Raw genomic sequence first — 230,686 nt, 5'->3', positions numbered from 1 at the left:
GCAGGCCATCACCGGCTCCATCAGCTTGCCATCAAAGCTGACAGGGCGCTCCTTGAGGGTCCCCGTCATGGTCGGGATGGAGGGGCCATAGATGTCCGCATCCAGCAGGGCGACCCGCGCCCCCTCTTTTTGCAGCGCCAGCGCCAGGTTGACCGCGGTAGTGGACTTGCCCACCCCTCCCTTGCCGGAGGCAACCACCAGGATATTGCGGATCCCCTGCACCGCCGCCAGTTGCTGCGCGCGGGGCATGCTGGCCACGTCTATCTCCCCCGTCCAGTCGATGCGGGTCGCACCGGTTGAGCTGCGCAGCCGGGCATCGAACTCCTCTTTGATCTGTTCAAACAGGGACTGGCCGGCAAAGGGCAGCACCAGCGTGATGGCCAGGGTCTGTTCGTGCCGCTCGACGGAACGCACAAAACCGGCCGCGACCAGATCCTTGCCCCATCCTGCCGGCTTAAATTCGGCCAGGATCTGTTTTACTGAATCAATCACCATTAACTCCCCATTATGTTGTCGTTATGCTGAGGTGAACGGTTACCGCACATAAATCAGTGGCTTGCCGACGTCATCGTGATGCCGCCAGTCAGGGCACCGGGGGCCACAACCCTAGGCAGGCCGCCCCCAATTCGGGTAACATGCACGGCACTGTATCATCCCAACAGGCACATAAAGAACGTATTATGGCAACTGATCCTCGTAGAATGCTGGTAACCTGCGCCCTCCCCTATGCCAACGGCTCCATCCATCTCGGCCACATGCTGGAACACATCCAGGCCGATATCTGGGTTCGTTATCAGCGAATGCGTGGCCATCAGGTGCATTTCGTCTGTGCCGACGATGCCCACGGTACGCCCATCATGCTCAAGGCTCAGCAGATGGGGATCTCGCCGGAAGAGATGATTGCCGCCGTCTCCCAGGAGCACCAGGGGGATTTTGCCGGTTTCAACATCAGCTTCGACAACTACCACTCCACCCACAGTGACGAGAACCGCGAGCTGGCGGGCGTGATCTATGGCCGCCTCAAAGAGTCAGGCAAAATCAAGATCCGCACTATCTCCCAACTGTTCGATCCGGAAAAATCCATGTTCCTGCCGGATCGCTTCGTCAAGGGCACCTGCCCCAAGTGCAAGTCCCCCGATCAGTACGGTGACAACTGCGACGCTTGCGGCGCCACCTACAGCCCGACCGAGCTGATTGATCCGAAATCCGCCGTCTCCGGTGCGACCCCGGTGATGAAGGACTCCGAGCACTACTTCTTCGACCTGCCCCAGTTCGAAGCCTGGCTCGCCGACTGGGTACGCGGCTCCGGCGCCATCCAGGAAGAGATGGCCAACAAGATGCAAGAGTGGTTCGAAAGCGGCCTGCAGCAGTGGGACATCACCCGTGACGCCCCCTACTTCGGCTTCGAAATTCCCGGTGCCCCCGGCAAGTACTTCTATGTCTGGCTGGACGCCCCCATCGGCTACATGGCGTCGTTCAAGAACCTGTGCAACAAGCGCGGCGACATCGACTTCGACAGCTACTGGAAAGCGGACTCCGACGCCGAGCTCTATCACTTCATCGGCAAGGACATCGCCTACTTCCACTGCCTGTTCTGGCCGGCCATGCTGGAAGGCGCGAACTTCCGCAAGCCGACCAAGGTCAATGTTCACGGCTATGTGACCGTCAACGGCGCCAAGATGTCCAAGTCCAAGGGCACCTTCATCAAGGCGTCCACCTATCTCAAGCACCTGGATCCGGAGTGCCTGCGTTACTACTACGCCGCCAAGCTCAACAGCCGCATCGACGATCTGGACTTGAACCTCGAAGACTTCGTCTCCCGCGTCAACGCCGACGTGGTCAACAAGCTGGTCAACCTGGCCTCTCGCAACGCCGGCTTTATCGCCAAGCGTTTTGACGGCAAGCTGGCCGCCACCTGCGCCGAGCCCGCACTCTACGCCGAGTTTGCCAACGCCAGCGCCAGCATCGCCGAAGCCTATGAAGCGCGCGAATTCAGCCGCGCCATCCGCGAGATCATGGCCCTGGCCGACAAGGCCAACCGCTATGTGGACGACAAGGCTCCCTGGGTCATCGCCAAGCAGGAAGGGGCGGATGCCGAGCTGCAAGCCGTCTGCTCCGTCGGCATCAACCTGTTCCGCGTGCTGATGGCCTACTTGAAGCCCGTCATGCCGCAACTGGCCGAGCGCGCCGAAGCCTTCCTTGGCGAAACCCTGACCTGGGATGGCATCGCCGCCCCTCTGGTCGACCACGGCGTCGCCCCCTTCAAGGCACTCTTCTCCCGCATCGAGTCCGCCAAGGTGGATGCCATGGTGGAAGCGTCCAAGGAAGATCTCGCCAAGGAGCAGAGCAAGAAGCCGGCAGGCCCCCTGGTGGACGATCCCATCAGCGAGACCATCACCTACGACGACTTTGCCAAGATTGACCTGCGGGTGGCGCTGATCAAGAAAGCCGAAGCGGTGCCGGAAGCCGAGAAGCTGCTGAAGTTGCAGCTGGATATCGGCGGCGAAACCCGTCAGGTCTTTGCCGGTATCAAGTCCGCCTACAACCCGGAAGATCTGGAAGGCAAGCTGACCGTGATGGTGGCCAACCTGGCCCCGCGCAAGATGCGCTTTGGCATGTCCGAAGGCATGGTGCTGGCGGCAGGTCCGGGCGGCGAGGATCTCTGGATCCTCGAGCCCCAGGAAGGTGCTCAGCCGGGCATGCGCGTGAAGTAATACGCCCCTTCCCGGACAGTCCCAATGAAAAGAGAGGCCAATGGCCTCTCTTTTTTTATCTTGTGGGGTGCTTACTGCCCGCTCTGCAGCAATGCCATGCGAAGGCCGACCAGCTCCGCCTGATGGCAATCCAGTTGCAGTAGTTGGCAGCGGATCTCTGTTTTCAGGGCTCGCCGTTGCTGGCCCCGCCCCGTTTCGCCCCCAAGGCGTCTGAGCCATTGGCGCCTGTCCTGCAATTGCCCAAGCCGCTCCTGCCAGCTCACCAGCATGGACAACCAGGCCGGATCCCCTCCCCCCTGTGCCGTCAGCAGCTCCATCCCGTAGCGCGCCTGTTTCAGCACCAGACGCAGCCGGTGCCAGCACCGAAGTTTCGCCCTGATGCCCACAGGAAGGGAGGTGGTCTTAGCCAGTGCATCCGACAGTGACAGCGCCAGATGCAGCTGAAACAGCGGCAAGAGATCGACACCGACGGGTACCTCTTCCAGTCGGGCCAGCCAACGGGCCAGCGGGCCGGTCAACAGGGGGACCCGTGGCAAGCGGTTCTGCCGAAGCGAGCCACCATGATGCTGCGCATAGACCTGGGCATCGCGCAGGGCGGAGAGCGTGCCGACGGCACGGGTCAATTGCCGCTCCAGCTCGGGCTCATGAATGAGGGGTCGCCACAGGGCGAGCAGCGCCAGCAGGCGGCGGGCCGCTATCCGGTAGGCATGCACCTCTTCCATCCCCTTGTGCTCGCGCAGTGCCAGGGTCGCCCCCCGATATTGCCCAACGAGCCGGTTGGCCTGCGCAATCCCGCTCTCCCCCATGAACCCTCCCGGCTAGTTGGTATGAAAACCGGTTCCGGTGGGTGGCAACGCCTGGGTGCACTCCATTCGGGTGACGGTGGCGGTTCGGGGCCCGTGCTCAAGCCAGCCCAGCATCATCTGTACCTTCTGTTCGGGACCGGCAATCAGGATCTCCACCGAGCCATCTTCCAGGTTGTAGGCATGCCCCCGCAGCCCCAGTTGCAGCGCCCGCTCCCGGGTGAAGTAGCGAAACCCCACCCCCTGAACCTGACCCCACACCCGCACGACAAACGATTGCTCTCCCATTTATCACACCTTTCCCTTAAGTAATTTTTCCCCGGGGCGATAATGAGCGCGACACTCTCTTCCCCTTGCAGGACGCAATACCATTATGAAAGAAGTAAAGTTTCGGTGGGTTGACCGTTATCTCATTCACCTCACGATCAGCGAGAAATTTCTCATCACCTTCTGGTGCCCCCTGGTGTTCATCGCCTTCCTCACCTGGTATCTGCTGGCCGACGGCCATGATCAGGCGATGCAGCTCAGAGTGGATCAGCTAAAAGGGCGGGTCGAGACCACGGCCCAGCTGGTGAGCCAGCAGCCGACCCTTACCCTGCCCGCGGATCTCGTACTCACGCCTGGCGCCGCCACCGGCCTTAGCCAGCAGGGGGACATCTATCGCTATGGCGCCAGCGCAGGACAGGCGGGCGTCGTCTCCGGCACCCTGGATACGAGTCACTACGCCCTCTGGGATGGTCAGGGCACCACGCTCACCATCATCGCGGTGCTGGCCGCCCTGCTGGCCCTCATCACCCACTATCTGATGACCTTCGTCTCGGGGGCGCTCTACTCCACCAACAAGGCATTGCAGACGGTGGCGAACGGCGATCTCACCTTCCGGCTCAATTTCTTCCCGGTGCGCGACGAGTTCTCCATTCTGGCGGGCAGCATCGACACCTTCACCGACCGCCAGCACAAGATAGTGCAACTGGTGGAAGAGTCCGCCGATGCCCTTACCCTGGCCGCAGACGAATTTCGCGAGCATGCCAGCGACGGCGAGCAGCTTGCCCGCGCCCAACGCCAGCACATGGACTCCCTGGCCGCCGCCATGGAGCAGATGTCCGCCGCCATCCGGGAAGTGGCCCGCAACGCCAACGACACCCTGCTGCAAACCCGCCAGTCCAGCGACGAGGCGACTCACGGGGCACAGCGGGTGGCACGCACCATCACCGCCATCCGCACCCTGGCGGACGAGATTGGCAATGCCTCGGGCGCGGTCGAGCGGCTGACTCACAACGCCAATCGCATCAACGAAGTGGTCAACGTCATCAACGCCATCTCCCAGCAAACCAACCTGCTGGCCCTCAACGCTGCCATCGAGGCCGCCCGGGCTGGTGAACAGGGACGCGGCTTTGCGGTGGTGGCCGACGAGGTGCGCACCCTCGCCAGCCGCACCCAGCAGGCCACGGTGGAAATCCAGCAGATGATCGAGGAGCTCCAGGCCGGGACCGGGGCGTTAAACGACATCATGGAAAAGACTGTAGGGCGCGCCGCCGACAGCCAGCAGCTCATCACCGAGGTGGGCATGGACATCGAGCGGCTCAGCAACCACAGCGATGCGGTGCTGGAGATGAGCACCCAGATCGCCACCTCCAGCGAAGAGCAGAGTTCGGTGGCCGAGGAGATCACCCGCAACCTCGACAAGGTGCGCCACGAGGCGAGCCGGGTGGAGGAGTCCGCCAGCGCGGCGGTCGCCGGCACCACCGGCCTCAAGGGAACCGCCAATGAACTCGGTCAGGCGCTCACCGGCCTGCGGATCTGACCCCCTCCCTCCAGCAGGCCATCGTCCAGATGGCCTGCCGCGTCTGGGCCAGGCGCTTGGGACGCGCTAAACAGCCCGTCCGACCCTGACCGCGTGTGGATGCACGGATCCCGGTAGACGCGGCTTGCGTGCCTACCCTCACAGCCCCTACTATATGCCCCCTTCTTTTCTACCATCGGCAACTACCCATGAGCGCTTCCATCTATCTCGTCAAAGGCCGCGAAAAATCCCTGCTGCGTCGCCACCCCTGGATCTTCTCCAAGGGCATTGAGCGGGTGCAGGGCAACCCCGTTGACGGCGATACCGTCGAGATCTTCACCCATGACGGCAAATGGCTCGCCCGTGGCGCCTGGTCCGGCAGCTCCCAGATCCGTGCCCGGGTCTGGACCTTCGACAAGGATGAGAGCGTCGATCTCGACTTCTTCATCCGTCGCCTCAAATACGCGCAGGAGTCCCGTGACGGGCTCATCAAGCGTCAGGGCCTCACCGGCTATCGCCTCTGCGCCGCCGAATCCGACGGTCTGCCGGGCCTGACCATCGACCGCTACGCCGACTTCCTGGTGTGCCAGATCCTCTCCGCCGGTGCCGAGTTCCAGCGTGAGCTGATCACGCAAGCACTGAGAACCCTCTACCCCGAGTGCAGCATCTATGAGCGCTCCGACGTGGCCGTGCGCAAGAAGGAAGGGCTGAAGGAGCGCACCGGCGTCATCCATGGCGAGACCCCGACCGACCCCGTGGTCATCGAGGAGAATGGCGGCGTCAAGATCCTGGTAGATATTCGCAACGGTCACAAGACGGGTTTCTATCTGGATCAGCGGGACAACCGCCTTGCCGCAGCGAAATACACTGAAGGCAAGCGGGTGCTCAACTGCTTCTGCTACACCGGCGGTTTCGGGGTCTATGCCCTCCAGGGCGGTGCCAAGGAGGTAGTCAACGTCGATCTCTCCCAGAATGCGCTGGACATCGCCCGCCAGAACGCCGAACTGAACGGTCTCGATACCAGCAACACCCAGTTCGTGCGTCACGACGTCTTCAAGCTCTTGCGCGAATATCGCGAGAAGGGCGAGAAGTTCGATGTCATCGTGCTGGACCCACCCAAGTTTGCCGAGAGCAAGGCCCAGCTGCTGGGCGCCTGCCGCGGCTACAAGGACATCAACATGCTGGCGTTCCAGCTGCTGGCGCCGGGTGGCGTGCTCTTGACCTACTCCTGCTCCGGCCTGATGGAGCAGAGCCTGTTCCAGAAGATAGTGGCCGATGCGGCCCTCGATGCCGGCCGTGATGCCCAGATCCTGGAGCTGCTCTCCCAGGCATCCGATCACCCCATCGGTACCGCCTATCCGGAAGGCTTCTACCTCAAGGGGCTGGTGGTGCGCGCCCGCTAAGCCGAGCAGACCAGCGCTGTCCCCCTTGTCCCCGGTTCCAAATCCGGGCCAGGACTGGGTTCTGCTAGTCATCAAAAAGCCCGCGATCGTAGCGGGCTTTTTTTATGCAGCCGCCAAAGAGATAACCTCCCCCCGACTTTGCCACCAACAGCGATTGCTGCCCCCATCTCTCCTCTTCGACTGACGACAGCCATCCTCAATTAAAGGTTGCCGCATCGTTAACCCGATTCTCATCTCTCTTTCACCCCAGGCATGGCATACACAACCCGCCAGCAGAGACATGCCCGGCATTTTTTTATGCAAAAGCATGAAATATTACGCATCAACATTCTAAAATCCTCGGGGAAATATCAGCCATAAACGCATACCCACTCATTTGAATGAATATTGCTGTTTTCCCCTGCAATGGATCACGCCATGCCCCTGTCCGCCTCGCACATTGCCTGGGGCGACAATACTCGCCCACCACAAGTCATCCCGCTCAATCACGCGCCGGCGCGCCCAGCGGGAAGTAGTGTCGAAATGGCCTCGCCTCCTCCACCACCCGCACGATGGAGGGATGATTGAGCAGACGGGCGCGATAGGCACGCAGACGGCCATAGCCAGCCGGGATCTCGTGGGCCCAGTCGGCGTAGAAGAGCGAGGGGGCGGCGGCGCAATCGGCCAGCGTGAAGTCTGCGCCGGCAATCCAGTGGCGCCCTTCCAGTCGCTGATCAAGCCAGGGGTAGATCTGATTGAGCAGCTCGCGGGCCTCCACTACGCCATAGCGGTCGCGATCAGCGGCCGGGCGCAGTGCATCCAGCACCACTTTTTGCATCGGCGTCATCACATAGTTGTCGAAGATCCGATCCAGCATATGCACCTCCAGACCCGCATCGCCAGGCGGGATCAGGCTGACGGGGCCCGGATGGTGCGCCTGCAGATGGGCGACGATGGTGCTGCTCTCGAGGATGCAGCGACCATCATCCAGCAACATCGGGAAGCGCTTGAGTGGCCAGAGGGCGGCAAGTTCGGCGCTCGCCTCCGGCTCTTCGAGATTCCGGTACTCGAACAGGGTGGTATTCTCGTAGAGAGCGATCAGCACTTTCTGGCTGTAGGACGAAAAGGGGTGGGCATAGAGTTTCATGAGGATGTTCCTGACGCTCAGAGGGATGACTTCCCTAGGCTGTGTTCTTAAAGTGATGAAGATATAATCTCACATCTTCTCAACAGCTTAAGATCCATTCCGTGTCCCGCCGTTATCAGCTGACTGATGCACAATGGGGGCTTATCGAGCCCCAGTTTCCTTCTCGAAGCCTGATCGGGCGCCCTACCCGTGAACCGCGCCAAGTGCTCGATGGCATTCTCTGGATACTCCACACCGGAGCTCCTTGGCGAGACCTTCCAGAACGTTTCGGACCATGGAATTCGGTCTACAACACCTTCCGGCGTTGGCAGGATGCAGGCCGGATTGATGCCATTCTGGAAGCGCTGCAACTCAAGCTCAATGAAGAAGGGCTCATCGATTTCGACCTGTGGTGCCTGGACGGCTCCAATGTCAGAGCATCCAAAGATGCTGCCGGTGCACGTAAAAAAACACCTCAATGAATCAAGCCCTTGGCCGTTCGCGGGGAGGTTTCGGCAGCAAAATTCACTTGGTCACGGACGGTCATGGCTTACCACTGAGCTTCTGCCTGTCACCGGGGCAATCAGCAGAAATCAGCTATGCAACAAGCGCGTTGGCCATGGCGAGGATACCAACGTCATCAGGTCGCTACCGAACACGGCCAGCGCATCTTGCCGCAGACAAGGCCTATAGCAGCAAAGCCTTTCGAGCCGAGCTACGGCGGAGAAGGATAAAAGCGGTCATTCCGCAACGCAGCGACCAGCAACGGCGCCATAAGGGGCCTCCATTGGTACTGGACAAGGTGCATTACCGCAGGCGCAATGTCGTGGAGCGGTGCTTCGGTTGGTTGAAGAAGTTTCGCCGGTTTTCAACGAGATATGAAAAGCTAGCCAAGAGTTTTGCAGCCTTTATCAAACTGGCTTTCTGCCTTCGCTACTTGCGCGAGTTATGTGTGGACAGAAAACCAGCATTTTGAGAACACAGCATAGTCTAGATCCCCTCTCTATTTTCGATGCGTCCCTATCCCATGCTGGTTTTGGGATGATAAACGCCCATTCATGACGGCAATCACACTCGTATGACTCTCTTTTAGGTAGAGTGATCCCGCCTGTGGCCGCCAAGCCGGGGCAGCCGACTCATCAGGGTTGATGAGCGGCACCACAACAAAAATCGATGTCAGGCCAAGCTGAACATCATCAAGGATCCCGTCATGAATCAATCATTGCCGCTGTTGACGCCGCTGCGGGGCATCGCTGCCCTGATGGTGGTGCTGTTCCACGCCCGCTTGCTGCTCTTTCCCCAGTGGATGGAGTCGATCGCCGGCCACACCCAACTCATCGAGAACGGCTACCTCTGGGTCGATCTCTTCTTTATTTTGAGCGGGCTGGTGCTGGCCCACGTCTACGGGGAGGCTTTCACCCGCACGCCCCGCACCATTGGTTATGGCCGCTTCCTCTGGCTGCGGCTCACCCGGGTGTATCCCCTCTACCTGGTGACCCTGCTGCTGCTGGTTGGCTGGGAGCTCTACAAGGCCCACCACGGGATTGGCTTCTACGCCGGCCCCCTGTTCAAGATGTGGGAGTGGGAGGGGATGCCTCCTTTTGGTTCCCCCTTTACCCCGGCCGAGGCGCTGCCAAGCAGCCTGTTGCTGCTGCAGGTGGTGACCGATCACGGATTGACCTGGAACTTCGCCGCCTGGTCCCTCAGCGTGGAGTGGATTAGCTATCTGCTGTTTCCGCTGCTCATTCCCCTCGCCGTCACCCGCAGCCGCTGGAGCAACCTCGCCCCCTTGCTGGCCCTGACGGTGCTGGCCTTTATCGTGCACAGTCGCGGTACCCTGGATGTCACCAGCGGAGCGCTGGCCATCGGGCGCGGGGTGAGTGAATTCGTGCTCGGCCTCTGGCTGCTGCCGAAGGTGAAGGCTGCCCGCCAGTGGCCCATGATGCAGCGGGATCTGCCGCTGCTGCTCGCCTTTTTGCTCCCCTTCGCGCTGATGCAGTTCACCATGACGCCGCAGCTGACCCTGCTGCTGATCAGCGCCTACGTGTTGCTGATCTGGATTGCCGCAGCCCAGGGTGATCGCCAGAGCCCGCTGCTGCGTCTCCTGGACAACCGCTTCACCAACTGGCTAGGGGATCTCTCCTACTCCATCTACCTGCTCCACGCCCTGGTGTTGCTCACCGGCTGCGAGCTTGTCCACTCTCTGGCGCCGGGGCTCACTGCGTGGTGGTACGCCCAGACCAACCCTTTGCTGGGGGTGTTGGCCACCTTGTTGATGCTGGCGGTACTGATCGGGCTCTCGGCGCTGAGCTACACCCTGCTGGAGCGGCCGCTGCAACGGCGCCTGCGCCGGCTAGGCAAGGCTCCCCAACCAGTGATGGAGCAAGCTGGCTAGCTTCCGTCACCACATGCTGCCCCGATGCAAGACAGGCACGCCGTCGGGGCGGCTCAAAGTGGGACTAGCCAGAGCAAGGCGAAGAGTACGGCTCTTTTTGAACCCGACAATCCCCTGCGCTTTGTGTGAATTCCAGTTCGAATCAAGAGGGCCGTCTGTGGCATAATGGCCCGTCCTGTGGTCCTCGGCGGGGCTTCGCCGGCGCATCCTTGCCCTCCTCCCGTCCTGCCAGGCAGCCTGACATCACTGTGTTCACAGGCCGCCAGGGCCACCCTATTTTTGCGCGCACATTTGACGGTGCCACAGCAGTTATTTGTACACGCAAGTCTGCCCACACAAGGGGAAAGCATGTCTTCCATTCGTCTGACCCAATACAGCCACGGCGCTGGCTGCGGTTGCAAAATCTCCCCCAAGGTGCTCGACACCATCTTGAAGAGCCAGATCCCGGGCTTTGACGACCCCACCCTGGTGGTCGGCAACAGCAGCAAAGATGACGCCGCCGTGGTCGATATCGGCAACGGCCAGGGCATCGTCTCCACCACCGACTTCTTCATGCCCATCGTCGACGATCCCTTCACCTTCGGTCGCATCGCCGCCACCAATGCCATCAGCGACATCTATGCCATGGGCGGCAAGCCCATCGTCGCCATCGCCATCCTCGGCTGGCCCATCAACACGCTGGCGCCGGAAGTGGCCCAGCAGGTGATCGACGGCGGCCGCCAGGTGTGCCACGAGGCGGGTATCTCGCTCGCCGGTGGCCACAGCATCGACGCCCCCGAGCCCATCTTCGGTCTTGCGGTGACCGGTATCGTGCCACTCGACGCCATCAAGCAGAATGACACCGCCCAGGTGGGCGACACCCTCTATCTGACCAAGCCCCTTGGCATCGGCATCCTCACCACAGCTCAGAAGAAGGGCAAGCTCAAGCCCGAGCATGAGCAACTGGCCCCGGATGCCATGTGCACCCTCAACAAGATTGGCCAGCGCTTCGCCGCCTTACCCGGCGTGCACGCCATGACCGACGTGACCGGTTTTGGACTGGCAGGCCACCTGCTGGAGATGTGCGAAGGTTCCGGCGTCAGTGCCCGTCTGGACTTCAAGGCGCTGCCGCTGCTTGACGAGGTGGATTACTACCTGAGTGAGGGCTGCGTACCGGGCGGTACCCTGCGCAACTTCGACTCCTATGGTGACAAGCTGGGCGCCATGGATGATCGCACCCGCAACATCCTGTGCGACCCGCAGACCAGCGGCGGCCTGCTGGTAGCCGTCGGTAAAGAAAGTGAAGCCGAGCTCCTTGCCATTGCCGCACAGGCAGGGCTGACCCTCTCTCCCATCGGCCAGTTGCAGGCCCGCACCGGCAACCAGTTCATCGAGGTTGTCCAATGAGTGCCCTGCCACTGGCCACGGATTACGCCCAGATCTTTTTGGATGAGGTTCCACTCATCGATCTGCGTGCCCCCGTCGAGTTCAAGGAAGGGGCCTTTCCCACCGCTGTCAGCCTGCCGCTGATGACGGACGAGGAGCGTGCCCGGGTCGGTACCTGTTACAAGCAGGAGGGACAGGCCGCAGCCATCACCCTGGGCCATCAACTGGTGGGTGGCGCGGTGCGCGCCGCGCGCATGGAAGGCTGGCTGGCCAGGTTGCGCCAGCAACCCGACGCCCTGCTCTACTGTTTTCGCGGCGGCCTGCGCTCCCAGACAGTGCAGCAGTGGCTGGCCGAGGCCGGCATCACCCGCCCCCGGGTCGCGGGCGGCTACAAGGCGCTGCGCCACTTTCTCATCGAGACCCAGGCGAAGGCCAGTGCAGAGTGCGACTGGACCGTGCTGACCGGCATGACCGGCTCCGGCAAGACCCACATGCTGGCGCACATCACCCAGGCGGTGGATCTGGAAGGGCACGCCCGTCACAGGGGGTCGTCGTTTGGCCAGCTGCCGGGTGGGCAACCCGGCAACATCGACTTCGAAAACCGGCTTGCCATCGAGCTGCTTCAGCGTCGCAACCGGGGGGAATCACAGTTTGTGCTGGAAGACGAGAGCCGTCTCATCGGTCGCTGCGCCCTGCCACTCAACCTTTATGAGGCCATGTGCCGGGCTCCTCTGGTGGTGGTGGAGGTGCCGCAGGAGGCACGGGCCGAGCAGATCCGCACCGATTACGTGCAGGATCTCTGGCTGCGCTATCTGGAGTTCCATGGGCCAGATGCAGGCTGGCCGCTGTTTGCCGGCTACCTCACCGACGCCATGGCCAGGCTCAAGCGCCGACTCGGGGACAAGGATTATCGCGAACTCGATGGGCTGTTGCAGGCCGCCCTCAGGGAACAGGCCCAGAGCGGGGACACCCGCGCCCATCTGGTCTGGATCAGGCTGCTGCTGACTCGCTACTATGACCCCATGTACCGCTATCAGCTGGACAACAAGCGCGAGCGGATCCTGTTTCGTGGTGACAAGGAGGCCTGCCTCGCCTTCTTCGCCAAACGCTCCCCCCTTCAGACCCCTCAGGAGAGTCCCACATGTTGAAGTTCGAGGTGATCCCGGTCACCCAGTTCGCCCAGAATTGTTCCCTTATCTGGTGTGACGAGACCCGCCAGGCTGCCCTCGTCGATCCCGGCGGCGAGGCGGACAAGCTGCTGGCTGCCATAGCCAAACGGGGGCTGACCCTCACCCATATCCTGCTGACCCACGGCCATCTGGATCACGTGGGCGCCGCCGCCGAGCTGCGCGAGAGAACCGGTGTCGCCATTACCGGCCCCCACAAGGAGGATGCCTTCTGGCTCGATATCCTGCCCCAGCAGAGTCAGATGTTCGGCTTCTCCCACACACCGGCCTTCACCCCCGATCACTGGCTTGCACAGGGTGACAAGGTGCAGCTGGGCCGGTGCGAGCTGGATGTCTATTTCTGCCCGGGCCACACTCCGGGCCACATCGTGCTGCTCTGCCAGGCAGAACACCTCGCATGGGTGGGGGATGTGCTCTTTGCCGGCAGCATAGGCCGCACCGATTTCCCGCGCGGGGATCACGGGACGCTGATCAAGTCGATCACCGAGACCCTGCTGCCCCTTGGCGATGAGATCGTCTTTATTCCGGGCCATGGCCCGAGCTCCACCTTTGGTCACGAACGGGCCAGCAATCCCTATCTGACACAGCCCATCTGGTAATCCCCCCGCTCCTCGCGGGCATCCCATTGCGCCTTGAGGCGCAAGATCTCCGGCATGATCTCGAGAAAACGGGAGAGCAGCCGGGGATCGAAGTGCTGGCCTGCACCATCGCGCATGGTAGCCAGCACCCGGTCCAGGGGCCAGGGCTCCTTGTAGGGACGACGCACGCTCAGGGCGTCAAAGACGTCAGCGATGGCCACTATCCGCGACGCCTCGGGGATCCCCTCACCGGTCTCGCCAGCGGGGTAGCCCGAGCCGTCCCATTTCTCGTGGTGGTGCAGGGCAATCTCCGCCGCCATGCGAAAGATGGGGGCATCGGATCGCCTCAGGATCTCGTAACCGATGCGCGGGTGACTTCGCATGATGATCCACTCCTCCTCGGTGAGGGGACCGGGCTTCTTGAGGATGTGGTCAGGGATACCAATCTTGCCCATGTCGTGCATGGGGGCTGCCAGCTCCAGCAGATCCGACTGCTCCGGGCTCCAGCCCGCCGCATCAGCCAGGGCCCGGGCGTAAGCGGCCATGCGCCAGATATGCACCCCGGTGTCGGTGTCGTTGTAGTGGCCCGCCTCGCTCAGCATGACGATGGCGGTGCGATAGCTGCACTCGAGCTGATCGAGGCGCACCAGGGAGAGATGATTGCGCACCCGGGCACGCACCGTGCTCGGACAGACCGGCTTGTAGATATAATCCACTCCGCCCGCCTCGAACCCCTGGCTCTCGCTGTCTGCGTTGTCGCTCGCGGTGATAAAGAGCACCGGGATCCCGGCGTGAGCCGGATCGGCCTTGAGCCGGCGGCACACTTCGTAACCATCCATGTCGGGCATGCGCACGTCCAGCAGGATAAGTGCCGGCTCGTGACGCCCCACGGCGGCCAACCCCTCCTCTCCCCCTTTGGCAAAGAAGAGGTTGTACTCCTCTTTGAGGATTTGCCGCAGCAACCCGAGGTTGCTCGGCTCGTCGTCGATGATCAACACGCGCGGTCGACTCATGGCGCAGGTTCCTCCCGATCCTCCAGATAATCCTCCAGCTTGCGGGTGGCGAACGGGATATCGAACAGCTCCAGGGCTGCACTTATTTCGCTCACCAGCTCGCAAGGCAAGTGACTCCTTGCCTGGCTCAGCGCCGGCTCAATCAGATCCAGATCCTCGCTCACCAGGGCCTGATGCAGGGCGTGCAGGCAGACCTCCCGCGCTTCCCCCTGGGCCAGCGGGGAACTGACCGCGCCCGGCTCGCGCCCGGCATAGGTATCGATGGAGTGTTGTGCCCGCTCCAGGGCCTCGAGGAAGGGTGCGATAAGCTGGCTGGTATCGCTCCCCTGCTCGATGGCCTCGTTCAACTCGGCACTGATACGCGCCACATCGGTGAGCGACAGGCTGCCCGCCACCCCCTTGAGCTTGTGGGTCAGGCTCGCGGCCGCATCGGTCTCGTGCTGGGCGATGTAACCCGGCAACACGGTACCGACCGTCATGTAGTCATCGCGAAAACGCCGCAGGTATTTAAGATAGACCGAGGCTTCACCCCAGTTACGCAGTCCGGTATCGATATCGATGCCGGCCACCGGCTCGTGGGGGAGTAGCTCGTCGTTCACGGTGAGCGGCAGGACAACGTCCGGCAGATAACGCAGCAAGGTCGCGATGAGCTGCTCCACATCGAGCGGCTTGGCGATGAAGTCGTTCATGCCAGAGGCCAATGCCGCCTCCCGCTGATCCTTGAATACCCCTGCGGTGAGAGCCAGCACGGGAGTCTCCTCCCGCCCCGGCAGCAGGCGCAGGCGACGGGTCGCCTCGTAGCCATCCATCACCGGCATCTGCACATCCATGAGCACCAGATCGATGCGCCGGGCCGGATCTGCCAGGCAGGCCAGGGCTCGCTCCCCGTCGATGGCGGTGATCACCTCGGCCCCCTCCCGTTGCAGCAAGCGGGTCGCCACCTCCAGGTTGATGTCGCTGTCATCCACCAGCAGTATGTGTACGCCCGGCAGGCGCAGACGGCGCTGACCACTCTCAAGGGGCTCCACATGCTCGCGCTTCTCGTGGATGAGACGCGCCACCGCATTGTAAAGACTGGAGCCGGTGACCGGTTTGTGCAGTACCAGATCCACCTGATCCGAGCCGGGGCGGTGCATCAGTTCATCCTGGGAATAGGCGGTCGCCATGATGATGATGGGTGAACGCTCCTGCTGCTCGAAGGCGCGGCGAATGGCCAGGCAGGTCTCGAGCCCGTCCATGCCCGGCATGATCCAGTCCAGCAGGATCACGTCGAAACGCTCCCCCTGGCGCAGCAGATGGTGCAGCGCCTGCTCACCGGACTCCACCACCCGCGACTGCCATCCGAGGGAACCCACCGTCATCGACAGGGCGTCGCGGGTCACCTGATTGTCGTCGGCAATGAGCAGCGAGATGTGCTGCAGGCGCTCGTTCAAGGCCTCGGGCCGCTCCACCTGCTCCAGCCGGACGCGGAACCAGAATTCGCTCCCCTTGCCAAGCTCGCTGGTGACGCCGATGTCCCCCCCCATCAGATTCACCAGGCGGCGACTGATGGTCAGACCAAGCCCGGTGCCCCCGAAGCGGCGACTGGTGGAGGAGTCTGCCTGGGAGAATGCATTGAAAATGTTGGCCTGCTGCTCGGGGGGAATGCCGATCCCGGTGTCGCGCACCCGAAACAGCAAGGTGGCCATGCCGTCTTGCTCTGATTCCAGCACAACCTTGACCTCCACCTCGCCGCGTTCGGTAAACTTGATGGCATTGCCGGTCAGGTTGAGCAGCACCTGCTCGAGGCGCAGGGCGTCCCCAATCAGATGGGAAACCGGCTCGGGGGCACTGCTCACCACCAGTTCGAGGTGCTTCTGGCCAACGCAGGTGGACATGATGGCCGCCACGTGATCGAGCACCTCTTCGAGACTGAATGGCACCCGTTCAAGTTCGAGCCGACCCGACTCAATCTTGGAGAAATCAAGGATGTCGTTGATGATCCCGAGCAGCGCCTGCCCGGCCTGGTGGATTTTGCGCACCAGGGCATGTTGACCATCGTCGAGCCCTCCCTGTTCGAGCAGGTAGGTCAGCCCCATGATGGCGTTCATGGGGGTGCGGATCTCGTGGCTCATGTTGGCGATGAAATCACCTTTGACCTGTGCCAACCTGGCCGCTTCCTGCTGGGCCAGTTGCTCCTTGTGCCTGCTGCGCACCAGTGCAGCCACACCGGCACCAAACAACAGCAGCAGCACGGCGCTGGCGGCCAAGATGATCCCCCAGATATGAGTGCGAATGGCCTGCAGCTCGCTGTGCGGCACCAGGGACGCGGCTTTCCAGATCAGCTGATCATGATTCTGTGCCGGGTACAGGGTGGTCCAGCTCCAGAGTCCGTCGGCAGACTCCATCTGGCCGTTTGATGCGTCCCAGAACGCCTGCCAGGCCTGGGGAGAAGTCTGCTTCAGAGTCAGATCCGGGCGCTCGAGCATGAAGCCCCACTCCCGGGATGGGTCCGGGCTGCGCAGCCAGTATCCGTCCTGGTTGAACAGCATAATGTGATCGGCTGCCTTGCCGCGGTTGTCGGCAAACTCCTTGAGCATACGGGCAGCCTGGACGTTGATTAGCAGCAGACCAAGATCACGTCCCCCAAGGCGCAGACGCTTGGCAATGCGGATCATGGGGTTGAAGGGGCGATCGATCACTCCGTGTTCAACGTTGAGATCGAGCGGCGAGACGTAGACCCGCTCCCAGGGCAGCGCCATGGCATCGCGAAAGTAGTAACGCTCCCCCTTGTTCTGCAACTGGTCGTCCGTCACACGCCACAGACGCTGGCCCTGGCGATCGATGCGCACCCGCTCCATGCCATCCGGGGCAAGCCAACGCACCTGGGCATAGTCGGGATTGCGGTTCAGCAGGATGGTGAACTGGACGGCCAGGGTGTCACGGTCATTGCGAGCCGCCGCTTCGAGCAGGATGGGTTCTTCCGACATGCTGCGCACATGGCGCAGCGGCACCGCCAGCTCGCCGTCAAGGCGGCCGCTGGCAAGCGCCAGGAAGGTGCTCTCATCGCTGCGAACGCGATAGAGCTCGCGCTCGATCAGTGCATTGCCCAGCAGATAGCCACCTGCCAGGACCAACAGCAGAATAGGTGAAAACAGCAGGATATATGTCCGTACGATTCCTTTCATAACGGTCAACATCGCCCCGAAAAATGGACTTGCCCGAGTACTTTTTGAACATCAGAGCACCACAACACGTGTCCTGCTGTCAATCATGCCTTCAAGTAAAGACCAATAGTGCTGTTTGAGTATTTTATTTTCCCGGAAAAAATGCTGTAAAAACAAAGAGGCCACCCGATTGGGTGGCCTCTTCACAGGAAAGTTCGTTGTCGATTAGACGCGAACGAAATCCAAGTGAACCAGCTTGTAGCGAACCGGGTGACGCTGGATAGCCTTCACGTTCACTTTGACTTCTTCACCGTTGATGACCAGGGTCAGCTCGGAGGAGTAAAACTCCGGCTTCTCTTGGGCCAGGATCAGCTTCTTGTGGTCCAGGGTAACGGACACGGCTTCTTTGCCTGCACCGTAAACGATGGCAGGAACCAGGTCAGCATGACGCAGGCGGCGGCTCGCACCTTTCCCCAGGTCAGAACGGACTTCAGCTTGGAATACGAAAGACATAGTGATTATCTCTTTTAAGATGAATGTATGGTGTTGACTGCGACCGGTCAGCACCTCGCAAAACGAGCGCGAATACTAGCACGAGCCCGGAGGGGATACAAGGAAAGAACCCGCGACACTCCTCTCTAGGCAAAAAGGCACTCCACCACGCCTCTCGCCATCCCCTAACGCCCCTGCTCCAGACGGGCAAACTGCTGCTGTCGCTGGGCCGGGCTCAGGGCATCGAATTGCGCCAGAGTCTGCGCTTTCGGGCAATAGAGGCGCTGCCCGGCCTGTACCTGGATCCCTTTGGCCATCCTGTCACGATTTTCCTGCACCAGCGCCAGCAGATAACTGTAAGTATCCGAGCCGCCGGCCTCCTTTGACTGAAGCTGGCTTGCAATGCGCCACAGTGTTTCTCCCGCCGCCACCTGATGACAAACCCGCGATGCCTCCCCTGCCGCCGTGGCGGAAAGAGTCAGGGTCGCCTGCTCAGGGGCAGAATCTGCGGTGGCCATGGGCTGTGCATCTCCCTGTCTTGCCAAGGCCTGTGTGGGGACCTGCCCCCCAAGCCGTGCGAGCAAGGGCTCCCCCAGAGGCATCCGCATCTTCCTCTCCCGGGGCAGGGAGAACTCGGCGACAAAGGCGACAGCGCCCGGGACTTCGAACGAGGGGGCCGAGGAGGCGGCTTGCTGTACTGATTGGTGGGGCGCCATGCCATAGGCCATCTCATCGATGCGCTTTAGCCTGGCCAGGTAAGCCTTGGAGAGCTGGGCCTCCCCTTCGAACAGATCGAAGGGGGGCACCAGCCGGGCAGGAAAGAGGATCTGCCAGCGGCCATTCTTCTTTCTCTGTTCAAGTGGGGGAAACTGATTGCCCCGCCAGGCCGCAAAAATGGGCGGCACGGGGCGCAGCACCGGATAGAACTCCGGGTTGAGCTGCACCCAGGTTTGTTCCGCGATGGGTTGATACCCGCTGATGTTGACCAGTGCCACCCCCAACCAGATCCCCAGCATATGACGGCCTCCCTTCCCTTTGGCGTCTCGTTGCTTTCACACTATGGCTCAGAAAACAGATAGATAGCAGCTTAGCACTGGGCAATGGCGCTCTGCACCCGTTTATCCGAGATAGGGTATGGCGTCCCCAGTTGCTGGGCGAAGAAGGAAACTCGCAGCTCCTCGATCATCCAGCGGATATTGGCCACCTCGGCCGGGATCAGCTGGGATTTGGGGATCTTGGCGAGCAGTGCCTTGTACTCCGACTCCACGCTGTGCACCTTGAGCATGTAGACCCGATCCCGGTTGGGATCGATGGCGAGCTTCTCGAGCCGCCGCTCGATGGCCCGCAGGTAGCGCAGCAAGTCAGGCAGCCGCTGCCAGCCGGTCTCGGTGACAAAGCCCTTGTGAATGAGGTTACCCAACTGCTGCTGGATGTCCGACATGGCAAAGGCGGTGTCGAGCTGCATCTTGCCCTTGAGCCGTTTCTTGATCTCATGGGAGAGGGTCAGCACGGCTTCCACCTGTTTGGCCACCTCCACCACCGCATCGTTGAGCTCGGCGCGGACATACTCCTTGAGCGCCTCGAAACCGGCCTCGTCCCAGGCCATGCCGCCGTGCTGCTCAATCAGCTTGTCGCAGCCGCAGGCGATGCAGTCGTCAATCAGCTCGGCCACCTTGCCAAACGGGTTGAAATAGAGCCCGAGCTTGGCCTTGTTGGGCAACTTCTCCTGCAGATACTTGATGGGAGATGGCACGTTGAGCAGCACCAATCGGCGCTGGCCTGCCCACATCAGCTGCTGCTGCACCACCGGACTCTCCACCAGCTGGATGGCGACCGAATCCTTCTGATCCACCAACGCCGGATAGGCTTTCACTTCGAACCCGCCGCGCTTCTGGCTGTACTCCTGGGGCAGCTCACCAAAGCTCCACAGAGTGAGGCCGGACTGCTCGATGTCATCGTCCGCCACTTGTGACAGGGTCTCCTGTACCTTGCCACGCAGGGACTCTTTCAATGCCTCCAGATCTTTGCCTTCCGCCACCTTCTTGTGCTTGTCGTCCACCACCCGGAAGGTGAGTTTCAGGTGATCGGGCACCGCAGCCCAGTCCCAGGATTCTCGGGGCACGGTCACGCCGGTCATGCGGCGCAGTTGGCGCTCCATTTCGTCCAGCAGCGGCCCCTGCTCGGGATTGAGGGTGGCAAGCAGCGCATCGGCATAGTTCGGCGCCGGCACGAAATTCTTGCGCATCGGCTTGGGCATCGACTTGATGAGGGCCACCAACAGCTCGTGACGCAGCCCCGGGATCAGCCACTCGAACCCCTTCACCTCCACCTGATTCAGGAGCGGAAGCGGAATATGCAGGGTCACACCATCTGCGGCCTCCCCCGGCTCGAACTGATAGGTCAGCTTGAGCTTGAGACGCCCCTGCTGCCAGAAGTTGGGGTAGTCGAGATCGCTGATGTGGGCCGCATCCCCCTTCATCAGCATCTCTTTCTCGAAGTTGAGCAGTTCGGGATCCCGCTTTTGCGCCTCTTTCCACCACTTGTCGAAGTGGCGAGCGGAGATCACATCCTCCGGCAAGCGGGCATCGTAGAAGCGGAACAAGTCCTCGTCATCCACCAGGATGTCGCGCCGACGGGATTTGTGCTCCAGCGCCTCCACCTCGGCCAGGAGCTTGCGGTTATCGCTGAAGAAGCGGTGACGGGTCTCGAAATCCCCCTCCACCAGGGCGCGGCGGATAAACAGCTCGCGGCACAGCGCCGGATCGATGCGGCTGAAGTTGATGATGCGCTCGTTGACCAGGGTCAGGCCATAAAGCGTCACCTTCTCCTTGGCCATCACGGCGCCATTTTTCTTCGACCAGTGGGGGTCGCTGTGGTGTAGCTTGATGAGGTGCCCCGCCAGCGGCTCCACCCACTCGGGTTCAATCTTGGCGTTGATGCGGGCATAGAGGCGCGAGGTCTCCACCAGCTCGGCGGCCATCACCCACTTGGGCGGTTTCTTGAACAGACCGGAGGCCGGGAAGAGGTGGAAGCGGCCGTTGCGGGCCCCGAGAAACTCGGGCTTTTCCAGATCCTTGTTGCCGATATGGCTCAAAAGACCGGTCAGCAGAGCGCAGTGCACCGTCTTGAAGTCTGCCGGTTCCTGGTTGGCCTTGAAGCCCAGCTCCTTGACCGTCTGACGCAGCTGGAAGTGAATGTCCTGCCACTCGCGCACCCGCAGATAGGAGAGAAACTCCTTCTGGCACATGCGGCGAAACGGGTTGCTGCCAAGGGCATCCTGCTGCTCTTTCAGATAGTTCCAGAGGTTAACAAAAGCGAGGAAGTCGGAATCCTTGTCTTCAAAACGTCTGTGCTGCTCGTCGGCGGCCTGCTTTTTCTCCATGGGCCGCTCGCGGGGATCCTGAATGCTGAGGGCGGCGGTGATCACCATCACCTCGCTCAGGCAACCGGTCTGCGCCGCACTGATCACCATCTTCGCCAGACGCGGATCAAGGGGGATACGCGAGAGCTGGCGACCGGTCTCGGTCAGCTGCAGCTTGGCTTCGCGATCGCCGGTGGCGGGCAGCTCGCGCACCGCCTCCAGCTCTTTCAAGAGGGTCAGACCGTCCTTGATATGGCGCGACTCCGGCGGCTCGACGAAGGGGAACGCCTCCATATTGCCAAGGCCGAGCGCCAGCATCTGCAGGATGACCGAGGCCAGGTTGGTGCGCAGGATCTCGGGGTCGGTAAAGGCCGGACGGCTATTGAAATCCTCCTCCGAGTAGAGGCGGATACAGATACCGTCCGCCACCCGACCGCAACGCCCTTTACGCTGGTTGGCGCTGGCCTGGGAGACCGGCTCGATGGGCAGGCGCTGCACCTTGGTGCGCCAGGAGTAGCGGCTGATGCGGGCCGTACCCGGATCGATGACGTAACGAATGCCCGGCACCGTCAGCGAGGTCTCCGCCACGTTGGTGGCCAGTACGATGCGCCGTCCGGCGTGTGGCTGGAACACCTTGTTCTGCTCGGCGTTGGAGAGGCGGGCGTAGAGCGGCAGCACCTCGGTATCGCGCAGGTTGAGCTTGCGCAGGGCATCGGCGGTATCGCGGATCTCCCGCTCGCCGTTCATGAAGATGAGGATGTCCCCGAGCCCCTCGCGGGCCAGCTCTTCCACCGCATCAAAGATCCCCTGCAGCTCGTCGCGCTCCTCCAGCCCTTCGCTCTTGTCATTGCTTTTTTTATCAACAAACAGTGGGCGGTAACGCACCTCCACCGGATAGGTGCGACCGGAGACCTCGATCACCGGCGCCTTGTTGAAATGACGAGAGAAACGCTGGGGGTCAATGGTGGCCGAGGTGATGATCACCTTGAGATCGGGGCGCTTTGGCAGCAGCTGTTTGAGATAACCCAGAATGAAGTCGATGTTGAGGCTGCGCTCGTGGGCCTCATCGATGATGATGGTGTCGTACTGGGTCAGCATCCGGTCGTTCTGGATCTCCGCCAGCAGGATACCGTCGGTCATCAGCTTGATGTGGGTCTGCTCACTCACCTGATCGGTAAAGCGCACCTTGTAACCCACGTAGTGGCCAAGTTCGGACTCCATCTCCTCGGCAATACGGGCTGCCACGGTACGGGCCGCCAGACGGCGTGGCTGTGTGTGGCCGATGAAGCCCTTGACCCCACGCCCGAGCGCCAGACAGATCTTGGGGATCTGGGTGGTTTTGCCCGAACCGGTTTCGCCGGCGATGATCACCACTTGATGCTCTTCAATGGCTTTGGCGATCTCCCCCTGCTTCTGGCTGACTGGCAGATTGTCCGGATAGGTGACCTTGGGCACGCCCGCCAGACGGGACTGGTAGCGCGCCTGTGCCACATCCAGGTCAGCGGCGATGGTCTCGAGCACGGCAGCCTGCTTGGCTTCCGGCAGCTTCTTGACCCCGTGCAGTCGACTGGAGAGACGGCGGGCGTCGAGATTCATGCAGGCGGTAAGACGGCGGCGCAGCGCCTCGATAGAGAGAGACAAGGTACGAATTCCTTAAAAGAGTGCCCATCAAGGGCCATATCGATAGCTGGGGGAGATCCTAAAGAGCGAGGCTGGGCGGTGCAAGCCTTAAAGCGCCGCGCCAGCACATCAAGCCGGAGGCGTCATGACCGTCACGGATGAAAAGAGCAGGCCGGAGCCTGCTCTTTGAAAACAACCAGACAACACCGCTCAGACTCTGGCCTGATGCACGAAACAGGTGCCAAGCTGGGCGTGGATGGCCTGCATCACATTGTGGCGGTTGATGACCCCGAGCAGGCGCCCCTCCTCCACCACAGGATAGATCTTGGGCTTTTGACCCATCATCATCTCCGCCAGATCCAGGATGCTGGTGTCGGGGCCGACTGCCAGCACCTCCTTGCGCATCACATCCCTGACCTGGGCCACCTGTTCACAGTGGTAGGCCTCTTTCAACATGACGGCGATGCAATCCTGCTCGGAGACCCAGCCAATCAGATGTCCCTGGCTGTCCACTACGGGGCCGCCCAACTGATGACTGTTGAGAAATTTTTCCACCGCCGCCTGTACCATCATCTCTGCGCTGAAGGTGATGGGCTTGGTCTGCATGTAGTCCTTTGCCTTGAGTGATTCCATGACGCTTTCCCCCAACGAGCCTCCCGAGGGGAGGCAAGAGCCGGGCACTATGTCCGGCTCACTCCAAGCATAGTCCGCATGGATCAGGAGATGGATTGCAGCAAGAGCAAGAGCTCGTTCTGGCTGTGGCAGTCGGTCTTCTTGAACACCCCTTTCAGGGTGGAGCGCACGGTTTCCACCTTGACACCGCGCAGCTCCGCAATGTCGTTGCTGCTGTAACCCTTGCTCATCAGCACCAGCAACTCCTTCTCGCCGATGGTGAGGGGATAGAGGCTGGCCAGCGCTTCGATGTCGGGGTTGAAGGCGTGCTCGGGGTCACGCAGCACCACTTCCACATAGCGTTCAAAGCGGCTGAGTCCGCTCATCAGGGTGCATTGGACCAGCAGCGGGCGCAGGTTAGGCTGACGGGGAATGGACATATAGGCGCTGGCGCCGGGCAGCAAATAGGCAAAGCCATTGAGGATCTCCTTGAGCTGGCGTTGCTGCTCCTTATTCTGCAAAGAGAAAATTCCATTGATGGCCCGCAATTCCACATTTTCATCGGCGATACGGTTGAAGGCCACATTGGAATAATGAATATGCCCCTTGTCGTCTATGATGGCGCTGGGCTTATTATGGTTTTTCACCAGTTGTTGCAACTGATAGTTCTGGGTTTCCAGGGCCAGCAAGTTCCAATAATGGTGGCTCCAGGCCGCCAGTCCGGAATAGATTTCGGAGAGCGAGGTGAGGTCGCGACTGCTGAAATCATCTTGCGCTGCACCACGGTAACTGCACAGGCTGCTCAGCCCCCTCCCTTTCACCTGGCAGACGCCGCCGGCGGCGAATTGGGCGCCGAAACTTGCCAGCAGGCCCACCGAGCTTGAAATGCTGTTGGCGCTGACGATCCCCTTGCACCCTTTATCCAGGTAGTGGTTGAACCACACATCCTGACGATGATGCTGCAGGTAAAACTGCTGCTGGGCCTCGGTCAGACCGCTGGAAAAAAGCTTTATTCCGTCGCTCTTGTCATCATCCCGCAATAAAAACAGGGATGAACTACAGGAAACGTCGGCGCGAAATTGGTCCACGACGAGCTTAATGTCAGAATCATTAATACCGCACTCGTATAACTGGCTGATATAGGGCGATATCCTTTCTTTCTCTAATGCCTTCACACCCGAACTCCTAATTCTTATTTTTATTGAAGAGGCATCTTACTCTGCAATGGGATAGTCGAAAAGTAGTCAAATGAACAAAGGGTTTATGATTTATTCATAAATAGTCATGAATATAGGCTCATGAATGAATATGGCCAAAAAGGGTAAATAGCCGCTCATGTTTTTCCTGGCGCTGGTCGCTTACCTCCCTGTTTTGCCTCTTGATGTCTCACCACCCACTCGCCATCCCGGCCCCTCTTCCCCCCAAGATCACGCTTTTCAACATTGGGGTCATCTGCATTCACACCGATTCACATGTTGCATTTTGGTGACTTTGGTGTTTCCATTTTGAGCGCAGGACGATATTGTATATACAAATCATCCCCTCAATGGAATTGAACCATGCGGATCACAAGGAGAGAAAATGGAACCTGAACACACGCTCACTGCACCGGCAGGATCAGGGGCCGGCATCAAGCTGCTGTTGGCCAGCCTGCTTGGCATCGCCATCTTTTTTGTTCCCTTCGAGCTTGGCGGGCGCAGCACCATAGTGGTGGATCACCTGGCCGGCTTTCTGATTGCCCAGCGCCCCCTTGCCCTGACCCTCATTCTCTTGCTCATCGCCTATGGCGCCATCACCCCCTTGCTGGATGGCCGCTGGCGCGCCCGTCCCATCGACAGGGTATTGAGCCTGTTCAAGCTGCTCGGGCTGGCCCTGGCCATTTTGTATGTCACAGACTGGGGCCCTGCCTGGTTGATGACCCCGGATCGCCTCCCCTTCCTGTTCGATAAACTGGCCATGTCTGTGGGTCTCATCGTGCCTATCGGCGCCATGGCCCTGACCTTCCTGCTCGGTTTCGGCCTGCTGGAATTCATCGGGGTGCTGATGCAACCCGTGATGCGCCCCCTGTGGCGCACGCCGGGTCACTCCGCCATCGATGCGGTCGCCTCTTTCGTCGGCAGCTACTCGGTGGGCCTGCTCATCACCAACCGGGTCTTCCTCGCGGGCAAGTACACGGTGCGAGAAGCCGTCATCATCGCCACCGGCTTCTCCACCGTCTCGGCCGCCTTCATGATCATCGTGGCCAAGACCCTCAACCTGATGGGACACTGGAACTTCTACTTCTGGTCCACCCTGGTGATCACTTTCGTCATCACCGCCATCCTGGCGCGTGTTCCTCCCATCAGTCGCCTGGCTCACCATGGGGAGACCGACGAGCCGCTACCGGCTGGCATGAGCCGCTGGCAGGCAGCCCTCACCTGCGGCCTGACCCAGTCCCACCAGGCCGATCCTCTGCTGCGGCAATTGAAGGACAACCTCAGGGACGGTCTTCACATGGCCGCTGCCGTGGTGCCCACCATACTGTCCGTCGGTCTGCTGGGCCTGCTGCTGGCAAAGCACACCCCCCTGTTCGATCTGCTGGGCTGGCTGCTCTGGCCACTGACCTGGCTGCTGGATCTCGGCGAGCCGCTCGCCACCGCCAAGGCCCTCTCGGCCGGTCTGGCCGAGATGTTCCTGCCCGCCATCCTGCTCAAGGATGCCGACCTGCTGGTGCGCTATGTCGCGGCCGTGGTTTCGGTCAGCTCGGTGCTCTTCTTCTCTGCCTCCATCCCCTGCATCCTGGCCACCCGGATCCCGGTGAGCGTGGGACAGCTGGTGGTGATCTGGCTGCTGCGCACCCTGCTTGGCATCCTGCTGGCCGCCTTGTGCGGCAGGCTGGCGCTGGCCCTCGGCTGGCTCGGTTGACCAGGGCTCATAAAAAAACAAAGCGCCATCAGGCGCTTTGTTTTTATCGGGATTGTCTCAGGGGGCGATGACGGCGAACCGGCCGCTGTTGAAATCATCTATCGCCTGATGGATCTCTGCCTCGCTGTTCATGACAAAGGGGCCATAACCCACGATGGGTTCATCGATGGGCTCGCCACTCAGCAGCAACAAGCTGGCCTCGCCTTCCGCCTCCAGCATGAACTCCTCACCGTTGGGATCGAGCAGCACCAGTTGTGCTTCGCCCGCGCGCTCCTGACCGTTGATCAAGAGAGAGCCCTTGAGCACCACCAAGGCGCTGTTCCATCCCGCTACCGCCGGCAGCACCACGCTGGCCCCGCCCTTGAGCCGCAGATCCCAGATGTTCATGGGCGAGAAGGTGCGGGCAGGCCCCTCTACCTCGCCTTGTTGCAACCCGGCATCGTTCCCGGCGATGATGCGCACCCGCACATCGCCCTCCTTGAGTCTCAGTTGCGGGATGCTGTCGCTGGTGATGCCCTGATAACCGGGCGTCGACATCTTGTGTTTGGCGGGCAGGTTGACCCACAGCTGCACCATGTCGAGGGTGCCACCACGACGGGTAAACCCCTGGGAGTGGAATTCGTCGTGCATGATGCCGGCGGCGGCCGTCATCCACTGCACGTCTCCCGGACCGATGATCCCCCCCTGGCCGGTCGAGTCGCGATGGGCGACCTCCCCCTCATAGACGATGGTGACCGTCTCAAAACCACGGTGCGGGTGTTCCCCCACACCCCTGGCATGATCGGCGGGCTCGAAATGTGCCGGGCCAGCCCTGTCCAGCAGCAGGAAGGGGCTCAAGGCGCGGCCATGGGTCTGATACGAGAACAGCGAGCGAACCGGGAATCCGTCGCCGACCCAGTGTTGTCGAGGGGCGCTGTAAATACCGATGACTCTTTTCATGATGCTCTCCTGGGTGATCGTCACGGGATGTGTCGTGGCTCGCATTGTGAGTCTGGAACGCTGCGTCCGGTAGACGTAAAATTTGCCATCAGCGTCCTATTTTGTGAACGATAACCCCATGCAACAGGATCTCAACGACCTCTATTTCTATGTCCAGGTGGTAGATCACGGGGGCTTTGCCCAGGCCGGCAGGGCCCTCGGCATGCCCAAGTCCAGGCTCAGCCGCCGCATCGCCATGCTGGAGGAGCGACTCGGGGTGCGTCTTATCCAGCGTTCCACCCGCAGCTTCACCGTCACCGAACTCGGGCAGGCTTATTACACTCGTTGCCGGGCCATGCTGGTGGAAGCCGATGCGGCGCAGGATCTCATCGCCGCGACCCAGAGCGAGCCTTGCGGTCTGGTGCGCATCGCCTGCCCCATCGATCTGCTGCACGCCCACGTAGGGAGGATGCTGGTCTCCTTCGCCCTGGCCCATCCCAGCGTCAAGGTGCAGCTCGTCGGGGTCAACCGGGCGGTGGATCTGGTCGCGGAGGGGTTGGACATGGCGCTCAGGGTGCGACCACTGCCCCTGGAGGACAGCGATCTCGCCATGCGGGTGCTGGGTTATGCGACCCAGTGTCTGGTGGCAAGCCCGGCCCTTGTCGCGTCACTCGGCATGCCCCGGGCCCCCGCAGATCTGCTGTCATGGCCGAGCCTCGGTCATGGCGCCAGCCTGGAAGGCCATCACTGGACCCTGCTGGGCCCCGATGGTGCCCGAGTCAAACAGCACCACAGCCCCCGCTTTGCCACCACCGACATGCAGACATTGCGTCAGGGGGCGATCGACGGGCTCGGGGTCGTGCAACTGCCCACCATGATGATGGATGAGCCCCTGGCCGATGGCCGGCTGGTGCGTTTGCTCCCCGACTGGGCACCGCGCCAGGAGGTGATCCACGCGGTCTTCCCCTCACGCCGCGGTCTGCTGCCTGCCATCCGCGCCCTCATCGATCATCTGGTCGAGGGCTTCTCCCCCCTGGGGCAGGCAAGTACGCCGCCCCCGCCATGATCTGTGCATGGCCGTTCCCGGGTGTGCCGACATGCAAAAGGCCAGAGCTTGGCTCTGGCCTTTTCATTTTCCCCTTCACAGAGGAGGGGAAACGGATACGGGCAGGATCCTCAGAAGGGCATTTTGAAGCCAGGGGGCAGTTGCATGCCGCCGGTCAGCTCGCCCATCTTGGCCTTGTTCTGCTCTTCCACGCGGCGCACGGCGTCATTGACGGCGGCGGCGACCAGATCTTCCAGCATCTCCTTGTCATCTTCCATCAGGCTGGGATCGATCTCGATGCGACGTACGCTGTGGCTGCCGGCCATGGTCACCTTGACCATGCCTGCGCCCGCCTCGCCGACCACTTCCATCTGGGCCAGCTGCTCTTGCATCTTCTGCATGCGCTCTTGCATCTGTTGGGCCTGTTTCATCAGGTTACCCATTCCACCTTTACCAAACATAGATCGTCTCTCGTCTTGAAATCCGGCATCCAGCGCCGGGCTGTGGGTTCATCTGCCCTAAGTGGGGGCAGCCAAAAGTCTTTTCAACCGGGGACAAACCCCGGCACGGTTTTTTCACCGCAATTCAGCGACTCAGTGGTTCAATGCTCTCGGGATGGAGCACGGCGCCGAAACGCTGCTGCAAGAATTGTACGTTGGGATCCGCCGCCAGATCCCGGCTCACCTGTTCACGCACCCCGAGATAGAGACGATGCTCTATCTCGAGCGGCGTCTCCCGCGCGGGATCCGAGCCCAGGGTCACATCGATGTGAACCGGGCCGCCCAGCTCGGGACCGATGAGCTCGGCCAGATCGGCGCGGGCCTTGTCGCTCACCAGATGGCGCTGCTCGGGTTTGAGCAGCAGGGAGACCCGATTGCCTTCCCGGGTCATCACCGCGTTGATGGCCAGTTGACGCAGCCGACCACCCACACCGGTGCGGGCGATGAGCTCGGCCCAGGCGTCCCCGCAATTGACCAACAAGGACGAGGGGATCAGACGGGCGACCTCCCCCTCCTCCTCGGGTTGTTCGTCGCTCTCCAGCGCATCCCAATCGATGGTCTCCATCAACGCAATGGCGGGCTGAGGCTCGCTGGCAGCCACTGGAGGCGCGGCAGGCACCATAGCGGCAACCACAGGTGCCGCCGCATCCGCGCTGCCGGCGTCAGCGCCCAGATCCCAGGGCGGCAGATCCTCCCGCGAAGGAGGTGCCATGGTGGCGGGAGCTGGCTGGGCGGAAGTCACTGCCTGCGTGGGCAACGGGGCACTGGCAAACCCCTCGTCAACCCCCTGATTCAGATACTCTTCGTAGTCACTGGCCCCCTCTTCATAGGCATCGAGAGGGGGCAGGTCGTCATACCCTGTTTGCAAGGCAGGTCCCTGCCCCGGCATCTCGGGCCGCGCCGCTGGTTGCACCTCGGCCTGGGGTGAAGTCGCGACGGCAGGCATCGCAGGGGCCGGTTTGGTCGCGGCCACCGGTTTGACGGGAGTGACCCGGGCGGGCGCGGCGTTTGTACTCTGCTCGCCACGAAGGCGGCTTCGCAGCAGATTGCGCTTGCCAAGCAGGCTCTGCATGCTGGAGGTCGAAGAGATGGTGACGTCTTCCCCTTGGACCTCCACCTGCTGCGTCTGCCCGGCGTCATCCGCCGCCAACGGCGCAGAGGCAGGCTCTGCAGGCGGACTGGCGGGCACCACGGCCTCGTAACCCATCCGTTCGGCCTCGCGCAGCAGCTCATCCTGCTCGGCAAAGAGCGGATCCAGCACTGCGCCCTCCTCCGCCTTGGGTGAGGTGGCGACGTGCTCGGCCTCAAGGACCGATGCTGGCGCGGCGGGAGCCTTTGGTGCTGCGCTGGCAGCCGGGGCCGGCTCAGCCCCCTGGGGCTTTCCCGGCAGGAGCGGCGCGCTTTCCCTCGCTGCCACCATCACGCCGGAGAGCCCTGTCATGAGAGGTTGGGCCGCCAGGTTGGCGGGATGGACCACCTCGCGCCGGGGCGAGAAGGCCAGCATCCGCAGACAGGTCATCTCCAGTGCGGTGCGCCCGTCAGGGGCCCAGGGCAGATCCTTGCGCCCCCCCAGCACGATTTGATAGCAGAGCTGTACCTCTTCCGGGCTCATGGCTCCGGCGAGCTGCAGCAAGGCATCGGCATCCGCCCCCTGCTCCTGCACGCTCGCAGGCAGCAGTTGCGCCATGGCCACCCGGTGGAGCAAGGCTTCCAGCTCGGCGTGAAGCTGATCGAAATCCGGTCCCAGGGTAGCAATCTCGGTGATCTTGGCCATGGTGGCCGGGGCATCCTGGCGCAGCACCGCCTCCAGCAACTGGTGCAGGTGGTGATGATCGAGGGTCCCCAGCATGGTGAGCACGCTCTCCAGGCGCACGCTGCCGTTGCCGTGGGCCAACACCTGATCGGTGAGGCTCAGGGCATCGCGCATGCTGCCATCGGCCGCCTTGGCCAGGGCCAGCAGGGCGCGAGGCTCGAAGGGTTGTCCCTCCTGATCCAGCACCCATTCGAGCTGCCTGGCGATCTGGGTCTGATCCAGGCTCTTGAGATGAAACTGCAGGCAGCGCGAGAGGATGGTGATGGGGAGCTTCTGCGGATCCGTGGTGGCCAGCAGGAATTTCACATAGGGGGGCGGCTCTTCCAGGGTTTTGAGCAGCGCATTGAAGCTGTGGCGCGACAGCATGTGCACTTCATCGATGAGGTACACCTTGAAACGACCACGGGCCGGACGGTACTGCACGTTGTCGAGCAGCTCTCGGGTGTCTTCCACCTTGGTGCGGGACGCCGCATCGATTTCCAGCAGATCGACGAAATTGCCCTGATCGATCTCGCGGCAGGTATCGCACACACCGCACGGATGGCTGCTGATCCCCTGCTCGCAGTTGAGGCTCTTGGCCAGAATGCGGGCGATGGTGGTCTTGCCCACCCCGCGGGTCCCGCTCAGCAGGTAGGCATGGTGAAGCCGCCCCTGATCCAGGGCATTGGTCAGGGCCGTCAGCACATGTTGCTGGCCGACCACTTGTTCAAACGTATGGGGGCGCCATTTGCGCGCCAAAACCTGATAGCTCATAGATCTCGATGCTGGGAAACGAGGCATTGAGGCTGGATGCTAACACAAATGGAGGGCTGGCTGTATGGGGGATGCGCCGCCTTGGGAGGGATCGCTTGAATTTCAAACCGGTGCCCGTTCAGGCACCGGTTTGCGGCAGAAAGCAGGGTGACGAGGCCTGCCGCGCGAAGGGGCGATTTACGCCCCCGCGAGTTCCACCAGAGAGACCACCTTGACGCCGGCGGCGGTCAGGCGGGCATCACCGCCCAGGGACGGCAGGGAGATGATGAAGGCAGCATCCGCTACCTCACCGCCGGCGCGGCGGATGAGCTTGACGGTGGCATCGACGGTGCCGCCGGTGGCCAGCAGATCGTCCACCACCAGCACCTTGTCACCGGGCACGATGGCATCGGTGTGCAGTTGCAGGGTGTCGGTGCCGTACTCCAGGGCGTAGGACTCCTCGATGACGGCGCGGGGCAGCTTGCCCGGCTTGCGCACCGGCACGAACCCCAGCCCCATGGCGTAGGCAACCGGGGCGCCGAAGATGAAGCCACGGGCCTCGGTGCCGACAATCTTGGTGATGCCTTGATCACGGTAATGATCGGCCAGCAGATCGATGGTGGCCTTGAAGGCCTCGGCATTCTCGATCAGGCTGGTGATGTCGCGAAACAGAATGCCCGGCTTCGGATAGTCGGGAATGGTCTTGATGCTCGCTTCGATAAACTTCAGGGTTTCCGGATTCATTATTTGACCGCTTATTTTTTGAGCCCTGCCATGGCGGCGCACGGGGTCTCCGCCTGGGGGCAATAAAAAGGCCCGTCACGCAAAAATGACGAGCCGACTCCATAGCATTATTGCCGCGATAGCTTAGGGATTTCACTTCTTCATTGCAACCGGCTCCAGCACCGGCAGACGCATCAACCAGGTGAGCAGGATCACCATTATGACAACCAGCAGCCACCTCACCCAGGGCAACGGCACCACCAGCAGCGATACCGAGAACGAGATCAGGATGAAGATGATGGCGCGGCGTCTGGCGTGACGGCGAATGCCGCGATACTGCTGCCAGTCGAGGATGGGGGGGCCAAACCAGGGATGCGCCAGCAACCAGCCATGAAAGCGGGGGGAGGAGCGCGCAAACAGCGCCGCCGCCAGCAACATGAAGGGGGTGGTCGGCAGCAGGGGCAGGACTATCCCGACTATCCCGGTGGCGAAGGCAAGCCAGCCCAGGGCCATCAGACACCAGCGTTTCATGGGTACTCCTCTGCATGTATCTCTGCCTTTAGCCTAACAGAGTTAGCCCGGAAGCTGACAGCCTGGCCCAGTCTGCGGCCGTCGATGGGGGCCATCGAGTGGGCAGACGGCTGACAATCCCGGCCATTGCCACTACAATCTGCGCTCTTTTTTCTCCCCTTGTCTTCGGAAGCAGCTATGCGCGTTATTTTGGCCCCCATGCAGGGGGTGCTGGATCACCTGATGCGGGAGGTCCTCACCTCCGTCAATGATTACGACCTCTGCGTCAGTGAATTCATCCGGGTGGTCGATCAACTGCTGCCCGCCAAGGTCTTCCATCGCCTCTGCCCCGAGCTGAAACAGGATGGCAAGACCCGCGCAGGGACCCCGGTACGGGTGCAACTGCTGGGACAACATCCGGAGTGGCTGGCAGAAAATGCCATCCGGGCCATCGAGCTCGGCTCTCCCGGGGTCGATCTCAACTTCGGCTGCCCTGCCCCCACGGTCAACAAGAGCAAGGGGGGCGCCGTGCTGCTCAAGGAGCCCGAGACCGTCTATCGCATCGTCAAGGCGGTGCGGGAGGCCGTGCCTGCCCACCTGCCGGTGAGCGCCAAGATCCGTCTGGGATACGATGACAAGGATCTCTATCTGGACAACGCCCAGGCCGTCTATCAGGGGGGCGCCAACGAGCTGGCGGTGCATGCCCGCACCAAGCGCGAAGGCTACAAGGCGCCGGCACACTGGGAGTACGTGGACGCCATCCGCCGCGCCCTGCCCATCCCCGTCACCGCCAACGGCGAGATCTGGAACCATGCCGATGCCCTGACCTGTGCCCGGGTGTCCGGTTGCGATGCCCTCATGGTGGGCCGGGGCGCCATCTCCCTCCCCAACCTGGCCAACGTGATGAAGACGGGGTGTGCCCACATGAGCTGGGCCGAGGTACTGCAACTGATGGTGACCTACACCGAGCAGGATCTGGCGAGCGACAAGGCCGACTACTACCCGAGTCGCATCAAGCAGTGGTTCTCCTACATAGTGCGGGAATACCCCCAGGCCGACGAGCTGTTTCGTCGCATCCGCACCATCAAGACCGCAGAGGAGATCCGCACCGCCCTCGAGCGCGAGTGCGCCTCACAGGCCTAGACTTGGCCGCCGCCCCGCGGCGCCCTATGATGAAGGCTCATTGACAGGAGGTCAGGATGCAGGGAGTGCCGGTCAACTTTACCCATCAGCACGACAGGGCCGATTTTCGCGCCCTGCCGGGGCAGCCTGCGACCGAGCTCTATCGCGCCCACATCCAGCACCACATCTTCGATCCCCATAGTCACGAGGGGTTTGGCCTCGGTGTCATCGAGTGCGGTGCCGAGCGCTTTCGCTATCGCGGCAGCCAGCTCCTGGCCGGTCCCGGCAGCCTGGTGCTGATGAACCCCGATGAGCTGCACACGGGCGAGTCAGCCTGCGAGCAAGGGTGGCGCTATCGCATGCTCTACCTGCCCGCCGATCGGCTCGAGGCCATCAGCGGCGAGCGCGACTGGTATTTCACCGATGCCGTGCGAAGCGATCCGCGCACTGCCCCCGTCCTGCAGGCGACCCTGGATGCCCTCTGGCACTGTGACAGCGAGCTCGCCGCCGACGGCCTGCTGCTAAGGGTGTGCGAGACCCTGCGCCCCCATGCCCGGGCCCTGGCTGCCCCGCGCGAAGCGACCCACCCTCTGGGCCGCGCCATCGACTATATGCAGGCCTATTTCGCCCGCCCCATGACCCTGGCCGAGCTGGCCGGCTCGGTGAACCTCAGCCCCTACCACTTCCAGCGCAGCTTCAAGGCCCGCTTTCACGTCACCCCCCAGCAGATGTTGATGGCCATCCGCCTGCAGCGCGCCAAGGGGTGGCTGGCTGCCGGCCTGCCCGCTGCCGAGGTGGCCGCCGCCTGTGGTCTGGCCGATCAGTCCCACCTCAACCGGGCCTTCCTGCGCCGCTATGGCACCACCCCGGTCCGCTACCAGAAACAGGTGCAGGCTGGCCGCTAAAGCGCAATCTGGTTCAATACGCCCCCCTTCCCCCCTGCTAGGCTGGCCTCCTTCTTCTTTACCGGATATGAAACATGTTGATCGGAGTCCTGTTTGCCCTGCTGGCCGGCCTGATGTGGGGGCTCATCTTCGTCGCCCCCCTCTTGGTGGACGGCTATCCCCCCGCCCTGCTCGCGAGCGGCCGCTACCTCGCCTTCGGCCTCATCGTACTGCCGCTCGCCTGGCAGGCACGCAAACACCTGGCGGCCCTCTCGGCCAGCGACTGGCGAGAGGCCCTCGCCCTCACTCTGGTGGGGAACCTCCTCTACTACTTCTGCCTGTCGGGGGCCATCTTGCGCATCGGCTCGCCCCTGGCGGCCATGTTTATCGGCACCCTGCCGGTGGTGACGGCCCTGGCCGCCAACCGCCTCTATGGCGCACGGGACGGTCGCCTCTCCCGCACCCGGCTCTACCCGTCCCTGGTGCTGATGGGGGCCGGCCTCTGTCTGGTCAACAGCGCCGAGCTCACCTGGCACACCGAGGCGCGCACCGAACAACTGCTTGGGCTCGCCCTGGCGGTGGGCGCCGTGCTGTGCTGGACCTGGTATCCCCTGCGCAACGCCCGCTGGCTGCGCGAGCACCCGGGCCGCAGCCCGGCCGTCTGGGCCACCGCCCAGGGGCTGGTGACCCTGCCGGTGGCGCTCATTGCCTATCTCGGCAGCCTCGGCCATCTTGCCCTGAGCGCACCGGACTTTCCCCTGCCCTTCGGGCCGACGCCCCTGCGCTTCGTGCTGCTGATGGGGGCAGTGGGGCTCCTCTGCTCCTGGCTCGGCACCCTGTGCTGGAACGAGGCGAGCCAGCGCCTGCCGACCGTGCTGGTCGGGCCGCTCATCGTGTTCGAGACTCTGGCGGGGCTCTTGTACGCCTTTATGCTGCGCGGGATCATGCCCCCCATGAGTACCCTGGTGGGTGTCGTCTGTCTGGTGGCGGGAGTGCTCTACGTCATCACCGGCAAGACGCAGCACCTGCCGGAAAAACCCGTCAAAGCACGGTTAACTTGACTCATGTCATCTTGATAAACCGCGGGTTTCCCTATACTGGCCGAGTTTTATCACTCGTTTTTGGGGGCTGCTGTGTGTGAAGTGACGCAAGCCCGGTTGGCCGAATGGCATCAGCGCCTTCTGACCGACTGGGCGCAAACAAGAGAGGAGCTGATCCGTCAGCTCAAGGCCTGTCGACAAGATGACTGGGCACAGAAGGTGGAGCGCTGCGAGCGGGATCAACTGGTTGATCTGACCAGCCGTCTCGATCTGCCCGGGGTGGAACACAGCGTGGCACGCCTCAAGCGGCTCGACGCGGCGCTCTGCCAGATGGATCTGGGGCTCTATGGCTTCTGCTCCGATTGTGAGGAGCCCCTGCTCCCTGAACAGCTGGAACAGGATCCGACCCTGCAACGCTGCCCGCGCTGCGAGGCCCGCTACCGCAAAGGATTCCACGCTCACGAACTCTGATGGGGGCACCCTTTGTGCCCGCCATTTTCCTCCTCCACCCCTTCTCGCTTCCCATCATGACCAACCCCCTGGTGCGACGATCCCGGCAACCCCTGGGGGCAGCCGCACAGGCATGAAAAAGGGGAGTCATGGACTCCCCTTCTCGTACTGCGTACTCGTCACTGGGCCAGCAGGTGGCCTACCAGCTCATGACGCCACCCTTGCAGCAGCATGGGCTTGTCCGCCCTGGCCCGCTCCTCGACACTCATGCGCCAGCTCCAGGTGAAGTACTGGTGGATGATCTTCTTGCTCGCCACCAGCTCCGGCGGAATGTTGCTGGCCTTGGCCTTCTCCTCCACCATGGCCTTGATGCGCTTGAGCTCGGCCTTGTACTGGGGGAAGTCCACCAAGCGGCGGATGGGATCGGGCCAGCTAGCAGGGTCGCTCTGCTGGGCGGCGGCGACGATGTCCAGCATCCGCTTGCCGTGGATCTTGATCTCGATGGGCGAGAGGCCCAGCTCGTTGAGATCCCGAAGGGAAGCGGGACGACGCTCCGCCACCTTGAACAGGTGCAGCTCTTTGACCACGAAGTTGAGGGCGAGATCCCGGCGTACCGCTTCCTGCTGGCGCCAGGCGGCCAGCTCGCGCAGGATGGCCAGCTCACGGCGACCCAGTTGCCAGGCGTTGACTATCTCGAGGTAGGCCTGACGGGGATCGCTGCCCTGGGTCTTGCGGGCGGAGTGGTTCTGGCACTCCTGTTCGAACCAGGGGAACTTGCCGCTCTCGCGCAGTCTGGCCATCACCTTCTCGTAGAGGGGCATAAGGTAGAAGACATCCGCCGCGGCATATTCCAGCTGACGAGGGGTAAGGGGGCGCGCCAGCCAGTCGGTACGGGCCTGATCCTTCTCAAGCTCGACCCCGAGGAATTCGTTGACCAGGGCGCCAAACCCCACCGACACGCCATGGCCCAGGAAGGCTGCCGCCAGCTGGGTATCGTGCATCTGGTTGGGCAGGTGACCCGCCTGATGCTGGATGAGCTCCAGATCCTCACCGGAGGCGTGCAGGATGGCAATCTGTCCGGCCCGACCGAGGCGCTGCCACAAACCGGAGAGATCCAGGGTCAGGGGATCGAGCAGGGCAAGCTGCTTGCCATCGTAGATCTGGAACAGACCGAGCTGGGGATAGTAGGTACGGGTGCGAACGAATTCGGTATCGATGGCCAGGGGAACGTCGGCCAGAGAAGCGAGATACTGATCCAGTTCGGCTTGCTGTGAAATGAGTTGATATTGCATCGTTGCCTGCACGTTGGTCGGATCCAGAAAGAAAAAACCGTGGATGTCCCACGGTTTTGCATAACGACAGCGCTGGACTGCAAAGCAGTGCATGCCGGTTACTGCTTGGCAATCTCCTCGTCGCGCAACACGCGGCGCAGGATCTTGCCCACGTTGGTCTTGGGAAGTTCGTCGCGAAATTCTACCAGTTTCGGCACCTTATAGGCAGTCAGATGTTTGCGGCAGTGGGCAATTATCTCCTCTTCCGCCAGCTTTGCATCTTTCTTGACCACGAAGATCTTCACCTGCTCGCCGGACACCGGGTTGGGTACGCCGACGGCGGCCACCTCCAGCACCTTGGGATGCAGGGCTACCACGTCTTCTATCTCGTTCGGGTAGACGTTGAAGCCGGAGACCAGGATCATGTCCTTCTTGCGATCGACGATCTTGAAGAAACCCTGCTCGTCGCATACCGCGATGTCGCCGGTGCAGAGCCAGCCATCCTGCATCACCTCGGCGGTCGCCTCCGGGCGCTGCCAGTAGCCGGTCATCACCTGAGGACCGCGCACCTGCATCTCGCCGGGGGCACCCCGTTCGGTGACCTGGTTCCCCTCGTCATCCACCAGACGGATCTCGGTGGAACAGACCGGCAGACCGATGGAGCCGTTGTAATCCACCAGATCATAGGGGCAGACGCTCACCAGGGGCGAGCACTCGGTCAGGCCATAGCCCTCCAGCAGCGGGGTGCCGGTCAGCCCCTTCCACTGCTCGGCCACCGCCCGTTGCACCGCCATGCCGCCACCGATGGTGAGCTTGAGCTTGGCAAAATCCATGCCCTTGAACTCGTCGTTGTTGACCAGAGCGTTGAACAGGGTATTGACCCCGGTGATGCAGGTGAAAGGATACTTCTTGATCTCTTTGACAAAACCCGGGATGTCGCGGGGGTTGCTGATGAGCAGGTTGTAGCCCCCTAGGCGCATGAACAGCAGGCAGTTCACCGTCAAGGCGAAGACGTGATAGAGCGGCAGCGCCGTGACCACAAACTCCTTGCCGCGCTCCAGCACGGGACCATAGACACCGAGGCACTGCTCGACGTTGGCGATCATGTTGCGATGAGTCAGCATGGCCCCCTTGGAGAGGCCGGTGGTCCCGCCGGTGTATTGCAGGAAGGCGATGTCCTGGTTGCTGATCTCGGGTTTGATGTACTGCAGGTAGCGCCCCTTGGCGAGGGCCTGGCGCATGGTGCTGGCATGGGGCAGGTTGTACTTGGGCACCAGCTTCTTGACATATTTGACCACGAAGTTGACCAGGGTCCCCTTGGCCAGCCCCAGGTTGTCTCCCATCCGGGTCAGGATCACATGCTTGACCGGGGTGTCATACACCACTTTTTCCAGGGTGTGGGCAAAGTTGGAGACGATGACGATGGCCTTGGCGCCGGAGTCTTTCAACTGATGCTCCAGCTCGCGCGGGGTATAGAGGGGGTTGACGTTCACCACCGTCATGCCGGCCCGCAGGATGCCGAATACCGCAATGGGGTATTGCAGCAGGTTAGGCATCATCACGGCCACCCTGTCCCCCTTGCCGAGCTTCAGCTCGTTTTGCAGGTAGGCGGCGAAGGCTCGGGACTGCTCCTCCAGCCGACGGTAGGTAATGGTCTGCCCCATGTTGACGAAGGCGGGTTGATCGGCGAACTGGTTCACCGACTCTTCAAACATCTCGACCAGAGAGCCGTATTGGTCTGGATTGATCTCGGCGGGCACCCCTTCTGGATAACGCTTCAGCCAGACTCTTTCCACGAACTTCTCCTGCATAACTCGCACCTGTGCGCTCACTGTGTTGCCTCCGTCCCTGTCACATCCATTTCAATCAGTTGTTTTAAGTTCATGCTCTAATGCCGCACATATTTACATAAGGCAACATCAATTAACAGTGAATTAACAACGGGAAATGTGAGGGAGAAAGCAAACCTGACATGATTCAAAGCCGCCGATCCTACCGGATTTGAGCGAAGTTTTCGATATAAACGGCGGTTTCTGATGAATTTTCCATATGAAAATGATGGCCTCCTGCCACTGTCACCCGTTCAATGTGGCCAAAGGCCGCCTCCCGCAACTGCCACTGTGCCAGGAGCCCGGGGAAGCCCTGCTCTCCCCGGATAAAGAGCACCGGACAGACGATGGCCCGGATCAGGGCCTGGGCCTGCCCCTCGCTCATGCGCAGGGGCGAGAGATCGCGAAGACGGGGATCACTGCGCCAATACCAGCGCCCTGTCCGCGCCTCCAGTTGTCGCTCGCAGATAAGGCGTGCCGCACTCGGGGGGATGTCCGCCACCTTGCAGCGGGCAGCCACCGCCTCCTCGAGGGTGGCAAATCCACTGGTTGCACGCTCACGGGTACGAGTGCGGTTGAGGATGGCGCGGCGCAGCTGCCCCGGCACCTCCTCGTCGGGCTGGCTCAAGGGGCCGAGCCCCTCCAGCAGAATGAGCCGCTCGATTTGCTCGGGAAAGACGCCGGCATAGGCAGAGGCAATCAGCGCCCCCAGGGAGTGACCAAGCAGGATGAAACGCTGCCAGCCCGCGGCCTGGGTGATCTGGTAGAGATCATCCAGCCAGTCCACGAAGACATAGGGAGTCGACTTGTGATCGGAGTGACCATGGCCCGGCAGATCGACGCAGACCAGATGAAACGCCCCCAGCCAGGGGGCCAGAGGCAAAAAGCTGGCACCGTTGTCGAGCCAGCCATGGAGGGCCACCAGCAGCGGTCTGCCCTCCTGACCATTGTCCAGCAGGGCGATGTGCCGCCCGTCCGCCAGGCGCAGCCTGCGCTCCTGCAATGTCGCCGTCATCCGGGCTCCTCAGCGGCGCAGGGGCCGTCTGGGCCAGAAGGGATCATAGAAAGGATCGTAAAAGTAGGGATCCATGTAGCGGATCTCCACCTCCTTCACCGGTGGCCACAGCTTGCTCCCCGTCACCTTGAGTACCGAGAAGCGATACTTGTGCTCGCCAATCTGGCTGTCCACCGGCTTGTCGAGGGTGCCGAGCACCGTCAGGCTGCGACCCTTGGCATAGAGGGTCGGGTCGACAAACCCCTGCATGATGGCGAGAAAACGACCGGGGCTCTGCTCGGTCTGCTCCGGCACCCCGTTGGACTTGAGGGGCAGATAGACCACCTCGATGACACTCTGATCCGCCTTGTTGTGGACCGCCGAGATGACACCGCTCCAGCGGGCCGGCTTGCCTTCCATCCCCTGCAGAGCGGGTTGATAGGCCACCAGCTGATCCGCAGGCTCATAGGCAAGCTCTTTGGGCACCGTGCTGCAACCGCCCAGCAGCAGCCCCACCAATCCCAGCATGATCACGGATTTTCTCATTCGTCTCTCCTTCATCGTCCGACAAAGCAGCCCGGGGCAGCTGTTGCCGCCTATTCGCGACCCGGCAGTTTCTTCCAGGTCACCTTGTCACGCAGATAGACAGGGGTGGCTTGCTCAACCGGCACCGCCTCACCCGCAAACCAGGCCTGGCGTGCCAGAGGCAGCATGTCGGCGGCCGCCGGGAAACGCACCTGGCTTGGGGTCAGCACATCTGCCAAGCCGCCCAGGGCCTCACCATAGGTTTCAAAACCGGTGCCAACGCAGCTCACCGCGCCAGTCAGCTTGTCACGGGCCTGCACCAGTGCGGCTGGCTCGCTCACCACCTCCTCGCCCACCAGCGTCATCACCCCGTCCACCAAGGCGTAGTGGCCGAAATAGACCTCGTCCATGCGCGCATCGATGGCGGCAAGCACCTGCTCGGCCCCTTCCAGCTTATGGGCCCCCTGGGCCATGGCCGCCAGGGTGGAGACACCGATCATCGGCACGCCGGCACCAAAGGCGAGCCCCTGGGCCACGCTGATCCCGATCCGTACCCCGGTGAAGGAGCCAGGCCCACGACCGAAGGCGATGGCGTCGAGCTCATCCAACGATAGACCGGCTTCATCCAACAGAGCCTGAACCATGGGCAGGATCTTGCGGGTATGGTCACGGGGCGCCTCTTCCCAGCGGGAGTAGAAGGTATCGCCCACCAAGAGGGCTGCGGAGCAGGCTTCGGTGGCGGTATCCACGGCCAGGATCTTCAACTCATCCATTCTTTTTATTCTCTTCACATCAGTCAGTTAAATCGTCAGCATGGCCAAGGCCTGCCGTCATGCATGGCCGGGTGCAATCAGCCCCGGCGCGGCGGACTCACTCCCGTGGTCCGAAAAATTCTCCCAGGGTCGCCAGCTCCCGGGTCCGTGGAATGGCAGGCAGGCTCTTGATGAAGGTGGCGCCATAGGGCTTGTTGACCACCCGGGGATCACAAATAACCAGTACGCCGTGATCACTGCGATCACGGATGAGCCGCCCCACCCCCTGCTTGAGGGCAATCACCGCCTTGGGCAACTGCAGCTCGGCAAAGGGATCTCCCCCCTTGAGCTTGCAATCCTCCACCCGCGCCTTGAGCTGGGGATCGTCCGGGCTCGCAAAGGGCAGCTTGTCGATGATAACACAGGACAATGCCGCCCCCCGCACGTCTATCCCCTCCCAGAAACTGCTGGTGGCCACCAGCACGGCCCGACCGTTCTCCACGAAGGTCTTGAGCAGCCGCTGCTTGTTGTCTTCCCCTTGCAGCAGGACGGTGCGGCCGATTTCCCGGCGCAGCACCTCGGCCACCTGGCGCATCACCTGATGGCTGGTGCAGAGGAAGAAGCACCCCCCCGGCGTCTTGTTGATGAGGGGGATCATCAGGGTCGCCAGCCGCTCCCCGCGCCCGAAGGCATTGGGCTCTGGCAAGAAACGGGGTACGCACAGGCGCGCCTGCTCGGCGTAATCGAACGGACTGTCGAGAATGAGTTCGGCGCTGCCGGCCAGCCCCATCTCGGCGACGAAGTGGGCGAAGCGATTGTCCACCGTCAAGGTGGCCGAGGTGAAGATCCAGGCCACCTCGGGGCGCTGCACCTCGGCACCGAAGCGCTCGGCGACCGACAGCGGCGTCAGATTGAGGGTAAAGTGCAGACGCGAACAGTCATACCAGTAGGAGAAACCGGTCTGGTTGACCGCCAGCACCTCCCCAAGGCGAGTACGCAGCTCGCTGATGCGCTCGAAACAATGATCCAGCTGCTCCCCTCGCCCGAGAGCCAGTTTCAGCACTTCATAACAGAGCCCGATGGCATCGTTGAGGCGGGCCAGCGCCTGGGCCCAGAGGGATTGTCTCAGCAGATCCCGGGTGTTGCCGCGCCCCCCCTCCACGCCGAAGGCAAGGCGCAGATCCTGACTGGCAATGGCGAGCCTGTCCGCCGCCTTGCCAAGCTGGGCCATGTCATGAGCCTCTGCCCGGTAGGCGAGCTGGATATCCTGCGCCAAATCCTGGATGGTGCGGCTGTCCACGGACTTGCCGAAGTAGTGGCTGGCGATCTCGGGCAGCTGGTGCGCCTCGTCGAAGACATAGACCTGCGCCTCGGGCACCAGCTCGCCAAAGCCGGTGTCTTTGACCGCCATGTCGGCGAAAAAGAGATGGTGGTTGATCACCACCACCTGGGCGTCCATGGCACGGCGCCGGGCGATGACCAGGTGACAATCATCGTAATAGGGGCAGTCGCGACCCAGGCAGTTGTCGTTGGTGCTGGTGACGTGGGCAAGGATCTCGGCGTTCTCCTGTAGCCCCGGGATATCCCCCACATCGCCGTTGTCGGTGGCAGTCGACCAGGATTTGACCTTCACGAGATCGCTCAGGATCTCGGGCTTTTGCAGATGGGATTCACTCAACAGCCGGTTCATCCGCTCGATGCAGAGGTAATTGCTGCGCCCCTTGAGCAGTGCCACCGGCGGGGTGTAGTGAAGCGCCCCCGTGATGGTGGGCAGATCCCGATAGAAGAGCTGCTCCTGCAGGTTCTTGGATCCGGTGCTGATCACCACCCGCTTGCCGGATTCCAGCGCAGGCACCAGATAGGCATAGGTTTTGCCAGTGCCCGTTCCAGCCTCCACCAGCAAGCGGCCACCTTGCTTGATGGCGCGCGACACCGCCTCGGCCATCTCCAGTTGCGGGGCACGGGCCTTGAAGCCGTCGATATGGCGGGCCAGGGGGCCGTCTGGCTTGAACAGGGTCTGGATGATGGTCAAAGGCATGTCCCGCTGCAAAAGCGGGCATTATGCCAAAAGCGCGGAAAAAGCGGGACTGATAATGCGTTCAGACGAAGAGATCAATCCGGTGGTCCGGATCCGGTTTGTGATCATCATCCTGCACCGCTGGTTGATCAGGCTTTGGCGGCTGCTCTCTCTGCTGGTGATGCTGGCCACCGCCGCCATTGTCGGTGCCTATCTTGCGCAGCTGATGTTTCTGGCTGATCTGGGTCACCTCCCGCTTGATGTCATCCGGGCTCGGTGTCGAGGGGGCGCGGGGCAGGATGGGAAATAACAGGTCCTGGCTGGGCATGATGTCGCCTCCTTTGGCATCTCATTGTCTAGTTATCGACCAGAAAACCGTTTTCTCAACTTTAATCGTCCTGATCACATTTTTCGGTTGCATTTTCTGTCAAGGCAGGTAGTTTAAATCGGGCGTCAACAACGGCATCTGATTTGTAAAGGATTGATTACATCATGAAGTTCACCACCCTGAAGACTCATCATCACCATCATCATCCCGAATAGTCTTTCAGGAGGTTGACTGCTGGAAGACACTTAACTGGTGACTTCCAAAAGGACCGCAAGATTCATGAACCCTCGGAAGCACATACTTCCGAGGGTTTTTTCGTTTTTGACTAGAAGGAAATCGAGCAATGGAAACACAACGTCTGCGCATCGCCATGCAAAAATCCGGTCGTCTGAGCCAGGATTCCCAGGCCCTCTTCAAGAGCTGCGGCCTCAAGATCAACCTGCGGGAACAGCGCCTCATCGCCCATGTCGAGAACATGCCCATCGACATTCTGCGGGTGCGTGATGACGACATCCCGGGTCTGGTGATGGAAGGGGTGGTCGATCTTGGCATCATCGGCGAGAACGTTCTCGAAGAGGTGCAGCTCATCCGCGCAGCCCAGGGGCAGCCCTTTGCGGTGAAGACCCTCAAGCAGCTCGACTTCGGCGGCTGCCGCCTCTCTCTGGCGGTGCCGGACGATGTCAACTACACAGGACCCGAGAGCCTGGCCGGCAAGCGCATCGCCACCTCCTACCCCGGTCTGCTCAAGCGCTTCTTCGACGAGAAGGGCCTGGGCTTCAAGAGCGTGATGCTGGGCGGCTCGGTGGAAGTAGCCCCCCGCGCGGGTCTGGCCGATGCCATCTGCGATCTGGTCTCCACCGGCGCAACCTTGGAAGCCAACGGCCTGAAAGAGGTCGAGGTGATCTACCGCTCCAAGGCCGTCCTGGTGCAGGCTCCCAACCCCCTGAACGATGCCAAGCAGAAACTCATCGACAAGCTGCTGCCCCGCATCCAGGGGATGCAGCAGGCGCGCGAAAGCAAATACATCATGCTGCACGCCCCCAAAGACAAGCTCGATGCCATCACCGATCTGCTGCCGGGGGCGGAGCGTCCCACCATCATGCAGCTCGCCGGTGACACCAACCAGGTGGCCCTGCACGTCGTCTCCAGCGAAACCCTGTTCTGGGAGACCATGGAACAGCTCAAGGCCCTGGGTGCCAGCTCCATCCTGGTGCTGCCCATTGAAAAGATGATGGAATAAGCCGAGAGAGATGGAATAAGGAAGACACATCATGCAGACCCTGATCTGGAAGACCCTCTCCCCCGCCCGGCAAGCCGAAGTCCTGACCCGGCCCGCCCTTAGCGACGAAGCCGACATCGGTACCGTGGTGCGAGACATCATTGCTGCGGTACGCAGCCGGGGCGATGAGGCCCTGCGCGAGCTGAGCCAGCGTTTCGAACGCGCGCCCCGCGAACAGCTTCGGGTGAGCGACGCGGAAGTGGATGCCGCCTGCGCTCGACTCGGTGATGACATCAAGGGTGCCATCGAGGCCGCCATCGCCAATATTCGTACCTTCCACGCCGCCCAGGTGCAGCCCGTCGTGCGCGTCGAGACCCAACCCGGGGTACTGTGCGAGCTGCGCACCCAACCCATCAGCCGGGTCGGCCTCTATGTCCCGGGAGGCAGCGCGCCGCTCCCCTCCACCGTGATGATGCTGGCCATTCCGGCCGCCATAGCCGGTTGTCGTGAAGTGGTGCTCTGCACCCCGTCTCCGGCGAGCGACGAGATCCTGTTTGCCGCCCGCGCCTGTGGCGTCCGTCAAGTGTTCGCCATCGGCGGTGCCCAAGCCATCGCGGCCATGGCCTATGGCACGCAGACCATCCCCAAGGTGGACAAGATCTTCGGCCCGGGCAACGCCTATGTGACCGAAGCCAAGGGCCAGGTTTCCCGTGACTGGCGGGGCGCCGCCATCGACATGCCAGCCGGCCCCTCCGAGGTGCTGGTGATCGCAGACGAGAGCGCCAACCCGGCCTTCGTGGCATCGGATCTGCTCTCCCAGGCCGAGCACGGCCCCGACAGCCAGGTGGTGCTGGTGACCACCTCCGCTTCCCTGGCCGATGCCATCGGCAGCGAGATCCAGGCGCAACTCGCCGACCTCAGCCGCCGCGACATCGCCGAGCAAGCCCTGAAGGCAAGCCTGGTGATCCTCTGCGACAACCTGGAGGAGGCCTGCGCCATCTCCAACGCCTATGCCCCCGAGCACCTGATTGTGCAGACCCGGGCACCCCGGGATCTGCTGGACAAGCTCGAGAACGCGGGCTCCATCTTCCTCGGGGCATGGACACCGGAGTCGGTCGGTGATTACGCCAGCGGCACCAACCACACCCTGCCCACCTACGGCTATGCCCGCACCTGCTCGAGCCTGGGGCTTGCTGACTATCAGCGCCGCTACACGGTACAGGAGCTCACTGCAGACGGCATTCGCGGCCTTGGCCCCATTGTCCAGCGCATCGCCCAGGCCGAGGGGCTCGATGCCCACAAGCATGCCGTCACCCTCAGGTTGAACGCCCTGGCCGCCGAGCCCCAACAAACAGCACAGCAGAAGGATTTGTCATGAGCATCGTCAATCTGGCCCGTCGCGTTGTACGGGCTCTCACTCCCTACCAGTCCGCGCGCCGCATCGGCGGCCAGGGCCACGTCTGGCTCAATGCCAACGAGGCCCCCCTGGCCTATCCCTTCACCGTCGAGGGGAGTCGCCTCAACCGCTATCCCGAGTGCCAGCCGGCCGAGGTGGTAAACGGCTATGCCGCCTACGCCGGGGTCAATCCGGATCAGGTGCTGGTAAGCCGCGGTGCCGACGAGGCCATCGAGCTCTTGATCCGCACCTTCTGCGAGGCGGGGGAAGATCAGATCCTCATCTGCCCCCCCACCTACGGCATGTACGCCATCAGCGCCGAGACCTGTGGCGTGGGGATTGTCGAGCAGCCATTGACCGCCAGCCGTCAGCCGGACTGGCCCGCCATCGCCGATCGCCTCTCTGACGTGAAGCTGGTGTTCCTCTGCTCCCCCAACAATCCCACCGGGGATCTGGTGGGCCGCAAGGGACTCGTCGCCCTGCTGGAGAAGGCCCGGGACCGCGCCATCATCGTCGTGGACGAGGCCTACATCGAGTTCTGCCCGGAGGCCTCCGTGGTGGACCTGCTCGCCCAATACCCGAACCTGGTGGTGACCCGTACCCTCTCCAAGGCCTTTGCCCTGGCGGGGATCCGCTGCGGCTTTACTTTGGGGGATCCCGAGGTGATTGCCATGCTGGCCAAGGTGATCGCGCCCTACCCCATTCCCGACCCCATCGCCCAGATTGCCGCCCAGGCGCTCTCTCCCATGGGGCTGGAACTGATGCAGGAGCGGGTGCTGGAACTCAACAAGCAAAAGGCGCTCATCAAGGCGGAGCTGCTTCGTCTGTCCTGCGTCAAGGAAGTGTTCGAGGACAAGGGCAACTTCGTGCTGGTGCGCTTCAAAGATGGCGCCGCCGTGTTCGCCGCCATGAAGGCCGCCGGCATCATCTTGCGTGATTTCTCCAGCAAGCCTGGCCTTGACAACAGCATCCGCATCACCATCGGCTATCAGGGCGAAATGGACGCCGTGCTCGCCGTGCTGCGTGACCTGCCCCCACCCTCTCTGTAAGACAAGCAAGGATGTAGCGATGAAAACCCCGTTTTTGTTTATCGACCGTGACGGCACCCTGATCGAGGAGCCGGTCACCGACAAGCAGGTGGACAGCCTTGCGAAGCTGCGCTTCGAGCCCATGGTGATACCTGTGCTGCGTGAGCTCCAGGCCGCCGGCTACGTGCTGGTGATGGTGACCAACCAGGATGGGCTCGGCACCGCCAGCCTGCCCCTTGAACACTTCCAGCCGCCCCACGACCTGATGATGCACCTCTTCGAATCCCAGGGTGTCACCTGGGAGCAAGTGCTGATCTGTCCCCACTTCCCCACCGACGGTTGCAGCTGCCGCAAGCCTCACCTTGGGCTGGTGAAGGAGTATCTCGCCTCGGGCCGCATCGACTTTGCCAACTCCTTCGTGATTGGCGACAGACAGACCGACATCCAGCTTGCCGAGAACATGGGCATCCGCGGCATACGCTACCACCCGCAAGATCACGGCTGGACTGCCATTCGTGATCAGCTGCTCTCCAAGGGGCGCGTGGCCGAGGTGGAGCGCTACACCAAGGAGACCCGCATCCAGGTGGCGGTGGATCTCGACAAGAGCGGTGGCAACCAGATCGCCACCGGCATCGGCTTCTTCGATCACATGCTGGATCAGATAGCGACCCACGCGGGCTTTCGCCTCAAGCTCAAAGTGAGCGGCGATCTGCACATCGACGATCACCACACGGTGGAAGATGTGGGATTGGCGCTGGGTCAAGCCCTGCGCCAGGCCCTTGGCAACAAGCGCGGCATCGGCCGCTTCGGCTTCGTGCTGGCGATGGACGAGGTGCAGGCGGTGATCGACGGGCGTCCCCGCCAGGAGGCTGACAACACCTCGCTGACCGAGCTGGACGTGGCCACGGCGGTGGATCTGAGCGGCCGTCCCTACTTCGTGTTCGACTGCCCGAGCGGCTTTGGTCGCGACAGCGTGGGAGAGATGGCCACCGAGATGGTGCCCCACTTCTTCCGCTCCCTCTCTGACGCCATGGCCATCACCTTGCAGATGAAGGTGGGCAGCGGCAACACCCACCATCAGGTGGAGGCGCTGTTCAAAGGCTTTGGCCGCGCTCTGCGCCAGGCCATTCGCGTGGAAGGGAGCGAGCTTCCCTCCAGCAAGGGGGTGCTGTGATGGGGAAACAGAACCTGGTCATCATCGACACCGGCTGCGCGAACCTCGCCTCGGTGCGCATGGCGTTCGAGCGCCTCGGCGTGCAGCCCAGGGTGAGCTGCAAGGCCGCCGACATCGAGCAGGCGGACAAGCTGATCCTGCCCGGCGTCGGCACCGCCATCGCCGCCATGAAGAACCTCAATGAGCGGGAACTGGTGCCCCTCATTCGCGCCGCCAAGCAGCCGTTGCTCGGTTTTTGCCTCGGCATGCAGATGCTGGCACAGGCCTCGGAAGAGAACATGAGCGCCGATGGCAGCGAAGGAGCGCTCATCGACTGCCTCGGCATCGTGCCTGGCAGGATCCGCCTGATGGAGGTGGGCAACCTGCGCCTGCCCCACATGGGCTGGAACCAGATTGAACACGACGAGACCCACCCGCTACTCAAAGGCATTCCCAGCGGCAGCTACTTCTACTTTGTCCACTCCTATGCGCTGGAGGTGACCGACGCGACCCTGGCAACCTGCGACTACGGCCTGCCCTTTACCGCCATCGTCGGGCGGGACAACTTCTTTGGCGCCCAATTCCACCCGGAGCGATCCGGACCGGCCGGTGCCCGCCTACTGCAAAACTTTCTGGAGCTATGACAGGCATGATTATTCCCGCAATCGACCTTATCAACGGTCAGGTCGTGCGCCTCTACCAGGGCGACTACGGCCAGAAAACCGCCTACAGCGACAACCCGCAGGCCCGCTTCGATGACTATGTCAGCCAGGGGGCGGCGCAGCTGCACCTGGTTGATCTGGACGGCGCCAAGGATGCCAAGGCACGCCAGTTGGCCCTCATCGCCCAGTTGCTGTCCGCCACCGAGGCACCGGTGCAGGTCGGCGGCGGCGTGCGCAGCGAACAGGACGTGGCCGACTTGCTGGCGGCCGGCGCCAGCCGGGTGGTGATCGGTTCCACCGCCGTCAAATCCCCGGATCTGGTGGCCAGCTGGATGGAGAAATATGGCCCCGAGCGCATCGTGCTGGCCCTGGATGTCAACATCGATGAACAGGGCAATCGCCACATCGCGGTGGCTGGCTGGCAGGAGAACAGCGGCATCTCCATCGAGGCGCTGATCGAGCGCTTCCTCCCCGCCGGGCTCAGACACGTGCTCTGCACCGACATCAGCCGGGACGGTACCCTGGCGGGCACCAACGTCGAACTCTACCGGGATCTCTGTGCCCGCTACCCGAGCGTCGGCTTCCAGGCCTCCGGCGGTATCGGCGGTCTGGCGGATATCGAGGCGCTCAAGGGAACCGGCGTCAAGGGGATCATCCTCGGCCGTGCCCTGCTGGAGGGCAAGTTTGACGTGGCAGAAGCCATTCGCTGCTGGGGTGACGGCCGCGCTACGTGACGCGCCCCTTTCCGGCATCAGACAGCCTGCCCATCCGGGCAGGCCTCTTTCTCCCCGATGGGGGCGAACCTTATGATTTGGCAGCAATTGGCTCTATACTCGACCTCACAGGGATAGCGTCATGGAAGACATATGTTGACACCTCACAACGCCACCATCCTGATCGTCGACGACTCACCCGAAAATCTGATGGTACTGACCGAATTGCTTTCGCCTCATTACCGCGTGCTGGCTGCGCAGAGCGGGGAAAAATGCCTGCGCATCGTCAGCGCTGATCCAAAGCCTGACCTCATCCTGCTGGATGTGATGATGCCCGGCATGGATGGTTATGAAGTGCTCAGGCAATTGCGTCAGTCCCCGATCAGCAGCCGTATTCCCGTCGTTCTGCTCACCGCCCTCGCCGACCCCCAGAGCGAGGAGTTCGGCCTCTCCCTCGGCGCCGCCGATTACATCACCAAGCCCATCAAGCCGGTGGTCGTTCAGGCCCGGGTGCGCACCCAGCTGGAGGCCAAGCAGGCCCGTGACGGTCTGCAAAACCAGAATGCGGCGCTGGAAGCCGAGGTCGCGCGGCGAATGGCGGAAAACGACCTGATCCAGCAGGTCTCCATCCGCGCCCTCGCCCATCTGGCGGAGATCCGCGACCCCGAAACCGGCAACCATATCCTGCGCACCCAGGGCTATGTGCGTCTGCTGGCGAGCGCCCTGGCTGATCACCCCCGTTTCGCCGATACCCTGACCCCGGGTTACATCGACTTACTGAGCCGCTCCGCACCGCTTCATGATATCGGCAAGGTGGGCATTCCCGACCACATCCTGCTCAAGCCGGGCAAGCTGACCCCGGAGGAGTGGCAGATCATGCGCACCCACGCCAAGCTCGGCAGCGATGCCATCGAGGAGGCCGAACAGGACATGGAGCAGCCCCTGGCCTTCCTCACCCTGGCCAAGGAGATCGCCCACTGGCACCACGAGAAGTGGGATGGCAGCGGCTACCCGGACGGCTTGCAAGGGGACGCCATCCCCCTCTCGGCTCGTCTGATGGCGCTGGCAGACGTGTTTGACGCCCTCATCTGCGCCAGGGTCTACAAGCCGGCCATGAGCTACGACGAGGCGCGCGCCCTCATCCTCTCCGGCAGCGGCCACCATTTCGATCCCGATGTCGTGACCGCCTTCGATCGCCATTTCGACGCATTCGTCACCATTGCCGAACGCTACCAGGATGGCAGCGAGGCCGTGGATGGCTGAGGCTCCCCTGACCCGGGCACATGTGCTCAACGTCGTGCTCACCTATGCCGCCGTGGCAAGCCTGTGGATCCTGCTCTCCGACAAGGCGGTGGAGTGGCTGTTCAGCACCCCTGCCCAGTTCGCCATGGCAAGCACCATCAAGGGCTGGCTCTTTATCCTCATCACGGCCCTCATGCTTTATGCCATGCTGCGTCGTCGCATTGACACCACCGGCAGCACACCTGTCTTTACGCGGCGTCAATGGATCCCCTTCCTGTTGCTCAACGGGCTCATTCTGGCCCTGACCGCCATGGCCATCGCCCGCAACATCGAACTGGCACGCAACAAGGAGGTGGCTCGTCTCGAAGCCATCGCCGATCTCAAGAGCCAGCGCGTCACCGAGTGGCTCGGTACCCACGAGGAGGATATTCACCAGCTCATAAAGGGTCTGGGCAGTACTGATTTCTATCGTCCCGGACAAGCACCATCCTCACCCGAAGCGATCACGCCACCACTGGCAAGGCTGCTCGAATTCATCTCGGTACGCGGATTTCACGGTGCGGCCGTGTTCAATCCTGCCGGACAGCCCCTGTGGCATACCCCGGGTGGCGACACCATGAATGCCACGTTGCGTGACGCCCTGCCACGGCTCGAGCAGGGCAACGTCATGCGTCTTGGTCCCTATCTCGATGATCGCGGTCACGCCAGGCTGGACTTTCTGGTCAATCTGGAGGTCGCTGCAGGACCTGCCCCCGTGCTGGTGATGCAGATAAGCGCAAATCGCTGGCTCGATCAGATCCTGGGGGCCTGGCCCGTCCCAGACAGCAGCGGAGAAGCCATTCTGTTTCGCCAGCAGGGGGATCAGGTCCACTATCTGAGTAGCCTGCGCCATCGCCCGGAACCGGCTCTCACCCTGCACTATCCCGTCACCCACCCCACCCTGCTGGCAGCCCAGTATTTGCGGCTCGCCGAACGCGGCACGCCCCAGGTACTCTATGGCCAGGATTACCGGGGTAGCGAGGTCTTCGGGGTTGTCTATCCGGTCATGAACACGGACTGGTACCTGCTGGCCAAGATCGACAAGGCGGAACTCTACCAGGCCACCTTCAAGGAGAGCGTCTGGATCGGTCTCATCGGCCTGCTGGTGCTCTTTGTCACCAACGCCGGCATCATCCTGCTGCGCCAGCACACTCGGCTGCAGATGGCCGAACAGCTCCAGTACTCCCAGTCCCAGCGGCTGGAGGCGTTGCAACTGCTCTCCGCCATCGCCGACAGCTCGGAAGACGCCATCTTCGCCAAGAACAAGGAGGGCAGATACATCCTCTTCAACCGGGCCGCCAGCCAGTTTGTCGGCAAGCCGGTTGACGAGGTGCTGGGCCAGGATGATCTGACGCTCTTCCCGCCGCAGCAGGCGCAGATGCTGATGGCATCCGGGCGCCAGGTCATAGAGCGCAACCGGGTGCAGACCGAGGAGGAGTACCTGACCCTGCCCGATGGCGAGCATGTGTTTCTCGCAACCAAGGGTCCCTTGCAAGACAGCGAGGGGCAGGTGATCGGGATCTTCGGCATCTCTCGGGACATCACGGACTTCAAACGGGCCGAGGCCGACTTGCGAGAGCGGGAGGGGCTGTTCCGTGCACTGGTGGAGCAATCCCTTGCCGGGATCTACATCATCCAGCAGGGTCGGCTCTGCTACATCAACCCCTGTTTTGCCCGACTGTTTGGCTATGACACTCCGGGGGCGCTGATCGCCGTTGGCCAGTTACACGCCCTTGCTGCTCCCAAGGACAGCACCAGGGTCGCCGAGCTGGTGCACGCGTGCGAGCAGGACGCGCGCGATATTCACACCCGCTTCAGTGCCCTGCATCAGCACGGGGAATCTCTGGAGGTCGAGCTGTACGGGCGGCGCGTCGACTACCTCGGTCAGCCCGCCATCATCGGCATTCTGCTCGATGTCACCGAACGGGAGCAGGTTGAACAGGCCCTGACCCGCCAGGCCAGCGAGCTGCGCCAGCAGAACCATGAGCTGGAGCGGTTCAACAAGGTGATGGTGGACAGGGAGCTCGCCATGCTGGCCCTCAAGCACCAGATCAACGGGCTCTCCCGTCAGCTCGGAGTGCCGCCCCCCTATCCCCAGGCCCCCATGCCACCGGAGGATCTCCCATGATGAGCTGGTCACCCCTGTGGCATGTGCGCCCCTCCACCCAGCGCTGGGGGATCTCCCTGCTGGCCGTGCTGCTGCCCGCTCTGATGTTGCAAATCCGGGTCCAGCTGCCCATCGCCTTTGGCGAGCGACCGCTGCTGGTTCTCTTCATGCTGCCCATCATCGTTTGCGCCCTGTTGGGGGGCTTGTTGCCAGGTCTGCTCTGCACCCTGATCACCGCCCTGGTCACCAGCTATTTCATGCTCCCTCCCATTTATTCACTGAGTGTCGAGGCTGGCCAGGATCTGGTGCAATGGTGCCTGCTCATCGCCAACGGACTGCTCATCAGCGTGCTCAGTGCCGCCTTTCATCGCGCCCGGGCCAGAGAGGTCCTGCGCTGGCAGGAGCTGATGAACACCCAGAACCAGTTGCAGCAGAGCGAGAACCGCTTCCAGGTCACCTTCGAACAGGCGGCGGTCGGCATCGCCCTGGTCTCCCCCGATGGACACTGGCTGCGTGTCAATCAGCGGCTGTGCCACATCCTGGGCTACCGGGCCGACGAACTCACCGGGATGACGTTCCAGCAGTTGACCCACCCGGACGATCTCTACCTCGATGAGGCCCATGTGGCCCGGGTGCTGGCGGGGACCATCCCCCACTACACCCTGGAGAAGCGCTACCTGCACAAGGGGGGCGAGATCATCTGGACCACTCTGACGGTGGCCCTGGTGCGCGACGCCGAAGGCAATCCCGACTACTTCATCTCCATCATCGAGGACAACCGGCAGAACAAGGAGACCGAGGAGGCGCTGCGCCGCAACGAAGCCATACTGCGCGAGTCCCAGCGTCTCGCCAAGATAGGAAACTGGCGCTGGCGCGTGGCCGATGACAGCCACTTCTGGTCACCGGAGATCTATCGCATCTATGGCCGGGATCCGGCCCTCCCCCCCGCCGTCTATCCCGAGGTCAGAAAATACTTCACCCAGGAGGGGTGGCACACGGTGGCCCAGGCCGTCGAGCGCTGCAGGCTGGACGGGCAGCCCTACGAGTGCGATGCCGAAGTGATCACGGAGCAGGGGGAGACCGCCTGGGTCATTGCCCGCGGGGCGGCGCTCAGGGACAGGGATGGCACCATACTCGAGCTCTACGGCACCGTGCAGGACATCACGGAGCGCAAGCTCGCGGAGCAGCGCCTGCAACACAATCAGCAGATGGCGCTCGATACCCAGCGTCGTGCTCGCCTCGCAGCCCTGAACCTGATGGACGACGCCATCAGTGCACGGGTGCGCGCCGAAACCGTCAGCAGCGCCCTGCGCGAGAGCGAACAGCGCCTGCTGATGGCCCAGGAAGGGGCCCATGTCGGCATCTGGGAATGGGACATGGTCAGCAACCGTCTCTTCTTCTCGCCGGAATGCGCCCGCCTCTATGGCCGCAGTGCCGAGGAGCTCGGCGAGCTGGCCGCCTGGCAAGCCTGCCTGCATCCGGATGACAGGCCCCGCATCGAGCAGTTGCTGGCAGAGCGGGCGGTCAGCGGCGCCCCCGTCGAGCTGGAGTTCAGGATCCTGCTGCCAGATGGCGGCATCCGCTGGCTGGTGAGCAAAGGGAGCGTCTATCGGGACGCCCAGCAGCGGCCCGTGCGCCTCCTTGGCATCCATCTGGACATCACCCAGAGCAAGCTGGCCGAGCAGCAGTTGCGCCAGTTGTCCCTGGCCCTCGAACAGAGCCCTGACGGCGTCTTCATCACCGACACCCGGGCGCGCATCGAGTACGTCAACCCCGCTTTCCTCGCCGCCAGCGGTTACCAGCAGCACGAAGTGATAGGCCGGACCCCGTCCCTGCTGCGCTCAGGCCTCACCCCGGATGCCAGCTATGTCGCCCTGTGGGATGCCATCAACCACGGCCAGCGCTGGCATGGCGAATTCATCAACCAGCGCAAGGATGGCTCCCACTACCAGGTGCTGGCCACGGTGTCGCCGATCCGCCAGGAGAGCGGCGAAATCACCCACTACGTCACGGTCCAGGCCGACATCACCGAGAAGAAGCAGCTCGGCGAGGAGCTGGACCAGTATCGCTACCACCTGGAGGAGATGGTCAACGAGCGCACCCGGCAGCTGGCCCAGGCCCACCAGCGGGCCGAAAGCGCCAACCACGCCAAGAGCGCCTTCCTTGCCAACATGAGCCACGAGATCCGCACCCCCATGAACGCCATCCTGGGGCTCACCTATCTGCTCAAGCGCGACACCCGGGATCCCACCGACCTCGAACGGCTGACCAAGATAGACACTGCCGCCCAGCACCTGCTCAGCATCCTCAACGACATCCTGGATCTCTCCAAGATCGATGCGGGCAAGATGACGCTGGATCTGACCGATTTCTCCCTCACCGCCATGCTGGACAACGTCCGCACCCTGATGAGCGACCAGGCCAGGGCCAAGGGGCTCACCATAGTGACGGACATCGGCGATACCCCCGCCTGGGTGCACGGCGACATCACCCGCCTGCGCCAGGCCCTGCTCAACTATGCGACCAACGCCATCAAGTTCACCGAGCAGGGAACCGTCACCCTGCGCGTCAGGCTGGCCCGCCCCCTCACCACCGGCTACCTGCTGCGCTTCGAGGTGGAAGACACCGGCATCGGCATCACCCCTGCGCAGCGCGAGAAGCTGTTCCAGGCGTTCGAACAGGCGGATGTCTCCACCACTCGCAGATATGGCGGCACTGGCCTTGGCCTTGCAATCACCAGCCGGATCGCCGCCCTGATGGGGGGTGAGGTCGGAGTCACCAGCGAGCCAGGCCAGGGAAGCTGCTTCTGGTTTACCGCCAGGCTGTTCAAGGCAAAGGAGGACGCCCCTTCCCGGACCCCGTCCGAGCAGGGGAACCAACAGGCCTTCAGCTTCCCTCGCCACGCCCGGATCCTGCTGGTGGAAGACAACGCCATCAACCGGGAAGTGGTGCTCGAGCTCCTGTGCCACAGCGGCCTCGTCATCGAGACGGCCGTCAACGGCCAGGAGGCCCTGACCCGCGTCAGCCAGCACCCCTTCGACCTCATCTTGATGGACATACAGATGCCGGTGATGGATGGCTACAGCGCCACTCGCGCCATCCGGGCCCTGCCCGGCATGGACAGGCTGCCCATCCTGGCGCTCACCGCCAGCGCCTTCGAGGAGGACAGAAAGGCGAGCGCATCGGCTGGCATGAACGATTTCATTGCCAAGCCCGTCACCCCCGCCAAGCTGTTTGACGCCCTGCAGCGCTGGTTGCCCCAGAGCAAGGTCCCCGAGCTTGCCCCGGACGACAGCACTCGCCATCCCGTGACAGGCCCCCTTGCCCGCCTGCAGGCACACCCGGGCCTGGATCTCGACCAGGGGCTGGCGACCCTCAACGGCAATCAGGAGAAATACCTGGCCCTGCTTCGCTACTTCATCCATGAGCATGGCCAGGACATGGCCCGGCTGCACTGCCACTTGCAGGCCGGGGAGCACAGCGATGCAACCCGCATGGCCCACAGCCTGCGCGGCGTGGCGAGCACCCTGGGGGCACATGAGCTGTCGCGCCACTGCCTCGCCCTGGAGCAGGCCATCGCGGGCGGCGACACTGAGCCCACCGGACTCATGTCATCCATCGATGAAGAGATCGCCGCCCTTTGCGCTTTGCTCGGGGACGATCTCGCCGCCCCGACCACCGATCTGGTGCCTCTGGGGGATCAGTGGCGCCAGCAACTGCTGGGCCAGATGGAAGCCCTGCTGGTGCAAAGCGACACCGCCGTGATCCCCCTCTACGAGCAGTATGCCGGTCCCCTTCGCCTCATGCTGGGGTCTCGCAGCGACACCCTGACCAGGCAACTGAAGGCGTTTGATTTTGATGCCGCCCTGCTCACCCTGCGCCAGCATATGGCAACGGACGAGACCCACCCGGACGATCGGGCTCCCCTCCCCGAGGCGCCAGTCTGCCATCCGGGGCAGGTGAAGGGCGACAAAGGGTTGAATCACTGAATAAAGTCATGCATATAGTGGGGTGCCCAGAGGCGACGAGACGGCCTGCCGGGCCTGTCGTTTCCCCCGTCAGGGGCCCCCGTTCAAGGCATGCCAACCCTGTTCCCGTCCGCCGCCCGGGCCAACGCCGGCGGCAGAACGACGTTTCTTTAACCGTGCTTTACATGGAGCAATGAGCATGTTGTCAAAGCGTATTATCCCCTGTCTCGACGTCAAAGATGGCGTGGTGGTCAAGGGCGTGCAGTTTCGCAACCACGAGGTGATGGGCGGCATTGTCGACCTCGCCCGCCGCTACGCCGCCGAGGGCGCCGATGAGCTGGTCTTCTATGACATCACCGCCTCGAGCGACGAACGGGTAGTGGACAAAAGCTGGGTAAGCCGGGTGGCGGAAGTCATCGACATCCCCTTCTGCGTCGCCGGCGGCATCAAAAGCGTGGAGGATGCCCGCCAGATCCTGGAATTCGGGGCCGACAAGGTCTCCATCAACTCCCCCGCCCTGGCCGATCCCACCCTGATCACCCGGCTCGCCGAGCGCTTCGGCGTGCAGTGCGTGGTGGTGGGTATCGACTCCTACTTCGATGCCGCCCTCGGTCAATATCAGGTCAAACAGTTTACCGGCGACGAGAGCCGCACCCGCACCACCACCTGGACCACCCTGGAGTGGGTACAGGAAGTGCAGCGCCGGGGCGCCGGGGAGATAGTGCTCAACGTGATGAACCAGGACGGCATGCGTCAGGGGTACGACCTTGAGCAGCTCAAGCTGGTGCGCGCCGTGTGCAAGGTGCCCCTCATCGCCTCCGGCGGCGCCGGGGCCATGGCGCACTTTCTCGATGCCTTTACCCTGGCTGACGTGGACGGGGCGCTGGCCGCCTCCGTGTTCCACAAGGGCCTCATTCCCATTCCCGAATTGAAACGCTGGCTGAAAAACGAAGGAGTCGCCATCCGTGAATAATCAAGCAGTAGACAATGCATTGCCGCTGGCCGAGCGCCTGGACTGGGCCAAGTGTGAGGGCATGATCCCCGCCATCGTTCAGCATTCCCTCAGCGGCGAAGTGCTGATGCAGGGCTTCATGACCCGCGAGGCGCTGGAAAAGACCCAGACCACCGGCCAGGTCACCTTCTTCAGCCGCAGCAAGCAGCGCCTGTGGACCAAGGGCGAGAGCTCGGGCCATGTGCTCAAGCTCGTCGCCATCACCACCGACTGTGATCAGGACTCCCTGCTCATTGCCGCCGACCCGGTCGGCCCCACCTGCCATCTGGGCAACCCCTCCTGCTTCGACGGCCACCCCGTGCCGCCGCTCGGCTTCCTGGCCGAGCTCGAACAGATCCTGGCATCACGCAAAGGGGCAGACCCCGCCACCAGCTACACCGCCAGCCTCTATGGCAAAGGCACCAAGCGCATCGCCCAGAAGGTGGGTGAAGAGGGGGTGGAAGTGGCCTTGGCCGCCATGGCGAAAGACAGGGAAGAGCTCATCAACGAATCCGCTGACCTGCTCTACCACCTGACCGTCTTGCTGCAAAACGAAGGCTTGGGTTTGAAGGATGTGGTGCAGCGCCTGCATGAGCGCCACACCAAGTAATTATTGAATTCTGTTCAACAAAACGGGCCCTGTGGGCCCGTTTAATTTCATGATTGCCCCCTCGCCGGGGGATGGCAGGCCCCGCGCCGCCCTCAGCCGATACGGGTCCAGAAGCTCATGTTGACCGAGTGATGGTCAAGCAGGGTCAGGTACTCCCCAGCCACGTCGTTGTGCAACCACTGCTGGCAATAGGCTTCCACCAGCGACTGACTGGGGGCCATCACCACGTCGGCATAGAGGCCGTCGGCGCCGCGCAGCAGGCAGTGCATGATGAGCCCGGATTGCTGGACAAGAAACTCGGACTCGACCCGCCGTGACAGGGCGAGCAAATCCGCCTCCGTCACCCCTTCCCTGAGCCTGAAGGTGGCAAATTCGACGCCCCCTGCCTGTTGCATGTCACCCTTGATGATCATCTCGTTTTCTCCATTGTGGATGGTCTGGAGAACCCAGCATAACGAAGGGCTACTGACAGCCTTGTGTCAGTCCTGAATGACCTTTTCGGCGCCACTGCCCCCAGGGGGGAACGCGTCCGACTGGCGCAGGGCAAGGTAATCGGCCAGGGTCGCGCCAGGGGGCGCCCCTTCTCCCGGTCGGCACGGCGCCAGGGTGTCGATGCGATCCACCCTGAAATCCCGGTAGGCCCGGCGCAGCGCACACCAGGCGCCGAGCGTCCAGCATCCGCCCCAGTAGAAGAGCCCGAGGGGAAAGAGCTGACGTTCCGTCCTGCTGGCGCTGGCATCCCGGTAGCCAATGTGCAGCCAGTGACCGGCCGTGATGGCGTCGTGCAACCTGTCCCAGCGAGCGTATGCCGGCTGCGCCGTGGAATAGTCCGGCACCCGCACCACGGGGACGCGAGGTGCCCGAGCCTCCTTGGCGGGCAGGGCCGCCTCAATCTTGGCGAGCAGGGCGCGGGCCGGATCGGCCATCCCCTTGCCCGTCAGCACCGCCACCAGGTTCACCCCGGTGATGAGGGCCTCCAGCTCGGCCGCACTCAGTTGCAACGGGGCCATTTCGAACCCCTCGCTCAGCCGATAGCCCAGCCCGGCTTCACCGTAAACCGGAATGCCCGCCAAAGAGAGATCGTCCATGTAGCGGTAGATGGTGCGCTCCGACACGCACAGGCGTGTCGCCAGCTCCTGGGCGGTCAGGGGTTGATGCGCCCGCAGCAGGTTGGTCAGTTGAAACAGTCGGTCCGATTTTCTCACAGGCATCCTCAAGCTGGCGGGACATGGCGGCCATGGTAAGCCGGGACGGGCTCGAAAGGCACGTCTTGTTGGCTGGCGACCGCTACCGGCGAGGCCCTGCTTCTTTGCATCGCGCAACACAAAACGGGCCCGCAGGCCCGTTGATGGCGCGGCGCCTTTGTCGTCACGCCAACTGCTTGCGCAACATGAATTTTTGCACCTTGCCGGTGGAGGTCTTGGGCAGGGGGGTGAAGATGATGCGCTTGGGGGCCTTGAAGTGGGCCATCTGCTCGCGGCAGAACGCGATGAGCTCGGCCTGGGTGAGCTCGCGCCCCTCCTTGAGCTTGACGAAGGCGCAGGGTACCTCCCCCCAGGTCTCGTCCGGCATGGCGATCACCGCGGCTTCTTCCACATCGGGGTGGCGATAGAGCACGTCTTCCACCTCCAGGCTGGAGATGTTCTCCCCGCCGGAGATGATGATGTCCTTGGATCTGTCCTTGATCTCCACATAGCCGTCCGGGTGCCAGACCGCGAGATCCCCGCTTCGAAACCATCCCTGTGCCATCGCCTCCTCGCTCGCCGCCGGGTTCTTGAGGTAGCCCTTCATGACGATGTTGCCCCGCAGCACTATCTCTCCCAGGGTCTTGCCATCCATGGGGACCGGCTCGCCGCTGACGGGGTTGATGACCCGCATCTCTCCTTGCAGGGGGGAGGCCACCCCCTGGCGCGCCTTGAGACGGGAGAGGGTGGTGGCATCCTGCCCCTGCCAGTGTCTTTGCGGCTCGCACACCACGCAGGGGCCATAGGTTTCGGTGAGGCCATAGACATGGGTCACGGCGATCCCCATCGCCTCCATGCCGGCGATCACGGTGGCGGGTGGCGCTGCCCCCGCCGTCATCGCCTTGACGGGGTGGTCGAGCCCCTGCTTGAGGACCGGATCGGCATTGTTGAGCATATTGAGCACGATGGGAGCGGCGCAGAAATGGCTCACCTTGTGCTCGCGCAGCGCCCCGTAGATGGCCGCCGCCTGCACGTGGCGCAGGCAGACGCTCACCCCGGCGGTGGCCGCCAGGGTCCAGGGGAAGCACCAGCCGTTGCAGTGGAACATCGGCAGGGTCCAGAGGTAGACGGGGTGCTTGGGCAGCTCCCAGGAGAGGGCATTGTTGACCGCATTGAGGTGGGCGCCGCGATGGTGATAGACCACCCCCTTGGGGTTCCCCGTGGTGCCGGAGGTGTAGTTGAGGGAAATGGCCTGCCACTCGTCCGCCGGCAGCCAGCCGGGTTCGTCCCCGTCCCCCAGGGCGATGAACCCCTCGTAGTCGAGCTCGCCGACCAGCTCCCCTTCCCGGTAGAGGGGATCGTCGATGGCGATCACCAGGGGCTGGCTGTCAATGAGAGAGAGCGCCTTTCGCACCACGGCGCCGAACTCCCGGTCCACCAGCACCACCTTGCTCCGGGCGTGCTGGAAGATGAAGGCCATGGCGTCCGCATCGAGCCGGGTGTTGATGGTGTTGAGCACGGCGCCGCTCATGGGTACCCCGAAGTGCGCCTCGAACATGGCCGGCACATTGGGGGCGACGATGGAGACGGTGTCCCCCTCGCCAATGCCGCGACGGCGCAGGGCCGAGGCGAGCTGGCGGCAACGGCGTTCGGTCTGGGCCCAGCTCTGGCGCAGGGGCCCGTGGATCAGCGCCGGATAGTCGGGATAGACCCGGGCGGCCCGCCCCAGAAAGCTCAAGGGGGTCAGCGCCTCGAAATTGGCGGGCGTCTTGCCAAGGCCGGCGTCGTACATGTTCTGCTCTGTCATCGGATCCTTCCTCACAGGGACACAAAACGGGGTGGCTCTCGCGGTTCACCACGACCGGCATTGCGCCCTGATGCGGGGCAGGATGCCGGCTGGAACCGGATGAAAGGGTATCAAGGGGGCCAGATCCCAGGTATTAGCGAAACGTCTTAGGGGCCCTCGGCCCTGCTCTCCCTGTCGCCAATCGCCGACGCTATTTTTGCGCGGTCACTTTTTGCGCAGTCAGCCCCTGTCGCGATCCCGTGGCCCTTGTCTTGAGCCTGCGGCGCAAAATGCGAAGAATGATCCCAAGCCCTCAACGGGTATGAGTACAAGGAGAAGAGTGATGAACAAATCCATGTTGGCAGGTGTCGGGATCGGTGTGGCCTCTGCGCTGGCATTGTCGGCGGTCGCCAGCGGATCCCTGTTTTCATCAGAGCCCCAGTTTGCCGAGGTGCTGGCCAGCAAGCCGGTGACCGAGACCATCAAGACGCCGCGTCAGGAGTGCCGCAACGTCACCCTGACCCACCGCAAGCCGGTGCAGGACGAACACAAGATCCTGGGTACCGTAGTTGGCGCGGCCCTGGGCGGCGTGGTCGGCCACCAGTTTGGCGGTGGCAGCGGCAAGAAGGTGGCCACCGCCGCCGGTGCCGTGGCAGGGGGTTATGCCGGGAATCAGGTGCAGGGCAACATGCAGGCGGGTGATACCTACACCACCACGGAGCAGCGCTGCAAGACGGTGCAGGAGAGCAGCACCCGCACCATCGGCTATGACGTCACCTACCGCCTCGCCGGCCAGGAAGGGGTGGTACGCATGGAGAAGCAACCCGGCCCCACCATTCCGGTCAAGGATGGCAAGCTGGTACTGAGCAACGCGCAGGGTTGATACTCCGTTAGGAGCGCCCTGCCATGAGGAAGGCCCACCATGACGGTGGGCCTTTTTCATCTTCGCAACCCAATTTGTCTGCAACAGGTCTTCCCAACAAAAGTGTTCTCAACAGAAAGGGGCCCGCAGGCCCCTTTCTTGTTGCTCAATCATCCTCAGTGGCGACCGAAGGGCCACCAGGACTTGTCGTTGTCCAGAATGTCGACCCGGGTCTGCTGCAGGGTGCCGGGCTGGCCCCCTTCCACCCGATCGAGGCTCACCCTGAACTGCTCGGTGGACTCCACGAACCAGTCATCGATGATCAGCACCTTGACCGACTTGCTGCCCCCCTCGCCCGCAGCCCAGCTCACCGACTGACCGAACCAGGGCAGGAAATCCAGCCCCCAGCGCGCCGTGACCCCGTCAAGGGCCACCCGGGCCCGGGCCGGCTTGCTTAGATCGCCGCTGCGCACCAGGGGGATCTCGGCAAACCACTGCCCCTCGTTCACCGTGATACTGGCCTGAGCCAGCGAGATGGTGGACGGCGCCAGCTTGTCCTTGATGGTCACCAGGGTCTGGTGCTGAGCCCCCAGGGTCGCGCCACTCGGGTCAAACAGCTCCAGGGTAAAGGTCTCGTCCCCCTCGTGCAGGGTGTCGCTTTTCACCGGGATGCTGATGGTCTGGGGCTCGCTCTGGCCAGCTGCCCAGTGCAGGGTACCGGTGAGGGGTGCCACGTCGCTTGCGTCCGCGCTGCCATAGACGATGCGATAACTCACGCTCGCCTCCCCGTGGCTGCCATCGCTGCGACTGACACTCAGGGACAAGGTATTCCCCTCCTCCACGTTCGCAGCGGCGCTCTCGAGGCTCAATACCCCGGCTGGCGGCAGCGGATACTGGATGGCTACCAGCACCGGATCGTGATCCGAGGCGCTGAAAGGCCCTTCGGATTTCGCCAAGTGACCGCTGTACTTGCTGCCGTACTCGAAGAAGTTGCTCTCGGCGGAGTTGATGTGCCAATCCTCGATGCCGATCACCTTGGCCGCGAGGCTCGGGTTTGCCAGGGCGTGATCCAGGTTGCCGAGCTCCCCTTCATAGCTGTAGGAGTAGGTGTCGGTGCCGTGGAAGCGGGTGTTGAGGTTGACAAGGCCATACCCCTTGCCCAGGGCGCTGCCGCTCTCCTCGAAGGGCTGACCCGCCAGAGTGGTGAAGGAGGCGCTCATGATCTGGCGCGCCTGAGCGGCCGGATCATAGTCGGTCAGTACCCGGATGGGATCCTCCATGCCATAGGCGTTCATGTCGCCGATAAGCAGCAGATCCCCGGCCAGATCCTTGAGCTGTTCCCCCAGCACCTTGGCGGCAGAGACCCGCAGCGCGTTGCAGTGGCCCTGGCCATCCAGCGGATCGGCAGTGGCGTAGTCGGGGTAATCCTCGAAGCAGGCGGAGCCCTTGGACTTGAGGTGGTTGACCACCAGGGTCAGGGGCGCATCCCCCTTGGGCGAGCTGAAACGCTGCACCAGCGACTCGCGCATCCCCTGATTGATGGTCACCGGCTTGCCGCTGGCGTCCACCGCCTCGGCCTGCTGCACCGGCAACGCGATGAGGCTGGCGGCCCCTTGCGGGCTCACGCTGGCGGGTCGGTAGATGAGACCCACCGTGATGGCGTCGGTGCCAATGGGCTTGCCATCCGGCGAGGCAATCCAGCGGTAGTGATCCGCCTCATCCGGCAGGGCCGCGTTCAAGGCCGCCACCAGGTTGGCAATGGCGGAGTTGTCGCCGTAGCCGTTGTTCTCGATCTCCATCAGCCCCACCACGTCGGCATTGAGGCGGGTGATGGCGCTGACGATCTTGGTGCGCTGCAACTCGAACTCCGCCACCGTCATGGCGCCCCGGTTGCTGCCGGTGGGGTTGGCATCGCCCCCCACCACCGTGGTGAAGAAGTTGAGCACGTTGAAGCTGGCGACCCGCAGATCCCCCGCCTCGGCGAGCTCGGGGGTTTCCACCCGATCCCAGCCACTGTGATCGATGTTGCTGGCATCAATGCGGTTGCTGGCCACCAGCCTGAACAGGTTGTAGGAGTAACCGAGCGCCCCCTCCAGCCCGTTGAGCTTGTCGCCGATGCGCAGGTAACCGTCCTCGGCGTTGAAGCCGGGGAACCAGGGCAGCACACCGTCCGGCGCCTTGGCGTCGGTCTCCACCACCAGCTGGTTCTGCTGGTTGCGAAGGGCCCAGTCGCTCGCCTCCTGGCTCATGGCGGCAAATTTCTGGGTCGACTTGATGAGCGGCGCGCCATAAGAGAGCACCAGGTTGTTGCGCTTGCCGTCGTAATCGAAGCTGAAGTTGCGGGTCACCACCAGGCTGGAACCGGGCACCAGCCGTACCTGCATCCCCTCGTGACGCTCCAGCAGCTGGCTCAGGCTCTCCCCCGCCACCGGCAGCAGATCCACTGCAGCCGGTACAGCCCCAGCGGGCCGAGTCACCACCAGATCGTCTGCGTTGATCTGGGTCTGGTTGAAATACTCCTTCACCTTGCCCGAGACGCACACCTCGGCCCCCGGCACGATGGCAGCGTTGGCCTTGGTGCTGTAGACGAAGAGGCCGTCGGAGGTGGCCGGATCCCCGTCCCCCTGCTCGTCCTGAATGAAGAAGCCCTTGTAGAGGCCGTTCACTACCTGGGTTACCACGCCGCGGGTGGCATAGGCCTGTTCCGATTCAAACTTGCCGGCCGGCACCAGCGGGCTGCTGGTACCGGGGCCCTGAATGGCGGGCACCGGCACCAGGCTCTCCACCGGGCAGACGAAGGCGGGCGGCTGGGTGCCATCGCAGGGGCCATCGCCACTGCAACCCAAGCCATTGGCGTCATCTTTCGGGGCGGCCACGTATTCCTGCGCCGGATCAAAAGGCGACGTCGCATCAGTGCGGCCCATGGTGACGGTGGCCTTGCGGCGCAGGGTCATGTCCAGGGTCGAGATGCCGCCCGACACCCAGGCCGTGCCCGGATCCACCCCCACCTGGCCGAAGCTGTCGATTATCTCGCTGCCGCGATAGAGCACCAGGGCGTCGTCACCGTTGAACACCAGGTTGCCGCTGGTGCGGTTGGCCTTGGCCAGGATCTCGCTGCTCGCGGAGGGGTTGGCCAGCACCAGGGTGGCGCCCGGGGCCAGCGTGCCTTGCAGCGCCAGGCTGTTGGTGGGTGATTCGCTGATGGGTTTGCCGTTGGCGTAGAGTGCCAACCGGTATTGGGAGAGATCGACGGGGTCCGAGCCGAGGTTGCTCAGCTCCAGCGCCTTGTTGTTGCCGGACCCTTCCAGGTATTCGGTGATAAGCAGTTGCGCCTGTGCCTGTCCAGCGAGCGCCAGCCCGACGGCCAGCGCCACCAGAGAGTGTCTTCCTGACATGGTCAGTTTCCTTTTTTATTTGCAGATCATGTTATTGGCGCCCCGCACAAGGCGGGCCGCAGCACCTTGGATGCAGCCATCAACGGGAGGCATGTCAGCCCCCGGCCGAAACTGCGCGCCCACTCTGCCCCGTCGGCGCCGGGGCTACTGCGAGCTGGCTAACAATGACAACAAAATGTTGCGCCAAGGTGACGGGCAATACCCGAATGGGCAGTGTCTGCCATCGCTGCGCAGGAAGTTGTCGCCCCCCAGCCCCTGCTGGCGGCCTCTGTCAGGGAGCGACATTGGCGCCGGGGCAGACGGGGGAGCATTACGGCAGGCCTCTGCCCGGTACCATTTCGTGAACAGCGCCACTCACAAACTCCGAATCATGGGCAAATCCATGGGTGCCATACCGGGCGCCACCCCCTTCGTGGCCCGAAAAGGCAGAAAACCGGGGGATGAGACTCTCTCCTGGTGCTCTTGTGGAACCGGTTTCAGTAATGACAGAAATAACAAGAGAGGGGATGACACAAACGTTTGTTGCTTTTGCGCTCGCGAATGGCAATAGTTCTCACTTTCTTTTTTGACCGTCTCTATTCTCGAGGTGCTACAAGATGTTTCGTCACCCCCTGGCAAAGTTGCTGCTGCTCGGCCAGCTCGTCCTGGTGAGCTGGATGGCGCAGGCCGCCCCCCCCGTTGAAGTGGAAGATGTGATGGGCCGCAAGGTCTCCCTCAGCCTTCCGGCAAGCCGCATCGTGCTCGGTTTCTATCCCGAAGATTACCTGGCAGTGGCCGGTGAAGGCGGGGCCGAACGCCTGGTGGGCATGTCCCTGGGCTGGTTCATGAAGTCCCGTCCCGCCATCTGGTCTCTCTACGTGGCCAGCCAGCCACAACTGGCCAAGGTCCCCGACCTTGGCAACGTGCAGGATCAGAGTTTCTCCATCGAGAAGACCCTGGCGGTCAAGCCCGACCTGGTGATCCTGGCGAAGTGGCAATATGAAGCCCTGGCCGCGGACCTGCCACGCCTCGAGCAGGCGGGGATCCCGGTGGTGGTCATCGACTACAACGCCCAGACCCTGGCACAGCACATGGCGAGCACCCTGCTGCTTGGCAAGCTGACCGGCCAGGAGGCCCGCGCCCGGAAGATGGCCGACGAGTACAAGGCCAAGATTGACACCATCACCTCCCGCATTGCCGCCGCGAAGCGCACGCCGCCCCGGGTCTACATCGAGCTGGGTGACAAGGGCCCGGCCGAGTACAGCTACACCTATGGCAAGGACATGTGGGGCGCTATGGCCCTGCTGGCCGGTGGCGACAACGTGGCCGCCCCCTTCGTCGATCGCTGGGGCCCCATCCACCCGGAACAACTGCTGGCGAGCAAGCCCGAGGTGATCCTGATGGCGGGCTACGAGAGCGTGAGCAGTGCCGTCGCCATGCAGGTGGGCCAGGATGTGTCGGCAGAGACCGTGCGCCAGCGTCTGCAAGGCTTTGCCGCCCGTCCGGGCTGGAGCGAGCTGCCTGCGGTGAAGCAGGGTCGCCTCTACGCGGTCTATCACGGCGCCACCCGCAGCATCATGGATGCCGCCCTCATCGAGTTCATGGCCAAGGCCCTCTATCCGGACCTCTTCCAGGATCTCGATCCCCTGGCCACCTATCAGGCGTTCTACCAGCACTACCTGCCCATCCGTCCCCAGGGCACCTTCATGCTGGGCATCAAGCAGGATGACGCAAGCTAACCCCGGCAATTCGGGTGCGGCCCACCTCGGCCATACCCTCTTCAGCAACCCTCTTGGATTGTGTGGGCGCCTCTTGCGGCGCCCGTTTCAGGATTGACATCATGAATGATTTGGCTGCCCTGCAGCAGACCCTCGCCCGGCAGCGGCAACGGGAGCGCCGTCGCTGGCACTGGCTCCTGCTGCTCACCCTGGTCCTGTGCATTACCCTGGTGCTCGACATCGCCACCGGCCCCTCCCTGCTGGCCCTGCACGACGTGATCGATGCCCTGGTTTCCCCCGCCCAGGCCGATCCCATGACCCGCACCATCGTCCACGACATGCGCCTGCCCATCGCCCTCATGGCCCTGGTGGTCGGAGCCTCCCTCGGCCTTGGCGGCGTGCAGATGCAGACCCTGCTGGACAACCCCCTCGCCAGTCCCTATACCCTCGGGCTCGCGGCGGCGGCGGGCCTGGGCGCGGCGCTGGCCCTCTACACCGGCGGCCTCGGACTTCCTCCCCTGGTGGCCATCCCGGCCGGTGCCTTCATTGTGTGCATGTTTGCCGCCTGCCTGCTGTTTGGACTGGCCATGATGCGCCATGTCAGCAGCCAGACCCTGATCCTGGCGGGCATCGCCCTGCTGTTCCTGTTCCAGTCCCTGCTCTCCCTGCTGCAGTTCCTCTCCTCCCCCGAACTCAACCAGCAGATCCTGTTCTGGCTGTTTGGCAGCCTGATGCGCACCACCTGGGACTCCCTGATCATCACCGCCGTCGTCACCCTGATCTGCACCCTGCTCATCTACCGGGATGCCTGGGCCCTCACCAGCCTGCGCCTCGGGGAAGCCCGCGCCCGCAGCCTCGGGGTCAATGTCGACAGACTGCGCATGAAAACCCTGGTGCTGGTCGCCCTGCTCACCGCTACCGCCACCAGCTTCGTCGGCGTGATCGGCTTCGTCGGCCTGGTGGCCCCCCATATCGCCCGCATGCTGGTGGGGGAAGATCAGCGCTTTTTGATCCCCCTCTCCGCCCTGTGCGGCGCCTGCATGCTCTCGGCGGCCTCGGTGCTCTCCAAGTCCATCATTCCGGGGGCCCTCTTCCCCATCGGCATCGTCACCGCGCTCATTGGCGTGCCCTTCTTCATCTGGTTGATCCTCGGCAGGGGGCGTAAACGTGCTTGAAATATCCCGACTCTCCCTCTCCCTCGGCCAGCAGACCTTGCTGCGGGATCTCAGCCTCACTCTGCATCCGGGTCAGGTCCATGTGATCATCGGCCCGAACGGGACCGGCAAGACCTCCTTGATGCGCACCCTCTTTGGTGAACTGACCCCGGACAGTGGCGACATTCGCCTCGGGGACCAGAGTGCCCGCCAGATGACGCAGGCCAGGTGGCGCCAGCAGTTTGGCTACATGCCCCAGAACATCCAGCTGGAGCTGGATCTCAGCGTCATCGAAGTAGTGGTGCTGGGGCGCCTCGACAGCCTCTCCATGCGCCTCGCAGACGAGGACATCCTGGCTGCCGGCCGCGCCCTGCAGGCGCTCGGCATCGCCCATCTGGCGGATCGCCCTCTCTACTCCCTGAGCGGCGGCCAGCGGCAGATGGTGCTCTTCGCCCAGGTGCTGCTGCGCGACCCCCGCATCATGATGCTGGACGAGCCGGTCAGCGCCCTGGACCTGCACCACCAGATGCAACTGATGGAGCACCTGTGCCAGCAGACCCGGGAGCAGCAGTGGATCACCCTGGTGGTGCTGCACGACCTCAACCTGGCCGCCCAGTTTGCCGATCAGCTGATCGTGCTGGCAGGGGGAGATCTGCAGGCCTTCGGCCCCCCCGCCCAAGTGCTCGACGCGGCCCTCATCGAGCGCCTCTACCAGGTGCCGGTGGAGATAAGCCACGATCAGCACGGCATCCCCTTCCTCAGAACCCTGCGAAAGACACCATGACACAGTGCTGCGCCACCCCGGCGACCACCGCCCCACGCGCTGGCGGGAGGCGACCATGAACGGCGCCTCCTACTGGCGGGACTGGCAGGGCATGAGCCCGGCCGCCCGCCTGCTCATCACCAACGGGCTCGCCTTCAACCTCGGCTTCTACATGATGATGCCCTTCCTCGCCCAGCACATGGGCAGCGGGCTCGGCCTGGCCGGCTGGGCCTGCGGCCTCGTCATGGGGATGCGGGTCTTCAGCCAGCAGGGGCTCTTCCTGCTGGGCGGTACCCTTGGAGATCGCATCGGCTACCATCCCGCCATCGTCTGGGGCTGCCTGGTACGATCCTTGGGCTTCGTGCTGCTGGGCTGGGCCGAGTCCCTGCCCATCCTGCTGCTGGCCGCCGCCCTCACCGGCTTTGCGGGAGCCCTGTTCACCCCCTGCGCCCAGGCCTACCTTGCCAGCGAATGCCGCAACCCGAGCCAGCGTCAGCGCGCCTTCGCCCTGCACAATCTGGCCAGCGAGGCGGGCATGCTGCTCGGCCCCCTGGTCGGCCTCACCTTGACCCAGCAGAGCTATACCCTGACGGGGATCCTGGCGGCGAGCCTCTTCGCTCTGCTCGGAGTGCTGCAATACCGGGTGCTGCCCAAACGCCCGGTGAGCAACAAGAGCCCCCGTGGCGCCATCTTGCGCCAATGGGGGGAGATAGTGCGCCAGCGCCCCTTCATGGGGTTCACCCTGCTGGCGGGCAGCTACCAGATCCTGTTCCACCAGCTCTACCTCGCCCTCCCCGCCCATATCCAGAGCCTGCCGGACGCCACCCACCTGCTCGGCGGCGTCTTCACCCTCTCGGCGGTGATCGGTGTCGTGCTCCAGCTCCCGGCCTCCCGCCTGGTGGAGCGCCGCCTGGGGGTGCCGCTCGCCATGGGACTGGGGATAGGGCTGATGGGCCTCAGCTATCTCGCCCTGCCCCTGCTGGCACCCTGGCCGACGGCAGGCGTGTTGACGCAGGTGGCCCTGCTTTCCCTGGGCTCCATCCTCTGCTTCCCGCTCTTCGCCGCCCAGCTGCCCCGCTACGCCCCCCCTGAGCAGCTCGGCAGCTACTACGGCTTCTATGCCAGCGCCGGGGGCTGCATGGCGCTCTTTGGCAACCTGCTCATCGGCTTTATGCTGGGGGATGCGGGCAGCCGCCCCGCCACCGCCATCTGGTGGCTGCTGGCCCTCGCCGGCCTGCTGGCGGGGTTTGGTCTCTATACCCAACTGCGCAAGGATGGCCAGGTGCAACCTGCGCCCCATCACTAAACAGGGCGGCCAAGGCCGCCCTGTTTCTATCCCACTCTTCCCCCACTCCCCACCTTATCCGTCTCACCCGAGACAAGGCGATATTCTTTACGTAGGGGGCGGTCTTGTCAGAAAAGTGTCTACACTGCCAACATGGTCAGCCCTCGGATGTATGGAGATGGTATTCACCTGACAGTTGCCCACAAAAGGGAGTGGTCATACGGCTTCAAACCGGATAACAAAACGGTACCCCTACCGTGTTATCCGGAGTCACCGTATGACCACCAACGAGAAAGTAGCACGTCGTAAATTCAGCTTGCTAGAGCTCGCCAAAGAGCTCAATAACGTCAGCAAAGCCTGCAAGCTCATCGGCTACAGCCGTCAGCAGTTCTACGAAATTCGCCGTAATTACCAGACCTATGGCGCCGAGGGATTGCTCGACAAATTGCCCGGCTGTAAAGGGGCTCATCCCAATCGGGTCGCTCCCGAGATTGAACAGGCCATCCTCGATTACTCCCTCACCAGACCAACTCATGGCCCGCTGCGGGTCGCGCAAGAACTGGCTCTGCAAGGCATCAATGTCAGTGCGGGCGGTGTGCGTGGCGTGTGGCAACGGCACGACTTGCTCTCCAAACACGACCGCTTGCTGCGCCTTGAGAAAACTCACCGGGAGCAGACCATTGAGCTCAATGACGAGCAGTTCGCCTGCTCGAACGCTTCAGCCCCGAGTTTCGCGAACGCCAGATTGAGGTTCACTACACCGGAGAACTGGTGGCGGTCGACACCTTCTTCGTCGGCGCGCTCAAGGGGGTTGGCAAGGTGTATCTGCAAACCGTGCTGGACTGCTATAGCCGCCACGCCTGGGGACGGCTCTACACCAGCAAGCTGCCGGTGACCTCGGTCCATGTGCTCAACGAAACGGTATTGCCGTTCTTCGAAGCCCATGAGGCGCGGGTCTATACCATCCTGTCGGACAACGGGCGCGAGTTCTGTGGGCGCCCTGACCATCATCCCTACGAGCTGTTTCTGCAACTGGAGGGAATTGAACACCGGACAACCAAGGTACGCAGGCCGCAGAGCAACGGTTTTATCGAGCGACTGCATCGCACCCTGCTGGATGAACACTTCCGTATCAAGGGGAGAACGACCTGGTATGAGTCGGTAGAGCAGATGCAGACAGACCTGGATAGCTACCTGGAGCACTACAACACCCAGCGGCCACATCAGGGCAGGATGATGGAAGGACAGACTCCCTACAGCATGTTCAAAAAGGGTCTGAAATTGATACCGAAGGAAGTGCGCACTAAAGTAGCGTAAACAAGACACCGGTTTGAGGCCGGTGTCAGGTGATAACTAGATCTGTACACTCAGGAGAATTTCAGGTTGGTAGAATTGAAGGAATAATGAAAATTATGGTGAGTTACTGAGGCCGAGTCACAATGCCCAAAAATAATTAATGACAGCATCGTCAGATGGTGCTGTACTAATATAGTATATTGAACACCAGTAAAGGGGTAATGCTATTATGTATAAGTATAAACCTTATTATAAATTCAATCCCACGATAAAGAATTTCATGGACGACCAACTGAGCCCAGAAGATGTGGTCAAAAATATTGTATTACTAGTTGAGAATCTTACTCATTACTTCTCACAAATTGGAGGCACGGTAAACATTACAAGTAATTGTGTGATCACTATAACTACACACCTTACTCAGAATGAGTGTGATGATATTGTCAAAAATCACCTTAACGACCTTAAATTATATGCAGAAAAAATGACCTAAAAACCTTATATCGTTGATTAAATTAGCCAACAGGCGTAATTAAGCATTATCGGCAAGCTCCACAACAGCAGGGTTCTCCACTGTTCTCATCCCTCTCAACCAATATATCGTCTCCAAAAGATCAGCCATAGGATAATGGCTTTCATGCGGGGATAGCTCACGTCCAAGTCAAAAATCAAAAAAATCGCTCATTTCACTATTCGGTGACAGAGTATGACATTCAACCATATATTTATATTTTTCAATATTAGATAATTTCAAAACAACTAATTCCCCCACTTGTTTTATTGCTATTGAATTCTTATCAAAGTCAGCTCCACTTGTAACTACTTTAAAATTTTCCAAATCTCCCATTATCTTATTTTTGTGTGCCGCTCTTGTCTTGTCAATATTTAGATGACGTCCCATAAATGGTTGACATAATAATTTACCGCTTTTTCCAAAAGCATCTTTAGATACAAGCCATCTTTTTATGACTTCAGTTTTAGTCACCATTGAACTGTCATCCACCGCAAATCCAACCAAGTTCACTAATATGTAATCGTCTGATATTTTACTAACAGATACAGTCGACGTTACCAACATAAGTACAGAGAAAAATGATTTACCTATCATGGCGAGGTCCATAATCTTAAGCGAGTAGAGTACAAGATTAGTACAATAATGATTTAATAAAACTCAAAGCAGCAGCTCTCTCCGCCGTTTTCATTCTTTGATCCAGATCGACCTCAATGGGCTTGCCACTCAGGAAATCGGTCCCCCTGATACCCCTAATTCCTTATCTCCCCAGATGCAGTGCCAACCAGACCGCCAGCGGGATCACCACCACAGAGAGCGCATTGCCGCCGAGCACGATGCTGGCCACCTTGTCGGGCTGGCACTGGTACTGCTCACTGAGGATGTAATTGAGCACCGCCGGGGGCAGCGCCACCGACAGCATCAGGAGTGGTATCCAGTCAGGTTCGAGGGGCAGCAGCCAGACGGCGAGCCCCAGGGAGAGGCCCCCCGCCAGCAGATAGAGCAGGTTGCATTTGAGCGCGAGCCTCAGGTGGCCCAGCTCCCCCTCCATCAGCCGGATGCCTAAGGCAAACAGCATCAGGGGCACCGCTATCTGGCCGAGCAGGGCGGCGCTGGTCACCAGGTATTCCGGCAGCGGGATATGCAGGTTGGCCACCAGCAGCCCGGCGAAGGCGGCCCAGAGCACGGGGCTTCTCAGCCAGAGCCAGCGGGAGCTGCTGGCCGAGAGGATGAACATGCCCACCGAGAAGTGGAGCAGGTTGGAGAGCACAAAGAGGATGACGATGGCGCCGAGCTGCTGCTCGCCAAAGGCGAGCACCATCAGCGGAATGCCGAGGTTGCCGGTGTTGCGAAACATGGCGGGCAGGATCAGCGCGGCTCGCTCTATCTCCTTGAGTTTGAGCAGGGATAGCAGCAAGCCGGGCAGCAGGATGACCAGGGCACCGGCCCCCACAAGGGGCAGGTGCGCCGCGAGATCCAGGGGGTATTTCACCAGGGCCGAGAAGACCAGCGCCGGGGTAAAGAGTTCGATATTGGCCCGGTTGACATAACCCAGGGCCCCGCCCGGTCGCAGCCGTCCATAGAGGGCGCCAAGGCCCACCACCGCAAACACGGGAATGACGATATTGAGCAGGGCGCTGAACATGGGTATTCCGTTTACAGTTCGCGGGCCGGGCGTCCCATCAGCACCACGGGGTCCAGCGTCACCTCCTGGCTGCCGTTGCTGACCCAGAGCTGGCCGTCGGAGATGGTGCAGGTGAGCTGCATGGTGCGCTCCACCATGGCCGCCAGGGGCAGGGTCTGGCTGTCGGAGAGTTCGATGACGCTCAGGTTGTCGTGCAGACCGAGCTTGCCCTGGTTCTGCTTCCACCAGACGCTGGTGCCACGACCGCCATAGAGGTAGAGCACCACCTGGCGAGAGCGATTGCATGCCTTCTTGAGACGGCGCTCGTCCGGCTGACCCAGCTCAATCCAGAGTTCAATCTCATCGGAATAGTTCTTGCACCAGAGCTCGGGCTCGTCGTCGGCTGAGAGCCCCTTGGTGAACTCCAGTCGCTCGGCGGCATGCCAGGCGAAGGCCGCGAGGCGGATCATCATGCGCTCGTCGGTCTCGGAGGGGTGACGGGCCAGGGTGAGGGAGAAGTCCTGATAGAGATTGCGATCCATGTCAGACAAGCTGATCTGGGCCTTGAAGATGGTTGCCTTGAGCGCCATAGAAGTCGTGAATACCTGATAAAAGAGAAGGGGGCGGACATGCCGGGCGTCAGTGTAATCAAAATGGCCGCCGTGTTCGACCGTCTTGCGCTCCCTTTACCCCATCAGGGGCGGGCAAGTGCTTCAGAAGCACAAAAAACAAATGCCAGTCGTGAGACTGGCATTTGGCGGCATGAACGAGAGTGACTCACTTCTCGGCGGACTTGACCCCGAAGGCATTGAGCAGCAGGCAGCAGGTCACTGCCACTGCCACGAACCCGCTCAGGAAGATAAAGGGCATGGCCCCATACCCCAATACAGTCCAGATGGTGTGTTCAAGCAGACTCATAGTGTGTCCTTCATCCAGTGAAATGGGTGTCCCTTTCGTGACGGGGTCGCCCCCGTTCCTGATGAGACTATTTGACCTCAACCCGCGCCTGAGTCCTATGCCACCAAAGTAATAAATGGGGCACCAGTTTGCGCCAGATCAAGGTTTTCCCCCTCCCCGCCCCGTTTTTCTTCACGCCCCCGCCCCAAACCGGAAAGGTATGCCCAACAAAAAGCGAGGCGACCTTGGGGTCGCCTCGCTCGATGTATGCCGTCGAGAGCCATCAGTAGAAGGTCTGCTGCTCCGCCGCCATCGCTTTCAGCCGCGCACAGGGGGCGAAGCGGTCGCCAAAGCGCTTCTGATGGTGCTCAAGACGCCCCACCAGATAGTCGATGCCGAGGCTGTCCATGTAGCGGAACGGACCGCCCAGGAAGGGGGGGAAGCCGATACCGAAGATGGCGCCGATGTCGCCATCCCGGGCCGAGGCCACCACGCCGCCATCCAGGGCCATGGCAGCTTCGTTGAGCATCAGCAGCACGCAGCGCTCGGCGATCTCCTGCCTGGCCAGCTTGGCCTGGGGCTTGACGCCCAGCACGTCGTAGACGCTCGCATCCACCGTCTTCTTGCCCTCCTTGCCGGTGAGCTTGTTGCGCGGAGCCGCCTTGCCATAGAGGTAGAAGCCCTTGCCGTTCTTGCGCCCCTTGCGATCGTCCTCCAGCAGCTTGTCAAAGGCCTTGGGCGCCTGGAACTGCTCGCCACCCAGCTCTTTTTCGAGGATGGGGGAGATCTTGGCCCCCACGTCGATCCCCACCTCGTCCAGCAGGGTGATGGGGCCGACCGGGAAACCGAAGTCGAGCAGAGCGCCGTCCAGTACCTCCACCGGCTCCCCTTCCAGCACCAGGCGCGCCGCCTCGTTCATGTAGGGCGCCAGGATACGGTTGACGTAGAAGCCGGCCTCGTCCTTCACCACGATGGGGGTCTTGCCCTGGGCCCGGGCGAAGGCCAGGGTGGTGGCCACCGTCTCGGCGCTGGTACCAGCGTGGGGAATGATTTCGGCCAGCGGCATCTTGTCCACCGGGCTGAAGTAGTGCAGCCCCACCACCCGCTCCGGATGCGTCGCCGCCGAGGCGATCTGGTGGATGGGCAGGGAGGAGGTGTTGGAGGCAAACACGGTGTGCTCGCCGCACTCGCGCTCCACGTCCTGCACCATCTGGTGCTTGAGGTTGATGTCCTCGAACACCGCTTCCACCACCATGTCCACCCGGTGGAAGCCGGAATAGTCCAGGGTGCCGGTGAGCAGGCTCATCTGTTTTTCCAGCTCGCTGCGCAGCAGTTGGCGACGCTTGACCTTCCTCGCGAGGAGGTCGTAGCTGTAACGCATGGCATTGCCGATGCCGGCGCTCGCCACATCCTTGATCCGCACCGGTACCCCCGCCTTGGTGGCGGTGACGAAGGCGATACCGCCCCCCATCAGGCCGCCCCCCAGCACGGCGGCATGACCCACCTTGCGCGGCTCGGCCCCCTGATAGCTCACCTCTTTCTTCATCTCCGTGGTGGCGAAGAAGAGGGAGCGCAGGGCGGCGGATTCCGGCGTCATCACCAGCTCGCCGAAGTGGCGGGCCTCGGCCTGCAGGCCGGCCTGCATCCCCTCCTCCACGCCGATGCGCACCACCTCGATGATGCGCTCCGGCGCCGGGTAGTTGCCCCGGGTCTTGGCCTTGACCCCCTTGCGGGCCTGATCGAACAGCACCTTGCGACCAAATTTGTTGGTCTCCAGCACCTTGCCCTGCAGATCCCGTTTCAGGTGGTGGCGCGGCTTGCCCTTCTTGGCAAGCTTGATGGCGGCTTCCAGCAAAATGGACGGGGGCACCATGTCATCCACCAGCCCGAGCTTCCTGGCCTGTTTGGCCCGCACCTGCTTGCCGGTCAGCATCAGATCCAGTGCCTTGGCCACCCCGATGAGGCGCGGCAGTCGCTGGGTACCGCCGGAGCCCGGCAGCAGGCCGAGCTGCACTTCCGGCAGGCCCAGCACGGTTTTACCGTGATCGGTCACCACCCGGCCATGACAGGCGAGCGCCAGCTCCAGCCCGCCGCCAAGGCAGGGGCCGTGAATGGCGGCGATCACCGGGATCCCCAGGGCTTCGATCTCGGCGAACACCTCCTGTCCGGCCCGGGACAGCGCTTCGGCATCCTGGGCGCTGGTGCAGGCCGCCAGCATGGCGATGTCGGCCCCGGCGATGAAGGAGTCCTTCTTGCCGGAGGCGATCACCAGGCCGATCAGATCCCCGTTCGCTTTCACCTCGGCCAGCACGGTGCGGATCTCGTCTGCGAAGGCGGCCTTCAGGGTGTTCATGCTCTCACCGGGCACATCCATGGTGAGGATGCCGATGCCGTCTTTGCGTATATCCAGGGAAAAAGTCTTGGCACTCATCATTCCACCTCCAGCACCATGGCCACACCCAGCCCACCCGCCGCACAGGCGGTGTTGAGCCCCAATCCCCCACCCCGACGCCGCAGCTCGTGCAGGGTCTGGGTGATCATGCGCGCCCCCGTGGCGGCAAAGGGATGGCCATAGGCCAGGGAGCCACCGAGCACGTTGAACTTCTCCATGTCCACCTCGCCGATGGCCTGATCCCGGCCCAGCTTGTCACGGGCAAATTCGGCGCTTGCAAACATCTTGAGGTTGGCGAGCGTCTGGGCGGCAAAGGCTTCGTGCATGTCGATGAGGGTCAGATCCCCAAGGGTGATGCCGGCACGGTCCAGCGCCAGCGGCGTGGCATAGGAGGGGCCCATCAGCATGTCCTGCCAGACATCGATGGCGGAAAACGCGAAGCTGCGGATGTAACCCAGCGGCTCCAGACCCAGCTCGCGGGCCCGCCCTTCACGCATCATCAGCACGGCGGCGGCGCCGTCGGTAAGCGGAGTGGCGTTGGCGGCGGTCACCGAACCGTGGGCCCGGTCAAAGACCGGTTTGAGCTTGGCGTAACTCGCCAGATCGGAGCTTTCGCGGATGTTGTTGTCCCGCTCCAGCGGCGACTTGTAGGGGGGCACGTGGGCGGTGAACACCTCGCCATTCAATTTGCCCTGCGCCCAGGCTTCGGCCGCCAGGGTGTGGGAGCGGTGGGCCAGCGCATCTTGCGCCTCGCGGCTGATCTGGTGGGTCTTGGCCATCTGCTCGGCGGTCTGCCCCATGGAGAGACCGGTGGAATACTCGGCCACGGCCGGGGGCACCGGCAGCAGGTCCTTCAAGCGCAGACGGCGCAGAATATTGAAACGCTGCTGGAGGTTGCGCGCCTTGTTGAGATCCACCAGGGCGCGGGCCAGCGACTTGCTGACCCCGATGGGCAGCACGGAAGAGGAGTCGGCACCGCCGGCGATGGCGATGTCCACCGTGCCGGCCATGATGGATTCGGTGACATTGGCCACCGCCTGGAAACTGGTGGCGCAGGCGCGCGACACGCTATAGGCATCGGTGCTGACGCTCATGCCAGTGCCAAGCACGATCTCCCGGGCGATGTTTGGCGCTTCCGGCATCTGCACCACCTGGCCGAACACCAGCTGGTCGATGAGCTTGGGGTCGAGATCGGTGCGGGCGAGCATCTCGCTCACCACCAGTTTGCCCAGATCCACCGCAGGCACGCCGTGAAAAGCGGTGGCCTGCTTGGCAAAGGGGGTGCGCAGACCCGCCACGACGGCTATCCGTTCGCCCTGGCGAGTCGTCAGTTTCAATGGCTGTTTCATCCTGGCTCCTTGGGTTAAAAAGGCAGAGGTCTGACCTCATTGCGCCACATCTTAACAATCCAATCACAACTTTCATACGGCTGATTGAAACTAAATTGTCCCCATCTTGCCACCCTCCCTCGCCCTTGTGAGCCAACTGGGGTATAAAAAGATCAACTTCCATAAAAACAACGGGTTTATCGCATGGCAGCGGCCGAGTTCAGAGCACTTGGAGACTATCTGGGCAGCCAGATCCTGGGACAGGGCCCCCTCATCGAGGGGTTGCTGATCGCCCTGTTATGTGAAGGACATGTGCTGATCGAGGGGGCCCCCGGTCTTGCCAAGACCCGGGCGGTCAAGGCGCTGGCCGGTGCCGTGGAGGGGCGCTTTGCCCGTATCCAGTTCACCCCGGATCTGCTCCCTGCCGATCTCACCGGCAGCGAGGTCTTCCATCCCCAGGATGCGAGCTTCGTGTTTCAACCAGGTCCTCTGTTCAACCATCTGGTGCTGGCGGACGAGATCAACCGGGCGCCGGCCAAGGTACAGTCCGCCCTGCTGGAGGCCATGGCCGAGCACCAGATCACCGTGGGCAAGAAGAGCTGGCGCCTGCCCTCCCTCTTCATGGTCGCCGCCACCCAAAACCCCATCGAGCAGGAAGGGACCTATCCCCTGCCGGAGGCCCAGCTCGATCGCTTCTTGCTCAAGCTGCTGGTGGATTACCCCAGCCCCGCCATGGAGCTGGCCATCCTTCAACTCAACGCCCGCGGCGACGCCCTGCCGACGCCGCCGGTCACCCTGAGCCAGTCCGACTTGCTGGAAGCCCGCACCGCAGTTCAAGGGGTACAGATGCAGGGGCGCCTCGAGCACTATATGGTGCAGCTGGTGTGCGCCACCCGCCCCGGCAGCGGCCTGTGCCCCGAGCTAGACCCCCTGGTCGCGGTGGGGGCCAGCCCCAGAGCCAGCATCGGCCTCGCAAGAGCCGCACGGGCCCGGGCCTGGCTCGCCGGGCGCGACTTCGTGCTGCCCGAAGACATCCAGCAACTGGCGCCAGCCGTGCTGCGCCACCGCCTCATCCCGAGTTATCAGGCGCTGGCGGACAACCTCGATAGCGAGGCGCTCATCACCCTGCTGCTGGATGCCATTCCATGCCCCTGAGCCGGCCCCCACAGGCAGCCCTATCGCCATGACCCCCGTCGCCGAGCCCCGGGATCACCCCGACATCACCCTCACCCTCGAGCGGCTGCTGGCGGTGCGCCTCTGGACGCGCCAGGGCGAGCGTGCCCGCATTCATCAGGCGCCCCAGGGGCGTATCGGACGCCAGCCCGGGCTCCATTTCAGGGAGCTTCGCCTCTATCAGGCCGGTGATGAGGTGCGTCACATCGACTGGCGGGTCACCGCCCGCCTCGGCCGCCCCCACACCCGCCTCTACGGGGAAGAGCAGGATCAGGCCCACTGGTTGCTGCTGGATCTCTCACCTGCCATGTACTTTGGCTCCCGCGCCCAGCTCAAGGCCCGCCTTGGCTGCGAGCTGGCCGCAGCCCTGTTCTGGCAGGGGGAGAAACAGGCCAATACCTTGATCTGCCAGGGCGCAGTCCCCCACACAGAGCACCAGCGCGGCTCTCTCATGCCTCTGCTGGAAGCGCTCTGCCGCCATTACGAGGCAGGGCTGGATCGCGCCCCCCAGCCTAGGACGCTGGCCCAGACCCTGGCACGACTCACCCTGCCCCACGGGGCCAGATTGACCCTGATAAGCCATCACCAGGCACCGGACCAGGCACTCTGCCAGCAGTTGCAACGCCTTCGCCCGCGCCACGACATCCACTACTGGCAGATCCGCGATCCCCTGGAAGCCGCCCTGCCCGAGCAGGGGCAGCTGGCAGTGCAGGCAGGCAGACACAGCGGTTGGCTCGCGGGAGAAGACCTCCGCTTTCGCGCCCGCTATCAGAGGGCGGCCGACGAACAGGCCGAGGCCTGTCGCCAGCAGTTGCTGCCCCTGGTGACGCGCCTCTATCGCCTCGACAACGGCGCCACCCTGCAACGCCAGTGGCAGGAGGGCGGATGCCGTCTGTTTTGAGGGGGGAGCAGGGCGTGCCCGCACCGGATGCATATCGCCAGCCCTCGTCCAGCGAGTCCTTGCAAGCCATCCGTGCCGAGCTGCGCGACATCCATCAAGGCCCCGCTCTCGAGCCTGCACAGGATCCTCGCCTGATGGCCCTCGGGGGGCTGCTGATCGCGGCGATCGCAGCTTGCTTGATCGCCATGACGGCCCTCACCCTGTTGCGCCAGCGCCGCTGGGCGCACCGGATAGACTGGCAGGCAGACGATCTCGTCCCCAGGCTGCAGGATGCCCTGCGAGAAGCGGCAATGGCCCGCTGGCCCGAGGCGGCCCCCCTGCAAGGGGAGGCCTGGCTCGCCTGGCTGGACAGCAAGGGGGGGAGCGATTTTTCCCGGTTTGCCGCCCAGTGGCCGCTCTGGCTCTATGGGGGCAGCGTGCCCGATGAGGCGCAGCGCAAAAGATTGCGCCTCGCCTATCTCGCCTGGGGGCGACGCTGCGTCAGCGCGCCGCGATTCCCGGCAAGCAAGCGAGGGGCCCCTTCCCCGGAGGGTACGCGATGATCCTCGCCTGGCCCTGGTTTTCCCTCGCCCTCGCCCTGCCGCTGCTGGTGCGCTTCGGCCTGCCTCCCATGAAGGGGCGCAAGGGAGGAAACCGGCTCGTTCATGGAGGTTTTCCCCTGCTCCAGCCCCAGACGGGGCAGCCCTTGTGGCGCATGATGCTCTGCTGGTGCGCCCTGGTACTGGCCCTGTGCCGCCCCCAGTGGCAGGAGCCCCCGATCATTCACTACCAGAGCAGCCGGGACCTCATCCTGGCGGTGGATCTCTCCGACAGCATGCGCACCCAGGACATGCTGGATGACGGAGAGCAAACGGACAGGCTTGCCGCGGTGCGCCAGCAGATAAGCAACCTTGTCGCCTCCCGCCCGGGGGATCGCATCGCCCTCGTCGTCTTTGCCGATCACGCCTATCTGCTCTCCCCCCTCACCCAGGAGACCGGGGCTCTGCTCACCCTGGCCAGGGAGCTCGATTTCGATCTGGTGGGGCGCACCACGGCCCTGGGGGAAGCCATCCTGCTGGCACGCCAGCACGCCGACCCCACCCGCCCCACCGCCCTGCTGCTGGTGACGGACGGCCGCAATACCTCGGGCAATGCGGATCCCCTGACCGAGGCCAGGCTCGCCGCCAAAGCCGGCATCCGTCTCTATACCCTGGGGGTGGGCGCCGACCCCGACACCTTCGCCGCGCCCGCAGGGGACGCCGATCCCAGTGCCGAACTGGATGAAGCCCTGTTGCAGCAGCTGGCGACACTGGGAGGAGGCCGCTATTTTCGCGCCCGCAACCGGGGCGATCTCGCCGCCATCAACCAGGCCATCGACACCCTGGAGCCCCTCGCCCGGCCCCAAACCCTCTCTCGGCCCCACCAGGAGCTCTACCCCTGGCCACTGGCCCTGGCCTGGCTGCTGCTCTGCTGGCCAGCCCGCTGGCGCATCCCCCTGTCACACAGGCCATCCCATGAGTAGGCAGGCCATGATGGTGGCACCATGGAGCTGACCTTGCTGCGCCCCCTCTGGTTGCTGGCCCTGCTCCCCTGGCTGTGGCAGGGGTGGCGCCGCCGCCGCGATCCCGGCTTGCTCTCCCCGGCCATGCAGGCCTATCTGCTGCCGAGCCGCCATCGGGCCATCCCCTGGCGCTGGCTTGCCTGTCTGCCGGTGATCCTGGCGCTCTCGGGCCCCGCCCTGCGCCAGCAGTGTCTCCCCATGCCGAGCCCGGCCCTCGATATCTGGCTGCTGGATCTCTCCGACTCCATGCTGGCACAGGATCTGGCGCCGGACCGGGCAACCCGGGTGAGGCTGGGATTGCAGGAGATGCTGGCCGACATAGCGCAGCAGGACGCGGCCCATCCCATCGCCCTCATCCTGTTTGCCGGGGATGCCTACCTCGCCATGCCTCCCACCCGGGATCATCAGGCCATCGCCCTGCTGCTGCCAGACCTGCGCCCGGCCATCATGCCTGTCCAGGGCAGCGCCCCCGAGCGCGCCGTGGCCCTGGCCCTCACCCTGATCCCGCCGGGCCAGTCCGCCCGTCTGCTGCTCGTGACCGACGGCCTCTCCGGGACAGCGCGCGATCGCATCGCCGCCCTCTGGCCCTGCCTTAATGACCTGTTCTGCAAGGCAGGCTCGGCCCCGCGGCTCGACATCCTGCTGGCCAGCGGGGGCAAGGAGACCCGGCTGCCCGGTGTGGCCGCCGAGCGCTGGCAGCTCGGCAGCCCGATCGGCCACACCTTGCCGGCGCCCGACGAGGAGGCCATGACCGCCCTTGCCGCCAGTACCGGAGGCAGGCTGGCCTGGCTTGATTCCGGCCTGCCCCGCTTTGCCCCCCTGCCCATGGGCCAGGCCCTGACGCAGGGGCAATCCCGGGATCTCGGCCCCTGGCTGCTCATCACCTTGCTCCCCCTGGCGCTGCTGGCGCGGATCGGCGCCCACTGGCTGCTGGTGATCCTCGTCATTGGCTTCGCGCCCCCTTCCCTGCAGGCGGCCTCCCGACAAGATGAAGCAGGCTGGCAGGCTTATCGCCAGGGACACTATCGGGAAGCGGCCAACACCTTCCAGGATCCGGTCTGGCAAGGCAACGCCTGGTATAGAGCCGGGGATTACGCCAGGGCCGTCGCCGCCTATGGCAGGGCAAACAGCGCCACCGCCCACTACAACAGGGGCAATGCCCTGGTCTGGCTCGGGGATCTTGCCGCCGCGGAGCAGGCCTATCTGAGCGCCCTTCGCCTTGAACCTGGGCACAGGGATGCCTTGCACAACCTGGCCCTGCTGCGGGCCAACCCGCCGCAGACAACGCCCTCGGCAAATGCCCCGGCGCAGGTTGACACTCCCAACCCCGCCCACGCCTCAGAGGCTCCCCGCCCCCCGGCGCCCCCCGTGCTGCTGCTGGAGCAGCGTCTTCGCAAGGAGGCCCTGCGCCGCCCCCTGATCAAGGTGGAGGAGCCCTGGTGATCCTCGTGCTGCGCTTGCTCTCCCCCCGGATCGGCTGCTGGCTGCTGCTCGCCCTGTGCGCTATGCGGGTGCAGGCCGCCCCTGTCGAGGCCGAGCTGTTGCCGGGGGCGAGCGAGCGCGACTGGCTGCTCGTCATCAAGGCCGACGGGATGTACCGCGATGAGGATCTCAACCTGCAACCGCTGCTGCGCCAGTTTGCGGTCGGGCGGGTCAGTATCCAGCGGGTCAGTGCCCAGAGCCGCAGCCTGACCCGCTGGCAGATCCCCCTGCACCTGCTCGATACCAGCCCGCGCCAAGTGCCCTCCCTGCCCCTTGGCGCCGATCTCACCCCCTCCCTGGCGGTGCCGACACGTTCTCTGGACGGCATCCTGATGCCGGCACAAGACCCGGTATTCTCTCCGGTCGAGCTGCAGGCCCGGGTGCTCCATGAGGGGAATCTCTACCCCGGCCAGCCCTTCATCTATGAGCTGACCCTCTGGCTGCCTGCCAACCTGGAGGCCCCCAACCTCGGCGAGCCCATCACCCCGGCCTTTACCATCCGCCGCCTCGGCGAGGATCGCTGGGATTCTCCCGCCAGCCCTGGCCTGCCCGGGCGTCTCACGCGAAAATGGCTGCTGCAGGCCAAAGGGCCCGGGCTCCATCCCGTCGAATCCCCCCGCTTTCAGGGGCGGTTGCCGCCCCAGGATGCGGCCGGTGCGACCGCGCCGGGCAACGCGGGGGATCTGCTGTCCGCCAGGGCGGCGACCCTCTTCATCAAGGTGGACAAGGCCCCCCTGGAGCCGGTGGCGAGCAGCCTGGTGTTGCGCCAGCAGTTCAGCCCGGCCCAGGCCAAGGTGGGTGAGCCGGTGATCCGCACCCTCACCCTGGTGATGGAAGGGGGGGATGGCAACCGCCTGCCCCCCTTGCCGGCCCCGCCCCTGCCCGCCGGCCTCTCCATGAAGCCGGACGGCGAGCAGCAACAGGAGCGATTCGTGGCCGAGGGGGCGCTTCGCTTCGAGCGCCAGTGGCGCCAGGCCCTGACCGCCGACGAGGCGGGGCGCTATGTGCTGCCCCCCCAGACCCTGCGCTGGTTCAACACCCAGAGCGGTCGCATCGAGGAGGTGCGCCTGCCCGCACATTCTCTGGTGTTCACGGCAAGGGAGAGCGCCACTCCCGCCTCCCCCGCACCAGGGATCCAGTATCTCTATTGGGTGCTCCTGGCCATCCTGCTGCGGGCATTCATGCGCCGCTGGCCGCGCTGGCGCGCTTTCTATCGCCTGCAACGGGCCCTCGCAACGGGCTCTCCTGACGAGGCCAGGGAAACCCTGCTGACCTGGGCCGTCCTGCGCTGGGACACCCCCTGCCTGCATCTGGCCAGGCTGCCCTGTCACCGCGACCCCGCCATGGGGGCGCTGCTGGACGACCTGGATCGGGCCTGTTTTTCCCCCAAGCGAGTCCCTGGCGAACACCTGCCCAGGCAGGCGCTCGCCAGGGAGTTGTGCACCAGGGAGAGCTTTGCGATAGCCTATGGTCTTCGAATACTGGCGTGGATGCGTGCATGATGCGCCCCTCATGAAACAGGACACCCCTTTATGGCGTTAGGTTTTTTCAGAAGAAAAAGGGCCGACACGGGAAAGGATCCCTGCACTTCTCCGGTCTATGGGGAGATGGCTGACAAACAAACCAAGTACGAAGCCCTGGTGCACGCCCTGCACGGGGACATCTACCGCTACGCCTACTGGCTGTGCCGGGATCCGCAAATCGCCGAGGATCTGGTGCAGGAGACTTTCCTGCGCGCCTGGAAGGCGATAGATACCCTGCTGGACGACAAGGCTGCCAAGGCGTGGCTCATCACCATATTGCGGCGGGAGAATGCCCGCCGCTTTGAGCGAAAGCAGTTCGATCTTGTCGACCTCGACGAGCACCCCCTGCGGGATCAGGGTGTCCTGCCAAGCGAGCAGGAGATGGAGCACGAATGGCTCAGGCGCCACATCGCCCGCCTGCCTGCCGAGTATCAGGAGCCGCTGCTGCTGCAGGTACTGGGGGGATTCAGCGGGGAGGAGATCGCCGAGCAACTCGGCCTGAACAAGAACACCGTCATGACAAGGCTGTTTCGCGCTCGCAACCAGATAAAAGAGGCCATGGAGTCTGCGAAACAACAGAGAGGACACACCAATGGATGAGCTTGAATTTCGCCGCCGGGCCATCACTCACCCCTCGGACAGGGATCCCGCCTTCTTGAAAGCCGCCGAGGCGTCACCGGCCAATCGCAAGCATCTAGACGAGATGCAGCAGCTCGAGCGCCAGGTGCGCAGCACTCTGGAAGTGGACGTACCGGCCGGTCTTGCGGAGCGGATCCTGCTCAGGCAGGCGATGGCAGCCGAAGAGGAGCAGGTTGTCTCGCTACCCGCCACTCCTGCACGCACGCAATGGCGCGCTCTGGCCATCGCGGCCTCGGTCGCCTTCCTGCTCGGCATGAGCACCCGCTGGATCAGCTGGCCTGTGGCACCGGACACCCTGTCGCTGGCTCAGGTCGCCATGTCCCACGTTTATGGGGAAGAGCCCTTCATTCATGCGGTGGATGAGCGGGTCAGCCTGCACACCATCAACGCAAAAATGGAGAAATATGGTGCCACCCTGAGCGAGATGCCGGGCATGAAGGTAACCTATGTCAACCACTGCGCCTTCTACCAGGGACCGGCCCTGCACATGGTGCTCCAGGGCAAGATGGGACCGGTCACCCTGTTCCTCGTCCCCAAGCATCTGCCACTGACGATCCAGTCCGATTTTGCAGACGGGACCCTCAAGGGGGAGATACTGCCGCTCAAGGGGGCCAACATGGTGCTCATCGGAGACATGCAGGAGCCCCTCGCCCCGGTTGCCCGCCAGCTTGAGTCACGCCTGCACTGGTCCATTTAACAGACCTTGACCCAGGCTGACTCGTCCTCCGCCTCAGCCACATCACAGGCAGACATCCTCATTGTCTGCCTGTTCATCCCTAAATCCCCGCATGTTCCCGCCCATTGCCCGCGCGAAGTCACATTTCTACCATTTATTTTAAATGACGCAAACGGCACCATTTGTACTTTATTTATCCAATAATAGATAAATCAGCCTAATAAAACGGCAAGTTAAAACAAATGATTAACACAATGGAAACTTTTATGTATTCTGCTGTCACTGGTCTGATTTCTTACCTCCTACCAGATCCATAGAATCACGCCAGCAATGAATGGGAAGAAGCTGACATAACAACAGATCATGTCGTCAATAGCCGCCAAAGAGCCGCGATGTCGACAGAAAATCTGCTTACAAAGAGAGAACACTATGACAACTGCCTTTTTCAAGAAAAGCCTGATCGCTGCGGCCGTGACCCTGGCCAGCACCCAGACCTTCGCCGCCGCGTTCCAGCTGAACGAGCACTCGGCCTCCGGTCTGGGTCGCGCCTACGCAGGTGAAGCAGCCATCGCCGACAACGCGGCCGTGCTGTCCCGCAACCCGGCGGCCATGACCACCTTCGACAAGATGGCACTGTCTGTATCCGGCACCTATATCAAGCCCGACGTGGATGTGGCTGGCGACATCTATGCCGGCCCCACCAAGCTGGCTCCGTCCAGCGAGAGCGACATCGCCCCCGATGCCTTCGTGCCGGCCACCTACTTCATCCAGCCCCTGAACGATCAGTGGGCCTGGGGGATCGGCCTCTTCTCCAACTACGGCCTCTCCACCGAATATTCCAAGACCTTCGCGGCCGGTGCCGGTGCAGGTGACACCGAGCTGCTGACCTTCAACATCAACCCCAACATCGCCTATCGCATCAACTCCAGCTTCAGCGTCGGTGCCGGCATCAATGCCGTCTACGCCGCCGCCGAGCTGAACCGTTATGCCGGTGCGCTTTCCGCCGCCATTCCAGGTGCCAACTCCGATACCCGTCTGGCTCACCTGAAGGGCGACACCTGGGGCTTTGGCTGGAACGTCGGCACCCTGTACGAGATCAACGAAAACAACCGTCTCGCCCTGACCTACCGCTCCCAGGTGGACTTGAGCTTTGACGGCGACTTCCAGGGCGCCACCTCCGGCAACCGCGTCGTCGATGGCAACCTGAAGCTGGATCTGCCGGCCCAGGCCGAGTTCGCAGGCTACCACCGCCTGAACCAGCAATTCGCTGTCCACTACTCCGTGAACTGGACCGACTGGAGCGCCTTCCAGGAGCTCAAGGCCACCAGCAGCAACTGCGCCGGCGGCGTCTGCCTGCAAAAAGACGAGAAGTTCAAGGACTCTGCCCGTTACGCCCTGGGCGGTACCTGGTACGTCAACCCGTCTTGGGAAGCCCGTATCGGCTTCGCCTACGACAACAGCCCCATCGAGCCGGAATACCGCAGCCTGAGCATTCCTGACTCCGACCGTATCTGGTACAGCGCCGGTGCCACCTACCACATCAACCCGGACATGAGCCTCGACTTCGGCATGGCCTATCTGGACGGCAAGGAAGTGGACGTGAACGAAGGCCTGCGCAACCACAGCGATGCGCTGCGCTGGAAGGGCACCTCCCATGGCAACGCCCTGCTGGCTTCCGCCCAGTTCAACATGAAATTCTGATTTTCATGTCCTCATCGAGAGCGCCTCTGGGCGCTCTTTTTTTATCCAACTTCGTTATCTGAGCGCACAGCTGTAGTAAACAACTGTACTCTTTTCTTTTTTTATCAAGCTGTTATGGGTATTCCTTTCAGCATTTAATCCCGTTTTGCACTACGATCCTCTCTCCCCGTTGCCTTGCTGGTCATACCATATAAAATCCCGGCCCCAACCGAATAACAGAATGAACACCCAGTTCATCCCGAGGAAAGACCATGCATCCGACGTTCAAACCCTCCCTCATTGCCCTCTTGCTGCTGTCGAGCCAGGTACAGGCTGCCGGCTTCCAGCTCGCGGAGCAATCCGCCACCGGCATGGGGCGTGCCTTCGCGGGTGAAGCCGCCATCGCCGACAATGCCAGCGTGCTCTCCCGCAATGCCGCCGCCATGACCCGATTCGATACTCTGGCCTTCTCCGGCGGCGTCATCCACGTGCACCCCGACGTCAACATAGAGGGCACCACCCGGGTGCCTACCACCCAGGGGCCGGTCAGTCTGGATGCCGGAGCCCACGACATTGCGGGTGACGCCTGGGTACCCAACGCCTATCTCATCGTGCCCCTCAACGAGCAATGGCGCCTCGGGCTTGCCGCCACCTCCTATTACGGACTCGGGGTCAAGATGCCGGACAACTACAACGCCGGTCACTTCGGCAACGTCTCCGACATCAAGACAGTGGATCTGGGGGCCTCCCTGGCCTATCGCATCAACCGCATCTGGTCCGTCGGGGCCGGTCTCTCCGCCATTCAGGGGGAAGGGGAAGTGGGCGGCACTTTCCCCTCCAACAACCAGATAGCCAAGCACCTGAAGGGGGATGGCTGGGCCATGGGCTGGAACCTGGGCACCCTGCTGGAGCTGTCGGAGGCAACCCGCATCGGCCTCTCCTACCGCCACGACGTAACCCTGACCCTCTCCGGTGACGCCATCGGCATCGATCAAAGGGGCCAGCCCTTCACCGATACCGGCAGCCTGGATCTGCCCTTGCCCGCCACCGCCGAGCTGGCCCTGTTCCATCAGCTCACCCCGGCCCTGGCGCTGCATTCGAGCATCAACTGGACCAACTGGAGCAAGTTCGTGCAGCTCGAATCCGAACTCGACCACCACGGCACCATGCACATCAAGGAGGAGCACTGGGAAGACAGTTGGCGCTATGCGCTGGGGATGACCTACCAGCTGGCCCCCCAGTGGCAACTGCGCTCCGGTATCGCCTACGACCGCAGCCCGGTCCCGGCGGATCGCCGCACCATCTCCATCCCCGACTCGGATCGGGTCTGGTACAGCGCTGGCGTGGGCTACCAGATTGACCGCCACCTCTCGCTGGATCTGGGGCTGACCCTGATCGACGGCAAGAAGGTGGACGTGAGCGAAACCATGCAGCTCAGGCCCGGCATCCCCCAGACCACCTCCACCTTCAATGGCACCTCGGAAGGGGATGCCTGGCTCGCCGGCCTGCAGCTCAACTACCTGTTCTGACACTCCGGGTTTCCTGACAAATAGTATGCCAGTTGTTGACCTTCCCGACCGGTCGGCACTGGCATAGTGATCCGCTTCACCATAGAATCAAGCCTGTAACCATGGTGGAGAGATGCATGTATTCCTATGTAGCAAGGCAGCCCATTCTGGATCGGGAGTTGAACACCCAAGCCTATGAGCTGCTGTTTCGCGACAGCCTGGACAATGTATTTCCCTCCGTCTCCGCACAGCAGGCCACTTCCAGGCTGGTTGCCGAGCAGTTCTTGCAGCAGAACATCGATCAGCTCATCGGAGATCACCCCTGCTACATCAATTTCCCCCACTCCCTGTTGCTGGACGGATTGGCCGAGTGCCTACCACGGGACAAGGTGGTGATCGAGATCCTGGAGGATGCCGAGCCCGACGATGCGCTGCTGGAAAAAGTGATCCAGCTCTATGGGCTGGGCTATCGGTTGGCGCTGGATGACTTCACCATGGTCTCAGACTGGGACAGGTTCCTCCCCTACATCCATATCATCAAGTTCGACCTGCGCAGCACGCCGCAACCCTGCATAGAGCACTTCATGGCGAATCATCGCCACCTGCCCCTCACCTATCTGGCCGAGAAAGTCGAGGATCAGGCCGAGTTCGAGCGGATGAAGCAGCTCGGTGTCACCCTGTTCCAGGGATTTTTCTTCAGCCGCCCCCAGATGGTGCAACAACCCACCATACCGCCGGCCCAACTGGTGGTGATGCAGCTGCTCGAGGTGGTCAATCAGACCGAACCGGATCTGGACAAGATTGAGCAACTGCTCAACCAGGATCTCACCCTCTCCCTCAAGCTGCTGCGCTACATCAACCACCTCAAGCGCTTCCCCCAGCCCATCGCCTCGTTTCGCCAGGCCGCAAGTTCCCTGGGGCACGCCCAGCTCAAGCGCTTCGTCGCCCTGATCGCCGCCACCAGTGCGGGGAGTGAAAAGAGCGCCGAGCTCCATCAGATGTCCCTCATCAGAGCCCGGTTCTGCGAACTGCTGGCCCAGACCCATGCGCCCGCAGAGCAGGCACAGCAAGCCTTTGTCACCGGCCTCTTCTCCCTGCTGGACGTGCTCATGGGCGAACCGCTGGATCAGCTGCTCGGCTCCATTCCCCTGACCGACGACATTCGTGCCGCCCTGCTCACCCGCAAGGGCAAGCTCGGGTTCTACCTCGCGTTCTGTGAAGATTTCGAGAAAGCCGACTGGCAGCGGGTTGCCGCCAACACCGTCCGGCTCGGCCTCAACGAAGAGAAGGTCAGCCACCTCTATCTGAGCGCCACCGCCTGGGTCAACCAGCAGCTTCAGGCCATGGAAGAGCAACCGGTCCACTCCCGCCAGACATGACAACGTCCCTCTTGAAGGGACGTTGTCATTCCATCAACCCGCTGCACTCTCACCCACGCATTCAGCCTGCCTCGATGGCGATGGCCGTTGCCTCCCCTCCCCCGATGCACAGGCTCGCCACCCCTCGTCTGAGCCCGCGGGCACGCAGGGCATGGATCAGGGTCACCAGGATGCGGGCGCCACTGGCGCCAAGAGGGTGCCCCAGCGCACAGGCCCCGCCGTTCACGTTCAACTTGTGATGGGGAATGCCGCACCCGGCCATCGCCAGCATGCTCACCATGGCGAATGCCTCGTTCACCTCGAACAGGTCCACCTCCTCCACCGACCAGCCCACCCGGGCCAGCAACTTGTCAATGGCGCCGACGGGGGCACTGGTAAACTCCGCCGGCAGTGCGGCGTGACTCTGGTAACCCACTACCCTGGCCAGCACCGGCAATCCGAGCCGGGCAGCGGTCTCGCCCCGCATCAGCACCAGGGCAGCCGCCCCGTCCGAGATGGAGCTTGCATTGGCCGCCGTGATGGTGCCGTGCTTGCTGAAGGCCGGCTTGAGGCCGGGGATCTTGTCGGGCCTGGCTTTGCCCGGTTGCTCATCCTCGGCCAGCAGCAGGGTATCCTCAGAGGTCATGACGGGAGCCAGTTCCGCGGCAAAGGCACCGCTGCGCTGCGCTGTCAGCGCCCGCTCCAGGGAGGCGATGGCAAAGGCATCCATGTCGGCCCGGGTCAGTCCGCTGCGATCGGCACTCAACTGGGCGTAATGACCCATCAGATGACCTTCGTAGGCATCCTGCAAGCCGTCCAGGAACATGTGATCGAGCACGCTCTGGTGCCCCATGCGAAAACCGCTGCGCGCCTTGTCCAGCAGATAGGGGGCGCGGCTCATGCTCTCCATGCCCCCCGCCACCACGACCTCGGCCTCCCCCAGGCGCAGGCTGTCCGCCGCCAGCATCACCGCCTTCATGCCGGAGCCGCACACCTTGTTGATGGTGGTGCAGGGCACGCTATCCGGCAGCCCCCCCTTGAGCGCTGCCTGGCGGGCTGGCGCCTGGCCGACCCCTGCGCTCAGCACGTTGCCCATATAGACCTCATTGACCTGCTCCCCCGTCATCCCGGCCTGCGCCAGCGCGGCGCGGATGGCGCAGGCGCCAAGCTCGGGGGCACCGAGCACGCTCAGGGCCCCCTGGAAGGCCCCCATGGGGGTACGTTTGGCCGCCACAATCACGATATCCATCGATAGCACTCTCCTTGTTACATCGGGATAACATATGCCGCGACCGCGACAGGAACAAGACTTGCGGGGAAGTTGACGTTTGGGTAAGGTGCCAGCCTGCATTGACAACCAGATGGCAGCCAAGACAGCCCCATGACCAAATCCAGGGACGACACCCGCACCTTCAGCATCAGCGAACTGGCTCGCGAGTTCGATGTGACCACCCGCAGCATCCGCTTCTACGAGGATCAGGGCCTGCTCAACCCGACCCGCCAGGGACAGCACAGGATCTACAGCCGTCAGGACAGGGTGCGGCTCAAGCTGACCCTGCGTGGCAAGCGTCTGGGCTTCAGCCTCGCAGAGATCCGGGAGCTGTTCGATCTCTACGATGCGGACAAGAGCAGCCGCTCCCAGTTGCAGACCATGCTGGGGCTGGTGGCCGACAAGCGGGAGACCCTGCAGCAGCAGTTGGAAGATATCCAGATGGTCCTGCTGGAGCTGGAGGCGGCCGAACAGCGCTGCCGCCAGGCCCTGGCACACCTCTCCCCCTGAGTCACGCAGACGGGCGAGGCAAGCGGGGATCACCGCCAGCAAATAGACACAAATGAAAGAGGGAGGCTTGAAGCCTCCCTCTTGTCATGCATGGTGGACGACCGATATCAGGCCTCCTTGCTCCAGCGGTTCGGATCGTAATCCGGGCTGTAGCGATCGACAATGATGGCGCAGGCCGCATCGCCGGTGATGTTGAGCGCGGTGCGGATCATGTCGAACAGACGATCCAGCGCGAACAGCAGCGGCAGACCCTCGATGGGAATCCCGGCCGCCAGCAGCACGGCAACCACCAGGAAGCTCGGGCCCGGTACACCGGCCTGACCGATGGCACCCAGGGTGGAGGTGACGATGATCGCCGCCCAGGCACCCATGGAAAGATCGATGTTATAGACCTGGGCGAAGAAGATGGCGACCAGGCCGTAATAGATGGCATTGCCGCTCATATTGATGGTGGCGCCCAGCGGCAGCACGAAGGAAGCGGTGGCGTTGGTCACCTTCAGATCGCGCTCGCAGGTCTCCATGTTGACCGGCAGGGTCGCCATGGAAGAGGCGGTGGAGAAGGCCACGATCTGCGGTTTCTTCATCGCGGAGAAGTACTTGCGTACCGGCGTGTTGGAGAAGAACGCGATCAGCAGCGGATAGACCACGAAGCCGAAGATGAGGATGGCGGCGACATAGACGACGAACAGCTTGAGCACCAGGGTCAGCACGTCGAAGCCGTAGGTGCCGATGGCGTCGGCCATCAGGCCGAAGACGCCGATGGGGGCGATCAGCATCACCTTGTTGATCATCCAGACGAAAGCGTCCACCAGGGTGTTGAGCCCGTCCACCAGCGGCTTGGCGCGCTCGCGGGGCTGCTTGGCCAGGGCGATGCCGAGGAACATGCAGAACACCAGGATCTGCAGGATGTTGGCCTCGTTCAAGGCGCTGAACACGTTGGTCGGGATCATGCCAAGCAGGGTGGCCACCGCATCGGGCAGTGCACCCTTGTCGGCGTAGTCGCCGGAGAACATGGCCGCGGTGGCGCCAAAGTCAACGCCCACACCGGGTTTGAACACCTGACCCATCACCAGCGCCAGGAACACCGCCAGTGCGGAGGTGCCGAGGAAGAAGGCGAGCGTGGTGACGCCAATCTTGCCAGCAGCGGGGCTGGCCCCCAGGTTGGCGGCCCCGGACAGGATGGCCACCGCCACCAGCGGGATCACCAGCATCTTGATCAGCTGGATAAACAGGGTGCCGAGCGGCGCAAACACTGTGGCTTGCTCTCCCATGAGTGCCCCGACCAGCGCGCCCAGCACCATGGCCACCACTACCTGGAAGCCGATGTTTTTGATTAATCCTTTTGTTAACACAGAATGTTCCTTTATTTAGCAATTACTCACACTTTTACAGCGTAAATGACCACCCAGAGCGTCAAATCCTCTCCATTGCTCTGGCGGTGCGCTTTATCTCATATTTGCGCCCCGTTTTACATCAGAATCCGTTAACGAAATGCATTGATAACTTTATGAGAAAGTAAAGCCTCAAAAGAGACACGGCTGTTTTTGCTCCTTTTACCATGACAACATCCAAAACAGTGTGCTACGTTGGCTCTGCAAACGTGCATACAGGGAAGAAAAGATGCTGAAAGTTAACGAATATTTTGACGGAAATGTTAAATCCATCGGTTTCGAGCAAAAAGGCGAGAAAGCTACCGTTGGTGTGATGGAAGCGGGCGAGTACCTGTTCAATACCGCCGCCCCGGAGCGCATGACGGTGATCAAGGGCGCCCTCACCATCCAGCTGGCCGACGAAGATGAGTGGCACACCTACCAGCAGGGAGAATCCTTCGACGTGGCCGGTCACTCCTCCTTCAAGCTGGAAGTGAAGATCGCCTCCGCCTATCTGTGCGAGTTCCTCGACTGATGTATCACGGGCGCCATGGGATGCCGAGCGGTTCCCCCATGGCGCGTCTCTCCCGCGCCCATTTCCCTACCGCCATCACACCCCGCTATCTCCCCCCTTTTCAACGACTACAAAAAATTTACAATGTTTAGACGAAATCCATAATTGGAGTACGTCATGATCAGTGTCTTCGACATGTTTTCCATCGGGATAGGCCCCTCCTCCTCCCATACCGTGGGACCGATGCGGGCCGCCTGCGCCTTCATCCAGACCCTCAAAGCGAACGCACTCCTCTCCCGTACCGGACGCGTCGTCGTCGAGTGCTACGGCTCACTGGGCCAGACCGGCAAGGGGCACGGCACCGGCAAGGCCATCATCCTGGGATTGGCCGGATTTGAACCCGAATCCGTGGACATTGAGGCCATTCCCGCCTTCCTCGCCCAGGTAGAGCAGACCCAGACCCTCTGCCTTGGCGGCGAGCAACCCAGCGAATTTCCCCGCATCGGCGCCATCCTCTTCAACCGGCGCAAGACCCTTCCCGCCCACTCCAACGGCATGACACTGCGCGCCTATGAGGGTGACACCCTTGTGTTCGAGCAGACCTACTACTCCATCGGGGGCGGTTTCATCATCGAGGAGAGTCACTTCGCCAACGCCCGGGAAGAGGCGGCCCGCTTCGATGCAGCCCACCCCATCCCCTATCCCTTCGAGAGCGGCGCCGAACTGCTGGCCCAGTGCCAGGAGAGCGGCCTCTCCATCTCGGGGTTGATGCTGGCCAACGAGAAGGTGTTTCGCTCGGAAGCGGAGATCAAGGCCGGGCTTCGCAAGATCTGGCAGGCGATGCAGGGGTGTGTGGAGCGTGGCTGCAAGAGCGAGGGGGTGCTGCCAGGCGGCCTCAAGGTCAAGCGCCGGGCTCCCGCCCTCTATCGCCAGCTCTGTGGCGAGACCAATTTCAACAAGGATCCGCTGATGGTGATGGAGTGGGTGGACCTCTTTGCGCTGGCCGTCAACGAGGAGAACGCCGCCGGGGGCCGGGTGGTGACGGCGCCGACCAACGGTGCCGCCGGCATCATCCCCGCGGTGTTGCACTATTACGATCGTTTCGTGCGCAAGGTGGATGACGAGCTGCTGATGCAGTACTTCCTCACCGCCGCCGCCATCGGCATCCTCTACAAGAAGAATGCCTCCCTCTCGGGGGCCGAGGTCGGCTGTCAGGGCGAGGTCGGTGTGGCCTGCTCCATGGCCGCTGGTGCCCTGGCCGAGCTGCTGGGCGCCAGCCCCGCCATCGTCGAGAACGCAGCCGAGATCGGCATGGAGCACAATCTCGGGCTGACCTGCGATCCCGTCGGTGGTCTGGTGCAGGTGCCCTGCATCGAGCGCAACGCCATGGGCGCAGTCAAGGCGATCAATGCCGCCCGCCTCGCCCTGCGCGGCACCGGCGAGCACAAGGTGTCGCTGGACAAGGTGATCAGAACCATGTGGGAAACCGGCAACGACATGAAAACCAAGTACAAGGAGACCGCACGAGGCGGCCTTGCCGTCAACATCACCGAGTGTTAATCCCCTGTGATAAAGCCGCATATGGCACTCGAATACCCGGCATCGCCGGGTATTTTTTTGCAAAACGTTTGTCTGGCGCTTAACAAAATGGATAACCATCAAAATAAATTTTATACTCGCGCCACGAATTCAACAAAAATAGATCTGTTTCAACTTTTTTTAGGCATTGAACCGTTACACTGTGGTTATCCGGTTCCCTGGCCTTTGTGACGACAGACCCGTCCCATGGATCCCTTTTCTGCGAGTGGGCATGGCGCCCCCTTCTACCCTGAGGTAATTGTTACATGATCAGCGTTTTTGATATCTTCAAAATCGGTGTTGGCCCCTCCTCTTCCCACACTGTCGGCCCCATGAAGGCAGCCAAACAGTTCGTGGATGAACTGCGTGCTGGCGGCAAGATCCGTGACATCACCCGGATCCAGGTCGATGTCTATGGCTCCCTCTCCTGGACCGGCAAAGGCCACCACACGGATACCGCCATCATCATGGGTCTGGCGGGCAACCTGCCGGAGAACGTCGACATCGACGCCATCCCCGAATTCATCTCCCGCGTGGAGCAGACCGGTCGTCTGCCCATCGGCCTGCACTGCCATACCGTCAGCTTCCCCAAGGGCGCCATGATCTTCCATGACGAGGCCCTGCCCCTGCACGAAAACGGCATGAGGCTGACCGCCTTCATCGAAGATGACGCCGTCTACAGCAAGACCTACTACTCCATCGGTGGTGGCTTCATCGTCGACGAAGAGAACTTTGGCAAGGGTGACAGCGGCGACATGTCCGTCAGCTATCCCTTCAAGAGTGCCGCCGAGCTCATCGCTCACTGCAGCCAGAGCGGTCTCTCCATCTCCGCCCTGATGATGGAAAACGAGAAGTGCTTCAACACCCCGGAAGAGATCTACAAGAAACTCGGCAAGATCTGGACCACCATGCGGGAAGGGATCGAGCGCGGCTGCCGCACCGAGGGCGTCCTCTCCGGCCCGCTGCGCGTACCGCGCCGCGCCGCGCCGCTCTACCGCCAGCTGACCACCAACGAGAACCTCTCCAACGATCCCATGAACATCGTGGACTGGGTCAACATGTTCGCCCTGGCGGTGAGTGAAGAGAACGCCGCCGGTGGCCGCGTCGTCACCGCGCCGACCAACGGCGCCGCCGGCATCATCCCCGCCGTGCTGGCCTACTACGACAAGTTCATCCAGCCGGTGGGCCGCGACGAGTACACCCGCTTCTATCTGGCCGCTGCCGCCGTCGGCATGCTCTACAAGATGAACGCGTCCATCTCCGGCGCCGAAGTGGGCTGCCAGGGTGAAGTGGGCGTCTCCTGCTCCATGGCCGCCGCCGGCCTGACCGAGCTGATGGGCGGCAGCCCCGAGCATGTCTGTGAAGCCGCCGAGATCGGCATGGAACACAACCTGGGTCTGACCTGCGACCCGGTGGCCGGCCAGGTACAGGTACCCTGCATCGAGCGCAATGCCATCGCCGCCATGAAGGCGGTCAACGCCTCCCGCATGGCCCTGCGTCGCACCTCCAAGCCGCGTGTGTCGCTGGACAAGGTGATCGAGACCATGTACATCACCGGCAAGGACATGGACTCCAAGTACCGCGAGACCTCCCGCGGTGGCCTGGCCATCAAGGTGATGCAGGTTGCCTGCGACTAACGCCGAGTCGCGATGACATGAAAAAAGCGGGATATATTCCCGCTTTTTTTTGGTTCATCGCGGCTTTCCGGGGAAGGCCGCCTTGATTTTCAGAAAAAAGTATTCTGAGTCCCTAAATCCATATGCCATACGCTTTATCACTTTGATCTTGTTGTTCACCCCTTCCAGCACACTCGTGTGCATCGGGTAGTTTGCACTCGCCAGGATCCCCCGCATATATTTCGATAAATTTCGACCAAATCGTTGCAGCGGCGCTAGCCCGCTTTCCTTCACCTGCCGCATCCAGCTCCGCCATCGTCGCCATCCTTCCCACACGCTCGGCGCATACCAGATGCCCTTCAACGCCTCTTTCAGCACGTACACCATCGCCAGCGGTTGATTCGCCGCCAACAGCTCCTGCAACTTCACATCCTGTTTTTCACTCAGCTTCGCCCGATTACGTAGCAGCAACCAACGCGCACTTTTGACCACTTTTCGCGCCGGTTTATCGCTTTTCAGTGCATTCGCCTGCTCCACTCGCACCCGGTCCACCACCTCTCGGCCATAGCGAGCCACCACGTGGAACAGGTCGTAGACCACCTCCGCCTGCGGGCAGTGTTGCTTCACCTCCAGGTCGAACGCCGTGTTCATGTCCATCGCCACCGCCTCAATCTGCTGGCATCGCTCGCCGAGCTGCTCGAAGAAGGGACGGATAGCGGCCCGGCTGTTGCCGTGCCCCACCCACAGGACGCGGGTTCGCTCGGCATCCATGATCACGGTGGCATAGCGGTGTCCCTTGTGCAGGGCAAACTCATCCATCACCAGCCGCCGCACCTCCCCAAGTTCGATGGTGCCCACACTGGTCTGCAAACGGCGCTTGTCGATCTCCTTGATGGTGTGCCAACCGACCCCGGTGAGCTGGCTGACATGGCGGATGGGGAGGTACTGAACGAGCGCTTCAATCCAGCACTGCATGCGCCGGGTGAGGCGGGAGCCAGAGGGGAGCCAGTCGATATGTTCACTGACGCGACCACAGCGCAGACAGTCGACGCGGCGAACAGGCAGTTGTAACCAGACTTGTCGGTCAAATAGGTCTCGCTCACGCACCCGGCGGATACGTTGGTCGTGGATCAATGGCGTGGGTTGCAGGCATCGGCGACAACGGGGCAACAGGTCGGCGCGAGGCTCAAGGGTAAACAGGGTGTGATGGTTGGCAGAAAGCGCTTGGGCGATGACGGTATAACCTGGCCAGAAGGAGGCAATATCAATATGATGCACGGCGACAGCAGGGTGATGGTGGTGGTGTGTTTGGAGACAGCCAGTTTACCAGCACCCTGTCTGTCAACTTCCACTTCCCCAAGATCCCGCGAAGAACCTTTTTTTTGGTCGCGATTTAAAGGGCAGCGTTCGTGGATAAAGGGAGGCCGACAAGGGATAAAAAGAGACGGGCATATCACCTCCACCCGTTCGCCGTGACAGGAGAACGGGGGAGAGCTATTTCACGATGCGATCGGCCAGGGTGCCGACGGCCACCACGAAATAGGGGGAGCGATTCCAGTGACGCAGTACCCGGTAATTGTCATAGGCAAGGTAGCTTCGCCCGTGAATATCGTCGGGGCGGATGAGGGAGGCCTGCATGTCGAACGCAGGCAGAGGTGAGCCGTCCTGCTGGCGAACCCCGAGGGCCTGCCAGGTCGCCAGGGACTTGCGGGTATCAAGCCCCAGCAAGGCGGGGTCCAGGCGCTCTGGCACCCTCACCCGCCGTCCCCAGGTCTGGTCTTCGCGCCAGCCGTTCTGACTCAGATAATTGGCAGCCGATCCAAATACATCCGCGAGATTGCCCCAGAGATCCTTCTTGCCGTCCCCGTCCTGATCCACCGCGTATCGCAGGAATGACGAGGGCATGAACTGCACCTGCCCCATGGCCCCCGCCCAGGATCCCTTGAAGTTGGCGGGGTTCACATGTCCCTGCTCCAGAATGCGCAGGGCATCGAACAACTCGCCTTTGAAGAAGGCTTCACGGCGACCGTCCCAGGCCAGGGTCGAGAGAGAAGAGATAAGGGGATAATGGCCGGTTATTTTGCCGAAATTGGTTTCAATTCCCCACAAGGCAAGAATAAAGCGGGGCTGTACCCCATATTCCCGGCCTATTTTTGTGAGCAGCGGCAAATGCTGGCGATATAAGGTTTGGGCTTGCTTGACTTTCCATTCCGGCACCGCCCGGGGAATATATGTGTCCAGGGTCAGTTTGAATTCCGGCTGATTTTTGTCGTGCCTGATGGCAGCATCGACAAGATGTACATCCGCAAAGGCCGCACTCACCGTCTCGGGCAACATGCCCGCCGCCAGCGCCTGCTCTTTGAGGCTCGCCACGTACTGGTCAAAATCGGGGCCAGCCTGCACCGGCGATTCCGACAGGGCGCCTGACAACAGCAGTGCCAGCCGCCCCGCCCTCATCGTGCGCCCTTTAATTGCGCCTTGTGCTGCTCCAGCAGGTTTTCCGGTGGCGGTGGCACCTGCAGATAAAAGCCCTGGCTCTTCAGGGCGGCCATCACCCGCTCCGTGGAGGCCAGCCCCAGGGGCTTGGCCGGGTCCAGTTTGGTCATCAGGACCAGTTCGGGACGCCCGAAGGTACTCATCAGCACCTCGGGAACGCGGGAAAAGTCCTCTCTTCGTTCAATAAAGAGATAGGTCTCGGCTTTTTTGCGACTTTTATAGACTGCACACAACATGGAAATTGATATAATCCGACGGGTTTATTGCCTCTGGTGGTGGCAAACTATAACATCAGGAATTGAATAACAATAACGTATTACCGTCTCGGTTCGGGGAAGATTCATGGTTGAACGCGATAACGAATTGAAAGGGACCACCTTCACTATTTCCGTGTTGCATCTCAGCGATGGCAATCCGGCCCGGATCCGACAACTGCTGGAGGCCAAGGTCGCGCAGGCCCCCCAGTTTTTTAATTGTGCCCCCCTCGTCCTCAATGTGGAACGCCTCGAGGCGATCCCCGATTTCGAACAGCTCAGGGAGCTGGTCGAGTCGGAAGACTTCGTGCTGGTCGGGATCACGGGGGCACGGGACGAGGCGATGAAGACGGCCGCCAAGGCGGCAGGCCTCGCCGTCATGGTGTCAGGCAAGAGCCGCAAGGCAGAACCTGAGCCGACGCCGCCAGTGCCTGAGCCCAAGCCAGTGGAGGCCGCACCGGTTCCCCCGGTGCCAGCGCCCGTGGAGGCAAGCAAGGTCCACGTGGGCCCGGTGCGCTCCGGTCAGCAGATCTATGCAGCCGGCACCTCGCTGGTGGTGCTGGGCTCGGTGAGCCCTGGCGCCGAAGTCATCGCCGATGACAGCATCCATGTTTATGGTGCCCTGCGTGGCCGAGCCATCGCAGGGGCCAAGGGCAATCCCAAGGCCCGCATTTATTGCCAGCAATTGCAGGCCGAGCTGCTCTCCATCGCGGGCACCTTCCAGCTCAGCGATGCATTGCCTGCAGGCGTGATACAAGAGCCGGTCCATATCCGGCTCGACAATGAACAACTTCGTATAGACCGAATCAAATAGAGTTACAAGGAAGCGAGAATGGCGCGAATCATAGTCGTTACATCGGGCAAGGGTGGCGTTGGCAAGACGACAACCAGCGCGGCACTGAGCACCGGTCTGGCCCAGCGTGGCCACAAGACCGTGGTCATCGATTTTGACATTGGTCTGAGAAACCTGGACCTCATCATGGGTTGCGAGCGGCGCGTGGTCTATGACTTCGTCAACGTCATCAACGGGGAAGCCAACCTCAACCAGGCCCTCATCAAGGACAAGCGTTGCGAAAACCTGTTCATCCTGCCCGCCTCCCAGACCCGGGACAAGGATGCCCTGACCCGTGAAGGGGTGGAGAAGATCCTGGATCAGCTGGCGGAGATGCAGTTTGACTACATCGTCTGCGACTCCCCCGCCGGTATCGAATCCGGTGCCCTGATGGCGCTCTATTTCGCCGACGAGGCCATCGTCACCACCAACCCGGAAGTCTCTTCCGTGCGTGACTCGGATCGCATCCTCGGTATCCTGGCCTCCAAGTCCCGCCGTGCCGAGCGCGGTGAGGATCCCATCAAGGAGCACCTGCTGCTGACCCGCTACTGCCCGACCCGCGTCAACCGCGGCGACATGCTGAGCGTGCAGGACGTACAGGAGATCCTGGCCATCAAACTGCTCGGGGTGATCCCGGAGTCCCAGGCGGTGCTGCGCGCCTCCAACTCCGGCGAGCCGGTCATTCTGGACAAGGAGTCCGATGCCGGTCAGGCCTACGAGGACGCCGTCGCCCGCCTCTTGGGTGACACCAAGGATTTCCGTTTTCTGGAAGAAGAGAAGAAGGGCTTCTTTAGCCGACTGTTCGGGAGTTAAGCATGTCATTATTGGATTATTTTCGTTCCAACAAGAAACAGAACACCGCACAACTGGCCAAAGAGCGGTTGCAGATCATCGTGGCTCACGAGCGTTCATCCAGAGGGGGGCCGGATTACCTGCCCCAGCTCAAGCAGGACATCCTCGACGTGATCCGCAAATACGTGCAGATCGACCCGGACAAGATCACCGTCCAGCTTGATCAGAAGAGTGACGAATTGTCGGTGCTGGAGCTCAACATCACCTTCGCCGACGACCAGAAGAAGGGATGAGCTGACGCACCATGCGCGACCCCTTCCCCCAATGAAGACCGGATCCTTTCCCAGGATCCGGTTTTTTAATGCCTGGCGTCCCGGCATCTCGCCAAGGGCATCAGGGCCAGCTAGAATACCGCGCACCCCGAGGCGCTGCCGACGGACTTTCCCTCCCCCCTTATCTGGAACACGGCTTTTATGTCTTTGAATGACGAAATGCACAGCGTCGAGGAACTGCTCGACACCGCCCTCGAACTCTTCATGGAGCTGGCCTCCGACAACCTGCCCGAGCAGGAGATCGTCCGCTTCAATCAGGAGTTCAACGACCGCGGCCTGCTGGCGGAGACCGATCCCGCCGACGACTGGGCGGCCGACGTGGGATTTGAGGTGAGCGACGCCGACTATGCCGAGATCTGGGTCGGCCTTGGCAACGAACAAGAAGAGTACAAGCACCTGTTTGCCCGCATGCTGCTCTCCCGCCGCGTCGACGAGAAGTTCTGCCACATCGAATGGCTGCCCCAATAATTCCGGATCCCGATGATCCTGGCCACTATGACTGGGACGGCGGGCCCGCGCCCTTGAGGCCTTCGCGCAGACGGCGACTGCTGGGCTGGCTCGGCAAGCTGCTGCTGGCCGCCTTTGCGAGCACCATCGTCTCGGTCGCGCTGCTGCGCTTCATCGACCCTCCCATGTGGACCTGGCGCCTCGAACGCGCCCTGTTTCCCCCTGCCAAGGTGGCCGAGGTGAAGCACGACTGGGTGCCGCTTGAGCAGATTTCCCGGGAGCTGCAACTGGCGGTGATCGCCGCCGAGGATCAGCGCTTTGCCGAACATCACGGTTTTGACATGGATGCCATCAGCTCGGCCCTCAGGCACAACCAGCAAAGCGGGCGGGTGCGCGGTGCCAGCACTCTCAGCCAGCAGACCGCCAAGAACCTCTTCATGTGGAGCGATCGCAGCTTCCTGCGCAAGGGGATAGAGGCCTGGTTCACCCTGCTGATGGAGCTGGGCTGGGACAAGTCCCGCATTCTCGAGGTGTATCTCAACATCGTGGAGTTCGGACCCGGCATCTATGGCGCCGAGGCGGCCGCTAGGCACTACTTCGGCAAACCGGCGATACGCCTCACCCGCTACGAGGCCTCCCTGCTCGCCGCCGCCCTGCCCAATCCCTGGCGTTATCGGGTCAAGCCCCCCTCACCCTATGTGCAGCAGCGCTCGGCCTGGATACGTCGTCAGATGGGTCAACTCGGGCAAGTCACCCTGAACCGGGTCCACGGCACAGAGTAACGCCATCCTGCGGATCAGAGGCGGGCCCCAGATGGCCGCCGACGGTTTCCCGATGAAGGGGCAGATAGTGCCACCACCAGGTTTCGCGCCGCCGCTTGATCTGCCTTCTGTACTGTCGTCGCTTCATCTTGCCAGGCCGCCCCGTCACGCCGCCCCTGCTGGCGGCTCTGTTAACCTTATCCCCTGATCCCGCCATTTGACAGCACGGCGTCACCGCCCCCGGGCTGGCTGCCCATCCCAATACTTGTTAAAGTGGCGAACCTGGACGTATCTGGAGTGATTTCATGGAACAACGTAGCCCGGATCAGCTGGTCGAGTGGGCCTATGATCAGTTTCTGGAGCAGGCCGCCGACATGCTGGCCCCCGAACAAATCGTCGACATCACCCTCGAGTTCGAGCAACGTGGCGCGGTGGAGGCAACCCTGCCCAATGCCGACTGGTCAACCGAACTCGGCGAGCCGGTGGACATGGCACGTTGGGCCGAGGTCTGGGTCGGCTTGCTGGATCATCAGGACGAGTTCGAGGTGATCTACGCCACCTTCCTGCTCCCCCGGGATCAAAGCGAGCACGACGTGCATATCCGCTGGCACCGCCAGCAACAGGCATAAGAAAAGGCGCCCCAGGCGCCTTTTTCGTTTTTTGCGATGCCCGAGTCAGGGGCGCGTCGCGATGGCCTTGGCCAGACAGCGGCGACACCAGCAGGCGCTGGCATCGCTCATGGGCAACGCGGGAAGCTGGCTGCACCAGCAGCGCTCGATGGGTTCCCCCGCCGACACGGCGCAGAACGCCGGCTCGCCGCAGCCCGGGCAGGCATGGGTGCTCTTCGAGCCATCGAGCTCGGCCATGCGGGCCAGCTGGGCCTCGCTGTCCATGGTGGACCACTGGCCTATCTCGGTCAAGGTGCGGCCACAACCGAGGCAGAGCCCCTCCTTGGCCCGGCAGTCACCGATGCAGGGACTCGGCACCTTATTCGTCCCCTGCCGGCGTGTCGGAGCCCACGAGGCGGATGCTGTGCTCTTCGATGACGATCTTGCCCTGCTTGTAGAGGCCGCCGATCGCTTTCTTGAAGGTGCCCTTGCTCATGCTGAACATCTTGTAGATGACGTCAGGATCGCTCTTGTCTCCCACCGCAAGGCTGCCCCCCTGCTTTTGCAGACGCAGCAGGATGCGTGCACCGGCGTCATCCATCCGGGCCAGCCCCGGCTTTTGCAGGGTCAGGTCCAGCTTGCCATCTTCGCGCACCTGCTTGACCCAGGCGGTCAGCGGTCGGCCCGTCATCACGCGGCCGAACACCTCGTTCTTGAACAGCATGCCGGCGTACTGGCCATTGACCACGGCCTTGATGCCAAGGGGAGTGTGCTCCCCCGGCAGCACCGTCACCTCGTCACCGCTCTTGAAAGGGGGGTCGATGCGCAGGAAGCGCTCCAGACGGCTGGTACCGACCATGCGCCCTTCGTTGTCCAGCATCAGGTGCACCAGATAGACATGGCCCACCTGCATCGGCTTGTTCTGCTCGCGGCTTGGTACGAAGAGATCCTTCTTCATGCCCCAGTCGAGGAAGGCACCAATCTTGTTGGCGTTGACCACCTTGAGACCGACGATGTCCCCCACCATGGCGAAGGGCTTGTCGGTGGTGATCACCGGCTCGCAATCCGCATCCAGATAGAGGAAGACGGACACCTCGCTCTCCTCGGCGACGCCTTCCGGCAACTGGCGCCTGGGCAGCAGCAGCTCGCCGTATTCCCCCGCCGCCAGCCAGGCGCCGCGCTCCTCGATCTCGACGACGGTCAGGGTGTTCATCTTGCCAATCTGTAACATGGTGATCTCTTCTTTCAATATCCGGATGGGCCCATCTCATGGAAGACCCGTCATATAGAGGTGCATCGCCTCCGTCGGATGAGAGAGGACGGGGCCGATTTATGTCATGCAGGCGCGCATGTTACCCCAGAGCGGCAGCAGGACCTAGCCCCTCCCCCCTGTGTCTGACCTCTTTTCCCGCTCCCGGGCGGCCAGATTGACGATATTAGCAGCATTCAGTTCCCCCTTTGCTGCAAATAACCCCACTTTTAGGTAGACTTCGCGGCCGTCAAATCCAGAGGAAGCGTCGATGAACCCAGCCACTCGAACCCGTCATCTCAATCAATGGATCCAGACCCACAGCCAGCAGGAGATGAGTTACCCCGCCCTGCACGGCTTCCTGTGCGCCCGTCTGACGGGGCCCGTAGCCCCCGACTGGCAAGATCCGCTGGCCGGCCTGCTGCCTCATGATGCAGCGCTGGACGAGAAGAGTGCCGAGGCGCTGCATCACCTGATCGCCGAGCTGGAAGCCCAGGCCGACGACGCGCAGCTGGCCCTGCCGAGCCAGTGTCGCCTCTCCACCGACAACCCGGAGCAGGTGTTTGACAAGCGCCATCCTCTGGGCCAATGGAGCTATGGCTTCAGTCAGGGGGTGGCCTGCTGGCCGGCGCCGACCGACCTGAACGATCCGGCGACCCGCCATCGCTTCAGCCTGGTGGCCGAGCTCTGCCTGTTTCGCGACAAGCCCATGGCCATGATGCTGCACCAGGCTGCGGCCAGCGAGCTCCCCTTCCTCGATTTTTGCAAGCGTCAACGCCAGCAGATGAAGACGGCCCTCAACCTACTGCTCGGCCAGGATCACTACGAGGCCGAGCCTGAAGAGAGCCCGTCCCTGGACAACGAGCAGACTCGCCAGTGGCAGCAGTGGTTCGAGCTGGCGGCAGAGAGCCGCGATCCCCTCCCTCGCCTTGGCTGGTTCGAGCGCATCATTGCCGATGCCAACCTCCTGTTCGATGAGGCATTCTGGCAAGCCCACGCGGGCCATGGCTGGCAGGTCCCCGAGGCACGCCCTCTGATCGCGGCCAGGGCCGGTCGAGCCGATTGCCTGCTGCGACTTGGGCAGCTTGGGCAGGCTCGGGATGAGTACCTGGCCCTGCTCGCCCTCTGCCGCGCCGACGAGCCCGCTTGCCGCCACCCCCTCTCCACCCTCTATGCCTGGCAAGGGGAATGGGATGCCCTGCAACAACTGCTGGTGCGCTTTGATGAAGCCTCCTGCTGGCTGCTCTACAACAAGGCCTTGATGAGCTTTGTCTGCGAAGGGGAAGCGGCGGCACGCCCTCATCTGGCGGCGGCAATGGGGGTCAATCCCCATGTGCCCGCCACTTTGCTGGGCCAGCGCCGCTTGCCCAAGCAGGAGCCTCGCCGCTGGCAGGGAGGCAGCCGTGACGAGGCGGCGCTCTACGCCTTGCAGAGTCGCGAGGCCTGGCTGACCCACAACGCCTTGATATGGCTGCGAAAGAGTGCGGGCAAGCAGGCCAGTTGAGACCCCAATTGCCGATTCGATGACTGAACACGTGCGCAAACGCACATTTTTCTGGTGACTGGTCAGACAAATGCCCCTGTGTTACGTATCATCAAGGCCAAAGTATCAAGAGAAACTGCACCCGATGCAGCCGCCACAGCAGGATGTCATATGTCTAAGATCATTGAGCTGCTCGCGCACTACCCTCCTTATCAGCTGGTTCACGCCGCTGAGATGGTGCGCGATACCTTTGAACAGTTTTATCAGCAGCGGTACCAACTCACCGTGCCCCAGTGGCGCCTGATGATGGTGCTCGGCCCCCACTACCCCATCAGCCAGAAGGAGCTGGTGGAGGCGAGCGGCATGGACAAGGTACGGATCTCCCGCGAGATCCATCGTCTGGTGGAGAAAGGCATCCTGTTCACCGAGAACAGCGTGCAGGACAAGCGCATCAGCCTGGTCTCCTTCACCCCGGCGGGGCTCACCCTGTTCCAGCAGCTCAAGACGGAGGCGGGAAGCTGGCAGCACACCCTCACCGACTATCTGCCGGCCGAGGCGCGTCAGAGCATTCGCCTGCACCTGCAGAGCGTCAGCGATGCCATCGAACAACTTCACCTGCTGGACAACGAGCAACCCTCATGAAGCTGAACAACTTTGCCACCATGGATGTCAACATGCTGCTGAGCCTGGTCAACATGCAGCTGCGTGATCACTACGAGGATCTCGATGATCTTTGCCGGGCGCAGGATCTCGACAAGGAGGCCCTGGTCGCCAGGCTGGCCAGCGGCGATTTCCACTATCAGGAAGATCAGAAGCAGTTCAGATAGGGATCCGGATCACAACCCGACCCATGCCGCTGGCTCCGTCGGCAAAAGCTGCTAAGGTGGTGGCTACCCGGTCCGTTGATGTTCGCAAGAGGTATGGATACATCTTGTTGTCACAGACCGCGGTTAGCCTCTCGTTCACCACCCGCAGCCAAGGATGACCCATGATGCGCCTCATTCGACCAACCAGCCTGATCACCCTCTGCACATTGCTGGTGATCAGCCTCTTCCTCCCCCAGGTCCCCAACAGCGCCGAGCAGTGGCTCACCACCCTGCTGCTGGCCTCCCTCGTGGCGGTCTTTCTGATGGTCGGCAGCGGCTGCCGCCACTTCCTGCGCGAATAACGACGCCAGAGCGCGATGACTGCCCAAAAACAACAACGCAGCCCGAGGGCTGCGTTGTTGTTTCAGGATACTGGGGAGGCCCCGAGTCGCATCAGTAAGCCAGAGTTTCCAGCTGCTCCTTGGCCTGCTCGATCCCCTTGGCTTGCGCCTCCGGACCCATGCCCATGCCTTCGGCATAGATGAAGTCCACTTCGGTGATGCCGATGAAGCCCAGCACGGTACGCATGTAGGGGGTCACCAGGTCGGTGGCATTGCCCACGTGCATGCCGCCACGGGGGCTGACCACCAGGGCGCGGGTGTTCTCCACCAGGCCGACCGGACCGGTCTCGGTGTAACGGAAGGTCACGCCGGCACGGGCCACCAGATCGATCCAGTTTTTCAGCTGGGTCGGGATGTTGAAGTTGTACATGGGGGCCGCGATGATCACCAGATCGCTCGCCTTGAGCTCGGCGACCAGCTCGTCGGACTGGGCCAGCACCGCTTGCTGACGCTCGTTCAGGTTCTCGCCACCACGCAGGCCCATGGCCAGCTCGCCGTCCAGCACCGGCAGGTTCAGGGTCGCCAGATCGCGTACCTGGATGGTGTCACCCTGGCGCTCGGCCAGGTAGCCGTCGATCAGGGCGTTGGATTGGGAATACTGGCCCAGGATGCTGGACTTCAGAACGAGGATATTGGCCATGGTGAAACTCCATTTGATTGTCAATTGAACAGCCAGGCTGTCGATGGAGGTCACTATAAAGACTGGCATTAAAGCCTGATAGCGAAAATAGATGCTCAAGTCATTCAAAAAATTTGATGTCTGTGCATTTCCTCGGCAGAGAGGGGCTCATCAAACTCCGCACCCTTGGCATGACAAACGATTGCCGTTATGATCCGCCGCACTTTTTGTACGTGATCCGGATCTCATGACCTCCTCCCGCAGGCACTCCCCCTTTGCCGGCGCCGTCTGGATGATGGTGGCAGGCCTCTGCTTCGCCGCCGTCAACAGCCTGAGCCAGTATGTCAGCTTCACGCTCGGCCTCCCCTCGACCCAGGTCGCCTTTCACCAATATCTGATCGCCCTGGTCTGCCTGCTGCCCTGGCTGGTGCGCCACGGTCTGCGCCAGTCCCTGATGACGAACCAGCTGCGCCTGCACCTGCTGCGGGTCGCCCTGGCGGTGACCGGCATCCAGTTCTGGCTCTGGGCACTGGCGGTCCCCGTCCCCATCTGGCAGGGGATCGCGCTCTTGATGACCTCCCCCCTGTTTGCCACCCTGGGATCAGCCCTCTTTCTCAAAGAGCAAGTGAGCCGGGCCCGCATTCTCGCGACCCTGGCGGGGTTTGTGGGCGCCATGCTGATCCTGGCACCCTGGACCGACGACTTCACCCTGGCCTCCCTGCTGCCGGTGGCGGCCGCCCTCTTCTGGGCAGGCTACTCCTTGCTGGTGCGCTATCAGGCGGCCAGCGAGTCGTCCCACACCATCGTCGTCTACCTGCTCGTCTTCAGCACCCCGTTCAACGCCATGCTGGCGATCCCTGAATGGCAGTGGCCAAGCGAAACCCAGTGGCTGCTGGTGGCCGCCTCTGGCGTACTGTCGGCACTGGCCCAGATGTCCATCGCCCGCGCCTACAGCATGGCAGAGGCCTCCTTCGTGCAACCTTTTGATTTTGCCAAGCTGCCCATGAACGTGCTGGCCGGCTGGCTGGTATTTGGCTGGGCGCCCCCCGGTCGCTTGTGGCTGGGGGCGGCCATCATCATCGGCGCCATCACCCTGCTCACCCATCTGGAGCAGCGCGCCCACCCACCCACTTCCTGAGGTACGCCATGCGTGCCTCTTTTTTTGCTCACCCGGATCAGCCCTGCTGACCACCGACCTCAGGAGAGATTAGATGTTTGGAACCGCCACCCGCCCCACTGCGACCCGCGCCCTGCTGCTGGGATCAGGCGAACTCGGCAAGGAGGTCGCCATCGAGCTGCAGCGGCTCGGTATCGAGGTGATCGCCGCCGACCGCTATGCCAACGCCCCCGCCATGCAGGTGGCCCACCAGGCCCGCGTGCTGGACATGCTGGATGGTGCCGCCCTGCGCGCCCTGGTGGCCGAGGTCAAGCCCGACCTCATCATCCCCGAGATTGAAGCCATCGCCACCGACACCCTGGCCGCCCTCGAGCAGGAAGGGGTCAAGGTGGTGCCCAATGCCCGCGCCACCCAGCTCACCATGAACCGGGAGGGGATCCGTCGCCTCGCCGCCGAAACCCTGGGACTGCCCACCTCTGCCTACCGCTTTGCCCAGAGCAAGGAGGAGTTTGTGGCCGCCGTCGAGGCCATCGGCTTGCCCTGCGTGGTAAAACCGGTGATGAGCTCCTCCGGCAAGGGGCAGAGCCTGCTGCGCGACCTCGCCAGGCTGGATGAAAGCTGGACCTATGCCCAGGAGGGGGGCCGTGCCGGTCGTGGCAAGGTGATTGTCGAAGGCTTCGTTCCTTTCGAGTACGAGATCACCCTGCTCACGGTGCGCGCCGTCGATGGCATCCACTTCTGCGAGCCTATCGGCCATCGTCAGGAGGATGGCGACTACCGCGAATCCTGGCAGCCCCAGGCCATGAGCGAGCTGGCCCTGGCCCGCTCCAAGGAGGTGGCGGCCAAGGTGGTCGAAGCCCTTGGCGGCTACGGTCTGTTCGGGGTCGAGCTCTTCATCAGGGGTGACGAGGTGTGGTTCAGCGAAGTCTCCCCCCGCCCCCACGACACCGGCATGGTGACCCTGATCTCCCAGGATCTCTCCGAGTTCGCCCTGCACGTGCGCGCCATCCTGGGGCTGCCCGTCGGCACCATCACCCAGTACGGTCCGAGCGCCTCTGCCGTGGTGCTGCGGGAAGGCCACAGCCAGGATATCCGCTATCAGGGGATTGGCGAGGCACTGGCCCTGGTGCCGGGTGCCCAGTTGCGTCTCTTTGGCAAGCCGGAGATCGCCGGTCGTCGTCGCCTCGGGGTGGCGCTCGCCCGTGGGCAGGATTGCCAGGAAGCCGTGGAGCAGGCCAAGACGGTGGCAGCCCGGGTAGAAGTACTGTTCTAGACAATCCGCTTTACCACGCAAAAACAAACGTTTATCTGCGTGATCCGGCGCAAGGGGCAGGTGACTGCCCCTTTCCCATTGAAGCACCAGGCTTATAATCCCCCCTTCACCTATGTCAGGAGTACAAGATGTTAACTGCCGTGATCTTCGATATGGATGGTGTTCTGATCGACTCGGAACCCTTCTGGCAACGGGCACAGATGGCCGTCTTCGCCGAACTGGGCCACTTCCACACCGAGGAGGACTGCAACTCCACCATAGGGGTGCGCATCGATCAGCTGGTGGCCCACTGGTACCGGATCCGCCCCTGGAGCAGCCCCAGCCAGGAAGAGGTAGTACAGCGCATCCTGGATCAGGTGATCGCGCTCATCCTGCAAGAGGGACAGCCCAAGGCCGGGGTGCTGGAAGCCCTCGACCTCATCGAGGCCCAAGGGCTCAAGATCGGGCTCGCCACCTCCTCACCGTTTGCCATGGTCGAGGCGGTGCTCGGCAAACTCGGCATCCAGGACCGTTTCATGGCGGTCCACTCCGCCGAGGTGGAGCGCTTTGGCAAACCCCACCCGGATGTCTATATCCACGCCGCCGAGAAGCTCGGCGTCGAGCCTGTGCACTGTCTCGCCATCGAGGACAGCTTCACCGGCCTGCTGGCAGCCAAGGCAGCCTCCATGACGGCGCTGATCGTACCGGACCCGGCGCTGGTCGGCGATCCCCGTCTGGCCATCGCCAACCACGAGCTGCGCTCTCTTGCCGAGCTGAACGCAGAGTTGCTGGCCGGCTGGGTCAAGTAGGCAACACGGACTGACCTCCTGCCTCCCTTGAGCCCGCTCATAAACGTGCGCTTGCTCGCGGTTGCGCCGCCCTGTGGCGACTAGAATCAGCAGGAGCACAGAGACGGCCCACGGGCCCGAGGAGGTCACCATGATCGAATACACCAGCAAGCGTATCGTCTGCCCCCACTGCGGCCACCACACCCGGGTCGAGCTGGATGCCAGCCAGGGGGATCAGGAGTTCTACGAAGATTGCATGGCCTGCTGCAACCCCATCCACCTGCGGCTGCACCGGGATGAAGCCCGCGACTGCCTGCAACTCTTCGTGGATGCCGACGACGAGCAGCTGTTCTGAATCCCCCTGTCCAGACACAGACAAAAACAAACGGGACCCTGTGGGTCCCGTTTGTTCTGGTGCCAACGTCAGGCTGGATCACGCCTCCCTCAAGCACGCCGCCTTCGCCGACGTCATGGTCGGAACAAACTCCACCACCTGATAATCGGCCGCCTCTGCCTGCTTGAAGGGATCCTCAGCCAGGATCGCCTCCAGGGCGTCTCGGCTCACGCCCTGCGCCAGTATGACGCCCCCGACTCGGGGTACCCGACGCCCGGATGCCAGAAAATGGCCTGCGGCATACTGCCGCTCCAGCCACGCAATGTGGGCCGGGATCAGGGCATCGATCTCCGCCAGCGGTTTCACATAGGTCAATGTCACGACAAACATAGGGAAGTCTCCAAGGCTCTGGGGCGGCGCCTCTTCCACAAGAGGGCGCCTTTCCCGTGATGCCGCCCTCCTCTTCGAACCCTGGGGGCAGCGCTCAGGTGGTTACTGGCGCGCCGCCAGCACCCGCTCCACGGTGTCGACGATGGCCTGGGTCTGGGGGTCAATCTCGATGTTGGTCCGCCAGCCGGCCTTGACCCAGCCCAGGTTGGTCCGGGCCAGGGTCTCGGGGATCAGGTTGACGCAGAACTCCCTGGCGCGCACCTCGCCCACGGTGAGGCTGATGCCGTCGATGCCGATGTAGCCCTTGGTCAGCACGTACTTCATGAGCGCAGGATCGAGGCGATACCACACCTGGCGGTTGTTGGGGGTGTCGATGACCGAGGTCACCTCGGCCGTCCCCATGATGTGGCCGGACATGGCATGCCCGCCAATCTCGTCCCCAAAGCGGGCGGCCCGCTCCACGTTGACCTTGTCACCCACCACCAGTTGCCCAAGGTTGGTGAGGCGCAGAGTCTCCTGCATCAGATCGAAGCTGACCAGATCCCCCTCCACCCGGGTGACGGTCAGGCAGCAGCCGTTGTGGGCCACCGAGGCCCCCAGGGCCAGCCCCTCGCCCCAGGCCGGGCTCGGCATGCGGATCACGTGGGTGCGAAAATTGGGCAGTGAATCGATGGCCACCAGTTCGGCGGTCCCTTGTACGATGCCGGTGAACATGAGTCTCTCCAGGCTGTGAAAATTGTCGGCAGGTTACCCCCGGCCACCTTGCAAGACAAGGGTGCCGGCTGACAAGGAGAAGCGCGATCGCTATAGTGACCCCAATCAATCCAGACTGAACGAGGAAACAAAAATGCAGGTATATCAATGCTGTGAAGCCATTCGCATCGCCTACAACCAGATTGGCTCCGGTGAGCAGGGTTATGTGCCCCAGGCCATTGCCGCCAGCATACGGGCGCTCAACGCCGTGGCCTCCGACGAGCGGGTACCGGCGGATCTGCGCGAGCAGGCGGCCTATGCCGCGGCCAACCTGCTGATCAGCGATCACGAAGACGCCTGATCCCGGCTACAAATCTGCCGCCGACCTTCCCCGTTGGCGGTTTTTCAGGCTAGAATGACACCCCCGCATTTTGTCTCCTCAGGACGAGGAGGCAAAAGCCCATCTCTCTTGCCCGTTCTTTCTCTTTTATCTGATCCACTCGGAGGTGTCAGTGCAACGTTATTGGTCCGAGGCGAAGCAGCTCGTTCGTCTAGCCAGCCCCATTCTGGTCGCCCAGGTGGCCCAGATCGCCATGAATTTCGTCGATACCGTGATGGCGGGACAGGTGAGCGCCGTGGATCTTGCCGCCGTGTCGGTGGCGTCCAGCTTCTGGCTGCCGATCATCTTGCTGGTGCAGGGCATCATCATGGCCCTCACCCCCATCGTTTCCCAGCTCAACGGCGCCCGCAAGCAGGACGAGGTGCGCCCCGCCGTGCACCAGGGCTTCTGGCTCGCCCTCATCGTCACGCCCATCGCCATGGTGGCACTCTACTTCAGCCCCCTGGCACTGCAGTTCATGGATGTGGATCCCGTCATGGCGGCCAAGACTGCCGGCTACCTGCACGCCATCCTGTGGGGCCTGCCCGCCTTCGTGATGTTCCAGGTGCTGCGCAACTTCAGTGAGGGGCTCTCCCACACCATGCCGACCATGGTGATCGGGTTCGTGGGGCTCGCGGTCAACATCCCCGCCAACTACATCTTCATTCACGGCCACTTCGGCATGCCGAAACTCGGCGGCGTCGGCTGCGGCGTGGCCACTGCCATCGTGCTCTGGGCCATGCTGCTGGCGATGATCGTCTATGTGAAGTGCTCTGCCCACTTCAAGCGCATCAACCTGTTCGCCCAGCTGGCACGCCCCAACGGCAGCCGGATCTGGCGCCTGTTTCGCCTGGGGTTCCCCATCGCCATGGCCATCTTCTGCGAGGTGACCCTGTTTACCGTGGTCGCCCTGATGCTGGCCCCCTTCGGCGCGGAGACGGTGGCGAGTCACCAGATTGCGCTCAACTTCTCCAGCCTGGTCTTCATGCTGCCCCTGTCCATCGGTGTCGGTGTGACCATCCGGGTCGGTCACAACATAGGGGAAGGTCAACCGGATCAGGCCAGGGTCGCCGCCCGCACCGGCCTGATGCTGGGCATGGGCGTCGCCGCCGCGACCGCCGCCCTCACCGTGCTGCTGCGCGACCCCATCGCGGGGATCTACACCGACGACCTGCAGGTGATCGGCCTCGCCGCCACCCTGCTCTTCTTCGCCGCCATCTACCAGATCTCCGATTCGGTACAGGTGGTGGCCGCGGCGGCCCTGCGCGGTTACAAGGACACCCAGGCCATCTTCTACGTCACCATCGTCGCCTATTGGGGGCTGGGTCTGCCCACCGGCATGATCCTGGGGCTGACCGACTGGGTGGTACCGCGCATGGGCCCGCAGGGCTTCTGGATAGGCTTCATCGTCGGTCTCACCTCCGCCGCCCTGATGCTGGGCGCGCGGCTGCGCGTCATCTACGGCCGCTTCGCCAGCCCCGCGGCCTGCACCGCCCTCTCCCGGGCGCAATAGGGCGCGGCCAGGGGCACGGGGAGCCGCACTTTTGGGGCGGCTCGCCTGTAAAATCAACAGGCTGCACAAGAACTGGGCAAACAGTCTCCTTTGTGCATGTCCCTTGTTGACAGCCTTGGGGGCCATGGGTAGTATGCCGACCACGCCAGCAGTGCTGGCGGGATAAAACGGGTTTTCAGCCCGGTTTATGAAGTGGGTTTATAGCTCAGTTGGTTAGAGCACTACCTTGACATGGTAGGGGTCGTTGGTTCGAATCCAATTAAACCCACCACTTTTCGTGATGCGTCCTTAGCTCAGCTGGTTAGAGCACCACCTTGACATGGTGGGGGTCGGTGGTTCGAATCCACTAGGACGCACCATCACGAAACCCTGTTATGCGTCCTTAGCTCAGCTGGTTAGAGCATCACCTTGACATGGTGGGGGTCGGTGGTTCGAATCCACTAGGACGCACCATAACAGTTTGAATAAATTGCAGATATGAATTTGATGTGGGTTTATAGCTCAGTCGGTTAGAACAGTACTTTGACATGGCGTAGGCAATGTCGTTGGTTCGAATCCGGTTGAACACAGATGTGGGTTTATAGCTCAGTTGGTTAGAGCACTACCTTGACATGGTAGGGGTCGTTGGTTCGAATCCAATTAAACCCACCACTCCCCTGTAATGACACACAAAGTCACCTTGCGCACCCTGCGTCCTTAGCTCAGCTGGTTAGAGCATCACCTTGACATGGTGGGGGTCGGTGGTTCGAATCCACTAGGACGCACCAGATTTGAAAAGCCCGCTTGATAGCGGGCTTTTTGCATTGGTCGGCTCTGACACCCGCTCTTCCCCGTCATCTGCCTCCTGTCCCCTCTGGCCCGCGGGCCGCCATTGTCGTGCCATGGCCGCCGCGTTTACCTCGCGTTGTCAGAAGAGATCGAGCTGCTGGCCGCAGATCCGCTCGAACGACTCCCCCACGAAGGGAAGGATGGCGTCGGCGATGGGCCTGAGCTGCTTGTCGATGTAGTGCTCGTAGTCGACGGCGCTGCGCCGGTACTCCAAAGGCTCGGGGCCGTTCAGGGTCATCAGGTAGGCGATGGTGCCCCTGTGCTGATAGCGCTGGGGCAGGCCGCGGCGCAGATTCTCCTCGTCCGCCAGGCGCGCCGCCCGCACATGGGGTGGCACGTTCTTCTGATACTCCTCGAGTTTCTGACGCAGCCGCTTGCGGTAGATGAGCAGATCGTCGTGACGGCCGGCCCGGGTCTCGTCCACCATGGTGCGCACATAGCTGCTGGGATCCTGGTCGTGGAACACCATTTCGTAGAGCCGGGTCTGGAATGCCTTGGCAAGGGGGGTCCAGTCGGTGCGCACCGTCTCCAGCCCCTTGAACACCAGATGCTCCCCTTCCCCTTCGCCCACCAGCCCCGCATAGCGTTTCTTGCTCCCCTTCTCCAGCCCGCGAATGGTGGGCATCAGGAAACGGCGGTAGTGGGTCTCGTACTGGATCTCCAGATGGCTCGGCAGGTCGAACTCCCGCCTGATCAGCGCGGCCCAGTTGTCGTTGATCATCTTCGCCAGTCGCTGGCCAATCTCGTCCGCCTGTTCGAGACGGATATCGCTCCCCAGGTGCACGAAGGTGGAATCGGTATCCCCATAGATCACCTCGAACCCTTCTGCCTCTATCCATTCCCGGGTCTGCTGCATGATGCCGTGGCCCCGCAAGGTGATGGAGGAGGCGAGCCTCGGGTCGTAGAAGCGGCAGCCCCCCGACCCCAGCACCCCGTAGAAGGAGTTCATGATGATCTTGATGGCCTGGGAGAGGGCCTTGTTACTGGCGGCCTTGGCCCGATCCCGCGCCGCCCAGAGGGTGGCGATGAGATCCGGCAGGAAGTGACGGGTTCGGGAGAACAGGGCGCCGCGAAAGCCTGGAATGGCGTTATCCGGGTGTTTGAGCCCCTCCACCAGCCCCATGGGGTCGATGCAGAAGGTGCGGATGATGCTGGGATAGAGGCTCTTGAAATCGAGCACCAGCACGTGGCGATAGAGCCCCGGCTTTGAGTCCATCACATAGCCGCCGGGGCTGGCGAGCCCGCCGTCTGCCGGCAGGTTGGGCGCCACATAGCCACCGCGGTGCAGCCGTGGCAGATAGAGGTTGGTGAACGCCGCCACCGACCCGCCCACCCGGTCGAGCTCAAGACCGGTGAGAGAGGCACGCTCGATGGCAAAGGGGATGAGGTGGCAGAAATCGAAGATCTCCCACACCAGCCTGCAATCTTCCAGGTTGTAGCGGGCCAGCGCCTCCTTGTCGGAGTGGAACAGTTCGGTGATCTTCTCCCCCCGGTTGGCCACGTCCTCGATGTCCTTGCCCCGCCCGAGCAGCTCGCTCGCCACCGCATCCAGGCTGTAGCTCGGGAACTGCCAGGTGGCGCTCTTGAGGGTATCGATGCCGTCCAGCACCATGCGCCCCGGGATGATGACGTTGCCGCTCTGGGGGTCGTTTCGGGACGAGCGCCAGAAGCAGAGCTCCCGCCCGCGCCCGAGCCGCAGCCGCCGCTTGTGGAGTTCGGCGCGGCGCAGCAGCAGGCGAAAGTCGAAATTCACCACGTTCCAGCCGATGACGAGATCGGGATCGTGCAGGCTGAACCAGCCCTCCAGGGCACCGAGCAGGGCGGGCTCGTCCGCCACCCACTCGACGGGGGTCTCCCAGTCCTGCGAGTCCGGCTCCGGGGCACCAATCATGATGACCCGCGCGTCCTCTTCGCTATGAAGCCCCACCGAAAAGAGGGTGCCATCCATGGCGCACTCCACGTCCAGGGAGACCCAGGAGAGGGTCGGCGTCACTGCCTGCGGCGCACAACGCGCCTCGTTTACCTCCCAGTAACCCTGCCTGCCCCCCTTGCGCCTCGCCTTGCCGTCAAAGCGCATCCCGGCGGTGATGAAGCGCTCCATTAGAAAGCGCTCGGGCAGGCGGATATCTGCCTCAAAGTGCTCCAATCCGCGGATGAGCAGCAGCTCGATGGCGCGGTGAAAGGCACTCAGGGTGGCAAAGTAGCAACCCACCACCCGGCTCCCCTCGAAGGTGTGCATGGGGAGGCGGCGAAAACGCCCCCTCACCCCGGCCCCCTTGAAGAGCTCGGCCGCCTCCTCCAGGTGGCGTTCCGGCAGGAAGAAGACCGGCTCCTGCCCCGGCACCACCACCCGTACCGGTCCCTGTGCGCTCCAGAGCCACATCACGATCTCGGTACGCCCCTGCACATCCCGACCATGGCGGGTCAGGATGAAGCCGTCGAGCGGCGGGGTCACGGGAGGGGGGGGCTGGATGTCGGTCATGCAGGTGGTCGGGCTCAAGAGTGGGATGGGACTATTGTACGTTCATACAGTACCCGGCTGCAATTGCCGGGCGGGGCCCTCAGGGCAGGCGCTGTGCCCCGTCTTTGCCATCCGGCGCCGGATTGGGGCATAGTAACCTCGGTATCACTCACCGGCACCGGGCGAGACGGCATGTCCGTCCCCCTGCAGACGCAGCCACCTGCGCGCGTGCGCCAACCCTTTCCTCGACAAGGAGCACCCCATGACACAACAGTGGCAACGCATTGCCTCCCGCCTCACCGATGTGGGCGGCATCCCGGTGGCTCGCGCCATCCCGGTCAAGGAGCGGCGCACCATCGGGCCCTGGTGTTTTCTCGATCATATCGGCCCGACCCGCTTTGCCCCCGGCGCCCCCGGCATGGATGTGGGGCCCCACCCCCACATCGCCCTGCAGACCTTCACCTGGATGCTGGAGGGGGAGATCCTCCACCAGGACAGCCTGGGCAGCAAGCAGGTGATCCGTCCGGGCCAGGTGAACCTGATGACCGCAGGACGGGGCATCGCCCACACGGAGGAGTCGGTCCCGAACCAGCCCGATCTGCACGCCGCCCAGCTCTGGATAGCCCTGCCCGAGGCGGATCAGCATACCCCGCCCCGCTTCGATCACTACCCGACGCTCCCCCGCTGGCAGCAAGGGGAGATCACCCTCACTCTGCTCATCGGCGAGCACGGCAGCCAGCGCGCCCCCACCCTGCACTTCTCCCCCATTCTGGGGCTGGATCTGCACGCCCCCGAGGGAGGCGAGATCACCCTCCCCCTGGATCCCGCCTTCGAGCACGGCCTCTTTCCCCTCGCGGGGGAGACCATCGTCGCAGGGGAGGCCCTGGCCCCGGAGCAGCTCCTCTACCTGCCCCCCGGCAACCGGGAGGTGGCGCTGACCCTGCGCCCGGGTGCCCGGCTGCTGCTCATCGGCGGCGAGCCCCTGCCCAGACCGCTGCAAATCTGGTGGAACTTCGTGAGCGTCGACAAGGAGGCCATTCGCACCGCCGCCGCCGACTGGGAGAGCGGTCATCCGCGCTTTGGCGAGGTGACGGGTTACCAGGGGCCCCGTCTCAAGGCGCCGCCCCTGACCGGACTCTGAGCCAGAGTTCCAAAACAAAAGAGCGCCCATGGCGCTCTTGTTGACTGGGATGAAGGCCCGTCAGGACTCCTCTTCCTGCTCCGCCTGCAACCTGGCCCGGCGGGCCATGGCCTCCTCCTGGGCACTCTCTATCTCGTGCAGCACGCCATCCAGATCGATGGCCTCCCGGCTCTCTTCGAACAGGCCGGTGAGCTCGGTCTCGGGGCCCAGCTTGCCATCCTCGAACAAGGACCACATCTCCCGGGCATACCGGGTCTTGAGCAGCTCGGGGGCATACATGCCGTAGTAGTTGCGCATGTTGTCGACATCCCGCTCCAGCATGGCCCTGGCCTGGTTGTTGGCGGCGGCATCCACCACCTGGGGCAGGTCGATGATGACGGGCCCCTCTTCGTCCACCAGCACGTTGAACTCCGAGAGATCCCCGTGAATGAGGCCGGCGCAGAGCATGCGCACCACGTAGCGGATCACCTTGCCATGATCCACCAGAGCCTGCTCACGGGTCAGGGCCACGTCGTTGAGACGGGGGGCGACGTTGCCGTCGGCGTCGGTGATGAGCTCCATCAGCAGCACGCCATCGAGGCAGACATAGGGCCTGGGCACCCGCACCCCGGCCGCCGCCAGCTTGAACAGGGCATCCACCTCGGTGTTCTGCCACACCTCTTCGTGCTGCTTGCGACCGTACTTGGAGCCCTTCTCCATGGCGCGGGCATCGCGGCTGCTGCGTACCCGCCGCCCTTCCTGATAGACCACGGCCTGCTTGAAGCTGCGCTTTGACGCCTCTTTGTAGACCTTGGCGCAGCGGATCTCGTCGCCGCAGCGCACCACATAGACGTCGGCCTCTTTGCCGCTCATCAGCCGGCTGATGACATCGTCCACCAGGCCGTCATCAACCAGAGGTTGGATTCGATTTGGAATTTTCATGACCGCCCTTTTACCCTATTTGCACCTTGTTTGCACCTGTTTGCTGGTGGCCTGCCACCCCTGTCAGAAACGGCCCGCAAGGGGGCCGTGTCGATCAAGGTTCCGGTGGCAGCCCCTGGCGGATGCGGCGGATCCCCGCCTCGTAGAGACCGTCCTCGCCCTGATCGTGCTCCTGGGTTTCGAAGATCTTGAGAAACCACATGTACTGCTCGGGGAAGCGGCCAAGCTGCTGCTCCACCATGCGGTTCATCTGGTTGACGTCCGCCACCAGATCCGCGGTGGGATAAGGGTCGAACGGCGCCTCGATCTCCAGCCGGTAGCACCCCTGATCCTCGTCGTAGCAGGCCAGAATGGGCACGGCGCGGGCACCGGTCAGCTTCACCAGCTTGGGCAGGGCCGGCAGGGTCGCCTTGGGGTGGTTGAAGAAGGGCACGAAGAGGCTCGCCTCCCGGCCGTGATCCTGATCCGGCAGATAGAAGAAGCTGTCGCCGCTGCGCAGGGCCTTGATGGCGGGCTTGATGCCGACGCTGCGCTCGTAGATACGCCCGCCCTTGCTGCGCTCGCGGTTGATGTACCAGTCGAACACCGCATCCTTGGGGCTTTTCATCATGGTGCACATCTTGATCCCCTGGAGGGGGAAGTAGCGGCCAATCATGTCCACCGCCCAGGTGTGGGGCACCACGAAGATCATGGGGCGACCGGCTGCCCGCTCCGCTTCCACGTGCTCCCAGCCGCTCACCTTGACGCGCCCCTTGAGGAAGTCGGGGCTGCGCCAGGTCAGCTCGCCAAAGCCCAGGAAGGTCTTGAGCCCCACCCGGATGGATTTCAGCAGCAGGGCCTGACGGCCCGCCTCGTCGAGATGGGGGAAGCAGATCTTGAGGTTGGTGTCAGCGATGTAGGCCTGCTTCCTGGAGAAACGCAGCAGCAGGGGGGCCAGGTAGTCGGCCAGCTTGTCCCGTGCCCTTGCCGGCACCCAGGCCAGCAGGGAGAGCAGGGCGACGGCCAGCCAGCTGCCCCACAGACGGGGGTGCAGCAGGCGCGGATGAAAAGAGGTATCAAACACCGGATCTTGTGCGGACATGGTCGCCATCGAATCATCAAAACAGACCGTCATTTTAGTGATCCTGACAGCTTTTTCTACCCTGCCCTGCACAGCGCCCCCGCGCCAAGTCACTGATCAGACAAGTTAGAAATAAAAAGTGGCCCGCTTGGGGCCACATTTTTGCACCGGGTGAGCGCAAGGCTCAGGGGTGAGGAGCAAGGCCCCGGCGGATGCGCCGGATCCCCTCTTCGTAGAGGCCATCCGGCCCCACCTGATCCTCACGGGTGTCGAAGATCTTGAGGAACCACATGTACTGGCCCGGGTGACGGCAGAGCTGGCGCTCCACGCTGTCGTTCATGCGGCAGGTATCCGCCATCAGATCCCCGCTCGGGTAGTCGGCGTAGGGAGCCTCGACCTCCAACCGGTAGCCGTGTGCCTGCTCGTCATAGCAGGCCAGCACCGGCAGGGCCCGGGCACCGGTCAGCTTCACCAGCCGTGGCAGGGCCGGCAACGTCGCCTTGGGGTGGTTGAAGAAGGGGGCGAACAGGCTCGCCTCCCGTCCATGATCCTGATCCGGCAAGTAGAAGAAGCTCAGGCCGGATTTCACCGCCTTGATCACCGGCTTGATGCCGGCGCTGCGCTCATAGACGCGGCAGCCGTGCCGGGCCCGCGCGCCGTTGATGTGCCAGTCGAACACCGGGTTGCGGGCGCTCTTCATCATGGTGCACATGGGCAGGCCCCGCTGGGCGAAGTAGTAGCCCGCCGCGTCGATGGGCCAGCTGTGGGGCACCACCAGGATCACCGGTCGGCCAGCGGCCTGCTCCGCCTCGATATGTTCCCAGCCGCTGACCTGGATCCGCCCCATCACGTGGGCGGGGCTGCGCCAGGTGAACTCGCCAAAGCCCAGCAGGCTCTTGAGGCCGACCCGGATGGAGGTCATCAGGATGGCCTCCCGCTCGGCCTCGCTCTTCTCCTTGAAGCAGATGGCGAGGTTGGTCCTGGCGATGTAGATCTGCTTCTTCGAGATGGCGCATACCAGGGGCGTCAGAGCATCGGCCAGGCGATCCCGCCAGCGCGGGGGCACGAAGGCGAGCACACCGATGGCGCCGAGGGCGAGCCAGCTCAACCAGTAACGGGGGTGCAGCAGACGAGGCTGGAATCGGGCGTCAAACACGGGATCAGATGAGGACATGGGGCACGACAAAACAATGGGAAGATAAAGTGGCGCGCATCGTGACAGGTATTACCAGTTAACGCCAACTGAATGTCGCCTGTATGGGCAACTATTTAAGCCACTTCACGGATTGACAAAATTAATCTGCTTCATTTGATTCCCCTCTGTGTCACTGCATCACGAACGGCAGACCCCGCACGGGCGGGGTCGATGACGAGGGGGGATGAAAACCTTGTGCCTAGCGGCGTGCGGGCTGCCCCGGCAGGTCATCCTGCACCGCCGGCAGGAAGAACATCAGGTAACGCAGGGCCACGTAACCCACCACCAGGGTGGCCACCCCCAGCTCCAGATAGGCCAGCTGATGGAGCTGCTCGGCATAGCGGGCCGCCTGTGGCCACTGCGACAGCAGGTGACTCACCTTGAACAGGGCGGTGGCCCCGATCACCAGGGGGAAGGTGAAGGCGGCGTAACCCGGCGAGAACGGCAGGCGCAGCAGCTTGATGAAGGCCAGGTAGATGATGCCGGTCATCAGCACGGCGATCCCGAGCAGCACCGCCACCAGCAGCAGGGAGGGGTCCTGGCTCACAGTGAGGTAGCCGGCCAGCGACAGGCTCGCCGGGGCGGCCAGGATGGCGATGGTGGGCTTGGCGGCATCCGGCACCTCGTGGCTGAAGATGAGGCGATAGAGCATCAGCGGCAGCATCAGGCCGTAGCAGGCCATGCCGAACCAGAGCAGGCCGGTGGCCAGGGATGCGAAGGGACCGCCCGGGTAGGCCACGTCAGCCACGATGATCCCCACCGGCGGCACGAACCAGCTCGGCACCATGTGATGGATTTCGAACGCTTTGGCCCTGTGCCAGACGAAAGTGGCGAGGAAGACGAGGTGGATGATGACCGCAAACAGCCAGAGCCCCTGCCCCAGGGTCGGGGCGAGCAGGCCGACCGCCTTGGAGACCACCATGGTCCCCATGGCGTAGGTGGGCACCACGCTGCCCACTACGGGATGGGCGAGATCCTGCCACAGCAGGCGCGGGTGGATCAGAAACTTGAAGGTCAGGACGAGGAGCAGCACGGCGGCGATGGCGGCCCCCAGCAGTTGCAGACGGCCATCGAACTGACCGGCATTTTCCCAGCACCAGCCGAGGCTGGCGATCCCCAGAGCCAGACCGGCCATGGGGGTCGGGGCGGCGGCCAGGGAGCGGCGGGTTCTTGCGATCATGGCGAATACCCTCTTGATGATGACGATGGGCATAGGATAAAGGGGGTCTATCGTTTACGATATCTAAATGAATTGAACTTAGCGTTTAGGAAAATCAAACGATATGAAGCTCACCCTGCAACAACTCAAGGTGTTTGCCACCATCGCCCGCCACGGCAACCTGGGGGGCGCCGCCAATGAACTCTGCCTGAGCAAGGGGGCCGTCTCCCAGTCGCTGCAGGAGCTGGAGCGCCAGCTCGCCACGCCCCTGTTCGACCGGGTGCACCCGAGGCTCCAGCTCAACAGCGAGGGGCGCCTGCTGCAACCGGCCGCCGAGGAGCTGCTGACCCGGATGCAGGAGATAGAACAGCTCTTCAGCCCCGATGCCGAGCCAAGCGGCCAGCTGCACCTCGGGGCCAGCCAGACCATCGGCAACTACCTGCTGCCCGCCCTGCTGGCGGAGGGGGCCCAGGAGCTGGGGGCCGCCCCCAGGGTCACCATCGCCAACACCCACCTCCTGTGCCATGCCCTCGCCCACTTCGAACTGGATCTCGCCCTCATCGAGGGGGAGAACCACCACCCGGACCTGGTGAGCGAACCCTGGCTGGAGGACGAGATGCTCATCATCGCCGCCCCCGGTCACCCCCTGGCGGATCAGCTCGAGCTGCCCCTGCGCCGGCTTGCCGGGGAAACCTGGGTGCTGCGCGAGGCGCAATCCGGCAGCCGCGAGCAGTTCGAGCAGCAGCTCCAGCCTCACCTGCCCCGCTGGCAGGCGGGGATAGAGCTCAATACCCTGGAGGCGGTGATGCTGGCGGTGGAGAAGGGGCTCGGCATCTCCTTCATCTCCCGCCTCGCGGTGGCGGACCGACTGGCACAGGGGCGCCTGGTGGCCCTCACCCCGAGTCGCCGCTTCCCACGCCAGCTCTCCCTCGTCTGGCACAAGCAGAAGTTCCACTCCGCCGCCCTGCGCCGCTTCCTGGCCTTCTGCCGCGCCCAGACCCTGGCGTGAGAAGCCCTTCGGATACGACAAGGGCGCCATTGGCGCCCTTGTCGTTCAGCCGATGCTCTCCCCGGCCATCAGCCCTTCCCCGGCCTCAGCCGGCGAGTCCCCCTTCAATCCAGCCGAGCACCTGCCGGGTCACGGCCTGGGGCACCCAGGGGGAGTCCAGCAGCCGGTGGCGCAGGCAATCGGCAAAGTGATCCGCCTCGTGCTGCATGCCGCCCCCCTCCACCGGCAGGTAGATGTCCGCCGGCCAGATGACGGGAGCAGGCCCCCCTTGCCAGCGAATGTGCTGGGGATTCCACCACTTGCCCTCGATGACCAGGCGCCATCCCTCCCCGGACAAGGACGCTTCCCGCTCGAGATCCTCGATGATGGAGGCCCCGAGTTCGGCCCGAAACGGCTCATCGAACGTGAAGCTGGCGGCGAGATCCACCTCCCCCGGAGCCCGCGTCAGCGTCACCTCGGGGGCGGTGCAGCCCAGCCCCAGCCGATGGCAGAGGGCGGCATGGAGCCAGAGGGGATAGACCCCCACGTCCCAGGCAGCGCCGCCATCCAGCGCCGGATCGAACAGCTTGCCCACCTTCGGCTGGGCCGAACCGAACGCCGCCCGCAGCTCGCGCGGCGGCGGCAGCAGGGGCAGGCGCTGCAACAGGGCGCGCATGGCGGGGAAGCACATTACCTTCATGGCCTCGAGCAGCAGCAGGCCCCGTGCGTGGGCGAGCGCCACCAGGGCGTCCCAGTCCGCTACCCGGGTCACCGCCGGTTTCTCCACCAGTACGTGCTTGCCCGCCAGCAGCATCTGCCTCACCAGGCCCGCGTGCTCCGGGTGGATGACCGCCACATAGACGGCCTCCACCTCGGGGCTGGCGGCCAGGGCCTCATAGCTGCCATAGGCGTGGGGCAGCCCCAGATCCCGGGCGAACTCGTCAGCCCGTCCCTGGTCCCGGGCGGCGATGGCCACCACCTCGGCTCCCCTGGCGTGCCCGTTCACATCGCGGCAAAAACGCCGGGCGATGGCCCCCGCCCCGGCAATGCCAAAGCGCAGGGGCGCCCTTGTCTCGTCGTGCATCGTCTCTCCTTGCTACCCAATGGTGGACCCCGGCATCACGCCGGGCGCGGGCTCCCGGCCAGGCTGCGCAGCCAGCTTATCTCCTCGCCCCAGATGGACTCGTCGATGGTCTCGAGGATCAGCGGGATGCCGTCAAAACGGTCGTCGTTCATGATGTGGTGGAACACCGCCTCGCCGAGGTTGCCCTCCCGCAGGCTGTGGTGACGGTCGACCCGACTACCGAAGGTACACTTGGCGCCGTTGATATGCATCCCCTTGAGGTACTCGAACCCCACGATGCGGTCGAAGTCGGCAAACACCGCCTCGCACCCCTCGGGGGTACGCAGATCGTAACCGGCGGCGAAGGCGTGGCAGGTGTCAAAGCAGACGCCGACCCGACTCTTGTCCTCTACCCCGTCGATGAGGGTGGCCAGGTGCTCGAACGACCAGCCGAGGTTGGTACCCTGGCCGGCGGTATTTTCGATCACCGCCGTCACCCCTTCACTGCGCTCCAGCGCCCAGTTGATGGACTCGCTCACGAGCTTGAGGCTCACCGCTTCGGGGATCTGCTTGAGGTGGCTGCCCGGGTGGAAGTTCAGGTAGCACAGCCCCAGTTGCTCGCAGCGCTTCATCTCGTCCAGAAACGCATCCCGGGACTTGGCGAGGGCATCGGGGTCGGGATGACCCAGGTTGATGAGGTAGCTGTCGTGGGGCAGGATCTGCTCGGGGCGAAAGCCCTCCTTCTCGCAGGCGGCCTTGAAGGCGCGAATGCTGGCCTCGGAGAGGGGCGCCGCCTGCCACTGGCGCTGGTTCTTAGTAAACAGGGCGAAGGCGTTGGCCCCGATGGCTTTGGCCCGGGCGATGGTGTTTTCCACCCCGCCCGCCGCACTGACGTGGGCTCCGATAAATTTCATCTCATCTCCTGTGCACTGTGACCGGGTGCCTGCCACACTGGCCACCGCACCCGTTGCCGGGGCGCCATTATGCCCAAGCCAACCCCTTGCGCCAAACCGGGATTGTCGATGGGGGCAATGGAAAAGGCGCCCGAAGGCGCCTTGATGAGAGACAGAACATCCCTGTCCGTCAATAGGCCAGACCGGCCCCGTAGGGATAGAGCGGGCTTTGTGAGTCCTTGGCCACGTCCGGGGACTGGGCCAGCACCGCCTGCCAGCTCGAGGGCAGCTCGAAGGGGAGCTTGCCGCGTGCCTTCTGGGTGCCGCTCATGACATCGAACAGGGCCTGATCCAGGGCGCCGAAGTTGGCCAGCAGCACCCGGGCCGCCGGGGCCACCTCGGTCAGGATGGCGGGCCTGTCCAGATAGACGGAGAGCACCAGGGGCACCCCGGCCTGCTCGATGGCCTGGATGGCGGCATAGTCATCCGCGCCGCGGTAGACCCCTTCGTGGGCCGTCTCCTGCACCACCTGATCATTGCTGGCAAAGCCGAGCTGGCCGAAGTGGATGCTGCCAAACGGGAAGCGGGGATCCTGCTCGCCCGGGGCGTTGACCCGCACGATGGCAAGCTCCGCGTCGGCCAGGTTCGTCACCACCGTATAGCCGTTGGCCCTGGCCACCTCGGCGTTGACATTGTGCAGATAGACCCGCTTGCCGTCCGCCTTCAGCGGCAGCAGGGCCCCTTCGTTCTTCAGCAGCACGTGAGACGCCGCCTGGGCGGCCTGGGCCTCCTGCTGGAACTCGGCCTTGCCCACCAGGGCCACCGCGGCCTCGGCATCCACATAGGGATTCTCGAAGAGCCCGAGGGCAAACTTCTGGGCCAGGATCCGCTCGGCCGAAGTGGTGATGGCCGCCTCGGTCACCAGACCGCTCTGCACCGCCGCCAGCAGGGGGGCTGGGTCTTCCACGCCACCGAACTGATCCACCCCGGCGTCGATGGCCTTGGCATAACGCTCGGCCTTGGTGAGCTTCTCCACGCCCCAGGACATGCCAAAGGGCACGGTCCAGGGGCTCACCCCGGCATTGACTTCCTCCTGGGTCAGCCCCTGCTCGCAGCGGCTGTCACAGTCATTGACGATGCCCCAGTCGCTCAGCACCACGCCGTCAAACTTGAAGTGGCCCCGCAACAGATCCGTGATGATCTGGCGGTTGAAACCAAACCCCACCTCCTCGACGGGCTGCCCATCCTGGGTCAGGCCCAGGGGCATGGCGTAATAGGGCATCACGGCGGCCACCCTGGCCTCGAAGGCACCCTCGAAGGGCACCAGGTGGTAAGCAAACTGGCCGCCGGGGTAGATCTGCTCCTTGCCCCAGGGGTTGTGGGCATCCAGCCCGTCCTTCTGGGGACCGGCCCCGGCGAAGTGCTTGACCACGGTGACCACGCTCTCCTTGCCTATCCCCTCGCTCCCCTGCTGGAAGCCCTCGATGTAGGCCTTGACCAGGGACTTGGCGAGCAGGTTGTCTTCCCCGAAGGTGCCGTTGATGCGGCCCCAGCGCGGCTCGGTCGCGAGATCCGCCTGGGGCGAGAGGGCCTCGTGGATGCCGACGGCCCGGTACTCCTGACGGGCGATGTCGCCAAAGCGCTGTACCAGGGCGGCATCACCGATGGCGGCCAGCCCCAGGGTCTCGGGCCACTGGGAGAAGGCCCCGGCACCGATGCTGGTGGCGTTCGGATCATGGGTGAAGTGGTTGCGGGGATCCGTGCTCACCGTCATGGGGATGCCGAATCCCACTCCTTCCAGCAGGGCCTGCAGGGTGTTGTTGTCCGCGGCGATGGCCGCCGGATCACCGGCCATGCGGGTGATGAAGGTGTTGACCCCGTCCTCGCGCAGCATCTTGTCCATGGCTGCGAGGTTCACCCGCCCCGCCCCGTCCAGCACCAGGGTGCCGTGCATCATCAGCCCTGCCTTCTGGGCCAGGGTGAGCCTGCCCACCAGATCCCGGGCTCGCTCGGCGGCGCCGAGGCGCCAGTCCTCGTAGGGGGTCAGGGTGCCGCTGCCATCGAGATCCTTGAATTGCAGGCCGTCCTGCTCGATGAGGGTGACGGTGCGGTGGCCCAGAACGGGCTGCTCGGGCTTGGGGGTGGAGTCGTTGTCGTTGCACCCTGCCAGCAGCAGGGCCCCGATGGCGAGGGCGACACGGGTTCGGGAGAGCGAGTGGTGTTTCATTGTTGTTATCTTCCTTGTGTGTGTAGGAGTCGCCACTCTATGCAAAAGCGGCCCCTCTCACTTGCCCGTCGGGTGCAGGAAGTTGCCGGTTGGGAGCAGGATTGAAAAGTGTGAAAAGGGTTGCAGGGTTACCCTTGGTTACAAATCTGAAACATGAAAGCGGCGCTGGCTCACGGCAATCCGCCGCCGTTGGCCGATGATGGTGGGCCACCGCTGACAAGGATTTTTGCCGTGAAGACCGTCTCCAACCGGATTGCCCTGCACTGCCTCAACCACTGGCAGGCCCGCGGGCGGGATCCTGCTGCCCTCCTGCACCCCTGCGGCATCGCTCACGAAGAGCTGCTGATCCCCCAGGGGCGGCTCGACACCGGGCGCCACTTCCGGCTGCTGGCCGGGGCTGCCCCCCACGTGGATCTGGCCCTCGACTGGACGCCCCCCGCCCTCCCCGGCCTCTTTGCCGACTTCATGTCGCTGGCGAGCCTGTGCTGCAACGCCGCCACCCTTCGCCAGGCCCTGCACTTCTTCCTCGCCTACCGCCCCCTTATCGGCGAGAGCGACGAGATCCGCCTGCAAGAAGAAGAGGGGCAGGCCAGGATCAGCTACCACTCGGAGTCCGACCACCCGGATGTCATCGCCCTGAGCAGCCTGGCCAACCTCTGCCACCTCTATGCCCTGCTCCAGTTCTACCACCCGGGCCAGGGGCTGCTGGTGCTGCCCACCCCGGTACGTCCCAGGCTGTGGCGTGAGCTGGCAGGCTGGCTGGAAGGGCGGTTGCAACAGGGGGCGGCCTTCGAGCTGCACTTTCCCGCCGCCTTGCTCGATCTCGCCCACGGGCAGTGCAACCTGCCCCTGCAACCCCTGCTGCTCGGGGAGCTCGACCGGCAGATGGCCCAGCTTCGCCCAAGCAGCCGCTACCGGGACAGGGTGATGGCACTCATCCGCCAGCAGCTGTGGCAAGAGAGCGCCGAGGCCTCCTCTCTGCTCGATGGGGTGTGCGAGCACCTCAAACTGACCCGCTGGACCCTCAACCGCCATCTGCGGGAGGAAGGGTGCCACTTCTCGGGCCTGCTGGAGCGGGTGCGCCGGGAGGAGGCCTGCCGCCTGTTGCAGGATCCCGCCCTCCCCCTGCAGACTGTGGGGGAGCGCCTGGGTTTTGCCCGCCAGAGCAGCTTTACCCGCTTCTTTCGTGAGGCGTTTGCCCTCTCGCCGAGGGAATTTCGCTCAAGACGCAGCCGCCTCTGAGGTGCCCCCGAGATGGGCGGCGAGTAACCCCGCCAGCCAGTGGATGAAGAGCTGGACCCTGGGGGCCAGTTGGCGGCGATGGGCATAGAGGGCGTGGATGGGGAGCGGCGGCGGCTGCCACTGGGGCAGGATGCTCACCAGCTCGCCCCCCGCGAGCAGGGATTCGACCCCCACCCGCGGCATCTGAATGATGCCAAGCCCCGCCAGCGCCGCCGCCAGGTAGGTCTCGCTGTCATTGACCATGAGGGCCCCCGCCATGGGCAGCAGGGCGCGGCGGCCATCTTCCGCCAGGTATTCAAAGCCGGGCTCGCTGCGCCCCTGCCCGGCACCAAACCCGGGACCATAGTGCACCAGCCGGTGGCCCGCCAGATCCCCAAGGGTGCGGGGCACCCCGTGGCGAGCCAGGTAGCCTGTGCTGGCACAGTTGATCTGGCGATAGTGACCAAGGGGCCTGGCCACCAGGCTCGAGGGCTCAAGCGCCCCGACCCGCACCACGCAGTCAAACCCCTCGCGCACCAGATCCACCCGCCTGTCCGTGCTGCTCAGCATCAGTTGCAAGGCGGGATGCTGCGCCAGAAAGTCCGGCAGTGCCGGGATCACCAGGTGGCGGGCCATCCGGCTTGGCATGTCGACCCGCAGTTGTCCCGAGATCTGCCCCCCCTGGCGAAACAGGCCGTCAAACTCCTCCATGTCCGCCAAAAGCTCCCGGCATCTGGCATAGCAGAGCTGTCCGTCCGTGGTGAGCTGCACCCGCCGCGTGGTACGCAGCAGGAGCCGGGTCCCCATGCGCTCCTCCAGCCGGCGGATGGCGGCAGAGAGGGTTGCCTTGGGGATGCCCGTCTGCTCGGCGCAGCGGGTAAAACTCTCCAGCTCGGCGACACGCACGAAGGCTCTCATCGCATCCAGTTGATCCATGACCTGATTGTCTCGATAAACGGAACAGTGATTCTATTATCACGTTATTTATCCAGTTTAAAAGGAACAATACAGTGATCCGGTCGGCTCGTATCGAGCCTGTGTCCGCCACCCTGACAGGAGTCATACCATGACCAGACCCATCGCCCTCATCACCGGGGCCAGCCGCGGCCTTGGCAAGCACGGGGCCCTGGCCCTCGCCGCCAAAGGCGTCGACCTCATCATCACCTATCGCAGCCAGGCCGCAGAGGCGGAGGCGGTGGTGACCCAGGCCCGCGCCCTCGGCGTTCAGGCCCATGCCCTGGCTCTGGACGTGGGCGAGAGCGCCACCTTCGCGGCCTTTGCAGAGGAGGTGACGCAACTGCTCGCCCGGAAGTGGCAGCGCACCCATTTCAACTTCCTGGTCAACAACGCCGGGATCGGCATTCATGCCAGCTTCGAGCAGACCACGGAGCAGCAGTTCGACACCCTGCTCAACATCCACCTCAAGGGGACCTTCTTCCTGACCCAGGCGCTCCTGCCCCTCCTGGCAGATGGCGGTCGCATCCTCAACCTATCCACCGGCCTCACCCGCTTCGCCATGCCGGGTTATGCCGCCTACGCCGCCATGAAGGGGGGCGTCGAGGTGCTCACCCAGTATCTGGCCAAGGAGCTGGGCCCCAGGGGCATCGCGGTCAACGTGCTGGCCCCCGGCGCCATCGAGACCGATTTTGGCGGCGGCGTGGTGCGCGACAACAAGGGGGTCAACGACTTTCTCGCGAGCCAGACCGCCCTTGGCCGGGTGGGTCAACCCGACGACATCGGTGGCGCCATCGCCGCCCTGCTCTCCGATGACTGCCGCTGGATCACCGCCCAGCGCATCGAAGCCTCGGGCGGCATGTTTATCTAGGCGGTCATGGTTGTCAGCTGCACAAACAAGGAAGGCCCCCTCCGATGAGGGGGCCTTCCGGCATTGGGCAGACGAGGTGCGGCGCACCGGGCCCGTTACAGGGTCTTGCCACCGCTTGCAATGACCTGGCTGTACCAGTGGAAGCTCTCTTTCTTGATGCGACGAAGAGACCCTCCCTGCTCGTCCCTGTCCACGTAGACAAAGCCGTAGCGCTTCTGGTAGCCGTTGAGCCAGCTCAGGATGTCGGTGAAGGACCAGGCGCAATATCCAATCAGCTCGACCCCGTCCTGCATCGCCTCCTGGCACGCCTTGAGGTGGCTGTGCAGATAGGCGATACGGTAGTCGTCGTTCACCTTGTCCCCGGCTTCCAGCTTGTCGAACTCCCCCAGGCCGTTCTCGGTGATCATCAGCGGCAGGGCGTAGCGGGAGGAGAGCCGGCGCAGGGCGATGCGCATCCCGGTGGGATCGATGGCCCAGTCCCAGTTGCTGGTCTCAAGGTGCGGATTGGGGGCCGTCTTGTAGAGGCCGGGAATGCCGCTGGAGGGCGTAGTGCCCTTCTTGCCCGTGGTGTTGATGCGCTGCATCGTCTGGCCGCCGAGGGGGTTGTCGGTGAAGGTCAGGGTGTAGTAGTAGTTGACCCCGATGTAGTCGGGGGCGCCTTCGCGCAAGAGCTCGAGATCGCCCGGCAGGATCTCCGGCGCCTCGCCGGTCTCCCGCAGATAGGCGAGCGCCGCCTGGGGGTAACGGCCGAAGCAGTAGGCATCCAGCCACCAGAGGTTGGTGAACTCCTCGGCATTCTCGAACGCCAGCATGTCGCTCGGGGCGCAGGAGGCCGGATAGGCGGGGGAGTACGCAAAGCTCGGCCCAATCAGGCCGTTTGGCACGTGCTGGCGAAACGCCTTGATGACCCGGGCGTTGGCGAGAAACGCGATGTGGTTGGCGGCGAAGAAACGCTTCCTGTCCTGCACGGCGGGAGGATGGGTGCCAAGTTGGTAGGCGTTGGTCAGGTTGTAGTTCTGCTCGTTGAGCGACACCCAGTACTTCACCTTGCCGGCGAAGCGCTGATAGAGGGTCACGCAATAGCGCTCGAAGTCGTCGATGATGCGCCTGTCTTCCCAGCCGCCGTACTCATCCTGCAGGGCCTGGGGGAGATCCCAGTGATAGAGGGTCAGCACCGGCTCGATGCCGTGGGCCAGCAGGGCGTCGATGAGCCTGTCATAGAAGGCGAGCCCCGCCTCGTTCACCTCGCCACGCCCCGCCGGGTAGATGCGCGGCCAGCTCACCGAGAAGCGATAGGCCTTGAGCCCCATCTCGGCCATCAGCGCCACGTCCTCTTCCACCCTGTGGTAGTGATCCACCGCCACGTCTCCGTTGCTCCCTTCAAAGGTCTTGCCCGGCAACTTGGTAAAGCTGTCCCATACCGAGGGGCCCTTGCCCTCCTCGTTCCAGGCCCCTTCCACCTGATAGGCGGCGGAGGCGGCGCCCCAGAGGAAACCGTTCGGGAAGTCATTGAACTTGTGATGATGCATCTGGTGTTGCTCCTTCTGCGCGGATGGCGGGGGCCATCCTGTGATACGTCGGCCCCGTACAGGGGCCCGAAATGAGTTGGCACCAGCATCCAACACTTCTAGAATTCCGTCCAATGACAAATATGGCCACCTATCATTCCTATCTGGAATCAAGCGAGGCACCATGGAGTTGAGAGACCTGAAAGCCTTCGTCACCCTGGGGGAGGTATTGCACTTTGGTCAGGCGGCGGCGCGCCAGCACGTCACCCAGTCGGCCCTGAGCAAGCAGATCCGCCGGCTGGAGACGGACCTTGGCGGCGAGCTGTTCGAGCGCAACGCCGGCAGCACCCGGCTGACGGTGCTCGGGCGCGCCCTCTACGCCGACGCCTGCACCCTGGTGGCCCAGAGCGAGCAGCTCGCCCGCAGCGCCCGCGACGTGCTGGCGGGCCACGCGGGTACCCTGCGCATCGGCTTCGGGGTCGCCACCAAGCTGCTGGTGCCCGCCGCCATCGCCCGCTTTCGGGCCAGCCGCCCCGGGGTCGCCATCGAGCTCAACGATCTCTCCACCCATCACCAGTTGCTGGCACTGGCGGAGGGTCGCCTGGATCTTGGCTTCTGCCGCCTGCCCGCCCCCAAGGGCTGGCCGGTGTTGCCCGTGGTGCGCGCCCATTTCGTCGCCGTGCTGCCCGCAGGCTATCAGGGAGTGGCAGGGCTCGCCGATCTGCAGGAGAAGCCGCTCGCCATCCTGCGCCGGGACAAGGCCCCCTCTTTTTACGATCAGTTCATCCATTACCTCGCCCAGAGCGGCCTGCGCTTTCAGGACATCCAGTACGTCAACGACTTCGCCGCCGGCATCGCCACCGCGGCGGCCGGCATCGCCTGGACCCTGGTCCCCTCCTCCACCACCATTGAGCATCCCGATGTGCTGACCCTGCCCCTCGGGGAGGCCGACGCGAGCTGGATCATCGGGCTCATTCGCCCGCCGGGCAACGACAATCCCCTCGTCGCCCCCTTCTGGCAGACGGTGGCGGAGCTGGCGGATCCCGCCCTCACCGGCCTCATGACGAGAGGGGACGGGGCTGCCGCCCGGGACACGCCATGAAAGGGAACCATTCGAGAATCACATTAACGATGGCATTGGGCGGTCACCCCCCTTAAAATTGCCGCACTGCCCCGACGCCACGACAAGGATCCGTTTCGTTCATGCACTCTCACTGGCTGCTGAGGTTTGATCTGCATCGCCTCATCCTTGCGCTGGCCGTCATCGGCGTGCTGGCTACCTTTGGCAACAGCTTTTACGCCATCTATCAGGCACAAAGACAACTGCTCATCGACAGCACCCTGGAGGCAAACCGGGTCTATGCCACCAAGCTCGCCGCCTCCACCGAGACCATGCTGCGCTCGGCCCAGGGACAGCTGGCCTATGGCGCGGCCCGGCTCGCCCCCTTGCTGCAGGACAACGACCTCCATGGACTCGAAGAGGTGGCAGGCCAGTTGCGCCAGCAGACCAACACCTTCAACTCGGTGGCCATCGTGAACACCGACTCCGTCATCGTCGCCGTCTCTCCCGAGGCATTGCATGTGAAAGGGGTCAAGCTCACCTCGGCCAATGCGAGCCGGACCCTGGCAAGCCAGCAGCCCCTCATCGCGGATCCCCTGGTCTCCCTCACTGGCAACTACCTCATCAGCCTCTCCCACCCCATCTTCTCGGCAGACAAGCGCTACCTCGGCTATGTCGCCGGCACCATCTATCTGGAGTCCGCCAGCGTGCTCTCCAGCCTGCTGGGGCAGCACTACTACCAGGATGGTTCTTATCTTTATGTGGTGGACCGCCAGCGCACCCTCATCTACCACCCGAACCCGGAGCGCCTCGGCCAGAGGATTGGCAAGAACCGGGTGGTGGATGCGGTGCTCAAGGGGCAGGATGGCGCGCAAAGCGTGCTCAACTCCCGGGGCAGCGAGATGCTGGCAGGCTTTGCCCCGGTGGCGGACGCAGGCTGGGGGATAGTGGCCCAGCGCCCCCGCAGCGCCACCCTGGCCGGCCTGGATGAACAGATGCTGGAGATCCTCAAGGGTATGATCCCGGTCACCCTCTTCATTCTCTTCGTCATCTGGCTCTCGGCCACCATCATCGCCAGACCCTTGCGGCAACTGGCCAACCGGGCCGGGCTCATGGATCAGCAGGGGGCCGCCACCAGCATCTCGGGGATCCGCGCCTGGTATTTCGAAGCGGCCCAGTTGAAGCAGGCCATCCTCAAGGGGCTGGGGCTGCTCAACACCAAGATCGACAAGCTGCACACCGACAGCCACACCGACCCTATGACGGGCCTGTTCAACCGCCGGGCCATGCAGCAGATGCTGGACGAGTACGAGGCCGAACGTCAGCCCCTGACGGTGATTGCCCTGGACATCGATCACTTCAAGGCCATCAACGACCGCTTCGGTCACGACGTGGGGGATGCCGTCATCGTCTCCCTCGCCACCCTGATGCAGCAGGATCTGCGTTCTGATGCCGCCTTGTGTCGAAGCGGCGGCGAAGAGTTCCTGCTGCTGCTGCCCGGGGTCTCCCTTGCACAGGCGCAGAAGATCGCCGAGCGCCTGCGTACCCGGGTGGCGAGCCACGACGTGGAGGTGGCTGGCCACATCACCATCTCCCTCGGCGTCGCCCACTGGGGGGCGGATGCCACCAGCATCGCCGCCGTGCTCAAGGAGGCGGACAAGGCGCTCTATGATGCCAAGAGCCAGGGCCGAAACTGCGTGGTGGTGGCCCTGGGCTGATCGGCCCAGGCTTTGCCGGGCACCGTTCGGCCATAAAAAACCCCTGCCATGGCAGGGGTCGGACGGTATCCATGTCAGGGGATCAGAGCGTGACGGCCAGGCTCTCGACCGAGGCGGCGCTCGGGGTCACCAGTACGGGCACCGATTTGGAGGTGGGGGTGAAAGAGCCCTCCCCTATGCTCTCGATGGCCACCAGAGGGTTGGTCTCCGGGTAGTAGGCGGCGATGTTGCCTTTCGGGATCTCGTAGAAGATGACGCTAAAGCCCCGCACCACCCGCTCGCGCCCGTCGTTGCACACCGCACTCATGTCCACCCGCTGCTCCTCGGCGAGCCCCAGCCTCCTGGCATCCTCCTCGTTCATGAAGACCACGTTGCGTCGCCCCTTGATGCCGCGATAGCGGTCATCCATGCCATAGATGGTGGTGTTGTACTGATCGTGGGAGCGCAGGCTCTGAAGCAGCAGCACGGGCTGGTCCACCATCTGCTCCGCGTGGCTGGTGCACTCGGGCAGGATGGAGTCCGGCAAACGGCTCGCCCTGAATTCGGCGCGCCCGCTCGCGGTGTTCCAGCGCAGCAGGGCGGCGCTGTTCTCCAGATGGAAGCCGCAGGGCTCCTCGATGCGGCGGTTGAAGTCGCCAAAGCCCGCGATGGTCTCCTCGATGAGATCCCGCAGCAGCCCGTAGTCATCCCGCAGCGCCAGCCAGTCCACCCTATCGCTGCCAAGCGTTGCCTCGGCCATGCGGGCCACGATGTCTATCTCGGAGAGACAGAGCGGCGAGACCGGCTCGTTCATCCCGGTGGAGGCGTGCACCATGCTGAAGGTGTCCTCCACGGTGATCTTCTGCACCCCGGTGCGCTGCTGATCGAGCTCGGTACGGCCCAGGCAGGGCAGGATAAGAGCATCTTTTGACACCATGAGGTGGCTGCGGTTGAGCTTGGTGCTGATCTGCACGTTGAGCTCGCTCCTTCGCATCGCTTCATAGGTGAACTCGGTATCCGGCGCGGCGGCTGCCAGGTTGCCCCCAAGGCAGATGAGCACCTTGCTCTTGCCGCCATGAAGGGCTTTGAGGGCCTCGTAGACGTTGTGCCCCGGCGTGCGCTTGAAGCCCACCGGGAAGCGGCGCTCCAGGCGATCGAGGAAGGCGGCATTGGGTTTCTCGTTGATCCCCATGGTGCGGTTGCCCTGCACGTTGCTGTGACCGCGCACCGGACAGAGTCCGGCCCCCGGCTTGCCAATCTGGCCGCACATCAGGTGCAGGTTGACGATTTCGCGAATGGTGTCGACCGAATGCTTGTGCTGGGTGATCCCCATGGCCCAGCAGCTGATCACGCTCTCGCTGCTTGCGAAGATCTGCGCCGCCCGGGTGATCGCCTCCCGACCGAGGCCGGATTGCGCCTCGATCTGCGTCCACTCCGTAGCCTTCACCTGGGCCAGGTAGTCGTCAAAGTGCGCGGTGTGCTGCTCGATGAAGGCGAGATCGATGCGCCCCCCCTCCTCTTCCAGGATGTATTTCGCCATGCCGCGAATGGCCGCCATGTCACCACCCAGCTTTGGCGTGAGGTACTGGTGGCTGATGGTGGTGGCCGCCGGGGTCAGTAGCTCCGCCGGGCTCTGGGGGCTTGCGAAGCGCTCGAGGGCCACCTCTTTGAGGTTGTTGAAGGTGACGATCTGGCACCCCTGGCGCGCCGCCTTGCGCAGGGCGTTCATCATGCGCGGGTGGTTGGTGCCCGGGTTCTGGCCAAAGACGAAGATGGCTTTGGCGGCGTCGAAATCATCGAGCACCACGGTGCCCTTGCCCACCCCGACGGACTGGATGAGCCCCACCCCGCTCGCCTCGTGGCACATGTTGGAGCAGTCGGGGAAGTTGTTGGTGCCATAGAGGCGACCAAACAGCTGATAGAGGTAGGAGGCTTCGTTGCTGGCGCGCCCCGAGGTGTAGAACTCCACCTCGTCGGGGCTGGCCAGGCTCTTGAGTTTGTCGGCAATGAGAGCAAACGCCTGATCCCAGCTAACCGGCTCGTAGTGATCGGTGGCCGGGTTGTAGCGCAGGGGCTCGGTCAGTCGCCCCTGGTATTCGAGCCAGTAGTCGCTCTGGGTGGCGAGGCGACGCACCGAATGCTCGGTGAAGAAATCGGCCCCCACCGTCTTGCCGGTGGATTCCCAGGCCACCGCCTTGGCGCCGTTCTCGCAAAACTGGAAGGCCCCCTGCTTGTTGTCACCCCAGGCGCAGCCGGGACAGTCAAAGCCGTCGGTCTGGTTGACCCGTAGCAGGTTCTTGATGTTCTGGCGGGTCTTCTGGCTGCGCAGCACCTGCTTGAAGGTGGACTGCAGGGAGGAAAAGCCGCCGGCCTTGGCCGGTTTCTCAATATGACTGGACATGGGAGTCTCCAACGTGATCCTGGGCGCGGGGGCTGGCATAGCAGACCGGGGCATCGGATCGGGGCACATGGATCAGGGTCAGGTTGTACTTCAGGGCCAGTCGCACCGCGAGCTGGCTGGGGGAAGCAAGGCTGATGAGGTGAGCGGCGCCAAATTGCACCGCCTTGTGAATGAGTTCGCTGCCGCAGCGACTGGTGATCACCAGGGTGGCGGCCTGCACCGGCTGGCGCAGCTGCATGCCGATGAGCTTGTCCAGGGCGTTGTGCCGCCCTATGTCCTCCCGGCAGGCCAGGATCTCGCCGCGATCATCCAGCGCCAGGGCGGCATGAAGGGCACCGCTCTGGCGGGCCTTGCTCTGCCAGGGGACGATGCGCTCCCGCAGATCCTGCAAAGGGGCGGTGTCGAAGGGGGCGCCCGGGGTCAGCGGGGTGAGCACGGGCAACGCATGTTCGATGGCCTCCACGCCGCAGATGCCACAGCCGCTGGCACCGGCCAGGCGGCGCTTGCGCTGGCCAAGCACAGCCAGACAGCGGTTGGCGATGGTGACATCGAGCACGATGCCGTGCTCGGACGGGGTGCTCTGGATATCGTGTACATCGTGGTTGCCCCCGATGATCCCCTCACCAAACAGAAAACCGATGGCGAAATCGTCGAGATCGTCCGGGGTGGCCATCATGACGGCATGGTTGATGCCGTTGATGTTGACGGACACGGCCACCTCCTCCACCAGCTCATCCAGACTGGGCAACCGTGAATTGAAAGGGATCATGCGAGACGCTTATAAGCTGTATTCGGGCCTCAAGTTTAGATAAGCCGCCGCGCCAAAACCAATGAAACAAATCTATTCACCAATAGATAACTTCTATTGCCATCGGGATGTCGATTGATTAAATTTGTCGCTCATTGCCTTTGCCTGCTGCCATTACCACGATGAATATCAAGCAGTTGCACTATTTCTACGAGCTGGCCCAGCACAAACACTTCGCCAAGGCGGCCAAGGCCTGCTTCATCACCCAACCGACCCTGTCCGCCAGCATCACCGCTCTGGAGAAGTCACTTGGCACCGAACTGGTGGTGCGCAACAGCCAGTTCGTGGCACTGACCCAGGCGGGGGAAGTGGTGCTGCACCACGCCGAGCGGATGCTTCAGGAACAGGATGCCATGCGCCAGGAGCTCAGCCTCTTTCGGGGCGGGCTGTCGGGTGCGCTGCGCATCGGCGTCGTGCCCCAGTCGAGCATCGACATCATGCCGCTGCTCAAGGGGTTCAATGACGCCTACCCCAAGGTGGGCCTGCACCTCTGCGTGATGACCCATGCCACCCTGATGGAGCAGCTGGATCTGCATCGCATCGACATCGGGCTCGGCTTTGACGAGTTGCTCACCGAGCATCAGCGCCGGGCCCTCGACGTCCAGCTTCGCCACCCCAACCCCATGGCCTTGCTGGGCCCCCTGCCTGCCCACTGCGCCCCGACCGGGCCGCTGACCCTGGCGGACCTGCAAGATCTCCCCCTGATCCTGCCAAGCACCACCATGCAATTTCGCCGCTACCTGGACGAGGCCGCCGCCCGCCAGCAGATCAGCCTGCGGGTGGTGCTGGAGACCGACTCCCTGTTCCACCTGGTCAACGGGGTGAGCCACGGCCTGGGCTGCGCCGTGGTCAGCGCCGGCATCGCCGCCACCGCCCAGCAGCTCTTCAAACTGCCCTGCCATCCCTTGAGCGATGCGAGTGCAGGCACCATCGCCTTCATCACCCGAAAACACAGTGTCACCCCCGCCATGAAGGCGTTTCTCGCCAAGGCTGGGGCATGAAAAAGGCAGCCCATGGGGGCTGCCTGCACTGATCAAGGGGGGAGCTTGCGCCTCTCCTCGCGTCAGCCTGCCCCTTGCTGTTTGTCCAGCGCCGCGATGAAGGCGCTCGCCAGTGCATGGTCGGAGAAGGGGTTTTGACCGGTGATAAGCTCGCGATCGATCACAACGCCAGGCTGCCAGGGTGCCACGAACTGCATCTGCCCACCGGCTTGAGCCATAACCTTGGCCGGGTAGTAGCGCAGTTTCTCCCCCTTGAGCGAGCCTTCAAACACCGCCTCTTCCTTGTCGGAGAAGATGGTCATCCTGTAACCGTCGTAGATCCACTCCCTGGCGCCGTCCGCCTTGCCTGCGATGACCGACTGCTCGAACCCGGCCGGATCCCCCTGCGCCGCCAGCAGCGCGATGGGGCCGTGGCAGATGGCCGCCGTGGGCTTCTGACGGTCATGGAAATGACGCAGCAGGGTGCCCACCTCGGGATCTTTGGCGAGATCGATGAGGGGGGCATGGCCGCCGGGAATGAAGAGGCCGGCATAGCGCTCGGGACCGGATGCCAGCACCTCCCTCAGGGAGAGTACCTTGCCGGCGCCAAGCAGCCCCTCCACCACGGCGCCGATGCGCACCATCTCCTGCGGGTTGCCACCAAAGTACTGGGGATCGACGGAGTGTTTGTCGACAACGGGCCGGTTCCCTCTCGGGGTCACCGGGGTCAGGGTATAACCGGCCTCCAGCAGGGCGGCGGCAGGCACCCCCAGTTCATTCTGGTAGAAGCCGGTGGTCAGGCTCTTGCCCCCCTGAAGCGGCAGTTCGGTCTCGCTCGAGAGCAGCACCAGGATCTCGCCTTTCGGGGCGGCGCTGGCCGCAGCGGAGGTCGCCAGCAGCAGTGAGGCCAGCACGGCCTTGAGGGTGTTCTTCATCGTGATCTTCCTTTTGATGGCAGTGATCGATCGGGCGGCCACCGGGCCGCCCTCGATGAGCAATTTACTGATTACCCACGGACGAATAAACTCACTCCATTGAACTTCATTATTTACATGGGTGAACATATGTCCCGTGCCTTCGACCCCGTCCAGCTCGGCACCATAGAGCTCTTTTGCAAGGCAGCCGAACTTGGCAGCTTTACCGCCACGGCTCAGGTACTGGGGGTAACGCCCGCCTCGGTGAGCCGCTCCATCCAGCGTCTCGAGGCCAGGCTCGGCGTCAAACTCTTCCATCGCACCACCCGCAGCGTGCGCCTCACCCATGACGGGGAGCTCTATCGGGAGCAGTGCCAGCAGGCCCTCGAGCAGATCGCCGAGGCCGAGCGGGCCATCACCGGTCGCCAGCGCCACCCCAAAGGAGTGCTGCGCATCAGCGTGGGCACCGTCTATGCCCACCACCGTCTGGTGCCCCTGCTGCCAGGCTTCATGGCCGCCTATCCCGAGGTCGAACTGGAGCTCAATGTCTCCAACAGGAACATCGACTTCGTGGAGGATGGTTACGATCTGGCCATCCGGCTGGGAGAGCCGCGCGATGGGCGGATCATCGCCCGCAAGCTGGAGGATGCCAGCCTCGGGGTCTTCTGCGCCCCCGATTATGCCGCCCGCCGCCCCGCGCCAACCTCCCTGGAGATGCTGTCGCAACATGATCTGATCCAGTTCATCACCCCGAGCACGGGTCGCCCCTTCCCCTGGCAGTTCGTGAACGAGCAGGGGGACCCTGTCGACCTTCATGTTCAGAGCAGACAGCGGGTGCTTGACGATGTGCTGGCGGGCCTGGGCTGGGCGGTGGCTGGGGGCGGTCTGTTCCAGATCTACCATTTCGTGGCAGCCGAGGCGCTGTTGCAAGGCAAGCTGATCGAGGTGATGACCCCCTTTGCGGGGCGATCCCGCCCCTTCTACGCCCTCTATCCACAGCACCGTCACCTCTCGGCCCGGGTCCGGGCCTTCGTGGATTATCTGCTGGCAGCGGTGCACCCCGAAGGGTCGCCTGTGCCAGGGGAATATCCCCCTCTTCGTTGACGAGGGCCCCTCATCTGCGTGCCTGCGCCCCCGATACCGGGGGCAAAAAGCAGGTGGCACTCTGGACACAATGGTTGCCTAATTAAATAAATATGCATAAAAATCAATACAGGCAGGGCTCGATATATGAACTCTTCTGCTGTTTGTATGAAGCATCGTGCTGCTGAAAATTTTCTGTGAGCCACCTCCCGCCGTTTAATTCAAGAGCCTATAACCTTGACCCGTACAATAAAAACCTGACGTGTTCCGGTTTATTTCACCATGCATCACAAAGGAGTGTCATATGTATAAAAAAGTGAAACTGGCGAGCATTATCAGCACCCTTATTCTCTCGGCCACTGCATATTCTGCAGAGATGACCGTGGGCTTCTCGCAAATTGGTTCTGAATCCGGGTGGCGAGCTGCAGAAACATCGGTCGCCAAGAGCGAAGCCCAAAAACGCGGCATCATCCTGAAAATTGCCGATGCCCAGCAGAAACAGGAGAACCAGATCAAGGCCATTCGCTCCTTTATTGCCCAGGGGGTGGATGCCATCTTTATTGCCCCCGTGGTACAGACTGGCTGGGAGCCGGTATTGCAGGAGGCGAAAGAGGCCGAGATCCCGGTCTTCCTGCTGGATCGCAATATCACGGTAAAAGATGACGGTCTCTTCATGACCGGGGTCGCCGCCGACAGCGTCCACGAAGGGGAAGTGGCAGCCCAGTGGCTCATCAAGCAGCAGGATGGCAAACCGTGCAACGTGGTTGAATTGCAGGGCACTGTGGGTGCCAGCGTGGCGCTGGATCGCAAGAAGGGCTTCCTCGACACCGTCTCGGCCGTGCCCACCATCAAGATCATCCGCACCCAGTCCGGCGATTTCACCCGCAGCAAAGGCAAGGAAGTGATGGAGAGCTTCATCAAGGCGGAAAATAGCGGCAAGAATATTTGCGCCGTCTACGCCCATAACGATGACATGGCCATCGGCGCCATCCAGGCCATTAAAGAGGCCGGGCTGAAACCGGGCAAGGATATCAAGATCATCTCCATCGATGGCGTGCCGGATATTTTCAAGGCGATGATCGCAGGCGAAGCCAATGCCTCGGTGGAGCTCACGCCGAATATGGCGGGACCGGCCTTCGATGCCCTGCTGGCCTATAAGAAAGATGGCACCCTGCCCCCCAAACATATCAAGACGGAGTCCAAACTGTTTGAGCCCGGGAGTGCCGAGGCGCAGCTCGAGCTGAAAAAAGACATGGGTTATTAATCCCGCTCCCCCGCCAGACTGTCACATAGCGCGCCATATAAGTGATTGAACTTGTATGGCGCGCTATATCGGAGAGCCAATGTTCATGTCAGAGAACACTCACGATGTCGTATTGAATGCCCGCGGAATATGCAAGGCGTTTCCCGGAGTACGGGCCCTGCATCAGGTGGACTTCTCCCTGCGCCGGGGAGAGATCATGGCGCTGCTCGGCGAGAACGGGGCCGGCAAGTCCACGTTGATCAAGACCCTCACCGGTGTCTATCAGCGAGACGCCGGCCGTATCGAACTCGATGGCGTCCCCATCTCCCCGACGGACACCGCCCATGCCCAGCGTCTGGGGATAGGCACCGTCTATCAGGAGGTCAACCTGCTGCCGAACATGTCGGTGGCGGACAACCTCTTCATCGGCCATGAGCCCCGCCGTTTCGGCTTCATCGACCGGGGCGCCATGACCCGGCAGGCCAGCGCCATCATGGCCAGCCACGGCTTCGAGATGGATGTCACCCTGCCCCTCAACCACTATTCGGTCGCCATGCAGCAGATCGTGGCCATCGCCCGGGCGGTGTCACTCTCCGCCAGGATCCTGATCCTGGATGAGCCCACCGCGAGCCTGGATGCCAGCGAAGTCCAGATGCTCTTCTCCCTCATGACGCGCCTGCGGGATCAGGGGGTGAGCCTCATCTTCATCACCCATTTTCTCGATCAGGTCTACGCCATCAGCGATCGCATCACAGTGCTGCGCAACGGCGAGCTGGTCGGCACCCGCGACACCCAGGCACTGCCACAACTGGAGCTGGTCAAGATGATGCTGGGACGCGAGCTGGACGACAATGCCCTCAAGCGGGCGGGCAAGACACGGCGCAGCAACCAGCCCATGGTGTCGTTCAGGGACTATGGCAAGCGGGGAATCATCGCCCCCTTCAGTCTCGACGTCATGCCCGGGGAGATAGTGGGTCTCGCCGGCCTGCTCGGGTCCGGTCGTACCGAGACCGCCGAGCTGATGTTCGGCATAGTGCCGAGCGACAGCGGCGAGTGCCGGGTGCGGGACAAGCCGGTGACCATCCGCTCTGCACGCCAGGCGGCCGCCAACGGCTTTGGTTTCTGCCCGGAGGATCGCAAGAGCGCCGGCATCATCGCCTCGGCCTCGGTGCGGGAGAACATGGTGCTGGCCCTGCAGGCCCAGCGGGGCTGGTTGCATCCCCTGTCTCGCAAGGAACAGGACGAGATCACCGCCCGCCTCATCGAGCAGTTGGCCATCAAGACCCCGGGACCGGAGCAGCCCATCCAGTTTCTCTCCGGGGGCAACCAGCAAAAGGTGCTGCTCGCCCGCTGGCTGCTCACCAAGCCGCAGTTCCTGATCCTGGACGAGCCCACCCGGGGCATCGACGTGGGGGCCCACGCCGAGATCATCCGCCTCATCGAATCCCTCTGTGCCAACGGGCTGGCCCTGCTGGTCATCTCCTCCGAGCTCGAGGAGCTGGTGGGCTATGCCGATCGGGTGATCGTCCTTCGTGACAGAAAACAGGTGGCAGAGCTTGCGACGGACGCCCTGAGCGTCCCTGCCATCATGAACGCCATTGCATGTGAGGCCTGATATGACGTCATCCATTCTTCCCCTCGCCAAGGGGTCGCGCGCCCGCAGGGAGTGGCCCACGGGCTCGGCCCAGTGCGCCGCCCTGGTGTGCGTGCTGCTCATCAATGCCCTGGTCGCCGACAACTTCTTCGCCATCCACATCCAGGATGGGCGGCTGTTTGGCAGCCTCATCGACATCCTCAACCGCTGTGCCCCGGTGGCCCTGCTCTCCCTCGGCATGACGCTGGTGATCGCCACCGGCGGCATCGACCTGTCGGTGGGCGCCGTCATGGCCATCAGCGGGGCCACCATGGCCAGCCTGGCCACCGGCGGTCACAGCCTGCCGGTCATCTTCGCCGCCGTCATCGGGGTGGGCCTTCTGTGCGGCCTGTGGAACGGCCTGCTGGTGGCGGTGTTCAAGATCCAGCCCATCGTCGCCACCCTGATCCTCATGGTGGCGGGCCGGGGCATCGCCCAGCTCATCACCGAGGGGCAGATCATCACCTTCAACAACGACGCCCTCGCCTGGATCGGCAGCGGCTCCCTCTTCTATCTGCCCACCCCGGTCATCATCACCCTGGGCATGGCGCTGCTGCTCTGGCTGCTGACCAAGCGCACCGCCCTCGGCCTCTTCATCGAAGCGGTGGGGATCAACATCAAGGCCGCCAAGAACGCCGGGCTCAACACCCCCATGGTGGTGATCGCCACCTACCTGCTGAGCGGCATGATGGCCGCCGTCGCCGGCATGATAGTCGCCGCCGACATCCGGGGTGCCGATGCCAACAACGCCGGGCTCTGGCTCGAGATGGACGCTATTCTGGCGGTGGTGATAGGAGGCACCTCCCTGATGGGGGGGCGCTTCAACCTCGCCCTCTCCCTGATCGGCATACTGATCATCCAAGGGGTGAACACCGGGATCCTGCTCTCCGGCTACCAGCCCCAGTGGAACCAGATCGTCAAAGCCCTGGTGGTGCTGGCGGTGCTGGTCATGCAATCACCGGCCCTCAACCACCTCTTCCAGCGAGGGACTCGCCATGTTTAAACGCAACCTCCCCCTGATGGTGACCATCATGGTCTTCGTGCTGGGCTATCTGCTCTGCCTGGCCTCCTTCCCTGCCTTCATGTCCACCCGCATCATCTGCAACATCCTGACGGACAACGCGTTTCTGGGAATTGTGGCGGTGGGCATGACCTTCGTCATCCTCTCGGGGGGCATCGATCTGTCGGTGGGGGCCGTCATCGCCTTCACCGGCGTGCTGCTGGCAACCCTCATCGGGAAGCTGGGCGTCAGCCCCGTGCTGGCCATCCCTCTGGTGCTGGTGCTCGGGGCAGGCTTTGGCGCCCTCATGGGCTGGCTCATCGACACCCTGAAGATCCCCGCCTTCATCATCACCCTGGCGGGCATGTTCTTCCTGCGGGGGGCCAGTTTTCTCATCTCCGAGCAGTCCCTGCCCATCGATCACCCCACCTTCACCTACCTGTCGAGCCTGTCGTGGAAGATACCGGGTGGCGGTCGCCTGAGCCTGCTGGCCCTCATCATGCTGGCGGTGGTGGTCTTCGGCATCCTGCTCGCCAACCGCACCCGCTTTGGCAACAACGTTTACGCCATCGGCGGCAACGCCACCTCGGCGGCCCTGATGGGGATCTCGGTGCGCCACACCACCATTCGCATCTACCTGCTCTCCACCACCCTGGCGACCCTGGCAGGCATCGTGTTTGCGCTCTATACCTCGGCGGGCTATCCGCTCGCCGCCGTCGGGGTGGAGCTCGATGCCATCGCCGCCGTGGTCATCGGCGGCACCCTGCTGAGCGGCGGGGTGGGCACCGTCTTCGGCTCCCTGTTCGGGGTGCTGATCCAGGGGTTGATCCAGACCTACATCAACTTCGACGGCACCCTCAGCTCCTGGTGGACCAAGATCATCATCGGCCTGCTGCTGTTCAGCTTCATCGCCCTGCAGCGCCTGCTGATCCTGGTTTCGGAACACCGCAAAGCCAACAAGCCAGGTCCCTTCAAGCGCCAGGTTGCCGCCCAGCCCGAGTGAGGTATCAGCAAGACTCTGGTGGCAGAAGATAACGCGGGCAAGGCGCTCCCGTGCGCCCTCCCCGCCTGGCCGTCGCGGGTCCGGCGCAGAGGATGGGGAGGCAGCGGGGGCGCTCACAGGGCCCGGCCCCAACCTCCCGCACGCCCCTTTGAGGGGTGACACCGTCTTTGGAGGGCACTCAGGTCAATCGCGCCACCAGGGGCTGCCCTCATGGGGGCTCAGCACCTCCAGAGGCTCCCCCATGACAGGCGTGGTCAGGGGGATCTGTTGCTCCGCAGCCAGTCGGGCAATCTGCTCAAGCGGGTCGTTCCAGCGGTGCATGGCCAAATCGAAGGTGCCGTTGTGCACTGGATAGAGCCATTTCCCCCCGAGATCGTGAAACGCCTGCGCCGTCTGCGCCGGGAGCATGTGCACCAGCTCCCAGCGCTTGTCGTAGGCCCCGGTCTCGAGGAAGGTCACGTCGAACGGACCGTAGCGCCTGCCAATCTCCTTGAAACCGTCGAAGTAGCCGCTGTCACCGCTGAAGAAGAGGTTGACCCCCTCGCCGCGAATGACCCAGGAGGCCCAGAGGGTCTGGTTGCCGTCCCCGAGGCCACGGCCGGAGAAATGCTGGGCCGGGGTCGCTACCAGGGTGACACCGCCCACTCGGGTCTGCTGCCACCAGTCCAGTTCGCGGATCTTCTCCTTCGCAATCCCCCAGGCCATGAGGCGCGCCCCCACCCCGAGGGGCGTGATGAAGTGGCCGACCTTCTCCTGCAGCGCCAGTATGGCCCCGTGATCGAGATGGTCGTAGTGATCATGGGAGAGGATCACCCCCTCGATGGGAGGCAACGCTTCCAGGGTGATGGGCGGCTGATGCCAGCGCTTGGGGCCGAACCACTGCACCGGCGAGGCCCGCTCGCTGAACACGGGATCCGTCAGCCAGAACGTGCCCTGCAACTTCAGCAGCAGAGTGGAGTGGCCGAGGCGCCACACGCTGTTGTCCGGCGCCGCGATGAGCCCCTCCCGGGTCATGACCTGTACCGGAATGGCGCGATCCGGCACCGTGCCCTCAGGCTTGGCGAACAGGAAGTCCCACCAGAGCCTGGCCCCTTCCCAGAGGCTTCGCGCCTGGGGTGTCACGGCATTGTTGAACCGGCCCCCCTGATATTGCGAGGAGTCCGGGTGTTCGGGCAGGCCCGGTTTGAGTAGAGATGCGATCATGCCAATCATCAGGGCTCCTTTGAGCAACCACAGAAAACGGCACCCCTCAAGGGCGCGAAAAGAGGCTGACGGGTTCTGCAATCTGACACGCCTGCCAGCCTGGTATCTGGTGAGTCGGGAGCAACCCCTGCACGGGGCCGCAACTTCCGTAAAACAGAGCGGAAGAGCTGCACCGCATGAAACCGGTGCCCGGCGTCTCCAGCAACGGCAAGATAGCCTCTCCGAGCTCCCGCCACCAGAGGGGGTCGCGTTGCCGCGTGGCCCCGGCATGGTGTCGCGTCAAGCGCATGGCCTCACCTGCTCTGCCAGCGCCAACAAAAGGAGGCGTCAGATGGCGTACTGCAAGAGCTTGCAGTGCTGAAAGTCAGAAGATGGCTGGGCCATAGAGGCCACGGGAGGTGACTGAGGGAAAGCATGATCTCAAGGGGACAGTGCTGAAGATCAAGAGGAAGTTTGAGCCAGGCGCGGTCTGAAGCCTGATGAACGCCCATAGGGCACAGGCTCACCTTGCGGTAGAGCAAATAGCATGTGAAGAGAGCTGAAAATGCACTTTGAAGACTCCTGATTCATCCACATGAAGTGGATTACCATGAGGTCTGAAGGGGGTATTAGCTGTAACTTGTTGAATAGCAGAAACAGGTGGTGGCCCTACCAGCCACATCCCGGCACTCGAGTCCCCCGCCTTGGCTGCTACCTTCCGGTCCTGACCAGGTCGACGGGTTATCAATGCGAGAGGACCAATAGGACCACCGGCGAGGAGAATAGGCAAACTGGCCCCTCAATGCAATGGCTTTCTACCGCATCGCGAGCCGTTCGCCTTATTTTTCAACAATCTGGCCAAGGGTTCAGCTAAAGAGCATGAATTTGGCACCCACCAGCAACATGAGCAGGGCAAAGGCCTGCTTGAGCCGCCGGGGTGACATTCTGTGTGCCAGTCTGGCGCCCAGACGGGCAAACTGGGTGCTGGTGAGCACGATGCCAAGCAGGGCCGGCAGATAGATGAATCCGACGCTCCACTCGGGCAGATCGGCGTCTCCCCAACCCGCATAGAGGTAGCTGAGGCTGCCTGCCAGGGCGATGGGCATGCTGCAGGCGGCGGAGGCGGCCACGGCGTTGCGCATGGGCACCGAATTCCAGGTGAGGTAAGGCACGGTCAGCGAGCCGCCACCGATGCCGAACAAGGCCGACATCCAGCCGATGACAGTGCCCGCGATCCCGGTACCAAGGGGGCCCGGCATGTGTCGCTCCGCTTTTGGCCTCAAATTGAGCCCCATCTGCAGGGCCATGGTCCAGGCGAAGCAGCCGATGATGATGTTGAGGGTGCTGGCGCTCAGCAGGTTGGCGGTCATGCCGCCGAGCCAGGCACCGACCAGCATGCCGGCGCCCAGGCGCCGAATCATCCCCCAGTCTACCGCCCCGGCCTCCTGGTGCGCACGCAGGGAGCTGAAACCGGTGAAGATCATGGTGGGCAGCGAGGTGCCGAGGGCCAGATGGGTGATGATCTCCGGCGCCACGCCCTGTGCGTGAAAACTCAGGACCAGCACGGGGACGATGATGAGGCCGCCGCCGATACCGAACAGCCCGGCCAGCATGCCCGCGAAGGCGCCCAACACCAGATAGCCCACAAACAGCATAAACATTCCTTCAATAACGAAACAGCGGTCAACTTGACCGCCATTATCCATAAAAAAGAGATGGCATCTTGCCATCTCTTTATTGTGCCGATTAATGCAGGGGAATGGTACCGTCCATCACCTTGTAGAACGCCAGCACGGCGCAACCGAGCAGGGCTGCCGTCATCCCCTGCTCCAGCCGGTTGAGGCTGCGCAGGCCGTGGTGCTGGCGCGCCTTCCAGTAGATGAAGATCCCCGGGCTGTAGAGCAGCGCCACCAGCAAGAGGTACTCCACTCCGGCGGCATAGACCAGCCAGCAGCCATAGACGGTGGCCACCAGGGCCAGCAGCAGGTCGCGCTTGCGCTGATGGGGCTGGTCCGCGTAGGTCTCCCCTTTCAACGCCAGCTTGAGACCGTAAGCACCGGAGAAGACATAGGGCACCAGGGCCGCCGAGGTGGCGATGTTCACCAGCGCCAGGTAGGTGCTGTTCTGGAAGTAGATGATGATGAGGAAGATCTGCACCAGGCAGGTGGAGCACCAGAGCGACACCTTGGGGGAACCGTTCTTGTTCTCCTTGGCGAACCAGGCCGGGAAGACCCCGGTCTTGCCAGCTATGTAGGGCACTTCCGCCGCCAGCACGGTCCAGCTCAGCAGGGCCCCCATCACCGAGATCACCAGGCCGATGTTGATGAGCCAGGCGCCCCAGGGGCCGACCACGGCTTCCAGGATCATGGCGGTGGAGGGGTTCTTGAGGGCCGCCAGTTGCGGCTGGTTCATGACCCCCAGGGAGAACAGGGTCACCATGACGTAGAGCGCCAGGGCGCCGAGCAGCGCCAGCACGGTGGCGCGGCCCACGTCCTTGCGATGGCGGGCACGGGCGGAGACCACCACGGCCCCCTCGATGCCGATGAAGACCCAGAGGGTCACCTTCATGGTGGACTTGACCTGATCCATCACGGAGCCGAGCTCGGGACTCCCCTGCCCCCAGAGATCCAGGGTGAAGGTCTCCATGTTGAAAGCGAGCAGGATGGCTACACAGAAGACGATGAGGGGCACCATCTTGGCGATGGTGGTGACGATGTTCACCAGCGCTGCCACCTGGATGCCACGCAGCACCAGGGCATGCACCGACCAGATGAGCAGGGAGGCGAGCGTGATGGCGACCGGGGTGTTGCCGTCACCGAAGATGACATTGTCCGGCGTGTCGAAGAAGTAGCTCAGCGCACTGAACACCACGATGGCGTAGGAGACGTTGGCCAGCAGCTGGCACAGCCAGTAACCCCAGGCGGCGTTGAAGCCGACGAAATCCCCGAACCCTGCCTTGGCGTAGCTGAAGATGCCGCCATCGAGATCCGGTCGACGCATGGAGAGATTCTGGTAGACCAGGGCGAGGCAGATCATGCCGATCCCCGTGATGGCCCATCCCAGGGCGACGGCCCCGGCACTGGCGTGCGCTGCGATGTTTTGCGGCAGACTGAAAACCCCGGCACCGACCATGGAGCCGATCACCAGCGAAATGAGGGCACCCAGCCCCAGTTTCTTGTCCATCTCAAACCTGTTTTATTAGGCGGCGGCTGAGCATCCGTATTCATACAGCGCGCGACATGGGAGGGGCTAGAAATCCGTACCCCGTGAAAAAGGCGGCAACTATATTGCATGACTATTCCGGCCGCAATCCCTCTTGCCGTCAATCATGAGCCGCCTTGACCGCGCGCAATTTTACAGCACTGACCCGGGGTGCCTGTGAGCTGGTTCAAATTAAGAAAGACCCGTTGATATTTCACGACTTTTAATGATGTCGCCCCGCTTTTCAAAAGCCGGACCTGCATGGCTATGCATCCTTGCGCTGGGGCCTTTCCCCTGTAAAAACGCCCCTGCAGGAGGGGCGTCAGAGAGGGTATATGCAGGGGGGGACTAGAGCCTCAAGCCGCCGTCCAGCTCGATCATCCGCCCCGACAGATAGTCGTTGGCAAGGATGAACTGCACCGTCTGGGCCAGCTGCGCCGCCTGCCCCAGGGTGCCCACCGGGATGGCCTGCTGCATGCGGGCCATGGCTTCGGGTTTCATCGCCGCCGTCATGTCGGTGGCAAAGACGCCGGGGGCGATGCCCATCACCCGGATGCCATGACGGGCCAGCTCCTTCCCCCAGGTGACCACCAGAGAGGCCACCCCCGCCTTGCTGGCGGCATAGTTGCTCTGGCCCATGTTGCCGGCCCGGGCGATGGAGGAGATGTTGATGATGACGCCCCCCTCCCCGCCGATGGCCATCAGCGCCGCCCCCTCGCGCCCGCACAGGAAAGTGCCGGTGAGGTTGACGTCGATGACGCTCTGCCACTGGGCCAGGCTCATCTTCTCCGTCAGTGCCCCCTCCTTCACCTTGATCAGCATGCCGTCGCGCAGGATGCCGGCACAGTTGACGAGGCCGTGCAGGGCACCGAACTGATCCTTGATGGCGGCGAAGGTCGCCTCGACCTCCGGCTCGCTTGCCACGTTGCAGACGAACAGGGCGCAGCGGCCGTCACGGCTGCGCACCTCCGCCTCGGTCACCTCCAGATCGGTGCGGTTGACGTCGATGAGGGCAAGCACGGCCCCCTGCTCCGCCAGACTCAGGGCGATGGCGCGCCCGAGCCCCCTGCCCGCCCCCGTGATCGCAATGACTTTCCGTGTGATATCCATAAATGCTCCTGGTGAGATGGCCGGTGACTGTCGAGTCAAAGACTATCGGGTAAAAAGGTAGATAGCGGCCCTTAACCCGGCGCAGTTTTGTCCCGATAGAGCTCGAGGATACTGGAGAAATCCTTGTTCTCCTGGCCCTGGCTCCCGTGCAGGTTGAAGAGGTTGCGGGCCAGGGCCCCCATGGGCACGGCGCTGTGGGCATGTTCCGCCAACGCCATGGCGAGCCCCAAATCCTTGACCATCAACCGGGTCATAAAGCCCCCTGTATACCCACGCGACGCCGGCACATTTTCCATCACACCGGGCCAGGGGTTGTAGCGCTCCAGGCTCCAGTTGTTGCCCGAACTCTTGCCCATGATGGTGGAGAGCACGGCGGGATCCAGCCCCTCCTTGACCCCGAGCGCCAGCGCCTCGGCGGTGCCGGCCATATGGATGGCGAGCAGCATGTTGTTGCACATCTTGGCGATCTGGCCAGCGCCAAGCGCCCCGGCGTGAAACAGGTTCTGCCCCATGCAGGCGAGCACGGGTCTGGCCGCTTCAAAATCCGCTTGTTCGCCGCCAACGATGAAGGTGAGCGTGCCCGCCGCCGCACCGGCCACGCCTCCCGAGACGGGTGCATCGAGAAAACGGATGCCGCGCGCCTTCGCCGCCGCCCCCACCTGACGGGCCGAAGCCACGTCTATGGTGGAGCAGTCGATGACCAGGGCGCCGGGCGACAGGGCGGCCAGCAGATCCTGGCCGCCCCGCTCACCGGCACTCTCCCCCAGCCAGAGGCTGCGCACGTGCTCACCCGCCGGCAGCATGCTGATGACCAGCTCGCAGCCGCTCACCGCTTCCCGGGCATTCCCGGCGGCAATGCAGCCGGCCTCGATGGCCCGGCTCAGGCTCTCGGGCACCAGATCAAACACCTGCACCCTGTGCCCCGCCCTGGCCAGGTTGGCGGCCATGGGGCTCCCCATGTTGCCAAGCCCGATAAACCCAATCCTTGTCATGGTGTGCTCCTTGTGTGTGATCCCGCGTCAGCGGAGGCGCAAGGGGTTGTCCCCCTCGGGCCAGCGATAGAAGGCATCCAGCCAGGCCTCCCCTGCCTGCGGGGCCTGCCAGCGAGGGGACTTGTCCTTGTCGATGAGCAGGGCCCGCACCCCTTCCACAAAATCCCCTTTGAGTACGCAGTTGACCGAGAGGGCCAACTCGTCGGCAAACACCTCGGCCAGGGACTGGCGCCGTGCCCGCCAGAACTGGCGCCAGAGAATGGCGCGGCTGATGGGGCTGCCGCGAAGGCAGGTCTCCCGCCCCTGAGCCAGCCCCGGTTCGTCCAGCTCGGCGTCCTCGAGGCGTGCCAGCACCCTTTGCAGGGAGCGGCCGGCCAACAGCGCATCGATGCGTTCCTGGTGGGGCAGCAGTACGGGAGGCGGCAATGCCTGACCAGGAGCCTCCTGCAAATCGGTGAGCAGCGCCTCGATCTGCTCGCCGGGGTCGCCTGCGGACCAGTCGAGGGCGGCGAGGCGCGCTGGCAGCTCCATCCGCTCACGGCTCGCCATGGCGTGATCCGCCAGACCCAGGCCGATGGCATCCGCCCCGTTGAAGCGGGCCCCGGTGAGGCCGAGCCAGAGTCCGAGCCGCCCCGGCATCCTGCTCAAAAACCAGCTGGCCCCCACGTCCGGATAGAGGCCTATGGTCACCTCCGGCATGGCGAACAGGCTCTTTTCGGTCACCACCCGAAAACCGGCCCCGGCAAAGAGACCGATGCCGCCCCCCATGCAGATGCCGTCCGCCACGCAGACAAGGGGCTTGCCGTAGCAGTGGATGTGGTGATCGAGCCGGTACTCCTGCAGAAAGAAATCGCGGGCATAGCCAAACAGTGCCGACTCGTTCCCCTCCTGCTTGCGGTAATAAAAGGAGCGGATGTCGCCACCGGCGCAGAATGCCTTCTCGCCGGCCCCTTGCAACAACACGCAGACGATGGCCGGATCCTGCTCCCAGCGGGTCAACGCCCCCTGCAACAACTGGATCATCTCAAGGCTCAGGGCATTGAGGGAGGCGGGGCTGTCCAGAGTCAGCATGCCGATGTGGCGGCCATCCGCCGTGGGGCGGGTCTCGATGCGCACGGGCTCACTCATGGGCAGCCCCCGCAGACCGGGTATCTGCCCCTGCGACATGGCGGGTCGCCATCAATACCTCATTCATCCTTCGCTCCCTCACTCTTTCGGTTTGAATTGGTCGTAACGCCAGCGCGGGGCCCGCTTCTCCAGGAAGGCCGCCACCCCTTCGCGCTGGTTGGCATCGTCAAACAGGGCGAGAAAGAGGCTGCGCTCGAGTGGCAGCGCCGCGTCCCTGTGGGTGCTTCGCCCCTGATTGATGAGCTGTTTGCAGGCGCGCAGGGCGCTCGGGCTCTGTCGCTCCACCAGCTGGGCCATCTGCTGCGCCGCCTCCCAGGCGTGTCCCTCGGTCACCACCTCCTCCACCAGCCCCATCTCGTAGGCCAGGGTGGCGCTCACCTTCTCGCCGCAGAGGATCATCCGCTTGGCCCAGCCCGGCCCCACCAGCTCGGTGAGGCGCTGGGTGCCGCCGGCGCAGGGCAGCAAGCCCACCGAGGCCTCCGGCAACCCCAGCTTGGCCTGCTGCTCGGCGATGCGGATGTCGCAGGCCAGCGCGACTTCGAGCCCCCCTCCCATGGCATAACCGTTGATGGCGGCGATGCTGACCCCGTGAAAGCGGGCCAGCGCCTCGAAGGCGTGGCCAAAGGCCTCGGCCACCTCGCGGGCATGCGCCAGGCTGCCGTCGGCGAACATCTTGAGATCGGCGCCGGCGCAGAAGAATTTCTCTCCGGCACCGCGGATCACCAGGGCCACCACGTCGGGGCGACCATCCAGCTCCACCATCATCTGCAAGAAGGCTTTCAGGCTGGCGAGCGTCCAGGTGTTGGCGGGTGGGTGATCGAGGGTGATGTAGGCCACGTGGCCGTGATATTCGAGCCTGATCCTTGTCATTGCGTTGTCCTTGTCAAAAAAACTGCCCCATGATGACAGGGTTGAATGGAGCCAACCTGCACCTGGCTCACAAAGCCTGAGGACGCGCCGACTGCGTCCTCAGAGCAGGCCCCTCCCGCTACTCCAGCGACAGGCCGGGGTCGGCCAGCAGGCGGCGGGCGATGATGAGCCGCATCACTTCATTCGTCCCTTCCAGAATGCGGTGCACCCGGGTATCGCGCAGATAGCGCTCGAGCGGATACTCGCGGATATAACCATAGCCGCCAAAGAGTTGCAGAGCGTCGTCGCAGATGCGGTGCCCCACGTCGGTGGCAAAACGCTTGGCCATGGCGCACCAGGCGCTCTTGTCCGGACTGCCCTCATCGAGTTTGGCGGCCGCCTGGCGCACCAGCAGGCGGGCGGCGGCGAGCTCGGTGGCCATGTCGGCCAGGCGAAACTGCACGCTCTGGAATTCGCTGATCGGGTGTCCAAATTGCTGGCGCTGCTGCACATGGGCCAGGGCATCGTTGAGAGCCTGCTGAGCTGTGCCCAGCGAACAGCTGGCGATGTTGATGCGCCCCCCATCGAGCGCCTGCATGGCGAACTTGAACCCTTCCCCCTCCTCCCCCAGCCGGAAGCGAGCGGGAATGCGCACGGCGCTGAAGTTCACCTCCCGGGTCGGCTGGCTGTTCCAGCCCATCTTCTCCTCCGCCTTGCCGTAGCTCACGCCGGGGGTCTGGGCCGGTACCATGAAGGCAGAGATCCCCTTGGCCCCCTCGCCACCGGTGCGGGCCATCACCACCAGCACGTCTGTGCTGCCGGCGCCCGAGATGAACACCTTGCTGCCGTCGAGGAGGTATTCTTCGCCATCGCGCACGGCGCGGGTCTTGAGGGCCGCAGCGTCGGAGCCCGCCCCTGGCTCGGTGAGGCAGTAGGATCCCAGCAGCTCGCCGCTGGCCAGCCGAGGTACCCACTCCTCGGCCACCTCGGCAGGCAGCCAGCTGCCCAGCATCCAGCTCACCATGTTGTGGATGGTGAGATAGGCGGTGGTGGAGGTGCAGCCCATGGCGAGGCGCTCGAAGATGAGGCTGGCATCGAGCCGGTTCAGGCCCAGACCGTCATACTGCTCCGGGGTATAGAGGCCACACAGGCCCAGCGCCGCCGCCTGCTTGATGGTGGGGATGGGGAACTCGTGCTCCCTGTCCCAGCGCGCGGCGTGGGGTTTGAGCGCCAGATCGGCGAAGGCGCCGGCCGACTCGACACAGGCCCGTTGGGATTCGGTCAGGGTAAAATCCATCTTGTTCGCTTCCTTTGTACTTGTTCCGTCGATCCGTTGCTGTCAATGGGGGCACTCGGGCAAAGTGGGCAACCCCTGCCGTCAGCGCAGCTGAATGGTCATATTGGGGCCGCTGGGAATGTCTTCGTCGAACCAGCGCTCCGTCACCGTCTTGGTCTCGGTGTAAAAACGCACCGCCTGCTTGCCGTAGGCGTGCAGATCCCCGTAGAAGGAGCCGCGCCAGCCGGTAAAGGAGAAGAACGGCAGCGGCACCGGGATGGGCACGTTGATCCCTACCTGGCCCACCGCCACCTCGTGGCGGAACTTGCGGGCGGCGGCGCCACAGCCGGTGAAGAGGGAGGTGCCGTTGCCATAGGGGTTGGCGTTGATGAGGGCGAGCGCCTCGTCGAGGCTCCCCACCTCGAGGCAGGCCAGCACGGGCCCGAAGATCTCCTCCCGGTAGATGCGCATCTCGGGGGTCACGCCGCGAAACAGGGTTGGTCCCACCCAGTTGCCCACCGGGTAGCCGGGTACGTCGCAAAAACGGCCGTCCAGCAGGCACTCGGCTCCCTCGGCAATCCCCGCCTCGATAAGCCCCTCCACCCTGACTTTCGCCTCCGGGCTGATGAGGGGGCCATAAGCCGCCTCGGGATCGTGCCAGACGCCGGGTTTCACCTTGGCGAACTCGGCGGCAAGCTCGGGGATCCACTCCCGGGCGCTCCCCACGAACACCGCCACGCTGATGGCCATGCAGCGCTGACCGGCGGCGCCGACTCCCGCTCCCACGAGGTTGCCGAGTACCTGCGCCTTGTTGGCATCCGGCATGATCACCATGTGGTTCTTGGCGCCGACAAAACACTGGGCGCGCTTGAGCTGTGACGTGGCGCTGCGATAGACGTGACCGCCGACCCGGGCCGAGCCCACGAAACTGACTGCCTTGATATCGGGATGGGCCAGCAGCGCATCCACCTGCTCGGCGCCGCCATGCACCACCGACAGAATGCCCTTGGGGGCCCCCGCCTCGGTAAACAGCTCGGCCAGGCGCATGGGAGTGAGCGGATCCTGCTCGGAGGGCTTGAGCACGAAGCCGTTGCCGCAGGCCACCGCCAGCGGGAACATCCAGAGCGGGATCATGGCCGGAAAGTTGAACGGCGTGATGCCGACGCAGACCCCGAGAGGCTGCACCCAGGAGTGGCCGTCGACCCTGCGCGCCACGTTGCCCATGGTCTCCCCCAGGGTCTGGCTCGCAATGGCGCAGGCCTGCTCCACCACCTCGATGCCGCGCCAGACGTCCCCCTTGGCGTCCGCCAGGTTCTTGCCGGTTTCCTGGGCCAGCAGGGTCGCCAGCTCGTCGTGATGCACTTTCAACAGATGCTGGTAGTTGAACATCACCCGGGCCCGCTCGGAGGTCGGCACTTCTCGCCACAGCAGATAGGCCTCGTGAGCGGTGCGCACCGCCAGCTCAATTTCCGCAGAGGTAGCTTTCGGCACCCGCGCCAGCAGATGCTGGTCCGCCGGGTCGGTCACCTCTATCCACTCGTCGCTTGCGGACGGACACGCCTCGCCACCGATGTAGAGCGGCAGATCCCCGTACTGGGTGTGATGCTGGCTCATGCCCCCCTCCTGGCCCGTTGGCAGGCGATGGCAGGCCACTGCAGGCCGGCCACATCCATGTTGCTGTTGCACATCCTGTTCACTCCTTGCGCTCCTCTGCCCGGGTAGCCCTTGCGACGGGCTGCCATCGAATTTACCTTAGACTAACAACTCATTTACGTTTACGCTAACGTAAACTTGAATCACGAATGGACTGACCAGTCATCACCCTGATGGCAGGGGAAATCGGCAGTCCACTGCACCAAGGAGAGCACGGATGCATGCCCTGATGGATGAAACCCTCCAGGCCCTGACCGAACAGGTCGAGGCTTTCTGCCAGAAAGTGATCGCACCGCGCGCCAGCGAGATCGATCAGAGCAACGCTTTCCCCCGGGATCTCTGGCCCCGCATGGGTGAGCTGGGGCTGCACGGCATCACGGTGGCGGAGGAGTATGACGGGGTGAACCTCGGCTATCTGGCCCATGTGCTGGTGATGGAGCAGGTGAGCCGCGCCAGCGCCTCGGTCGGCCTCTCCTACGGCGCCCACTCCAATCTCTGCATCAACCAGATCCACCGCCACGGCACCCCTGATCAGAAGGCGAGATACCTGCCTGATCTGGTCAGCGGCAAACACGTGGGGGCGCTGGCCATGAGCGAGCCGGGTGCCGGCTCCGACGTGGTCAGCATGCGCCTCACCGCGGTGCGCGAGGGGGATCACTTCGTGCTGAACGGCAACAAGATGTGGATCACAAACGGGCCCGATGCCGACACCTTCGTCATCTATGCCAAGACCGATGCCGCCGCCGGGCCCAAAGGGATTTCCGCCTTTATCGTCGAGGCGGGTACTCCCGGTTTTTCCACCGCCCAGAAGCTCGACAAGCTCGGCATGCGCGGCTCCAGTACCTGCGAGCTGGTGTTCGACAACTGCCGGGTGCCGCAGGAGAACCTGCTGGGCCCCCTGCACGGCGGGGTCAAGGTACTGATGAGCGGGCTCGACTACGAGCGGGTGGTGCTGGCGGCCGGGCCCCTTGGCATCATGCAGGCCTGCATGGACGTGGTGCTTCCCTATGTGCGCGAGCGCAAGCAGTTCGGTCAGGCCATCGGCGAGTTCCAGCTGGTGCAAGGCAAGCTCGCCGACATGTATACCCGCCTCGCCAGCAGCCGGGCGCTGGTCTATTCGGTGGCGAGCGCCTGCGATCAGGGCCGCACCAGCCGCAAGGATTGCGCCGCCGCCATTTTGTTTGCCGCCGAGAACGCCACCCAGATGGCTCTCGATGCCATCCAGCTGCTCGGCGGCAACGGCTACATCAACGAATACCCCACCGGCCGCCTGCTGCGGGACGCCAAGCTCTACGAGATCGGCGCCGGCACCTCGGAGATCCGCCGCTGGCTCATCGGCCGCGAGCTGATGGGAGAGAGCGCATGAGCAGGATCCACTCCCGTCTCGACACCGCGAGCCCCGACTATGAGGCCAATCGGGCCGCCATGCAGGCACTGGTCGACGATCTCAATGCCCGCCTGGAGGAGATAGCCTTGGGCGGCGGTGCTGCCAACAACGCCCGCCACCAGGCCCGTGGCAAGCTGCTGCCCCGGGAGCGCATCGACCAGCTGCTGGACCCGGGTTCCCCCTTTCTCGAACTGTCGGCGCTGGCTGGCTGGCAGGTCTATGACGAACCGGTGCCCGCTGCCGGCATCCTCACCGGCATCGGACGGGTCTCGGGGCGCCTGTGCATGCTGGTGGTGAATGACGCCACCGTGAAGGGCGGCACCTACTACCCCCTCACGGTGAAAAAGCACCTGCGCGCCCAGGCCATTGCCGAGCGACTGCGCCTCCCATGCCTCTATCTGGTGGATTCCGGCGGTGCCTTCCTGCCCATGCAGGACGAGGTGTTCCCCGACCGGGAGCATTTTGGCCGCATCTTCTACAACCAGGCTCGCATGTCGGCCCAGAGCATCCCCCAGCTGGCGGTGGTGATGGGGCTCTGCACCGCCGGCGGCGCCTACGTGCCCGCCATGGCGGACGAGTCGATCATGGTCAGGGAGCAGGCCACCCTCTTTCTAGCGGGCCCGCCCCTGGTTAAGGCCGCCACCGGCGAGGAGATCAGCGCAGAAGCCTTGGGGGGCGCCGAGGTACACTGCGCCCACTCCGGGGTAGCGGATCACATGGCCCGGGACGATGCCCATGCCCTGGCCATCGCCCGCACCCTGGTAAGCAACCTGGGGGACAACCAGACGGCGGCGTCACCCGCCCCATCCGCTCCCTCCTATGATGAGCCGCACTACCCCATCGAGGAGCTCTACGGCCTGGTGGGCACCAGTCTCAAGCGCCCCTATGACGCACGAGAACTGATCGCCCGGCTGGTGGATGGCTCTGTGTTTGACGAATTCAAGGCGTTGTTCGGCACTACCTTGGTGACGGGTTTTTCCCGCATTGAGGGCATGCAGGTGGGGATCCTCGCCAACAATGGCGTGCTGCACAGCGACAGCGCCCAGAAGGGGGCCCACTTCATCCAGCTTTGCAACCAGCGGGGGATCCCGCTGCTGTTTCTGCAAAACATCACCGGTTTTATGGTAGGAAGTACGGCGGAGAAAGAGGGGATCGCCAAGCACGGCGCCAAGCTGGTGACCGCCGTGGCCTGCAGCCGGGTGCCCAAGATCACCCTGATCGTCGGCGGCAGCTTCGGCGCCGGCAACTACGGCATGTGCGGGCGCGCCTATGAACCGGATTTTCTCTTCAGCTGGCCCAACAGCCGCATCTCCGTCATGGGGGGCGAGCAGGCGGCCGGGGTGCTGGTGCAGGTGCGCCGGGACAAGCTCGCCGCCGAGGGCAAGACTCTGGGCGAGTCGGAGGCGGCCGCCATTCGCGCCCCGGTGATCGCGCAGTACGAGCGCCAGGGTCACCCCTATTACGCCAGTGCTCGCCTGTGGGATGACGGCGTCATCGACCCGGCCCAGAGCCGCACCGTGCTGGCCCTGGCGCTGGCGGCCTGCCAGGGGGCCGAGCCTGGCCCTGGGCAGTACGGCATCTTCCGGATGTAAGGAGTTCATATGTCAGACCCGCTCTTCAACGATCCCCTTGCCCATTTTCGCCTTGAGCGCCACGGCCCGGTGATCGAGCTGGTGCTCGCCCGCCCGGCCCGTCACAACGCCCTTGATGCCGACCTGATGCAGGGGCTGCTCGACTGCCTCGACGAGCTGGCCCACGGCCAGCCGCTGGCCGACCGCCCCCACGTGCTGCTGCTGCGCGCCGAGGGGCCGCATTTTTGCGCGGGCGCCGATCTCGAGTGGATGCGCAAGATGGCCGGGGAGGCGTTCGACCCCCGCGCCTTTGACAAGAATCGCGAGGACGCCCGGGTGCTGGCCCACCTGATGCAGGCACTGGACGAGCTGCCCTTCCCCACGGTGGCCCTGGTGCAGGGGGCCGCCTACGGCGGAGCCTTAGGCCTTGTCTGCGCCTGCGACATCGTGCTGGCCAGCGAAAATGCCCGCTTCTGCCTCTCCGAGGTGACCCTGGGACTGGTGCCTGCGGTGATCAGCCCCTACGTGGTGCGCGCCATGGGGATGCGCCAGGCCCGCCGCTACATGCTGAGCGCGGAGCCTTTCGATGCCATCACCGCCTGCCGACTCAACGTGGTGCACAGGCTCAGCCAGCCTGATCAGTTGCTGGCGGAGGGACGCGCCATGGCCCTGCGGTTGTGTCGCAACGGCCCCCAGGCGATGAAGGAGACCAAGCGGCTGCTGGCCGCCCTCGAAGGGCGCCCAGGCCACCAGCACGAAGAGCAGACCGTCGAGACCATCGCCCGGGTACGGGTCGGTCTCGAGGCCCAGGAGGGGATCCAGGCCTTCTTCGACAAACGCCCCCCCACCTGGCGCCCCCGTTTCAAGGACGAAGCATGACTCAATACCACCCCATCAAGCGCCGGCTGATCGCCAACTTTGGTCAATATAACGGGAGTGTGGATCAACACGCTTCGCACTTGTGCACCTTGAACAGCAGGGAGCCAGCATGACCCATCACACTCCCATCAAGCGCCTGCTGATCGCCAATCGCGGTGAAATCGCCGTGCGCATCATCAAGACAGCACGACGCCTCGGCATTCACACCATCGCCCTCTACTCCGACGCCGACGCCCGCGCCATGCACGTGCGCGAAGCCGACGAGGCCTGGCATCTGGGGCCGGCCCCCGCCCGGGAAAGCTACCTCGACACCGGCAAGGTGCTCAAGATTGCCAAAGAGGCGAATGCCGACGCCATCCACCCGGGCTACGGTTTCCTCTCCGAGAACAGCGACTTTGCCACCGCCTGCGAGCAGCGGGGCCTGCGCTTTGTCGGCCCAAGCGGCGCCGCCATCCTCGCCATGGGGGACAAGTCGGGGGCCAAAGGGCTGATGCAGGCAGCCGGCGTCCCCGTGCTGCCCGGTTATCACGGCGCGGATCAGCACCCCGACTTTTTGCGCGATCAGGCGAGCCAGGTGGGCTTCCCGCTCCTTATCAAGGCGGCCAGCGGCGGCGGTGGCAAGGGGATGCGCCGGGTCGATCAGCTGGCCGACTTTGACGACGCCCTGGCGGCGGTCAAGCGGGAGGCGAGTGCCGCCTTTGGCGACGACCATGTGCTGCTGGAGCGCTATCTCCCCCGCGCCCGTCACGTGGAGGTGCAGGTCTTTGCCGATGCCCTTGGCAACGCCATCTATCTGGGGGACAGGGACTGCTCCTTGCAGCGCCGCCACCAGAAGGTGATCGAGGAGGCCCCCGCCCCCGACATCTCCCCTGCCCTGCGCCGCGCCATGGGCGAGGCGGCCGTGGCGGCGGCCAAGGCCATCGCCTATCGGGGGGCGGGCACCATCGAGTTTTTGCTCTGCGGGGAGGAGTTCTTCTTCATGGAGATGAACACCCGGTTGCAGGTGGAGCACCCGGTTACCGAGGCCATCACAGGCCAGGATCTGGTGGCCTGGCAGCTGGCGGTGGCCGAGGGCAAACCGCTGCCCCTCACCCAGGAACAGGTGGTGCTGCGTGGCCACGCGGTGGAGGCGCGCCTCTACGCCGAAGACGTGGCCGCCGGTTTTCTGCCAGCGAGCGGCCCCATCCACTGGCTCACCTGGCCCAAGGGGGTGCGCATCGACACCGGCGTCACCGCTGGCGATGAGGTGAGCCCCTATTACGACCCCATGATCGCCAAGCTCGTCGCCCACGCACCGAGCCGCAGCGAAGCCTTTGCCACCCTGGCCGATGCCCTGGCAGCCCTGGATCTCGGCCCTCTGGTGCACAACGGCCCGCTCCTGCAGCGCCTGTGCGAAGCGCCAGAGGTGCTGGCGATGCGCCACCACACCCAGTGGCCCATTCCCACCGACACCCTGCCCGTTCCTGCGCTCGCCTGGCCCCTCGCCACCCTCTGGCTCGCCACTTGCGAGCGCGATGCCTCCCCCTGGCAGCAGGCCGCAGGCTTTCGGCTGGGCCCCACCCGCCGCTTTTGCGCCACGGTGCGCATCGGCGAGGAGACCCGCACTCTCACCCTCGCCGAGCGAGGGGGCGCCCTGCTCTGGCAGGGCGAGCAGATCCCGTTTGAACTCGGGTCAGATCAGATCCGCCTGTGCCAGAGTGGACATTGGCAGCGCTATCCGGTGCAGCCCCTCGGCGAGGGTGCCTATTTGCTGCACCTGGCGGGCAGACGCATACGCTTCTCGCTCGATGATCAGCATCATCAGCTCCACCATGATCACGACACGAGCCATGTCCCGGGCATCCTGGCCCCCATGCACGGCATCGTGGTGGCGTTGCAGGTCGAGGCCGGCCAGCCGGTCAGCAAGGGGCAACCCCTGCTGGTGCTGGAGGCGATGAAGATGGAGCACGTCCTCAAGGCCGACCGGGACGGGGTGATTGAGGCCCTGCAGTGCCGCCAGGGGGAACAGGTGAGCCAGGGCGCCGTGCTGGTGCGCTTTGCCGAGGACCATACCGCGCAGGAGGAGCGCTCATGAGCCACACGCACGAGAACCGGGACGACAAGGTCAGCCTGGTGGAGATGGGGCCGCGGGACGGCCTGCAAAATGAGACCGCCACCCTCTCCCTAGCGCAGCGGCTGGCGCTCATCGCCCGCCTGGCCGAGAGCGGGTTGCAGCGCATCGAGGTGGGGGCCTTCGTGTCGCCCAAAAAGGTGCCGCAGATGGCGGATTCCGCCGCACTCTTCAACGCCATGCCGCGCAGGGGGCCGACCCGCTATGGCGCCCTGGTGCCCAATCTGCAGGGTCTGCAGGCCGCCATCGCCGCACGCGCCGACGAGATAGGCCTCTTCACCGCCTGCTCGGACGGCTTCACCCGGGCCAACATCGGCATCAGCGTGGAGGAGTCCCTGGTGCGCTTTGCCCCCCTGGTGCAGGAGGCGCGCAGCCTCGGCATCAAGGTGCGCGGCTACCTCTCCACCGTCATCGCCTGCCCGTTCGACGGCCCGACCCGCCCGAAACGGGTCGCCGCCCTGGCCGAGCGGCTGCTGGATCTGGGTTGCCACGAGATATCCCTCGGCGACACCATCGGCGTCGGCACCCCGGGCACCGTGGCTCCCATGCTGGATGCGGTGCTGCACGAGATCCCGGCGGGCCGGCTTGCGGTTCATTTTCACGACACCTACGGCCAGGGGCTGGCCAACCTGCTGCCGGCCCTCGAGCGCGGCATCCGCACCATCGACTGCTCGGTGGCCGGGCTCGGCGGCTGCCCCTATGCCCCCGGCGCCTCCGGCAATGTGGCGTCGGAGGAGGTGGTCTATCTGCTGCACGGCCTTGGCATGAGCACCGGCGTCGACCTCGACCAGCTGGCCGCCACCGGCCAGTGGGTGAGCGAGCTGCTGGGGCGCCCCAACGGCTCACGGGTCGGCCAGGCCCTGCACGGGAGGGGACGGCGCCTCGCACAAGAGCGCGAGCAGCGCACCCCGGGAGGCCATCATGCATCATGAACCCGGCCCTTGCCGCTGTGCCAGGACCCCGCCAGCTCATCAGGAGGGCGCACCATGAGAGCCAGACACGCCAGTGGCAAGGAGAGGACCTACAGCATCTCGGAGCTGGCCCAGGAGTTCGACATCACCCCCCGCACCATCCGCTATTACGAGGACGAGGGGCTCATCACCCCGACCCGAGAGGGGCAGACCCGCATCTACAGCCACAAGGACAGGATCCGCCTGAAATTGACCCTGCGCGGCAAGCGCCTCGGGTTCAGCCTGGCGGAGATCCGCGAGCTGTTCGACATGTACGACACCGACCGCTCCAGCCGGATGCAGCTTCACTCCATGATCCAGCTCATCGAGGCCAGACGCCACTCCCTGCGCCAGCAGCTGGAGGATATCCAGATGGTGATGGCCGAGCTCGATGCCGCCGAGCAGCGCTGCATCCACTCCCTCGGCGGCTTGAAAACCGACGGAGATTGACAGACTCTGGGGGTATCTCGCCCCCGGTATCCCGGTTTTCCAGTGGATATCCGCAGTGGCAGGCCCTGACCCGGCAGCCCCCTTGTTCCCCCCATCGCCCGTCATGGCATGCCGGACAGACTGGGCGGTTTGGGCAAGCGGCGAGGTGGGGCAAACGGGGAAAATCCGGCCTTGGTCGCACAATAATTCCCCAGCCCGGTCAGAGTGCGGCGCACCTCATGAGTCCTTCCCATGAACCGGGCACGATTAATTGCTACCATATGCGCATCAAATGGAGACCATCATGCTCAAGCCTCTGCCCGCTCGTCTGCTGCGCTATGCCCTCTATCTTCTCGCGCTCCTGCTCATCGGCATCACCATCCTGCTCTGGCAGGCGCCGACCCTCATCCAGCGCCATCTCCCCGGCTGGCTTGCCACCCATTACGGTCTGCACCTCTCCCTTGGCAAGATAGAGGTGGGGATCCGCTCCCCCTCCCTCGTGCTGGGGCCCAGCGCCCTGCTCGATGACCAGCAGCAAGCGCTGGTGTCATTTGAAGAGCTGAAGCTCATTCCCGCCTTGAAAGCGAGCTGGCAGCAGCGCGCCCTGGTACTGGAAGAGGCCACCCTGACCGCCCCCAGGGCAGATCTGGTGCGCCTCGAGGATCTCAAAGGGGAGGCACGCTTCAACCTGACCGATGCACTGGCCTCCCTGCTCGCCCCTGCGCCGGAGCAAACACCGCCAGCTAGCGCCGAGCCCGTGCTGGTGACCATCGGCAAGCTGTCCGTCGAGCAGGGCCGGCTCAGCTACCGGGACAGCCGCAAGCAGAGCAGCCCGGGGTGGGTCCCGCCCCTCACCCTGGACAAGCTCACCCTGCACCTGCCCGGATTTTCCAGCGCAGAGGGGGTGCTCAACCCCTATCGCCTGAGCGCCACCGTCAACGAGAAGAGCCCCCTCAAGGCCGAAGGGGAGTTCGACATGATGAGCGGCGCCGGCAAGGGCCACCTCAGCCTTGGCAAGGTGGCCATCGCCCCCTTCGCCCCCCTCTGGGCCCCCTATCTCAAGGCGACCCTCGCCAAGGGGGAGGCCAGCGCCGAGCTCGCCTATCGCCTCACCCAGGGCAAGCAGGGACTGGACTGGCAGTTGTCAAAGGGCAAGCTGACCCTGGCCAACTGGCAGCTCACACGCAACAAGGGGGAGGAATTTGCCCGCTTCAAGCAGTTGGCGCTGACCGGGATCCGCATCGATGGCAACAAGCAGCGCCTTGAGCTCGATGCCGCCATCCTCAAGAGCCCGGCCATCACCGCCGTCCTCGACCACCAGCAACAACTGGATCTCGCGGACCTGCTGATCCCCCAGAAGACCCCCAAGGGGGGCAAACAACCGGCTACCCCCACCAAGCCCTGGCAATGGGCCCTCAAGCAGACCCGCATCGACCAGGGCAGCCTCACCCTGACCGAAGCCACCAGCGGCAAGCCCCTGAAACGGGCCATCTCCGCCCTCGCCCTCACCCTGGGGCCCCTTGGCAGCCAGACCGCCCAACCCAGCCCCCTCACCCTCAACGCAGCCCTCGACACCAGGACGACGGTGGCGTTTGACGGCACCTTGGGGCTGACCCCCTTCACCCTGAACGGCGCCATCCGCCAGCAGGGGCTGCCGCTGACCCTGGCTCAACCCTACCTGCAGGATCTGCTGCGCATCAGCGTGCGGGACGGCGAGCTTGCCAGCCGCACCAGGCTGGACCTGGCCACCGACCGCCAGGGGGCCATCAGCAAGCTGGAGATAAGCGGTGGACTCGAGGTCGCGGGGCTCAACGTGCTGGATCGGGCTGACAACCAGCGCCTGCTCCAGATAGAAAACCTGCAACTGAGCGGCCTGCACTATGATGGCCTGAGCCAGCAACTGCGCATCGCCGACATCCTGCTGAGCAAACCCTATGCCCGTATCGAGATCAACGAAGAGGGGATCACCAACGTGCAGCAACTGCTGCTGCCGCAACCCGCCGCGAACGACAAGGAGAGCGCCCCCGCCCCGCACATCGTCATCGATCAGATCCGTACCGCCCAGGGCAACCTGCGCTTCGCCGATCGCAGCCTGAGCCCGGAGTTCGTGGTGGACATCGCCTCCCTCGACGGCCAGAGCCGCCACATCAGCAACACCCCGGGGCAGCGCTCCGAGCTCGCCTTCAACGGCAAGGTGGACCGCTATGCCCCCGTCACCATCCGGGGGGGCGCCAACCTGCTCATCGAGGATCCCGTGCTGGACGTGGCCGTGGCCTTCAACAACCTGGAGCTCACCACCTTCACCCCCTACTCCAGCACCTATGCAGGCTATGCCATCGACAAGGGGCAGCTCTCCATGAAGCTCAACTACAAGCTGCAGGGCAACCGGCTGGAGGGGGACAACGACATCACCATCAAGAAGCTGCAACTCGGGGAGAAGGTCAAGAGCGAGCAGGCCAAGGATCTGCCCCTCGGCCTCGCCATCGCCCTGCTCAGCGATTCGAACGGCGTCATCAAGATGAACCTCAAGGTGAAGGGCAATCTGGATCAGCCTGATTTCAGCCTGGGCAACATCTTCTGGGACGTGCTCGGCAATACCCTCGGCAAGGCCATCACCTCCCCCTTCTCCCTGCTTGCGTCCCTGACGGGGGGCACCAAGGATCTCGACGAGCTCCCCTTCCTGCCAGGCGATCCCGCCCTGACCCCGACCCAGCAGACCAAGCTGACCACCCTCGCCCAGGCCCTCAAGGAGAGGCCCAAGCTCAGCATGAACATCCGCGGCAAGGTCAACTTCAACGAAGAGCGCCCCATCCTCCAGCGCCAGAAGCTTGAGCGGCTGCTGGCCAAGATCACCGGCAGCCCGGTGGATTTGACGCTGCTGGAGCAGGATCCCGCCATGCAGTCCGCACTGGCAGAGGCTTATGAAGCCAAGTTCAATGAAGATCTCGGGGATCTGGCCGACCGCTTGCGACTCGATGAAGGGAGCGAGGCCCTGCGCGCCCAGGCGGTGCTCCTGCTGCGGGATCAGCAGCTCATCACCGCCAAGTCCCTGCGAAACCTCGCCATGCGCCGCGCCCAGAACACCAAGGAGTATCTGGTGGATACCCAGGGCATCGCGCCGGAGCGCCTCTTCGTGCTCGACAGCCAGGTAAAGGAGACCGACAAGGAAGCCAAGGTGGTGCTGACCCTGGACAACTGATCCGGCGACCGCCGGATACCCCTCTTGTTTGCCCCGACGGCATATGGCCCAAGGGGCTCCCGCCCCCGCCCCCCACCGGATAACGCCTTCCTGGCCATTTAAGGTGCCCACCGCCCAGATACCCGTGCGGTGCCAGTTGCTCGACCCTTTCGTCCCTTTCTTTCCCGCCGGGGCGAGCGGGCGGTGGCTGGCCCCGCGCTTTGCCCCTGTTGTTCCCTTTGTGCCTAGCGGCGGCGACATCATGGTGGTGCTGCCTTATCCCTCCTTGCCTGCTTGCCTGCTTGCCTGCTTGCCTGCTTGCAGCGGGATGATAAGGATGGTGGCTCTCTACTTCTGGTAGCGTCTCTCCACGAGGGAATAAGGGAAGCGGATCTCTGTCCCTTGCTGAGTCTTTCACCGTGGCGGGCACGAGGTGGGCTCTCCTTATCCCTGGTTGCCGGTCTGGCCGAGCAGAGGCAGGAGGTGGCCTTGGCTGCTTGCCTCCCCTTCTCTAACCTCCCCCTGACCCCTGCCATCAGGATTTGTCTCTCGCTAGCCGTCCCGAACAATCCAGTTATCCAGCATGTCGGCATGTCAAAATAGATGGCCCGATTAGATATACAGTGTCTAATCGGGCCAATCCTGAACACCCTCTCGCGCGCGCCACAGGGCCAACCCCGCGCCCCCTTCCATTTCGAAGTGTCTTTACTGGGCCCATGGCCCATCCCGCCTCTGGCTTTTTGACAAGGGCAGCCTCTGATCCTGCCCGTTGATCTTGCGCCCCTTTCGCCCGTGGCAGTCAACACAGCGCGCTTGCGGGTTTCTCAGGCGCCCCGCCCTTGTGTAGGGAACACGGTGGCGAGCGCGGGGTTGACGAGAAAATGGGGTGCGCAACGGACACTGCGATGGCAAGCGATACGGGAGGTCCATGGGTCACAAACAGGAGGGAAACACTCTTGTCTGATGGCATATGAACTCATTTTTCAATCAAGCCGCCATAACGCGACCATCCGGGGCGTGTTTCCCTCACCAATCCCAGTCACCACCATCGTTGCCGACTTTCATACCAAGGTGCCTTTTATACAAAATCGCAACGTTGAAAACGTTTTTCGTTCACCACTCGTCTACCTGAATGGCACGAATGGTTGGCCACTTAAACTTTCGTGTTCTTTTTTTACCATTTCTGTGTGTCCCCCCCTTGCCCGGGACCCTGAGCCTGCCTAAAATCGCGCGTCTTTTATCAACCCCACCTCTATTGTTGGAGAACACCACGTGAGCGAAAAATTGGCCAACCCTGCCCCTCTGGGTCTGATGGGTTTCGGTATGACCACCATTCTGCTGAACATCCATAACGCAGGTTTCTTCCCCATCAGCGCCATGATCCTGGCCATGGGTCTGTGCTATGGCGGTCTGGCCCAGATCATCGCCGGCATCATGGAGTACAAGCGTGGCAACACCTTCGGTGTCACCGCCTTCATCTCCTACGGCACCTTCTGGTGGAGCCTGGTGTTCCTGCTGGTGATGCCGACCATGGGTCTGGCCGAGGCCACTCCCCACGCCTACATGGGCTGGTACCTGCTGATGTGGGGCATGTTCACCCTGTTCATGCTGATCGGGACTGTCAACTTCCCCCGCGTGAAGCAGTTCGTGTTCGCCTCCCTGACCGTGCTGTTCTTCCTGCTGGCCGCCCGTGACTTCACCGGCAGCACCCTGATCGGCACCATCGCCGGTTTCGAAGGCATCATCTGCGGCGCCAGCGCCATCTACCTGGCCATGGCCACCGTGATCAACGAGCAGTTCGGTCGCACCGTGCTGCCCATCGGCGAGCAGAAGAAAGCCGCTCCCGCCCAGCTCAAAGCCGCTGCCTAAACACCCGGCGACATCGCTGTCACGAAAAAGGCACCCTCGGGTGCCTTTTGTGTTTCTGCCGCCCGGACACCGTGCCGGTCAGCCCTGTGCCCCGGGATCTCCCGCCAGCAATCGGGTGGCCGGGTAGCGGGCGGCGGGATCCTGGCCGTAGAAGCGGGCGAACTGGTCATAGACCGCGGGGTAGACGGCGCGCAGACGCAACGGATCGGTGAAGAAGCTCTCGCTGCACACCGCGAAGAATTCGGCGGGGTGCGAGGCGGCGTAGGGGTCTATCTCGGTCACCTCCTCTCTGGTCAACTGATCGTTCATCTCGTCAAACGCACCTTGCAGCGCCCGGGTCCATTGCTGGGGATCCATGCCCCGCGGCAGGGGCGGTGCACCGTCCGCATCCCCTCCCAGCATGTCGAGCTTGTGGGCAAGCTCATGGATCACCAGGTTGAATCCGTCCCAGTCCCCGTCCTGCTGCAATTCGCTCCAGGCCAGCACCAGCGGCCCCTGGGGCCAGGATTCACCGGCGTTCTCCTCTTCAAATTCGCTCACCAGCCCGAACTCGTCCTGCACCTCCTGACGACGGGTCACGGGCTCGGGGATGATGATCACCTCGTGGAAACCTCGATACCAATCGAACCCCAGGTGCAGGATGGGCAGCACTGCCTGCAGGGCCAGCACCCCCTGCTGGCGGGGCGTCAGTTCCACCCCGATCTGGGTGAGGGTCTTGCGCGAGAGAAAATGGCGCGCCAGCTCCATCAGCTTCTGCGCCTCTTCTTCCTCAAGCCCCTGCAAGATGGGCACCGCCGCCAGCGCCTCGCGCCACTCCTGCTCTTCTGGGAGACGGGGCTCCCGGGGAGATGCACCACCCAATACCTCTTTCAACCTGGACCAGAACACACGGACTCCTCTTGCCAATCAGACAGCTTTCACAAAACGTTTCGGACGCTCGCAATACCCTTGCGCCAGATAAAATCGGTGCGCCCCTTCGCGCTTGAGGCTGCTGGAGAGCTCCAGCTGGCCGCACCCCAGGGCTGCCGCCCGCTGCTCTGCCGCCGCCAGCAGCAGGGCCCCGATGCCCCCTCCCCTTGCACCCTCATCGACAACCAGCGCCGAGATCAGGCCCCAGGCTGGTGCAAGGTGCATGGGCTGCAGGCGATGCCACACCAGCACCCCCACCGGGATCCCCTCGCACAGGGCCAGCAGTACCTCCCGCGCCGGATCGGGCTGGGCCAGCCTGGCGCTGACCGCCCCGTCAGGGTTGGGGTAGCCCAGCTGGGCAAACAACCCAGTCAATCCGGTCCCATCTTCCTCCCCGGCGAGGCGAATGATGCACCTGTTTTCCCTTGTTGCCACTCCTGGCCTCCTATTTGCATTACCTCAATCAGCCCTCTGGGCATGGCAAAGCGGCAGATGATGGGTATGTACCGAATCTTGTCCAGTTCCATTCACCATTTGTTAATGTCAATTCACAAATTAACAAAGTCACAACACTTTTCACTAGGAAGGCCCTGAACAAACCGATATGTTAAATCCCGCGGACTAACCAGTCGAAAGTCCCGCACAATCCTGAGTGACCCCCTTGGTCACCGCATATTTCAATGTTAAGGGAGCGAGGCATATAGACCTCGCCAAGACAGCGCAACAAAGGAGTTGTTGTACATGAATGAGATCGTCAATGCCATCAATGGCGTGATTTGGAGCCCAGCGCTCATTTATCTGTGTCTGGGGGTAGGCCTCTACTTCTCCCTGCGCAGCCGTTTCCTGCAACTGCGCCACTTGAAAGGCATGATACGCCTGATGTTTCAGGGCAAGGGCAACGATGCCGGTGTCTCCTCCTTCCAGGCACTCTCCATGACCCTGGCCGGTCGCGTCGGTACCGGCAACATCGCCGGTGTGGCCACTGCCATCACCTTCGGCGGCCCGGGCGCCCTGTTCTGGATGTGGATGGTCGCCTTCCTTGGCGCCAGCTCCGCCTTCGTGGAGTCCACCCTGGGCCAGGTCTACAAGGAGAAGATCAACGGTGAATATCGCGGCGGTCCGGCCTTCTACATCGAGAAGGGGCTCGGCATGAAGTGGTACGCCTGGACCTTCGCCATCGCCACCATCTTCGCCTGCGGCGTGCTGCTACCGGGTGTACAAGCCAACTCCATCGGCTCCAGCCTGCAGACCGCCTTTGACATCGATCCCAACGTGACCGCCGCCGGTCTGGCGCTGCTGCTCGGTTTCATCATCTTCGGCGGCGTCAAGCGCATCGCCAATTTCGCCAGTACCGTGGTGCCCTTCATGGCGCTGGGTTACATCATCGTCGCCTGCGTCATCATCGCCCTGAACATCGGCCAACTGCCGGGCGTGATCCTGCTCATCTGGAAGAGTGCCTTCGGGATGGAAGCCGGCTTCGGCGCCATTCTGGGTCTGGCCATCATGTGGGGTGTCAAGCGCGGCGTCTACTCCAACGAAGCCGCTCAGGGGACTGGCCCCCACGCCTCCTCCGCCGCTGCGGTGAGCCACCCGGCCAAGCAGGGCCTGGTGCAGGCGTTCTCCGTCTACATCGACACCCTGTTCGTCTGCTCCGCCACCGGCTTTATGCTGCTCATCACCGGCCTGTACAACGTGCAGGGGCCGGACGGTGCCGCCCTCTACACCGGCATCGCCGGCATCGCGGCGGGCCCCGGCTATGTACAGACCGCCATGGAAAGCATGATGCCAGGCTTTGGCAACTACTTCGTCGCCATCGCCCTGTTCTTCTTCGCCTTCACCACCATCGTGGCCTACTACTACATCGCTGAAACCAACATCGCTTTTGTCAACCGCAAGATTAACCGCCCCTGGCTCACCTTCCTGCTGAAGATTGCGCTGATGGCTGCCACCGTCTACGGCACCGTCAAGACCGCCGATCTGGCCTGGGGCCTCGGTGACATCGGGGTCGGCCTGATGGCCTGGCTCAACATCGGTGCCATCCTGATGCTGCAAAAGCCGGCTTTCGCCTGCCTCAAGGACTACGAGGCACAGCTGGCCAAGGGTCTGGATCCCGTGTTCCACCCGGAAAAGCTCGGCATCAAGAACGCGGACTACTGGATTGAAAACCGCGCCGAAGTGAACCTGATGCGCGAGCAAACCGGCCACCCCTTCGAGGCGGACCCGGATTCCGTTGCCAAGTAATCAGACGGCACAATGCAAAATGGCAGCTTCGGCTGCCATTTTCATTTGTGTTGGATGGGTGAGGGGTTCAAAGCGCGTTGCGGCGGGGTCCGAACGGCAGGCGCCAGCGAAACAGGCTGTTGAGGGTCGCCCGCCACTGGTTGGGGCGCCCCAGGATCTGCCTCTGCAACCGGGTCTCTTCCTTGAGCATTGTCTCGTCACTGCAAGCCCAGGCCTGGGTGTAGAGCTGCTTGATCCCCGCCAGCGCATCCGGCGACTTGGTGATCAGGGTCCGGGCAAAGGCCCGCGCCTCTTCCAGGGGATCCGCGCACACCCGGCTCACCAGGCCGAGGGACTTGGCTTCGCTGGCTTCCAGCTCGCGCCCGCTCATGGCAAGCTCCATGGCGGTATCCATCCCCATCAGGTTGCGCAGGGTGACGCTGCCGCTCATGTCGGGGATGATGCCCCACTTGATCTCCATCACCGAGAAGCGGCAATCCGGGGTGCTGAAGCGAAAATCGGCGCCGAGCGCTATCTGCAGGCCGCCGCCAAAACAGACCCCCTGGGTCACCGCAATCACGGGCACCGGCAACTGATGCCAGCCATAGGCCACCCGCTGGGCCAGGTTGGTCGCCTCGTCCGCCTCGCGCTTGAGGATCTCCAGCGCCGCCACCGGCTGCCTCAGCATGGATTTCACATCCAGCCCGGCGCAGAACGCCCGCCCCTCCCCGTGCAGGATCACGGCCCGCAACCCTTTTTGCCGGGATACCGCGTTCAGCGTCTCGTCGATGGCGTCGAACATGGTCCGATCCAGCGCGTTGAGCTTGTCCCCCCGGCAGAGCATCACCTCGGCGATCCCCTCCTGAAACACCCATTTGACCCTTGGCTTTTCCATCTCCGTCTTCGTCCTTTGATTCAACTGGTCATACCACAACGTTACCAGAGTGTTATGGGCAGGTACAGGGAGGCCGCCCCGGGCCTGCGACTAAAGTCGGCTGGCCCGGTGGTGGAGCCTTTGTCAGACTGGCCCCATGGTCACGGTGGAGCCTGTCATGTCACTTCTGTTCAATTTTGCCCGTCCACCGTTCGACGGCCTGGACGAGGAGGCACGCCAGCGGCTCGGTCAGCACCTCAGCATCTGCTACTTTCGCGCGGGCCAGACGGTGCAGCACGCTGGGGAGGAGCCCGCCGGGCTCTACCTCATCATCAAGGGGGCCGTGGAAGAGTCTGCCCCCCATCAATCCTTTGGCGACTATGGCGAGGGGGACATGTTCGACGTCCGTGCCCAGTTTGACGGGCACTGCCGCCACCGTTTCGCCGCCCTGGAAGATACCCTCTGCCAGCTCATTCCCCGCCCCGTCTTTCTGGCCCTGTGCGACGAGCACCCCCATCTCGCCCGCTACTTCACCGCCACCCTGGCGGAGCGCCAGCGGGAGCAGGAGCGGCGCAGTCAGCTTGGGCAGCAGAACCTGGCGGAGTTCATCCTGACCCGTATCGCTCCCGACCATCTGCAGGCGCCGCTCATCGTGGAAAGCAGCCTCTCGCTCCTGGCCGCCACCGAGGCCATGGTGGCCAGGGGCACCGACTGCCTGCTCTATCCCGGAGCAGAGGGCAGCCTGAGCCTGGCGACCCGCAAGACCCTGCTCCACGCCCTCACCCTCAAGGGATTGCCGCTCAGTGCGCCGCTGGCGGTGCTGACCCCCACCCCGCTGACGGGTCTGCCACTGGGGAGCTATCTGTTCGATGCCCTGCTGCTGATGACCCGCCACCGCATCAAGCGCCTGGTCATCTGGCAGGGGCAGGAGGTGGCAGGCATCCTGCATCTGACCCAGGTGCTCGGGCTCTTCTCCACCCACTCCCATGTGTTGACCCTGCGCATCGCCCGCGCCGACTCCCCGGCCGCCCTTGAGGCGGTCGCCCGGGAGCAGCAGCAACTCATTCGCTCCCTGTTTGCCCAGGGGATCCACACCCTGTTCCTGATGAAGCTCATCGCCACCATCAACGAGCAATTGATCGCCAAGGCCTTTTCCCTGGTGATCCCCGCGGCGCAGCAAGAGCAGGTGTGCCTGCTGATGCTGGGGTCAGAGGGGCGTGGCGAGCAGATCCAGAAAACCGATCAGGACAATGCCCTGATCCTGCCGGATGGCCTGCCGTGGCCCACCCAGTCGGTGGATTTGGCCGACTTCAGCGCCCTGCTGGCGCGCCTGGGTTATCCCCCTTGCCCGGGCAGGGTGATGGTCAACAACCCGGCCTGGGTGAAGCCGCTTGGCGGCTGGCTGCAAGGGATAGAGCAGGCCTGTGTGCGCGCCAGCGAAGCGGATCTGCTCTGGCTCGCCACCCTGGCCGATGCCCAGGCCATCACGGGAGATCGCGCCCGGCTCGCCCCCGTCGCCCGCCACCTGCGGGCCTGCCTCGCCGACCGACCGGATCTGCTGGCGGAGATGGCAAGGGCCGCCGTCGCCTTTCACGCCCCCCTCACCCTCTTTGGCAGGCTGGAGCAAGCCCCGGAGGGGCTGGATCTCAAGCGGGGCGGCCTCTTCCCTCTGGTCCACGGCGTCCGGGTACTCTCCCTGGAGGCGGGGATCCTGGAGACCTCGACCACGGGGCGCATCGAGGCCCTGGTGGGCCAGGGACGCCTCAGCCGGGACTATGGCACCAATCTGGCGGAGGCCTTCCGGCTGTTCATGCGGCTTCGGCTGCGCAGCCAGTTGCAGGAGGGAGACGGACGGGTGCGGGTGGCAGACCTCGGCCCCGCAGAGCGGGATCTGCTGCGCCATGCCCTGCACCAGGTGAAGAAGTTCCAGCAATGGCTCACCTTGCACTTTCGTCTTAGGCAATAGCGATGTGGATGCACTGGCGCCGCCGCTGGCTTGGCAGGACGTTTCGGGAGGGGGAGTTTGCCCCGCTCTTTGCCCGCCCTGCTGGCGACGAGTGGGTGGCGCTGGACTTCGAGACCACCAGCCTGGATCCGGCGCTGGCGGAGATCGTCTCCATCGGGGCGGTGCGCATCCGGGGCAACCGGATAGAGACGGGCGATGCCCTTGCCATCCGGGTCCAGGCTCCCGCCAGCCTGAGCGCCGGGTCCGTGGTGATCCACGGCCTGCGCCATCAGGATCTGCAACAGGGCATGGCACTGGAGCCCGCGCTGCGCGCGCTGCTGGAGTTCATCGGCCCCCGTGAGCTGGTGGGGTATCACATCGCCTATGACCTGCGCATTCTCAACCTCGCCTGCCAACGGCTGTGGGGGCTCACCCTGCCCCAGCGCGGCATCGAGGTGAGCCGCCTCTATCACGATCACCTCTATCGCCGCTATCCCGATGCCGCCATCGATCTGCACCTGGCCGCGATCTGTCGCCATCTGGCGCTGCCAGCCCTGCCCCCCCACGACGCCCTGAGCGATGCCGTCACCGCCGCCCTTGTCTTTGTACGCCTGCATCAGGGCGGCCCGCTGGCTTATCCCAAAGTCTAATTGTTCGGCAATAACATTTAATTCACATTTTGCTTACATGGACAGCCGTGCTGTCCGGTAGGGAACCCCTCATCCACCGCTGACATTCACTGTCATGGAGAACTGCAATGGAACAGCAACCGTATCTTCGGATCCAGCAAGATCCCAACTTCCAGGCACTGGTCGCCAAACGCCAGCGTTTTGCCTGGACCCTCTCCATCCTGATGCTGGGGCTCTACCTGGCGTTCATCCTGCTCATCGCCTTTGCGCCGGGCTGGCTTGGCACCCCCTTGAGTGAAGGCTCCAGCATCACCCGTGGTATCCCGGTCGGGATTGGTCTCATCGTATCGGCCTTCGTGCTGACCGGTATCTACGTATTTCGTGCCAACGGCGAGTTCGACGAACTGAACCAGAAGATCCTCAAGGGAGCGCAATCATGAAAGGCAAGTTTCTGCTGCCGCTGGCAGGTCTGATCTCCACCCCCTTGCTGGCGGCCGACGCCATCAGCGGCGAGGTGCAACGCCAACCCCTCAATATCTCGGCCATCGTGATGTTCGTGATCTTCGTGGCCGCCACCCTGTTCATCACCTACTGGGCCTCCAAGCGCAACCGCTCGGCTTCCGACTACTACGCCGCCGGCGGGCGCATCACCGGCTTCCAGAACGGTCTGGCCATCGCCGGTGACTACATGTCCGCCGCCTCCTTCCTCGGCATCTCCGCCCTGGTCTATACCTCGGGCTATGACGGTCTCATCTACTCCATCGGCTTCCTGGTGGGCTGGCCCATCATCCTGTTCCTGATCGCGGAGCGGCTGCGCAACCTCGGCAAGTACACCTTTGCCGACGTGGCCTCCTACCGCCTCAAACAGACCTCGGTGCGCAGCCTCTCTGCCAGCGGCTCCCTGGTGGTGGTCGCCCTCTACCTCATCGCCCAGATGGTCGGTGCCGGCAAGCTCATCGAGCTGCTGTTCGGCCTCCAATACCATGTGGCCGTGGTGCTGGTCGGCATCCTGATGGTGCTCTACGTGCTGTTCGGCGGCATGCTGGCCACCACCTGGGTACAGATCATCAAGGCGGTGATGCTGCTCTCCGGTGCCAGCTTCATGGCCATCATGGTGATGAAGTCCGTCAACTTCGACGTCGGTACCCTGTTCAGCGAAGCGGTCAAGGTGCATGCCAATGGTGCGGCCATTATGAGCCCGGGCGGCCTGGTCGCCGACCCCATCTCCGCCATCTCCCTTGGGCTGGCCCTGATGTTCGGTACCGCAGGTCTGCCCCACATCCTGATGCGCTTCTTCACCGTGAGCGATGCCAAGGAAGCCCGTAAATCGGTGTTCTACGCCACCGGCTTCATCGGCTACTTCTACATCCTCACCTTCATCATCGGCTTTGGCGCCATCCTGCTGGTCAGCACCAACCCGGACTTCAAGGACGCCACCGGCGCCCTGCTGGGGGGCACCAACATGGCGGCGGTCCATCTGGCCGATGCAGTGGGCGGCAGCCTGTTCCTGGGCTTCATCTCCGCCGTGGCGTTTGCCACCATACTGGCGGTCGTGGCCGGGCTGACCCTGGCGGGGGCCTCCGCGGTCTCTCACGACCTCTATGCTTGCGTCATCAAGGAAGGCAAGGCCAACGAGGCCGACGAGCTGCGCGTATCCAAGATGACCACCCTGGTACTGGGTGTGGTCGCCATCGGCCTTGGCATCCTGTTCGAGAAGCAGAACATCGCCTTCATGGTGGGCCTGGCGTTCTCCATCGCGGCGAGCTGCAACTTCCCGGTGCTCTTCCTCTCCATGTTCTGGTCCCGCCTGACCACCCGTGGCGCCGTCTATGGCGGCTGGCTCGGTCTCATCAGCGCCGTGACCCTGATGATCCTGGGCCCCACCGTCTGGGTGAAAGTACTGGGCCATGCCCAGGCCATCTTCCCCTACGAATACCCGGCGCTCTTCTCCATGGGGCTGGCCTTCATCGGGATCTGGTTCTTCTCGGTCACCGACAAGTCCCAGGCAGCCTCCGACGAGCATGCCAAGTTCTTCCCGCAGTTCGTCCGCTCCCAGACCGGGCTCGGTGCCTCCGGCGCCTCCGCCCACTAAGTGGCATCCCACGCATCCAAGCCGGCCCAGTGCCGGCTTTTTTCATGACCGCCCCCTCGCCTCCCCTCTGCAAGAGAGGCCGGAGCCCGTTGCCGGCCTGGTCGTGAAACCTTACCCCCTGCAATGGGGCCAGATCACAGTTCCTGCTAAAACTTTCGGGGGATCTGTGCCATAATGCGCGCCATTTGACAGACCAACCGGGACATTCCAGTGCTTTCAAGCAACAACATCACCATGCAGTTCGGCGCCAAGCCGCTGTTTGAGAACATCAGCGTCAAGTTTGGCGGCGGCAACCGCTACGGCCTCATCGGTGCCAACGGCTGTGGCAAGTCCACCTTCATGAAGATCCTCGGCGGCGATCTCGAACCCACCGGCGGCAATGTGAGCCTGGATGTCAACGAGCGCATCGGTAAGCTGCGCCAGGATCAGTTCGCCTACGAAGAGATGCGCGTACTGGACGTGGTCATGATGGGCCACACCGAGCTGTGGGCCGCCATCGCCGAGCGCGATGCCATCTACGCCAACCTGGAGGCCACCGACGACGACTACATGAAGGCCGCCGAGCTGGAAGGCCTGGTCGCCGAATATGATGGCTATACCGCCGAATCCCGCGCAGGCGAACTGCTGCTGGGTGCCGGTATTCCCATCGAGCAGCACAACGGCCCGATGAGCGAAGTGGCCCCGGGCTGGAAACTGCGGGTACTGCTGGCGCAGGCGCTCTTCTCCAACCCCGACATCCTGCTCTTGGACGAACCGACCAACAACCTGGACATCAACACCATTCGCTGGCTGGAGCAGGTGCTCAACGATCGTGAAAGCACCATGATCATCATCTCTCACGACCGTCACTTCCTGAACTCCGTCTGCACCCACATGGCGGATCTGGACTACGGCGAGCTGCGAGTCTACCCGGGCAACTACGACGAGTACATGCTGGCTGCCACCCAGGCCCGCGAGCGCCTGCTGGCCGACAACGCCAAGAAGAAGGCCCAGATCGCCGATCTGCAATCCTTCGTCTCCCGCTTCAGCGCCAACGCCTCCAAGTCCAGCCAGGCTACCTCCCGCCTCAAGCAGATCGACAAGATCAAGATTGAGGAAGTGAAGGTATCCAGCCGTCAGAACCCCTTCATCCGCTTCGAGCAGGACAAGAAGCTCTACCGCAACATCCTGGAAATCGAAGGCGTCTCCAAGGGTTATGGCGACGGTCCCCTGTTCAAGGGGCTCAACATGATGCTGGAAGTGGGCGAGAAGGTCGCCATCCTGGGTACCAACGGGATCGGTAAGTCCACCCTGATCAAGACGCTGGTCGGTGCCCTGGCACCGGATACCGGCACCATCAAGTGGTCCGAGAACGCCCAGATCGGCTACTACGCCCAGGATCACGCCGAAGATTTCGACACCGATCTCAATGTGTTCGACTGGATGGCCCAATGGAAGCAGGAGAACGAAGACGAGCAGGCGGTGCGCTCCGTGCTGGGTCGTCTGCTCTTCTCCCAGGACGACATCAAGAAGCCGGTCAAGGTGCTCTCCGGTGGTGAACAGGGCCGGATGCTGTTCGGCAAGCTGATGATGCAGCGCCCCAACATCCTGATCATGGATGAACCGACCAACCACCTGGACATGGAATCCATCGAATCCTTGAACCTGGCGCTGGAGATGTACAAGGGCACCCTGATCTTCGTCTCCCACGACCGCGAGTTCGTCTCCTCCCTGGCGACCCGCATCCTGGAGCTGACCGAAGACGGCATCCGCGACTTCGGCGGCACCTACGAGGATTACCTGCGCACCCAGGGTGTGGTGTAATCCCCCGCCTTCAAGCAAAGCGATCAGAACCGGCGCCTCGTGCGCCGGTTTTTTTATGCCTCCTTTATCACGCCCCACAGCAAGAGAAGGATTGGGGATAAGGAGAGCAAGAGTACAGCGCGCTGTCATACACCTGTCCCGCTCATCCCCAGCCAGGATAGGCAGCACAAGCCCGTGCCTGGCCCCTTCCCTCCTGCGCCCGCCTGCTCTGCCGGGCTGTCGATGGCACAAAAAAACGGCTCCATCATGGAGCCGTTTTCACACTTGGGGCCGTGAGGCTGACTTACTCGACAGTGGCTTCCACGTCGGTGAAGTATTCGATCTTGGCCGCCTTGCGCAGCTCGTCGATCAGCGACTTGTAGTCAGCCTGTGCCTTGCCCTGACCCAGCTGACCTTGCAGCAGGCTCACCATCTGGGACGGCTCCTTGATGACGTTGACCTTGTCCAGCGCCACCACCACACGATCACCGTTGGCTTCGGTCACCAGCTCGACGCTCGGCTTGCCATCGGTCGGATGGGGCATGCGGAACGCCTGGGTCACCAGGTTCTGATCCATCTCCTGGGCGAAACGGGATACGCCGGTATGGGTATCCACTTTCAGACCCAGCGCGGTCAGGTCGGCCTGAACGTTCTCACCGGCCTTGAGCTTGTCCAGCAGACCCTGGGCCTTGCCACGGGCCACTTCACTGGCCTTGTCGTGCTTGATGGCGGTGATCACCTGCTCTTTCACCTCGGCAAGCGGCTTGGCCGCCTTCGGCTGGTGACCCATGATGTGCAGCACCAGCGCCTTGCCGTCAGCCAGCTCGATCACGTCGGAGTTGGTATTGTCATCGCGCAGCTGTTCGGAGAACGCCACGGAGAGCACCTTGGGATCATTGAGCGGTGCCGGCGCATCGGCCTGGCTGAAATAGCCGGTGGACTGCACCTGGAGGCCCATGGCTTCGGCGGTCAAGTCCAGGGAGTCCGGGTTCTCGAAGCTGCTGTCGGCCATCTTCTGCTGTTCGGCGAAGAATTGCTCCTTGGCCTTCTCAGACTGCAGACGGGCGATGGTATCGCTCATCACGTCCACGAAGGGCTTGGTCTTGGCAGGCTCGACGGCCAGCAGCTTGATGATGTGGAAGCCGAACGGGCTCTTCACCACGGCGGAGAGATCGCCAGCCTTGGCCAGCGCGAACGCGGCTTTCTCAAAGGCAGGATCCATCACCCCCTTCTCGAACCAGTCGAGCTCCCCGCCCTTCTTCGCAGAGAAGGTATCGGAGGAGTCGGCCTTGGCCAGCGCGGCGAAATCGTCACCTGCCTTGGCCTTGGCCAGCACGGCCTCGGCTTTCTGCTCGGCCGCCTTTTCATCCTTGCCAAACGGGATCAGGATGTGCGCCACCTGACGGCGCTCGGGACGCTGGAACAGATCCTGATGCTGGTCGTAGTAATCCTGGGCATCCTGCTCGGTGACCTTGATGTTCTTGCCAAGGTTCGCGGCATCGAGCAGCAGATAGTCGACCTTGACCGTCTCGTCGTTCATGAAGCGAGCACTGTTGGCCTTGTAGAACTGCTCCACCTCGGCATCGCTCACCTCGATCCCGTCCACATAGGCGGAAGCGGCCAGACGGATCAGGCGCAGGTCACGGGTCTGGTTGTAGAGGCGATCCAGTTGCTCGGCTTCACCCTTGAGGGCGAACTCCGATCCCAGCACGGCGCCCATCAATTGCTGGCGCACCATGTCCTGGCGCAGGGAGTCACGGAACATCTCGGGGGTCATGCCGGCACGGCGAATGAGCTGCAGGTAGCGGTCATTGCTGAACTTGCCGTTCTCGGCAAACTCGGGCATGGCGACGATGGCCTGCTTGATCTGCTCATCGCTGACGCGCAGACCCAGGGAGCGGGCCTTGTCATCGATCAGCGCCTGATCGATCAGACGATCCAGCACACCGCGACGGAACTGTTTCATGTAATCGGGATTGGCGGCCAGCTGGTTGAAGGCCTCACCCATTTGGGATTCCATACGGGCCCGCTCATTGCGGTAGGCATTCTCCAGTGCGGGGGCACTGATGTCATTGCCGTTGACGGTGGCGGGGGCGGTACGTGCCGGGCCATTGAGGTAGCTGCCTACCCCGGCCAAGGCAAAGGAGAGGATGATCAGGCCCAAGATAACCTTGGCTACCTTGCCCTGCGCCCCTTCGCGTAGTTTATCCAACATCATGTTTGTACTTATGCTCCCGAACTCGATGGGCGTAAATAATGAAAAGGCGCACCGATTGCGATGCGCCTTGGTCAAGCAGTATGAGGGAGAGCCCTCTCACTTGTCTGGTCAGAGACCAAGGACGGTGCCGATAGATATCAGCGACCGGCTTAGTTGACCGCGTCTTTCAGGGCCTTGCCGGCTTTGAAGGCAGGAACTTTACCGGCAGCGATTTCGATGGTCGCACCAGTTTGCGGGTTGCGGCCGGAACGGGCTGCACGCTCGCGAACGGCGAAAGTACCGAAACCAACCAGAGCAACCTGGTCACCCTCTTTCAGGGCTTCGCCCACGGCATCGATGAAGGCATCCAGCGCACGGCCAGCGGCAGCTTTGGAGATATCAGCACCGTCTGCAATCTTGTCAATCAGTTGAGATTTATTCACTCTTATATTCCCCTTTTATCGAACATCGCTGCGGCGCTGATTTCCCTGGCCACAACAAGTGGAGGTTTTATAACAAGCCTCCTGATCAGTTGCAAGTGACAATCTGGCGCAAACCCGCGCCACATCACGCATTGCGACTCATCATGAGTACCCGATCGGTGGTCAAGGCTACTTCCGTTGTCCGGTGCATGCAAGCCTTAACCACCCCCCGAATGCGCCAAATTTGCGGCGCATCAACATTTACACGACAGAAACGCGTTCGAAACCTTGCGGATTGTCCTGCAACGCCAGTGCAAGCACCTCATCAATCCAGCGAACCGGATAGATTTCAAGATCTTGTTTGACGTTGGCCGGGATCTCCTCGAGGTCACGTTCGTTCTCTTTCGGGATCAGCACACGCTTGATGCCGCCACGGTGGGCCGCCAGCAGTTTCTCCTTGAGACCACCGATGGGCAACACCTCGCCACGCAGGGTGATTTCACCCGTCATGGCTACGTCGGCACGCACCGGGTTGCCGGTGAGGCTGGAGACCAGGGCGGTACACATGGCGATACCGGCGCTCGGGCCGTCTTTCGGGGTCGCCCCTTCCGGCACGTGCACATGGATGTCGCGCTTCTCGTAGAAGTCGCCGTTGATACGCAGCTTCTCGGCACGGGCCCGCACCACTGTCATGGCCGCCTGGATGGACTCCTGCATCACGTCACCGAGGGAACCGGTGTAAGTGAGCTTGCCCTTGCCCGGCATGTTGGTGGTCTCGATGGTGAGCAGATCGCCCCCCACTTCGGTCCACGCCAGCCCGCACACCTGACCAATCTGGTTCTGGTCGGTGGCCTTGCCATAGTCAAAGCGCTGTACCCCCAGGAACTCCTTGAGGTTCTCCTGGTTGACCTGAACATGCTTGATGCTCTTGTCCAGCAGGATGCGTTTGACTGCCTTGCGACAGATTTTGGAGATTTCACGCTCCAGGCTGCGCACACCCGCCTCGCGGGTGTAGTAGCGGATCACCCCGATCAGCGCCGAATCCTCGATGGTGATCTCGGAAGGCTTCAGGCCGTTGCGCTGGATCTGCTTGGCCACCAGGTGCTGCTTGGCAATGTTGAGCTTCTCGTCCTCGGTGTAACCGGACAGACGGATCACTTCCATCCGGTCCAGCAGCGGACCCGGGATATTCATGGAGTTGGAGGTGGCCACGAACATCACGTCCGACAGGTCATAATCCACTTCCAGATAGTGATCGTTGAAGCTGCTGTTCTGCTCGGGATCCAGCACCTCCAGCAGGGCGGAAGCGGGATCGCCACGCATGTCCGAGCTCATCTTGTCGATTTCGTCGAGCAGGAACAGCGGGTTCTTCACGCCGACTTTCGCCATCTTCTGAATGAGCTTGCCGGGCATGGAGCCGATATAGGTACGACGGTGACCGCGGATCTCCGCCTCGTCACGCACCCCACCCAGGGCCATGCGCACATACTTGCGGCCGGTAGCCTTGGCGATGGACTGCCCCAGGGAGGTCTTGCCCACCCCGGGAGGCCCGACCAGGCAGAGGATGGGGCCCTTGAGCTTGTTCACACGCGCCTGCACCGCCAGGTATTCGAGGATGCGATCCTTGACCTTGTCCAGGCCATAGTGATCCGCATCCAGCACCTCCTGGGCCTTGCCCAGGTCTTTCTTGACCTTGGAGCGGGTCTTCCAGGGCACCTGCACCATCCAGTCCACATAGCTGCGCACCACGGTGGCTTCCGCCGACATGGGGGACATCATCTTGAGCTTGGCGAGCTCGGCCTGGGCCTTCTCGCGGGCATCCTCCGGCATCCCGGCCTCTTCAATCTTGCGATTGAGGGCTTCGAATTCATCCGGGCTGTCTTCCAGCTCACCCAGCTCTTTCTGGATGGCCTTCATCTGCTCGTTGAGGTAATACTCCCGCTGGCTCTTCTCCATCTGCTTCTTGACCCGGGAGCGGATGCGTTTCTCGACCTGCAACAGGTCGATCTCCGACTCCATCATGGCCATCAGAAACTCGATGCGCTCGGACACGGAGGCGATTTCCAGCACCTTCTGCTTGTCTTCGAGCTTGAGCGGCATGTGGGCAGCCATGGTATCGGCCAGGCGCGCCGCATCGTCGATCGCCGAAATCGAGGTGAGTACCTCGGGCGGGATCTTCTTGTTGAGCTTGATGTAACCTTCGAACTGGCCGATGGCAGAGCGCACCAGCACGTCCTGATCCTTCTCCTCGATGGGGGCGGACGCGATGTACTGGGCCTCCCCGACAAAGAAGTCGCGATCGTCGATCATCCGCTCAAGGCGGGCACGCTGGCCCCCCTCCACCAGCACCTTGACGGTGCCGTCCGGCAGCTTGAGCATCTGCAGAATATTGGCCACTGTCCCGACGGAGAAAATTTCCTCCACCGTCGGTTCGTCAGTCGACGCATCCTTCTGGGCCACCAGCAGGACTTTCTTGTCCTGCTCCATGGCCGCTTCCAGACAGCGAATGGATTTTTCCCGCCCCACAAAGAGTGGAATGACCATGTGGGGATAGACCACCACGTCACGAAGAGGCAGGACGGGAATCTCGATGCGTTCTGAACGCTCTAGGTTCATATATGTCCTCTCGGCTTGTTATACCGTTGGCAAAGGCTTGGCTGAGTATATGGGGGCGCAAAGATGAGATTCAATCGCCTTGGCCGTAAAAAGCATGAAAGGGGCAAAAAGCCCCTTTATGTGATTAAAAATCAGACAGTTACTCTGAGGCTGCGGCCTGAGTCTCGGGATTGTCGTAGATCATCAGAGGCGCGGAGTCTCCCTTGATCACCGTCTCGTCGATCACCACCTTGCTGACCCCTTTCAGGGAGGGCAGGTCATACATGGTGTCTAGCAGCACGGCCTCGACAATGGAACGCAGACCCCGGGCACCGGTTTTACGCTCCATGGCCTTGCGTGCAATGGCATTGAGCGCGTCATCACGAAACTCCAGCTCAACCTCTTCCAGGGCGAACAGCGCGGCATACTGCTTGGTCAGCGCGTTTTTCGGCTCTTTCAGGATCTGGATGAGGGCAGCCTCGTCAAGCTCGGTCAGGGTCGCGACCACCGGCAGACGACCGATGAACTCGGGGATGAGACCGTACTTGATGAGATCTTCCGGCTCCACCTTGGCAAAATTCTCGCTCAGGGTTGCCTTGGCATTCTTGGATTTCACCTCGGCGCCAAAACCGATGCCGGTGCCCTTGACGGAGCGCTGCTCGATCACCTTGTCCAGCCCCGCGAAGGCACCACCACAGATGAAGAGGATCTTGGAGGTGTCGACCTGCAAAAACTCCTGCTGCGGGTGCTTGCGACCGCCCTGGGGCGGCACGGAGGCGATGGTGCCTTCGATCAGTTTCAGCAGTGCCTGCTGCACCCCTTCCCCGGAGACGTCGCGGGTGATGGAGGGGTTGTCCGACTTGCGGGAGATCTTGTCGATCTCGTCGATGTAGACGATACCGCGCTGGGCCTTCTCCACGTCGTAGTCGCACTTTTGCAGCAACTTCTGGATGATGTTCTCCACGTCCTCGCCCACGTAACCGGCTTCGGTCAGGGTGGTGGCATCGGCCATGGTGAAGGGCACATCCAGCAGACGAGCCAGGGTCTCGGCCAGCAGAGTCTTGCCGCTGCCGGTGGGGCCAATCAGCAGGATGTTGGATTTGCCCAGCTCCACGCCACCGGACTCGCTGCCGCTGCGAAGACGCTTATAGTGGTTGTAGACAGCCACTGCCAGCACCTTCTTGGCGTACTCCTGACCGATCACGTAGTCGTCCAGATGGGCGCGGATTTCATGAGGGGTCGGCAGCTCGCTACCATCGCGCTTGGGAGAGATCTCGCGGATCTCCTCGCGGATGATGTCGTTGCACAGCTCGACACACTCATCACATACGTAGACGGAAGGGCCAGCGATCAGCTTGCGCACTTCATGCTGGCTTTTGCCGCAGAAAGAGCAATACAGCAGCTTGTCGCCCTCACCCTTGCGTTTCTCTGTCATTCAGCGACCTCGTTTTATCAATAGAGGATGGATCGTCCTGTTGAGTTTACAACAGGACGGGGTACCCTGCTCAGCCGCGCTGGCTCAGGATGCCGTCAACCAGACCATAGGCAACGGCCTGCTCGGCGGACATGAAATTGTCACGGTCGGTGTCGCGCTCGATGGTGGCCATGTCCTGACCGGTATGGAACGCCAGACGATCGTTCAGGGTATTCTTGATTTTCAGGATCTCCTGGGCATGGATCTGGATGTCAGAAGCCTGCCCCTGGAAGCCGCCCAGCGGCTGGTGGATCATCACTCGGGCATTGGGCAGGCAGAAACGCTTGCCTTTGGCGCCACCGGCCAGCAGGAAGGCCCCCATGGAGCAGGCCTGCCCCATGCAGACGGTGCTTACGTCCGGCTTGATGAACTGCATGGTGTCATAGATGGACATACCCGCAGTGACGGCGCCACCCGGCGAGTTGATGTAGATGCTGATGTCCTGATCCGGGTTCTCGGACTCCAGGAACAGCAGTTGGGCCACCACCAGGTTCGCCATGTGATCCTCGACCTGACCGGTCAGGAAGATCACCCGCTCTTTCAGCAGACGGGAATAGATGTCGTAGGAACGCTCCCCTTTCGCGGTTTGCTCTACCACCATCGGGATGAGCGCATTGCGTGGGGATTCAGTCACATCGTTATAGTTCTTGTACATAAGGCATTGTCCCTAAAATAAAATGGCCCGAGTGGAGATCACACGAGCCATTATACTTAACAGTTTTGACCTTAAGTCAAATGTTCTTAGGCAGCGGCACCGGACTTGTTGATCACTTCGTCGAAGGCAACTTCTTTCTCGGTGACTTGCGCCTTGGACAGGATCAGATCGATGGCTTGATCTTCAATGGCCAGGTTGCGCACGCCGTTCAGCATCTGCTCGTTCTGCTGATAGTACTCGATCACTTCTTTCGGATCTTCGTAGGCAGTGGCCATGGACTCGATGATGCTGGTCACACGGGCGTCGTCAGCCTTGATCTCGTTGGTGCGGATGACGTCACCCAGCAGCAGACCAACGCGGACACGGCGCTCGGCCTGGGCCTGGAACAGCTCGGCCGGCAGCTCGGGGGCGTTGCCGCCCTGGAAGCCACCGAAGCGCTGCAGAGCCTGCTGACGCAGGGTGTCGATTTCCTGGGCAACAGCAGCCTTCGGCAGATCGATCTGGTTGGCTTCAACCAGGCCGTTCAGTACCTGCTCTTTCACGCTGTTTTTCAGGGCCTGGGCCAGTTCGCGCTCCATGTTCTTGCGCACTTCAGCCTTCAGCTCTTCAACGCTGCCGCTCTCGATGCCGAAACGCTTGACGAACTCTTCGGTCAGCTCGGGCAGCACTTGCTCTTCAACCTTGTGCAGCTTGGAGGCAAACTTGGCAGCCTTGCCCTTCAGGGCTTCGGCGTGGTAGTCAGCCGGGAAAGTCACCTCGATGGTGAACTCGTCGCCCGCTTTCTTGCCCAGGATGGCGTCTTCGAAGCCCGGGATCATGCGGCCAGCGCCCAGTTCCAGGGTGAAGCCTTCAGCCTTGCCACCATCGAACTCTTCACCGTCGATGGAACCGACGAAGTCCATGGTCACACGCATGCCGTTGGCGGCAGCCACAGCGGCTTCAGTCCAGGTGGCGTGCTGCTTGCGCAGGGTGTCGATCATGTTTTCCAGGTCGCTGTCCTTCACGGTGGCAACCGGCTTCTCGACCTTGATGCTTTCCAGACCGGCAACTTCGAACTCCGGATACACTTCGAAAGTGGCGGTGAATTCGAAATCCTGACCTTCTTTGATCTCTTTCGGATCCATGGTCGGGGCGCCAGCCGGGCTCAGTTTGTTCTCGATGATGGCCTTGATGAAGTTGTTCTGCATCATTTCATCGGCAACGCGGGCGTGAGCCATGGCACCGAACATCTTCTTGATGATGGCAACCGGAGCCTTGCCAGGACGGAAACCGTCGATGCGACGGGTTTTGGCCAGGCCATTCAATTCTTTGCGCACGGCGGCGTCAACGGTAGCGGCCGGTACAGTGATGGTAAGACGGCGTTCCAGACCCTGGGTTGTCTCTACAGAAACTTGCATTCTTTTACCTCGTTCAACTCAGCACTGCGTGCTGACCCTTTATTGCCCCCGGGCAAGCCCGGAGTCTTCCTGTTTATAAAGACAACGACTGTCTTTGTGATGAGAAAATATGACGCGACATTATAGCGGCGTGCAGTGGTCGCGTCGAGCCGCACATCCCCCATCCGGGGCACAGACAGCACAATTTGCGCAAGACTTTCTCCTATATGGGGAAGCCTTGCACCGAGTTCAAGCATTCCATCCGCAATAATTTGCACTGGCTCACTCTTTTTCACGGCGAACGGGTCATTTTGATCGCCATCCGCCGCCAATCGGGCACAAAAATGGCGTGCTGCGACCCAAATTGTCCACCTTCTCGCCTGTGCCATTGCGTCCCCCGGCCGGGCTCGCTATGGTGACAACCAATTTACGTGCTGCTGGAGTCACCCACATGTCCTTTTTCCGCTTCTTGTTCAATCTGCTCTGGTTCGTGCTGGGAGGCGTCTTCATGGGGCTGGCCTGGTGGCTGGCGGGGCTGCTCTGCTTCGTCTCCCTCATCGGGATCCCCTGGGGACGCGCCTGCTTCGTCATTGGCACTTTCACCTTCTTCCCGTTTGGCAAGCAGGCGGTGAGCCGCAAGAGCATGACGGGCCAGAGCGACATCGGCACCGGCGCCCTGGGGCTGATTGGCAACATTCTCTGGTTTGTGCTCATCGGGGTCTGGCTGGCCATCGGCCACATCGCCTCGGCGCTGGCCTGTTTCGTCACCATCGTCGGCATCCCGTTCGGCATCCAGCACCTCAAGCTGGCCCTCATCAGCCTGGCCCCCATCGGCCAGATGATAGTGACCAACCACGAGGCCGAATCGGGCCGCTACATCCGCTGAGGGCCCATCTCAGGCTATCCTTGCGGGTGGAAAAAAGGGCAGACTAGGGTCTGCCCTTTTTCATTCCCCCATTCGAGGTCTTCCATGCTGCCCAGCCATTTTTTTGCCAACCTCGCCCGTATGCGCCTCATCTACCGCTGGCCCCTGATGCGCAACATCCAGCCCGAAAACATCGCCGAGCACAGCCTGCAGGTCGCCATGGTGGCCCACGCCCTCGGCCTTATCAGCAATCGCCTGTTCGGCGCTCAGGTGGATGCCGACCGGGCCGCCGTCATGGCCCTCTACCACGACAGCAGCGAGGTGCTGACCGGGGATCTGCCCACCCCGGTCAAGTACTTCAATCCCGAAATCGCCCGCGAATACAAGAAGATTGAGCTTGCCGCCGAGCAGCGCCTGCTGGGCATGTTGCCGCCTGAGCTGGTCGAGGACTTTCGCCCCCTGCTCGACTCCGGCGCCCAGGACGAGGCCCTCACCAGCCTGGTGAAGGATGCAGACACCCTCTGTGCCTACACCAAGTGTCTGGAGGAGCTGAGCGTCGGCAACCGGGAGTTCGAGCCCGCGCGAAAGCGCCTCGAGCAGATGCTGGACGCCAGGATGAACCCCGCCATGCGCTACTTCATCGATGTCTTCGTGGGGAGTTTTTCACTGCCTCTCGATGAGTTGAATGCCCATTGATGCCATCAACACGGCACCGGGCATCATCTCCTCCTGCGTATTGCCTCGATAACCGCCAGTTCGGGGTTCCCCACAAAAGAGTGACAATAAAAAGGGCCCCGCAGGGCCCTTTATCACATCCATGGGCATCAATGCCCCAGCTCCCGGGACGGCACCAGGCCGCTCGCCCGCCAGGCAGGATAGAGGGTCGCCACCAGGCTCATCAGGATGGCGGCGCCGGTCACGATGAGCAAGTCCTGCATGTGCAGCTCGGTCGGCAGGAAGTCGATGAAGTAGATGTCGGGATTGAGGAAACGGTGCCCGATCACCCCTTCGATGGCGCTCAGGATCTGGGTCAGCTTGCTGGAGAGCAGGCCGCCCAGCAGGGCGCCTAGCAAGGCTCCCGCCACCCCGTTCACCATCCCCTGGATGACGAAGGTAAGCCGGATCTGGCCCGGGCTCGCCCCCATGGTCTTCAAGATGGCGATCTCGCTGCGTTTCTCGTTCACCGCCATCACCAGGGTGGAGACGATGTTGAAGCAGGCCACCGCCACCACCATCAGCATCACCACGTACATCACGGTGCGCACCATCTGGATGTCCTGATAGAGATAACCCTGACGGCTCATCCAGCTGCTGATATAGACGTAGTGTGGGAATTTCTGGGCCGCCGCCACCGTGATGGACTGGGCCTTGAGCACGTCGCTCACCTTGAGGCTGAACCCCTCCACCGCGCTGCCCATGCCGGTGATGGCCTGGGCGTCCGCCAGGTGCATGAAGCCGAGCAGGCCGTCGAGCTGGCCGCCGATCTCGAGCAGTCCTACCACGGTGAGCACCTCCCGTTTCGGGTTCTTGATGCCGGCGGCATCACCCGCCTGGGGCAGCAGCAGGGTGACGGTGTCTCCCGTCGTGACCCCCAGCTTGTCGGCGATGATCTTGCCGAGGATGACCCCGTGTTCACCCGCCTGCAGCTCGCGAAGACCCCGACCCGTCATGAAGTTGCCCGCATCGGAGAGATTGGCTTCCAGCTCCGGCAGCACCGCACGCAGCTGGACCCCCTTGAGGGCGGAGCCGTGCTCCAGCAGGCCGTCCAGGCGAATGACCGGGGCAGCCGCCTCCACCCCGGGCTGGGCCAGCAGGTAGTCCCTGAGCCGCGGCCAGTCAGGCAGTGGCGCCTCCATGCCGATGAGCTCGCCGTGGGGGACCACGGAGAGCACCCGGTTCTTGAGCTCCCGCTCGAACCCGTTCATGGCGGAGAGGCCAAGAATGAGGGCCATCACCCCGAGGGCGATGCCGATGAGGGAGGAGGCCGAGATAAAGGCGATGAAGCCGTTGCGGCGGCGGGAGCGGCTGTAACGCAGGCCCAGGAACAGGGGCAGCGGCTTGAACATCAGGCGACCTCCGCCATCACGCCGCTCACCAGGGTGACCCGGCGATGGAGCTTGGCCGCCAGGCTCAAGTCATGGGTCACTACCACGAACGCGGTGCCAAGCTCGCGGTTAAGCTCGCAGAGCAGCTCATAGACGGCGGTGGCGCTGGCATGATCCAGGTTGCCGGTGGGTTCGTCCGCCAGCACCAGGCTGGGTTCGTTGACCAGGGCACGGGCGATGGCCACCCGCTGGCGCTCGCCACCGGAGAGCTCGGACGGTCTGTGGTTGAGACGGTGGGAGAGCCCCACCCGCCCCAGCATCTTGCTCGCCTTCTCGGTGGCGCTGGCCACCGACTCACCGGCGATCAGCAGCGGCATGGCCGCATTTTCCAGCGCGCTGAATTCCGAGAGCAGGTGGTGGAACTGGTAGACGAAACCCAGCTCCTGGTTGCGAAACCTCGCCTGGGTGCGGCTGTCCCAGCCATGGATGTCCTGCCCCTTGAACAGCACGGCGCCGCTGGAAGGGTTGTCCAGCGCCCCCATCAGGTGCAGCAGGGTGGTCTTGCCGGAGCCCGAGCTCCCCACCACCGCCAGCATCTCCCCGGGGGCAACGTCCAGCTCGATCCCCTTGAGTACCTGGGTCTCCAGATTGCCCTCTTTGTAGACATGATTGAGGGCCTGGCAGCGCAGCAGCGGCTCGCAGGAGACGGATTGATTCATAACGGGGGCTCCACTTGCACCAGTAACAACAGAAGATGAATTATTCATAACGCAGCGCCTCCGCCGGTTTGACCCGGGCCGCGCGGGAGGCCGGGTAAAGGGTGGCACTGAAGCTGAGCAGCACGGCGCCCAGCAAAATGGTCATGACCTGGGCCGGCTCGACGATGACCGGCAGACCGCTGCCCCCCGCCGCCATATAGAGGTTGAGCCCAAGGGCATTGAGCAGAGGATTGAGGCCAAAGCAGAGCGCCAGCCCCGCCAGCCCCCCGAACAGGGCGCCGATGACGCCGCTCGACGCCCCCAGCACCATGAAGATCTTGACGATACCGGATTCGCTCATGCCCATGGTACGCAGGATGGCCACCTCCCCTTCCTTGTCGGTGACCACCATCACCAGGGCGGAGAGGATGTTGAAGGTGGCAACCGCGATGATCAGCACCAGCATCAGCCCCATCATCCGTTTTTCCATGGCCACCGCCTGGAACAGCTCGCCGCGCTCGCGGCGCCAGTCCTGCCACTCCAGCCCGTTCGGCAACGCGGTCTTCACCACCTCGTCGGCGGCGAAGGGATCGTCCAGCCAGAGGCGGATGCCGCCCACCTTGTCTGCGGGCAGGCGCAGCATGCGCTGGGCATCCCCCAGGGCAATCAGGGCCACCTGGCTGTCCACGTCAGCGCCGACCCCGAAGATGCCGGAGACGGTGAAAAGACGCTGGGCCGGCACCCGGCCAAAGGGGGTAAAGCGGGTACCTTCGGTCAGGATGAGACGCACCTGGTCGCCGATGGAGACCTTGAGGCGGCTGGCCACCCCCTGCCCCAGCACGATGTGGTATTCACCGGCCTGCAGGCTGTCAAGGCGCCCTCCCAGCATCTGGGCGTGCAGGATGTCATCCTTGGGCCAGCGGGCGGGATCGATCCCCTGCACGCTCACGCCGGTGAGCTGACCCGGGCTTTGCAGCATGCCTTCGCTATCGAGCATGGGGGCCGTGGCCACCACGTGGGGCAAGCGGGCCAGATCGGGCAGACCTTCGGGCTCGGCCTCGATGCGTCCGGCCTGATTGGTCACCACCACATGGGGGATCACCCCGAGGATGCGCCCCTTGAGCTGGCCTTCGAACCCGTTCATCACCGAGATCACCACCATCAGGGCGGCGACCCCGATGGCGATGCCAAAGGTGGAGAACAGGGAGATAAAGGAGACGAAGCGGTTACTGCGTCGCGAGCCTGCATAACGCAGGCCGATGGCCAGCGACAGTGGCTGAAAAAGTCCGGTCTTCAAGGATATCTACGTTGCCAACGAAATAAGATACCGGATAATAAAGGGAAACCGTCTATGACAACAAGGGATAGCCTCCATGCAGGAACAGTTCTTCAGCGTCACCCATGCCACGCCGGTCAATGTGATCCCCATGCCGGCCGACTTTCGTCTGCCGACGCTGGAGGCCCTGGAGGCCGAGTTGCCCGAGCCGTTTCGCATCGCCTCCGCCATCACCTCCATCGATCTGGTGAGCAGCCGGTTGCTGCGCAGCCAGAACGAGTCCATGCACGATCTGGTGGAGATCATCAACCAGCAGTCCCGCAAGATCGACATGATCATGGGCTATGTGCTGGCGGCCCAGGATCACCCCGAGCACCGCTTCCACACCCTGCGCTTTGGCGCCGGGCAGCTCACCTACCTGCACCCCCACCAGGGGCACGGGGAGGCCCCCGCCCTGCACCAGATAGTGCGGCTCAAGATCTTCCTGCGGGAAGAGGCCTCCGCCGTCTACTGCTACGGCGAGGTCGTGCAGCGGGACGCCGGAGAGCACGGCACCCACGTGGTGCTCGACTACGTGCGCATCCGCGAGGATGACCGGGAGCTGCTGGTGCGCGCCAGCCTGCATGTGCAGTCGAAACAGCTCAAGCTGCGTGCCCAGGAACGTCAGCGCTAACCCAGGTCCATGTCAAAAGAACGCCAACAGTAAAAGACTCCGATGATGCCAATGACCCTCCCCGCCTTGCCCGCCAAAGCGGGCCAGAAGACAACGTTCGGCCAGCTGGTCGGCAGCAGCCTGGCTCTGGTTGCCGCCCGCCTCACCCGGGAAGCCCGAAGACCCGTCCTGCTGGTCACCGCCGATACCCCGAGCGCCCTGCGCCTTGAACAGGAACTGGGGTTCCTGCTGGCGGATCAGGATTGCCCGGTGCTGCTGTTCCCGGACTGGGAGACCCTGCCCTACGACAGCTTCTCTCCCCACCAGGACATCATCTCCCAGCGCCTCGAGACCCTCTACCAGTTGCCGCAGATGCGCCACGGCGTGCTCATCGTGCCCATCTCCACCCTGATGCTGCGCACGGCGCCCCAGGCTTATCTCGACAAATACAGCCTGATGGTCACAAGCGGCCAGCGCCTCAACCTGCAGCAGCTGCGCGGGCGTCTGGCGGAGGCGGGCTACGTGGCGGTGGAACAGGTGCTGGAGCACGGCGAATTCGCCGCCCGCGGCTCCCTGCTGGATCTCTTCCCCATGGGGAGCAGCCGCCCCTATCGCATTGATTTTTTCGACGACGAGGTGGACTCCATCCGCCCGTTCGACCCCGAGACCCAGCGCTCCAGCGAGCCGGTGAAGTCGGTGAGCCTCCTGCCCGCACGGGAATTTCCCACCGACGAGGGGGCCATCGAGCTGTTTCGTGGCCAGTATCGCGAACAGTTCGAGATCTCCCGCGCCGAGGGCTCCGTCTATCAGGAGGTGAGCAAGGGGCGCTGGCCCGCCGGCATTGAATACTACCTGCCGCTCTTCTTCCAGCAGACCGCCAGCCTGTTTGATTACCTGCCCGAAAACACCCTGCTGCTCACCGTGGGGGAGATCTACCCCGCGGCCCAGCGCTTCTGGAACGACATCGGCCAGCGCTATGAAGACAGACGCTGGGACAACACCCGTCCCCTGCTGCCGCCCCAGCAGATCTATCTGCCGGTGGAGCAGCTCTTCGCCGCCCTCGGGGACTATGGCGCCGTGCGTCTGCAGGAGGCGACCGTTGACGGCGGAGCGGGTCAGCAGGATCTGCCCCTCGCCCCCCTGCCGGATCTGCAGCTCGACCACAGCAAGGAGCAACCCCTGCTGGCCCTTGACGGCTTCCTGCAAGGCTTTGCCGGGCGCACCCTGTTTGCGGTGGAGTCCGAGGGGCGGCGCGAGGGGCTCGGGGATCTGCTCGCACGGATCAACCTGCAACCCCGGGAGTTTGCTTCCCTCGACGCCTTCCTCTCGAGCGATGCGCGCCACGGGCTGCTGGTCTGTCCCCTAGAGCGGGGCTTCCTACTGCAAGAGCCCGGCCAGACGCCCCTTGCCCTCATCACCGAAGCCGAGCTGCTCGGCGGCAAGATCCGCAGCAAGCGCCAGCGGGACAAGAACAAGAACCTGAGCTCGGATGCGGTGATCCGAAACCTGGGCGAGCTGACCCAGGGCCAGCCGGTGGTGCACCTGGATCACGGGGTCGGTCGCTACCTGGGGCTCGAGACCATAGACGCAGGCGGCCTGCCCACCGAGTTTCTGACCCTGGAATACGCCGGCGGCGACAAGCTGTTCGTGCCGGTCACCAGTTTGCACCTGATCAGCCGCTACACCGGCTCCGACAACCCGCCCAGCCACAAGCTCGGCGGCGAGGCCTGGGTCAAGGCGCGGCGCAAGGCGGCGGAAAAGGTGCGGGACGTGGCGGCCGAGCTGCTGGATGTCTATGCCATGCGGGCAGCCCGTCACGGTTTTGCCTTCAAACACGACCGGGAGGCCTACCGCCAGTTTGCCGCGAGCTTCCCCTTCGAGGAGACCGAGGATCAGCTCAATGCCATCAACGCTGTGCTCGGCGACATGTGCCAGGCCAAGAGCATGGATCGGCTGGTGTGCGGCGACGTGGGCTTTGGCAAGACAGAAGTGGCGATGCGGGCGGCGTTTGTGGCCGTGCACGGCGGCAAGCAGGTGGCCGTGCTGGTGCCCACCACCCTGCTCGCCCAGCAGCACTACGACAACTTCCGCGACCGATTCGCCAACTGGCCGGTGCGGGTGGAGGTGCTGAGCCGCTTCCGCTCCGCCAAGGAGCAGAGCGCCGTGATGAAGGAGATGGCCGAGGGCAAGGTGGACATCATCATCGGCACCCACAAGCTGCTGGGCGCCGAGCTCACCTTCAAGGATCTGGGGCTGCTCATCGTCGACGAGGAGCACCGCTTCGGGGTGCGCCAGAAGGAGAAGATCAAGGCGCTGCGCGCCGACGTGGATATCCTCACCCTCACCGCGACCCCCATTCCCCGCACCCTCAACATGGCCATGTCCGGCATGCGGGATCTCTCCATCATCGCTACCCCGCCCGCCAAGCGGCTCGCCATCAAGACCTTCGTGCGCCAGCACGAACCTGCGGTGGTGCGCGAGGCGGTACTGCGGGAATTGAAGCGTGGCGGCCAGGTCTACTACCTGCACAACGACGTGGAGAGCATCGAGAAGTGCGCCGCCGATCTTGCCGAGCTGGTGCCGGAGGCGCGCATCGGCATCGCCCACGGCCAGATGCGCGAGCGGGAGCTCGAGCGGGTGATGTCGGACTTCTACCACCAGCGCTTCAACCTGCTGGTCTGCACCACCATCATCGAGACCGGCATCGACGTGCCGAGCGCCAACACCATCATCATGGACCGGGCGGATCATCTCGGTCTGGCCCAGTTGCACCAGCTGCGGGGCCGGGTCGGTCGCTCCCACCACCAGGCCTATGCCTACCTGCTCACCCCCCATCCCAAGCTGATGACCAAGGATGCGGCCAAGCGGCTGGAGGCCATCGCGTCCCTCGAAGATCTCGGTGCCGGCTTTGCGCTCGCCACCCACGATCTGGAGATCCGGGGCGCGGGCGAGCTGCTCGGCGACGATCAGAGCGGCCAGATCGAATCGGTGGGCTTCACCCTCTACATGGAGATGCTGGAGCAAGCGGTGGAGGCGCTCAAACATGGCAAGGAACCGTCGCTGGAGCAGCTCATGAGCCAGCATACCGAGGTGGAGCTGCGCCTGCCCGCCTTGCTCCCGGACGACTACATCCCGGACGTCAACATGCGCCTCTCCATGTACAAGCGCATCGCCAGTGCCGCCGACGAGCAGGAGCTGCGGGAGCTCAAAGTGGAGCTCATCGATCGCTTCGGTCTCTTGCCGGAGCCGACCAAGACGCTGATGGAGCTGGCCGCCTTCCGCCAGCGCGCCACGGCGCTGGGCATTCGCCGGGTGGAGATGAGCGAGCGCGGCGGCTATCTGGACTTTACCCAGGAAACCCGCGTCAACCCGGCCTATCTGGTCAAGCTGCTCTCAGAGCAGCCGCGCATCTACAAGATGGACGGACCGACCCGGCTGCGCTTCCAGGTGCCGACCCAGGACAGGGCCATGCGCCTCAAACTGGTGGACGGCCTGCTGGCGGATCTCGCCCGCCATGCCACCCCCTGAGGGGAAGCATGACGTCAGCAGGGCGCGACCTGCCGCCTACAACAACGGGAGCCCCAGGGCTCCCGTTTCGTTGCTGGCAAGGGGCGGCATCTCGCCCCCGGCCCGCCTTCTTGCCCCCGACGCCTCGGTTCGCCCTTCTGGCAGCACCATTTTGCCGCCAAACCCATCCACCAATGCGATACATCGAGTCATCACCCATCTAAAAAACAGATGGATGTGGGGATGATCGTGGGCAAAAAACGGGTTCAACGCGCCTCGATAGCCCCGCAGATGGCCCGTGCCGTATTTATCCCGCCCACGTATCCAGACCAGATATCCCGGCCAGGCATCCCGGCCAGGGGGCCACCAGCCATTGCACCGCGACCGCCGAGGCGCCGCGTCAGTCCGTCAGTCCGTCAGTCCGTCAGTCCGTCAGTCCGTCAGTCCGTCAGTCCGTCAGTCCGTCAGTCCGTCAGTCCGTCAGTCCGTCAGTCCGTCAGCATATCAACCTGGCTACACCCGCCTGCACGCCAATAAAAACGGGAGCCTTGACGGCTCCCGTGACGAAGGGACGCTGGCCCGGACTCAGCCCTGGTTGGCCGGATCCTCGTGGGCGGAGAACTCCCGCATGAAGGCCTCGGCCCGCTCCACCATCCTGGTGGAGCCGACGAAGTAGGGGGTGCGCTGGTGCAGCGCCGTGGGCTGGATGTCCATGATGCGGCCAAAGCCATCGGACGCCTTGCCACCGGCCTGCTCCACCAGGAAGGCCATGGGGTTGCACTCATAGAGCAGGCGCAGCTTGCCGTTCGGAGAGTTGGTGCCGGACGGGTAGATGTAGATGCCCCCCTTGAGCAGGTTGCGGTGGAAATCCGACACCAGGGAACCGATGTAGCGGGAGGTATAGGGCCTGTGAGTCGCCTCGTCACGCTCCTGGCAGTATTTCAGGTACTTCTTCACCCCGTCCGGGAACTTGATGTAGTTGCCCTCGTTGATGGAGTAGATCTTGCCCTCCTCCGGAATGCGGATGTTCTCGTGGGAGAGGCAGAAGCAGCCGATGGAGGGGTCATAGGTGAAGCCGTTGACCCCAAAGCCGGTGGTGTAGACCAGCATGGTGGAGGAGCCGTAGACCACGTAGCCCGCCGCGACCTGACGGTGACCCGGCTGCAGGAAGTCCTCCAGAGTGACCCCTGCGCCCGGTTTGCTGACCCGGCGATAGATGGAGAAGATGGTCCCGACCGAGACGTTGACGTCGATGTTGGAGGAGCCGTCGAGGGGGTCTATCAGCACCACGTACTTGGAGTGACGAGAGAGCTCGGAATCGAAGGAAACGAAGTCCTCCTCCTCCTCAGAGGCCATGCCGCACACCTCGCCACGGGCCTCCAGCGCCGCCTTGAAGCGCTCGTTGGCATAGACGTCCAGCTTCTGCTGCACCTCGCCCTGCACGTTTTCGGCGCCGATGGAACCGATGATGTCCGCCAGACCCGCCTTGTTGATCTCCCGGTTCACCACCTTGGCGGCCAGGCGGATGGAGCTGAGCAAGGAGGTCAGCTCGCCGGTCGCGGTCGGGTAGTCCGCCTGCTTTTTGACGATGAACTCGCCCATGGTGATCATGTTTCGCATTCTTGTTCCTTTAAGATCGTTTCCGTTGGCCGTTGAAAACGTTTGCAAGTGTCGGCAAAAAAAGTGCCGATCCCCGGCAGCGTTGTTTTGTAACCCAATGTAACGCCTGTTTTTTGTTTTTGCAGCGAATTAAGCCGTTCTTTAAATCGCCAGAAAGCCGCGCCACCACGGGCTTTCGGCGTGAAACAAGGGTGCCATCCGGCATCTTTTGGGGGGTTAATTCGTGACAAGAATGCATCCGGGCCGACGCGGCTGCCCGCCTTGCTCCCCCTGGCGCCCGGCAATGTTGCGCCAGAGGCTCCCCTCTTGAGATCTGCCCCCCAATCCCGCACACTGGCTGCGCTTTGGAAGCAAAAAAACATAAGGATATTCAATGAAAAAGTCGCTTATCGCCGGGGCGGTTGCCGCTCTGCTCACCCTCCCCGTCCTCGCCGCCCAGGTGCCTGAAGGCACCCAGCTTCTGCCAGCCACCCAGCAAGTGTTCGTGCGCAACATCGGCACCGAGCCTGCCTCCATCGATCCCCAGATGGTGGAAGAGAGCGCGGGCAGCGACGTCGTCAACGATCTGTTCGAGGGGCTCTATACCCTGGATGGCAACGGCAAGCTGCAGGCGGCGGGCGCCCTTGGCTACGAGCTCGATGCCACGGGCACCGTCTACACCTTCAAGCTCAGACCCGATGCCAAATGGTCCAACGGCGAGCCGGTGACGGCGGCGGACTACGTCTATGGCTGGCAGCGGGCGGCGGACCCCAAGAACGCCTCCAACTACGCCTGGTTCATCGAGCTGACCGGCGTCGCCAATGCCAGCGACGTGGTGCAGGGCAAGCAGAGCCCGGATGCCCTGGGGATCAAGGCGCTCGATGACTACACCCTGCAGATCACCCTGAAAAACCCGGTCCCCTTCTTCCTCAAGACCCTCTCCCACTACACCACCTTCCCGGCGCCCAAGGCCACCATCGAGAAGTTCGGTCATGAGTGGGTCAAACCGGCCAACATCGTCTCCAACGGCGCCTTCGCCCTCAAGGAGTGGACCCCGAACGAGCGCCTCATCGCCGAGCGCAACCCCCACTACTGGGACAACGAGCACACCGTGCTGAACAAGGTGGTCTATCTGGAGATCGTCTCCGATACCGCAGCCTACAACCGCTATCGTGCGAGCGAGCTGCACTACACCACCTATCCCCTGGAGCAGTATCAGCAGATCAAGCGCCAGAGCCCGGAGGAGCTGGTGAGCGCCCCCATGCTCGCCACCTACTACTACGTCTTCAACACCCAGCGCAAACCCTTTGACGACGTCAGGGTGCGCAAGGCACTGTCTCTTGCCATCGACCGGGACACCATCACGGAGAAGATCCTGGGACAGGGGCAGCTCTCCGCCTTCAGCCTGACCCCGCCGAGCGTGGACGGCTTCGAGCTCAAACGCCCCGCCAGCGAGCTGATGAGCAAGGAAGAGCGCATCAAGCAGGCCAAGGCGCTGCTTGGCGAGGCGGGTTACGGCCCTGACAAGCCGCTGACGGTGGACATCCTCTACAACACCAACGAGGGGCACAAGAAGATAGCGCTCGCCATCTCCTCCATGTGGAAGCACAACCTGGGGGTCAAGGCGGAGCTCAACAACATGGAGTGGAAGACCATGGTGTCGGCCCTGAACGAGGGTGACTTCGGGGTGAGCCGCTACTCCTGGAACGGAGACTACAACGATGCCTCCACCTTCCTCGACATCATGACCTCCAGCAGCAGCGCCAACAGCGGCAAGTGGTTCAACAAGGAGTACGACGCCCTCCTGGCCAAGGCCCATGACGCCAAGGATCCGGCCGAGCGCAACCGCCTCTATCAGCAGGCCGAGGTGCTGATCGACGAGGAGGCCCCCATCGCCCCTGTCTACTTCTACGTGAAATCACGGCTGCTCAAACCCAACGTCAAGGGCTACCCCTACCAGAACCCGCAAGACCTGGTCTATGCCAAGGATCTCTATCTGACGGCGCAGTGACGCTGGGCACCGAACCAAAAAGACCGCCTCGAGGGCGGTCTTTTTTTATCCTACTTCTCCTGACAGCCCGCCACCGCGAGCCGGGCGCGTCTTCGCACCGTCACGGGCCTCACCAGCAACTGCGCCAGCAGCACCCCCATCAGGGTCATGCCGCCACCGATGAGGTGATAGCTGGTGAGCCGCTCCCCGAGCCAGCTGATGGCAAGGGCGGCCGTCATCACCGGCAACAGGTTCATGAAGATGGCGGTGCGGCTCGCCCCGAGCAGGGCAATGCCCTGCATCCAGAGCCAGGGCGAGAGGGCCGAGGTCGGGATCCCCGCATAGAGGATGAGCCAGAGGGCGCTGCCATCGGGCCAGTGCCCGTCCACCAGCAGATAGAAGGGGGTGAGGAACAGGAGGCTGCACAGCACCTGACCGTAGAGCATGGACCAGTTGTCCAGCCCCAGATCCCAGCGCTTGAGCAGCACGCTGTAGAGCGCATAGGTGGCCGCCGAGAGCAGCATGTAGACGGAACCGATATGGATGCCCTGGGTCAGCAGCCGGGCCGGATCCCCCTGCCCCAACAAAATCGCCAGCCCCAGAATGGAGATGGCGCCTCCCAGCAGCGCCCCCCAGGTGGGCCGCTCGCGCAGCAACCAGATGCTGAGCAGCACTGTCATCAAGGGGGTCAGCCCCATCATCAGGCCAATCTCGGTAGCCCCCAGGGTCTGGGCCGCGTAATAGCCAAAGGTCTGGTTCAAGACCATGCCGAGCAGGGCCAGCACCGCCAGCTTCGAGAAACCGGCCCGCAGTTTGCGACGCTCGCGCCAGGCCCGGTGAGCCAGAAACGGGGTCAGCACCAGGGCCGCCACCATCCAGCGCGACCAGGCGAGCGCCGCAGGAGACAACACCCCGACCGCCAGCTTGCTGACGATGCCATTGCCGGCCCAGATGGCCATGCAGGAGAAGGGAAACAGGAAGGCAAGGGGCATTGCGGTATCCAGAATAAAAAGGCGGGTATTGCGCGCGAGTATAGAGAGGCAATCAGGATAAGCAAGCCTGCCAACGCAGGAAGAAGCGCCATGACGCGAACGGTTGGCGCCGCGCCCAGGCGCCATCAACAATCATGCCCGCACAAGGGGCGGGCATGAGGGGGATCAGGGTCAGCCTGAGGCGCCTCAGGCGGCATCCATGTGGAGCCTTGAAATCAGTTCATTGACCTCGAGCACCGTCTGGCGATGGGGAATGTCGGCTTGCAATGGCATCATCAGCAAGCCCGACTGGAAATCGAAGCGCCCCCTGCCGTGGATGTAAATCCGCCCCTTGAAGAAGGTTTTGACATGTTTTGCCACCATCAGTGGCAGGTACTTCTTGAACACTCTCATCGTTTGCAACCTCTTGAAGTTGTATCCGTATGACAGCAGCTTATGCGAAATAATTCCGTTAAATTTATATAAAAAACCGGAAAATTCGACTCTCTCTTCCCCAAAAAACCAAACTGTAACTTATTATTAACTTTTACCGTATTGTATGCGGTCCTTCCAGCCAGAGCAAGACTCCTTTGCCATCTTGCCATTCGATGCAGGCCAGCCCGGACGTCGCGAACATGGGGGCCCCTGCCGCCGGGCAGAGACTCTGGACCAGATACCCCACCAGCGGCAGGTGGCTGACCATCAGGATGTTGTCATGCTCCGCCGCCAGCGCAGTGAGGTAGCTCGCCACGAAAGCCGGATCCCCGTAGGGGGTGATGTCGCCGCTCTCCTCGACCTTGAGGGCCTTGGGCAACACGGGGGTGATGGCCTGCCAGGTCTGTCTGGCTCGCAGGTAGTTGCTGTGGATCACCAGGTTCAGGGAGCCTGCCAATTGGGGAGCCAGCCAGCCCGCCATGTGGATGGACTCTTCGATGCCTTGCTCGGTCAGTGGACGCTGTTCATCAGTCTTTGCGTTCATGCCAGCCTGGCCATGACGCATGATGTAGATTTTCATTACAACCTCGCCCAGGGGGCCTGTTTAAATAGCGGGGGAATCTTACCCCGCCATGCCGGGGGAAACAATTGCGCCACCTCTCAGAAAAGGGTTTGCCTCGCAAGATAGCGGGGTCGATAATCATGTTTAAATTCAAATAAATTCATCGCGAGCCCCTCCCCAATGAGCCCATATGCCAGTCCCAATGATCATCGGCGGTATCACTATCTGGAGCTGGCAAACCGGCTCAGGGTCTTGCTGATCTGTGATCCCGAGACCGACAAATCCGCCGCCTCCCTGGCGGTGAATACCGGCCACTTCGACGATCCTGCGGATCGCCAGGGCATGGCCCATTTCCTCGAGCATATGCTGTTTCTCGGTACCCGCACCTACCCCAAACCCGGTGAATACCAGCAATTCATGAGCCGTCACGGGGGCAGCAACAACGCCTGGACCGGTACCGAGTTCACCAACTTCTTCTTCGACATCGACAACGGCTTCTTCGAGGCGGGGCTCGACCGGTTCTCCCAGTTCTTCATCTGCCCCACCTTTGCACCGGAGTGGGTCGACAAGGAGCGCAACGCGGTGGACTCCGAGTACCGCCTCAAGCTGCAGGACGACGTGCGCCGCAGCTACCAGGTGCACAAGGAGACGGTCAATCCGGACCACCCCTTCTCCAAATTCTCGGTGGGCAACCTCGACACCTTGGCAGATCTCCCCGGCCGGGATCTGCGCTCGGACCTCATTGCGTTCTACGAAACCCACTACAGTGCGGATCGCATGGCGCTGGTCATGCTTTCACCGGCACCCATCGAGACCCAGCTGGCCTGGTGTGATCGCTTCTTTGGTGCCATTCCGGATCGCCATCTCGGCCCTCCGGTACTGAGCCATCCTCTCTACCGACTCGATGATCTCGGCATTCGCATCCAGCTGACCCCGGTCAAGGAGACCCGCAAGCTGGCGCTGACCTTCCCGCTGCCGTGCGTGGATGAGTATTACGACAAAAAACCCCTCACCTTCCTGAGCCACCTCATCGGCTATGAGGGGGAAGGCAGCCTGCTCTCTCTGCTCAAGGGGCGAGGCTGGGTCAATCAGCTCGCCGCCGGCGGCGGCATCAGCGGCGCCAACTTCAAGGACTTTGGCGTGAGCTTTGGCCTCACCCCCCTTGGGCTTGAGCATGTGGACGAGATCATCGCCGCCCTGTTTGGCTATCTGAAGCTCATCGAGCGGGGTGGGGTGCAGGCCTGGCGCTATGAGGAGAAGCGCAGCGTGCTGGAATCCGCCTTCCGCTTCCAGGAGCGGGGACGGGCCCTCGACACCGTCTCCGGCCTCGTGCTCAACCTGTTCAGCTACGGGCCGGACGATCTGCTCTACGGCGACTACATGATGCGCGAGTTCGATGAGCCGCTGATCCGGCGCTTCCTCGCCAAGCTGACCCCCCACAATCTGCGGGTGACCATCCAGGCCCCGGAAGTGAGTACGGATCGCCTCGCCCGCTGGTACCAGACACCCTACAGCGTCCAGAGCATCAGCGAGGCCGAGAAGATCCGCTGGCAGCAGAGTGAACCGGATCCCGCCCTGCACCTGCCGGCGCCCAACCCCTTCATCAGCACCCGCCTCGACGCCCGTCTGCCGGCGCTGCCCGCCGACATGCCGTCCTGCCTCATCGACAGGCCCGGTTTCCGGCTCTGGCACCTGCACGAGCATCAGTTCAGCGTGCCCAAGGGCAGCCTTTACATCTCCGTCGACAGCGAACATGCGGTCAAGAGCCCGCGTCACATCGCCATGGCGCGTCTGGCCGTGGAACTGCTCACGGATCACCTCAACGCCCTCACCTACCCGGCGGAGCTCGCGGGCCTTGGTTACCAGATTTATGCCCATCAGGGGGGCTTTACCATCAACCTCAGCGGCTTTGCCGACAAGCAACCGCTGCTGCTCGACATGATCCTCGGCAACCGCACCCTGGGGTATCCGGATCCGGCCCGCTTTAGCGAGATCAAGGAGCAGCTTATCCGCAACTGGGAGAACCAGTCCAAGACCCGCCCCATCTCTCAGTTGTTCAACCAGCTCACCAGTTTGCTGCAACCCAACAACCCGCCCTTCGAGCAGCTGTTGCGCCACCTGCGCACCGTCGAACTCGGGGAGATGCCCGGCTTCGTCTCCGAGCTCTTTGCCAGGGTGCATCTGGAGGCCCTGGTACACGGAGACTGGACGGCCGCCGAAGCCCTCGAACTCGCGGCCCTGCTGGAGCGCCACCTCGGTGCCAACAGCCAGCCCAGCGCCGAGACCCGCCGCCCCCTCATCTCCATCCAGGACAGAGGCACCCTCATTCGCGAGCAGGGGTGCGATCACGAGGACTCAGCGCTGCTGGTCTACTACCAGTCGCGCACCACCCGAGCGCGGGATCTCGCCTGCTTCACCCTGGCCAACCACATCATGTCATCCACCTTCTTCCACGAGCTGCGCACCCGCCAGCAGCTCGGTTACGTGGTGGGAGCCGGCAACCTGCCCCTCAACCGCCATCCCGGTCTCATCTTCTATATCCAGTCGCCGGTGGCGGGGCCGCAGATCCTGCTGGATGCGGTGGAGGAGTTCATCGATCTCTTCCCGCTGGCCATGCTGGAGTTCACCGAGCAGCAGTGGCAGGAGAGCAAGGCGGGGTTGCAGGCCCAGCTCAGCGAGCGGGATGCCAACCTGCGCAGCCGCGGCCAGCGGCTCTGGGTCAGCATCGGCAACAAGGATCTGGGTTTTGATCAGCGCGAACGGGTACGCGAGGAGGTGGGCAGGCTCAGCCGTGCCGATCTGGTGCGCTTCATCACCCAGCTGAGATCCCGTACCTCGGATCGCCTCATCCTCTGCAGCTATGGCCTGGGCCACGAGCACGACGAGCGGATCACCGGCCAGTTTGTCGACGATCCCAGGGCGTTTCGGCTCAACGCCGCCACCTTCGAAGGCTGACCTCCCCTGTTGGCAACGCGCAGGCAATAAAAAGCCGACCCCGTGGGGTCGGCTGGAAAAACCATAATCAATTGCGACCAGAGCCGCCAAAAGTGAACATGAGCGTGAAAATCAGACACTGGGTTGATGTTCGACCGGCGTTCAAACCAGAGCTCATCGGTCGGCACCAGCAGTGATTGAGAAACAGCCTCATCTTAGGCATTTCCCTGATTTTCCACGTTGATCTATGTCAAAGGAGGTAAAACAAGCGCCACTTCCATCCTTGGCAGCGGCCTCGCGCCCTCTCAACCCCGGCGGATCAGCCGGTAGGCTACCTCGTCGAAATAGGAGAGCTGCCCCGAGAGCACCCTGGGGTGATCCAGCTCAGCCCCCCGGCCCAGCACCTCGACACCAAAGTCGCGCTCAAACAGGGTGCGCACCTCCATCTCCCCCACCGAGAACGGCGGCTGTTGCTGCTGCTCGGGCTGATATTCGAGGGTCACCAGCAACACCTGCCCCCCCGCCTCCACCAGGCGGCTCATCAGGGCGGCATACTGGCGGCGCATGGCGCCCGGCAAGGCGATAAGGGCCGCCCTGTCATAGACCAGGCGATAACGCAGCCCGAGCTCCGGGGCGGCGAAGAAGTCCCCCTGATAGATGCGCAGATCCTCGTGCCGGTGGCACTGATAGGGACCCACCTCGCTTCTCTCTGCACTCAGGTTGTTCTCGTCAAAAAACTGGGTAATGGCGAGCTCGGAGAGCTCGAAGCCATCCACCGGATGCCCCTGCTCACGCAGCCAGAGCATGTCCCGGGACTTGCCGCAAAGGGGCACCAGCACGGGGTCGCTCCCTTGCCGGGCCGACCACCAGGATTGCAGCCAGCGGTTGAAATCTGCCTGATGAAAGCCAATCCGGTTCTCTTTCCACTTCTGGTGCCAAAATGCCGCTTCCATCATCTTCCTCTCGTCATCTGCAATGGTGCATCACTATCACAACTTCACCGAAGTGGCGCAAGCCCCATGATCCCGCCCCTGTGCAAGAGAACGCCCACGATGGGCAGGCCTCAGGCCACGACCCCAGGCAGGCTTGTCGCCATCGCTGCCAGCCGGGTCAGGATCTGCGCGAAGGTGGGTCGCCGGGAAGGCACCTCAAAGCCGCACTCCCCGGCCAGTCGATGAAGGGGGTCGAGGTCGGCGTCCCCCCCATCACAGCGCGCCAGCAGCTCGGCCAGCAGGCAACCAAAGGCCCGCACTTCCAGGCGCTCCAGCCGCCCGGCCAGCACCTCATCGGCGCGGTCGTAACAGGAGGCGGCACCAAAGTCCCCGAGCAGCACCCGGCCCGGCGCCTCCTGCGACGAGTGAGGCATCGCGGGCTGCAAGGAGTACAGCAGGTTGTGTGCGTAGAGATCGCCGTGGAGGATGCCCCGCTCGTGCAGGTGCCGGGCGGCCGCAGCCACCCCCTGCACCATGGCCATCACCTGGGCCGGGGTGAAGTTCAGATCCGCCCCATAGACATCCCGGGTGCAGGAGTCCAGGCTCGGGGGGCCCGCCAGGGTGGAGAAGGCGGGGTCTATCAGGGGCATCACCAGTGCCGGGATGCCGGAGGGATGATCGCTCACTCTCCCCATCACACCGACCAGGTTTGGATGACGACCGGCGGCCAGGGACGCAGTCATCTCGCTCAGGGGCAAGCCATCGCTGGTGACGGCCCCCTTGAAGAGCTTGACCGCCACCGCCCCGGGCCCTTCGGCCCTCGCCCACTCGGCGCGATAGATGACGCCGGATGCTCCCTCCCCGAGCACATCCCCCAGTGAGAGCACCTGCCAGGGGATCTCGGTAGTGAACTCCGATGTGCCGTTCAGACACGCCTGTTCATCACAGAAAGGGTTGCCCGCAAAGGCCAGCCAGGACAGACGCGGCATCGAGGGCAGCCAACTCGGCAACGCAGGCAGGCGGTTGGCGGCGATGCGCAAAAGCTCCAAACGGTGGCAACCGGCAAGCGTCTCGGGAAGCTCATGTAGCCGGTTGCCAGAGAGCATCAGCTTTTGCAGGGCGTCGCACTGCCCCAGCTCGTCCGGCAGTCGTTCGATGGCATTGTCGGTCAGGATCAGCCAGCGCAATCTGGCGGGCAGGGAGGCGGCCGGAACGGTCGCGATGCGGTTGGCCTTGAAGCCCACCATGGTGAGCGCAGGGCAGCGCCCCAGCACCTCGGGCAGTTCGGTGAAGTTGTTCTCGGAGCAGAAGAGGATGCGCAGCTTCTTGCATTCGGCCAGCGCGTCAGGCAACTCGCTCAGCTGGTTGCCGGTGAGATCCAGCACCTCCAGGGTCTCCTTGAGGCTCAGGATCTCGGGAGGGAACACCGCGAGGTTTTCAGCAAGTTTGAGGTGGCGGGCGCCGCAGAGCTCGCCTGCGCGAAGCTGTTCCAGGGTATGCATGGGATCGTCTCTATCAACATTCGGGCTTGCGGTGGCTCACTGCGGGACACTCCCCCCAGACCACAAAGGAGGGGCATTATAGGGAATGACGGCCAAAGATGGCCGATTTTCTTGCAACGCCTTCTCTTGCAAAGGCCCCCCATCGCCACACTCCCGCTCCCCGTTGCCATGAACCATCCTAGTCGCGCGCTTGGGTGGTTGATCATTTGGTTGGCGCCATATAGTATGGCGCCATACAAAGTCATTCGAGACTCACCATCATGATCACGCTGGAACAGAAACACCTCGCCCTGCTCGAGGATGCAGAGCGCCGCGGACACGCGGACACCCAAAACATGCGCGTCTGCTTTGAGGTGTTGACCCTCGCCGCTGCCATCGATCAGGCGTGCGCGGCGCGCCTGGCCCCTCACCGCCTCTCCGAAGGCAAGTTCGTGCTGCTGTTTTTGCTGCGCGACCTGCCAGAAGGGTTGGCCCCCCACGAGCTTGCCGACAAGGCGGGGGTCACACGGGCCACCATCACCGGCCTGCTCGACGGGCTGCAACGGGACGGCCTGTTGGCTCGCCACAGCGACAGCCAGGACAGGCGAAAGATCTCGGTGCGCCTGACAGAGCAGGGCCAGGCCCTGGCGCAGCACCTGCTCGATGAGCACAGCCAGTGGATAGGCTCCCTGTTTGCCGGGTTCGATCAGGCAGAGCGAGAAACCCTGAGCGCCCTGCTCAAGCGGGCCTGGCTCAACGTCATCTCATCCCGGGCAGGCTGTACTAAGGCCGCCACAGAGGAGCACCCATGACACGCAGCCGCATCACGGATATCGCCCCCTCACGCCTCGCCCAGCTCAATCGGGGAGAGGCTGAGGCAAGCAACCTGACCGAATGTCTGGCGGTGGATTTTGCCGCCCTGATGCAGTGTACCCTGCCTTCGCTCGGGCCCCAGGCGCTGGCGTCGATGCACGCCGCATCCGGGGAGGGCATTACCCGGCGCATGGCCCTGGCCGCCAGGCTGCTCCTGGCCGAGAACGGCACGAGGGGTCTTGCGGCGCTCAGCCGTCATCCCTCCGATACCGTGCGGGGCTGGGCCTGTTTCATGGTGGGCGCGAGCGAGGGGCTGTCGCTCAGCGACCGCCTGGCCCTCATTCGCCCCCTCGCCGATGACCCGCACTTTGGGGTGCGCGAGTGGGCCTGGCTCGCAATGCGATCGACCATTGCTGCGCAGCTCGAGGTGGCCATTGCCGCCCTGGAGCCCTGGACGGCGGAGCCGTCCGAGCGACTGCGACGCTTTGCCAGCGAAGCGACCCGGCCCCGCGGCGTCTGGTGTACCCATCTTGCGTCCCTGCGACAAGCGCCGGAGCAGGCCCTGATGCTGCTCGAGCCCCTCAGGGCCGATCCCGCCCCTTATGTGCAGGACTCCGTAGCCAACTGGCTGAACGATGCGAGCAAAGACAGGCCACAGTGGGTCACTGACCTCTGCGCGCGCTGGTCTCGCGAAAGCCCCTGCCCCGCGACAACCCGGATTTGTCAACGCGCCTTGCGCACCTTGCGCAAGGGCCAACTCCCGAAGGAACCCCTATGACCCACTATCTGGCAGAGCTCTACACCCCCACTCCCGCCTGGCTGGCACTGAACCAGACGGCTCGTCAGCAGTTCTTCGAGGCCATTGGCACAGGCATGGCCAACCTCGCCGCCCTCGGGGTGGAGCCCATCGCCCTGGGCGAGACCGATGCTGCCACCCTCCATGGCGCGCCCCACCCCTTCTTCGCCATCTGGCGCGGGCCGGATGCCGCAGCCATCGATGCCCTCGTCCAGGGAATAGCCGCATCGGGCTGGCACGACTACTTCGAGACGGTCAACGCCACCGGCGCCGGTGTCTCCCTGGGCGAGCACCTTGCACAGTTGGCCGCCCTGCCCTGCGCCGCCACATCCAGCCCCGCCCTGGCCTGATAACCCCTAAAAGAGCGTTATCCCACCAGGCCTTGCGTCAGTGCCGCCGACACCGGTGGCACTGTTTTCCATACCCTGCCCTTGCAAACCCAGGTCACCACCACCTGGGAAAGCGGCGCCACAACCCGCTCCCTTCCCACTCCCTCCCCACTCCCTTCATAAAACGCTGATATCTCCCGATGCCGTGATGGGCCATCGCCGATGGGACAAGTGAGCAAGATCCGGGTCGTCGTGACAAAGGTTCGCCGCCATAGTGCTTTCAAACCAACAGTGCTTTCAAACCAACAGTGTTTTCGACCCCCAAGGGGTTGAACCAAAGGAGGTTTGAACCAGGAGGGGGTTGAACCCATCCACTTGTCTGCCAATCCTGCATGAGCGTCACCACCCGGCGCCATGCACATCTCGCGAGGGAACTGCCATGTCATTACTGTCCAACAAGGTCGCCATCATCACGGGAGCCAGCTCCGGTATCGGCCGCGCCAGCGCCATCCTGTTTGCCAGGGAGGGAGCCAGCGTCGTCGTCGGCGCCCGCCGCCAGACCGAGCTGAATCTGCTGGTGGAGGAGATCCGCCATGAGGGGGGCCAGGCGGTGAGTCTGGCGGGAGATGTGAAAAGCGAAACCTATGCCCGCGCCTTGGTGGATCTTGCGCTGACCCGTTTCGGCGGACTTGATATCGCCTTCAACAACGCCGGCACCACGGGGACACCGGGCAGCGTGCCGGGGCTTGAACTGGCGCAGTGGCAAGAGACCCTGGATACCAACCTCACCAGCGCCTTTGTGGGGGCCAAGTACCAGATCCCCGCCATGCAGGCACGCGGGGGCGGCTCCCTTATCTTTACCTCCACCTTCGTCGGCCATACCCTGGGGCTGCCCGGCATGGCAGCCTATGCCGCAAGCAAAGCAGGCCTCATCGGCCTGACTCGGGTGCTGGCCGCCGAATATGGGGCACAAGGGGTGCGGGTCAACGCCCTGCTGCCGGGGGGCACCGACACCCCCATGGGACGGGCCTTTACCAATACCCCGGAAAGTCTCGCCTTTGTGCAGCATATGCATGCCCTCAAACGGCTGGCCCAACCGGAGGAGATCGCCCGCTCGGCACTTTATCTCGCCTCCGATGCCTCCAGCTTCACCACCGGCATTGCCCTGCTGGCCGATGGTGGGGTATCTATTTGTCGCACATGACCTTGTCGCACCCAAGATCCTGCGGCTGCAAACCTATCGTGAGAGCGCCTTATGTCTGATTACGCCCGCATCGCCGATGCCATCCGTTTTATCGCAAGCCAGGTGGCGCGCCAGCCCACCCTGGACGAGATAGCGGCGCACGTTCACTTAAGCCCCTTTCACTTCCAGCGGCTGTTCAGCCGCTGGGCCGGAGTGACACCCAAACGCTATCTGCAGGTGCTGACCCTGGAGCGGGCCAAGGCGCTGTTGCAGGAGTCGCGCCCGCTGCTGGAGGTGGCCGACACCCTGGGTCTGAGCAGCGGCTCGCGGCTCTACGATCACTTCGTGCAGCTCGAGGCGGTGACGCCGGGCGAATACAAGCAGCGCGGGGCCGGGCTGGTGATCGATCACGGGGTGCACGACACTCCCTTCGGCCAGGCATTTGTCGCCCTGACCCCGCGGGGGGTGTGCAACTTCTCGTTTCTCGATGACCAGGCCCCACAGGCGCCGCTGACCGCCCTCGCCCAGCGCTGGCCTGCGGCAGAACTGAGGGAGGCGCCATCACGCACCCAGGGGGTCATCCACACCATGTTCGATGGCAGCAAGACGCCGGATCGCCCCCTCTCCTTGCACGTGAGCGGCACCAACTTTCAGATCAGCGTCTGGCGGGCACTGCTCGCGATCCCGCCCGCCAAGGTGGTGAGCTACGCCCAGGTGGCGAGCGCCGTCGGCAACCCCAAGGCCGCCCGCGCCGTGGGGCTGGCGGTGGGCGCCAACCCCGTCGCCTTGATGATCCCCTGCCACAGAGTCATCCAGCAAAACGGCAAACTCGGCGGCTATCACTGGGGCGAAACCCGCAAACAGGCGATACACGCCTGGGAAGCGGCGAGATATGAGTGAGGGTCAGCCTTTTATGCGCGATCAGATTAGGGGAAACAGAAGACGAATTGGGTGCACTTTAAGAACATAGCCTTGCCAGCCCCAACAAACACTGGGAGTACCCTGTACCACTTGCTATGGGAGAAGTCCCTTTATATATGTGTATATATTGATTCCATTCTTAATAAATTTCCAAGCTCGTCTTTGATCGTTTTGTAGTGATAGGGCCGCAAATATCCCTTCGGGGTTGTCGTAATTTCCTATATTTATGCCAGACATTACATTGCATGCGAATTCAAGATGTTCTTTTGTTGAGTTATAAGCATCATTTTCACTGGCATCATTAATTTCTAACTGGATGGATAAGTACCTTCCATTTATTTCAGTGAATAGCAATAACAATGGTGGTTTTTCTGTACTTTTTATTTCAAATAAATTAAGGAGCTTTTTATTGTCTCTTGGCTAATTCCAGATTGGAACCATCATACTGAATACACCAGGTGGTAATCTAGGAAATTCATAACGACCTTTTGCAGGGCGCACAGAAAATACAGATAAGTTATCTCCGGTTAATTCATGTAGAGCCTGCCAGTAATCATCATCATGCAGTACTTTTTTATTATTCGGATGAATGTTGGTGTATATGATTACGCCAAATAAATGGACAGAATCGCTTTTTGATTTTTGCTCTTCGACAAATGAAGATAATACATCCATTTGATTTTCCATACGCGTTGTTAAGGGGGTATATTTCAGTTAGTAAAGCGAGAAACTTGATCCATCTGTCAAGTTTATTTCTTGAAGTCCCTAGATAACATTTGGGATGCAGCAGAGGCGGTGTACATACCTACACCTTTGATTTCCTTTGCAATTTCATAACCTTCATCTCTAAACCTCGCAAGCATTTGGCTCAAATCTGTGAGTTTACTGGTATTTAGAACCATTCTAACTGCGGTGCCATTGACTCGGTGCCCTAAATCAATATGTTGCTTCCTTTGTTCATTTAACGCGATTCCATGATCGCCACTGCAAATTAAGAAGTTTCCACCAAGTCTGCAAATTCTACTGATCATATAAAGACCAAACCCGGAGTTGTGCCATGGGTTGTCCCTATCAACACGAGCCCCTTTAAAGTTCTTGCTAGAAATTGCAGGCATTAATGCTTGCTGAATGGCATCTGAATCTGATTCAACCTGAATGAAGGGATTTGCCAAGAGGGATTGCTTCAAACCAATTCCATTGTCGATAATGGCAATCTCTACTTTGTGATATGTGGGCCAGTATTGTGCACAATACTCTATACTGCGGGATTGGCTGTGTTCCAAAACATTACGCATAATCTCTCTTATTGAAAACGTAAGGGCATCTACTAGATTTCCACCTTCTTCTCTGGAAAGAATTTTTGCCAAGTGTTCTGAGCGTTTTTCTATAATATCCTGGGCCTCTTTCCATTCTTTTGATGCTTCGTCAACAATGGTTTGAATTCGCAGGATTGTAAATGGCACAAAACTCTCATTTCCATCTTTGCAGTTTGGCTCTCTTCCATACTTCAGCCCAAATGCTCGGAAAAAAGCCATGTTGGCAGCGTATTCTTTATTCTGATGGCCCGTACAGCGAACTATTGTGTCTTTATATTTTCGACTAAAGTCTCTTATATGCTTTGCTACATAAGTCATCGAGAATGGTTCGATCCTCCCCATAGAAGAAAAGTCTATCAATAGATCTTTTTCACCCGCATACTTTTCCACCTCAGTACAGAATCTGAATATTTCTTGTTCGTTACAATTGCTCGGAAATTTTACAACTGCCATGCCCCCCCCTTGATTACATATCGTTTGCTTAAGAGCTTTTCTAGCTCACCCTAACACATAGCTCTAGTGACCTAAATAAGTTGTTATTTTCTTATTCACGAAACTGATGAAACAGTGACTCATCGCTAACTACTATTATGTCAATATTGATCATTTTGAAATTTACGCATTTATTTAAACCTTATTCTACAACCCTAAATTGAGTTGAGTCAGTCAATAAATTCCCAGCCGTAATAGATAACGAGATACTCTAGAAAATTTCTAGATCTTGTTCCAAGACACATTTCATGATTGATACATAGGCTACGTTATTTCCAAAAAATTAACCCTTCTTGAGCCAAGAGAAGCATCTTTGACTAAAAACTGTTCTAACAGAGTATATTTTTCTAGAGTGCCTGATGTTCCTTAGTTCTTCCTCAAGGTTGCCACCTCTGTACATTAATTGCTTTCTTTATTATTTGGCATTTAGACTTCTAGGAGCCGACCATCGCAATATGATTCAGTGCGTTTAAGAACGAATTCGCCAACGATATACTTGTCGAACAACGTTATTTTTATACCCTTATTTTCCGTAATGTGTCATTTATTTCATAGTCTACACTGCGACTAACCTCACAGGTCTTTGCATGATTTTTCCATAAATTCTAAAGTGAGGGATAACCCTCATATTTATCCATCTTTATCTATGTTGCAACAGGTGACTTTAGCTGTGCAGTCAGTACCTGGGCAAAATAATTCTTGCTTATCAGTATTAGGCCAACCCAGTAGAGGTCGTAGCCTTGTCTGGGTCTAAATAGTCATCTACTTCTATTTCTATGCTATACGCGATGTCTAGTGACATGCATAACTCCTGTGCGTGTAACACTTGAAAAAGAAGCGGGCTTTAGCTTATCCCAGTGACTAAAGCTAAATTTCAGCTACTTGTTAGCCGCCACTTTCCGGAACAAGGCCTGGAAACTCATAGACAAAACGCAGCAGCATTTCTACAAATGACATAAGGTTCTTGGCATCGGCTTCAGCCATTAACGCAATTTCATGCGTTGCCTCATTCCCCTTATTTCGGATGTGATCAACCCATACTTTTCCATTTGGCGGTACGAAGCCTTGGTTAGATAAATACTCAACATACTCAATGAATTTCATGTTCTCTTTTGCGCCCTGGTGCACTGCGATATTCATTAGCATCTTGCGACATAAGAGAACTGCGGCTGTGTAACAAGACTGACCAGTGCAACGCCGGGCTTCCTGGTAGAGTGCATCAATGTCGTCAGGTACATGCCGGACTGTATTACCCAGAGCAGGTGCAGGATACCGAACACCGCTTGGAGCAAAGAAAGTGATTCCGCTGCAATGAGTGCAAATGTAAGCAGCACCCACAACTTTTCCACTCCCATCGCTAAGTGCACCAATGGCATAGCCTTTATTTGAAGAAATAAGGTGGTTGCAGTAACCGCAAACAAATGACTCTGAGGGTAAGTCTTGCTTACTGCGCCAGTTTCCAGAACCAGGCTTCAAAAATTGCATGTAATTATCCTGTGAGGGCTAACTGTTGTTAGATGAAAAGCTACGCCATCCCGGATAGCAGAACCTTCCATATAACTCCGTTCCATCTTCGTAATCGCCAAAAAAATCATTTAAATCATCACATTACCAAACTGTCACTGGTATCTGACCACATTCGCTTCTATTCACAGCCGCCACTGGCGCTTGGCTTGCCCGCACTATTCCCGAATAACAGCAAAGCTACCGCAGGACAGCCTCCCGTTTGCTGCCTTTGACCCGCGCTGTTGCTCTGGCCTGGTTCATCGGTGACTCCTAAGAGGCCATATCCAGACGGATATCCTAGCGAGCGAAAGAGACAAGAAAAAGCGGAAGGTGGGCGTTTCCCAAGCCAGATCAAGAAATTACCCCATCTTGGGGGCGTATCAGCAGCTCACATCACCCTCTTGCATCAAGATGGGGTATCCAAACGGCGGGGATCCGGTTCCATTGCCCACATGGCAACTGACGGACAGGGTTTGCTCCCCCTCCCCTGTCTGGATAAACCACAGCCTGCCGCCCTATGTGGACGCGATGGATGACGCTCTGTCGCTCGACCCAGGCACTCACCATGACAACGGTGGCAACAGAGCCTTCACCCCCTTCGCCAGGGGAAAAATTTCTCGCAAACGATTGGAAAAAGAAAAGGCGTCTCAAGGGCGCCTTTTTGACAGTTTTGCGTTATCGGCAGGAAAACGTTAGCCGCTTATTCCCATTCGATGGTTGCGGGCGGCTTGCCGGAGACGTCGTACACCACGCGAGAGATGCCGTTGATCTCGTTGATGATGCGGTTCGACACGTGGCCGAGGAAGTCGTACGGCAGGTGGGCCCAGTGGGCGGTCATGAAGTCGATGGTCTCGACGGCGCGCAGCGCAATGACCCAGTCGTACTTGCGGCCATCGCCCATGACGCCGACGGAGCGCACCGGCAGGAAGACGGCGAACGCCTGGCTGACCTGGTTGTAGAGGTCGGCCTTGCGCAGCTCTTCGATGAAGATGGCGTCAGCCTTGCGCAGCAGGTCGCAGTACTCTTTCTTCACTTCGCCAAGCACACGCACGCCCAGGCCAGGACCCGGGAAGGGGTGACGGTAGAGCATGTCGTAGGGCAGGCCGAGTTCGAGGCCGACACGGCGCACTTCGTCCTTGAACAGCTCGCGCAGCGGCTCCACCAGACCCATCTTCATCTCTTCCGGCAGGCCGCCGACGTTGTGGTGGGACTTGATCACGTGAGCCTTGCCGGTCTTGCTGGCAGCGGATTCGATGACGTCCGGGTAGATGGTGCCCTGGGCCAGCCACTTGGCGTTCTTGAGCTTCTTGGACTCGTCGTCGAACACGTCGACGAAGACGCGGCCGATGGTCTTGCGCTTGGCTTCCGGCTCGTCGATCCCCGCGAGAGCGGAGAGGAAGCGCTCTTCGGCGTCGACCTTGATGATGTTCAGGCCGAAGTGATCGCCGAACATGTCCATCACCTGCTGGCCTTCGTTCAGGCGCAGCAAGCCGTTGTCAACGAAGACGCAGGTGAGGCGATCGCCGATGGCGCGGTGCACCAGCATGGCGACCACGGAGGAATCCACGCCGCCGGAGAGGCCCAGGATCACTTCGTCGTCACCCACCTGCTCGCGGATGCGGGCAACGGCGTCGTCGATGATGGTGGCCGGGGTCCAGAGGCATTCGCAGCCGCAGATGTCCTTGACGAAGTGCTCCAGCATACGGGCACCCTGACGGGTGTGGGTCACTTCCGGGTGGAACTGCACGCCGTAGAAGCGCTTGGCTTCGTCGGCCATGGCGGCATGGGGGCAGGTCGCGGTCTGGGCGATGGTGGTGAAGCCGGCGGGGATCTCGGTGACCTTGTCGCCGTGGCTCATCCAGACATCCAGCAGGGCATTGCCGTTGTCGGCAATGGCGTCTTCGATGTTGCGCAAGAGAGCGCTGGTCTTGCCGGACTGGCCCAGCACTTCGACCTGGGCATAGCCGAATTCACGCAGGTTGGAGGACTGCACCTTGCCGCCGAGCTGCTCGGACATGGTCTGCATGCCGTAGCAGATGCCGAACACCGGCACACCGGCGTTGAACACGTACTCGGGGGCGCGCGGGCTGCCCGCCTCGGTCACGGATTCCGGGCCGCCGGAGAGGATGATGCCGCTCGGGTTGAACTCGCGGATCTGCTCTTCGGTTACATCCCAGGCCCACAGCTCGCAGTAGACGCCGATTTCACGGACGCGACGGGCGATGAGCTGGGTGTACTGGGAACCGAAATCCAGGATAAGGATACGGTGGGCGTGAATGTCTTTAGTCATTTTATTCCTGCATCAGGCTGATGTTGTCACAAAAAGCACGGGATAAAAAAAGGGTGGAAAAACGGGGCGCAGAGCCCCGTTTCATCAGCCCATCCGGTAGTTGGGGGCTTCTTTGGTAATGGTCACGTCGTGAACGTGGGACTCTTTCATCCCGGCGCCCGAGATGCGCACGAACTCGGCCTTGGTGCGCATGTCGTCGATGGTCGCGCTGCCGGTCAGACCCATGGAGGAGCGCAGGCCGCCCATCTGCTGGTGGATGATCTCTTTGAGGCGGCCCTTGTACGGCACGCGCCCTTCGATCCCTTCCGGCACCAGCTTGTCGGCGGCGTTGTCGGTCTGGAAGTAACGGTCGCTGGAGCCCTTGGACATGGCACCCAGAGAGCCCATGCCGCGGTAGGACTTGAAGGAGCGGCCCTGATAGAGCTCGATCTCGCCCGGCGCCTCTTCGGTACCGGCAAACATGGAGCCCACCATGACGCAGCTTGCGCCCGCGGCGATGGCCTTGGCCACGTCGCCGGAGAAGCGGATGCCACCATCGGCAATCACCGGCACGCCGGTGCCTTCCAGGGCGTCCACAGCGTCGGAGATGGCGGTGATCTGGGGCACGCCCACGCCGGTCACGATACGGGTAGTACAGATGGAGCCCGGGCCGATACCGACCTTGACGGCGTTGACACCCGCTTCCACCAGCGCCTTGGCGCCAGCGGCGGTGGCGACGTTGCCGCCGATGATTTGCAGGTCAGGATAGGCTTCACGGGTCGCCTTGATGCGATCCAGCACGCCCTGGGAGTGGCCGTGGGAGGAGTCAATCAGCAGCACGTCCACACCGGCTTCCACCAGGGCGGCGACGCGCTCTTCGTTGCCGGCACCGGCACCGACGGCGGCACCGACCCGCAGACGGCCACGCTCGTCTTTACAGGCGTTGGGCTTGCGCTCGGCTTTCTGGAAGTCCTTCACGGTGATCATGCCCTTGAGCTTGAAGTCGCCGTTGACCACCAGCACCTTCTCGATGCGATGCTTTTGCATCAGAGCCACCACCTCTTCACGAGGGGCCCCTTCACGCACGGTCACCAGACGATCTTTCTGGGTCATGATCTGTTCGACAGTCTGGGAGAGATCGATGACGAAGCGCACGTCACGGCCGGTGATGATGCCCACCAGCTGGTTGCCGTCAGTCACCACGGGGTAACCGGCGAAACCGTTCTTGTGGCTCAGCTCCTTGATCTGGGCGATGGTCATGTCAGGGCGCACGGTAACGGGGTCGCTGACCACGCCGCTCTCGTACTTCTTGACCTTGCGCACTTCGGCAGCCTGCTGCTCGATGGACATGTTCTTGTGAATGAAGCCGATACCGCCTTCCTGGGCCAGTGCGATAGCCAGACGGGCTTCGGTCACTGTGTCCATGGCAGCGGAGATCATCGGGATATTCAGCGTGATCGCAGACGTGAGCTTGGTACGCAGGTCGGCGGTATTGGGGAGAACAGTGGAGTGGGCTGGAACCAACAGTACATCGTCGAAGGTCAGCGCTTCTTTGGCAATCCTGAGCATGGCAATATCTCACCGTTGAGGAGTGGGGGTGTAAAATATTGCCGACAAATTTTACTCATGCATTGGGCAGTGGTAAAGAAGTTTTTTGAATTTTTTATGGCGTAGCCCGATTTAACGCCACCAACAGGGCAAAAAACCAATAAATTCAGCCGTAACCATGCCGTTTTTCCCGACAAGATGATCTTTTTTGCCGTTGAGCCCCTTTCTGCCGCCAGTCTCCCGGAACGGCCTTTTTTCCACTCACAGCCGTCAGCCATACCGGCGGTCAGTTCCCCTGATAGCGGCCCGGCTTGTGCCAGTTCATCAGCATGGCGTTCATGGCCAGCGCACTCAGGGTTGACCAGAGCAGCAGGGGAAGCGGCAGGGTGAGCAGAGAGAGCGCAAACACCAGCACATCCAGCACCATCTGGCTCTTTCCCGCATTGATGCCGGTGCGCCGTTGCAGCCAGAGCGTCACCACGCCGGTGCCCCCCACGGAGGCATTGTGGCGCGCCAGAGACAAGACCCCCATGCCGAGGAAGGTTCCCCCCACCAGGGCGGCAAACAGGGGATGGACATAGCTCACCGTCAGCAGCAGCGGCACCGCCTGGGTGGCCGCCGAGAGGGCGACGTTGACGATCAGCGTCTTGAGGGTGAAGGCGCGCCCCATGGTGACGTAGCAGAACACCATGAAGGGCAGGTTCACCAGGAAGAAGAGCACGCCGATGGGCAGGGTGCTGACATGGGCGATCAGCAGGGCGATGCCCGCGATGCCGCCGGTGATCATGCCGGAACACTTGAGCAGATTGAGCCCCACGGCGATAAACATGACCCCGAGCACCATGCCGTAGACATCGTCCTTGAGGGTATGGGCCAGCCCCCTGCCCGCAGCCGCTGGCTGCATGGTCATTTCACCTTCCATATGACTCCTTAGATCCGATGTGATGGTGGCATCCGTTGCCCGACAACCAGGCCGCATTGGGGCTGATGGCGGCGACCCGCTCACCTTGCCGTCCCAACCCCCAATCTTGCGCTCCCCGCCCCCTGATCTCGCCATCATGGGGATGACAAGGCACAGCAAAAAGAGCGCCAATCAAAACAAGAGTCCGTGATACCATAAATAATCGGATTTAAATTCCGATAAATGCGCAATATGCAGGTCGAATGCACCACTTCAGTGATCGGCCAACACAGTGGCGCAGCATGTTTACCCGAGTCACCGAAAAAGGCCTCGTGCTATCCCCTTCACAGCCCGGTTTTTCGGCAGATCATGTCGATACGATGCCGCTTTTCAGCATGGATGATGCTTGTCATGGGGGAAATCCGGGGGCCATACGGCGTGTATCTTCGGGGCGGGCTCCAGGGGCGGATGTGGACATTACGCACCAATAAAGTGCAGTTGCACCAATATAGATCAACCGAGTGGCACGGTTTGCCTTGCACCGCGGCGCAGAGGCGACATGGGCACCGCTTTGCTCACTGCCATGAGCACTGCAATATGCAGAGCATGGAGTGACTCGGGCGGCGGATGCACCACTCCCCTTCCCTCTAGCCCCCTGCCCATGAGCGTGCTGGTCGCGAGTCCACAGGTCTGTCCATCCATCAGCCCCTCCGCAGCCAGAGTCCCATCAGGATGGGGCATCCATTCAGGCAGAAGGCAGAAGGCAGAAGGCAGAATAAAAAAGTCGGCCCGAAGGCCGACTCGCTGCACCCTGTGACAGGGCTTCCTTACTTGAGGTATTTGCCGTCCGCGCCCACCTTGCCCGGGCCGTTCAGTACCCAGACCCGCGCCGAATAGGCGGGCACCGCAAAGCTCAGGCTGCCGTTGCTGACGCTCTGGCTCGCACCGGTTACCACGTCCGTGTAGGTGCCGTTCTTCAGGCCACTCAGGTTTATCTGCTGGGCCGAGTTGGCCGCAAGGCCCACGGCAGCGTAGCTCCCTTGGGCGCTCAGATCACGCACGAAGCTGATGCCGCTCCCCCACTCGTTCACCTGGCTCATGGGCGCCTTTTGCAGGGCGGGCACCGCCTTGCGGATCTGGTTCAGGCGCTTGATGTGCTGATAGAGCGGGTGGCTCGGGGTGGCGGGGTTGTCCAGCACCTCCCCGTAGTAGGCACGACCGGTCTGATCCACCGTCATGGTGGCCCCGTCGATGTCCTGGGGCTTGCCCGCCTGGAACATCACCTCCTCCCCGTAGTAGAGGGTCGGGATCCCCCGCGCCGTCCAGAGCAGGTTGTAGGTCATGGCCGCATTCCCCTCTTCCCCGCCGTAGCGGTACTTGAAGTCATTGTCCGGCCCCACGTCGTGGTTCTGGAAGAAGGTGATGAGCTTGGTGGCATCCCCATAGACCCAATCCATGGCGAAGATCCCCCCTACCCCGCCAAAGTTCCCCCGGGTGACGTTGTCACGGAAGGTGGAGAACAGCGAGAAGTCCAGCACAGAGAGGCCGGAATCGCCCCCTGCACGGGGATTGGCCGGGTTCGGCGTGGTGCGGGTATACCACCAGGGGCGGATCACCGCCGAGGCATTGTCGTTGGCCAGCTCAGAGCCCCATCCGGTGCCCTTGACCAGGTTTTCGCCAAAGACGAACAGCCCCGGCTTGTGGGCCTGCCAGTCATGGACATAGGTCAGCAGTTCGTCCCGCTCGATGTGTTTCAAGGTATCGATGCGAATCGCATCCACCCCCATGTCGAGGTACTGACGAATGGCGCCGTTGAGGTAGTCCTTAACGTTCTGGTTGCCGGTGGCGAGATCGATGCAGTCCCCCGCCATGTGCTTGCGCTGCAGGGCGAGCGGGCTCTCCCAGTCACCGCCGGACATGAAACCGTCCAGGTGATACCAGGCGGGATCCAGGGTCTGGGCGTCGATGCCGAAGAAGCGGTTGGGGTTGTAGCCTGCGCTCGGCACGGTGGCGCCGGTCTTGGGGTCTACCAGGGGCTGGGTGCCCGCCGGATCGGACTGGCAGCGAGCCTTGTACCAGTCGGGAGCCACCGGGTTGTCGTCGTCACAGCGGTTGGCGCTGGCGTAGTCCCCGAGATTGCCCTGATAGGGGCCATTGTTGATGAGTCCCTGGCTCGACCCCGCCGGTACGTAGTATTTGACGGGCAGGCGATCGATCCAGGTCTTGCCGCGCAGACCGTACTGGCTCGAGTGGTTGAGCACCACATCCTGGATCACCTTGAGCCCCTTGGCGTGGGCCGCCTGGATGAACTCCCGGTAACCCGCCCCCGGCGACTCCAGACGGGGATCGACCCGGTAGAAATCGTAGGCATGGTAGCCGTGGTAGTCGAGGCCGGAGCGGTTCTCCACCGGCGGCGTCACCCAGATGGCGGTGAAGCCGAGATCCTTGATGTAGTCGAGCTTGGCGATCAACCCCTTGAAGTCGCCACGCCACTGGGGATCCCCCGCCTTGTAGCGATCCCGGTTGTAGTAGTTGTTGCTGGCATCGCCATCATAGAAGCGGGCAGTCAGCAGGAAGTAGATGCTCTCGGCACGAAAATCGCCGCTCGCCACTCCCTGCTCGCCGATGCGGTACTCGAAGCGTTGCTCGCGCTGATTGCCGCTGGCGTCGATGGCAAGGGTGCGGATCACCAGATCGGTGCCGCTCCCCTTGTCACTCGCCAGCAGGGGCTGGCCTGCATAGCGGGCCGATGCCGTGGTGGGCTGGCTGCCGTCCGTCGTGAAATGCACGGCGGGGGCGCTGTCCTGATCGTCGCTCACTCCCAGGGTGATGGACTGGCTGTCCACATAACTCCCCGGGGACGGGGTGGCCGTCACCGTGGGGGCCTGCAGATCGGCCCCGGCCAGCGTCTCCACCTCGATGGCCTTGCGCAGGCTGTCAAAACAGATGCGATAACTGGTGTTGGCGCTGACCAGGTAATCCTGGGCCGGATACGCCTCGGTCCAGTCCCCCTTGTGGTCAATCTTGAAGCGGGGGTTGTTGCTGCCAAAGGCCTGCTCGGTGCAGAAGATGGTGCCATCCTCGCTGGTCATGGGGGTGAGCCCCCAGTTGTTGGCCGTGCCCCGGAAGTACCAGCTATCGCTGCTCTGTCCTACCCCGACCACCACGCTCACGCTGCTGCTGCCCTTGGCGCCCTGATCGTCGGTGACCGTGAGGCCATAGGTGAAGGTGCCGGTCTGGGTGGTGTTGACGACGATGCTCTCCGTGGTCTCGCCGCTGCTCCACAGATAGCTCGCGATCTGGCCGTCGGGATCCGTGGAGTCGCTGCCGCTCAAGGTGAGCGACGCCCCCTGGGTCACGTTCACCGTCCCCCCCGGGGTGATGACCGCGAGCGGCGGCTGGTTGTCATCCCCAAGAGGGGTGATGCTGTAGGCCAGGGTCTGGTCGTTGACCTGGATGCGCACCGTGCCCACGGCGCTCCAGAAGATGTCGCCGCCACTTTTCTCCAGCACGCCGTCGCCGTTGCTGTCGCCAAAGTTGACGGCCCAGTCCCCAGCCTGATCAAACTTGAGGCGCTGGCTCGCCTTGCCATCCAGGTAGGCTTCCACCTGCCACAGGTGATCCCCTACCAGGGTCATGGGGAGGCTGGCCCAGCCGTTGAAGGTGCCGCGCACGTTGAGCTGCGGCAAGGTGCTGGCAAACCCCGAGGCCTCGCAACTGGCCACCGCCGTCGCGCTCACCGCCTGGGTGCTGGCATTGATGCGGATCTGGTACGCCGTGTTGGCATTGACCCCGTAGTCGGCCGCCGGGTAGCTCTGCTGCCAGTTGCCGTACCTGTCTATCTTGAAGCGCGGGCCGCCGCTGGCATCCCCGCTCACGAAGCGCTGACAGGTATCAAAATTGACGCCGTCCGTCGACGTCATGGCGGTCGCCGCCCATCCATTCGCGGTGCCCCGGAAGAACCACTCCGCCGCCGTGCTCGGCGCCGTGATCAGGGTTCCCAACAATCCGGCCGCGAGTATCCATCTAGCCATTGATAGTCCTTTATTTTCATTGTTTGTGTGTGATGCCGGTGTGTCCCGGCATTCCCCCATCCGCAACGTCCCGCCTTCAGATGAGCCCGACCAGTCTAGAGTCCCCCATGGCCAATTCATGGCCAACACGTGCAAAATGTGACCACTGTCGACCTCGTCATGGGCTGTATGTGATTGATAGCGCTTTCATTTCCTGGCGCAGAAGTGAGGGGCGCCCCCATCGGGGAGAGCAAGATGGCCGCCCTCCGCGACCACCTCGGGCACAGGGTCAGCCCCTGCCTCCTGCACGGCGCCGTTGCCATCGGGGACACTTGCCCCCATGATGCAATCCCCCTTGCCATCTCGGGCAACAGGGCGGTTCAGTCAGGGAGAAACGATGAGACCATCGGATTACGGGAGATTGCTCGCGCTGGCAGCCATCTGGGGTGCCAGCTTCTTGTTCATGCGCATCGCGGCGCCGGCGTTCGGCTCGGTCAACACCACCTTCCTGCGAGTCTTCTTCGCCCTCGTCGGGCTCGCCGCCATGCTCCTGCTGCTGCGCACCCCCATGCAGTTTCAGGGCAAGCTCAAATCCATCATGGTGCTTGGCATCATCAACTCCGGCGTCCCCTTCCTGATGTATGCCGTGGCGGCCCTCTGGCTGCCCGCAGGGTATTCCGCCATCCTCAATGCCACCACGCCCCTGATGGGCGCCCTCATCGGCTTCTCCTTCTTTCACGAGGCGCTGACCTTGCGAAAGTGGGCCGGGGTGATGCTGGGGCTGGTGGGCATCGGGCTCATCACCACCACCGGGGAGGTCGACCTGAGCGGCCAACTGGCCATCGGGGTGCTGGCCTGCCTCATCGCCACCGCCTGCTATGGCTGCGCCGGCTTCCTGACGAGACGCTGGGTCACCGAGCGGGGAGGCCTGGACGCCAAACTGGTGGCCTTTGGCAGCCAGATAGGGGCCGTCCTCTTCCTGCTTCCCTTCTTCGGCTACACCCTGGCGACCGGCCCCGCCGTCGACTGGCTCCAACCTGACGTCTGGGTCAGCGTGCTGGCGGTCGGCTTCCTCTGCACCGCCTTCGCCTACCTGATCTATTTTCGGCTGATCGCCGACATCGGGCCCCTGCGCTCCCTCACGGTCACCTTCCTCATCCCCCCCTTTGGTATCTTGTGGGGCTATCTGGTGCTGGGGGAAACCCTCACCGGCGGCTTCGTGTTCGGCGGCGCCGTGGTCTGCCTCGCGGTCTGGCTGGTGACCAGCCCCGCCAGAGCCGTCAAGCCGGCCAAGGCACAAGCCTAGGCTCCGCGTCATCTGCCGGGCCCATGGCTCGGCAGATGGGCGCAACTGGGGTAAGATGACCCCCATCGTTTCTCCCGCCCCGGCGGACACCACAGCAGGGCCAGCCTTGAATCACCTCGAACCCGCCAGTCAGAGCAGACAACAGCAGATCTTCACCGTCACCCGCCTCAACAGCGCCGTGCGCATGATCCTGGAGCAGGATCTGGGGCTGGTGTGGCTCACCGGCGAGCTCTCGAACCTCGCGATGCCAAGTTCCGGCCACTGGTACTTCTCCCTCAAGGACATGTCGGCCCAGGTGCGCTGCGCCATGTTCAAGGGCAACAACCGCCGGGTGCCGTTCCGTCCCCAGGATGGCATGCAGGTGCTGGTGCAGGCGCGAGTCTCCCTCTATGAACCCCGGGGCGACTACCAGCTCATCATCGAGTCCATGCAGCCCGCCGGGGATGGCATGCTGGCCCTGCGCTTCGAGGAGCTCAAGCGCCGCCTCGGGGCCGAAGGGCTCTTTGACGAAGGGCGCAAGCGCCCCTTGCCCCGGGAACCCCGCGCCGTCGGGCTGGTCACCTCCGCCACAGGCGCCGCCCTGCACGACATGCTGACGGTGCTTGAACGCCGCGCCCCGGACTTGCCCGTTTTCATCTACCCGACCCAGGTGCAGGGGAGCGCCGCCACCGCCCAGATCGTCTCGGCCATCATGCTTGCCAACCGCCGCGCCGAGGTGGATGTGCTCATCGTCGGACGCGGCGGCGGTTCCCTTGAAGATCTCTGGTGCTTCAACGAAGAGGCGGTGGCACGGGCCATCGCAGGCTCCGCCATCCCCGTGGTGAGCGCCGTAGGACACGAGGTGGACATCACCATCAGCGACTTTGCCGCCGACCTTCGTGCCCCCACCCCCTCTGCCGCCGCCGAGCTGGTCGCGCCGGACAGGAGCACCCGCGCCCAGCGCCTCGTGCACCTGCGCCAGCGGCTCACCCAGGCCATGAGCCGTCACCAGGTCGCCGCCCGCCATGGCTTCGTCCTGCTGCAGAAGCGGCTCGAGCATCAGGATCCCAAGCGACGGCTGGAGCAGCAGTCCCAGCGCCTCGACGAGCTCGACCGCCGCTTGCAGCAGTACCTGCGTGATCGCCTGCACCAGGGGGAGCGGCGCCTCGCGGGCCTCGTCATGCGCCTGCAGGCCAGAAGCCCCGAAAAGCTGCTGGCCATCGGCAAACGTCGTCACCAGCTTGCCGAGGAGCGCCTCCATGCCCTCATCGCAAAACGCCAGGATCTCGCCCGCCACCGCCTCGCCATGCTGGGAGCCCGCCTCGACAGCATCAGCCCGCTGGCCACCCTGGGGCGCGGTTACGCCATCGTGCGCACCCCCTCCGGGGAGGTGATCCGCCGCGCATCCCAGGTCAATGAAGGCCAGATCCTGATCACCACCCTCGCAGAGGGAGCGCTGCGGGTGCGGGTGGACGAGGTCGACAACCGCTGACAAAAAGCGGGGGCCTGCACCAGGCCCCCGCCTCCTTTCTGTGCTCCGATAGCCCGTTATACCCGGGCATGACCGGCCATCTTGCCCGGGTGGCCGGATGGTTTCTCGCCCCCCTTGATCCCCCCCGGTGGATTGCACCTCAGATACTCGAACAACCCGGCCTGCAAATTCACGTTCCAGAAACGCCCCGCCAGGGTGAGGGCGAGACGCTCGGCCGAGAGCCGTGCCAGCCCGTGTCGCTGCCAGGCCTCAAAGAGCGGCATCAAGTGGGAGACCAGCCCCTGTGGCAATTGAGACAACGCCAACCATCCGGTGTCGAGCCCCCCTCGCAGCAGCCCGTCGAGACGGGCATCAGGATTGGGCCTCATCACCATGCCGGGAGCACGCACGCCCCCCGCCTGCGCCTCATGCCAGGGCGCCAGATCCCGGCCGTACATGAGGCCGTGGCCGTGAATGTTGCCCCCCGCCCCTGCGCCGAAGGGCAGGATCTCGGCGCCCCACTTGGCCAT

Annotated in this window: 192 protein-coding genes, 5 tRNA genes, 1 other RNA gene, 1 pseudogene and 1 other annotated feature (2 of these 200 only partly in view); of the genes and pseudogenes, 106 read left to right on the top strand and 93 right to left on the bottom strand. The window is 62.8% G+C overall.

The genetic code is table 11. The features are described 5' to 3' along the window. Positions 1–495 carry the start of an iron-sulfur cluster carrier protein ApbC gene (gene apbC / locus I6L32_RS17350; RefSeq protein WP_216944244.1) on the bottom strand. 588 nt of this gene lie to the left of the window's left edge, so the window shows 495 of its 1,083 coding nt (coding positions 1–495); it begins with the start codon at positions 493–495; its stop codon lies off the left edge, out of view. 185 nt (positions 496–680) lie between these two features. Here apbC and metG point away from each other — a divergent pair, with 185 nt between their 5' ends. Then, positions 681–2,714, top strand: a complete 2,034-nt coding sequence (gene metG / locus I6L32_RS17345) for a methionine--tRNA ligase (protein WP_216944243.1) — start codon at positions 681–683, stop codon at positions 2,712–2,714. 71 nt (positions 2,715–2,785) lie between these two features. On the opposite strand, the gene I6L32_RS17340 is transcribed toward metG, so the two are convergent. Together I6L32_RS17340 and I6L32_RS17335 are read right to left on the bottom strand one after the other, a co-directional pair. Continuing rightward, positions 2,786–3,520: a CHAD domain-containing protein gene (locus tag I6L32_RS17340; RefSeq protein WP_216944242.1), complete on the bottom strand. Its 735-nt coding sequence runs from the start codon at positions 3,518–3,520 to the stop codon at positions 2,786–2,788. Positions 3,521–3,532: 12 nt separating this feature from the next. Next, entirely contained in the window at positions 3,533–3,805 is a 273-nt protein-coding gene (locus tag I6L32_RS17335; RefSeq protein WP_010674727.1) for an acylphosphatase, read from the bottom strand. Between the two features lie 85 nt (positions 3,806–3,890). Here I6L32_RS17335 and I6L32_RS17330 point away from each other — a divergent pair, with 85 nt between their 5' ends. Further along, the gene (locus I6L32_RS17330) at positions 3,891–5,321 is read left to right on the top strand and encodes a methyl-accepting chemotaxis protein (RefSeq protein ID WP_103243130.1); all 1,431 of its coding nucleotides are present in this window, start codon (positions 3,891–3,893) and stop codon (positions 5,319–5,321) included. Positions 5,322–5,509: 188 nt separating this feature from the next. Beyond that, complete coding sequence (locus tag I6L32_RS17325) at positions 5,510–6,703, top strand: class I SAM-dependent methyltransferase (RefSeq protein ID WP_039039155.1); 1,194 nt, start codon at positions 5,510–5,512, stop codon at positions 6,701–6,703. Between the two features lie 481 nt (positions 6,704–7,184). On the opposite strand, the gene I6L32_RS17320 is transcribed toward I6L32_RS17325, so the two are convergent. Continuing rightward, positions 7,185–7,829, bottom strand: coding sequence for a glutathione S-transferase family protein (locus I6L32_RS17320; RefSeq protein ID WP_216944241.1), 645 nt, complete (start codon positions 7,827–7,829; stop codon positions 7,185–7,187). Positions 7,830–7,930: 101 nt separating this feature from the next. Between I6L32_RS17320 and I6L32_RS17315 the strand changes: the two genes are divergently transcribed. The 5 genes from I6L32_RS17315 to I6L32_RS17295 all read left to right on the top strand — a co-directional run bounded on the left by I6L32_RS17315 (position 7,931) and on the right by I6L32_RS17295 (position 13,354). Continuing rightward, positions 7,931–8,784 (top strand): IS5 family transposase gene (locus I6L32_RS17315; protein ID WP_216944240.1). Its coding sequence is split into 2 segments (ribosomal slippage): positions 7,931–8,273 and positions 8,273–8,784, totalling 855 coding nucleotides; the frame shifts between segments, so codons are not numbered across the junction. 234 nt (positions 8,785–9,018) lie between these two features. Next, on the top strand, positions 9,019–10,203 hold the full coding sequence (locus tag I6L32_RS17310) for an acyltransferase (RefSeq protein WP_216944239.1): 1,185 nt from the start codon (positions 9,019–9,021) through the stop codon (positions 10,201–10,203). A 348-nt stretch (positions 10,204–10,551) separates the two neighbouring features. Next, positions 10,552–11,589, top strand: coding sequence for a selenide, water dikinase SelD (selD, locus tag I6L32_RS17305; protein WP_045524852.1), 1,038 nt, complete (start codon positions 10,552–10,554; stop codon positions 11,587–11,589). Next, on the top strand, positions 11,586–12,716 hold the full coding sequence (mnmH, locus tag I6L32_RS17300) for a tRNA 2-selenouridine(34) synthase MnmH (RefSeq protein ID WP_125117262.1): 1,131 nt from the start codon (positions 11,586–11,588) through the stop codon (positions 12,714–12,716). The genes selD and mnmH overlap by 4 nt, the downstream gene beginning before the upstream one ends. Continuing rightward, positions 12,710–13,354 (top strand): MBL fold metallo-hydrolase, encoded by a 645-nt coding sequence (locus I6L32_RS17295; RefSeq protein ID WP_216944238.1) that lies wholly within the window; start codon positions 12,710–12,712, stop codon positions 13,352–13,354. The genes mnmH and I6L32_RS17295 overlap by 7 nt, the downstream gene beginning before the upstream one ends. Here the strand turns inward: I6L32_RS17295 and I6L32_RS17290 are convergent. From I6L32_RS17290 to I6L32_RS17260, 7 genes are all read right to left on the bottom strand, one after another. After that, positions 13,330–14,346, bottom strand: a complete 1,017-nt coding sequence (locus I6L32_RS17290) for an HD domain-containing phosphohydrolase (RefSeq protein ID WP_045524850.1) — start codon at positions 14,344–14,346, stop codon at positions 13,330–13,332. The two genes, I6L32_RS17295 and I6L32_RS17290, sit on opposite strands and share 25 nt — an antisense overlap. Beyond that, complete coding sequence (locus I6L32_RS17285) at positions 14,343–17,513, bottom strand: response regulator (protein ID WP_216944237.1); 3,171 nt, start codon at positions 17,511–17,513, stop codon at positions 14,343–14,345. Before I6L32_RS17285 ends, I6L32_RS17290 begins: the two co-directional genes overlap by 4 nt. Before the next feature lie 204 nt (positions 17,514–17,717). After that, complete coding sequence (gene rplY, locus I6L32_RS17280) at positions 17,718–18,005, bottom strand: 50S ribosomal protein L25 (protein WP_010674717.1); 288 nt, start codon at positions 18,003–18,005, stop codon at positions 17,718–17,720. Positions 18,006–18,169: 164 nt separating this feature from the next. Continuing rightward, positions 18,170–19,000, bottom strand: coding sequence for a hypothetical protein (locus tag I6L32_RS17275; protein ID WP_139736307.1), 831 nt, complete (start codon positions 18,998–19,000; stop codon positions 18,170–18,172). 71 nt (positions 19,001–19,071) lie between these two features. Beyond that, positions 19,072–22,986, bottom strand: a complete 3,915-nt coding sequence (gene hrpA, locus I6L32_RS17270; RefSeq protein WP_216944236.1) for an ATP-dependent RNA helicase HrpA — start codon at positions 22,984–22,986, stop codon at positions 19,072–19,074. 189 nt (positions 22,987–23,175) lie between these two features. Next, the gene (locus I6L32_RS17265; protein WP_010674714.1) at positions 23,176–23,598 is read right to left on the bottom strand and encodes a CBS domain-containing protein; all 423 of its coding nucleotides are present in this window, start codon (positions 23,596–23,598) and stop codon (positions 23,176–23,178) included. Between the two features lie 83 nt (positions 23,599–23,681). Further along, a complete protein-coding gene (locus I6L32_RS17260; protein ID WP_041215183.1) occupies positions 23,682–24,752 on the bottom strand; it encodes a transcriptional regulator in 1,071 nt (356 codons plus the stop codon). A gap of 406 nt (positions 24,753–25,158) precedes the next feature. Between I6L32_RS17260 and I6L32_RS17255 the strand changes: the two genes are divergently transcribed. Next, positions 25,159–26,481, top strand: a complete 1,323-nt coding sequence (locus tag I6L32_RS17255; RefSeq protein WP_010674712.1) for a YjiH family protein — start codon at positions 25,159–25,161, stop codon at positions 26,479–26,481. 57 nt (positions 26,482–26,538) lie between these two features. Here the strand turns inward: I6L32_RS17255 and I6L32_RS17250 are convergent, their stop codons facing one another. Continuing rightward, a complete protein-coding gene (locus I6L32_RS17250) occupies positions 26,539–27,420 on the bottom strand; it encodes a pirin family protein (protein ID WP_216944235.1) in 882 nt (293 codons plus the stop codon). Between the two features lie 118 nt (positions 27,421–27,538). Between I6L32_RS17250 and I6L32_RS17245 the strand changes: the two genes are divergently transcribed. Next, on the top strand, positions 27,539–28,465 hold the full coding sequence (locus tag I6L32_RS17245; RefSeq protein ID WP_201889976.1) for a LysR family transcriptional regulator: 927 nt from the start codon (positions 27,539–27,541) through the stop codon (positions 28,463–28,465). Between the two features lie 110 nt (positions 28,466–28,575). On the opposite strand, the gene I6L32_RS17240 is transcribed toward I6L32_RS17245, so the two are convergent. The 4 genes from I6L32_RS17240 to I6L32_RS17225 form a co-directional block, all read right to left on the bottom strand. Then, positions 28,576–28,905, bottom strand: coding sequence for a YbaB/EbfC family nucleoid-associated protein (locus I6L32_RS17240; protein WP_005301028.1), 330 nt, complete (start codon positions 28,903–28,905; stop codon positions 28,576–28,578). Between the two features lie 124 nt (positions 28,906–29,029). Continuing rightward, positions 29,030–31,510: a DNA polymerase III subunit gamma/tau gene (dnaX, locus tag I6L32_RS17235; RefSeq protein ID WP_216944234.1), complete on the bottom strand. Its 2,481-nt coding sequence runs from the start codon at positions 31,508–31,510 to the stop codon at positions 29,030–29,032. Positions 31,511–31,687: 177 nt separating this feature from the next. Further along, positions 31,688–32,233, bottom strand: coding sequence for an adenine phosphoribosyltransferase (gene apt, locus I6L32_RS17230; RefSeq protein ID WP_010674707.1), 546 nt, complete (start codon positions 32,231–32,233; stop codon positions 31,688–31,690). Between the two features lie 132 nt (positions 32,234–32,365). Further along, positions 32,366–32,743, bottom strand: coding sequence for a YbaN family protein (locus tag I6L32_RS17225; protein ID WP_039039141.1), 378 nt, complete (start codon positions 32,741–32,743; stop codon positions 32,366–32,368). A gap of 177 nt (positions 32,744–32,920) precedes the next feature. Between I6L32_RS17225 and dusC the strand changes: the two genes are divergently transcribed. The 4 genes from dusC (at position 32,921) to I6L32_RS17205 (ending at position 36,239) form a co-directional block, all read left to right on the top strand. Continuing rightward, entirely contained in the window at positions 32,921–33,865 is a 945-nt protein-coding gene (gene dusC / locus I6L32_RS17220; RefSeq protein ID WP_103243143.1) for a tRNA dihydrouridine(16) synthase DusC, read from the top strand. A 56-nt stretch (positions 33,866–33,921) separates the two neighbouring features. Continuing rightward, entirely contained in the window at positions 33,922–34,749 is an 828-nt protein-coding gene (locus I6L32_RS17215) for an AraC family transcriptional regulator (RefSeq protein ID WP_216944233.1), read from the top strand. A gap of 74 nt (positions 34,750–34,823) precedes the next feature. After that, the gene (locus I6L32_RS17210) at positions 34,824–35,789 is read left to right on the top strand and encodes a DMT family transporter (protein ID WP_216944232.1); all 966 of its coding nucleotides are present in this window, start codon (positions 34,824–34,826) and stop codon (positions 35,787–35,789) included. 81 nt (positions 35,790–35,870) lie between these two features. Next, positions 35,871–36,239 carry a TraR/DksA C4-type zinc finger protein gene (locus tag I6L32_RS17205; protein WP_039039175.1) on the top strand — a complete coding sequence of 123 codons (369 nt, stop codon included), beginning with the start codon at positions 35,871–35,873 and terminating at the stop codon, positions 36,237–36,239. A gap of 158 nt (positions 36,240–36,397) precedes the next feature. On the opposite strand, the gene rnd is transcribed toward I6L32_RS17205, so the two are convergent. From rnd to I6L32_RS17170, 7 genes are all read right to left on the bottom strand, one after another. Next, positions 36,398–37,510: a ribonuclease D gene (gene rnd, locus I6L32_RS17200; protein ID WP_167825582.1), complete on the bottom strand. Its 1,113-nt coding sequence runs from the start codon at positions 37,508–37,510 to the stop codon at positions 36,398–36,400. Between the two features lie 98 nt (positions 37,511–37,608). Beyond that, positions 37,609–39,285 (bottom strand): long-chain-fatty-acid--CoA ligase FadD, encoded by a 1,677-nt coding sequence (gene fadD / locus I6L32_RS17195; RefSeq protein ID WP_010674700.1) that lies wholly within the window; start codon positions 39,283–39,285, stop codon positions 37,609–37,611. Positions 39,286–39,481: 196 nt separating this feature from the next. Further along, complete coding sequence (locus I6L32_RS17190; protein ID WP_042863844.1) at positions 39,482–40,333, bottom strand: alpha/beta fold hydrolase; 852 nt, start codon at positions 40,331–40,333, stop codon at positions 39,482–39,484. Positions 40,334–40,342: 9 nt separating this feature from the next. Next, the gene (locus tag I6L32_RS17185; RefSeq protein ID WP_039039136.1) at positions 40,343–40,858 is read right to left on the bottom strand and encodes a Slp family lipoprotein; all 516 of its coding nucleotides are present in this window, start codon (positions 40,856–40,858) and stop codon (positions 40,343–40,345) included. A gap of 50 nt (positions 40,859–40,908) precedes the next feature. Then, on the bottom strand, positions 40,909–41,610 hold the full coding sequence (gene tsaB, locus I6L32_RS17180) for a tRNA (adenosine(37)-N6)-threonylcarbamoyltransferase complex dimerization subunit type 1 TsaB (protein WP_216944231.1): 702 nt from the start codon (positions 41,608–41,610) through the stop codon (positions 40,909–40,911). A 97-nt stretch (positions 41,611–41,707) separates the two neighbouring features. Next, positions 41,708–43,627 (bottom strand): ATP-dependent DNA helicase, encoded by a 1,920-nt coding sequence (locus I6L32_RS17175; RefSeq protein WP_216944230.1) that lies wholly within the window; start codon positions 43,625–43,627, stop codon positions 41,708–41,710. A 61-nt stretch (positions 43,628–43,688) separates the two neighbouring features. Beyond that, on the bottom strand, positions 43,689–43,934 hold the full coding sequence (locus I6L32_RS17170) for a hypothetical protein (RefSeq protein WP_010674695.1): 246 nt from the start codon (positions 43,932–43,934) through the stop codon (positions 43,689–43,691). Positions 43,935–44,124: 190 nt separating this feature from the next. After that, positions 44,125–44,249, top strand: a sequence feature (His leader region). Positions 44,250–44,277: 28 nt separating this feature from the next. Between I6L32_RS17170 and hisG the strand changes: the two genes are divergently transcribed. From hisG to hisIE, 11 genes are all read left to right on the top strand, one after another. Continuing rightward, positions 44,278–45,174 carry an ATP phosphoribosyltransferase gene (gene hisG / locus I6L32_RS17165; protein WP_010674694.1) on the top strand — a complete coding sequence of 299 codons (897 nt, stop codon included), beginning with the start codon at positions 44,278–44,280 and terminating at the stop codon, positions 45,172–45,174. 31 nt (positions 45,175–45,205) lie between these two features. Beyond that, positions 45,206–46,531 (top strand): histidinol dehydrogenase, encoded by a 1,326-nt coding sequence (hisD, locus tag I6L32_RS17160; protein ID WP_216944229.1) that lies wholly within the window; start codon positions 45,206–45,208, stop codon positions 46,529–46,531. Beyond that, positions 46,528–47,598 (top strand): histidinol-phosphate transaminase, encoded by a 1,071-nt coding sequence (gene hisC / locus I6L32_RS17155; RefSeq protein ID WP_104455914.1) that lies wholly within the window; start codon positions 46,528–46,530, stop codon positions 47,596–47,598. Before hisD ends, hisC begins: the two co-directional genes overlap by 4 nt. 19 nt (positions 47,599–47,617) lie before the next feature. Beyond that, positions 47,618–48,751 carry a bifunctional histidinol-phosphatase/imidazoleglycerol-phosphate dehydratase HisB gene (gene hisB / locus I6L32_RS17150; protein ID WP_216944228.1) on the top strand — a complete coding sequence of 378 codons (1,134 nt, stop codon included), beginning with the start codon at positions 47,618–47,620 and terminating at the stop codon, positions 48,749–48,751. Continuing rightward, positions 48,751–49,374: an imidazole glycerol phosphate synthase subunit HisH gene (hisH, locus tag I6L32_RS17145; RefSeq protein WP_039039129.1), complete on the top strand. Its 624-nt coding sequence runs from the start codon at positions 48,751–48,753 to the stop codon at positions 49,372–49,374. The genes hisB and hisH overlap by 1 nt, the downstream gene beginning before the upstream one ends. A gap of 5 nt (positions 49,375–49,379) precedes the next feature. Next, on the top strand, positions 49,380–50,126 hold the full coding sequence (gene hisA, locus I6L32_RS17140; RefSeq protein WP_201891077.1) for a 1-(5-phosphoribosyl)-5-[(5-phosphoribosylamino)methylideneamino]imidazole-4-carboxamide isomerase: 747 nt from the start codon (positions 49,380–49,382) through the stop codon (positions 50,124–50,126). A gap of 132 nt (positions 50,127–50,258) precedes the next feature. Beyond that, entirely contained in the window at positions 50,259–51,368 is a 1,110-nt protein-coding gene (locus I6L32_RS17135; protein WP_010674688.1) for a two-component system response regulator, read from the top strand. Continuing rightward, positions 51,361–53,514 (top strand): PAS domain S-box protein, encoded by a 2,154-nt coding sequence (locus I6L32_RS17130; protein WP_216944227.1) that lies wholly within the window; start codon positions 51,361–51,363, stop codon positions 53,512–53,514. The genes I6L32_RS17135 and I6L32_RS17130 overlap by 8 nt, the downstream gene beginning before the upstream one ends. Then, on the top strand, positions 53,511–57,482 hold the full coding sequence (locus I6L32_RS17125; RefSeq protein WP_216944226.1) for a PAS domain S-box protein: 3,972 nt from the start codon (positions 53,511–53,513) through the stop codon (positions 57,480–57,482). Before I6L32_RS17130 ends, I6L32_RS17125 begins: the two co-directional genes overlap by 4 nt. Positions 57,483–57,660: 178 nt before the next feature. Further along, complete coding sequence (gene hisF / locus I6L32_RS17120) at positions 57,661–58,434, top strand: imidazole glycerol phosphate synthase subunit HisF (protein WP_216944225.1); 774 nt, start codon at positions 57,661–57,663, stop codon at positions 58,432–58,434. Beyond that, complete coding sequence (gene hisIE, locus I6L32_RS17115; protein WP_029314506.1) at positions 58,427–59,062, top strand: bifunctional phosphoribosyl-AMP cyclohydrolase/phosphoribosyl-ATP diphosphatase HisIE; 636 nt, start codon at positions 58,427–58,429, stop codon at positions 59,060–59,062. Before hisF ends, hisIE begins: the two co-directional genes overlap by 8 nt. Positions 59,063–59,154: 92 nt before the next feature. Here hisIE and I6L32_RS17110 read toward each other — a convergent pair whose 3' ends face one another. The 3 genes from I6L32_RS17110 to I6L32_RS17100 all read right to left on the bottom strand — a co-directional run bounded on the left by I6L32_RS17110 (position 59,155) and on the right by I6L32_RS17100 (position 62,053). Then, the gene (locus tag I6L32_RS17110; protein WP_048207631.1) at positions 59,155–59,475 is read right to left on the bottom strand and encodes a hypothetical protein; all 321 of its coding nucleotides are present in this window, start codon (positions 59,473–59,475) and stop codon (positions 59,155–59,157) included. Between the two features lie 66 nt (positions 59,476–59,541). Next, positions 59,542–60,240, bottom strand: coding sequence for a YafY family protein (locus tag I6L32_RS17105; protein WP_216945203.1), 699 nt, complete (start codon positions 60,238–60,240; stop codon positions 59,542–59,544). A gap of 190 nt (positions 60,241–60,430) precedes the next feature. Continuing rightward, a complete protein-coding gene (locus I6L32_RS17100; RefSeq protein ID WP_216944224.1) occupies positions 60,431–62,053 on the bottom strand; it encodes an acyl-CoA synthetase in 1,623 nt (540 codons plus the stop codon). A 322-nt stretch (positions 62,054–62,375) separates the two neighbouring features. Here I6L32_RS17100 and I6L32_RS17095 point away from each other — a divergent pair, with 322 nt between their 5' ends. After that, a complete protein-coding gene (locus I6L32_RS17095; RefSeq protein WP_010674678.1) occupies positions 62,376–62,915 on the top strand; it encodes a glycine zipper 2TM domain-containing protein in 540 nt (179 codons plus the stop codon). A gap of 155 nt (positions 62,916–63,070) precedes the next feature. On the opposite strand, the gene I6L32_RS17090 is transcribed toward I6L32_RS17095, so the two are convergent. Further along, positions 63,071–66,289 (bottom strand): ExeM/NucH family extracellular endonuclease, encoded by a 3,219-nt coding sequence (locus tag I6L32_RS17090; protein WP_254203845.1) that lies wholly within the window; start codon positions 66,287–66,289, stop codon positions 63,071–63,073. Positions 66,290–66,885: 596 nt separating this feature from the next. Here I6L32_RS17090 and I6L32_RS17085 point away from each other — a divergent pair. The 5 genes and pseudogenes from I6L32_RS17085 to I6L32_RS17065 all read left to right on the top strand — a co-directional run bounded on the left by I6L32_RS17085 (position 66,886) and on the right by I6L32_RS17065 (position 72,505). Then, positions 66,886–68,007 (top strand): ABC transporter substrate-binding protein, encoded by a 1,122-nt coding sequence (locus I6L32_RS17085; RefSeq protein ID WP_109112853.1) that lies wholly within the window; start codon positions 66,886–66,888, stop codon positions 68,005–68,007. A 101-nt stretch (positions 68,008–68,108) separates the two neighbouring features. Further along, positions 68,109–69,161 carry an iron ABC transporter permease gene (locus tag I6L32_RS17080; protein ID WP_201873068.1) on the top strand — a complete coding sequence of 351 codons (1,053 nt, stop codon included), beginning with the start codon at positions 68,109–68,111 and terminating at the stop codon, positions 69,159–69,161. Further along, positions 69,154–69,924 (top strand): ABC transporter ATP-binding protein, encoded by a 771-nt coding sequence (locus I6L32_RS17075; protein WP_103260092.1) that lies wholly within the window; start codon positions 69,154–69,156, stop codon positions 69,922–69,924. Before I6L32_RS17080 ends, I6L32_RS17075 begins: the two co-directional genes overlap by 8 nt. A 55-nt stretch (positions 69,925–69,979) precedes the next feature. Continuing rightward, positions 69,980–71,209, top strand: a complete 1,230-nt coding sequence (locus I6L32_RS17070) for an MFS transporter (RefSeq protein ID WP_216944223.1) — start codon at positions 69,980–69,982, stop codon at positions 71,207–71,209. A gap of 256 nt (positions 71,210–71,465) precedes the next feature. Then, a pseudogene (locus I6L32_RS17065) lies at positions 71,466–72,505 on the top strand (IS481-like element ISAs19 family transposase). Between the two features lie 640 nt (positions 72,506–73,145). Here I6L32_RS17065 and I6L32_RS17060 read toward each other — a convergent pair. The 6 genes from I6L32_RS17060 to fadI all read right to left on the bottom strand — a co-directional run bounded on the left by I6L32_RS17060 (position 73,146) and on the right by fadI (position 79,257). Next, positions 73,146–73,592, bottom strand: a complete 447-nt coding sequence (locus I6L32_RS17060; RefSeq protein WP_216944222.1) for a hypothetical protein — start codon at positions 73,590–73,592, stop codon at positions 73,146–73,148. A 163-nt stretch (positions 73,593–73,755) separates the two neighbouring features. Then, positions 73,756–74,640, bottom strand: a complete 885-nt coding sequence (locus tag I6L32_RS17055; RefSeq protein WP_216944221.1) for an AEC family transporter — start codon at positions 74,638–74,640, stop codon at positions 73,756–73,758. Positions 74,641–74,651: 11 nt separating this feature from the next. Next, on the bottom strand, positions 74,652–75,209 hold the full coding sequence (locus I6L32_RS17050) for a YaeQ family protein (protein WP_010674671.1): 558 nt from the start codon (positions 75,207–75,209) through the stop codon (positions 74,652–74,654). Positions 75,210–75,396: 187 nt separating this feature from the next. Beyond that, positions 75,397–75,537: a TIGR02808 family protein gene (locus tag I6L32_RS17045; RefSeq protein WP_010674670.1), complete on the bottom strand. Its 141-nt coding sequence runs from the start codon at positions 75,535–75,537 to the stop codon at positions 75,397–75,399. Between the two features lie 262 nt (positions 75,538–75,799). Beyond that, on the bottom strand, positions 75,800–77,947 hold the full coding sequence (gene fadJ / locus I6L32_RS17040; RefSeq protein WP_216945201.1) for a fatty acid oxidation complex subunit alpha FadJ: 2,148 nt from the start codon (positions 77,945–77,947) through the stop codon (positions 75,800–75,802). After that, positions 77,947–79,257, bottom strand: a complete 1,311-nt coding sequence (gene fadI, locus I6L32_RS17035; RefSeq protein ID WP_201927244.1) for an acetyl-CoA C-acyltransferase FadI — start codon at positions 79,255–79,257, stop codon at positions 77,947–77,949. Before fadI ends, fadJ begins: the two co-directional genes overlap by 1 nt. A 183-nt stretch (positions 79,258–79,440) precedes the next feature. Between fadI and I6L32_RS17030 the strand changes: the two genes are divergently transcribed. The 11 genes from I6L32_RS17030 to I6L32_RS16980 all read left to right on the top strand — a co-directional run bounded on the left by I6L32_RS17030 (position 79,441) and on the right by I6L32_RS16980 (position 91,737). Beyond that, positions 79,441–80,391: a MoxR family ATPase gene (locus tag I6L32_RS17030; RefSeq protein WP_182934901.1), complete on the top strand. Its 951-nt coding sequence runs from the start codon at positions 79,441–79,443 to the stop codon at positions 80,389–80,391. Between the two features lie 28 nt (positions 80,392–80,419). Beyond that, on the top strand, positions 80,420–81,310 hold the full coding sequence (locus I6L32_RS17025; protein WP_182934902.1) for a DUF58 domain-containing protein: 891 nt from the start codon (positions 80,420–80,422) through the stop codon (positions 81,308–81,310). Next, positions 81,295–81,852 carry a DUF4381 family protein gene (locus tag I6L32_RS17020; RefSeq protein WP_223931090.1) on the top strand — a complete coding sequence of 186 codons (558 nt, stop codon included), beginning with the start codon at positions 81,295–81,297 and terminating at the stop codon, positions 81,850–81,852. The genes I6L32_RS17025 and I6L32_RS17020 overlap by 16 nt, the downstream gene beginning before the upstream one ends. Next, a complete protein-coding gene (locus I6L32_RS17015) occupies positions 81,849–82,811 on the top strand; it encodes a VWA domain-containing protein (RefSeq protein ID WP_069784735.1) in 963 nt (320 codons plus the stop codon). The genes I6L32_RS17020 and I6L32_RS17015 overlap by 4 nt, the downstream gene beginning before the upstream one ends. A 21-nt stretch (positions 82,812–82,832) precedes the next feature. Continuing rightward, the gene (locus I6L32_RS17010) at positions 82,833–84,293 is read left to right on the top strand and encodes a tetratricopeptide repeat protein (RefSeq protein WP_216944220.1); all 1,461 of its coding nucleotides are present in this window, start codon (positions 82,833–82,835) and stop codon (positions 84,291–84,293) included. 62 nt (positions 84,294–84,355) lie between these two features. After that, positions 84,356–85,834 carry a BatD family protein gene (locus tag I6L32_RS17005; RefSeq protein WP_216945199.1) on the top strand — a complete coding sequence of 493 codons (1,479 nt, stop codon included), beginning with the start codon at positions 84,356–84,358 and terminating at the stop codon, positions 85,832–85,834. Between the two features lie 30 nt (positions 85,835–85,864). Then, positions 85,865–86,455, top strand: coding sequence for a sigma-70 family RNA polymerase sigma factor (locus I6L32_RS17000; RefSeq protein ID WP_029314498.1), 591 nt, complete (start codon positions 85,865–85,867; stop codon positions 86,453–86,455). Then, positions 86,448–87,191, top strand: a complete 744-nt coding sequence (locus I6L32_RS16995) for a DUF3379 domain-containing protein (RefSeq protein ID WP_042878935.1) — start codon at positions 86,448–86,450, stop codon at positions 87,189–87,191. Before I6L32_RS17000 ends, I6L32_RS16995 begins: the two co-directional genes overlap by 8 nt. 408 nt (positions 87,192–87,599) lie before the next feature. Further along, complete coding sequence (locus I6L32_RS16990) at positions 87,600–88,871, top strand: outer membrane protein transport protein (RefSeq protein WP_039039109.1); 1,272 nt, start codon at positions 87,600–87,602, stop codon at positions 88,869–88,871. 251 nt (positions 88,872–89,122) lie between these two features. Next, complete coding sequence (locus I6L32_RS16985; RefSeq protein WP_216944219.1) at positions 89,123–90,379, top strand: outer membrane protein transport protein; 1,257 nt, start codon at positions 89,123–89,125, stop codon at positions 90,377–90,379. Between the two features lie 116 nt (positions 90,380–90,495). Then, the gene (locus I6L32_RS16980; protein WP_042878931.1) at positions 90,496–91,737 is read left to right on the top strand and encodes an EAL and HDOD domain-containing protein; all 1,242 of its coding nucleotides are present in this window, start codon (positions 90,496–90,498) and stop codon (positions 91,735–91,737) included. 61 nt (positions 91,738–91,798) lie between these two features. On the opposite strand, the gene I6L32_RS16975 is transcribed toward I6L32_RS16980, so the two are convergent. Continuing rightward, positions 91,799–92,965 (bottom strand): thiolase family protein, encoded by a 1,167-nt coding sequence (locus tag I6L32_RS16975; protein ID WP_109112698.1) that lies wholly within the window; start codon positions 92,963–92,965, stop codon positions 91,799–91,801. A gap of 132 nt (positions 92,966–93,097) precedes the next feature. Here I6L32_RS16975 and I6L32_RS16970 point away from each other — a divergent pair, with 132 nt between their 5' ends. Then, positions 93,098–93,496, top strand: coding sequence for a MerR family DNA-binding transcriptional regulator (locus tag I6L32_RS16970; RefSeq protein WP_010674655.1), 399 nt, complete (start codon positions 93,098–93,100; stop codon positions 93,494–93,496). 107 nt (positions 93,497–93,603) lie between these two features. Here I6L32_RS16970 and I6L32_RS16965 read toward each other — a convergent pair whose 3' ends face one another. After that, positions 93,604–94,848 carry a dicarboxylate/amino acid:cation symporter gene (locus I6L32_RS16965; protein ID WP_041215213.1) on the bottom strand — a complete coding sequence of 415 codons (1,245 nt, stop codon included), beginning with the start codon at positions 94,846–94,848 and terminating at the stop codon, positions 93,604–93,606. A 268-nt stretch (positions 94,849–95,116) separates the two neighbouring features. On the opposite strand from I6L32_RS16965, the gene I6L32_RS16960 reads away from it, so the two are divergent. From I6L32_RS16960 to I6L32_RS16950, 3 genes are all read left to right on the top strand, one after another. Then, the gene (locus tag I6L32_RS16960) at positions 95,117–95,401 is read left to right on the top strand and encodes a pyrimidine/purine nucleoside phosphorylase (RefSeq protein WP_010674653.1); all 285 of its coding nucleotides are present in this window, start codon (positions 95,117–95,119) and stop codon (positions 95,399–95,401) included. Positions 95,402–95,557: 156 nt separating this feature from the next. Next, complete coding sequence (locus I6L32_RS16955) at positions 95,558–96,940, top strand: L-serine ammonia-lyase (protein ID WP_010674652.1); 1,383 nt, start codon at positions 95,558–95,560, stop codon at positions 96,938–96,940. A gap of 284 nt (positions 96,941–97,224) precedes the next feature. Further along, on the top strand, positions 97,225–98,595 hold the full coding sequence (locus I6L32_RS16950; RefSeq protein WP_039039104.1) for an L-serine ammonia-lyase: 1,371 nt from the start codon (positions 97,225–97,227) through the stop codon (positions 98,593–98,595). A 54-nt stretch (positions 98,596–98,649) separates the two neighbouring features. Here the strand turns inward: I6L32_RS16950 and I6L32_RS16945 are convergent, their stop codons facing one another. The 3 genes from I6L32_RS16945 to I6L32_RS16935 all read right to left on the bottom strand — a co-directional run bounded on the left by I6L32_RS16945 (position 98,650) and on the right by I6L32_RS16935 (position 101,306). Continuing rightward, positions 98,650–99,852 (bottom strand): ISL3-like element ISAeme19 family transposase, encoded by a 1,203-nt coding sequence (locus tag I6L32_RS16945; protein ID WP_084865641.1) that lies wholly within the window; start codon positions 99,850–99,852, stop codon positions 98,650–98,652. Positions 99,853–100,068: 216 nt separating this feature from the next. Beyond that, entirely contained in the window at positions 100,069–101,031 is a 963-nt protein-coding gene (locus I6L32_RS16940) for a lytic transglycosylase domain-containing protein (protein ID WP_216944218.1), read from the bottom strand. Further along, positions 101,028–101,306 carry a YcgL domain-containing protein gene (locus tag I6L32_RS16935; protein ID WP_029314494.1) on the bottom strand — a complete coding sequence of 93 codons (279 nt, stop codon included), beginning with the start codon at positions 101,304–101,306 and terminating at the stop codon, positions 101,028–101,030. Before I6L32_RS16935 ends, I6L32_RS16940 begins: the two co-directional genes overlap by 4 nt. Before the next feature lie 106 nt (positions 101,307–101,412). Between I6L32_RS16935 and minC the strand changes: the two genes are divergently transcribed. From minC to I6L32_RS16905, 6 genes are all read left to right on the top strand, one after another. Continuing rightward, positions 101,413–102,138: a septum site-determining protein MinC gene (gene minC, locus I6L32_RS16930; RefSeq protein ID WP_039039101.1), complete on the top strand. Its 726-nt coding sequence runs from the start codon at positions 101,413–101,415 to the stop codon at positions 102,136–102,138. A gap of 18 nt (positions 102,139–102,156) precedes the next feature. Then, a complete protein-coding gene (minD, locus tag I6L32_RS16925; RefSeq protein ID WP_010674647.1) occupies positions 102,157–102,969 on the top strand; it encodes a septum site-determining protein MinD in 813 nt (270 codons plus the stop codon). A gap of 2 nt (positions 102,970–102,971) precedes the next feature. Beyond that, a complete protein-coding gene (minE, locus tag I6L32_RS16920) occupies positions 102,972–103,241 on the top strand; it encodes a cell division topological specificity factor MinE (protein ID WP_010674646.1) in 270 nt (89 codons plus the stop codon). A 180-nt stretch (positions 103,242–103,421) separates the two neighbouring features. Beyond that, entirely contained in the window at positions 103,422–103,748 is a 327-nt protein-coding gene (locus I6L32_RS16915; protein ID WP_216944217.1) for an HI1450 family dsDNA-mimic protein, read from the top strand. 53 nt (positions 103,749–103,801) lie between these two features. Continuing rightward, the gene (mtgA, locus tag I6L32_RS16910; protein ID WP_080767838.1) at positions 103,802–104,509 is read left to right on the top strand and encodes a monofunctional biosynthetic peptidoglycan transglycosylase; all 708 of its coding nucleotides are present in this window, start codon (positions 103,802–103,804) and stop codon (positions 104,507–104,509) included. Between the two features lie 284 nt (positions 104,510–104,793). Beyond that, on the top strand, positions 104,794–105,117 hold the full coding sequence (locus I6L32_RS16905; protein WP_010674643.1) for an HI1450 family dsDNA-mimic protein: 324 nt from the start codon (positions 104,794–104,796) through the stop codon (positions 105,115–105,117). A 45-nt stretch (positions 105,118–105,162) separates the two neighbouring features. Here I6L32_RS16905 and I6L32_RS16900 read toward each other — a convergent pair whose 3' ends face one another. Further along, positions 105,163–105,474 (bottom strand): DUF1289 domain-containing protein, encoded by a 312-nt coding sequence (locus I6L32_RS16900; protein ID WP_048207615.1) that lies wholly within the window; start codon positions 105,472–105,474, stop codon positions 105,163–105,165. A gap of 1 nt (position 105,475) precedes the next feature. Next, positions 105,476–106,345: a S1 RNA-binding domain-containing protein gene (locus I6L32_RS16895; protein WP_042014378.1), complete on the bottom strand. Its 870-nt coding sequence runs from the start codon at positions 106,343–106,345 to the stop codon at positions 105,476–105,478. A 271-nt stretch (positions 106,346–106,616) separates the two neighbouring features. On the opposite strand from I6L32_RS16895, the gene I6L32_RS16890 reads away from it, so the two are divergent. The 4 genes from I6L32_RS16890 to I6L32_RS16875 all read left to right on the top strand — a co-directional run bounded on the left by I6L32_RS16890 (position 106,617) and on the right by I6L32_RS16875 (position 108,996). Beyond that, positions 106,617–107,849, top strand: a complete 1,233-nt coding sequence (locus I6L32_RS16890; RefSeq protein ID WP_039039097.1) for a UPF0149 family protein — start codon at positions 106,617–106,619, stop codon at positions 107,847–107,849. 150 nt (positions 107,850–107,999) lie between these two features. Continuing rightward, complete coding sequence (locus I6L32_RS16885) at positions 108,000–108,470, top strand: MarR family winged helix-turn-helix transcriptional regulator (protein ID WP_010674639.1); 471 nt, start codon at positions 108,000–108,002, stop codon at positions 108,468–108,470. Then, positions 108,467–108,655, top strand: a complete 189-nt coding sequence (locus tag I6L32_RS16880; RefSeq protein WP_043155974.1) for a DUF4250 domain-containing protein — start codon at positions 108,467–108,469, stop codon at positions 108,653–108,655. Before I6L32_RS16885 ends, I6L32_RS16880 begins: the two co-directional genes overlap by 4 nt. A 161-nt stretch (positions 108,656–108,816) precedes the next feature. Then, positions 108,817–108,996, top strand: a complete 180-nt coding sequence (locus I6L32_RS16875) for a hypothetical protein (protein ID WP_010674636.1) — start codon at positions 108,817–108,819, stop codon at positions 108,994–108,996. A gap of 91 nt (positions 108,997–109,087) precedes the next feature. Here the strand turns inward: I6L32_RS16875 and I6L32_RS16870 are convergent, their stop codons facing one another. Beyond that, positions 109,088–109,675 (bottom strand): FMN-dependent NADH-azoreductase, encoded by a 588-nt coding sequence (locus I6L32_RS16870; protein ID WP_010674635.1) that lies wholly within the window; start codon positions 109,673–109,675, stop codon positions 109,088–109,090. A gap of 226 nt (positions 109,676–109,901) precedes the next feature. Between I6L32_RS16870 and I6L32_RS16865 the strand changes: the two genes are divergently transcribed. From I6L32_RS16865 to I6L32_RS16850, 4 genes are all read left to right on the top strand, one after another. Further along, positions 109,902–110,792: a DMT family transporter gene (locus I6L32_RS16865; RefSeq protein WP_216944216.1), complete on the top strand. Its 891-nt coding sequence runs from the start codon at positions 109,902–109,904 to the stop codon at positions 110,790–110,792. 73 nt (positions 110,793–110,865) lie between these two features. Then, positions 110,866–112,044, top strand: coding sequence for a formate-dependent phosphoribosylglycinamide formyltransferase (gene purT / locus I6L32_RS16860; RefSeq protein WP_041211381.1), 1,179 nt, complete (start codon positions 110,866–110,868; stop codon positions 112,042–112,044). A gap of 128 nt (positions 112,045–112,172) precedes the next feature. Continuing rightward, positions 112,173–112,832: a hexitol phosphatase HxpB gene (gene hxpB / locus I6L32_RS16855; protein ID WP_048207610.1), complete on the top strand. Its 660-nt coding sequence runs from the start codon at positions 112,173–112,175 to the stop codon at positions 112,830–112,832. Between the two features lie 130 nt (positions 112,833–112,962). After that, a complete protein-coding gene (locus I6L32_RS16850; RefSeq protein ID WP_005336871.1) occupies positions 112,963–113,166 on the top strand; it encodes a CPXCG motif-containing cysteine-rich protein in 204 nt (67 codons plus the stop codon). 78 nt (positions 113,167–113,244) lie between these two features. Here I6L32_RS16850 and I6L32_RS16845 read toward each other — a convergent pair whose 3' ends face one another. Together I6L32_RS16845 and I6L32_RS16840 are read right to left on the bottom strand one after the other, a co-directional pair. Next, the gene (locus I6L32_RS16845) at positions 113,245–113,535 is read right to left on the bottom strand and encodes a YciI family protein (protein ID WP_201984221.1); all 291 of its coding nucleotides are present in this window, start codon (positions 113,533–113,535) and stop codon (positions 113,245–113,247) included. A 102-nt stretch (positions 113,536–113,637) separates the two neighbouring features. Further along, positions 113,638–114,249 (bottom strand): riboflavin synthase subunit alpha, encoded by a 612-nt coding sequence (locus tag I6L32_RS16840; RefSeq protein WP_201921835.1) that lies wholly within the window; start codon positions 114,247–114,249, stop codon positions 113,638–113,640. Positions 114,250–114,382: 133 nt separating this feature from the next. On the opposite strand from I6L32_RS16840, the gene I6L32_RS16835 reads away from it, so the two are divergent. From I6L32_RS16835 to I6L32_RS16805, 7 genes are all read left to right on the top strand, one after another. Continuing rightward, a complete protein-coding gene (locus I6L32_RS16835) occupies positions 114,383–114,589 on the top strand; it encodes a YaeP family protein (protein WP_010674629.1) in 207 nt (68 codons plus the stop codon). Between the two features lie 151 nt (positions 114,590–114,740). Next, entirely contained in the window at positions 114,741–116,120 is a 1,380-nt protein-coding gene (locus I6L32_RS16830) for an MATE family efflux transporter (RefSeq protein ID WP_029314480.1), read from the top strand. Between the two features lie 194 nt (positions 116,121–116,314). Next, positions 116,315–116,391, top strand: a tRNA-Val gene (locus tag I6L32_RS16825). Positions 116,392–116,402: 11 nt separating this feature from the next. After that, positions 116,403–116,479: transfer RNA gene (locus I6L32_RS16820), tRNA-Val, on the top strand. Positions 116,480–116,496: 17 nt separating this feature from the next. Beyond that, positions 116,497–116,573 (top strand) — tRNA-Val (locus tag I6L32_RS16815). 121 nt (positions 116,574–116,694) lie between these two features. Continuing rightward, positions 116,695–116,771, top strand: a tRNA-Val gene (locus tag I6L32_RS16810). Positions 116,772–116,810: 39 nt separating this feature from the next. Then, positions 116,811–116,887: transfer RNA gene (locus I6L32_RS16805), tRNA-Val, on the top strand. Positions 116,888–117,027: 140 nt separating this feature from the next. Here I6L32_RS16805 and I6L32_RS16800 read toward each other — a convergent pair. After that, complete coding sequence (locus tag I6L32_RS16800) at positions 117,028–119,430, bottom strand: DNA polymerase II (protein WP_216944215.1); 2,403 nt, start codon at positions 119,428–119,430, stop codon at positions 117,028–117,030. A 241-nt stretch (positions 119,431–119,671) separates the two neighbouring features. On the opposite strand from I6L32_RS16800, the gene I6L32_RS16795 reads away from it, so the two are divergent. Continuing rightward, on the top strand, positions 119,672–120,550 hold the full coding sequence (locus I6L32_RS16795; protein WP_216944214.1) for a pirin family protein: 879 nt from the start codon (positions 119,672–119,674) through the stop codon (positions 120,548–120,550). Between the two features lie 60 nt (positions 120,551–120,610). Here the strand turns inward: I6L32_RS16795 and I6L32_RS16790 are convergent, their stop codons facing one another. From I6L32_RS16790 to I6L32_RS16775, 4 genes are all read right to left on the bottom strand, one after another. Further along, positions 120,611–121,471 carry a PA4780 family RIO1-like protein kinase gene (locus tag I6L32_RS16790; RefSeq protein ID WP_029314478.1) on the bottom strand — a complete coding sequence of 287 codons (861 nt, stop codon included), beginning with the start codon at positions 121,469–121,471 and terminating at the stop codon, positions 120,611–120,613. Between the two features lie 94 nt (positions 121,472–121,565). After that, complete coding sequence (locus I6L32_RS16785) at positions 121,566–122,561, bottom strand: lauroyl-Kdo(2)-lipid IV(A) myristoyltransferase (RefSeq protein WP_216945198.1); 996 nt, start codon at positions 122,559–122,561, stop codon at positions 121,566–121,568. 154 nt (positions 122,562–122,715) lie between these two features. After that, positions 122,716–123,705: a lipid A biosynthesis (KDO)2-(lauroyl)-lipid IVA acyltransferase gene (locus I6L32_RS16780; RefSeq protein ID WP_010674623.1), complete on the bottom strand. Its 990-nt coding sequence runs from the start codon at positions 123,703–123,705 to the stop codon at positions 122,716–122,718. A 220-nt stretch (positions 123,706–123,925) separates the two neighbouring features. Next, positions 123,926–124,906: a TDT family transporter gene (locus tag I6L32_RS16775; protein ID WP_042017687.1), complete on the bottom strand. Its 981-nt coding sequence runs from the start codon at positions 124,904–124,906 to the stop codon at positions 123,926–123,928. Positions 124,907–125,009: 103 nt separating this feature from the next. Between I6L32_RS16775 and I6L32_RS16770 the strand changes: the two genes are divergently transcribed. Next, positions 125,010–125,894: a LysR substrate-binding domain-containing protein gene (locus tag I6L32_RS16770; protein ID WP_039039086.1), complete on the top strand. Its 885-nt coding sequence runs from the start codon at positions 125,010–125,012 to the stop codon at positions 125,892–125,894. 85 nt (positions 125,895–125,979) lie between these two features. On the opposite strand, the gene I6L32_RS16765 is transcribed toward I6L32_RS16770, so the two are convergent. The 3 genes from I6L32_RS16765 to I6L32_RS16755 all read right to left on the bottom strand — a co-directional run bounded on the left by I6L32_RS16765 (position 125,980) and on the right by I6L32_RS16755 (position 130,056). After that, positions 125,980–126,957 (bottom strand): Gfo/Idh/MocA family protein, encoded by a 978-nt coding sequence (locus I6L32_RS16765; RefSeq protein WP_069785075.1) that lies wholly within the window; start codon positions 126,955–126,957, stop codon positions 125,980–125,982. Positions 126,958–126,992: 35 nt separating this feature from the next. Then, positions 126,993–127,850, bottom strand: coding sequence for a deoxyribonuclease IV (gene nfo / locus I6L32_RS16760; RefSeq protein WP_041215226.1), 858 nt, complete (start codon positions 127,848–127,850; stop codon positions 126,993–126,995). 169 nt (positions 127,851–128,019) lie between these two features. Then, entirely contained in the window at positions 128,020–130,056 is a 2,037-nt protein-coding gene (locus I6L32_RS16755; RefSeq protein ID WP_069785076.1) for a glycoside hydrolase family 3 protein, read from the bottom strand. A 231-nt stretch (positions 130,057–130,287) separates the two neighbouring features. Here I6L32_RS16755 and I6L32_RS16750 point away from each other — a divergent pair, with 231 nt between their 5' ends. Continuing rightward, on the top strand, positions 130,288–131,298 hold the full coding sequence (locus I6L32_RS16750; RefSeq protein WP_069785077.1) for an AraC family transcriptional regulator: 1,011 nt from the start codon (positions 130,288–130,290) through the stop codon (positions 131,296–131,298). Here the strand turns inward: I6L32_RS16750 and I6L32_RS16745 are convergent. Continuing rightward, positions 131,278–132,213, bottom strand: a complete 936-nt coding sequence (locus I6L32_RS16745) for a LysR family transcriptional regulator (protein ID WP_216944213.1) — start codon at positions 132,211–132,213, stop codon at positions 131,278–131,280. The two genes, I6L32_RS16750 and I6L32_RS16745, sit on opposite strands and share 21 nt — an antisense overlap. 130 nt (positions 132,214–132,343) lie before the next feature. Between I6L32_RS16745 and I6L32_RS16740 the strand changes: the two genes are divergently transcribed. Further along, positions 132,344–133,102, top strand: coding sequence for an SDR family NAD(P)-dependent oxidoreductase (locus I6L32_RS16740; RefSeq protein WP_045524799.1), 759 nt, complete (start codon positions 132,344–132,346; stop codon positions 133,100–133,102). Between the two features lie 95 nt (positions 133,103–133,197). On the opposite strand, the gene I6L32_RS16735 is transcribed toward I6L32_RS16740, so the two are convergent. Then, the gene (locus I6L32_RS16735) at positions 133,198–134,631 is read right to left on the bottom strand and encodes a glycoside hydrolase family 1 protein (RefSeq protein ID WP_045524798.1); all 1,434 of its coding nucleotides are present in this window, start codon (positions 134,629–134,631) and stop codon (positions 133,198–133,200) included. Between the two features lie 163 nt (positions 134,632–134,794). On the opposite strand from I6L32_RS16735, the gene I6L32_RS16730 reads away from it, so the two are divergent. Together I6L32_RS16730 and I6L32_RS16725 are read left to right on the top strand one after the other, a co-directional pair. After that, positions 134,795–135,712, top strand: coding sequence for a LysR family transcriptional regulator (locus I6L32_RS16730; RefSeq protein ID WP_053288482.1), 918 nt, complete (start codon positions 134,795–134,797; stop codon positions 135,710–135,712). A 101-nt stretch (positions 135,713–135,813) separates the two neighbouring features. Further along, complete coding sequence (locus I6L32_RS16725; protein WP_053288483.1) at positions 135,814–137,388, top strand: sensor domain-containing diguanylate cyclase; 1,575 nt, start codon at positions 135,814–135,816, stop codon at positions 137,386–137,388. A gap of 82 nt (positions 137,389–137,470) precedes the next feature. Here the strand turns inward: I6L32_RS16725 and I6L32_RS16720 are convergent, their stop codons facing one another. Next, positions 137,471–139,768: an FdhF/YdeP family oxidoreductase gene (locus I6L32_RS16720; protein ID WP_053288484.1), complete on the bottom strand. Its 2,298-nt coding sequence runs from the start codon at positions 139,766–139,768 to the stop codon at positions 137,471–137,473. Further along, the gene (gene fdhD, locus I6L32_RS16715; protein ID WP_053288485.1) at positions 139,752–140,537 is read right to left on the bottom strand and encodes a formate dehydrogenase accessory sulfurtransferase FdhD; all 786 of its coding nucleotides are present in this window, start codon (positions 140,535–140,537) and stop codon (positions 139,752–139,754) included. Before fdhD ends, I6L32_RS16720 begins: the two co-directional genes overlap by 17 nt. 161 nt (positions 140,538–140,698) lie before the next feature. Between fdhD and I6L32_RS16710 the strand changes: the two genes are divergently transcribed. Continuing rightward, on the top strand, positions 140,699–141,577 hold the full coding sequence (locus I6L32_RS16710) for a LysR family transcriptional regulator (RefSeq protein ID WP_053288936.1): 879 nt from the start codon (positions 140,699–140,701) through the stop codon (positions 141,575–141,577). A gap of 62 nt (positions 141,578–141,639) precedes the next feature. On the opposite strand, the gene I6L32_RS16705 is transcribed toward I6L32_RS16710, so the two are convergent. Further along, positions 141,640–142,491, bottom strand: coding sequence for a type 1 glutamine amidotransferase domain-containing protein (locus I6L32_RS16705; RefSeq protein WP_053288937.1), 852 nt, complete (start codon positions 142,489–142,491; stop codon positions 141,640–141,642). Positions 142,492–142,620: 129 nt separating this feature from the next. Here I6L32_RS16705 and I6L32_RS16700 point away from each other — a divergent pair, with 129 nt between their 5' ends. From I6L32_RS16700 to yjfF, 5 genes are all read left to right on the top strand, one after another. After that, the gene (locus tag I6L32_RS16700) at positions 142,621–143,574 is read left to right on the top strand and encodes a LysR family transcriptional regulator (protein ID WP_081000950.1); all 954 of its coding nucleotides are present in this window, start codon (positions 142,621–142,623) and stop codon (positions 143,572–143,574) included. A 283-nt stretch (positions 143,575–143,857) separates the two neighbouring features. After that, on the top strand, positions 143,858–144,817 hold the full coding sequence (gene ytfQ, locus I6L32_RS16695) for a galactofuranose ABC transporter, galactofuranose-binding protein YtfQ (protein ID WP_010674607.1): 960 nt from the start codon (positions 143,858–143,860) through the stop codon (positions 144,815–144,817). A gap of 85 nt (positions 144,818–144,902) precedes the next feature. Continuing rightward, a complete protein-coding gene (ytfR, locus tag I6L32_RS16690; RefSeq protein ID WP_053288938.1) occupies positions 144,903–146,411 on the top strand; it encodes a galactofuranose ABC transporter, ATP-binding protein YtfR in 1,509 nt (502 codons plus the stop codon). Between the two features lies 1 nt (position 146,412). Beyond that, on the top strand, positions 146,413–147,432 hold the full coding sequence (gene ytfT / locus I6L32_RS16685) for a galactofuranose ABC transporter, ATP-binding protein YtfT (RefSeq protein ID WP_010674605.1): 1,020 nt from the start codon (positions 146,413–146,415) through the stop codon (positions 147,430–147,432). Continuing rightward, positions 147,425–148,432, top strand: coding sequence for a galactofuranose ABC transporter, permease protein YjfF (gene yjfF, locus I6L32_RS16680; RefSeq protein WP_010674604.1), 1,008 nt, complete (start codon positions 147,425–147,427; stop codon positions 148,430–148,432). The genes ytfT and yjfF overlap by 8 nt, the downstream gene beginning before the upstream one ends. A gap of 183 nt (positions 148,433–148,615) precedes the next feature. Here yjfF and I6L32_RS16675 read toward each other — a convergent pair whose 3' ends face one another. The 10 genes from I6L32_RS16675 to I6L32_RS16630 all read right to left on the bottom strand — a co-directional run bounded on the left by I6L32_RS16675 (position 148,616) and on the right by I6L32_RS16630 (position 159,784). After that, a complete protein-coding gene (locus I6L32_RS16675) occupies positions 148,616–149,644 on the bottom strand; it encodes an MBL fold metallo-hydrolase (protein ID WP_053288487.1) in 1,029 nt (342 codons plus the stop codon). A gap of 637 nt (positions 149,645–150,281) precedes the next feature. Next, an RNA gene (gene ffs / locus I6L32_RS16670) (signal recognition particle sRNA small type) lies at positions 150,282–150,378 on the bottom strand. A gap of 102 nt (positions 150,379–150,480) precedes the next feature. After that, complete coding sequence (locus tag I6L32_RS16665; RefSeq protein ID WP_042014760.1) at positions 150,481–151,269, bottom strand: sulfite exporter TauE/SafE family protein; 789 nt, start codon at positions 151,267–151,269, stop codon at positions 150,481–150,483. Between the two features lie 91 nt (positions 151,270–151,360). Next, positions 151,361–152,797 carry an arginine-ornithine antiporter gene (gene arcD / locus I6L32_RS16660; RefSeq protein ID WP_069784719.1) on the bottom strand — a complete coding sequence of 479 codons (1,437 nt, stop codon included), beginning with the start codon at positions 152,795–152,797 and terminating at the stop codon, positions 151,361–151,363. 366 nt (positions 152,798–153,163) lie between these two features. Then, the gene (locus I6L32_RS16655; RefSeq protein ID WP_113725435.1) at positions 153,164–153,925 is read right to left on the bottom strand and encodes an SDR family oxidoreductase; all 762 of its coding nucleotides are present in this window, start codon (positions 153,923–153,925) and stop codon (positions 153,164–153,166) included. A gap of 71 nt (positions 153,926–153,996) precedes the next feature. Beyond that, positions 153,997–154,917, bottom strand: a complete 921-nt coding sequence (mmsB, locus tag I6L32_RS16650; protein ID WP_069784717.1) for a 3-hydroxyisobutyrate dehydrogenase — start codon at positions 154,915–154,917, stop codon at positions 153,997–153,999. Positions 154,918–154,944: 27 nt separating this feature from the next. Beyond that, complete coding sequence (locus I6L32_RS16645; RefSeq protein WP_069784723.1) at positions 154,945–156,045, bottom strand: enoyl-CoA hydratase/isomerase family protein; 1,101 nt, start codon at positions 156,043–156,045, stop codon at positions 154,945–154,947. A 78-nt stretch (positions 156,046–156,123) separates the two neighbouring features. Continuing rightward, entirely contained in the window at positions 156,124–156,915 is a 792-nt protein-coding gene (locus I6L32_RS16640; protein ID WP_069784716.1) for an enoyl-CoA hydratase, read from the bottom strand. A gap of 118 nt (positions 156,916–157,033) precedes the next feature. Then, complete coding sequence (locus I6L32_RS16635) at positions 157,034–158,191, bottom strand: acyl-CoA dehydrogenase family protein (RefSeq protein ID WP_069784715.1); 1,158 nt, start codon at positions 158,189–158,191, stop codon at positions 157,034–157,036. Positions 158,192–158,272: 81 nt separating this feature from the next. Further along, positions 158,273–159,784 carry a CoA-acylating methylmalonate-semialdehyde dehydrogenase gene (locus tag I6L32_RS16630; protein ID WP_216944212.1) on the bottom strand — a complete coding sequence of 504 codons (1,512 nt, stop codon included), beginning with the start codon at positions 159,782–159,784 and terminating at the stop codon, positions 158,273–158,275. A 256-nt stretch (positions 159,785–160,040) separates the two neighbouring features. Between I6L32_RS16630 and I6L32_RS16625 the strand changes: the two genes are divergently transcribed. The 8 genes from I6L32_RS16625 to I6L32_RS16590 all read left to right on the top strand — a co-directional run bounded on the left by I6L32_RS16625 (position 160,041) and on the right by I6L32_RS16590 (position 172,196). After that, positions 160,041–161,189 (top strand): isovaleryl-CoA dehydrogenase, encoded by a 1,149-nt coding sequence (locus I6L32_RS16625; RefSeq protein ID WP_151028040.1) that lies wholly within the window; start codon positions 160,041–160,043, stop codon positions 161,187–161,189. Further along, the gene (locus tag I6L32_RS16620) at positions 161,186–162,802 is read left to right on the top strand and encodes a carboxyl transferase domain-containing protein (RefSeq protein ID WP_216944210.1); all 1,617 of its coding nucleotides are present in this window, start codon (positions 161,186–161,188) and stop codon (positions 162,800–162,802) included. Before I6L32_RS16625 ends, I6L32_RS16620 begins: the two co-directional genes overlap by 4 nt. 9 nt (positions 162,803–162,811) lie before the next feature. Then, positions 162,812–163,660 carry an enoyl-CoA hydratase-related protein gene (locus tag I6L32_RS16615; RefSeq protein WP_042878770.1) on the top strand — a complete coding sequence of 283 codons (849 nt, stop codon included), beginning with the start codon at positions 162,812–162,814 and terminating at the stop codon, positions 163,658–163,660. A gap of 109 nt (positions 163,661–163,769) precedes the next feature. Continuing rightward, positions 163,770–165,734: a biotin carboxylase N-terminal domain-containing protein gene (locus I6L32_RS16610; protein ID WP_216944208.1), complete on the top strand. Its 1,965-nt coding sequence runs from the start codon at positions 163,770–163,772 to the stop codon at positions 165,732–165,734. After that, positions 165,731–166,702 (top strand): hydroxymethylglutaryl-CoA lyase, encoded by a 972-nt coding sequence (locus I6L32_RS16605; protein WP_216944206.1) that lies wholly within the window; start codon positions 165,731–165,733, stop codon positions 166,700–166,702. The genes I6L32_RS16610 and I6L32_RS16605 overlap by 4 nt, the downstream gene beginning before the upstream one ends. A gap of 54 nt (positions 166,703–166,756) precedes the next feature. Beyond that, positions 166,757–167,170, top strand: coding sequence for a MerR family DNA-binding transcriptional regulator (locus I6L32_RS16600; protein WP_010674587.1), 414 nt, complete (start codon positions 166,757–166,759; stop codon positions 167,168–167,170). A 283-nt stretch (positions 167,171–167,453) separates the two neighbouring features. Continuing rightward, the gene (locus tag I6L32_RS16595) at positions 167,454–170,348 is read left to right on the top strand and encodes a DUF748 domain-containing protein (protein ID WP_254203844.1); all 2,895 of its coding nucleotides are present in this window, start codon (positions 167,454–167,456) and stop codon (positions 170,346–170,348) included. A 1,251-nt stretch (positions 170,349–171,599) separates the two neighbouring features. Beyond that, on the top strand, positions 171,600–172,196 hold the full coding sequence (locus I6L32_RS16590; protein ID WP_029314465.1) for a GPR1/FUN34/YaaH family transporter: 597 nt from the start codon (positions 171,600–171,602) through the stop codon (positions 172,194–172,196). 78 nt (positions 172,197–172,274) lie between these two features. Here the strand turns inward: I6L32_RS16590 and I6L32_RS16585 are convergent, their stop codons facing one another. Both I6L32_RS16585 and I6L32_RS16580 read right to left on the bottom strand, forming a co-directional pair. Then, complete coding sequence (locus I6L32_RS16585; RefSeq protein ID WP_103859213.1) at positions 172,275–173,084, bottom strand: zinc-dependent peptidase; 810 nt, start codon at positions 173,082–173,084, stop codon at positions 172,275–172,277. Between the two features lie 18 nt (positions 173,085–173,102). Next, positions 173,103–173,471 (bottom strand): GNAT family N-acetyltransferase, encoded by a 369-nt coding sequence (locus tag I6L32_RS16580; protein WP_223919952.1) that lies wholly within the window; start codon positions 173,469–173,471, stop codon positions 173,103–173,105. Positions 173,472–173,846: 375 nt separating this feature from the next. Between I6L32_RS16580 and I6L32_RS16575 the strand changes: the two genes are divergently transcribed. Further along, positions 173,847–175,346: a sodium:alanine symporter family protein gene (locus I6L32_RS16575; RefSeq protein ID WP_216944202.1), complete on the top strand. Its 1,500-nt coding sequence runs from the start codon at positions 173,847–173,849 to the stop codon at positions 175,344–175,346. Between the two features lie 67 nt (positions 175,347–175,413). Here I6L32_RS16575 and I6L32_RS16570 read toward each other — a convergent pair whose 3' ends face one another. After that, positions 175,414–176,220: a crotonase/enoyl-CoA hydratase family protein gene (locus tag I6L32_RS16570; protein WP_216944201.1), complete on the bottom strand. Its 807-nt coding sequence runs from the start codon at positions 176,218–176,220 to the stop codon at positions 175,414–175,416. Positions 176,221–176,377: 157 nt separating this feature from the next. Between I6L32_RS16570 and I6L32_RS16565 the strand changes: the two genes are divergently transcribed. The 5 genes from I6L32_RS16565 to I6L32_RS16545 all read left to right on the top strand — a co-directional run bounded on the left by I6L32_RS16565 (position 176,378) and on the right by I6L32_RS16545 (position 182,668). Continuing rightward, positions 176,378–178,165, top strand: a complete 1,788-nt coding sequence (locus I6L32_RS16565; protein ID WP_216944200.1) for a putative nucleotidyltransferase substrate binding domain-containing protein — start codon at positions 176,378–176,380, stop codon at positions 178,163–178,165. 2 nt (positions 178,166–178,167) lie between these two features. After that, on the top strand, positions 178,168–178,794 hold the full coding sequence (locus tag I6L32_RS16560) for a 3'-5' exonuclease (protein WP_029314461.1): 627 nt from the start codon (positions 178,168–178,170) through the stop codon (positions 178,792–178,794). A gap of 107 nt (positions 178,795–178,901) precedes the next feature. Next, a complete protein-coding gene (locus I6L32_RS16555; protein WP_039039049.1) occupies positions 178,902–179,213 on the top strand; it encodes a DUF485 domain-containing protein in 312 nt (103 codons plus the stop codon). Next, positions 179,210–180,865 (top strand): cation acetate symporter, encoded by a 1,656-nt coding sequence (locus I6L32_RS16550; RefSeq protein ID WP_010674577.1) that lies wholly within the window; start codon positions 179,210–179,212, stop codon positions 180,863–180,865. Before I6L32_RS16555 ends, I6L32_RS16550 begins: the two co-directional genes overlap by 4 nt. A gap of 210 nt (positions 180,866–181,075) precedes the next feature. Further along, a complete protein-coding gene (locus I6L32_RS16545) occupies positions 181,076–182,668 on the top strand; it encodes an ABC-F family ATPase (RefSeq protein WP_010674576.1) in 1,593 nt (530 codons plus the stop codon). Positions 182,669–182,951: 283 nt separating this feature from the next. On the opposite strand, the gene ppiD is transcribed toward I6L32_RS16545, so the two are convergent. The 6 genes from ppiD to tig all read right to left on the bottom strand — a co-directional run bounded on the left by ppiD (position 182,952) and on the right by tig (position 191,387). Then, complete coding sequence (ppiD, locus tag I6L32_RS16540; protein ID WP_041215257.1) at positions 182,952–184,865, bottom strand: peptidylprolyl isomerase; 1,914 nt, start codon at positions 184,863–184,865, stop codon at positions 182,952–182,954. A 149-nt stretch (positions 184,866–185,014) separates the two neighbouring features. Further along, positions 185,015–185,287: a nucleoid-associated protein HU-beta gene (hupB, locus tag I6L32_RS16535; protein ID WP_005315375.1), complete on the bottom strand. Its 273-nt coding sequence runs from the start codon at positions 185,285–185,287 to the stop codon at positions 185,015–185,017. A 240-nt stretch (positions 185,288–185,527) separates the two neighbouring features. Then, entirely contained in the window at positions 185,528–187,882 is a 2,355-nt protein-coding gene (gene lon, locus I6L32_RS16530) for an endopeptidase La (RefSeq protein ID WP_041215258.1), read from the bottom strand. A 139-nt stretch (positions 187,883–188,021) separates the two neighbouring features. Then, on the bottom strand, positions 188,022–189,296 hold the full coding sequence (gene clpX / locus I6L32_RS16525; RefSeq protein WP_010674573.1) for an ATP-dependent protease ATP-binding subunit ClpX: 1,275 nt from the start codon (positions 189,294–189,296) through the stop codon (positions 188,022–188,024). A gap of 70 nt (positions 189,297–189,366) precedes the next feature. After that, positions 189,367–189,990: an ATP-dependent Clp endopeptidase proteolytic subunit ClpP gene (gene clpP / locus I6L32_RS16520; protein ID WP_005324106.1), complete on the bottom strand. Its 624-nt coding sequence runs from the start codon at positions 189,988–189,990 to the stop codon at positions 189,367–189,369. A gap of 86 nt (positions 189,991–190,076) precedes the next feature. Further along, the gene (gene tig / locus I6L32_RS16515) at positions 190,077–191,387 is read right to left on the bottom strand and encodes a trigger factor (RefSeq protein WP_010674572.1); all 1,311 of its coding nucleotides are present in this window, start codon (positions 191,385–191,387) and stop codon (positions 190,077–190,079) included. A gap of 430 nt (positions 191,388–191,817) precedes the next feature. Between tig and I6L32_RS16510 the strand changes: the two genes are divergently transcribed. Together I6L32_RS16510 and yfbR are read left to right on the top strand one after the other, a co-directional pair. Continuing rightward, complete coding sequence (locus I6L32_RS16510; RefSeq protein ID WP_039039046.1) at positions 191,818–192,252, top strand: YccF domain-containing protein; 435 nt, start codon at positions 191,818–191,820, stop codon at positions 192,250–192,252. 84 nt (positions 192,253–192,336) lie between these two features. After that, on the top strand, positions 192,337–192,927 hold the full coding sequence (yfbR, locus tag I6L32_RS16505) for a 5'-deoxynucleotidase (protein WP_010674569.1): 591 nt from the start codon (positions 192,337–192,339) through the stop codon (positions 192,925–192,927). Between the two features lie 128 nt (positions 192,928–193,055). Here yfbR and lolE read toward each other — a convergent pair whose 3' ends face one another. From lolE to I6L32_RS16490, 3 genes are read right to left on the bottom strand one after another with little or no spacing between them, the layout of a single operon-like run. Continuing rightward, a complete protein-coding gene (lolE, locus tag I6L32_RS16500) occupies positions 193,056–194,297 on the bottom strand; it encodes a lipoprotein-releasing ABC transporter permease subunit LolE (protein WP_201922724.1) in 1,242 nt (413 codons plus the stop codon). Continuing rightward, positions 194,297–194,995 carry a lipoprotein-releasing ABC transporter ATP-binding protein LolD gene (lolD, locus tag I6L32_RS16495; protein ID WP_201922727.1) on the bottom strand — a complete coding sequence of 233 codons (699 nt, stop codon included), beginning with the start codon at positions 194,993–194,995 and terminating at the stop codon, positions 194,297–194,299. Before lolD ends, lolE begins: the two co-directional genes overlap by 1 nt. A 40-nt stretch (positions 194,996–195,035) precedes the next feature. Further along, positions 195,036–196,271 (bottom strand): lipoprotein-releasing ABC transporter permease subunit, encoded by a 1,236-nt coding sequence (locus I6L32_RS16490; protein ID WP_216944199.1) that lies wholly within the window; start codon positions 196,269–196,271, stop codon positions 195,036–195,038. Between the two features lie 76 nt (positions 196,272–196,347). On the opposite strand from I6L32_RS16490, the gene I6L32_RS16485 reads away from it, so the two are divergent. Together I6L32_RS16485 and mfd are read left to right on the top strand one after the other, a co-directional pair. Next, complete coding sequence (locus tag I6L32_RS16485) at positions 196,348–196,923, top strand: PilZ domain-containing protein (protein WP_042863798.1); 576 nt, start codon at positions 196,348–196,350, stop codon at positions 196,921–196,923. Positions 196,924–196,965: 42 nt separating this feature from the next. Then, positions 196,966–200,430 (top strand): transcription-repair coupling factor, encoded by a 3,465-nt coding sequence (gene mfd, locus I6L32_RS16480; protein ID WP_216944198.1) that lies wholly within the window; start codon positions 196,966–196,968, stop codon positions 200,428–200,430. Positions 200,431–200,994: 564 nt separating this feature from the next. Here mfd and fbp read toward each other — a convergent pair. Further along, on the bottom strand, positions 200,995–202,029 hold the full coding sequence (gene fbp / locus I6L32_RS16475) for a class 1 fructose-bisphosphatase (protein WP_029314452.1): 1,035 nt from the start codon (positions 202,027–202,029) through the stop codon (positions 200,995–200,997). Continuing rightward, on the bottom strand, positions 202,017–202,259 hold the full coding sequence (locus tag I6L32_RS16470; RefSeq protein ID WP_128272101.1) for a hypothetical protein: 243 nt from the start codon (positions 202,257–202,259) through the stop codon (positions 202,017–202,019). The genes fbp and I6L32_RS16470 overlap by 13 nt, the downstream gene beginning before the upstream one ends. 143 nt (positions 202,260–202,402) lie before the next feature. On the opposite strand from I6L32_RS16470, the gene I6L32_RS16465 reads away from it, so the two are divergent. After that, a complete protein-coding gene (locus tag I6L32_RS16465; protein ID WP_128272103.1) occupies positions 202,403–204,019 on the top strand; it encodes a peptide ABC transporter substrate-binding protein in 1,617 nt (538 codons plus the stop codon). Positions 204,020–204,069: 50 nt separating this feature from the next. Here the strand turns inward: I6L32_RS16465 and I6L32_RS16460 are convergent, their stop codons facing one another. From I6L32_RS16460 to sixA, 3 genes are all read right to left on the bottom strand, one after another. Then, positions 204,070–204,990, bottom strand: a complete 921-nt coding sequence (locus I6L32_RS16460) for a DMT family transporter (RefSeq protein WP_039039040.1) — start codon at positions 204,988–204,990, stop codon at positions 204,070–204,072. A gap of 186 nt (positions 204,991–205,176) precedes the next feature. Further along, complete coding sequence (locus I6L32_RS16455; protein ID WP_005324080.1) at positions 205,177–205,383, bottom strand: DUF1107 domain-containing protein; 207 nt, start codon at positions 205,381–205,383, stop codon at positions 205,177–205,179. Positions 205,384–205,516: 133 nt separating this feature from the next. Then, positions 205,517–205,984 carry a phosphohistidine phosphatase SixA gene (gene sixA / locus I6L32_RS16450; RefSeq protein WP_216944197.1) on the bottom strand — a complete coding sequence of 156 codons (468 nt, stop codon included), beginning with the start codon at positions 205,982–205,984 and terminating at the stop codon, positions 205,517–205,519. Between the two features lie 162 nt (positions 205,985–206,146). On the opposite strand from sixA, the gene I6L32_RS16445 reads away from it, so the two are divergent. Further along, positions 206,147–208,921 carry an insulinase family protein gene (locus tag I6L32_RS16445; RefSeq protein ID WP_216944195.1) on the top strand — a complete coding sequence of 925 codons (2,775 nt, stop codon included), beginning with the start codon at positions 206,147–206,149 and terminating at the stop codon, positions 208,919–208,921. A gap of 284 nt (positions 208,922–209,205) precedes the next feature. Here the strand turns inward: I6L32_RS16445 and I6L32_RS16440 are convergent, their stop codons facing one another. Beyond that, complete coding sequence (locus I6L32_RS16440; RefSeq protein WP_216945196.1) at positions 209,206–209,853, bottom strand: thiopurine S-methyltransferase; 648 nt, start codon at positions 209,851–209,853, stop codon at positions 209,206–209,208. A gap of 110 nt (positions 209,854–209,963) precedes the next feature. Continuing rightward, positions 209,964–211,334, bottom strand: a complete 1,371-nt coding sequence (locus I6L32_RS16435) for a leucine-rich repeat-containing protein kinase family protein (RefSeq protein ID WP_216944193.1) — start codon at positions 211,332–211,334, stop codon at positions 209,964–209,966. Positions 211,335–211,594: 260 nt separating this feature from the next. Here I6L32_RS16435 and I6L32_RS16430 point away from each other — a divergent pair, with 260 nt between their 5' ends. The 5 genes from I6L32_RS16430 (at position 211,595) to I6L32_RS16410 (ending at position 215,334) form a co-directional block, all read left to right on the top strand. Further along, entirely contained in the window at positions 211,595–212,125 is a 531-nt protein-coding gene (locus I6L32_RS16430; protein ID WP_103260029.1) for a MarR family winged helix-turn-helix transcriptional regulator, read from the top strand. Then, on the top strand, positions 212,122–212,904 hold the full coding sequence (locus I6L32_RS16425; RefSeq protein ID WP_216944191.1) for a HEAT repeat domain-containing protein: 783 nt from the start codon (positions 212,122–212,124) through the stop codon (positions 212,902–212,904). Before I6L32_RS16430 ends, I6L32_RS16425 begins: the two co-directional genes overlap by 4 nt. Then, positions 212,901–213,272: a DUF6616 family protein gene (locus I6L32_RS16420; RefSeq protein WP_216944189.1), complete on the top strand. Its 372-nt coding sequence runs from the start codon at positions 212,901–212,903 to the stop codon at positions 213,270–213,272. Before I6L32_RS16425 ends, I6L32_RS16420 begins: the two co-directional genes overlap by 4 nt. A gap of 418 nt (positions 213,273–213,690) precedes the next feature. Continuing rightward, a complete protein-coding gene (locus tag I6L32_RS16415) occupies positions 213,691–214,455 on the top strand; it encodes an SDR family oxidoreductase (RefSeq protein ID WP_216944187.1) in 765 nt (254 codons plus the stop codon). A 51-nt stretch (positions 214,456–214,506) separates the two neighbouring features. Then, positions 214,507–215,334: a bifunctional transcriptional activator/DNA repair enzyme AdaA gene (locus I6L32_RS16410; protein WP_216944185.1), complete on the top strand. Its 828-nt coding sequence runs from the start codon at positions 214,507–214,509 to the stop codon at positions 215,332–215,334. Between the two features lie 441 nt (positions 215,335–215,775). Here I6L32_RS16410 and I6L32_RS16405 read toward each other — a convergent pair whose 3' ends face one another. From I6L32_RS16405 to I6L32_RS16375, 7 genes are all read right to left on the bottom strand, one after another. Continuing rightward, positions 215,776–216,030: a hypothetical protein gene (locus tag I6L32_RS16405; protein WP_216944181.1), complete on the bottom strand. Its 255-nt coding sequence runs from the start codon at positions 216,028–216,030 to the stop codon at positions 215,776–215,778. 74 nt (positions 216,031–216,104) lie between these two features. After that, entirely contained in the window at positions 216,105–217,124 is a 1,020-nt protein-coding gene (locus I6L32_RS16400; protein WP_216944179.1) for a hypothetical protein, read from the bottom strand. Positions 217,125–218,048: 924 nt separating this feature from the next. Next, the gene (locus tag I6L32_RS16395) at positions 218,049–218,648 is read right to left on the bottom strand and encodes a DUF4145 domain-containing protein (RefSeq protein ID WP_216944177.1); all 600 of its coding nucleotides are present in this window, start codon (positions 218,646–218,648) and stop codon (positions 218,049–218,051) included. A gap of 721 nt (positions 218,649–219,369) precedes the next feature. Next, positions 219,370–220,959 carry a glutamine-hydrolyzing GMP synthase gene (gene guaA, locus I6L32_RS16390; protein ID WP_042863789.1) on the bottom strand — a complete coding sequence of 530 codons (1,590 nt, stop codon included), beginning with the start codon at positions 220,957–220,959 and terminating at the stop codon, positions 219,370–219,372. Positions 220,960–221,043: 84 nt separating this feature from the next. Further along, positions 221,044–222,507 carry an IMP dehydrogenase gene (gene guaB / locus I6L32_RS16385; protein ID WP_010674549.1) on the bottom strand — a complete coding sequence of 488 codons (1,464 nt, stop codon included), beginning with the start codon at positions 222,505–222,507 and terminating at the stop codon, positions 221,044–221,046. Positions 222,508–222,772: 265 nt separating this feature from the next. Continuing rightward, on the bottom strand, positions 222,773–223,408 hold the full coding sequence (locus I6L32_RS16380) for a YitT family protein (protein ID WP_010674548.1): 636 nt from the start codon (positions 223,406–223,408) through the stop codon (positions 222,773–222,775). Positions 223,409–224,214: 806 nt separating this feature from the next. After that, positions 224,215–227,421 carry an alpha-amylase family glycosyl hydrolase gene (locus I6L32_RS16375; protein WP_254203843.1) on the bottom strand — a complete coding sequence of 1,069 codons (3,207 nt, stop codon included), beginning with the start codon at positions 227,419–227,421 and terminating at the stop codon, positions 224,215–224,217. A 376-nt stretch (positions 227,422–227,797) separates the two neighbouring features. Between I6L32_RS16375 and I6L32_RS16370 the strand changes: the two genes are divergently transcribed. Then, positions 227,798–228,706 carry a DMT family transporter gene (locus I6L32_RS16370; protein ID WP_049637173.1) on the top strand — a complete coding sequence of 303 codons (909 nt, stop codon included), beginning with the start codon at positions 227,798–227,800 and terminating at the stop codon, positions 228,704–228,706. Positions 228,707–228,890: 184 nt separating this feature from the next. Further along, entirely contained in the window at positions 228,891–230,177 is a 1,287-nt protein-coding gene (xseA, locus tag I6L32_RS16365; protein ID WP_254203904.1) for an exodeoxyribonuclease VII large subunit, read from the top strand. A 56-nt stretch (positions 230,178–230,233) separates the two neighbouring features. Here xseA and hutW read toward each other — a convergent pair whose 3' ends face one another. After that, a protein-coding gene (hutW, locus tag I6L32_RS16360) for a heme anaerobic degradation radical SAM methyltransferase ChuW/HutW (protein ID WP_216945192.1) crosses the window boundary here: on the bottom strand, positions 230,234–230,686 show its end. The gene runs 903 nt beyond the window's last position; the window shows 453 of its 1,356 coding nt (coding positions 904–1,356); its start codon lies beyond the right edge, outside the window; it ends in the stop codon at positions 230,234–230,236.

The organism is Aeromonas sp. FDAARGOS 1402, assembly GCF_019046925.1.
GTDB classification, from domain to species: domain Bacteria; phylum Pseudomonadota; class Gammaproteobacteria; order Enterobacterales; family Aeromonadaceae; genus Aeromonas; species Aeromonas caviae.
This window is presented reverse-complemented; position numbering and strand designations above follow the sequence as displayed.

Excerpts from the sequence above, each read along its gene's own strand:
- metG (WP_216944243.1), top strand. The coding sequence starts at position 681 with ATGGCAACTGATCCTCGTAGAATGCTGGTAACCTGCGCCCTCCCCTAT.
- I6L32_RS17340 (WP_216944242.1), bottom strand. The coding sequence starts at position 3,520 with ATGGGGGAGAGCGGGATTGCGCAGGCCAACCGGCTCGTTGGGCAATAT.
- I6L32_RS17335 (WP_010674727.1), bottom strand. The coding sequence starts at position 3,805 with ATGGGAGAGCAATCGTTTGTCGTGCGGGTGTGGGGTCAGGTTCAGGGG.
- I6L32_RS17330 (WP_103243130.1), top strand. The coding sequence starts at position 3,891 with ATGAAAGAAGTAAAGTTTCGGTGGGTTGACCGTTATCTCATTCACCTC.
- I6L32_RS17325 (WP_039039155.1), top strand. The coding sequence starts at position 5,510 with ATGAGCGCTTCCATCTATCTCGTCAAAGGCCGCGAAAAATCCCTGCTG.
- I6L32_RS17320 (WP_216944241.1), bottom strand. The coding sequence starts at position 7,829 with ATGAAACTCTATGCCCACCCCTTTTCGTCCTACAGCCAGAAAGTGCTG.
- I6L32_RS17310 (WP_216944239.1), top strand. The coding sequence starts at position 9,019 with ATGAATCAATCATTGCCGCTGTTGACGCCGCTGCGGGGCATCGCTGCC.
- selD (WP_045524852.1), top strand. The coding sequence starts at position 10,552 with ATGTCTTCCATTCGTCTGACCCAATACAGCCACGGCGCTGGCTGCGGT.
- mnmH (WP_125117262.1), top strand. The coding sequence starts at position 11,586 with ATGAGTGCCCTGCCACTGGCCACGGATTACGCCCAGATCTTTTTGGAT.
- I6L32_RS17295 (WP_216944238.1), top strand. The coding sequence starts at position 12,710 with ATGTTGAAGTTCGAGGTGATCCCGGTCACCCAGTTCGCCCAGAATTGT.
- I6L32_RS17290 (WP_045524850.1), bottom strand. The coding sequence starts at position 14,346 with ATGAGTCGACCGCGCGTGTTGATCATCGACGACGAGCCGAGCAACCTC.
- I6L32_RS17285 (WP_216944237.1), bottom strand. The coding sequence starts at position 17,513 with ATGAAAGGAATCGTACGGACATATATCCTGCTGTTTTCACCTATTCTG.
- rplY (WP_010674717.1), bottom strand. The coding sequence starts at position 18,005 with ATGTCTTTCGTATTCCAAGCTGAAGTCCGTTCTGACCTGGGGAAAGGT.
- I6L32_RS17275 (WP_139736307.1), bottom strand. The coding sequence starts at position 19,000 with ATGCTGGGGATCTGGTTGGGGGTGGCACTGGTCAACATCAGCGGGTAT.
- I6L32_RS17265 (WP_010674714.1), bottom strand. The coding sequence starts at position 23,598 with ATGGAATCACTCAAGGCAAAGGACTACATGCAGACCAAGCCCATCACC.
- I6L32_RS17255 (WP_010674712.1), top strand. The coding sequence starts at position 25,159 with ATGGAACCTGAACACACGCTCACTGCACCGGCAGGATCAGGGGCCGGC.
- I6L32_RS17250 (WP_216944235.1), bottom strand. The coding sequence starts at position 27,420 with ATGAAAAGAGTCATCGGTATTTACAGCGCCCCTCGACAACACTGGGTC.
- I6L32_RS17245 (WP_201889976.1), top strand. The coding sequence starts at position 27,539 with ATGCAACAGGATCTCAACGACCTCTATTTCTATGTCCAGGTGGTAGAT.
- I6L32_RS17240 (WP_005301028.1), bottom strand. The coding sequence starts at position 28,905 with ATGTTTGGTAAAGGTGGAATGGGTAACCTGATGAAACAGGCCCAACAG.
- dnaX (WP_216944234.1), bottom strand. The coding sequence starts at position 31,510 with ATGAGCTATCAGGTTTTGGCGCGCAAATGGCGCCCCCATACGTTTGAA.
- apt (WP_010674707.1), bottom strand. The coding sequence starts at position 32,233 with ATGAATCCGGAAACCCTGAAGTTTATCGAAGCGAGCATCAAGACCATT.
- I6L32_RS17225 (WP_039039141.1), bottom strand. The coding sequence starts at position 32,743 with ATGAAACGCTGGTGTCTGATGGCCCTGGGCTGGCTTGCCTTCGCCACC.
- dusC (WP_103243143.1), top strand. The coding sequence starts at position 32,921 with ATGCGCGTTATTTTGGCCCCCATGCAGGGGGTGCTGGATCACCTGATG.
- I6L32_RS17215 (WP_216944233.1), top strand. The coding sequence starts at position 33,922 with ATGCAGGGAGTGCCGGTCAACTTTACCCATCAGCACGACAGGGCCGAT.
- I6L32_RS17210 (WP_216944232.1), top strand. The coding sequence starts at position 34,824 with ATGTTGATCGGAGTCCTGTTTGCCCTGCTGGCCGGCCTGATGTGGGGG.
- rnd (WP_167825582.1), bottom strand. The coding sequence starts at position 37,510 with ATGCAATATCAACTCATTTCACAGCAAGCCGAACTGGATCAGTATCTC.
- I6L32_RS17190 (WP_042863844.1), bottom strand. The coding sequence starts at position 40,333 with ATGACGGCGACATTGCAGGAGCGCAGGCTGCGCCTGGCGGACGGGCGG.
- I6L32_RS17185 (WP_039039136.1), bottom strand. The coding sequence starts at position 40,858 with ATGAGAAAATCCGTGATCATGCTGGGATTGGTGGGGCTGCTGCTGGGC.
- tsaB (WP_216944231.1), bottom strand. The coding sequence starts at position 41,610 with ATGGATGAGTTGAAGATCCTGGCCGTGGATACCGCCACCGAAGCCTGC.
- I6L32_RS17175 (WP_216944230.1), bottom strand. The coding sequence starts at position 43,627 with ATGCCTTTGACCATCATCCAGACCCTGTTCAAGCCAGACGGCCCCCTG.
- I6L32_RS17170 (WP_010674695.1), bottom strand. The coding sequence starts at position 43,934 with ATGCCCAGCCAGGACCTGTTATTTCCCATCCTGCCCCGCGCCCCCTCG.
- hisG (WP_010674694.1), top strand. The coding sequence starts at position 44,278 with ATGGAAACACAACGTCTGCGCATCGCCATGCAAAAATCCGGTCGTCTG.
- hisD (WP_216944229.1), top strand. The coding sequence starts at position 45,206 with ATGCAGACCCTGATCTGGAAGACCCTCTCCCCCGCCCGGCAAGCCGAA.
- hisC (WP_104455914.1), top strand. The coding sequence starts at position 46,528 with ATGAGCATCGTCAATCTGGCCCGTCGCGTTGTACGGGCTCTCACTCCC.
- hisB (WP_216944228.1), top strand. The coding sequence starts at position 47,618 with ATGAAAACCCCGTTTTTGTTTATCGACCGTGACGGCACCCTGATCGAG.
- hisH (WP_039039129.1), top strand. The coding sequence starts at position 48,751 with ATGGGGAAACAGAACCTGGTCATCATCGACACCGGCTGCGCGAACCTC.
- hisA (WP_201891077.1), top strand. The coding sequence starts at position 49,380 with ATGATTATTCCCGCAATCGACCTTATCAACGGTCAGGTCGTGCGCCTC.
- I6L32_RS17135 (WP_010674688.1), top strand. The coding sequence starts at position 50,259 with ATGTTGACACCTCACAACGCCACCATCCTGATCGTCGACGACTCACCC.
- I6L32_RS17130 (WP_216944227.1), top strand. The coding sequence starts at position 51,361 with ATGGCTGAGGCTCCCCTGACCCGGGCACATGTGCTCAACGTCGTGCTC.
- I6L32_RS17125 (WP_216944226.1), top strand. The coding sequence starts at position 53,511 with ATGATGAGCTGGTCACCCCTGTGGCATGTGCGCCCCTCCACCCAGCGC.
- hisF (WP_216944225.1), top strand. The coding sequence starts at position 57,661 with ATGTTGTCAAAGCGTATTATCCCCTGTCTCGACGTCAAAGATGGCGTG.
- I6L32_RS17110 (WP_048207631.1), bottom strand. The coding sequence starts at position 59,475 with ATGATCATCAAGGGTGACATGCAACAGGCAGGGGGCGTCGAATTTGCC.
- I6L32_RS17100 (WP_216944224.1), bottom strand. The coding sequence starts at position 62,053 with ATGACAGAGCAGAACATGTACGACGCCGGCCTTGGCAAGACGCCCGCC.
- I6L32_RS17095 (WP_010674678.1), top strand. The coding sequence starts at position 62,376 with ATGAACAAATCCATGTTGGCAGGTGTCGGGATCGGTGTGGCCTCTGCG.
- I6L32_RS17090 (WP_254203845.1), bottom strand. The coding sequence starts at position 66,289 with ATGTCAGGAAGACACTCTCTGGTGGCGCTGGCCGTCGGGCTGGCGCTC.
- I6L32_RS17085 (WP_109112853.1), top strand. The coding sequence starts at position 66,886 with ATGTTTCGTCACCCCCTGGCAAAGTTGCTGCTGCTCGGCCAGCTCGTC.
- I6L32_RS17080 (WP_201873068.1), top strand. The coding sequence starts at position 68,109 with ATGAATGATTTGGCTGCCCTGCAGCAGACCCTCGCCCGGCAGCGGCAA.
- I6L32_RS17070 (WP_216944223.1), top strand. The coding sequence starts at position 69,980 with ATGAACGGCGCCTCCTACTGGCGGGACTGGCAGGGCATGAGCCCGGCC.
- I6L32_RS17060 (WP_216944222.1), bottom strand. The coding sequence starts at position 73,592 with ATGATAGGTAAATCATTTTTCTCTGTACTTATGTTGGTAACGTCGACT.
- I6L32_RS17055 (WP_216944221.1), bottom strand. The coding sequence starts at position 74,640 with ATGTTCAGCGCCCTGCTCAATATCGTCATTCCCGTGTTTGCGGTGGTG.
- I6L32_RS17050 (WP_010674671.1), bottom strand. The coding sequence starts at position 75,209 with ATGGCGCTCAAGGCAACCATCTTCAAGGCCCAGATCAGCTTGTCTGAC.
- I6L32_RS17045 (WP_010674670.1), bottom strand. The coding sequence starts at position 75,537 with ATGAGTCTGCTTGAACACACCATCTGGACTGTATTGGGGTATGGGGCC.
- fadJ (WP_216945201.1), bottom strand. The coding sequence starts at position 77,947 with ATGAGTGCCAAGACTTTTTCCCTGGATATACGCAAAGACGGCATCGGC.
- fadI (WP_201927244.1), bottom strand. The coding sequence starts at position 79,257 with ATGAAACAGCCATTGAAACTGACGACTCGCCAGGGCGAACGGATAGCC.
- I6L32_RS17030 (WP_182934901.1), top strand. The coding sequence starts at position 79,441 with ATGGCAGCGGCCGAGTTCAGAGCACTTGGAGACTATCTGGGCAGCCAG.
- I6L32_RS17025 (WP_182934902.1), top strand. The coding sequence starts at position 80,420 with ATGACCCCCGTCGCCGAGCCCCGGGATCACCCCGACATCACCCTCACC.
- I6L32_RS17020 (WP_223931090.1), top strand. The coding sequence starts at position 81,295 with ATGCCGTCTGTTTTGAGGGGGGAGCAGGGCGTGCCCGCACCGGATGCA.
- I6L32_RS17015 (WP_069784735.1), top strand. The coding sequence starts at position 81,849 with ATGATCCTCGCCTGGCCCTGGTTTTCCCTCGCCCTCGCCCTGCCGCTG.
- I6L32_RS17010 (WP_216944220.1), top strand. The coding sequence starts at position 82,833 with ATGGAGCTGACCTTGCTGCGCCCCCTCTGGTTGCTGGCCCTGCTCCCC.
- I6L32_RS17005 (WP_216945199.1), top strand. The coding sequence starts at position 84,356 with ATGCGGGTGCAGGCCGCCCCTGTCGAGGCCGAGCTGTTGCCGGGGGCG.
- I6L32_RS17000 (WP_029314498.1), top strand. The coding sequence starts at position 85,865 with ATGGCGTTAGGTTTTTTCAGAAGAAAAAGGGCCGACACGGGAAAGGAT.
- I6L32_RS16995 (WP_042878935.1), top strand. The coding sequence starts at position 86,448 with ATGGATGAGCTTGAATTTCGCCGCCGGGCCATCACTCACCCCTCGGAC.
- I6L32_RS16990 (WP_039039109.1), top strand. The coding sequence starts at position 87,600 with ATGACAACTGCCTTTTTCAAGAAAAGCCTGATCGCTGCGGCCGTGACC.
- I6L32_RS16985 (WP_216944219.1), top strand. The coding sequence starts at position 89,123 with ATGCATCCGACGTTCAAACCCTCCCTCATTGCCCTCTTGCTGCTGTCG.
- I6L32_RS16980 (WP_042878931.1), top strand. The coding sequence starts at position 90,496 with ATGTATTCCTATGTAGCAAGGCAGCCCATTCTGGATCGGGAGTTGAAC.
- I6L32_RS16975 (WP_109112698.1), bottom strand. The coding sequence starts at position 92,965 with ATGGATATCGTGATTGTGGCGGCCAAACGTACCCCCATGGGGGCCTTC.
- I6L32_RS16970 (WP_010674655.1), top strand. The coding sequence starts at position 93,098 with ATGACCAAATCCAGGGACGACACCCGCACCTTCAGCATCAGCGAACTG.
- I6L32_RS16960 (WP_010674653.1), top strand. The coding sequence starts at position 95,117 with ATGCTGAAAGTTAACGAATATTTTGACGGAAATGTTAAATCCATCGGT.
- I6L32_RS16955 (WP_010674652.1), top strand. The coding sequence starts at position 95,558 with ATGATCAGTGTCTTCGACATGTTTTCCATCGGGATAGGCCCCTCCTCC.
- I6L32_RS16950 (WP_039039104.1), top strand. The coding sequence starts at position 97,225 with ATGATCAGCGTTTTTGATATCTTCAAAATCGGTGTTGGCCCCTCCTCT.
- I6L32_RS16940 (WP_216944218.1), bottom strand. The coding sequence starts at position 101,031 with ATGAGGGCGGGGCGGCTGGCACTGCTGTTGTCAGGCGCCCTGTCGGAA.
- I6L32_RS16935 (WP_029314494.1), bottom strand. The coding sequence starts at position 101,306 with ATGTTGTGTGCAGTCTATAAAAGTCGCAAAAAAGCCGAGACCTATCTC.
- minC (WP_039039101.1), top strand. The coding sequence starts at position 101,413 with ATGGTTGAACGCGATAACGAATTGAAAGGGACCACCTTCACTATTTCC.
- minD (WP_010674647.1), top strand. The coding sequence starts at position 102,157 with ATGGCGCGAATCATAGTCGTTACATCGGGCAAGGGTGGCGTTGGCAAG.
- minE (WP_010674646.1), top strand. The coding sequence starts at position 102,972 with ATGTCATTATTGGATTATTTTCGTTCCAACAAGAAACAGAACACCGCA.
- I6L32_RS16915 (WP_216944217.1), top strand. The coding sequence starts at position 103,422 with ATGTCTTTGAATGACGAAATGCACAGCGTCGAGGAACTGCTCGACACC.
- I6L32_RS16905 (WP_010674643.1), top strand. The coding sequence starts at position 104,794 with ATGGAACAACGTAGCCCGGATCAGCTGGTCGAGTGGGCCTATGATCAG.
- I6L32_RS16890 (WP_039039097.1), top strand. The coding sequence starts at position 106,617 with ATGAACCCAGCCACTCGAACCCGTCATCTCAATCAATGGATCCAGACC.
- I6L32_RS16885 (WP_010674639.1), top strand. The coding sequence starts at position 108,000 with ATGTCTAAGATCATTGAGCTGCTCGCGCACTACCCTCCTTATCAGCTG.
- I6L32_RS16880 (WP_043155974.1), top strand. The coding sequence starts at position 108,467 with ATGAAGCTGAACAACTTTGCCACCATGGATGTCAACATGCTGCTGAGC.
- I6L32_RS16875 (WP_010674636.1), top strand. The coding sequence starts at position 108,817 with ATGATGCGCCTCATTCGACCAACCAGCCTGATCACCCTCTGCACATTG.
- I6L32_RS16870 (WP_010674635.1), bottom strand. The coding sequence starts at position 109,675 with ATGGCCAATATCCTCGTTCTGAAGTCCAGCATCCTGGGCCAGTATTCC.
- I6L32_RS16865 (WP_216944216.1), top strand. The coding sequence starts at position 109,902 with ATGACCTCCTCCCGCAGGCACTCCCCCTTTGCCGGCGCCGTCTGGATG.
- purT (WP_041211381.1), top strand. The coding sequence starts at position 110,866 with ATGTTTGGAACCGCCACCCGCCCCACTGCGACCCGCGCCCTGCTGCTG.
- hxpB (WP_048207610.1), top strand. The coding sequence starts at position 112,173 with ATGTTAACTGCCGTGATCTTCGATATGGATGGTGTTCTGATCGACTCG.
- I6L32_RS16850 (WP_005336871.1), top strand. The coding sequence starts at position 112,963 with ATGATCGAATACACCAGCAAGCGTATCGTCTGCCCCCACTGCGGCCAC.
- I6L32_RS16845 (WP_201984221.1), bottom strand. The coding sequence starts at position 113,535 with ATGTTTGTCGTGACATTGACCTATGTGAAACCGCTGGCGGAGATCGAT.
- I6L32_RS16840 (WP_201921835.1), bottom strand. The coding sequence starts at position 114,249 with ATGTTCACCGGCATCGTACAAGGGACCGCCGAACTGGTGGCCATCGAT.
- I6L32_RS16835 (WP_010674629.1), top strand. The coding sequence starts at position 114,383 with ATGCAGGTATATCAATGCTGTGAAGCCATTCGCATCGCCTACAACCAG.
- I6L32_RS16800 (WP_216944215.1), bottom strand. The coding sequence starts at position 119,430 with ATGACCGACATCCAGCCCCCCCCTCCCGTGACCCCGCCGCTCGACGGC.
- I6L32_RS16795 (WP_216944214.1), top strand. The coding sequence starts at position 119,672 with ATGACACAACAGTGGCAACGCATTGCCTCCCGCCTCACCGATGTGGGC.
- I6L32_RS16790 (WP_029314478.1), bottom strand. The coding sequence starts at position 121,471 with ATGAAAATTCCAAATCGAATCCAACCTCTGGTTGATGACGGCCTGGTG.
- I6L32_RS16785 (WP_216945198.1), bottom strand. The coding sequence starts at position 122,561 with ATGGCGACCATGTCCGCACAAGATCCGGTGTTTGATACCTCTTTTCAT.
- I6L32_RS16780 (WP_010674623.1), bottom strand. The coding sequence starts at position 123,705 with ATGTCCTCATCTGATCCCGTGTTTGACGCCCGATTCCAGCCTCGTCTG.
- I6L32_RS16775 (WP_042017687.1), bottom strand. The coding sequence starts at position 124,906 with ATGATCGCAAGAACCCGCCGCTCCCTGGCCGCCGCCCCGACCCCCATG.
- I6L32_RS16770 (WP_039039086.1), top strand. The coding sequence starts at position 125,010 with ATGAAGCTCACCCTGCAACAACTCAAGGTGTTTGCCACCATCGCCCGC.
- I6L32_RS16765 (WP_069785075.1), bottom strand. The coding sequence starts at position 126,957 with ATGCACGACGAGACAAGGGCGCCCCTGCGCTTTGGCATTGCCGGGGCG.
- nfo (WP_041215226.1), bottom strand. The coding sequence starts at position 127,850 with ATGAAATTTATCGGAGCCCACGTCAGTGCGGCGGGCGGGGTGGAAAAC.
- I6L32_RS16755 (WP_069785076.1), bottom strand. The coding sequence starts at position 130,056 with ATGAAACACCACTCGCTCTCCCGAACCCGTGTCGCCCTCGCCATCGGG.
- I6L32_RS16745 (WP_216944213.1), bottom strand. The coding sequence starts at position 132,213 with ATGGATCAACTGGATGCGATGAGAGCCTTCGTGCGTGTCGCCGAGCTG.
- I6L32_RS16740 (WP_045524799.1), top strand. The coding sequence starts at position 132,344 with ATGACCAGACCCATCGCCCTCATCACCGGGGCCAGCCGCGGCCTTGGC.
- I6L32_RS16735 (WP_045524798.1), bottom strand. The coding sequence starts at position 134,631 with ATGCATCATCACAAGTTCAATGACTTCCCGAACGGTTTCCTCTGGGGC.
- I6L32_RS16730 (WP_053288482.1), top strand. The coding sequence starts at position 134,795 with ATGGAGTTGAGAGACCTGAAAGCCTTCGTCACCCTGGGGGAGGTATTG.
- I6L32_RS16725 (WP_053288483.1), top strand. The coding sequence starts at position 135,814 with ATGCACTCTCACTGGCTGCTGAGGTTTGATCTGCATCGCCTCATCCTT.
- I6L32_RS16720 (WP_053288484.1), bottom strand. The coding sequence starts at position 139,768 with ATGTCCAGTCATATTGAGAAACCGGCCAAGGCCGGCGGCTTTTCCTCC.
- fdhD (WP_053288485.1), bottom strand. The coding sequence starts at position 140,537 with ATGATCCCTTTCAATTCACGGTTGCCCAGTCTGGATGAGCTGGTGGAG.
- I6L32_RS16710 (WP_053288936.1), top strand. The coding sequence starts at position 140,699 with ATGAATATCAAGCAGTTGCACTATTTCTACGAGCTGGCCCAGCACAAA.
- I6L32_RS16705 (WP_053288937.1), bottom strand. The coding sequence starts at position 142,491 with ATGAAGAACACCCTCAAGGCCGTGCTGGCCTCACTGCTGCTGGCGACC.
- I6L32_RS16700 (WP_081000950.1), top strand. The coding sequence starts at position 142,621 with ATGTCCCGTGCCTTCGACCCCGTCCAGCTCGGCACCATAGAGCTCTTT.
- ytfQ (WP_010674607.1), top strand. The coding sequence starts at position 143,858 with ATGTATAAAAAAGTGAAACTGGCGAGCATTATCAGCACCCTTATTCTC.
- ytfR (WP_053288938.1), top strand. The coding sequence starts at position 144,903 with ATGTCAGAGAACACTCACGATGTCGTATTGAATGCCCGCGGAATATGC.
- ytfT (WP_010674605.1), top strand. The coding sequence starts at position 146,413 with ATGACGTCATCCATTCTTCCCCTCGCCAAGGGGTCGCGCGCCCGCAGG.
- yjfF (WP_010674604.1), top strand. The coding sequence starts at position 147,425 with ATGTTTAAACGCAACCTCCCCCTGATGGTGACCATCATGGTCTTCGTG.
- I6L32_RS16675 (WP_053288487.1), bottom strand. The coding sequence starts at position 149,644 with ATGATTGGCATGATCGCATCTCTACTCAAACCGGGCCTGCCCGAACAC.
- I6L32_RS16665 (WP_042014760.1), bottom strand. The coding sequence starts at position 151,269 with ATGCTGTTTGTGGGCTATCTGGTGTTGGGCGCCTTCGCGGGCATGCTG.
- arcD (WP_069784719.1), bottom strand. The coding sequence starts at position 152,797 with ATGGACAAGAAACTGGGGCTGGGTGCCCTCATTTCGCTGGTGATCGGC.
- I6L32_RS16655 (WP_113725435.1), bottom strand. The coding sequence starts at position 153,925 with ATGGATATCACACGGAAAGTCATTGCGATCACGGGGGCGGGCAGGGGG.
- mmsB (WP_069784717.1), bottom strand. The coding sequence starts at position 154,917 with ATGACAAGGATTGGGTTTATCGGGCTTGGCAACATGGGGAGCCCCATG.
- I6L32_RS16645 (WP_069784723.1), bottom strand. The coding sequence starts at position 156,045 with ATGAGTGAGCCCGTGCGCATCGAGACCCGCCCCACGGCGGATGGCCGC.
- I6L32_RS16640 (WP_069784716.1), bottom strand. The coding sequence starts at position 156,915 with ATGACAAGGATCAGGCTCGAATATCACGGCCACGTGGCCTACATCACC.
- I6L32_RS16635 (WP_069784715.1), bottom strand. The coding sequence starts at position 158,191 with ATGGATTTTACCCTGACCGAATCCCAACGGGCCTGTGTCGAGTCGGCC.
- I6L32_RS16630 (WP_216944212.1), bottom strand. The coding sequence starts at position 159,784 with ATGAGCCAGCATCACACCCAGTACGGGGATCTGCCGCTCTACATCGGT.
- I6L32_RS16625 (WP_151028040.1), top strand. The coding sequence starts at position 160,041 with ATGCATGCCCTGATGGATGAAACCCTCCAGGCCCTGACCGAACAGGTC.
- I6L32_RS16620 (WP_216944210.1), top strand. The coding sequence starts at position 161,186 with ATGAGCAGGATCCACTCCCGTCTCGACACCGCGAGCCCCGACTATGAG.
- I6L32_RS16615 (WP_042878770.1), top strand. The coding sequence starts at position 162,812 with ATGTCAGACCCGCTCTTCAACGATCCCCTTGCCCATTTTCGCCTTGAG.
- I6L32_RS16610 (WP_216944208.1), top strand. The coding sequence starts at position 163,770 with ATGACCCATCACACTCCCATCAAGCGCCTGCTGATCGCCAATCGCGGT.
- I6L32_RS16605 (WP_216944206.1), top strand. The coding sequence starts at position 165,731 with ATGAGCCACACGCACGAGAACCGGGACGACAAGGTCAGCCTGGTGGAG.
- I6L32_RS16600 (WP_010674587.1), top strand. The coding sequence starts at position 166,757 with ATGAGAGCCAGACACGCCAGTGGCAAGGAGAGGACCTACAGCATCTCG.
- I6L32_RS16595 (WP_254203844.1), top strand. The coding sequence starts at position 167,454 with ATGCTCAAGCCTCTGCCCGCTCGTCTGCTGCGCTATGCCCTCTATCTT.
- I6L32_RS16575 (WP_216944202.1), top strand. The coding sequence starts at position 173,847 with ATGAATGAGATCGTCAATGCCATCAATGGCGTGATTTGGAGCCCAGCG.
- I6L32_RS16570 (WP_216944201.1), bottom strand. The coding sequence starts at position 176,220 with ATGGAAAAGCCAAGGGTCAAATGGGTGTTTCAGGAGGGGATCGCCGAG.
- I6L32_RS16565 (WP_216944200.1), top strand. The coding sequence starts at position 176,378 with ATGTCACTTCTGTTCAATTTTGCCCGTCCACCGTTCGACGGCCTGGAC.
- I6L32_RS16560 (WP_029314461.1), top strand. The coding sequence starts at position 178,168 with ATGTGGATGCACTGGCGCCGCCGCTGGCTTGGCAGGACGTTTCGGGAG.
- I6L32_RS16555 (WP_039039049.1), top strand. The coding sequence starts at position 178,902 with ATGGAACAGCAACCGTATCTTCGGATCCAGCAAGATCCCAACTTCCAG.
- I6L32_RS16550 (WP_010674577.1), top strand. The coding sequence starts at position 179,210 with ATGAAAGGCAAGTTTCTGCTGCCGCTGGCAGGTCTGATCTCCACCCCC.
- ppiD (WP_041215257.1), bottom strand. The coding sequence starts at position 184,865 with ATGATGTTGGATAAACTACGCGAAGGGGCGCAGGGCAAGGTAGCCAAG.
- lon (WP_041215258.1), bottom strand. The coding sequence starts at position 187,882 with ATGAACCTAGAGCGTTCAGAACGCATCGAGATTCCCGTCCTGCCTCTT.
- clpX (WP_010674573.1), bottom strand. The coding sequence starts at position 189,296 with ATGACAGAGAAACGCAAGGGTGAGGGCGACAAGCTGCTGTATTGCTCT.
- clpP (WP_005324106.1), bottom strand. The coding sequence starts at position 189,990 with ATGTACAAGAACTATAACGATGTGACTGAATCCCCACGCAATGCGCTC.
- tig (WP_010674572.1), bottom strand. The coding sequence starts at position 191,387 with ATGCAAGTTTCTGTAGAGACAACCCAGGGTCTGGAACGCCGTCTTACC.
- I6L32_RS16510 (WP_039039046.1), top strand. The coding sequence starts at position 191,818 with ATGTCCTTTTTCCGCTTCTTGTTCAATCTGCTCTGGTTCGTGCTGGGA.
- yfbR (WP_010674569.1), top strand. The coding sequence starts at position 192,337 with ATGCTGCCCAGCCATTTTTTTGCCAACCTCGCCCGTATGCGCCTCATC.
- lolE (WP_201922724.1), bottom strand. The coding sequence starts at position 194,297 with ATGTTCAAGCCGCTGCCCCTGTTCCTGGGCCTGCGTTACAGCCGCTCC.
- lolD (WP_201922727.1), bottom strand. The coding sequence starts at position 194,995 with ATGAATCAATCCGTCTCCTGCGAGCCGCTGCTGCGCTGCCAGGCCCTC.
- I6L32_RS16485 (WP_042863798.1), top strand. The coding sequence starts at position 196,348 with ATGCAGGAACAGTTCTTCAGCGTCACCCATGCCACGCCGGTCAATGTG.
- mfd (WP_216944198.1), top strand. The coding sequence starts at position 196,966 with ATGATGCCAATGACCCTCCCCGCCTTGCCCGCCAAAGCGGGCCAGAAG.
- fbp (WP_029314452.1), bottom strand. The coding sequence starts at position 202,029 with ATGCGAAACATGATCACCATGGGCGAGTTCATCGTCAAAAAGCAGGCG.
- I6L32_RS16465 (WP_128272103.1), top strand. The coding sequence starts at position 202,403 with ATGAAAAAGTCGCTTATCGCCGGGGCGGTTGCCGCTCTGCTCACCCTC.
- I6L32_RS16460 (WP_039039040.1), bottom strand. The coding sequence starts at position 204,990 with ATGCCCCTTGCCTTCCTGTTTCCCTTCTCCTGCATGGCCATCTGGGCC.
- I6L32_RS16455 (WP_005324080.1), bottom strand. The coding sequence starts at position 205,383 with ATGAGAGTGTTCAAGAAGTACCTGCCACTGATGGTGGCAAAACATGTC.
- sixA (WP_216944197.1), bottom strand. The coding sequence starts at position 205,984 with ATGAAAATCTACATCATGCGTCATGGCCAGGCTGGCATGAACGCAAAG.
- I6L32_RS16445 (WP_216944195.1), top strand. The coding sequence starts at position 206,147 with ATGAGCCCATATGCCAGTCCCAATGATCATCGGCGGTATCACTATCTG.
- I6L32_RS16440 (WP_216945196.1), bottom strand. The coding sequence starts at position 209,853 with ATGGAAGCGGCATTTTGGCACCAGAAGTGGAAAGAGAACCGGATTGGC.
- I6L32_RS16435 (WP_216944193.1), bottom strand. The coding sequence starts at position 211,334 with ATGCATACCCTGGAACAGCTTCGCGCAGGCGAGCTCTGCGGCGCCCGC.
- I6L32_RS16430 (WP_103260029.1), top strand. The coding sequence starts at position 211,595 with ATGATCACGCTGGAACAGAAACACCTCGCCCTGCTCGAGGATGCAGAG.
- I6L32_RS16425 (WP_216944191.1), top strand. The coding sequence starts at position 212,122 with ATGACACGCAGCCGCATCACGGATATCGCCCCCTCACGCCTCGCCCAG.
- I6L32_RS16420 (WP_216944189.1), top strand. The coding sequence starts at position 212,901 with ATGACCCACTATCTGGCAGAGCTCTACACCCCCACTCCCGCCTGGCTG.
- I6L32_RS16415 (WP_216944187.1), top strand. The coding sequence starts at position 213,691 with ATGTCATTACTGTCCAACAAGGTCGCCATCATCACGGGAGCCAGCTCC.
- I6L32_RS16410 (WP_216944185.1), top strand. The coding sequence starts at position 214,507 with ATGTCTGATTACGCCCGCATCGCCGATGCCATCCGTTTTATCGCAAGC.
- I6L32_RS16405 (WP_216944181.1), bottom strand. The coding sequence starts at position 216,030 with ATGGATGTATTATCTTCATTTGTCGAAGAGCAAAAATCAAAAAGCGAT.
- I6L32_RS16400 (WP_216944179.1), bottom strand. The coding sequence starts at position 217,124 with ATGGCAGTTGTAAAATTTCCGAGCAATTGTAACGAACAAGAAATATTC.
- I6L32_RS16395 (WP_216944177.1), bottom strand. The coding sequence starts at position 218,648 with ATGCAATTTTTGAAGCCTGGTTCTGGAAACTGGCGCAGTAAGCAAGAC.
- guaA (WP_042863789.1), bottom strand. The coding sequence starts at position 220,959 with ATGACTAAAGACATTCACGCCCACCGTATCCTTATCCTGGATTTCGGT.
- guaB (WP_010674549.1), bottom strand. The coding sequence starts at position 222,507 with ATGCTCAGGATTGCCAAAGAAGCGCTGACCTTCGACGATGTACTGTTG.
- I6L32_RS16380 (WP_010674548.1), bottom strand. The coding sequence starts at position 223,408 with ATGGAAGGTGAAATGACCATGCAGCCAGCGGCTGCGGGCAGGGGGCTG.
- I6L32_RS16375 (WP_254203843.1), bottom strand. The coding sequence starts at position 227,421 with ATGGCTAGATGGATACTCGCGGCCGGATTGTTGGGAACCCTGATCACG.
- I6L32_RS16370 (WP_049637173.1), top strand. The coding sequence starts at position 227,798 with ATGAGACCATCGGATTACGGGAGATTGCTCGCGCTGGCAGCCATCTGG.
- xseA (WP_254203904.1), top strand. The coding sequence starts at position 228,891 with ATGATCCTGGAGCAGGATCTGGGGCTGGTGTGGCTCACCGGCGAGCTC.